At 68.2% G+C, this 227,116-nt stretch carries 219 protein-coding genes, 1 pseudogene and 1 riboswitch (2 of these 221 only partly in view); of the genes and pseudogenes, 122 read left to right on the forward strand and 98 right to left on the reverse strand.

Going from position 1 to position 227,116, the window contains the following annotated elements; all coding sequences use genetic code 11:
• On the reverse strand, positions 1-32 hold the start of the coding sequence (locus V9K99_RS24330) for an alpha-1,4-glucan--maltose-1-phosphate maltosyltransferase (protein ID WP_337012364.1). The gene continues 1,957 nt to the left of window position 1, outside the view; the window shows 32 of its 1,989 coding nt (coding positions 1-32); the start codon lies at positions 30-32; the stop codon falls past the left edge of the window.
• Between the two features lie 243 nt (positions 33-275).
• Here V9K99_RS24330 and glgP point away from each other — a divergent pair, with 243 nt between their 5' ends.
• Positions 276-2,873, forward strand: a complete 2,598-nt coding sequence (gene glgP / locus V9K99_RS24335; protein WP_337012366.1) for an alpha-glucan family phosphorylase — start codon at positions 276-278, stop codon at positions 2,871-2,873.
• A gap of 47 nt (positions 2,874-2,920) precedes the next feature.
• Here glgP and V9K99_RS24340 read toward each other — a convergent pair whose 3' ends face one another.
• A complete protein-coding gene (locus V9K99_RS24340) occupies positions 2,921-3,559 on the reverse strand; it encodes a hypothetical protein (protein ID WP_337012368.1) in 639 nt (212 codons plus the stop codon).
• A 1,061-nt stretch (positions 3,560-4,620) separates the two neighbouring features.
• Here V9K99_RS24340 and V9K99_RS24345 point away from each other — a divergent pair.
• Positions 4,621-5,703, forward strand: coding sequence for a ScyD/ScyE family protein (locus tag V9K99_RS24345; RefSeq protein ID WP_337004130.1), 1,083 nt, complete (start codon positions 4,621-4,623; stop codon positions 5,701-5,703).
• Between the two features lie 52 nt (positions 5,704-5,755).
• On the opposite strand, the gene V9K99_RS24350 is transcribed toward V9K99_RS24345, so the two are convergent.
• Genes V9K99_RS24350 through V9K99_RS24360 form a run of 3 tightly spaced genes read right to left on the reverse strand, consistent with a single transcriptional unit; the run spans position 5,756 to position 8,233 of the window.
• Entirely contained in the window at positions 5,756-6,682 is a 927-nt protein-coding gene (locus tag V9K99_RS24350) for a COX15/CtaA family protein (RefSeq protein ID WP_337004132.1), read from the reverse strand.
• A 28-nt stretch (positions 6,683-6,710) separates the two neighbouring features.
• Positions 6,711-7,511: an ABC transporter permease gene (locus V9K99_RS24355; protein ID WP_337004134.1), complete on the reverse strand. Its 801-nt coding sequence runs from the start codon at positions 7,509-7,511 to the stop codon at positions 6,711-6,713.
• On the reverse strand, positions 7,508-8,233 hold the full coding sequence (locus V9K99_RS24360) for an ABC transporter ATP-binding protein (RefSeq protein WP_337004136.1): 726 nt from the start codon (positions 8,231-8,233) through the stop codon (positions 7,508-7,510). Before V9K99_RS24360 ends, V9K99_RS24355 begins: the two co-directional genes overlap by 4 nt.
• 166 nt (positions 8,234-8,399) lie before the next feature.
• On the opposite strand from V9K99_RS24360, the gene V9K99_RS24365 reads away from it, so the two are divergent.
• The 8 genes from V9K99_RS24365 to V9K99_RS24400 are packed head-to-tail and all read left to right on the forward strand — an operon-like array spanning position 8,400 to position 14,934.
• Positions 8,400-9,113: a helix-turn-helix transcriptional regulator gene (locus V9K99_RS24365; RefSeq protein WP_337004138.1), complete on the forward strand. Its 714-nt coding sequence runs from the start codon at positions 8,400-8,402 to the stop codon at positions 9,111-9,113.
• A complete protein-coding gene (sufB, locus tag V9K99_RS24370; protein ID WP_337004140.1) occupies positions 9,110-10,522 on the forward strand; it encodes a Fe-S cluster assembly protein SufB in 1,413 nt (470 codons plus the stop codon). Before V9K99_RS24365 ends, sufB begins: the two co-directional genes overlap by 4 nt.
• Complete coding sequence (gene sufD, locus V9K99_RS24375; RefSeq protein WP_337004141.1) at positions 10,522-11,724, forward strand: Fe-S cluster assembly protein SufD; 1,203 nt, start codon at positions 10,522-10,524, stop codon at positions 11,722-11,724. Before sufB ends, sufD begins: the two co-directional genes overlap by 1 nt.
• A complete protein-coding gene (locus V9K99_RS24380; protein WP_337004143.1) occupies positions 11,721-12,059 on the forward strand; it encodes a non-heme iron oxygenase ferredoxin subunit in 339 nt (112 codons plus the stop codon). The genes sufD and V9K99_RS24380 overlap by 4 nt, the downstream gene beginning before the upstream one ends.
• A 23-nt stretch (positions 12,060-12,082) precedes the next feature.
• Positions 12,083-12,844 carry a Fe-S cluster assembly ATPase SufC gene (gene sufC, locus V9K99_RS24385; RefSeq protein ID WP_337004145.1) on the forward strand — a complete coding sequence of 254 codons (762 nt, stop codon included), beginning with the start codon at positions 12,083-12,085 and terminating at the stop codon, positions 12,842-12,844.
• Positions 12,841-14,097 carry a cysteine desulfurase gene (locus V9K99_RS24390; protein ID WP_337004147.1) on the forward strand — a complete coding sequence of 419 codons (1,257 nt, stop codon included), beginning with the start codon at positions 12,841-12,843 and terminating at the stop codon, positions 14,095-14,097. Before sufC ends, V9K99_RS24390 begins: the two co-directional genes overlap by 4 nt.
• On the forward strand, positions 14,097-14,555 hold the full coding sequence (gene sufU, locus V9K99_RS24395; RefSeq protein WP_337004149.1) for a Fe-S cluster assembly sulfur transfer protein SufU: 459 nt from the start codon (positions 14,097-14,099) through the stop codon (positions 14,553-14,555). The genes V9K99_RS24390 and sufU overlap by 1 nt, the downstream gene beginning before the upstream one ends.
• Positions 14,548-14,934, forward strand: coding sequence for a metal-sulfur cluster assembly factor (locus V9K99_RS24400; RefSeq protein WP_337004150.1), 387 nt, complete (start codon positions 14,548-14,550; stop codon positions 14,932-14,934). Before sufU ends, V9K99_RS24400 begins: the two co-directional genes overlap by 8 nt.
• Before the next feature lie 54 nt (positions 14,935-14,988).
• On the opposite strand, the gene V9K99_RS24405 is transcribed toward V9K99_RS24400, so the two are convergent.
• Positions 14,989-15,465 carry a quercetin 2,3-dioxygenase gene (locus tag V9K99_RS24405; RefSeq protein ID WP_337004152.1) on the reverse strand — a complete coding sequence of 159 codons (477 nt, stop codon included), beginning with the start codon at positions 15,463-15,465 and terminating at the stop codon, positions 14,989-14,991.
• Positions 15,466-15,529: 64 nt separating this feature from the next.
• Between V9K99_RS24405 and V9K99_RS24410 the strand changes: the two genes are divergently transcribed.
• Entirely contained in the window at positions 15,530-16,138 is a 609-nt protein-coding gene (locus V9K99_RS24410; protein ID WP_337004154.1) for a TetR/AcrR family transcriptional regulator, read from the forward strand.
• Positions 16,135-16,758, forward strand: a complete 624-nt coding sequence (locus V9K99_RS24415; RefSeq protein ID WP_337004156.1) for an acVLRF1 family peptidyl-tRNA hydrolase — start codon at positions 16,135-16,137, stop codon at positions 16,756-16,758. The genes V9K99_RS24410 and V9K99_RS24415 overlap by 4 nt, the downstream gene beginning before the upstream one ends.
• Here the strand turns inward: V9K99_RS24415 and V9K99_RS24420 are convergent.
• From V9K99_RS24420 to V9K99_RS24435, 4 genes are read right to left on the reverse strand one after another with little or no spacing between them, the layout of a single operon-like run.
• Positions 16,746-17,300, reverse strand: a complete 555-nt coding sequence (locus tag V9K99_RS24420) for a hypothetical protein (RefSeq protein WP_337004158.1) — start codon at positions 17,298-17,300, stop codon at positions 16,746-16,748. The two genes, V9K99_RS24415 and V9K99_RS24420, sit on opposite strands and share 13 nt — an antisense overlap.
• A 3-nt stretch (positions 17,301-17,303) precedes the next feature.
• Complete coding sequence (locus V9K99_RS24425) at positions 17,304-17,834, reverse strand: hypothetical protein (RefSeq protein WP_337004160.1); 531 nt, start codon at positions 17,832-17,834, stop codon at positions 17,304-17,306.
• 26 nt (positions 17,835-17,860) lie between these two features.
• Entirely contained in the window at positions 17,861-22,048 is a 4,188-nt protein-coding gene (locus V9K99_RS24430; protein ID WP_337004161.1) for a hypothetical protein, read from the reverse strand.
• Complete coding sequence (locus tag V9K99_RS24435) at positions 21,985-24,951, reverse strand: hypothetical protein (protein WP_337004163.1); 2,967 nt, start codon at positions 24,949-24,951, stop codon at positions 21,985-21,987. The genes V9K99_RS24430 and V9K99_RS24435 overlap by 64 nt, the downstream gene beginning before the upstream one ends.
• Positions 24,952-25,097: 146 nt before the next feature.
• Between V9K99_RS24435 and V9K99_RS24440 the strand changes: the two genes are divergently transcribed.
• From V9K99_RS24440 to V9K99_RS24500, 13 genes are all read left to right on the forward strand, one after another.
• The gene (locus tag V9K99_RS24440; RefSeq protein ID WP_337004165.1) at positions 25,098-25,559 is read left to right on the forward strand and encodes a hypothetical protein; all 462 of its coding nucleotides are present in this window, start codon (positions 25,098-25,100) and stop codon (positions 25,557-25,559) included.
• Between the two features lie 164 nt (positions 25,560-25,723).
• Complete coding sequence (locus V9K99_RS24445) at positions 25,724-26,347, forward strand: hypothetical protein (RefSeq protein ID WP_337004166.1); 624 nt, start codon at positions 25,724-25,726, stop codon at positions 26,345-26,347.
• Entirely contained in the window at positions 26,347-27,150 is an 804-nt protein-coding gene (locus tag V9K99_RS24450; protein ID WP_337004168.1) for a hypothetical protein, read from the forward strand. The genes V9K99_RS24445 and V9K99_RS24450 overlap by 1 nt, the downstream gene beginning before the upstream one ends.
• Positions 27,147-28,457, forward strand: a complete 1,311-nt coding sequence (locus V9K99_RS24455) for a CpaF family protein (protein ID WP_337004170.1) — start codon at positions 27,147-27,149, stop codon at positions 28,455-28,457. Before V9K99_RS24450 ends, V9K99_RS24455 begins: the two co-directional genes overlap by 4 nt.
• A gap of 12 nt (positions 28,458-28,469) precedes the next feature.
• Complete coding sequence (locus tag V9K99_RS24460; protein WP_337004171.1) at positions 28,470-29,372, forward strand: type II secretion system F family protein; 903 nt, start codon at positions 28,470-28,472, stop codon at positions 29,370-29,372.
• Positions 29,369-30,289, forward strand: a complete 921-nt coding sequence (locus tag V9K99_RS24465) for a type II secretion system F family protein (protein WP_337004173.1) — start codon at positions 29,369-29,371, stop codon at positions 30,287-30,289. The genes V9K99_RS24460 and V9K99_RS24465 overlap by 4 nt, the downstream gene beginning before the upstream one ends.
• 90 nt (positions 30,290-30,379) lie before the next feature.
• A complete protein-coding gene (locus V9K99_RS24470) occupies positions 30,380-30,598 on the forward strand; it encodes a hypothetical protein (protein ID WP_337004176.1) in 219 nt (72 codons plus the stop codon).
• Positions 30,599-30,604: 6 nt separating this feature from the next.
• Positions 30,605-31,024: a TadE/TadG family type IV pilus assembly protein gene (locus tag V9K99_RS24475; RefSeq protein WP_337004178.1), complete on the forward strand. Its 420-nt coding sequence runs from the start codon at positions 30,605-30,607 to the stop codon at positions 31,022-31,024.
• Between the two features lie 8 nt (positions 31,025-31,032).
• Positions 31,033-31,533: a TadE/TadG family type IV pilus assembly protein gene (locus tag V9K99_RS24480; protein ID WP_337004180.1), complete on the forward strand. Its 501-nt coding sequence runs from the start codon at positions 31,033-31,035 to the stop codon at positions 31,531-31,533.
• Positions 31,523-32,323: a TadE/TadG family type IV pilus assembly protein gene (locus V9K99_RS24485; protein ID WP_337004182.1), complete on the forward strand. Its 801-nt coding sequence runs from the start codon at positions 31,523-31,525 to the stop codon at positions 32,321-32,323. Before V9K99_RS24480 ends, V9K99_RS24485 begins: the two co-directional genes overlap by 11 nt.
• Positions 32,324-32,344: 21 nt before the next feature.
• A complete protein-coding gene (locus V9K99_RS24490) occupies positions 32,345-32,995 on the forward strand; it encodes a hypothetical protein (protein ID WP_337004184.1) in 651 nt (216 codons plus the stop codon).
• Positions 32,996-33,118: 123 nt separating this feature from the next.
• The gene (locus V9K99_RS24495; protein ID WP_337004186.1) at positions 33,119-34,063 is read left to right on the forward strand and encodes a hypothetical protein; all 945 of its coding nucleotides are present in this window, start codon (positions 33,119-33,121) and stop codon (positions 34,061-34,063) included.
• 36 nt (positions 34,064-34,099) lie between these two features.
• Positions 34,100-37,099: a hypothetical protein gene (locus V9K99_RS24500; RefSeq protein ID WP_337004188.1), complete on the forward strand. Its 3,000-nt coding sequence runs from the start codon at positions 34,100-34,102 to the stop codon at positions 37,097-37,099.
• Between the two features lie 157 nt (positions 37,100-37,256).
• Here the strand turns inward: V9K99_RS24500 and ypfJ are convergent, their stop codons facing one another.
• Complete coding sequence (ypfJ, locus tag V9K99_RS24505) at positions 37,257-38,162, reverse strand: KPN_02809 family neutral zinc metallopeptidase (protein WP_337004190.1); 906 nt, start codon at positions 38,160-38,162, stop codon at positions 37,257-37,259.
• Positions 38,163-38,266: 104 nt separating this feature from the next.
• Between ypfJ and V9K99_RS24510 the strand changes: the two genes are divergently transcribed.
• From V9K99_RS24510 to V9K99_RS24530, 5 genes and pseudogenes are all read left to right on the forward strand, one after another.
• Positions 38,267-38,680 (forward strand): zinc ribbon domain-containing protein, encoded by a 414-nt coding sequence (locus V9K99_RS24510; protein WP_337004192.1) that lies wholly within the window; start codon positions 38,267-38,269, stop codon positions 38,678-38,680.
• A gap of 153 nt (positions 38,681-38,833) precedes the next feature.
• On the forward strand, positions 38,834-40,432 hold the full coding sequence (abc-f, locus tag V9K99_RS24515; RefSeq protein ID WP_337004194.1) for a ribosomal protection-like ABC-F family protein: 1,599 nt from the start codon (positions 38,834-38,836) through the stop codon (positions 40,430-40,432).
• A gap of 66 nt (positions 40,433-40,498) precedes the next feature.
• Entirely contained in the window at positions 40,499-41,269 is a 771-nt protein-coding gene (locus tag V9K99_RS24520; protein ID WP_337004196.1) for an enoyl-CoA hydratase/isomerase family protein, read from the forward strand.
• A gap of 148 nt (positions 41,270-41,417) precedes the next feature.
• Positions 41,418-41,783 (forward strand): annotated as a pseudogene (locus V9K99_RS24525) (DJ-1/PfpI family protein); the annotation flags it as partial.
• 77 nt (positions 41,784-41,860) lie between these two features.
• A complete protein-coding gene (locus V9K99_RS24530) occupies positions 41,861-42,394 on the forward strand; it encodes a GlxA family transcriptional regulator (protein ID WP_337004198.1) in 534 nt (177 codons plus the stop codon).
• A 310-nt stretch (positions 42,395-42,704) separates the two neighbouring features.
• On the opposite strand, the gene V9K99_RS24535 is transcribed toward V9K99_RS24530, so the two are convergent.
• The 3 genes from V9K99_RS24535 to V9K99_RS24545 all read right to left on the reverse strand — a co-directional run bounded on the left by V9K99_RS24535 (position 42,705) and on the right by V9K99_RS24545 (position 44,010).
• A complete protein-coding gene (locus tag V9K99_RS24535; RefSeq protein WP_337004200.1) occupies positions 42,705-43,145 on the reverse strand; it encodes an SRPBCC family protein in 441 nt (146 codons plus the stop codon).
• Between the two features lie 92 nt (positions 43,146-43,237).
• Positions 43,238-43,576, reverse strand: coding sequence for an ArsR/SmtB family transcription factor (locus V9K99_RS24540; protein WP_337004202.1), 339 nt, complete (start codon positions 43,574-43,576; stop codon positions 43,238-43,240).
• Positions 43,573-44,010: an SRPBCC domain-containing protein gene (locus V9K99_RS24545; RefSeq protein WP_337004204.1), complete on the reverse strand. Its 438-nt coding sequence runs from the start codon at positions 44,008-44,010 to the stop codon at positions 43,573-43,575. Before V9K99_RS24545 ends, V9K99_RS24540 begins: the two co-directional genes overlap by 4 nt.
• A gap of 156 nt (positions 44,011-44,166) precedes the next feature.
• Between V9K99_RS24545 and V9K99_RS24550 the strand changes: the two genes are divergently transcribed.
• Both V9K99_RS24550 and V9K99_RS24555 read left to right on the forward strand, forming a co-directional pair.
• On the forward strand, positions 44,167-46,065 hold the full coding sequence (locus tag V9K99_RS24550) for an ABC transporter ATP-binding protein (RefSeq protein WP_337004206.1): 1,899 nt from the start codon (positions 44,167-44,169) through the stop codon (positions 46,063-46,065).
• Between the two features lie 86 nt (positions 46,066-46,151).
• On the forward strand, positions 46,152-46,328 hold the full coding sequence (locus V9K99_RS24555) for a hypothetical protein (protein WP_337004208.1): 177 nt from the start codon (positions 46,152-46,154) through the stop codon (positions 46,326-46,328).
• Here the strand turns inward: V9K99_RS24555 and V9K99_RS24560 are convergent.
• The 4 genes from V9K99_RS24560 to V9K99_RS24575 form a co-directional block, all read right to left on the reverse strand.
• Positions 46,325-46,828, reverse strand: a complete 504-nt coding sequence (locus tag V9K99_RS24560; protein WP_337004210.1) for a hypothetical protein — start codon at positions 46,826-46,828, stop codon at positions 46,325-46,327. The genes V9K99_RS24555 and V9K99_RS24560 overlap by 4 nt on opposite strands.
• A 64-nt stretch (positions 46,829-46,892) precedes the next feature.
• A complete protein-coding gene (locus V9K99_RS24565; protein WP_337004212.1) occupies positions 46,893-47,171 on the reverse strand; it encodes an undecaprenyl diphosphate synthase family protein in 279 nt (92 codons plus the stop codon).
• On the reverse strand, positions 47,068-47,655 hold the full coding sequence (locus V9K99_RS24570) for an undecaprenyl diphosphate synthase family protein (RefSeq protein WP_337004214.1): 588 nt from the start codon (positions 47,653-47,655) through the stop codon (positions 47,068-47,070). Before V9K99_RS24570 ends, V9K99_RS24565 begins: the two co-directional genes overlap by 104 nt.
• A complete protein-coding gene (locus tag V9K99_RS24575; protein WP_337004216.1) occupies positions 47,655-48,731 on the reverse strand; it encodes an ATP-dependent DNA ligase in 1,077 nt (358 codons plus the stop codon). The genes V9K99_RS24570 and V9K99_RS24575 overlap by 1 nt, the downstream gene beginning before the upstream one ends.
• Positions 48,732-48,862: 131 nt before the next feature.
• Here V9K99_RS24575 and V9K99_RS24580 point away from each other — a divergent pair, with 131 nt between their 5' ends.
• The 4 genes from V9K99_RS24580 to V9K99_RS24595 are packed head-to-tail and all read left to right on the forward strand — an operon-like array spanning position 48,863 to position 50,500.
• Positions 48,863-49,396 (forward strand): DUF1707 and FHA domain-containing protein, encoded by a 534-nt coding sequence (locus tag V9K99_RS24580; RefSeq protein WP_337004218.1) that lies wholly within the window; start codon positions 48,863-48,865, stop codon positions 49,394-49,396.
• 42 nt (positions 49,397-49,438) lie between these two features.
• A complete protein-coding gene (locus V9K99_RS24585; RefSeq protein WP_337004220.1) occupies positions 49,439-49,750 on the forward strand; it encodes a hypothetical protein in 312 nt (103 codons plus the stop codon).
• Positions 49,743-50,171, forward strand: coding sequence for a MerR family transcriptional regulator (locus V9K99_RS24590; RefSeq protein ID WP_337004222.1), 429 nt, complete (start codon positions 49,743-49,745; stop codon positions 50,169-50,171). Before V9K99_RS24585 ends, V9K99_RS24590 begins: the two co-directional genes overlap by 8 nt.
• A complete protein-coding gene (locus tag V9K99_RS24595; RefSeq protein ID WP_337004224.1) occupies positions 50,168-50,500 on the forward strand; it encodes a YnfA family protein in 333 nt (110 codons plus the stop codon). The genes V9K99_RS24590 and V9K99_RS24595 overlap by 4 nt, the downstream gene beginning before the upstream one ends.
• 54 nt (positions 50,501-50,554) lie before the next feature.
• On the opposite strand, the gene V9K99_RS24600 is transcribed toward V9K99_RS24595, so the two are convergent.
• Positions 50,555-51,529, reverse strand: coding sequence for a zinc-binding dehydrogenase (locus V9K99_RS24600; RefSeq protein WP_337004226.1), 975 nt, complete (start codon positions 51,527-51,529; stop codon positions 50,555-50,557).
• A 101-nt stretch (positions 51,530-51,630) separates the two neighbouring features.
• On the opposite strand from V9K99_RS24600, the gene V9K99_RS24605 reads away from it, so the two are divergent.
• Positions 51,631-52,875 carry an ROK family transcriptional regulator gene (locus tag V9K99_RS24605; RefSeq protein ID WP_337004228.1) on the forward strand — a complete coding sequence of 415 codons (1,245 nt, stop codon included), beginning with the start codon at positions 51,631-51,633 and terminating at the stop codon, positions 52,873-52,875.
• On the opposite strand, the gene V9K99_RS24610 is transcribed toward V9K99_RS24605, so the two are convergent.
• The 6 genes from V9K99_RS24610 to V9K99_RS24635 are packed head-to-tail and all read right to left on the reverse strand — an operon-like array spanning position 52,856 to position 59,050.
• Complete coding sequence (locus V9K99_RS24610) at positions 52,856-54,205, reverse strand: GH1 family beta-glucosidase (protein ID WP_337004230.1); 1,350 nt, start codon at positions 54,203-54,205, stop codon at positions 52,856-52,858. The genes V9K99_RS24605 and V9K99_RS24610 overlap by 20 nt on opposite strands.
• Positions 54,202-55,149 (reverse strand): aldo/keto reductase, encoded by a 948-nt coding sequence (locus V9K99_RS24615; RefSeq protein WP_337004232.1) that lies wholly within the window; start codon positions 55,147-55,149, stop codon positions 54,202-54,204. Before V9K99_RS24615 ends, V9K99_RS24610 begins: the two co-directional genes overlap by 4 nt.
• Positions 55,146-55,925 (reverse strand): VOC family protein, encoded by a 780-nt coding sequence (locus V9K99_RS24620; protein ID WP_337004234.1) that lies wholly within the window; start codon positions 55,923-55,925, stop codon positions 55,146-55,148. Before V9K99_RS24620 ends, V9K99_RS24615 begins: the two co-directional genes overlap by 4 nt.
• 14 nt (positions 55,926-55,939) lie before the next feature.
• Positions 55,940-56,761 carry a carbohydrate ABC transporter permease gene (locus V9K99_RS24625; protein ID WP_337004236.1) on the reverse strand — a complete coding sequence of 274 codons (822 nt, stop codon included), beginning with the start codon at positions 56,759-56,761 and terminating at the stop codon, positions 55,940-55,942.
• Positions 56,758-57,723, reverse strand: coding sequence for a carbohydrate ABC transporter permease (locus tag V9K99_RS24630; protein ID WP_337004238.1), 966 nt, complete (start codon positions 57,721-57,723; stop codon positions 56,758-56,760). Before V9K99_RS24630 ends, V9K99_RS24625 begins: the two co-directional genes overlap by 4 nt.
• Positions 57,724-57,727: 4 nt before the next feature.
• Entirely contained in the window at positions 57,728-59,050 is a 1,323-nt protein-coding gene (locus tag V9K99_RS24635; protein ID WP_337004239.1) for an ABC transporter substrate-binding protein, read from the reverse strand.
• A gap of 172 nt (positions 59,051-59,222) precedes the next feature.
• On the opposite strand from V9K99_RS24635, the gene zapE reads away from it, so the two are divergent.
• The 4 genes from zapE (at position 59,223) to V9K99_RS24655 (ending at position 62,220) form a co-directional block, all read left to right on the forward strand.
• On the forward strand, positions 59,223-60,260 hold the full coding sequence (gene zapE / locus V9K99_RS24640) for a cell division protein ZapE (protein ID WP_337004240.1): 1,038 nt from the start codon (positions 59,223-59,225) through the stop codon (positions 60,258-60,260).
• Positions 60,261-60,264: 4 nt separating this feature from the next.
• Positions 60,265-60,894, forward strand: a complete 630-nt coding sequence (locus V9K99_RS24645) for a hypothetical protein (RefSeq protein ID WP_337004242.1) — start codon at positions 60,265-60,267, stop codon at positions 60,892-60,894.
• A gap of 14 nt (positions 60,895-60,908) precedes the next feature.
• Complete coding sequence (locus V9K99_RS24650) at positions 60,909-61,775, forward strand: polyphosphate kinase 2 family protein (protein ID WP_337004244.1); 867 nt, start codon at positions 60,909-60,911, stop codon at positions 61,773-61,775.
• 64 nt (positions 61,776-61,839) lie between these two features.
• Positions 61,840-62,220, forward strand: a complete 381-nt coding sequence (locus tag V9K99_RS24655; protein ID WP_337004246.1) for a VOC family protein — start codon at positions 61,840-61,842, stop codon at positions 62,218-62,220.
• Between the two features lie 5 nt (positions 62,221-62,225).
• On the opposite strand, the gene V9K99_RS24660 is transcribed toward V9K99_RS24655, so the two are convergent.
• A complete protein-coding gene (locus V9K99_RS24660) occupies positions 62,226-63,320 on the reverse strand; it encodes a Clp protease N-terminal domain-containing protein (RefSeq protein WP_337004248.1) in 1,095 nt (364 codons plus the stop codon).
• Entirely contained in the window at positions 63,320-63,547 is a 228-nt protein-coding gene (locus V9K99_RS24665) for a ribbon-helix-helix protein, CopG family (RefSeq protein WP_337004250.1), read from the reverse strand. Before V9K99_RS24665 ends, V9K99_RS24660 begins: the two co-directional genes overlap by 1 nt.
• Before the next feature lie 45 nt (positions 63,548-63,592).
• Here V9K99_RS24665 and solA point away from each other — a divergent pair, with 45 nt between their 5' ends.
• Positions 63,593-64,726, forward strand: a complete 1,134-nt coding sequence (gene solA, locus V9K99_RS24670; protein ID WP_337004252.1) for an N-methyl-L-tryptophan oxidase — start codon at positions 63,593-63,595, stop codon at positions 64,724-64,726.
• On the opposite strand, the gene V9K99_RS24675 is transcribed toward solA, so the two are convergent.
• The 5 genes from V9K99_RS24675 to V9K99_RS24695 all read right to left on the reverse strand — a co-directional run bounded on the left by V9K99_RS24675 (position 64,723) and on the right by V9K99_RS24695 (position 70,243).
• Positions 64,723-65,517: a sirohydrochlorin chelatase gene (locus V9K99_RS24675; RefSeq protein WP_337004253.1), complete on the reverse strand. Its 795-nt coding sequence runs from the start codon at positions 65,515-65,517 to the stop codon at positions 64,723-64,725. The two genes, solA and V9K99_RS24675, sit on opposite strands and share 4 nt — an antisense overlap.
• A complete protein-coding gene (locus V9K99_RS24680; RefSeq protein ID WP_337004256.1) occupies positions 65,514-66,800 on the reverse strand; it encodes a sulfate adenylyltransferase subunit 1 in 1,287 nt (428 codons plus the stop codon). The genes V9K99_RS24675 and V9K99_RS24680 overlap by 4 nt, the downstream gene beginning before the upstream one ends.
• A complete protein-coding gene (cysD, locus tag V9K99_RS24685; RefSeq protein ID WP_337004258.1) occupies positions 66,800-67,732 on the reverse strand; it encodes a sulfate adenylyltransferase subunit CysD in 933 nt (310 codons plus the stop codon). The genes V9K99_RS24680 and cysD overlap by 1 nt, the downstream gene beginning before the upstream one ends.
• Positions 67,729-68,415, reverse strand: coding sequence for a phosphoadenylyl-sulfate reductase (locus tag V9K99_RS24690; RefSeq protein ID WP_337004260.1), 687 nt, complete (start codon positions 68,413-68,415; stop codon positions 67,729-67,731). The genes cysD and V9K99_RS24690 overlap by 4 nt, the downstream gene beginning before the upstream one ends.
• Positions 68,416-68,557: 142 nt before the next feature.
• The gene (locus tag V9K99_RS24695) at positions 68,558-70,243 is read right to left on the reverse strand and encodes a nitrite/sulfite reductase (protein WP_337004264.1); all 1,686 of its coding nucleotides are present in this window, start codon (positions 70,241-70,243) and stop codon (positions 68,558-68,560) included.
• A gap of 408 nt (positions 70,244-70,651) precedes the next feature.
• On the opposite strand from V9K99_RS24695, the gene V9K99_RS24700 reads away from it, so the two are divergent.
• The 4 genes from V9K99_RS24700 to V9K99_RS24715 all read left to right on the forward strand — a co-directional run bounded on the left by V9K99_RS24700 (position 70,652) and on the right by V9K99_RS24715 (position 75,719).
• Complete coding sequence (locus tag V9K99_RS24700) at positions 70,652-71,221, forward strand: ArsR/SmtB family transcription factor (protein WP_337004266.1); 570 nt, start codon at positions 70,652-70,654, stop codon at positions 71,219-71,221.
• Positions 71,218-72,414: an MFS transporter gene (locus tag V9K99_RS24705; RefSeq protein ID WP_337004268.1), complete on the forward strand. Its 1,197-nt coding sequence runs from the start codon at positions 71,218-71,220 to the stop codon at positions 72,412-72,414. The genes V9K99_RS24700 and V9K99_RS24705 overlap by 4 nt, the downstream gene beginning before the upstream one ends.
• An 86-nt stretch (positions 72,415-72,500) precedes the next feature.
• A complete protein-coding gene (locus V9K99_RS24710) occupies positions 72,501-74,345 on the forward strand; it encodes a glycoside hydrolase family 9 protein (RefSeq protein ID WP_337004270.1) in 1,845 nt (614 codons plus the stop codon).
• A 192-nt stretch (positions 74,346-74,537) separates the two neighbouring features.
• Complete coding sequence (locus V9K99_RS24715) at positions 74,538-75,719, forward strand: amidase (protein WP_337004912.1); 1,182 nt, start codon at positions 74,538-74,540, stop codon at positions 75,717-75,719.
• 933 nt (positions 75,720-76,652) lie between these two features.
• On the opposite strand, the gene V9K99_RS24720 is transcribed toward V9K99_RS24715, so the two are convergent.
• The 3 genes from V9K99_RS24720 to V9K99_RS24730 all read right to left on the reverse strand — a co-directional run bounded on the left by V9K99_RS24720 (position 76,653) and on the right by V9K99_RS24730 (position 80,371).
• Positions 76,653-77,138 (reverse strand): GbsR/MarR family transcriptional regulator, encoded by a 486-nt coding sequence (locus V9K99_RS24720; RefSeq protein WP_337004272.1) that lies wholly within the window; start codon positions 77,136-77,138, stop codon positions 76,653-76,655.
• A 48-nt stretch (positions 77,139-77,186) separates the two neighbouring features.
• Positions 77,187-78,635 carry a glycine hydroxymethyltransferase gene (locus V9K99_RS24725; RefSeq protein ID WP_337004274.1) on the reverse strand — a complete coding sequence of 483 codons (1,449 nt, stop codon included), beginning with the start codon at positions 78,633-78,635 and terminating at the stop codon, positions 77,187-77,189.
• Between the two features lie 28 nt (positions 78,636-78,663).
• Positions 78,664-78,745: riboswitch (ZMP/ZTP riboswitch) on the reverse strand.
• A complete protein-coding gene (locus V9K99_RS24730) occupies positions 78,743-80,371 on the reverse strand; it encodes an acyl-CoA dehydrogenase family protein (RefSeq protein ID WP_337004276.1) in 1,629 nt (542 codons plus the stop codon). It overlaps the preceding riboswitch by 3 nt.
• A gap of 18 nt (positions 80,372-80,389) precedes the next feature.
• On the opposite strand from V9K99_RS24730, the gene V9K99_RS24735 reads away from it, so the two are divergent.
• The 3 genes from V9K99_RS24735 (at position 80,390) to V9K99_RS24745 (ending at position 83,613) form a co-directional block, all read left to right on the forward strand.
• Complete coding sequence (locus V9K99_RS24735) at positions 80,390-81,619, forward strand: YihY/virulence factor BrkB family protein (protein WP_337004277.1); 1,230 nt, start codon at positions 80,390-80,392, stop codon at positions 81,617-81,619.
• 148 nt (positions 81,620-81,767) lie between these two features.
• Positions 81,768-82,835: a ribosome small subunit-dependent GTPase A gene (gene rsgA, locus V9K99_RS24740; protein WP_337004279.1), complete on the forward strand. Its 1,068-nt coding sequence runs from the start codon at positions 81,768-81,770 to the stop codon at positions 82,833-82,835.
• Positions 82,836-82,869: 34 nt separating this feature from the next.
• The gene (locus tag V9K99_RS24745; protein WP_337004281.1) at positions 82,870-83,613 is read left to right on the forward strand and encodes an SDR family NAD(P)-dependent oxidoreductase; all 744 of its coding nucleotides are present in this window, start codon (positions 82,870-82,872) and stop codon (positions 83,611-83,613) included.
• Here V9K99_RS24745 and V9K99_RS24750 read toward each other — a convergent pair whose 3' ends face one another.
• Positions 83,614-84,333 (reverse strand): hypothetical protein, encoded by a 720-nt coding sequence (locus V9K99_RS24750; protein ID WP_337004283.1) that lies wholly within the window; start codon positions 84,331-84,333, stop codon positions 83,614-83,616. It lies immediately after the preceding gene.
• A 286-nt stretch (positions 84,334-84,619) separates the two neighbouring features.
• Here V9K99_RS24750 and V9K99_RS24755 point away from each other — a divergent pair, with 286 nt between their 5' ends.
• A complete protein-coding gene (locus V9K99_RS24755) occupies positions 84,620-85,468 on the forward strand; it encodes an EamA family transporter (protein WP_337004285.1) in 849 nt (282 codons plus the stop codon).
• On the opposite strand, the gene V9K99_RS24760 is transcribed toward V9K99_RS24755, so the two are convergent.
• Entirely contained in the window at positions 85,407-86,303 is an 897-nt protein-coding gene (locus V9K99_RS24760) for a helix-turn-helix transcriptional regulator (RefSeq protein ID WP_337004287.1), read from the reverse strand. The genes V9K99_RS24755 and V9K99_RS24760 overlap by 62 nt on opposite strands.
• Before the next feature lie 184 nt (positions 86,304-86,487).
• Between V9K99_RS24760 and V9K99_RS24765 the strand changes: the two genes are divergently transcribed.
• A complete protein-coding gene (locus tag V9K99_RS24765) occupies positions 86,488-87,264 on the forward strand; it encodes an SDR family oxidoreductase (RefSeq protein ID WP_337004289.1) in 777 nt (258 codons plus the stop codon).
• Here the strand turns inward: V9K99_RS24765 and V9K99_RS24770 are convergent.
• Positions 87,252-88,046: an alpha/beta fold hydrolase gene (locus V9K99_RS24770; RefSeq protein ID WP_337004291.1), complete on the reverse strand. Its 795-nt coding sequence runs from the start codon at positions 88,044-88,046 to the stop codon at positions 87,252-87,254. The two genes, V9K99_RS24765 and V9K99_RS24770, sit on opposite strands and share 13 nt — an antisense overlap.
• A 234-nt stretch (positions 88,047-88,280) precedes the next feature.
• Here V9K99_RS24770 and V9K99_RS24775 point away from each other — a divergent pair, with 234 nt between their 5' ends.
• Both V9K99_RS24775 and V9K99_RS24780 read left to right on the forward strand, forming a co-directional pair.
• Positions 88,281-89,033, forward strand: coding sequence for a class I SAM-dependent methyltransferase (locus V9K99_RS24775; protein WP_337004293.1), 753 nt, complete (start codon positions 88,281-88,283; stop codon positions 89,031-89,033).
• Between the two features lie 191 nt (positions 89,034-89,224).
• A complete protein-coding gene (locus V9K99_RS24780; protein WP_337004295.1) occupies positions 89,225-90,352 on the forward strand; it encodes a M24 family metallopeptidase in 1,128 nt (375 codons plus the stop codon).
• Position 90,353: 1 nt separating this feature from the next.
• On the opposite strand, the gene V9K99_RS24785 is transcribed toward V9K99_RS24780, so the two are convergent.
• Positions 90,354-91,349 carry a GlxA family transcriptional regulator gene (locus tag V9K99_RS24785; protein WP_337004297.1) on the reverse strand — a complete coding sequence of 332 codons (996 nt, stop codon included), beginning with the start codon at positions 91,347-91,349 and terminating at the stop codon, positions 90,354-90,356.
• A 70-nt stretch (positions 91,350-91,419) separates the two neighbouring features.
• On the opposite strand from V9K99_RS24785, the gene V9K99_RS24790 reads away from it, so the two are divergent.
• Complete coding sequence (locus tag V9K99_RS24790) at positions 91,420-92,691, forward strand: MFS transporter (RefSeq protein WP_337004299.1); 1,272 nt, start codon at positions 91,420-91,422, stop codon at positions 92,689-92,691.
• Positions 92,692-92,738: 47 nt separating this feature from the next.
• On the forward strand, positions 92,739-93,218 hold the full coding sequence (gene soxR / locus V9K99_RS24795; protein ID WP_337004301.1) for a redox-sensitive transcriptional activator SoxR: 480 nt from the start codon (positions 92,739-92,741) through the stop codon (positions 93,216-93,218).
• A gap of 45 nt (positions 93,219-93,263) precedes the next feature.
• Here soxR and V9K99_RS24800 read toward each other — a convergent pair whose 3' ends face one another.
• Positions 93,264-93,737 carry a carboxymuconolactone decarboxylase family protein gene (locus tag V9K99_RS24800; RefSeq protein ID WP_337004303.1) on the reverse strand — a complete coding sequence of 158 codons (474 nt, stop codon included), beginning with the start codon at positions 93,735-93,737 and terminating at the stop codon, positions 93,264-93,266.
• Between the two features lie 161 nt (positions 93,738-93,898).
• On the opposite strand from V9K99_RS24800, the gene V9K99_RS24805 reads away from it, so the two are divergent.
• Positions 93,899-96,031 carry a RecQ family ATP-dependent DNA helicase gene (locus tag V9K99_RS24805; protein WP_337004305.1) on the forward strand — a complete coding sequence of 711 codons (2,133 nt, stop codon included), beginning with the start codon at positions 93,899-93,901 and terminating at the stop codon, positions 96,029-96,031.
• Between the two features lie 28 nt (positions 96,032-96,059).
• Here the strand turns inward: V9K99_RS24805 and V9K99_RS24810 are convergent, their stop codons facing one another.
• Positions 96,060-96,854 (reverse strand): ArsR/SmtB family transcription factor, encoded by a 795-nt coding sequence (locus tag V9K99_RS24810; protein ID WP_337004307.1) that lies wholly within the window; start codon positions 96,852-96,854, stop codon positions 96,060-96,062.
• Positions 96,855-96,965: 111 nt separating this feature from the next.
• On the opposite strand from V9K99_RS24810, the gene V9K99_RS24815 reads away from it, so the two are divergent.
• Positions 96,966-97,757: a GNAT family N-acetyltransferase gene (locus V9K99_RS24815; RefSeq protein WP_337004309.1), complete on the forward strand. Its 792-nt coding sequence runs from the start codon at positions 96,966-96,968 to the stop codon at positions 97,755-97,757.
• A 30-nt stretch (positions 97,758-97,787) separates the two neighbouring features.
• Positions 97,788-98,540, forward strand: a complete 753-nt coding sequence (locus tag V9K99_RS24820; protein WP_337004311.1) for an SDR family oxidoreductase — start codon at positions 97,788-97,790, stop codon at positions 98,538-98,540.
• Position 98,541: 1 nt separating this feature from the next.
• On the opposite strand, the gene V9K99_RS24825 is transcribed toward V9K99_RS24820, so the two are convergent.
• The 3 genes from V9K99_RS24825 to V9K99_RS24835 all read right to left on the reverse strand — a co-directional run bounded on the left by V9K99_RS24825 (position 98,542) and on the right by V9K99_RS24835 (position 101,159).
• Positions 98,542-99,267: a PIG-L deacetylase family protein gene (locus V9K99_RS24825; RefSeq protein WP_337004313.1), complete on the reverse strand. Its 726-nt coding sequence runs from the start codon at positions 99,265-99,267 to the stop codon at positions 98,542-98,544.
• A 115-nt stretch (positions 99,268-99,382) separates the two neighbouring features.
• A complete protein-coding gene (locus V9K99_RS24830) occupies positions 99,383-99,952 on the reverse strand; it encodes an OsmC family protein (RefSeq protein WP_337004315.1) in 570 nt (189 codons plus the stop codon).
• 22 nt (positions 99,953-99,974) lie between these two features.
• Positions 99,975-101,159, reverse strand: a complete 1,185-nt coding sequence (locus V9K99_RS24835; RefSeq protein ID WP_337004317.1) for an NAD(P)/FAD-dependent oxidoreductase — start codon at positions 101,157-101,159, stop codon at positions 99,975-99,977.
• A 108-nt stretch (positions 101,160-101,267) separates the two neighbouring features.
• On the opposite strand from V9K99_RS24835, the gene V9K99_RS24840 reads away from it, so the two are divergent.
• Both V9K99_RS24840 and V9K99_RS24845 read left to right on the forward strand, forming a co-directional pair.
• Positions 101,268-103,847 (forward strand): ATP-binding protein, encoded by a 2,580-nt coding sequence (locus tag V9K99_RS24840; RefSeq protein WP_337004319.1) that lies wholly within the window; start codon positions 101,268-101,270, stop codon positions 103,845-103,847.
• A 44-nt stretch (positions 103,848-103,891) separates the two neighbouring features.
• Positions 103,892-104,608 carry a MerR family transcriptional regulator gene (locus V9K99_RS24845; protein ID WP_337004321.1) on the forward strand — a complete coding sequence of 239 codons (717 nt, stop codon included), beginning with the start codon at positions 103,892-103,894 and terminating at the stop codon, positions 104,606-104,608.
• Here V9K99_RS24845 and V9K99_RS24850 read toward each other — a convergent pair.
• Complete coding sequence (locus tag V9K99_RS24850; protein ID WP_337004323.1) at positions 104,591-106,147, reverse strand: adenylate/guanylate cyclase domain-containing protein; 1,557 nt, start codon at positions 106,145-106,147, stop codon at positions 104,591-104,593. The genes V9K99_RS24845 and V9K99_RS24850 overlap by 18 nt on opposite strands.
• Before the next feature lie 84 nt (positions 106,148-106,231).
• Between V9K99_RS24850 and V9K99_RS24855 the strand changes: the two genes are divergently transcribed.
• A complete protein-coding gene (locus tag V9K99_RS24855; protein ID WP_337004324.1) occupies positions 106,232-107,587 on the forward strand; it encodes a CapA family protein in 1,356 nt (451 codons plus the stop codon).
• Here V9K99_RS24855 and V9K99_RS24860 read toward each other — a convergent pair.
• Positions 107,584-108,342, reverse strand: a complete 759-nt coding sequence (locus V9K99_RS24860) for a M28 family metallopeptidase (protein WP_337004326.1) — start codon at positions 108,340-108,342, stop codon at positions 107,584-107,586. The genes V9K99_RS24855 and V9K99_RS24860 overlap by 4 nt on opposite strands.
• Before the next feature lie 332 nt (positions 108,343-108,674).
• On the opposite strand from V9K99_RS24860, the gene V9K99_RS24865 reads away from it, so the two are divergent.
• Complete coding sequence (locus V9K99_RS24865) at positions 108,675-110,441, forward strand: M1 family metallopeptidase (protein WP_337004328.1); 1,767 nt, start codon at positions 108,675-108,677, stop codon at positions 110,439-110,441.
• Positions 110,442-110,518: 77 nt separating this feature from the next.
• On the opposite strand, the gene V9K99_RS24870 is transcribed toward V9K99_RS24865, so the two are convergent.
• Together V9K99_RS24870 and V9K99_RS24875 are read right to left on the reverse strand one after the other, a co-directional pair.
• A complete protein-coding gene (locus V9K99_RS24870; protein WP_337004330.1) occupies positions 110,519-111,715 on the reverse strand; it encodes an RNA-guided endonuclease InsQ/TnpB family protein in 1,197 nt (398 codons plus the stop codon).
• A gap of 193 nt (positions 111,716-111,908) precedes the next feature.
• Positions 111,909-112,799, reverse strand: coding sequence for a GNAT family N-acetyltransferase (locus V9K99_RS24875; protein ID WP_337004332.1), 891 nt, complete (start codon positions 112,797-112,799; stop codon positions 111,909-111,911).
• Between the two features lie 96 nt (positions 112,800-112,895).
• Between V9K99_RS24875 and V9K99_RS24880 the strand changes: the two genes are divergently transcribed.
• Positions 112,896-113,567, forward strand: a complete 672-nt coding sequence (locus V9K99_RS24880; protein ID WP_337004333.1) for a GntR family transcriptional regulator — start codon at positions 112,896-112,898, stop codon at positions 113,565-113,567.
• Here V9K99_RS24880 and V9K99_RS24885 read toward each other — a convergent pair.
• The 10 genes from V9K99_RS24885 to V9K99_RS24930 form a co-directional block, all read right to left on the reverse strand.
• Positions 113,549-115,306 (reverse strand): gamma-glutamyltransferase family protein, encoded by a 1,758-nt coding sequence (locus V9K99_RS24885; protein ID WP_337004334.1) that lies wholly within the window; start codon positions 115,304-115,306, stop codon positions 113,549-113,551. The genes V9K99_RS24880 and V9K99_RS24885 overlap by 19 nt on opposite strands.
• Positions 115,303-116,286: an ABC transporter ATP-binding protein gene (locus tag V9K99_RS24890; protein WP_337004335.1), complete on the reverse strand. Its 984-nt coding sequence runs from the start codon at positions 116,284-116,286 to the stop codon at positions 115,303-115,305. Before V9K99_RS24890 ends, V9K99_RS24885 begins: the two co-directional genes overlap by 4 nt.
• Positions 116,286-117,263, reverse strand: coding sequence for an ABC transporter ATP-binding protein (locus V9K99_RS24895; protein WP_337004337.1), 978 nt, complete (start codon positions 117,261-117,263; stop codon positions 116,286-116,288). Before V9K99_RS24895 ends, V9K99_RS24890 begins: the two co-directional genes overlap by 1 nt.
• Positions 117,260-118,144, reverse strand: coding sequence for an ABC transporter permease (locus V9K99_RS24900; protein WP_337004339.1), 885 nt, complete (start codon positions 118,142-118,144; stop codon positions 117,260-117,262). Before V9K99_RS24900 ends, V9K99_RS24895 begins: the two co-directional genes overlap by 4 nt.
• Entirely contained in the window at positions 118,144-119,097 is a 954-nt protein-coding gene (locus tag V9K99_RS24905; RefSeq protein ID WP_337004341.1) for an ABC transporter permease, read from the reverse strand. The genes V9K99_RS24900 and V9K99_RS24905 overlap by 1 nt, the downstream gene beginning before the upstream one ends.
• Entirely contained in the window at positions 119,094-120,770 is a 1,677-nt protein-coding gene (locus V9K99_RS24910; RefSeq protein WP_337004343.1) for an ABC transporter substrate-binding protein, read from the reverse strand. Before V9K99_RS24910 ends, V9K99_RS24905 begins: the two co-directional genes overlap by 4 nt.
• A 180-nt stretch (positions 120,771-120,950) precedes the next feature.
• Positions 120,951-121,451 carry a GNAT family N-acetyltransferase gene (locus V9K99_RS24915; RefSeq protein WP_337004345.1) on the reverse strand — a complete coding sequence of 167 codons (501 nt, stop codon included), beginning with the start codon at positions 121,449-121,451 and terminating at the stop codon, positions 120,951-120,953.
• 170 nt (positions 121,452-121,621) lie between these two features.
• Positions 121,622-122,821, reverse strand: a complete 1,200-nt coding sequence (locus tag V9K99_RS24920; protein WP_337004347.1) for an SWIM zinc finger family protein — start codon at positions 122,819-122,821, stop codon at positions 121,622-121,624.
• Positions 122,818-125,685 carry a DEAD/DEAH box helicase gene (locus tag V9K99_RS24925; protein ID WP_337004349.1) on the reverse strand — a complete coding sequence of 956 codons (2,868 nt, stop codon included), beginning with the start codon at positions 125,683-125,685 and terminating at the stop codon, positions 122,818-122,820. The genes V9K99_RS24920 and V9K99_RS24925 overlap by 4 nt, the downstream gene beginning before the upstream one ends.
• A gap of 66 nt (positions 125,686-125,751) precedes the next feature.
• Complete coding sequence (locus V9K99_RS24930) at positions 125,752-127,638, reverse strand: ABC transporter ATP-binding protein (RefSeq protein ID WP_337004914.1); 1,887 nt, start codon at positions 127,636-127,638, stop codon at positions 125,752-125,754.
• A 191-nt stretch (positions 127,639-127,829) separates the two neighbouring features.
• On the opposite strand from V9K99_RS24930, the gene V9K99_RS24935 reads away from it, so the two are divergent.
• The 6 genes from V9K99_RS24935 to V9K99_RS24960 all read left to right on the forward strand — a co-directional run bounded on the left by V9K99_RS24935 (position 127,830) and on the right by V9K99_RS24960 (position 135,443).
• Positions 127,830-128,600, forward strand: a complete 771-nt coding sequence (locus V9K99_RS24935; protein ID WP_337004351.1) for a TetR/AcrR family transcriptional regulator — start codon at positions 127,830-127,832, stop codon at positions 128,598-128,600.
• A gap of 41 nt (positions 128,601-128,641) precedes the next feature.
• Positions 128,642-129,310 (forward strand): TetR/AcrR family transcriptional regulator, encoded by a 669-nt coding sequence (locus V9K99_RS24940; RefSeq protein WP_337004353.1) that lies wholly within the window; start codon positions 128,642-128,644, stop codon positions 129,308-129,310.
• Positions 129,310-131,043, forward strand: coding sequence for an ABC transporter ATP-binding protein (locus tag V9K99_RS24945; protein WP_337004356.1), 1,734 nt, complete (start codon positions 129,310-129,312; stop codon positions 131,041-131,043). Before V9K99_RS24940 ends, V9K99_RS24945 begins: the two co-directional genes overlap by 1 nt.
• Entirely contained in the window at positions 131,040-133,094 is a 2,055-nt protein-coding gene (locus V9K99_RS24950; protein WP_442914732.1) for an ABC transporter ATP-binding protein, read from the forward strand. Before V9K99_RS24945 ends, V9K99_RS24950 begins: the two co-directional genes overlap by 4 nt.
• A gap of 95 nt (positions 133,095-133,189) precedes the next feature.
• Positions 133,190-134,542 carry a hypothetical protein gene (locus V9K99_RS24955; protein WP_337323627.1) on the forward strand — a complete coding sequence of 451 codons (1,353 nt, stop codon included), beginning with the start codon at positions 133,190-133,192 and terminating at the stop codon, positions 134,540-134,542.
• A 61-nt stretch (positions 134,543-134,603) separates the two neighbouring features.
• Complete coding sequence (locus V9K99_RS24960; RefSeq protein WP_337004360.1) at positions 134,604-135,443, forward strand: nucleoside hydrolase; 840 nt, start codon at positions 134,604-134,606, stop codon at positions 135,441-135,443.
• Positions 135,444-135,477: 34 nt separating this feature from the next.
• Here V9K99_RS24960 and V9K99_RS24965 read toward each other — a convergent pair whose 3' ends face one another.
• Positions 135,478-136,140 (reverse strand): hypothetical protein, encoded by a 663-nt coding sequence (locus V9K99_RS24965; RefSeq protein WP_337004362.1) that lies wholly within the window; start codon positions 136,138-136,140, stop codon positions 135,478-135,480.
• Between the two features lie 226 nt (positions 136,141-136,366).
• On the opposite strand from V9K99_RS24965, the gene V9K99_RS24970 reads away from it, so the two are divergent.
• Genes V9K99_RS24970 through V9K99_RS24985 form a run of 4 tightly spaced genes read left to right on the forward strand, consistent with a single transcriptional unit; the run spans position 136,367 to position 140,810 of the window.
• Positions 136,367-138,358, forward strand: a complete 1,992-nt coding sequence (locus V9K99_RS24970) for a sensor histidine kinase (RefSeq protein ID WP_337004364.1) — start codon at positions 136,367-136,369, stop codon at positions 138,356-138,358.
• Complete coding sequence (locus V9K99_RS24975) at positions 138,351-139,001, forward strand: response regulator transcription factor (RefSeq protein ID WP_337004366.1); 651 nt, start codon at positions 138,351-138,353, stop codon at positions 138,999-139,001. Before V9K99_RS24970 ends, V9K99_RS24975 begins: the two co-directional genes overlap by 8 nt.
• Positions 139,002-139,041: 40 nt before the next feature.
• Positions 139,042-139,623 carry a TetR/AcrR family transcriptional regulator gene (locus V9K99_RS24980; RefSeq protein ID WP_337004368.1) on the forward strand — a complete coding sequence of 194 codons (582 nt, stop codon included), beginning with the start codon at positions 139,042-139,044 and terminating at the stop codon, positions 139,621-139,623.
• Positions 139,623-140,810, forward strand: a complete 1,188-nt coding sequence (locus V9K99_RS24985) for an MFS transporter (RefSeq protein ID WP_337004369.1) — start codon at positions 139,623-139,625, stop codon at positions 140,808-140,810. Before V9K99_RS24980 ends, V9K99_RS24985 begins: the two co-directional genes overlap by 1 nt.
• Here V9K99_RS24985 and V9K99_RS24990 read toward each other — a convergent pair.
• Together V9K99_RS24990 and V9K99_RS24995 are read right to left on the reverse strand one after the other, a co-directional pair.
• The gene (locus tag V9K99_RS24990; protein WP_337004371.1) at positions 140,807-142,009 is read right to left on the reverse strand and encodes a M20 metallopeptidase family protein; all 1,203 of its coding nucleotides are present in this window, start codon (positions 142,007-142,009) and stop codon (positions 140,807-140,809) included. The two genes, V9K99_RS24985 and V9K99_RS24990, sit on opposite strands and share 4 nt — an antisense overlap.
• Positions 142,006-142,926 (reverse strand): 5'-3' exonuclease, encoded by a 921-nt coding sequence (locus V9K99_RS24995; RefSeq protein ID WP_337004918.1) that lies wholly within the window; start codon positions 142,924-142,926, stop codon positions 142,006-142,008. Before V9K99_RS24995 ends, V9K99_RS24990 begins: the two co-directional genes overlap by 4 nt.
• Positions 142,927-143,048: 122 nt before the next feature.
• On the opposite strand from V9K99_RS24995, the gene V9K99_RS25000 reads away from it, so the two are divergent.
• The 3 genes from V9K99_RS25000 (at position 143,049) to V9K99_RS25010 (ending at position 145,507) form a co-directional block, all read left to right on the forward strand.
• Entirely contained in the window at positions 143,049-144,233 is a 1,185-nt protein-coding gene (locus tag V9K99_RS25000; RefSeq protein ID WP_337004372.1) for an endonuclease/exonuclease/phosphatase family protein, read from the forward strand.
• 43 nt (positions 144,234-144,276) lie between these two features.
• Complete coding sequence (locus V9K99_RS25005; protein ID WP_328999880.1) at positions 144,277-144,717, forward strand: Lrp/AsnC family transcriptional regulator; 441 nt, start codon at positions 144,277-144,279, stop codon at positions 144,715-144,717.
• 118 nt (positions 144,718-144,835) lie between these two features.
• Complete coding sequence (locus V9K99_RS25010; RefSeq protein ID WP_337004375.1) at positions 144,836-145,507, forward strand: HAD family hydrolase; 672 nt, start codon at positions 144,836-144,838, stop codon at positions 145,505-145,507.
• A gap of 213 nt (positions 145,508-145,720) precedes the next feature.
• Here V9K99_RS25010 and V9K99_RS25015 read toward each other — a convergent pair whose 3' ends face one another.
• Positions 145,721-147,199, reverse strand: coding sequence for a KamA family radical SAM protein (locus tag V9K99_RS25015; RefSeq protein ID WP_442914733.1), 1,479 nt, complete (start codon positions 147,197-147,199; stop codon positions 145,721-145,723).
• Positions 147,200-147,341: 142 nt separating this feature from the next.
• Between V9K99_RS25015 and V9K99_RS25020 the strand changes: the two genes are divergently transcribed.
• From V9K99_RS25020 to V9K99_RS25055, 8 genes are all read left to right on the forward strand, one after another.
• Positions 147,342-148,385 carry an L-erythro-3,5-diaminohexanoate dehydrogenase gene (locus V9K99_RS25020; protein ID WP_337004377.1) on the forward strand — a complete coding sequence of 348 codons (1,044 nt, stop codon included), beginning with the start codon at positions 147,342-147,344 and terminating at the stop codon, positions 148,383-148,385.
• A gap of 3 nt (positions 148,386-148,388) precedes the next feature.
• Positions 148,389-149,975 (forward strand): amidohydrolase, encoded by a 1,587-nt coding sequence (locus tag V9K99_RS25025; protein WP_337004379.1) that lies wholly within the window; start codon positions 148,389-148,391, stop codon positions 149,973-149,975.
• Complete coding sequence (locus V9K99_RS25030; protein WP_337004381.1) at positions 149,963-151,540, forward strand: lysine 5,6-aminomutase subunit alpha; 1,578 nt, start codon at positions 149,963-149,965, stop codon at positions 151,538-151,540. The genes V9K99_RS25025 and V9K99_RS25030 overlap by 13 nt, the downstream gene beginning before the upstream one ends.
• Positions 151,537-152,289, forward strand: a complete 753-nt coding sequence (locus V9K99_RS25035) for an OAM dimerization domain-containing protein (protein WP_337004383.1) — start codon at positions 151,537-151,539, stop codon at positions 152,287-152,289. The genes V9K99_RS25030 and V9K99_RS25035 overlap by 4 nt, the downstream gene beginning before the upstream one ends.
• A 4-nt stretch (positions 152,290-152,293) precedes the next feature.
• Entirely contained in the window at positions 152,294-152,683 is a 390-nt protein-coding gene (locus tag V9K99_RS25040) for a hotdog domain-containing protein (protein WP_337336408.1), read from the forward strand.
• A gap of 583 nt (positions 152,684-153,266) precedes the next feature.
• Positions 153,267-154,832, forward strand: a complete 1,566-nt coding sequence (gene lnt / locus V9K99_RS25045; protein WP_337004387.1) for an apolipoprotein N-acyltransferase — start codon at positions 153,267-153,269, stop codon at positions 154,830-154,832.
• Positions 154,833-154,892: 60 nt separating this feature from the next.
• Positions 154,893-155,651, forward strand: a complete 759-nt coding sequence (locus V9K99_RS25050; protein ID WP_337004389.1) for a polyprenol monophosphomannose synthase — start codon at positions 154,893-154,895, stop codon at positions 155,649-155,651.
• A gap of 3 nt (positions 155,652-155,654) precedes the next feature.
• Complete coding sequence (locus tag V9K99_RS25055) at positions 155,655-156,143, forward strand: FxsA family protein (RefSeq protein WP_337004391.1); 489 nt, start codon at positions 155,655-155,657, stop codon at positions 156,141-156,143.
• A gap of 230 nt (positions 156,144-156,373) precedes the next feature.
• On the opposite strand, the gene V9K99_RS25060 is transcribed toward V9K99_RS25055, so the two are convergent.
• The 4 genes from V9K99_RS25060 to V9K99_RS25075 form a co-directional block, all read right to left on the reverse strand.
• Positions 156,374-157,066, reverse strand: coding sequence for a VOC family protein (locus V9K99_RS25060; protein ID WP_337004393.1), 693 nt, complete (start codon positions 157,064-157,066; stop codon positions 156,374-156,376).
• 245 nt (positions 157,067-157,311) lie between these two features.
• Positions 157,312-158,469: a GDSL-type esterase/lipase family protein gene (locus tag V9K99_RS25065; RefSeq protein WP_337004395.1), complete on the reverse strand. Its 1,158-nt coding sequence runs from the start codon at positions 158,467-158,469 to the stop codon at positions 157,312-157,314.
• The gene (locus V9K99_RS25070; protein WP_337004397.1) at positions 158,435-158,710 is read right to left on the reverse strand and encodes a hypothetical protein; all 276 of its coding nucleotides are present in this window, start codon (positions 158,708-158,710) and stop codon (positions 158,435-158,437) included. Before V9K99_RS25070 ends, V9K99_RS25065 begins: the two co-directional genes overlap by 35 nt.
• Positions 158,711-158,759: 49 nt before the next feature.
• Complete coding sequence (locus V9K99_RS25075; RefSeq protein ID WP_131296220.1) at positions 158,760-159,131, reverse strand: RNA polymerase-binding protein RbpA; 372 nt, start codon at positions 159,129-159,131, stop codon at positions 158,760-158,762.
• Between the two features lie 235 nt (positions 159,132-159,366).
• Between V9K99_RS25075 and V9K99_RS25080 the strand changes: the two genes are divergently transcribed.
• Genes V9K99_RS25080 through V9K99_RS25095 form a run of 4 tightly spaced genes read left to right on the forward strand, consistent with a single transcriptional unit; the run spans position 159,367 to position 163,174 of the window.
• Positions 159,367-160,713: an efflux RND transporter periplasmic adaptor subunit gene (locus tag V9K99_RS25080; protein ID WP_337004408.1), complete on the forward strand. Its 1,347-nt coding sequence runs from the start codon at positions 159,367-159,369 to the stop codon at positions 160,711-160,713.
• Positions 160,703-161,395 (forward strand): ABC transporter ATP-binding protein, encoded by a 693-nt coding sequence (locus V9K99_RS25085; protein ID WP_337004410.1) that lies wholly within the window; start codon positions 160,703-160,705, stop codon positions 161,393-161,395. Before V9K99_RS25080 ends, V9K99_RS25085 begins: the two co-directional genes overlap by 11 nt.
• Positions 161,395-162,624, forward strand: coding sequence for an ABC transporter permease (locus V9K99_RS25090; RefSeq protein WP_337004413.1), 1,230 nt, complete (start codon positions 161,395-161,397; stop codon positions 162,622-162,624). Before V9K99_RS25085 ends, V9K99_RS25090 begins: the two co-directional genes overlap by 1 nt.
• A 13-nt stretch (positions 162,625-162,637) precedes the next feature.
• On the forward strand, positions 162,638-163,174 hold the full coding sequence (locus tag V9K99_RS25095) for a hypothetical protein (protein ID WP_337004415.1): 537 nt from the start codon (positions 162,638-162,640) through the stop codon (positions 163,172-163,174).
• Between the two features lie 61 nt (positions 163,175-163,235).
• Here the strand turns inward: V9K99_RS25095 and V9K99_RS25100 are convergent, their stop codons facing one another.
• Positions 163,236-164,609, reverse strand: a complete 1,374-nt coding sequence (locus tag V9K99_RS25100; protein ID WP_337004417.1) for an MFS transporter — start codon at positions 164,607-164,609, stop codon at positions 163,236-163,238.
• 54 nt (positions 164,610-164,663) lie between these two features.
• A complete protein-coding gene (locus V9K99_RS25105) occupies positions 164,664-165,416 on the reverse strand; it encodes a glycerophosphodiester phosphodiesterase family protein (RefSeq protein WP_337004419.1) in 753 nt (250 codons plus the stop codon).
• A 26-nt stretch (positions 165,417-165,442) separates the two neighbouring features.
• Between V9K99_RS25105 and V9K99_RS25110 the strand changes: the two genes are divergently transcribed.
• Positions 165,443-166,576 carry an aminotransferase class I/II-fold pyridoxal phosphate-dependent enzyme gene (locus V9K99_RS25110; RefSeq protein WP_337004421.1) on the forward strand — a complete coding sequence of 378 codons (1,134 nt, stop codon included), beginning with the start codon at positions 165,443-165,445 and terminating at the stop codon, positions 166,574-166,576.
• Positions 166,573-167,193 (forward strand): class I SAM-dependent DNA methyltransferase, encoded by a 621-nt coding sequence (locus tag V9K99_RS25115; protein ID WP_337004423.1) that lies wholly within the window; start codon positions 166,573-166,575, stop codon positions 167,191-167,193. The genes V9K99_RS25110 and V9K99_RS25115 overlap by 4 nt, the downstream gene beginning before the upstream one ends.
• Positions 167,194-168,087: 894 nt before the next feature.
• Here the strand turns inward: V9K99_RS25115 and V9K99_RS25120 are convergent.
• The 4 genes from V9K99_RS25120 to V9K99_RS25135 form a co-directional block, all read right to left on the reverse strand.
• Entirely contained in the window at positions 168,088-168,939 is an 852-nt protein-coding gene (locus V9K99_RS25120) for a carbohydrate ABC transporter permease (protein ID WP_337004425.1), read from the reverse strand.
• Positions 168,936-169,862, reverse strand: coding sequence for a carbohydrate ABC transporter permease (locus tag V9K99_RS25125; protein WP_337004428.1), 927 nt, complete (start codon positions 169,860-169,862; stop codon positions 168,936-168,938). Before V9K99_RS25125 ends, V9K99_RS25120 begins: the two co-directional genes overlap by 4 nt.
• 7 nt (positions 169,863-169,869) lie before the next feature.
• Positions 169,870-171,204 carry an ABC transporter substrate-binding protein gene (locus tag V9K99_RS25130; RefSeq protein WP_337004430.1) on the reverse strand — a complete coding sequence of 445 codons (1,335 nt, stop codon included), beginning with the start codon at positions 171,202-171,204 and terminating at the stop codon, positions 169,870-169,872.
• Between the two features lie 61 nt (positions 171,205-171,265).
• Positions 171,266-174,052 (reverse strand): family 78 glycoside hydrolase catalytic domain, encoded by a 2,787-nt coding sequence (locus V9K99_RS25135; protein ID WP_337004433.1) that lies wholly within the window; start codon positions 174,050-174,052, stop codon positions 171,266-171,268.
• 181 nt (positions 174,053-174,233) lie between these two features.
• Here V9K99_RS25135 and V9K99_RS25140 point away from each other — a divergent pair, with 181 nt between their 5' ends.
• Entirely contained in the window at positions 174,234-175,130 is an 897-nt protein-coding gene (locus tag V9K99_RS25140) for an AraC family transcriptional regulator (RefSeq protein ID WP_337004435.1), read from the forward strand.
• On the opposite strand, the gene V9K99_RS25145 is transcribed toward V9K99_RS25140, so the two are convergent.
• Entirely contained in the window at positions 175,111-175,785 is a 675-nt protein-coding gene (locus V9K99_RS25145; RefSeq protein ID WP_337004437.1) for a TetR/AcrR family transcriptional regulator, read from the reverse strand. The two genes, V9K99_RS25140 and V9K99_RS25145, sit on opposite strands and share 20 nt — an antisense overlap.
• 80 nt (positions 175,786-175,865) lie before the next feature.
• On the opposite strand from V9K99_RS25145, the gene V9K99_RS25150 reads away from it, so the two are divergent.
• Positions 175,866-177,059 carry an FAD-dependent monooxygenase gene (locus V9K99_RS25150; protein ID WP_337004439.1) on the forward strand — a complete coding sequence of 398 codons (1,194 nt, stop codon included), beginning with the start codon at positions 175,866-175,868 and terminating at the stop codon, positions 177,057-177,059.
• Here V9K99_RS25150 and V9K99_RS25155 read toward each other — a convergent pair.
• Entirely contained in the window at positions 177,027-177,485 is a 459-nt protein-coding gene (locus tag V9K99_RS25155) for a PGPGW domain-containing protein (RefSeq protein ID WP_337004441.1), read from the reverse strand. The two genes, V9K99_RS25150 and V9K99_RS25155, sit on opposite strands and share 33 nt — an antisense overlap.
• Before the next feature lie 157 nt (positions 177,486-177,642).
• Positions 177,643-179,040 (reverse strand): dihydrolipoyl dehydrogenase, encoded by a 1,398-nt coding sequence (lpdA, locus tag V9K99_RS25160; protein ID WP_337004443.1) that lies wholly within the window; start codon positions 179,038-179,040, stop codon positions 177,643-177,645.
• 237 nt (positions 179,041-179,277) lie between these two features.
• On the opposite strand from lpdA, the gene V9K99_RS25165 reads away from it, so the two are divergent.
• Together V9K99_RS25165 and V9K99_RS25170 are read left to right on the forward strand one after the other, a co-directional pair.
• Positions 179,278-181,401, forward strand: a complete 2,124-nt coding sequence (locus V9K99_RS25165) for a peptidoglycan DD-metalloendopeptidase family protein (protein ID WP_337004445.1) — start codon at positions 179,278-179,280, stop codon at positions 181,399-181,401.
• A 46-nt stretch (positions 181,402-181,447) separates the two neighbouring features.
• Complete coding sequence (locus V9K99_RS25170) at positions 181,448-182,146, forward strand: class I SAM-dependent methyltransferase (RefSeq protein WP_337323625.1); 699 nt, start codon at positions 181,448-181,450, stop codon at positions 182,144-182,146.
• Here the strand turns inward: V9K99_RS25170 and V9K99_RS25175 are convergent.
• A complete protein-coding gene (locus V9K99_RS25175) occupies positions 182,141-182,896 on the reverse strand; it encodes a metallophosphoesterase (protein ID WP_337004449.1) in 756 nt (251 codons plus the stop codon). The two genes, V9K99_RS25170 and V9K99_RS25175, sit on opposite strands and share 6 nt — an antisense overlap.
• Positions 182,897-182,905: 9 nt before the next feature.
• Positions 182,906-184,408, reverse strand: coding sequence for a PstS family phosphate ABC transporter substrate-binding protein (locus V9K99_RS25180; RefSeq protein WP_337004451.1), 1,503 nt, complete (start codon positions 184,406-184,408; stop codon positions 182,906-182,908).
• A gap of 111 nt (positions 184,409-184,519) precedes the next feature.
• On the opposite strand from V9K99_RS25180, the gene V9K99_RS25185 reads away from it, so the two are divergent.
• From V9K99_RS25185 to V9K99_RS25215, 7 genes are all read left to right on the forward strand, one after another.
• A complete protein-coding gene (locus V9K99_RS25185) occupies positions 184,520-185,878 on the forward strand; it encodes a dihydrolipoyl dehydrogenase family protein (protein WP_337004453.1) in 1,359 nt (452 codons plus the stop codon).
• A 38-nt stretch (positions 185,879-185,916) separates the two neighbouring features.
• Positions 185,917-186,942, forward strand: coding sequence for an energy-coupling factor ABC transporter permease (locus V9K99_RS25190; protein ID WP_337004455.1), 1,026 nt, complete (start codon positions 185,917-185,919; stop codon positions 186,940-186,942).
• A gap of 23 nt (positions 186,943-186,965) precedes the next feature.
• Positions 186,966-187,697, forward strand: coding sequence for a cobalt ECF transporter T component CbiQ (cbiQ, locus tag V9K99_RS25195; RefSeq protein ID WP_337004457.1), 732 nt, complete (start codon positions 186,966-186,968; stop codon positions 187,695-187,697).
• Positions 187,694-188,482, forward strand: a complete 789-nt coding sequence (locus tag V9K99_RS25200; protein WP_337004459.1) for an energy-coupling factor ABC transporter ATP-binding protein — start codon at positions 187,694-187,696, stop codon at positions 188,480-188,482. Before cbiQ ends, V9K99_RS25200 begins: the two co-directional genes overlap by 4 nt.
• A 129-nt stretch (positions 188,483-188,611) precedes the next feature.
• On the forward strand, positions 188,612-189,400 hold the full coding sequence (locus V9K99_RS25205) for an SGNH/GDSL hydrolase family protein (RefSeq protein WP_337004461.1): 789 nt from the start codon (positions 188,612-188,614) through the stop codon (positions 189,398-189,400).
• 229 nt (positions 189,401-189,629) lie between these two features.
• Positions 189,630-190,568, forward strand: a complete 939-nt coding sequence (locus tag V9K99_RS25210; RefSeq protein ID WP_337004463.1) for a winged helix DNA-binding domain-containing protein — start codon at positions 189,630-189,632, stop codon at positions 190,566-190,568.
• 32 nt (positions 190,569-190,600) lie between these two features.
• Positions 190,601-191,434 carry an SRPBCC family protein gene (locus V9K99_RS25215; RefSeq protein ID WP_337004465.1) on the forward strand — a complete coding sequence of 278 codons (834 nt, stop codon included), beginning with the start codon at positions 190,601-190,603 and terminating at the stop codon, positions 191,432-191,434.
• On the opposite strand, the gene V9K99_RS25220 is transcribed toward V9K99_RS25215, so the two are convergent.
• Both V9K99_RS25220 and V9K99_RS25225 read right to left on the reverse strand, forming a co-directional pair.
• Positions 191,408-193,702 (reverse strand): excinuclease ABC subunit UvrA, encoded by a 2,295-nt coding sequence (locus tag V9K99_RS25220; RefSeq protein WP_337004467.1) that lies wholly within the window; start codon positions 193,700-193,702, stop codon positions 191,408-191,410. The two genes, V9K99_RS25215 and V9K99_RS25220, sit on opposite strands and share 27 nt — an antisense overlap.
• A gap of 71 nt (positions 193,703-193,773) precedes the next feature.
• The gene (locus V9K99_RS25225) at positions 193,774-194,328 is read right to left on the reverse strand and encodes a MarR family winged helix-turn-helix transcriptional regulator (protein ID WP_337004469.1); all 555 of its coding nucleotides are present in this window, start codon (positions 194,326-194,328) and stop codon (positions 193,774-193,776) included.
• A gap of 54 nt (positions 194,329-194,382) precedes the next feature.
• Between V9K99_RS25225 and V9K99_RS25230 the strand changes: the two genes are divergently transcribed.
• The 5 genes from V9K99_RS25230 to V9K99_RS25250 all read left to right on the forward strand — a co-directional run bounded on the left by V9K99_RS25230 (position 194,383) and on the right by V9K99_RS25250 (position 198,134).
• On the forward strand, positions 194,383-195,093 hold the full coding sequence (locus V9K99_RS25230; protein WP_337004471.1) for an SDR family NAD(P)-dependent oxidoreductase: 711 nt from the start codon (positions 194,383-194,385) through the stop codon (positions 195,091-195,093).
• 36 nt (positions 195,094-195,129) lie between these two features.
• Entirely contained in the window at positions 195,130-196,179 is a 1,050-nt protein-coding gene (locus V9K99_RS25235) for a LacI family DNA-binding transcriptional regulator (RefSeq protein ID WP_337004473.1), read from the forward strand.
• A 48-nt stretch (positions 196,180-196,227) separates the two neighbouring features.
• Positions 196,228-196,695 carry a carbohydrate ABC transporter permease gene (locus tag V9K99_RS25240; RefSeq protein WP_337004475.1) on the forward strand — a complete coding sequence of 156 codons (468 nt, stop codon included), beginning with the start codon at positions 196,228-196,230 and terminating at the stop codon, positions 196,693-196,695.
• A gap of 71 nt (positions 196,696-196,766) precedes the next feature.
• Positions 196,767-197,573 (forward strand): carbohydrate ABC transporter permease, encoded by an 807-nt coding sequence (locus tag V9K99_RS25245; RefSeq protein WP_337004477.1) that lies wholly within the window; start codon positions 196,767-196,769, stop codon positions 197,571-197,573.
• Positions 197,574-197,831: 258 nt separating this feature from the next.
• Positions 197,832-198,134, forward strand: coding sequence for a hypothetical protein (locus V9K99_RS25250; RefSeq protein ID WP_337004479.1), 303 nt, complete (start codon positions 197,832-197,834; stop codon positions 198,132-198,134).
• A 98-nt stretch (positions 198,135-198,232) separates the two neighbouring features.
• Here V9K99_RS25250 and V9K99_RS25255 read toward each other — a convergent pair whose 3' ends face one another.
• The 8 genes from V9K99_RS25255 to V9K99_RS25290 form a co-directional block, all read right to left on the reverse strand.
• On the reverse strand, positions 198,233-198,586 hold the full coding sequence (locus tag V9K99_RS25255; protein ID WP_337004481.1) for a YciI family protein: 354 nt from the start codon (positions 198,584-198,586) through the stop codon (positions 198,233-198,235).
• Positions 198,587-198,666: 80 nt separating this feature from the next.
• On the reverse strand, positions 198,667-199,122 hold the full coding sequence (locus tag V9K99_RS25260; RefSeq protein ID WP_337004483.1) for a carboxymuconolactone decarboxylase family protein: 456 nt from the start codon (positions 199,120-199,122) through the stop codon (positions 198,667-198,669).
• Positions 199,123-199,153: 31 nt separating this feature from the next.
• The gene (locus tag V9K99_RS25265; RefSeq protein WP_337004485.1) at positions 199,154-199,939 is read right to left on the reverse strand and encodes a sugar phosphate isomerase/epimerase family protein; all 786 of its coding nucleotides are present in this window, start codon (positions 199,937-199,939) and stop codon (positions 199,154-199,156) included.
• A gap of 3 nt (positions 199,940-199,942) precedes the next feature.
• Complete coding sequence (locus tag V9K99_RS25270; protein ID WP_337004487.1) at positions 199,943-200,806, reverse strand: carbohydrate ABC transporter permease; 864 nt, start codon at positions 200,804-200,806, stop codon at positions 199,943-199,945.
• Positions 200,796-201,740 (reverse strand): carbohydrate ABC transporter permease, encoded by a 945-nt coding sequence (locus V9K99_RS25275; protein ID WP_337004489.1) that lies wholly within the window; start codon positions 201,738-201,740, stop codon positions 200,796-200,798. The genes V9K99_RS25270 and V9K99_RS25275 overlap by 11 nt, the downstream gene beginning before the upstream one ends.
• A gap of 6 nt (positions 201,741-201,746) precedes the next feature.
• Positions 201,747-203,057: an ABC transporter substrate-binding protein gene (locus V9K99_RS25280; RefSeq protein WP_337004491.1), complete on the reverse strand. Its 1,311-nt coding sequence runs from the start codon at positions 203,055-203,057 to the stop codon at positions 201,747-201,749.
• Between the two features lie 9 nt (positions 203,058-203,066).
• The gene (locus V9K99_RS25285; RefSeq protein WP_337004493.1) at positions 203,067-204,209 is read right to left on the reverse strand and encodes a mandelate racemase/muconate lactonizing enzyme family protein; all 1,143 of its coding nucleotides are present in this window, start codon (positions 204,207-204,209) and stop codon (positions 203,067-203,069) included.
• 13 nt (positions 204,210-204,222) lie between these two features.
• The gene (locus tag V9K99_RS25290; protein WP_337004495.1) at positions 204,223-205,248 is read right to left on the reverse strand and encodes a hydroxyacid dehydrogenase; all 1,026 of its coding nucleotides are present in this window, start codon (positions 205,246-205,248) and stop codon (positions 204,223-204,225) included.
• Positions 205,249-205,362: 114 nt separating this feature from the next.
• Between V9K99_RS25290 and V9K99_RS25295 the strand changes: the two genes are divergently transcribed.
• Positions 205,363-206,253: a LysR family transcriptional regulator gene (locus V9K99_RS25295; protein ID WP_337004497.1), complete on the forward strand. Its 891-nt coding sequence runs from the start codon at positions 205,363-205,365 to the stop codon at positions 206,251-206,253.
• Between the two features lie 135 nt (positions 206,254-206,388).
• A complete protein-coding gene (locus tag V9K99_RS25300; RefSeq protein WP_337004499.1) occupies positions 206,389-207,207 on the forward strand; it encodes a putative protein N(5)-glutamine methyltransferase in 819 nt (272 codons plus the stop codon).
• Here the strand turns inward: V9K99_RS25300 and V9K99_RS25305 are convergent.
• A complete protein-coding gene (locus tag V9K99_RS25305) occupies positions 207,172-207,810 on the reverse strand; it encodes a TetR/AcrR family transcriptional regulator (RefSeq protein WP_337004500.1) in 639 nt (212 codons plus the stop codon). The two genes, V9K99_RS25300 and V9K99_RS25305, sit on opposite strands and share 36 nt — an antisense overlap.
• 99 nt (positions 207,811-207,909) lie before the next feature.
• Between V9K99_RS25305 and V9K99_RS25310 the strand changes: the two genes are divergently transcribed.
• Complete coding sequence (locus V9K99_RS25310) at positions 207,910-208,053, forward strand: hypothetical protein (RefSeq protein ID WP_337004502.1); 144 nt, start codon at positions 207,910-207,912, stop codon at positions 208,051-208,053.
• 27 nt (positions 208,054-208,080) lie between these two features.
• The gene (locus tag V9K99_RS25315; protein ID WP_337004504.1) at positions 208,081-208,461 is read left to right on the forward strand and encodes a VOC family protein; all 381 of its coding nucleotides are present in this window, start codon (positions 208,081-208,083) and stop codon (positions 208,459-208,461) included.
• Positions 208,462-208,500: 39 nt separating this feature from the next.
• On the opposite strand, the gene V9K99_RS25320 is transcribed toward V9K99_RS25315, so the two are convergent.
• Entirely contained in the window at positions 208,501-210,501 is a 2,001-nt protein-coding gene (locus V9K99_RS25320) for a translation factor GTPase family protein (protein ID WP_337004506.1), read from the reverse strand.
• Between the two features lie 175 nt (positions 210,502-210,676).
• Here V9K99_RS25320 and V9K99_RS25325 point away from each other — a divergent pair, with 175 nt between their 5' ends.
• A complete protein-coding gene (locus V9K99_RS25325; RefSeq protein ID WP_337004508.1) occupies positions 210,677-211,456 on the forward strand; it encodes a phosphotransferase family protein in 780 nt (259 codons plus the stop codon).
• Here V9K99_RS25325 and pyrH read toward each other — a convergent pair.
• Positions 211,449-212,156 carry a UMP kinase gene (gene pyrH / locus V9K99_RS25330; RefSeq protein WP_337004510.1) on the reverse strand — a complete coding sequence of 236 codons (708 nt, stop codon included), beginning with the start codon at positions 212,154-212,156 and terminating at the stop codon, positions 211,449-211,451. The genes V9K99_RS25325 and pyrH overlap by 8 nt on opposite strands.
• 71 nt (positions 212,157-212,227) lie before the next feature.
• Between pyrH and V9K99_RS25335 the strand changes: the two genes are divergently transcribed.
• The 4 genes from V9K99_RS25335 (at position 212,228) to V9K99_RS25350 (ending at position 214,964) form a co-directional block, all read left to right on the forward strand.
• Positions 212,228-213,001 carry a DinB family protein gene (locus V9K99_RS25335; RefSeq protein WP_337004512.1) on the forward strand — a complete coding sequence of 258 codons (774 nt, stop codon included), beginning with the start codon at positions 212,228-212,230 and terminating at the stop codon, positions 212,999-213,001.
• Positions 213,002-213,071: 70 nt separating this feature from the next.
• Positions 213,072-213,731, forward strand: a complete 660-nt coding sequence (locus V9K99_RS25340) for a dihydrofolate reductase family protein (protein ID WP_337004514.1) — start codon at positions 213,072-213,074, stop codon at positions 213,729-213,731.
• Between the two features lie 32 nt (positions 213,732-213,763).
• Positions 213,764-214,423, forward strand: coding sequence for a VOC family protein (locus tag V9K99_RS25345; protein WP_337004516.1), 660 nt, complete (start codon positions 213,764-213,766; stop codon positions 214,421-214,423).
• A 223-nt stretch (positions 214,424-214,646) separates the two neighbouring features.
• Positions 214,647-214,964: a hypothetical protein gene (locus V9K99_RS25350; protein ID WP_337336409.1), complete on the forward strand. Its 318-nt coding sequence runs from the start codon at positions 214,647-214,649 to the stop codon at positions 214,962-214,964.
• On the opposite strand, the gene V9K99_RS25355 is transcribed toward V9K99_RS25350, so the two are convergent.
• From V9K99_RS25355 to V9K99_RS25365, 3 genes are all read right to left on the reverse strand, one after another.
• The gene (locus V9K99_RS25355; protein WP_337004520.1) at positions 214,921-215,685 is read right to left on the reverse strand and encodes an SDR family NAD(P)-dependent oxidoreductase; all 765 of its coding nucleotides are present in this window, start codon (positions 215,683-215,685) and stop codon (positions 214,921-214,923) included. The genes V9K99_RS25350 and V9K99_RS25355 overlap by 44 nt on opposite strands.
• Positions 215,686-215,796: 111 nt before the next feature.
• Positions 215,797-216,669: an AraC family transcriptional regulator gene (locus V9K99_RS25360; protein WP_337004522.1), complete on the reverse strand. Its 873-nt coding sequence runs from the start codon at positions 216,667-216,669 to the stop codon at positions 215,797-215,799.
• Positions 216,670-216,699: 30 nt separating this feature from the next.
• On the reverse strand, positions 216,700-217,002 hold the full coding sequence (locus V9K99_RS25365) for a nuclear transport factor 2 family protein (protein WP_337004524.1): 303 nt from the start codon (positions 217,000-217,002) through the stop codon (positions 216,700-216,702).
• 79 nt (positions 217,003-217,081) lie between these two features.
• On the opposite strand from V9K99_RS25365, the gene V9K99_RS25370 reads away from it, so the two are divergent.
• The gene (locus V9K99_RS25370; protein WP_337004526.1) at positions 217,082-217,879 is read left to right on the forward strand and encodes a MerR family transcriptional regulator; all 798 of its coding nucleotides are present in this window, start codon (positions 217,082-217,084) and stop codon (positions 217,877-217,879) included.
• Here the strand turns inward: V9K99_RS25370 and V9K99_RS25375 are convergent.
• Positions 217,863-218,813 (reverse strand): helix-turn-helix domain-containing protein, encoded by a 951-nt coding sequence (locus tag V9K99_RS25375; RefSeq protein ID WP_337004528.1) that lies wholly within the window; start codon positions 218,811-218,813, stop codon positions 217,863-217,865. The two genes, V9K99_RS25370 and V9K99_RS25375, sit on opposite strands and share 17 nt — an antisense overlap.
• A gap of 127 nt (positions 218,814-218,940) precedes the next feature.
• Between V9K99_RS25375 and V9K99_RS25380 the strand changes: the two genes are divergently transcribed.
• The 3 genes from V9K99_RS25380 to V9K99_RS25390 are packed head-to-tail and all read left to right on the forward strand — an operon-like array spanning position 218,941 to position 221,274.
• On the forward strand, positions 218,941-219,732 hold the full coding sequence (locus V9K99_RS25380) for an alpha/beta hydrolase (protein WP_337004529.1): 792 nt from the start codon (positions 218,941-218,943) through the stop codon (positions 219,730-219,732).
• The gene (locus V9K99_RS25385; RefSeq protein ID WP_337004530.1) at positions 219,729-220,508 is read left to right on the forward strand and encodes an MBL fold metallo-hydrolase; all 780 of its coding nucleotides are present in this window, start codon (positions 219,729-219,731) and stop codon (positions 220,506-220,508) included. The genes V9K99_RS25380 and V9K99_RS25385 overlap by 4 nt, the downstream gene beginning before the upstream one ends.
• Before the next feature lie 10 nt (positions 220,509-220,518).
• Complete coding sequence (locus V9K99_RS25390; RefSeq protein ID WP_337004532.1) at positions 220,519-221,274, forward strand: phosphotransferase; 756 nt, start codon at positions 220,519-220,521, stop codon at positions 221,272-221,274.
• Positions 221,275-221,348: 74 nt separating this feature from the next.
• On the opposite strand, the gene V9K99_RS25395 is transcribed toward V9K99_RS25390, so the two are convergent.
• The 3 genes from V9K99_RS25395 to V9K99_RS25405 all read right to left on the reverse strand — a co-directional run bounded on the left by V9K99_RS25395 (position 221,349) and on the right by V9K99_RS25405 (position 222,780).
• Positions 221,349-221,771, reverse strand: coding sequence for a RidA family protein (locus V9K99_RS25395; protein WP_337004534.1), 423 nt, complete (start codon positions 221,769-221,771; stop codon positions 221,349-221,351).
• A gap of 69 nt (positions 221,772-221,840) precedes the next feature.
• A complete protein-coding gene (locus V9K99_RS25400; protein WP_337004536.1) occupies positions 221,841-222,260 on the reverse strand; it encodes a VOC family protein in 420 nt (139 codons plus the stop codon).
• A 100-nt stretch (positions 222,261-222,360) separates the two neighbouring features.
• Positions 222,361-222,780, reverse strand: a complete 420-nt coding sequence (locus V9K99_RS25405) for a hypothetical protein (RefSeq protein ID WP_337004538.1) — start codon at positions 222,778-222,780, stop codon at positions 222,361-222,363.
• A gap of 66 nt (positions 222,781-222,846) precedes the next feature.
• Between V9K99_RS25405 and V9K99_RS25410 the strand changes: the two genes are divergently transcribed.
• Complete coding sequence (locus V9K99_RS25410; RefSeq protein ID WP_337004540.1) at positions 222,847-223,881, forward strand: DUF4037 domain-containing protein; 1,035 nt, start codon at positions 222,847-222,849, stop codon at positions 223,879-223,881.
• On the opposite strand, the gene V9K99_RS25415 is transcribed toward V9K99_RS25410, so the two are convergent.
• Positions 223,845-224,789, reverse strand: a complete 945-nt coding sequence (locus V9K99_RS25415) for a helix-turn-helix domain-containing protein (RefSeq protein ID WP_337004542.1) — start codon at positions 224,787-224,789, stop codon at positions 223,845-223,847. The genes V9K99_RS25410 and V9K99_RS25415 overlap by 37 nt on opposite strands.
• Positions 224,790-224,883: 94 nt before the next feature.
• On the opposite strand from V9K99_RS25415, the gene V9K99_RS25420 reads away from it, so the two are divergent.
• Both V9K99_RS25420 and V9K99_RS25425 read left to right on the forward strand, forming a co-directional pair.
• Positions 224,884-225,846, forward strand: a complete 963-nt coding sequence (locus V9K99_RS25420; protein WP_337004544.1) for a saccharopine dehydrogenase NADP-binding domain-containing protein — start codon at positions 224,884-224,886, stop codon at positions 225,844-225,846.
• Between the two features lie 71 nt (positions 225,847-225,917).
• A protein-coding gene (locus V9K99_RS25425) for a hypothetical protein (protein ID WP_337004546.1) crosses the window boundary here: on the forward strand, positions 225,918-227,116 show its 5' portion. Its footprint extends 373 nt past the window's final position; only the first 1,199 of its 1,572 coding nucleotides appear in the window; its start codon is at positions 225,918-225,920; its stop codon lies off the right edge, out of view.

Here is a 227,116-nt window from a genome sequence, read left to right on the forward strand (position 1 = left end):
GTGACGTCGGTGATCGGGATGCGCCCAGTCATGGCGTAGACGAACCTTCGCTTTCTGATAGCGGATCCGGCGGATGGGGAAGTACCTGAAGAACTACAGGACTGACGTTATCGGTTCCCAGTGGCCGGACGTGACATGCAGTGGTCACGGTTTCGGTCCAGAGGGTGGAACATCGGTGACCAGCCATTGAAAAGGACCTGCAAAATCTTGCTCGCGTTGCAAGATCGATGCAGGCCGAGGGTGCCGTGCTGGCCTCGGGCCGGTACGGTGTCCCGGTGCGAGCGATACGACGATTTTCCGTCCGCCCTGTCCTGCCCGAGCAGCTGACCGGGCTGGGCACCCTGGTGAACAACCTCCGCTGGGCCTGGCACCCGGAGACGCAGGACGTCTTCGAGGCGGTCGACCCGCAGTTGTGGCGGAGCACCGGCGGTGACCCGGTCAAGCTTCTCGGTGAGGTCCCGGCGGCCCGGCTCGACGAGCTGGCCAACGACCAAGCCTTCCTGCGCCGGCTCGAACTGGCCGTAGCCGACCTGAACGGCTACGTGACCGACGACCGCTGGTTCCAGACCGACGCCGGTTCGCCGGTCAGCTCGGTGGCCTACTTCTCCCCGGAGTTCGGCATCACTCACGTGCTGCCGCAGTACTCCGGCGGCCTCGGCATCCTGGCCGGAGACCACCTGAAGGCGGCCAGCGACCTCGCCGTGCCGCTGATCGGTGTCGGCCTGCTCTACCGGCACGGGTACTTCGCGCAGTCGCTGAACCGCGAGGGCTGGCAGCAGGAGCGCTACCCGCTGGTGGACCCGGACGGGCTGCCGATCAGCCTGCTCCGCGACGGAGACGCGCCCGCGACCGTCACCCTGACCCTGCCCGGCAACCGGCAGTTGCACGCCCAGATCTGGGTCGCCCAGGTCGGCCGGGTGCCGCTGCTGATGCTCGACTCCGACATGGAGGAGAACGAGCCCGCCGAGCGCGAGGTGACCGACCGGCTGTACGGCGGTACGACGGAGCACCGCCTGCTCCAGGAGCTGCTGCTCGGCGTCGGCGGTGTCCGCGCGGTCCGTGAGTTCTGCCGGATCACCGGCCACCCGGCGCCCGAGGTGTTCCACACCAACGAGGGTCACGCCGGCTTCCTCGGCATCGAGCGGATCCGCGAGCTGGCCGCCGACCAGGGCGTCGACTTCGACACCGCGCTCGAGGTGGCCCGCGGCGGGACCGTGTTCACCACCCACACCCCGGTGCCGGCCGGTATCGACCGGTTCCCGGTCGAGCTGATCCAGCAGCACTTCTCGCCGGACGCGTTCGGCGAAGGGGTGCCGGTCGACCGGATCCTCGAGCTCGGTGCCGAGGACTTCGAGGGCGGCGACCCGGGCGTCTTCAACATGGCGATCATGGGTCTGCGGCTGGCCCAGCGCGCCAACGGCGTGTCCAAGCTGCACGGCGTGGTCAGCCGGGGGATGTTCTCCGGGCTGTGGCCGAGCTTCGACGCGACCGACGTACCGATCACCTCGATCACCAACGGTGTGCACGCGCCGACCTGGGTGGCCCGGGAGATCAACGACCTGACCTTCGCCGCGACCGACACGGCCGATGCCGACGGCATCTTCGCGGGGCTGGACAAGACCACCGACGCGCAGATCTGGGAGACCAAGCGGATCCTGCGGCAGCGGTTCATCGACGACACCCGGGCCCGGGTCCGCCAGTCCTGGCTGAACCGCGGCGCCAGCGAGGCCGAGCTCGGCTGGGTCGACTCGATCCTCGACCCGGACGTGCTGACGATGGGCTTCGCCCGGCGCGTTCCGTCGTACAAGCGGCTGACGCTGATGCTGCGCGACCCGGAGCGGCTGAAGTCGCTGCTGCTGCACCCGCAGCGGCCGGTCCAGATCGTCATCGCGGGTAAGGCGCACCCGCACGACGAGGGTGGCAAGAAGCTGATCCAGGAGATGGTCCGGTTCGCCGACGACCCGGAGGTCCGGCACCGGATCGTGTTCGTGCCCGACTACGACATCGCGCTGGCCCAGCCGATGTACCCGGGCTGCGACGTCTGGCTGAACAACCCGCTCCGCCCGTACGAGGCGTGCGGCACGTCCGGCATGAAGGCGGCGCTGAACGGTGCCCTCAACCTGTCCATCCGCGACGGCTGGTGGGACGAGTGGTACGACGACGAGTTCGGCTGGGCGATCCCGTCCGCGGAGGGGATCGAGGACACCGACCGGCGTGACGACCTCGAGGCGCACGCGCTGTACGACCTGATCGAGAAGCAGGTCGCGCCGCGGTTCTACGACGGTGAGGTGCCGGGCCGCTGGATCGAGATGCTGCGGCACACGATCAAGGAGCTTGGCCCGAAGGTGCTCGCCACCCGGATGGTCCGCGACTACGTCGAGCGGCTCTACGTCCCGTCCGCCTTGTCGTCGCGGTCCTTGAACGCCACGTACGACGGCGCCCGCGACCTGGCCGCGTGGAAGAAGAAGGTCCGGACTGCCTGGCCGCAGATCCGGGTCGACCACGTCGAACTGCAGGGCCTGGGCGACGTACCGCAGCTCGGCACCAACGTCGGCATCCGCGCCTTCGCGGCGCTCGGCGACCTCAAGCCGCAGGACATCGACGTCGAGGTGCTGCACGGCCGCGTCGACTCCAACGACGAGATCAAGGACCCGGTCCGCGCGTCCCTGTCGCTGGCGGAGACGTACGAGGGCAACCGGCACCGGTACGAGGGCGAGCTGAAGTTGGACCGCACCGGCCCCTTCGGCTACACCGTCCGCGTCGTACCGAAGCACCCCGGCCTCGCCAGCCCCGCCGAACTCGGCCTGGCCGCCGGCCCCTCCGACCCGGAGGACCCGTCCACTCCGGATCTGCCGGTCGGCTCCGAATTCTGACCGCGTAGATGGCCCCGCCCGCCTCACCGGGCGGGGCCCTTCGCGTCCTACTTCTTCTTACGCAGTAGGCCCCACGGTTTGAACACCGACAGGATCACCGCGACCATCAACAGCGTCGGCGAGACGATCGCCGGGTAGATCATGTCGCCGATCGGTACGGCGAGGTCGTTCACTTCACCTCGATCGGCCAGCTCGGCCACACCTGGTCGCAGGGCGACCAGCACGAGGGTGCTCAGCAGCAGGTTGAGGCAGAGCTTCACGACGACCCACCAGTACTTGGTCAGCCCGTACTTGCTGCCCAACGCCAGCAGTACGCCGGTCACCAGACAGGTCAGCCCGGACACGGTCATCGGCCACACCGTCACGAGCTCGAGCACCCGGAAACACAGGGCCTTCGTGCTCGTGCTGTCGGTCCCTAACGCGGTGAACGTCAACACCGCCATCACCACATCGATCCCCAGCCACGACCCGACCGACGCGATGTGCAGCACCAACACGGCCTTCCGCGTCGTCCCGCCCAACCGCCATGGCTTGCCGGCCGCCGTCGTCGCCTCCAGTGTTGCGCTACTCATCTCCTTCTCCCGTCGCTCGGATTCGCTTCCCTTGCGATCCTGAGCGATCCCAGGTACGGCGCGCGTCGGCTCGGCGGAGGCTTCCGTCGTACTGCGGTCGACGTACTTCGGCATGCGAAGGTGACTTGTGGTTGTCGGGTTCTCCGGTACGACAACTGTGGTTGTGGCGTGCTGCGAGTAAAAGGGACTGTGGTGTCGCGGCTCCGGGCTGCGTGAGTGTGCTAGTCGTGGTGGTGTGAGTCAAGGGCGCCTTCGGCGTCCCTTCGGGAGCTCCGCCCCTTGACTCACACCACCACGACCAGGGAAGGACGCAGCTATCCCGGAGCTGCTCACCCGAGTGGTCACACTGCGCGGGTGGATCCGGTGGGCCGGCCTGGATCCGGGGAGATTTGGCGCAATCGGCGGACCTTGAACACCTTTTGGGGGCCTCGGACATCTGATCAGGTGTCCGAGGTCCCCGCCCGGTGTACGAGGTTCCGGCTTTCACGCGGATTGACCACCATCCGGCCGAAACCGTCCGGATCCTGGGATCCCCGGCCCAAGCAGCCGCCGAGTCGTGGATATCTGTCGTCTCCCGGCAAGATCTGGAGAGATCCACGACTCGGCGAACCCTTTGCCCTCAGCACCGATCCACGACACCACAGCTCCACGAAGCGGGGTCCCCTCGACCGACCAGGTCCCCGACTGTTCGGGCTGCACTTCTCGCGGGATCCGCGTAGCTGCGGCCTTCCCTGGTCGGGGTGGTGTGGGTCAAGGGGCGAACTTGTTCGATCCGCGAAGCGGACGCCGAAGGCGCCCTTGACGCGCACCGCCCCGACCAGCACCATCACGCAGCGGAGACCGCGAAACCACGACCCGTCTCCCCACCAAATCAACCCGCACCCAAACCAACCGGCAGAACCCCAAACCACCCCCTCAACTCCAGCGGCCGTTAGCCGAAAAGGCGGGGACTGTTGCCTAGGGCATCTGGTTGGGTGCACTCTGGGTGGAGGAATGGGCACTGTGTGTGGTGGACAAGGCGTTTGCGCGTCGTGGTGGTTCGGTTGCGTGGAGTTCTCTCGTTGACCTGATCGTTATCTGATGCTGCGATGGGTCGGTCTGTGGAGGGGGATCCACGCCTGGGGAGACACAGATTCAGGGGGTTCGCAGTGGGGGTACGAACACGTATTGCTGCCGTGGCAGCGCTGGCACTCGCCGGGTCCGCGCTGGTGGCCGCGCCGGCCGAAGCGGGCGGGCAGAAGCACGGCACCACCATCAAACCGATCGTCTCCGGTCTGACCAGTCCGCGGGGGGTGGCCACATTCGGCGGGAAGATCATCTACAGCGTCGGCGACGGCTCGGTCTACGAGGCCTGGGCCGGTGGCAAGATCATCCGCAAGCTGGGCCAGGTGCCGGGCGGGTTCCCGCCGGCGATCGATACGAACAAGTGGGGTGTCACCTACGCCTTGACCGGTGCGGGTGGCGAGCCGGGGGCGCCGCTGCCGCCGGGGAGCGCGACGTTGTACAAGCTGCGGCCGGGCAAGGCGCCGCTGAAGATCGCCGACATCGGCAAGTACCAGCTGAAGGATCCGGATCCGGACAACCAGCAGGACGGCCCGCCGACGGAGTCCAACCCGTACGGCGTCGCCGCGCTGAAGGACGGCACGGTCCTGGTCGCCGATGCCGCCGGCAACGACCTGCTCAGGGTCTGGCCCAACGGCCACATCAAGACCGTGGCCCGGTTGAAGCCGCGCGTGGTCAAGACGCCCGCGGGTCTCGGTCCGGACGCGCCGCCTGCTGGTACGCCGATCACGGCCGAGGCGGTCGCCACGTCGGTGGCCGTCGGCTCGGACGGCTACTGGTACGTCGGTGAGCTCCGCGGCTTCCCGGCGACGCCAGGTACGTCGCAGATCTGGCGGATCAAGCCCGGCTCGTACAACGCGGTCTGCGACCCGGCCAAGCCGTACAAGGGCAACTGCAAGCGCTACGCCGACGGTTACACGTCGATCGTCGACCTGGCGGGTGGCCCGAAGGGCACGCTCGCGGTGGTCGAGCTGGCGAAGGTCAGCTGGCTGAAGTGGGAGATGGGCGGCTCGGGCGTGGGCTCGCTCTACCTGCAGTTCCCCGGTAAGTGGCACAAGGCCGGGTTCAAGAAAGAGCTTGCCCCAGGCAAGCTGACGCTGCCTGCCGGTACGGCGATCAGCAGGACGGGCAAGGTCTACGTGACAGCACCACTGTTCGGTCCACCAGGGGCCGTCTACCAAGTGGTGAAGAAGTAAGAGCAACCCGGGGCGTCAGGTCTACTCACCGGGCCAGGCGCCCCGGGTCCCACTAGGTGGCCGGTGTACCGCGTTCGCCGTACACAGCTGTCACCAGGGCGATCAGCACCGCGGCGAAGAACATGTGGAAGAGCACCAGGACCCAGGGGAGTCCGGTGAAGTACTGCGTGAAGCCGACGACTCCCTGCAGTAGCTCCATCGCCAGCAACCACGCCGCCAGCTTCCGCAGCGTCCGGGAGGTCGCCGTCACCCGGGTGGCGATCACCAGCGCGACCGAGATGCCCAGCAGGGCGAACACGACGTCCGCGTGCAGCTGACTGATCAACGTCTCGTCGAACCCGTTCCGCCCGGTGTCCGGATCGCCGGAGTGCGGCCCGGCGCCGGTCACCAGGGTGCCGAGGGCAACGGCCAGCCAGACCGCCACGACACAAGCGGTCGCGAGCGCGCGGACCACTGGGGGAGTGTGCGGGTAGGGACTCGTCCGGGACCGCCGCATCATCGATACGGTCAGGGTGATGATCACCGGTGAGACCAGGAAGTGCGCGGACACGATCCACGGGTTCAGCCCGGTCAGCACGCTGACACCGCCGATCACCGCCTGCAGCGGCACACCGAGCGCGGCCGCCGTGGCCAGCCTGCGCAGGTCCTTGCGCACCGGCCGGTACCGCATCACCGCCAGCCAGGTGCCGATCGCGATCACCGCGACGACGAATCCGAGCATCCGGTTGCCGAACTCGATCGCGCCGTGGATGCCGAGTGCGCTGTGCGGCACGTACGACTCGTCGGTGCACTGCGGCCAGGTCGGACAGCCGAGTCCGGACCCGGTCAGCCGGACCAGTCCGCCGGTCACCACGATGCCGATGTTCGCCACCACCGATGCCCAGCCCCAGCGCCGTACGACGTCCAGGCTCGGCTCGGGCACCAGTCGCCAGAATCCGGTGACTGGTGCGGTCTCTTGGGGCGGGGTCTCCGTGCTCATCACCGGCACACTCTAAAGAAGCGCTCGCTCAGTCCCACCGGAAGGTCCGGGAGACCAGGTATCCGAGGACTCCCGCCCACAACGCCAGCGACAGCGCCGCGGCCCACGGGACGACACCCTCGATGGTCGAGTTCGCCAGGCCGTTGGCCAGCGCCGCACTCGGCAGCAGACGTACGACGCCCTGCATGCCCGCGGGGTACTCGTCGACCGGCGTGAGCACCGCACCACCGACCAACAGCAGCAGATACAGCAGGTTCGCCGCGGCCAACGTCGCCTCCGCCCGCAGTAGGCCGGCCATCAGCAGACCCAGCGACGCGAAGGCACCCGTCCCACACAGCACCATCAACACCACACCGAACACGGCGTCGAAGCCCCCGGCCGGGTTCCACCCGAGCGCGAACCCAGTCCCGATCAGTACGGCGAGCTGGATCAGCTGCACGACCAGGACCGCACCGATCTTCCCGGCCAGCAGTCCGGTGCGAGACAGGGGAGAGGCGCCGAGTCGCTTGATCACGCCATACCGCCGCTCGAAGCCGGTCGCGATCGCCAGCGAGGTGAACGACGACGAAAGCACGGCCAGCGCAAGCACCCGCGGGACAGCGTCGTCGATCGGTGTCCCGTTACCCAGTGGAAGCCGGTTGCCGAGTCCGGTGCCGCCGAGGAGCAACAGCAGCCCGAGCGGGATGACGAGGGCGAGGAGCAGTTGCTCGCCGTTGCGGATGAGGAGCCTGAACTCCATCCGGGAGTGGGCCAGCACCTTCCGGGGCCAGGGGGCACTGCCCGGCCGCGGCGCATAGGTCGCGGCGGCGTCGCCCTCTGCCGTGCTCATCGGGTCTCCCGCTTCGGGGGTGCGGTCAGCTCGAGGAAGACGTCCTCGAGTGACTTGGTGTGGTGCTCTGTCAGCGCGTCCGGGGTGCCGGAGGCGATCACCTTGCCGGCGGACACCACATGGACCTGGTCCGACAGTTGCTCGGCCTCGTCCATCGCGTGGGTGGTGAGGACGACGGTCACGCCGTCGTCGCGCAGATCGCGGATCAGCTGCCAGATCTCCCGCCGGCCGTGCGGGTCCAGCCCGGTGGTCGGCTCGTCCAGGAACGCGATCTCCGGCCGGCCCACGATCGCCAGCGCGAACGACAGGCGCTGCTTCTGCCCGCCGGACAGTCGCCGGTACGGCGTCCGCCCACAGGTACCGAGGTCGAGGCGGTCGACCAGAGCCGGGATGTCGAGTGGATGGGTGTGCAGCGTGGCGACGTACCGGAGCATCTCGAGCGCGCGGACGCCGGACCAGGCGCCGCCTTCCTGCAGCATGACGCCGATCCGCGGCATCAGTTCGTCGTGGTCGGCGATCGGGTCCAGCCCGAGCACCCGGACCCGGCCGGAATCCGGCCGGCGGAAGCCCTCGCAGCTCTCCACGGTGGTGGTCTTGCCCGCACCGTTGGGGCCGAGCACGGACGTGACTGTGCCGACGGTTACGGTGAGACTGAGACCGTTCACCGCGGCCTTCTCGCCGTACCGCACGACGAGGTTGTCGATCTCCACCGCGACTGGCACGGGAGAAGTCTAGGACCGGCTCACCGCGCGCTCGGCCCGGGTCGGGCAGCGTGACGCTGGTCACGATGGCCGCCGACGCGCCGCGTGAGCGTGCGAACCGGTTAGGGGACCCTTATTTGAAGGGTCTGGTGAATTACGCGACACTGATGTTGTGAAAACTCCTGCGATGAACGGACCGGCGCCCGCGGGCGCCAGCGCCGCGCGGGACGAGTCCACTCGGGACCGGGTTGCCCGCTCGATCCTGACCAACGGTCCGTCCAGCGCCGCGGTGCTGGCGGAGCGCTTGGAGCTGACCCCGGCGGCGGTCCGCCGGCACCTCGACCACCTGCTCGACGAGGGCCTGGTCGAGTCCCGCGAGGAGCGCGTCTACGGCCCCCGCGGCCGCGGCCGCCCCGCGAAGGTCTTCGTGCTGACCGACTCCGGCCGGCACGCGTTCCACCAGGCGTACGACGACCTGGCGGCCACCGCGCTGCGGTTCATCGCCGAGTCCGGCGGTGACGAGGCGGTCGCGGAGTTCGCCCGGCGCCGGGTCGCCGAGGTGGAGCAGCGGTACCGGGAGCTGGTCGACGCGGCTCCCGAGAGCACCAAGGCGGAGGCGCTCGCCCAGGCGCTCACCGCGGACGGCTACGCCGCCTCCACGGCAAAGGCCGCGCACGGAGAGCAGCTCTGCCAGCACCACTGCCCGGTCGCGCACGTGGCCGAGCAGTTCCCCCAGTTGTGCGAGGCCGAGACCGAGGTATTCGCCCGGTTGCTCGGCAAGCACGTCCAGAGACTGGCCACCATCGCCCACGGCGACGGTGTCTGCACGACGCACATCCCCGGCCCCCAACCGGTTACTGCCCCTGTACCCGACGGCGAATCTGCGAGGACTGCACGATGACGCAAACCGCTCACCCCGAACTGGAAGGCCTCGGCAACTACCAGTACGGCTGGGCCGACTCCGACGCCGCCGGCGCGGTCGCACAGCGCGGCCTCAGCGCCGATGTGGTGCGGGGCATCTCCACGCTCAAGAACGAGCCGGAGTGGATGCTCGACCTGCGCCTGAAGGGTCTGAAGCTCTTCGACCGCAAGCCGATGCCGTCGTGGGGTGCCGACCTGTCCGGGATCGACTTCGACAACATCAAGTACTTCGTCCGGTCGACTGAGAAGCAGGCCACCAGCTGGGAAGAGCTGCCGCCGGACATCAAGAACACCTACGACAAGCTCGGCATCCCGGAGGCGGAGAAGCAGCGCCTGGTCGCCGGTGTCGCGGCGCAGTACGAGTCCGAGGTCGTCTACCACCAGATCCGTGAGGACCTGGAGGAGCAGGGCGTCATCTTCCTGGACACCGACACCGGCCTGAAGGAGCACCCGGAGCTCTTCAAGGAGTACTTCGGCTCCGTCATCCCGGTCGGCGACAACAAGTTCGCCTCGCTGAACACGGCGGTCTGGTCCGGCGGCTCGTTCATCTACGTGCCCAAGGGCGTCAAGGTGGACATCCCGCTGCAGGCCTACTTCCGGATCAACACCGAGAACATGGGCCAGTTCGAGCGGACCCTGATCATCGTCGACGAGGACGCCTACGTGCACTACGTCGAGGGCTGTACGGCGCCGATCTACAAGTCGGACTCGCTGCACTCCGCGGTGGTCGAGATCATCGTGAAGAAGGGCGCCCGCTGCCGCTACACGACGATCCAGAACTGGTCGAACAACGTCTACAACCTGGTCACCAAGCGCGCCACCTGCGAGGCCGGCGCGACGATGGAGTGGATCGACGGCAACATCGGTTCCAAGGTGACGATGAAGTACCCGGCCGTGTACCTGATGGGCGAGCACGCCAAGGGCGAGACCCTGTCGGTCGCGTTCGCCGGCGAGGGCCAGCACCAGGACGCCGGCTCCAAGATGGTGCACAACGCGCCGTACACCTCCAGCTCGATCGTGTCGAAGTCGGTGGCCCGCGGTGGCGGCCGGACGTCGTACCGGGGCCTGGTCGAGGTGGCGCCGGGGTCGCACCACAGCAAGTCCACGGTGCGCTGCGACGCGCTGCTGGTCGACACCATCAGCCGTTCGGACACCTACCCGTACGTCGACGTCCGCGAGGACGACGTGGCGATGGGGCATGAGGCGACCGTGTCCAAGGTCAGCGACGACCAGCTCTTCTACCTGATGAGCCGGGGCATGGCCGAGGACGAGGCGATGGCGATGATCGTCCGCGGCTTCATCGAGCCGATCGCCCGCGAACTCCCGATGGAGTACGCGCTGGAACTGAACCGACTGATCGAGCTGCAGATGGAAGGGGCCGTCGGCTGATGTCCGCCGCTGAAACCCTTGTTGCCACCGGTAACAAGGCGCACTCCCACGGACCGGGGTCCCTGGTCCCGTTGCAGGCCCGCAGCGAGCGGCCGACGTCGTACGACGTGGCCGACTTCGCGGTCCCGCACGGTCGCGAGGAGGAGTGGCGCTTCACCCCGGTCAAGGCGCTCAAGGCACTGTTCGCCGACGAGGCCGGCACCGAGACCCCGAAGGTCGACGCGTCCGGCCCGGACGGTGTCGTGTTCGAGACCGTCGCGGCCGACTCGCTGAAGGTCGGTACGCCGCAGGACCGTGCCGCGGCCGTCGCCTGGACCCACGCGGCCGAGGCGCTGGCGGTGCGGATCCCGGTCGAGGCCGAGCTGTCCGAGCCGGTGCACGTGAACGTCGCCAGCCTCGGCGCCCGCGGCTTCACCCACCTGATCGTGGACGCCGCCCGGCACAGCAAGGCGATCGTGATCATCGATCACACCGGCGCCGGTGAGCTGGGCAGCAACGTCGAGATCGTCGTCGGCGACGGCGCCGACCTGCGGGTCGTCTCGATCCAGCAGGCCGACCACGAGTCGATCCATCTGGCCCAGCACGACGCACTCGTCGGGCGGGACGCGCGACTGCACCACGTCGTGGTCACCCTCGGCGGCAAGATCGTCCGGGTCTCGACCAACGTCCGGTACGCCGGTCCCGGCGGTGACGCCGAGCTGGTCGGGGTGTACTTCGCCGAGTCCGGCCAGCACCACGAGAACCGGCTGTTCGTCGACCACGAGGCGCCCCAGTGCAAGAGCAACGTGCTCTACAAGGGCGCGCTGGCTGGTGACCACGCCCGCTCGGTGTGGATCGGCGACGTGCTGATCCGGGCCGCGGCCGAGGGCACCGACACCTTCGAGCTGAACCGGAACCTGGTGCTCACCGACGGCGCCCGCGCCGACTCGGTGCCGAACCTGGAGATCGAGACCGGCGAGATCGAGGGGGCCGGCCACGCCTCCGCGACCGGCCGGTTCGACGACGAGCAGCTGTTCTACCTGCAGGCCCGCGGCATCCCCGAGGACGCGGCCCGGCGGCTGGTGGTGTCCGGCTTCTTCAACGACATCATCGGCAAGCTCGGCGTCCCCGAGGTGGCCGAGCACCTGCACGACGTGATCGAGGAGAAGCTGGCCCGCACCGCCGAGCTGAGCGCTGCAGCCAAGGCGGTCATCGGACAGTGAGCGACTCGTTCGAGCGCGCTTGCGCCATCACCGACGTACCGGACGAAGGAGTCGTCCCGGTGGAGGTCGGCGGCGTCGAGGTCGCGGTCGTGAAGAGCGAGGGACAGTTCTTCGCGGTGCGGGACGAGTGCTCGCACGCGCAGATCCAGCTGTCCGAGGGTGACGTCGGCGAGTGCGAGATCGAGTGCTGGCTGCACGGCTCCCGTTTCGACCTGCGCACCGGCGAGCCGACCAGCCTGCCCGCGTACGACCCGGTGCCGGTGTATCCGGTCCGGCTGGACGGCGACGATCTGATGGTCGACGTCAAGAACCCCCTGAACCAGGCATCCCTGTAAAAGCGACGGAGACAGAAAACCTCATGGCGACACTCGAGATCCGCGACCTGCACGTGTCGGTCGACACCGAGAGCGGCCCTAAGCAGATCCTGCGCGGCGTCAACCTGACCATCAGCGGTGGCCAGACGCACGCGATCATGGGCCCGAACGGTTCCGGCAAGTCCACCCTGGCGTACTCGATCGCCGGTCACCCGAAGTACAACATCACCAGCGGCACGGTGACGTTGGACGGCGAGGACGTCCTGGACATGAAGGTCGACGAACGCGCCCGGGCCGGCCTGTTCCTGGCCATGCAGTACCCGGTCGAGGTGCCCGGTGTGTCCGTGGCGAACTTCCTCCGTACCGCCAAGACCGCCATCGATGGCGAGGCTCCGAAGCTGCGCACCTGGGTCAAGGACGTCAACAAGGCGCTGGGCGACCTCGAGATGGACCCGGACTTCGGCACCCGGAACGTGAACGAGGGCTTCTCCGGCGGTGAGAAGAAGCGGCACGAGATCGTCCAGCTGGAGCTGCTGAACCCGAAGATCGCGATCCTCGACGAGACCGACTCCGGCCTCGACATCGACGCGCTGAAGGTCGTCTCCACCGGCGTCAACCGGTTCGCTCAGCAGGGCGACAAGGGTGTCCTGCTGATCACCCACTACACCCGGATCCTGCGCTACATCAAGCCGGACTTCGTGCACGTGTTCGTCGACGGCCGGGTGGCCGAAGAGGGCGGTCCGGAGCTGGCCGAAGAGCTCGAGGCCAACGGCTACGAGCGGTTCCTCAAGGCAGGCGCGAAGTGACCGACGCCCGGACGTTCAGCAGTCCCCTGGACCTGCAGTCGGTCCGGGCGGACTTCCCCATCCTTGCTCGCGAGCTCGCGAACGGGTTCCCGCTGGTCTACCTGGACTCGGCGAACTCCTCGCAGAAGCCGCGCCAGGTGGTCCAGGCGATCGAGGACCACTACCTGAAGCACAACGCGAACGTCGCCCGGGCCATGCACCAGCTCGGTGCCGAGGCGACCGCGGCGTACGAGGGCGGCCGGGACAAGGTCGCGGCCTTCCTCGGCGCCCCCTCGCGGGACGAGATCGTCTTCACCAAGAACGCCTCCGAGGCGCTCAACCTGGCCGCGCACACCCTCGGCGCCTCGCTGAAGCCGGGCGATGTCGTGGTGATCTCCGAGATGGAGCACCACAGCAACATCGTCCCGTGGCAGCTCGCCTGTGAGCGGACCGGCGCGACGCTGAAGTGGTTCGGCGTGACCGAAGAGGGCCGGCTCGACCTCAGCAACGTCGACGAGCTGATCAACGAGAACACCAAGGTCGTCTCGCTGACCTGGGTCTCGAACGCCCTCGGCACGATCAACCCGATCACCGAGATCGCCGCCAAGGCGCACGCGGTCGGCGCGACCGTCGTCGTGGACGCGTCCCAGGCGGTGCCGCAGTTCCCGGTCGACGTATCGGCGCTCGGCGCGGACCTGCTGGTCTTCACCGGTCACAAGGTGGTCGGCCCGACCGGCATCGGTGTGCTCTGGGGCCGCTACGAACTGCTCGCCTCGTTGCCTCCTTTCCTGGGTGGCGGCGAGATGATCGAGGTCGTCCGGATGACCGGTTCGACCTACGCCGCGCCGCCGGCCCGGTTCGAGGCCGGTACGCCGCCGATCGCGCAAGCGGTCGGTCTGGGTGCGGCCATCGACTACCTGTCCGGGATCGGCATGGACAAGGTCGCCGCCCACGAGCACGCGATCGTCGAGTACGCCCTCGAAGGGCTGAAGACCGTTCCCGGGCTGACCATTCTCGGGCCGACCGACGCGACCGACCACGGTGGCGCGATCAGCTTCGAGCTGGACGGCGTCCACCCGCACGACGTGGCGACCGTGCTGGACACCCGCGGGATCGCGGTACGGGCCGGGCACCACTGTGCGCGGCCGGTGCACGAGCGGTTCGGCGTACAGTCCTCGACCCGGGCGTCCTTCTACCTCTACACGACTCCGGAGGAGGTCGAGGCGCTGGTGGACGGCCTCGGTTTCGTCCGTTCTTTCTTCAAGGTGGCTTGATGCAGCTGGACTCGCTGTACCAGGAAATCATCCTGGACCACTACCGCAGCCCCCACCACGCGGGGCTGGCGGAGCCGTACGACGTGGAGGTGCACCACGTGAACCCGTCCTGCGGGGACGAGGTCACCCTCCGGGTCGAGCTCGACGGTGACACGGTGACCGGGGTGACGCACGAGAGCGTCGGCTGCTCGATCAGTCAGGCCGCGACGTCGGTGATGACGGATCTGGTGATCGGCAAACCGGTCGCCGAGGGGATGGCGACGTACGAGAAGTTCCTCGAGCTGATGCAGGGCCGGGGGAATGTCGAGCCGGACGAAGAGGTTCTGGAGGACGGCGTCGCGTTTGCCGGCGTCGCGCAGTTCCCGGCCCGGGTGAAGTGCGCACTGCTGGGCTGGTCGGCCTGGCGGGACGCGACCGCCCAGGCTCTTGCCACGAAAGAGGGAGTGACCAATGCCTGATCAGACCGACGAGAAGATCGAGCTGCCTGACGTGGATCTCGAGGCGGCGGCTGCTCAGCCTGGTACGACGCCGCCCGCGGTCGAGGACGTGACCGAGGCGCTGAAGGACGTGGTCGACCCCGAACTCGGCATCAACGTGGTCGACCTGGGCCTGATCTACGGGATCACCGTGGACGACGCCAGTACCGCGATCATCGACATGACGCTGACGTCGGCGGCCTGCCCGCTGACCGACGTGATCGAGGACCAGACCCGGATGGCACTCGACGGCCTAGTGAACGACTTCCGGATCAACTGGGTCTGGATGCCGCCGTGGGGCCCGGAGAAGATCACCGACGACGGCCGCGACCAACTCCGCGCCCTCGGTTTCAACGTCTGAGCGTTACGCGACACAGGAGAGCCCGGGTCAGGTGGCCCGGGCTCTCGTGTCTGTTCAGAACGGTGGCGGACCCATGATCTGGATGGCGCCGGTCTTCTCGGCCGCGTCCCGGATCCGGTCGAAGTCGACCGGGATCGGCCGGCTTCCTTCCGGCGCCGGCTCGCTGGCGAGCCGGTAGAACGCTTCGTCCGTGCCCGGCGTCTGGATGGTCAGGAACCGGGTCGTCGGCGAGACGACCATGAAGGCGTGCGGCACGCCGCGGGGGATCACCACCACTCCACCCGTGGTGAGATTGCGCCGCTTTCCGTCGAGGTCGAGCTGGATCTCGCCGTCGAGGAGATAGAACGTCTCGTCCGATGCGGGGTGGACGTGGACCGGTGTCACCTTGCCCTGCTCGCCGGTGAACTCGAAGAGCAGGAAGGCGCCTCCGGTCTCGTCCGAGGTGGCCAGCCAGGTCTGCAAGCCGCCGCCGCTGAACCATCGCCGTTCGCCGTCGCCACGGTCCCGGACCGTCGCAGCCAGTGCCGTCATGTCGAACACCCCTCCCGTTCGTGGGACTCCAGTCCCATTACGAACGTACGGTACCGTGTATGCCATGTCAACGGCGTACGAGCAGTCCGGCCGGACCCGGCAGAAGCAGCGCACCCGGAACGATCTGATCGCGGCCGCGCGTGAGCTGATCACGCAGGGCGGATCGGCGCCGACCGTCGAAGCGGCCGCGGCCGCCGCATCGATCTCGCGGACCACGGCGTACCGGTACTTCCGTAGTCAGGCGGAACTGCTCGCGGCCGCCCACCCGGTGGTCGAGCTGACGTCGCTGCTGCCGGCCGACAGCGGCGACGATCCCGAGACGCGGCTCCTCGCGGTCGTCCGGGCGTTCATCGAGAGCCTGCTGGAGTACGAGCCGCAGCAGCGCACGATGCTTCGCCTGTCACTCGATCCGGCCACGCAACCCGAACAGCTGCCACTGCGGCAAGGACGTGCGATCGGGTGGTTCGAGGATGCGCTCGCACCGGCCCGGGACAGGTTGTCCGAGGCCGCGATCCGCCGGCTCGCGATCGCCGTCCGCAGCGCGGTCGGCATCGAGGCGCTCGTCTGGCTCGTCGACGTCGCGGGACTGACCCGTGCGGAGGCCGCGGAGTTGATGGAGTCCTCCGCGCGGGCCATCGTCCGGGCCGCCCTGTCCGAGGGAGCTGACGCGTGACTCGCATCGTCTCGGTGGCGCCGGAAAGGCTCGACCGCTGGCTGACCGGATTCGCGGAACGACATGGCTCGGTGTCGTACGACGTGACGCCGACCGAGGTGAGGTTAACCGCGGAAGACGGGTCGCTGGCCGTTGTCGACGTACCGTGTGCGCCGCTGCCGGACCTCAGCCGTGAAGGGCTGGTCGCGCATGTGCTGGCCGATCATCGGCTCGGGGTTCTGTTGGTACGGCGTGGTGGCTATGGCGCCGGCGTGTTTGCCGGTGGCAAGTTGATCGACTCGAAGGTCGGATCACGCCACGTGCAGGGGACGACCAAGGCCGGTGGGTGGTCGCAGCAACGGTATGCGCGGCGGCGTGACAACCAGGCCCGCGAGGCCTTCGCGGCCGCGACCGAGGTCGCCGTACGGATCCTGGCTCCGGCGCGGCTGGACGCGCTCGTCTGCGGGGGAGACCGCCGGGCCGTCGACACCGTGCTCGAGGATCCGCGGTTGAAGGATCTGGTCGGACTGGTCCGGCCGCCGTTCCTCGGCGTACCGGATCCCAAGCAGAAGGTGCTCGAGCAGGCCGGTGTGGACGCCCGTGCGATCCGGATCGAGCTGACGGACCCTCAGGAGCCGTAGAGCGCGCGGAAGTCCTCGAGCGTGCCGCGGTAGTACTCGAGGTCGTCGGTCAGCTTCGCCCGCGTCACCAGCTCGGGGTTCTGCGCGCGCGACTGGCGGCCGAAGTCGGACCAGACGGCCTCGTCCGGCACCACGTCGGCGTCTTCGGGCAGGAACTTCAGCGCCTCACCGACCGCGTCCGCGGCGGCCTCCCAGTTGAGCTCGACACTCTCCCGATCCTGGTCCGGTCCGCCGGTGTAGGCCATGTCCGCCTCCAGCGCCCGGCGCGCGTACGTCGCGGCCACCACGGCCCACTGGGCAGCGTCGACGAGCTGGGACACACCCAGGCCGAACTGTGCACCGACCGTGCGGGACGCGTCCTCGGAGGCGTAGGCGATCGAGATGTTACCGACCGGCGTCGCGAGGGTCCAGGCGTCCGCACCCTCGGTCAGGTTCCCACCGGGCACGATCGGCGCGGGCTCTCCGGTCGGCGCGGACGGGTCGGCAGCCGTCGTGAGGCTCACGTAGACCTGTGCCTCGGCCAGCGTCCTTGCGGTCAGCATCGGTTATCTCGCTCCTGTCTCTGCGCCCAGCTCGCGGTAGGTGTCGCGGACCACCAGCAACCGGTCCAGCCGGAACCGGCCCGGATCGGCGTTCCGGACCGCCTGACCTTCCGGCGTCCAGAACTCCTCTTCCGGTACGGCGTCCTGCCCGGCCGGCACGAACTTGATCACCTCGTCCACAGCCGCCCGGGCGACGGCCAGCACCTTACCGGCCTCTACCGGGTCGATGGGGACGTTGGCAGCAGCCTGATCCGCCACGTCCATCCACTGACCCGCATCGAGCAGCTCCGACGGCTCCGGACCACCGAACGTCGGCCAGCCGACCGCTCTGGTCTCCCGGGCCGGCAGACCGAACAGGTACTCACGTTCCGCGTCACAGCCTGGACAGGTCCCGGCGTAGCTGGTCGCCAGCTCGCCGTCCACTTCGATCAGGCCGTGCTCCCATGGTGTGTCGATCGAACCGCAGTCGGGGCAGGGATGCAGCTCCAGGTAGAGGTAAGCCTCGTCCCTGGTCCGCGCTACCGCGAAAGCCATACCGTCCCTCTCGTCGTCTGGCTCGGTCACGGACCCGTCAAGGACGGGCCGCTCGTGGTCGATGTGACGGTCCGGCCGGCCGCCGTACCACCGACAGTAGGCTTCGCACCCTGACCACTGGCCGGTGCCTGCTCGCGCGTCGCGGTGGAGTACGTGAGCCCCTTCAGCATCGAGTCCGGTACGCCGCTCTGCACGAGTGCGTCCGCCACCTCGGTACTGAAGTTGGCACCTGGCTCCATCGTGTTGAAGAGCTCACGCAGGTCGACGCGTCGCTCGGCCATCTGCACCAGGTCCCGGTTCAAGGTGGCGAAGGCGCTGCCGAAGCCGCCGTCGTTCACTCCGGCCATCCGCCCGTCGGGCAGTGCCTGGTAGAGGTGCTCCTTGCCGGCGTCGTCCCGAATGGACACGACCACCGGAGCCCGGTCGATCCTGGCCTGGTCGAGCGCGTTCAGCATCGGCCGGTACGGCTGGTGCTCACGTTGTCCCGCCGCGTTCACGCCGTACTCGGTGGCCCACAGGTCGGGCTCGCCGAGCTCTTCCGGGATGGCTTGCAGCAGGGCGCCGTCGAGCGAGATGTCACCGCCGGCCTCCATCTGCCGCAGGCCCTCGAGGTACTCGTGGTACAGCATCCGCACGTAATACTCGCCCCGCGCGGTGTCCCGCAGGTGCGTCGTGTTCTTGGTCCGCGGAGTGCCGCGGCCCTTGTCCGTGAGCTGGTCGACGGTGACGTCGTACACGACCGGAACCCGCACGGTGACCAGGTCACCGTTCCGGAACGCGCTGGTCTCGAGCCGGGTGCCGTGGGAGTCCGAGGACTGTTCCTTGACTTGCTCGCCGACCGCGCCGCTGACCGAGATGATGCCGCGGCCGGCGCCACCGGTCGCGGTGACCGGCCCGAGGTGGTTCCCGGTGGTGGAGCTCTTCGCCTGGTGCTGCTCGCGCCAGACACTGCCGGACTGGCCGGGAACCGGCTTGCTGACGAGTTTCCAGCCGACCGCCCTGGCGTTGATCTGTACGGCGACCGTGGTCCGGCCGTTGCCGGCGGCGGACATCGGCTCGAGCTTGAGACCGCCCGGGCTGGTCAGTTCCTGAAAGCCGGCCTCCATCGCACTCGGCTTCAGCTGGGACCCGACCGCCGCCTCGTGCAGGGCCAGGCCCGCGGGCCCGAGGACGTCGCGCCGGCCGAGATGTGCGGTGATCCGGTTGTACAGCTCGTCCTGGACCGTCTCGCCCTTGCGGTACGGGAGCATGGATTCGACGGCTGCTCCCGCGGGCAGATCCACGTGCCGGTGATCGGCCTGGAATTCCGTGGCGGCCTGCTGGGTGCCGGTTTCGGGAGGATCCTCGACCACGCCGCGGGGCACGAAAGCGGTGAGCTCGGCGCGCATCTCCTCCGGCTGGGCGGCCGTGGTCTGCGCGGCCGGCACTGTCCGGTTGAGCCGCCACCGCGCACTTCCCATCGCCGCCGCACCGGCGTTGTGGATGCGCTCCACCTCGGTGGTGAAAACGATCGTCCGGTAGACCGGGGTGAGGTCGAAGTCCCCGGTCCGGTCGATCGTGGTGGTCTGCTCGCTGCTGCCGGCGCTGACCTGTCGGGTCCGGTCGGTGCCGGCGCCGCCCGACATCGCCGCACCCTCGGTGTCTTCGTGCTTGCCCTCCACGCCGCCGGAGTACGTCGTGCTGTGGCTGGTCGACCGGTCCCGGCCCCGGTACTTGTACTTCTGGACCAGCCCGATCGCAGCAGCCTTGGAGAGGCCGGCGGTGCCGTCGACAGTGACGTCACCCACGAACCGGGCCTTGACTTTGACCACCAGGATGTCGGGCTGAGCCTGGCCCTCGACCGGGATCTCGATCGGGGCAGAGAATCCGCGCGGACCGAGCATGTCGACCAGGTGACCTTGATAGCTGTCCGCGGCGAGGTTGGTGTCGAGCATCGACCGGAGCAGGGGTTCGTCGGCCAGCAGCCCGGGCGCCACCTGCTCGAGTTGCTGGTGGAGCTGGGGGATGAGATCGACGTCGAACTCGGTTCCCTCTTGCTTGACCATGTACAGCTGGCTCGAGCCGAGGGTGGTGTCGTACGACTCCGGCAGACCCACGACGCGCCGGGTTTCGGCTGTCTGCTGGATGCGGACCAGGTTCTCCTCGAGCTTCTCCTGGGCAGTTGCGGCGGTGGACTCCTGAACCCCGGTCTTCTCCAGCACCCGCTGGTTCAGGCGCTCATCGGTGTGCTCGGCCGGGAGACCGGTGTCCACACCGGCCTTCTGCAGTTTGTAGCGGCGGACGAACGCCGCCGCGGTACGCGGACTGAGCTCGAGCTTCCTGGTCAGGTACCGCTCGGCAACGTCCGCGGCGATCGGCAGCGGCAGGTCGAACTTCCCGGCGCCGTAGAGCTCGAGGGCCTCGAACTCGGGCAGCGTCTTCTGCACCAGCGCGTCCTGCAGCGGCACGTTCTGGACGATCTGGTCGCCCTGGAGTACGTCGGCCACCATCCGGCGCTTCTCGATCAACTCGTAGTGGACGCCGTCGTTGACCCGCAGCCGTTCCTCGCCGGACGTCTGGCCGGTGCCGGTCGACTGCGACTTGCCGCCCACCCTGCCGACGCCGAGTTTGCCGCTGAGTGCCGACTTGTCCGCATCGGCCATCCCGGCACCGACCTCGCCGGAGACCCCGCCGGAGGCCGAGGTGCCCGAGCTGTGGCCGACATCGCTCATGGTGAAGTTGATGTTGGCCGTGTTCTGGTCGTTCATCGCGGCGAACGTGTGGCTGACGGCCTCGCTGCGGATGACGACCTTGTACTCCTGCGGCAGCAGCGTCCCGTCCGCGAGCGCCTGAGCCGGAGTCCCTGGTGGCGGAGTGATAACCAGCGGCAGCTCGTACCTGCCGTTCAGCCACTCCGTGTTGGAGACCAGGCTCTCCGAGGACAGCGCGGCATGCAGCTGCACGAAGCCGGTGGTGTCCCCGCGGATCGCGTCCACCGCGGTGAACAGCCGGTCGGCCGGGTTGCCGGCGTCCACCGCTTCGGGAATGGACCGGCGGACGGCTTCCGGGTGCGGCGGCATCGGGTTGGCCTCGAACACCAACGGCTCGGCCCTGGCCAACGTGCTGTCGTACGGCAGCAGCACGCTGCCCCAGACGTCGGCCAGCGGTTCGGAGTCGCCGTCCTCGGCGGTCACCTCGGTGAAGGTGATCCGCATGTCCGGACGGACGTGGTCGGTCTCGCCGGTGCTCTCGTTCAGCGTCACCCGGTTCACCCGGGTGCCGAGGCTCCAGTTGAAGCTCCGGCCGATCGCGCTCCGGCTCAGCTTGAGGCCCAGCTTGGCGGTCCAGCCCCGCTGTCCGGCGTCGGGGCCGTCCTTGACGCCGGCACCGGCCGAGATCGGCACGCCCTTCGCCCGGCCGGAGGTCTGCTGAGTGGCCCGTGAGCTGATGCCGAGCCGGGCGAGGAATCTCGACCCGGTGCTGCCGGCCGGCTCCGGGTTGTCGTAGTCCAGTTCGGTGGACAACCGGAAGACGCGGTTCCGGGGCACCTGGCCCAAGCGGTGGTCGACGAGCTGGACCAGCAGGCCGGACTGGCAGGTCGTGTTCATCGCGCCCGCGATCCGGTCGGCGCGGATGGTGCGGTCCACCCGGTCGTAGTTGTCCAGCTGGGCGGCCAGCCGACGCCGCCGGAACGGATCCGACGGCAACTCCTGCCAGAGAGGCTCGAAGTCGTCGCCGAGCGGTGGTATCAGACCCATCTCGCTCAGCTTGGTCAGCGCCTGCTCGCGGGCTTCCTTGACACCCTCGAGTTCCGAGGGCAGCGACTTGCCCGGACCACGCAGCTTGTTCTCACCATTGCCATGCCAAGGCGGCAGCTTCTGCTGTCCGGTCGGCGGCTCGGGGTCGCCGAGCAGCAGCGCCCGCCCGTGCTGGTCGAGCCGGATGTCGCCGTTCTCGTCACGCAGTACGGCGTCCGCGGGGCCTGGTGCACCGGCACGCAGCAGGCGGTTGGCCGTGACCCGCAGCTTCGCCTCGCAGATGTCGGTGATGACCACCGGCTCGGCCTCGGGCTTGTCGAGCTTGCGCAGGGTCGCGGTCACCTTGAGGGGAACCAGGACGCCCTGGGTCGGGGCCATGTCGCGGTCGACCACCGGTGTGATGGCCGTCGTACTCACGTTCTGGCCGCCCTGGCGGGACACGTTCCGCCCGGCCGAGGCGTTCGGCGAGAGGTCCATGGTGGTCGAGCCGAGGTCGTCCAACGCCGTCGGGCTGGGCAGGTAGGCCGGAACCGGCTGGGCGGGGTCGAACGGCCGGCCTGGGAAGGCCAGCGTCGCCGACGCGGACTGCCGGTCACCCTGCTGGCGTTGAAGCCGGCGAAGTCGACCTGGACCATCTCCTGGCCCTCGTCACCGGTGCACTCGCCGACGAGTACGGCCTTGCTCCAGTCCGGCTCGACCTTCATGGTGAGCTCGTACTCCGAGTCGCCGTCGATCCGGATCGAACGGCTGAGGCCGCCGGTCCGGGCCATGTCCCCGAGAAGCCGGTACGGGTCCTCGGTGACGAGCTGGCTGATGGCGTCGTACCCGGTACGGTCGATCCGGCCGAACCGCTCCCGCGCCTGGGTGACCAGGCGGTCGTTGACGCTGTGCAGACCGCTGATCCGGGTGACCGTGTGCCGCGGGAACTCGTCGGTGACGTCGCCACCATGGCCGAGCTGCTCCAGCGTGACGGTCTCGGTCTGCGCCTTCACCGTGTACGGGCTCGGCACCCAGGTCAGCTGCTCACCGGCGTCGAACGTGCGGGCCTCGGACCACGGCTCTGTGGGTGAATCGCGAACCTGGATCTCGAACTCGCCGGTCCAGCGGTAAGGCAGCGATTCACCCTTGTGTACGTCGACCCACCCGAGCTGACCGTGCACGCTCGCACCGGCGGTCACACTCTCGGTGTGGCCCGTGGTCATGTCGGCGCGGGGTGAGAACACCTGCGATGCCGCGTGGACGGTGCTGCCCACCGGGGCCAGCGTCATGAACGGCTGCAGGTCGACGCCGTAGCTGATGCTCGACGAGTGGGTGTTGGTGATGGCGTTGGCCTGACCGCCCTCGCCGAGGGTGCCGGACATCTGTTCGGCGAGGGTGTAGTCCAGACCCCTCACTTCGGTCACGTTGCGGGCCGTCATCCGGACCCGGACCTGTTTGACCTTCTTGACGTCGTCATCGGCGTCGCCGGCGACGTTGAAGACCATGCCGTCGGAGAACAACCGGCGGTACTGGGCAGCCGGCATCGGGACCGGGCCCCGGTTGGAGATCTGCGGGCTACTGCCGCGTGCGACCAGCCCGAGATCCTCAGGCTCACGCAGCATCGCGTTGATCTCGGCGATCGGCAGGTCCAGCCGCTCGTCGGACGGTACCCCGGTCTCCAGATGGTCGACCGGTAGCGCATCCAGCAGGCTCGCCTGGTAGACGTCGGTCTGCCTGGCTGCTTCCCGGGCCAGAACCTCGATCTGCTCCGGTTGGTGATTCGGATCGTCGAGCTGAGCGAGCAAGGCCTGGTACCCGGCCAGCGCCTTGCCGGCGTCGTCCGCCGCCTGCTGGTAGCTGTGCCCGATCTCGGTGTGGCGACGCCCCTTGGCGAAGGCGGCGACCGCATCCGCCCGCAGCCGCCGGGCCCGCTCCGGTGCGCCGCGGTCCTTGAGCATGGCCTCGGCCTCGGCCTGGTCCACTTTCCCGGTGCCTTGGTCGGCGGCGTCCGCGGCACTGGTCGTCTTGTCGGCCGCCTGCGCTTTGAGATCCGTGACGGCGGCCTCGAGCCATGCGATCTGCTCGGAGACTTGCTGCCGGAGGTGGCCGGGGGTGTTCGGAGCCGGGGTGGCTGCGGTGACGGCGCGTTCGGCGGCGAAGCCTTCGACGGCCGCGGCGGGGGAGTACGTCGTTTCGTTCGCCCACGGGCGTTCGGGCCGGCTGCCGCTGCGGCGCTCGATCGTGGTCGCCAGGCCCTCGATGTCGCGTTCCAGGTCCTGCACGCTGAGCGGACTGGTCGGCCGGCCCTCGCGGGCCAGTTGCCAGTCGCTGGACAGCTTGCGGTAAACGGCGAGATCGGCATTGATCCGGCGATCGCGCCGTTCGTGACTGAAGGCCGACCGGAGTCTGCCGAGGACTCCCGTCGGCCGGTTGGCTCGCGCCGCCTCCTGCTGCTGGGTCATCAGGCTGAGCTGATGAACCCAGACAGCTTCGTACTGATGCGGGGGCAGCCCGGGCTTGATCCGCAGTACGTGCGGATCGTTCGCCGTACCCGAGCGGAGCCGGCCCTGGGCAGTCACCCGGCGGTCGGTCGGCAGGACCTCCACCCGGATGTACTGCGGTGAGTCGCTCGAGGTGGTGGTGATAGCGGCCCGCCGGGACTGCATGTTGACGACCGGCCGGCTGGTGACGGTCGCGCCCAGGGCAGGCTCGTCCAGCCGCGTCAGCGCCGCGAGAGCGGCCAGCTCGCTCTGACCCGGATCGAGACCGGGCAGGCTGGTAGCCGAACTCGTCCCGCGGACCTGTCGGGTGACCGTCGGGGGTAGCGACGCGCGGCGGTGGCTTCCGCCGACCCGCGGTCGCCGGCTGGGCTGCGTCGCGTTGATGGCGAGCAGTCCGGCGTCTTGGCTGATCCGCTGAGCGGCCGAGACGATCTCGGTGGCGACCGGCACCCTGGGCTCGCCCGGCAACGACCGAAGTCGTGCTGCCGCGTCCTTGGATTCCTGCGCCGCCAGCCGCAGCGCGAGGCGAAGCATGGCCTCACCCTCGGTACGGCGCGACTGGTCCAGCCCCGGAGTGCGCAGCAGCCGGTCGAGTGCGTCGGTGGCTCCGGCCTCTGGAGACTCGCCCCGGGACCGGGCGATCTCCGCGCCCAGCACGCCGACGGCTTCGGCGAGCATCCGCGCGTCACTGGCGCGGTCCTCCGCCCGGCTCTGGAACCGCGCTTCCATCGCCCGCACGATGTGGGCCGGCAGTACGTCGTCGCGGCCGGTCAACCAGACCCGGCCGTCACGCAGCGGTACGGCCGACGGCGAGACGATCCCCAAAGCGGTGCCGATCGTCGCGCGGGCGCGCGCCGCCGGATCCGGGGCGGTGAAAGTTGGGGTCGTCAGTCGACCCACCCCCTCCCGTTCGCGCCTCGGTGATCACCAGTTGTCACCGAGACCTCGTGGTTCCGGAATTTAGCAAACTTTCGGTTACCAGCCAGCCACTCAGCTCACCCAAGCTGTTAACGATTTACCTGCGCTGCGCCTCCTACGATCGTCACATGACCGACCGGTTGGGATTGTCTGAGTGGAGTGTCCCCGAGGCCCGGAGCCTGGTGGCCCAGTTGCGGCACGTGGCCACCACCGGTCCGGAGTACGACGCCGTCGAGTTGTTCCTCGCTCTGTGTGACTACCTCGACCGGCTCCACGGTTCCGTCGGATTCGACCGGCTGCTGCCCGATCCGGAGCGGTCCGCGCTGGCCGGCGCCGTACGGCGGGTTCGCGGTAGGTCCGTCGTACCGGATGAGGACGGCGAGCGACTCGTGCAGCCGGTGAACGCGGCCGTCACGCTCGCCGAGGGACGGGCGCTCGCGACGCAGCTCGAAGGCGCCGACGGATGGCAGCGCGAGGTCGGGCTCGGACTGCAGGGACTGTTTAGTTATCTAGACCAGTTGTACGGCGGGCCGGGGGCCTTCACCGACCTGTTGACGTCGGAGGAACAGGAGCGGGTCGCGAGCCGGTAACGGCGCTGGCCGCGTGTCCCGGATGGCACCTCGCTGCCACTACGGTAGGGCGCGTGAGTCTCTCGTCCTCCACGCGTACTTCCTCCCAAGGCACCCGCGGAACGGGCAGATCGGCAGGCAGTGGTCCAAACCGCCTGCCGGGCAGCCGGGAACGCCGTCCCGCCTTGGCCGCCCTCGCCGTCATCCTGATCCTGCTGGGCGCGGCCGGGTCCGCCCTGATCGCGGTGAACAGTGGCAACCGGTCCGACTTCGTCGCGATCGCCGCCGACCAACTCGAACCCGGTCACAAACTGGAGCGAAAGGATCTGTCCCGCGGAGACCTGGCCGGCGCGACCGGTGGCATGATCCCGTGGTCGGAGGCCGAGGCCTACATCGGCCAATACACGACGACGACGCTCTACAAGGACCAGTTCCTCACGCCGGCCAACTTGACCAAGTCGCCGCCCATCCCGGCCGGCGGTGCGCTGGTGGGCGTGAGTTTGGAAGGCGGTCGCGCGCCGTCGGACGGGATCGGTGTCGGCGACATCGTGCAAGTGATCCGCGTTCCTACCGCGAACCAGGACGCCTCGCCGGCCACGCCGTTGGTCGCGGCAGCCGAGGTGACGGCCAGCTCGGGGGCGATCGCGGACGCGAAGACCAACGCCAACACCACCCTGAACGTGACCGTCCTGGTCCCAAGTGACAAGGCGACCGCAGTCGCGGCGGCCGCGGCGGCGAAGACGCTGGTCCTGGTGAAGCTCAGCCCGGCCACCAAGCCCGAGGTCTCCCGCACCGACGGAGCTGGTTGATGGCTCTGGTGGCACTGGCTAGCGCAAAGGGCTCGCCCGGGGTGACGACCGCCAGTCTCGTCTTCGGTGCGCTCTGGCCGCGGCAGGTGCTGTTGGCTGAGTGCGACCCGGCCGGCAGCGACGTCGCGGTCCGGATGACCGCACCGGGAGGCGCGCCACTGAACTCGGACCGCGGTCTGGTCAGTCTGGCCGCAGCCAGCCGTAAAGGCCTCAGTGACGAGGTGATCCTCGCGCACAGCCAGCAGCTCGACGGTGGACTCGACGTCATGCTGGGTGTTCGTTCACCCGAGCAGGTCGGCGGTATGGGCGGCCTGTGGCATCCGCTCGGCATCTCGTTCAACCAGATGCAGCACGGCGACGTACTGGCCGACTGTGGTCGCATCGGCGCGTCGTCCCCGCAACTGCCCATCGTCCAGTCCGCTCGCCTCGTAGTCCTTGTCTGTACGGCGACTGGCTCGTCGGTGGCGCATCTGCGCGAGCGACTGGCGTCACTGGTGCACCATGTCGACGCACAGCTCGGTGTGGTCGTGGTGGCGGACCCGAAGCGGCGTGACGCGGTCAAGCAGGTGTGGACTGTGCTGGACGCCATGTCCGTGCCAGTGCGGCACAGGTGGCACCTGGCCTACGACCCGATGGGTGCGGCGTTCTTCGACGGGCGCGGTCACGGCCGGCTCGACAAGACGCAGCTGATCCGGTCCGCGACCGACATCACCGCGGAGATGGCCGCGCTGGTCGCGGCGCCGCCGCAGCACGAGTTCGACATGGCGCAGGCCGCCTTCCCACCGCAGGAGTGGGATAGATGAGCGCCGATCAGGAGCTGGTCCGCAAGCTGCGGGTCCAGGTTGCCGAGCGACTGAACGAACAGCGTCGCCGCGACCAGGTGAACGGCGTACCGCCGATGAGTGCCGAGGACGAGCGTGAGTACGCCCGCTCGCTGATCGTGCAGGTGCTCGAGGACCATGCCCGCTACGAGCTGGCCGAGGGCCGGACACCGCCTACGCCGGACGACGACGCACAGATCGCCGGCGCGATCCACTCGGCGCTGTTCGGGGTCGGCCGGCTCCAGCCGCTGATCGACGACCCCGAGGTCGAGAACATCGACATCAACGGCTGCGACCAGGTCTTCGTCCAGTACGGCGACGGTCGCGAGGAGAACCCGGGTCCGGTCGCCGAGAGCGACGAGGAACTGGTCGAGCTGATCCAGGTGCTGGCCGCCCACGCGGGCCTGACCAGCCGCCCGTTCGACTCGGCCAACCCGCAACTCGACCTCCGGCTGCCGGATGGATCCCGGTTGTCCGCCGTCATGGGCGTCACCGCGCGTCCGGCCGTGTCGATCCGCCGGGCTCGCCTCGGCCGCGTGTTCCTGCGCGATCTGGTTGCCAACGGCACCATGTCCGACGACGTCGGGTCCTTTCTGCGGTCGGCGGTCGCGGCCCGGAAGAACATCATGATCGCGGGCGCGACGAACTCCGGGAAGACGACACTGCTGCGTGCGCTGGCGAACGAGATCCCGCGGCACGAGCGGCTGATCACGGTGGAGCGCTCGCTCGAGCTCGGCCTTGGCGAGTTCAAGGACCTGCACCCGAACGTGGTCGCGTTCGAGGAGCGGCTACCGAACTCCGAGGGCGTCGGCGAGGTCAGCATGGCCGACCTGGTCCGCCGTTCGCTCCGGATGAACCCGAGCCGCGTCATCGTCGGTGAGGTGCTCGGCGACGAGATCGTCACCATGCTGAACGCGATGAGCCAGGGCAACGACGGCTCGCTGTCGACGATCCACTCGAACAGCTCGGTCGAGGTGTTCAACCGGATCAGCACCTACGCGATCCAGGCGAGGGAACGGCTGCCGATGGAGGCCACCCAGATGCTGATCTCCGGTGCGCTCGACTTCGTCGTGTTCGTCCGCAAGCAGAACGACTACCAGCGCGGCGGCGGCCTGAGCCGGTACATCGAGAGCATCCGTGAGGTGACCGGCTGGGACGGCCGGGTGCTGTCCGGTGAGGTGTTCGCACCGGGCGCGGACGGCCGGGCGGCCGCACACGCGCCGATCGCCTGCATGGATGAACTCGAGCACTTCGGGTATCAGCCGCTCGTGCACGGAAGCTGGGCGTGAGGTGAGGCCGCGATGAACGACCGGACCCTGCTCGCACTGCTCTGCGGAGCGGTGGTCGGCGGCGCGCTCCTGCTGCTGGTCGTCGCCCTCCGCGGCACCTACCCGCGGCAGGCGACCCCGTCGATCTTCCACCACAGCAATGTCGACGGGCGCAAGAACCTGATCCGGCTCGGCGCCGGCATCGGCGTCGGTCTGCTGGTGCTGGTCGTGACCCGCTGGCTGGTGCTCGCGGTCGCACTCGGCCTGCTGGCCGCGCTCGCCGACCGCTTCTTCGGCGGCACCGGTGAGGAACGCCGCGCGATCGAACGGCTGGAGGCGCTGGCCACCTGGACCGAGGCACTGCGCGACACGATCGCCGGCGCAGTCGGTCTGGAGCAGGCGATCCCGGCCACCGCCGTGAACGCGGCGCCCGCGATCAAGCCCGGCCTGAACCTGCTGGTCGACCGGCTGCGCATCCGCGAACCGTTGCCTTCGGCACTGATGCGGTTCGCCGACGACCTGGACGACCCGTCCGCCGACCTGATCGTCGCCGCCCTGGTGCTGAACTCCCGGCTGCGTGGTCCGGGTCTGCGTGAAGTGCTGACCGCTCTCGCCGACTCGGCGCGCGAGGAACTCGACGTACGACGGAAGGTCGCGGCCGAACGGCGGTCGACCCGGCGCTCGGTCCAGGTGGTCGTGGCGATCACGCTGGTGGTCGCGGCAGCACTGGTCCTGTTCAACCCGACGTACGTCGCGCCGTACACCAGCTTCATCGGGCAGTTCGTGCTGTTCATCGTGATCACGTTGTATGCGCTCGGGCTGGTCTGGCTGCGGAAGCTGGCCAAGATCGAGGTCCCCGAGCGGTTCCTGATCGGCAGTAAGGACAAGCGGGCCAAGCGGGCCGGCGACGACCGGATGGAGGTGGTGGGCGGATGACGTGGGCTTTCATCACCGGTGGCCTGGTCGGCCTGGGCGTGTACCTGCTGGTGCGGATGTTCATCCGGCCGTCGACGAACGTGTTGTCGACCATTGCCCGGATCGACGCCGGGCGGGGTGGCTATGCGAACGCCGCGACGACGAGCGCGGCCGGGGAACGGGTGCTCGGCGGTTTCGACCGGGCTAAGGAGTCACTCGGCCGGCGGCTGGAGTTCGAGGCGAACGCGCGCGGCTGGGCGTTCGGCAGGTTGCGTCGCGACCTCGCGGTGATGAACCAGCCGTTCGCCGCGATGCTCGCCACCAAGGTGTTCTTCGCGCTCGGCGCGATGCTGTTCATCCCGATCGTGCTGTTCCTGTTCTCCGGGCTCGGGCTCACCGCACCCGGCGCGACCCCGGCGATCGTGACACTGGCCGCGATGACGTTCGCGTTCTTCCTGCCCGACCTGGCGTTGCGGCAGGAGGCGGAGGCGCGGCGGCGCGACTTCCGGCACGTGGTCGGCAGCTTCCTCGACCTGGTCGCGATGAACCTGGCCGGCGGCCGCGGCCTGCCGGAGGCGCTGATGACGGCGTCCACCATCGGCGACCACTGGGCGATGGCCAGGATCCGGCAGGCGCTGGCGAACGCCCGGCTGATCGGCATCACGCCGTGGGACGCGATGGCCCGGCTGGGCGAGGACCTCGGCGTCGAGGAACTGCGCGACCTCGCCTCGGCGTTGGCACTGGCCGGTGACGAGGGCGCGAAGATCCGGGCCTCGCTGCTGGCCCGGGCGGCGTCGCTGCGACGCAAGGAGCTCGCCGACGTCGAGGGCAAGGCGGGGGAGCGGTCCCAGTCGATGCTGGTCGCGCAGCTCGTCATGTGTGCCGCGTTCATGTTGTTCCTCGGTTTTCCCGCCGGAATCGCGATCCTCGGGAACTGATGGTGGGTAAGGGATCCAGCGGGCGAAACCGTCCGTCGTACAGGGCATACTGAGGCCCGCACGTGGCCTCATGACTGGGAAGGCATACGGATGACATCGGAACTGCAGTTCTGGCGCGCGATGGCCGGCTACGCGATCGCGCGGGCCCACACCCAACGGGCCCGGGCTCGGCAGGGACGGACCCAGCTCGGCGCCTCCGCGCTGGAGTGGGCCATCATCTCGGCCATCCTGGTCGCGGCCGCGCTGGCGATCGGCCTGGTCGTCCGCCGCGTCATCGACAAGCGCACCGGCGAGATCGAGAACGGCTGATCCTTGGTGTTCCGTCGAGGACGGCGGTCCGAGCGGGGTGCCACCTCGCTCGAGCTGGCCATCCTGGCACCGCTGATCCTGGCGCTGATCTTCATGTCGATCCAGACCGCCCTGTGGCTGTACGGGCGGTCGGTCGCGCTGAACGCGGCACAGGAAGGTGTTTCGCGCCTGCGGCTGGTTCAGCCGCCGGTCTACACGACCGGTGTCGGTGAGCAGGTCCGGGCCGACATCAAGGCGTACGCCGAGCAGCTCGGCGGCACGACGTTGCAAAACGCGGACGTCGAACCGCCGTCGTACAACAACCCGGAGGGCATGGTCTCGTTCACGGTGACCGGTGACACCGTCTCGCTCGTTCCCGGGCTGACGCTGCACGTGGAGCGGACCGCGACCGGGCCGATCGAGCAGTTCGAGGCCGACGACAAGTGAGTGAGGACATGGAGCGGAAGCTGGGGATCCGTCGTCCACCCCGCCATGCCCGTCCGGTGGTGCGATACGTCCGCACAGCGGGCCGGCACCGGAAGCCGACCGAGCAGGGCACGATGGCGCTCGAGCTGGCGGTGCTGGCGCCGATCCTGCTGATCCTGTTCATGTTCCTGCTCGCCTGCGGACGGTACTTCCAGACCTCGTCGCTGCTGGAGAGCGCCGCCCGCGACGGCGCCCGGTCGGCCAGCCAGGCCCGCTCGCTGGGGGAGGCCCAGGGGCGCGTCGACGACGCGGTGGACCGGACGATGAGCCAGGCCTTCAAGTCCTGCAAGGAGACCGCGAGCGGCACCATCACCACCGACTTCGCCGCCGGTACGCCGTTGTCCGTCGAGGTCACCTGCACGATCGACTACCGCGATCTCGGCCTGCTCGGGATCGGCGGCGACACCACGATCACCAAGCGGTTCAGCTCGTCGGTGGACCCCTACCGAGGGGTTCGCGATGGCTCCTGACCGCATCGTGGACTTCTTCCGGATCGATGCCCCCAGCAACCATCGACTGACGATCGGCCGCGGTGCGCTCAGCCCCGCGGTGGCGATCCTCGCGGTGATGATCTTCACCCTGGCCGGCCTGGTGATCGACGGCGGACGTCAGCTCGGCGCCAGGTCCCGCGCGGTCGGCTATGCCCAGGAGGCGGCCCGGGTCGGCGCCGCGAGCATCCAGCTGAACACCGCCGAGGCCAAGATCGACACCGCCAAGGCCGCGACCGCGATCGCCGCCTTCTGCGCCCAGGTGTCCTCCAACGACCCGGCCGTCACCTCCTGCGGGCCGACCAAACTGACCGAGGAACAGGTCGACATCACGGTCGCCATCAACAACAAGACGACCTTCCTCGGCCTGATCGGCAAACAGAACCTCAAGGCCAGCGGCATCGGCACCGCCCACGCCGAACAAGGCATCAAGAAGTCCGACGACAGCCCCACCATCCCGCCGATCGTGGTGGAGCGCACCACCGACGGTCCTGGCGCGCCGATCAGCACCGCGGTCCCGCCGACGCTCGACCTTCCGTGCCCGGAATGGACGATCGGCTCGCCGACGCCGACCTGGACGCTGGAGCCGTTGCCCTTCCCGGCGACCTGCACGCCGAGCATCACCCCGAGCCCCACAGGGCCGACCGAACCGACCGACCCGACCAACCCCACCGAACCGCCCGGTCCGCCGAACAGCAGCACCGCGCCACCCGGCGGGGGAGCGCCGGCCGGTGTGCAGCCGCCGCAGAACTCCCTCCCGCCGAGCCGCTAGAGCCCCGAAGGAATGTCACCCGTGCGAAGCCCCCTCCTTCCCTCAGCCGTCCTGGCCGGCGCCCTCGTCCTGACCGGCTGCGGCGGAGGCAACCCGAACGATGGTGGCCGCCCGGTCCCGGTGGACGATCCCGGCGGATCCAGCAGCACGACATCGAGCACACCGACCACCGGTGCCAGTACGCCGACCACGGTCCCCTCTCAGCCGAAGACCACGGCCACGACCGCGCCACGCAAGGTCCAAGTCACCGTCGTCGCCGGGAGCTACCGGTCGAACCCCGCCGTACAAGGGCTCGTGCAGAGCTACCCGCTGTACTTCCAGGCGCTGGTCGCCCGCGACGACACCATCCTGAAGAAGTCGTTCCCGTCGTTCTTCTACGCCGACACCTCGCAGGCGATTGTGGATGCCCAGCGCAACGGTTGGGTGATGCGGCCACCGGGCAGCGTGGTCGTTCTCGGCGTTCAGAGTCAGTCGGACGGCACCGTTCGGGTGAAGACGTGCCGATCGCAGACAACGCAGTACTGGGATCCGAAGGCGAAGCAGTGGACCGTGGTGGCGCCGCAGGGCTCACCGCAGGTCATCGACATGATCAAGACCGGCCTCGGCTGGTTGCCGTACCGGCTGGCGCCGTCGAAGGGTGTCAACTGCGCGCGGGTGAACTATCCGGCCTAGATCAGAAGGGGGCTGTGCACAGGGAGAATGGGCACATTCCGAAAAGGTGACGAGGCAGAGAGCAACGGGCATGATGCCCCTGGTCGAAGATAATCTGCGCCTAGACGAGTCTGGGGAGTGAGGATGCGGAACCGAGTGGGCCGTGGACTGCTGGTCCTGAGCGCCGTACTCGCCCTGCTGATGGCCGTCCCCGCTACGACGGCCGCCGCCGACACGATCCACAGCGGCAACAGGGTCTGCAGCATGTACGTCAACTCGATCGGCTTCGGTGCCTACTGCAGCTCCGGCAAGTACTACATTCCCGGTGACGGGCCACCTCCGCAGACCTGGCGGCAGAAGCTCAACGGCCGGCCGTTCATCCCGTGCCGCGACTTCGACATCCCGGACGGGATCCACCTGCCGCAGGCGCCGGAGGGCAAGAGCTGGGTGCTCCGGATCACGATCACCGACTACGACCTGAACACCTACAACGGCGGCGCCAACGCGCATCTGGAGCGCGCGTACGTCCCGGTGAACGAGGCCGAGCGCAACCAGTGCCCGTTCCCGGACTACATGGAGCAGTTCTGGTGGCGTTTCGAGAGCAACTATCCGCCGCCGGCGCTGCAGGTCAAGCCGACGTTCACGCCGCGGGTCAACGTGCCCGCCTACTTCTCGCTGACGGCCGAGAGCTCGCTCGTCCTCCAGAACGATCCCGCGAAGGGTGAACTGGACAGCGGGTTCTACGACCCCACGCACAACCTGACGATGCGGGGAATGGTCGTGAAGATGACGGTCGACCCCGGTGACGGGTCGAAACCGTTCACCTGCCTGATGGGCGCGACGCCGGTCGACGACGCGGACGGGTACGACGAGACCAAAGACCCGTTCAACCAGATGAGCACGTGCAAGCACACGTACCTGCGATCGAGCGCCTCCCAGCCCGACGGCATGTACACGGTGAAGCTGACGATCACCTGGGAGGTCTCGTACTGGGTCGGGCAGGGCGACGGCTGGCAGCCGATCGGCCAGGCGAACGTGCGCGCGGTACAGCGGTTGCCTGTGCAGGAAGTGCAGGCGATCGGTGGGTGATGGTGGGGGTCCGCTGTCGGACATGGAGGGACCACGATGGTGAAGGCGAATGAGCCGGTGCAGGCGGCGCGGTTGCCGCAGCAGCGGTCGGGGAGCCCGGGCGCGGACCGGCTGAAGGGCTTCGTCGCGCTGCTCGCGATCCTGGCGATCGTCGGCGGGGTCCCGTACGTCCTGCTGCGGTTCTTCGGTACGCCGTGGCCGGAGCAGCTGCCGAGCCGCGACGTCCTGTTCAGCGAGCTCAGCATCGAGACCGTCCTCGGCATCATCGCGGTCGTCATCTGGATCGCCTGGCTGCACTTCGTCATCTGCCTGATCGCGGAGGTGGTGGCTGAGATCCGCGGCCACGGTCTGTCGCCACGCGTTCCGCTCGGCGGTGGTTCGCAAAGTCTTGCCCGCCGCCTCATCTCCACCGTCGTACTGATCGGTGCTGCCGCCAGTGTCAGCCTGCCGGTCGCCAACGCCGTGACCACCTCGAACACCGGCTCGCCGACCGTGGCGACCGCGACGCACGGCGGCGACCAGGAGTCGCGTGACTCGTTCCGTCAGACCGAGAAGCGCAGTTCGGTGCTCAGCGGCAACCAGGGCACCACGACGCATACCGGCGTACGGACCAACAGCGACGACAAGGGCCAGGTGGTCAAGTACACCGAGGTCCGCCCGCCGCAGGGCCGGAACTACGACTGCCTGTGGGACATCGCCGAGCGGTATCTGGGTGAGGGTCGTCGGTACAAGGAGATCTACGAGCTCAACAAGAACAAACTGCAGCCCGACGGCCGCCGGCTGACGAACCCGGACCTGATCCTGCCGGGCTGGCAGGTCCGCCTGCCCGCCGACGCCAAGGGCGCCGGGGTACACACGGTCCGGGTCAAGATCGACCACAGCACGAGCACGGGCACGAAGACCACGCCATCGACCGGCACGAAGACCTCGACCGGCACCAAGACGGGCTCGGGTACGACGACCGGGACGAAGACGGAGCCGGGATCGGGCAGCCGTTGGTCCGAGCAGGGCACCGAAGCGGGCTCGTCGGTGAGCATCGGCAGCGCGACGCGGGACCCGGGTGGGAAGAACGTGAAGCCGGGCGAGCCGGGGATCTCAGTCGCCCCGCACGGTCCCGGTACGACGGAGTCCGCGCCGGGCGACCCGGCGGCCGGCGGCACCAAGGTGCCCGAGCCGGTTCCGGTCGCGGTCGAGGACGGCGGGTTCGATGCGACCCAGGCCGGGATCTACGGTTTCGGTGCCACCCTGCTCGCGGCCGGTCTCGCGCTGGCGCTGAAGCGGCGCCGGGGCTGGGCACAGGGGCCGGGTCCGAAGGCGGCCGGGCACCGGCAGACCGAGATCGGTCTGCGGCTCGCGGCCGACATTCCGACCGCTCAATTCGTCGACAACGCACTGCGGCAGCTCGGTGCCTCGATGACCCAGGCGAGCCGACCGATGCCGAAGGTCGTCGCCGCTCTGGTGACGGACCGCGCGCTGACGCTCGTGCTCGACCCGTACGAGGCCCAGACTCCGCCGCCCGGGCCGTGGCAGTCGATTGCCGACGGCACCCGGTGGACGCTCCGGCGGGCCTACGCGCCAACAGGTGAGGTCACCGCGCCGGCTCCGTACCCGACCCTGGTCACGATCGGGCGGAACGCGGACGGCGCGACCGTGCTGGTCGACCTGGACACCGCGAACGGGATCGTCAGCTTCGGCGGGGTGAACAACGCATCCCGCGACGTGGTCGGTTCGCTCGCGGTCGAGTTGGCGACCAACCTGTGGTCGCAGGGTGCGCACATCAGGATGGTCGGGTTCGGCGACGACCTGTCGGCGCTGGCGCCGAGCCGGCTGAGCTACTGGGTCCGGCTGGACGACGCGATCGCCGAGGTCAGCGGTCGGACGGATGCACAGGTGCAGGCGTGCGCCCGACGCGACCTGGGTTCGGTGGCCGAGGCCCGGATGGTCGATCCGGACGCTGCACTGTGGGGTGCGGAGATCATCGTGGTGTCCGCGCCGCCGTCGCCGGAGGAGCAGGACCAGCTGAACCGGCTGGCCGCGGACCACCGGCGCAGCATCTCCGTGGTCGTGGTCGGCGACGTGATCAGCGCGCCGTGGCGGTTCGTGGTGGACGAGAAGAACGAGGCCGTCTGCCGGCTGCTCGGCCTCGAGGTCGATGCCCACAGCATCGATCCGGCCCAGTTCGCCGACCTGGTCGCGCTGTTCGAGGCGGCCGAGTCCGACTCGCTGGACAAGCGCCGGGCCGAGCAGGACGTGCCGGCGTACGAGTTCGCCAGTACCGATCTGAGCAGGCCCGCGCCGGTCGAGGTGGACCTGCTCGGACCGGTCGAGGTGGACGCCCGCGGCAGCATCGACGAGGGCCGGATCCAGCTGTCGACCGAGATCATCGCGTTCCTGGCCAGCCAGGACTACGGCGTACACCCGAACGTACTGGCCGGCGCGATCTGGCCGCGCGGGATCAGTCAGGAGCTGCGGGACGCGGCGCTCGAGCACACTCGCCGCTGGGTCGGTGTCGACGCGATGTACGCCGACGAGTCCGGCCGCTGGATGCTGAACCGCAGTGTGGTCCGGGTCGACTGGGACGTGTTCCGGACGCTGGCCAAGCAGGCGACGATGATGGACGACCCGCGTGAGCCGCTGTCGACGGCCCTGGGTCTGGTGCACGGCCCGTCCTGGTCGAACCTGCCGGCCGGCCGGTACTCCTGGCTCGCCGCCTCGGGTATCGAGCGCCGGATGGCGGAGGCGGTCGTCGACGCCGCACTCAGGCTGGCGGATGCCTCACTCAGCCACAACGACGGCAACCTGGCCCGCACGGCCCTCCAGACCGGCCTCAGCTTCTCGCCGGCCTCGGAAGAACTCTGGCGAGCCACCCTCCGCCTGGCCTCCCACTTCGGCACCTCGGCCGACGTCACCAACGTCGCCACCCAGATGTACGCCGCCCTCACCCGCCACGGCGCCCCCCGAGGCCCCGAACCCGAAACCGACGCCCTGGTAGACGAACTCCTGCCCGGCTACCACCGCCCCGCCGCAGTCGCCTGACCCTCAAACGACCCGCCCTGTACGCCGCAACCACCGGAGTCCAGCGCGCTCCGTCGTACTGCGACAACCCCCCAACTCGATGGGCAACCCCCGAGTTGGGGGGTTGCCCACTGGGAATCTGAGGGGGCAACCCCCCAACTCAGGGGGCAGGGTTTGGTTAGAGCGTGTTGGCGGACCAGGTGTCGCAGGACTGCATGTCGCCGGAGTCCATGCCGGTTTTGAACCACTTCATGCGCTGCTCGGCGGTGCCGTGGCTGAAGCTTTCGGGGTTGACCTGGCCTTGCGTCTTCTCCTGGATGCGGTCGTCGCCGACCGATGCGGCGGCGTCCAGGCCTCGGCTGATGTCGTCCTCGGTGAGACCGCTGATGAAGGTGTCGCCGTCCTTGTCCGGGACGGTGGTCGCGTGGTTGGTCCAGATGCCGGCCAGGCAGTCCGCCTGGAGCTCTGAGCGGACCGCGTCGGACGTCGGCCCGTTGCGGGTCTTGATCCGGCCGAGGATGCCGTACAGGTTCTGGATGTGGTGCCCGTACTCGTGCGCAACGACGTACGCCTCGGCGAAGTTGCCACCCTTGGCGCCGAGCTCGGTCTGCAGCGTCTGGAAGAACCCGAGGTCCAGGTACACCCGCTTGTCGCCCGGGCAGTAGAACGGCCCGACCGCGCTGGTCGCCGGACCGCACGCGGTGCTGACCGAGCCGTCGAAGACCCGCATGGGTGCCCGGGTGTACTTCTTGCCCCGGCGCGGTAGCTCGGCCGACCAGAATCCCTCGATCGAGTTCTGGTAGAAGACGAACCGGCAGTCCGGGTTGTTCTGGATGTCCGTGCCCTTCTTGCACGAGTCAAGATTGCCGGCGGCGGTGTTCCGGACCGTCGGCTCCTCGCTACCGCCGCTGCCGCCGGGCAGGCCGCCGTTCAGCAACACGATGATCACGAGCAGGATGATGCCGCCGATCCCGCCACCGACCGGGATCATGCCGCCAGGCAGGAGTCCGCCGCCGCCTCCACCACTCCCACGGGTGTCCTCGACACCACTGGTGTCGAGATCCGCGTCCGGATTGAATTTCACCTGAGTCGTCGCGGGGTATCTCCGTTGTCCAGAGCGGGGAGGAACCGCGACTCCCTCCCTTCGGTCATCGGGGACTGTCCGTCCCGGCTGATTGGGTAGCTGGCGTGTCCCGATACCGCATCTACCCGTCTCCCGCGCACGCCCGGGCCGGCGGCCGGCGCAAGGACTGGGTCGAGAAGACCAGTACCTACCGCGCCCGCCGCTTCGACGTCATCCGGGTGGAAGACCTGCACATTACCCAGATGACCCGGCGGCCGAAAGCCAAACCCGATCCGGAACGACCAGGGAGATATCTGCCGAACCGCCGTCGTGCAAAGGCCGGGCTCAACCGCGGCATCCTCGGCAACGGCTGGGGGCTGCTCGTCCAGCGGCTGCAGCAGAAAGCTGCTGGTCGTGTCGAGAACATCAATCCTGCGGACACGTCGCTGACCTGCAGTGTCTGCGGGCACTGCGCACGCAGAGAGACGCCCGTACGGGTCTCGCTGAAGCGTGAACCTCAACACGCTGCCTCCGCGTAGTTGTTGGAATCCCTGTCCGCCAGATGGGGAGGACGTCAGAGCACTTACACTAGTCCTCGGTGCGGGGATTCCTGCCGTGTCGTGACGCAGTGCTGCCGACCCGCCACAGACCGACCCCGACCGCCCCTCGACCGCTAGGACGCCTGCCCCGCGATGATCACTGTCTCCAACCTCGAGGTCCGCGTGGGCGCCCGTCAGTTGCTCGCACCTGCCTCGTTCCGGGTCGGGCCGGGCGACAAGGTGGGCCTGGTCGGCCGGAACGGCGCCGGCAAGACCACACTGACCAAGATCCTGGCCGGTGAAGGCCTCCCGGCCAGCGGCTCGGTCAACTCCTCCGGCGAGATCGGCTACCTCCCGCAGGACCCGCGCACCGGCGATCTCGAAGTCTTGGCACGGGATCGGATCCTGTCCGCGCGTGGTCTGGACGAGGTCGTACGGCGGATGCGCAGCGCCGAGAAGTCGATGGCCAGCGCGGACGACAAGACCCGCGCGAAGGGTATGCGCCGGTACGAGCGGGCCGAGGCGGATCTGCATGCCGCCGGCGGGTACGCGGCCGAGGCGGAAGCGGCCCGGATCGCGGCGAACCTCGGACTGCCGGATCGGGTGCTCGGGCAACCATTGAGCACGCTGTCCGGTGGTCAGCGCCGTCGCGTCGAGCTGGCCCGCATCCTGTTCTCGCAGGCGGAGACGCTGCTGCTGGATGAGCCGACCAACCACCTGGACGCCGACTCGATCGTCTGGCTGCGCGACTTCCTCAAGTCGTACGCCGGTGGCGTGATCATGATCAGCCACGACGTGAACCTGCTCGAGGAGACCGTCACCCGGGTCTTCCACCTGGACGCGAACCGGGCCGAGATCGATGTGTACAACGTCGGCTGGAAGGCGTACCTGACCCAGCGGGAGACCGACGAGCGGCGCCGCAAGCGCGAGCGGGCGAACGCGGAGAAGAAGGCCGGCCAGCTGGTCGACCAGGCGAACAAGATGCGCGCCAAGGCGACCAAGGCGACCGCCGCGCAGCAGATGCTGCGGCGGGCCGAGCGGCTGATGTCCGAGCTCGAGGGTGAGCGGAAGAACGATCGCGTCGCCAAGATCGCGTTCCCGACGCCGGCGCCGTGCGGCAAGACGCCGTTGATGGCTCGCGAACTGTCCAAGTCGTACGGCTCGCTGGAGATCTTCACCGACGTCGACCTGGCGATCGACCGGGGCTCGCGCGTCGTCGTACTCGGACTGAACGGTGCCGGGAAGACCACGCTCCTGCGGGTGCTGTCCGGGATCGAGAAGTCGGACACCGGCGAGGTCATCGACGGGCACGGGCTCAAGCTCGGGTACTACGCCCAGGAGCACGAGACCCTGGACGTGAACCGGACCGTGCTGGAGAACATGAAGACCGCGGCACCGGAGCTCAACGAGACGCAGGCGCGGAGTGTGCTCGGCTCGTTCCTGTTCACTGGGGACGACGCGGACAAGCCGGCCCGGGTGCTGTCCGGTGGTGAGAAGACACGGCTCGCGCTCGCGACTCTGGTCGTGTCGGCGGCCAACGTGCTGCTGCTCGACGAGCCGACGAACAACCTGGACCCGGCCTCGCGGGCCGAGGTGCTGAACGCGATTCGCTCGTACACCGGCGCGATCGTGCTCGTCACCCACGACGAGGGTGCCGTCGAGGCGCTCGAGCCGGAGCGCGTCCTGCTCCTCCCGGACGGCGTCGAAGACCTCTGGTCGAAGGACTACGCGGACCTGGTCTCCCTGGCCTGAGTGGGTTTCTCCACAGGTGACATAGACCGCGCAGAAACGGGGTCTGTTTCGCGTATGTTCCTGGGCATGAAGGAACTTGGATTGCGGTTGACGGTGGACGGGCCGGTGGCGCGAGTCGTGCTGGACCGGCCGGAGGTGCGCAACGCACAGACTCCTGCGATGTGGCGGGCTTTGGCTGACTTCGGTACGACGCTGCCATCCGAGGTCCGGGTGGTCGTCGTGTCGGGGGAGGGGCCGTCGTTCTCGGCCGGGCTCGACCGGCGGCTCATCATGGGTGAGAACGTCGAGGGTGAGGAGCCGTTGCTCGCACTCGGGGCGAAGCCGGCTGCTGAGGTGTACGAGACGATCGCCGCTTTCCAGGCGGGGTTCTCGTGGTTGCGGCGGCCGGAGTTCGTGAGTATCGCTGCGGTGCAAGGGCATGCCGTCGGGGCCGGGTTCCAGTTGGCGTTGGCGTGTGATCTGCGGGTGGTGACGCCGGATGCCCGGTTCAGCATGCGGGAGCCTGCGCTCGGGCTGGTGCCGGATCTGGGTGGGACGCAGCCGCTGGTGCAGCTGGTCGGGTATTCGCGGGCGCTCGAGATCTGCGCGACGTCACGGTGGGTCGAGGCGGACGAGGCTAAGGAGCTTGGTCTGGCGAACATCGTCGTACCGGCCGAGGAGTTGGCCGGGACGGTGAAGGACCTGTCTGAGGCATTGCTGGCGCCGCTGCCGGGGGCGATCCGGGAGACGAAGGCGCTGCTGCTGGGTGCCGCGGATCGACCGTACGAGGAGCAGTTGAAGGCCGAGCGGGAGGCCCAGGAGCGTCGGTTGAAGGAACTGCTGGCGAGCTTCGGGTGAGTTGGTCGGCGAGGTAGCCAAGGAGGGCTAGGAGCAGGAGGGCGATGGCGTAGACGGCGAACTGGATGAGCAGGAGCACGCTTCATCGTCGCGAGACGCGATGGCGGTCGACAGTGGCAAGAATGCCGGTCTCCGATAGATTCTGGTCATGCATCGGGTAGCAGTCGTTGCCGCTGATCGCGTGGACAGCCTCGATCTCGCGATCCCGGGACAGGTGTTCGGAACCGCGTACTCGCAAGACACAGCGGACGGTGCGCTGTACGGCGCCCCGTTGTACGAGGTGATCGTGTGTGGCGAGCGGCCTGAGCTCGTCGTGACCGGTCGCGGGGGAGTGGAGCTGTTCCGGCTCACCGCGCCGTACGACCTGACCGCGGTCCGGACCGCTGACACCGTGATCGTGCCGGGCGCACGGACGGGCGCCGAACCTGCCGTCGAGGTGCTCGATGTCCTTCGCGAGGCGCACGACCGCGGTGCGCGGATCGCTTCGATCTGCGCTGGTGCGTTCATGCTGGCCGCGGCCGGGCTGCTCGACGGGCGGCGGGCGACAACGCACTGGACCTCCGCCGGGGCTCTGGCTGAGCGGTTCCCCGGGTGGAGGTCGACCCCAACGTGTTGTTCGTCGACAACGGCGACGTACTCACCTCAGCCGGGGCGGCGACCGGCCTCGACCTCTGCATCCACATGGTGCGCAGCGATTTCGGGGCCGCGGTCGCCGCCGACGTCGCCCGCCACGTCGTGATTCCACCGCAGCGCGACGGCGATCAGGCCCAGTTCATTGTTCACCGGGAACCAGCGGATGACAGTGGTTCGCTCGAGCCGACGATGCGGTGGTTGCGTGACCGGGTTGGGGAGCCGTTGACGCTGGCCGATATCGCACGGCATGCGGCGATGAGTCCGCGCAGCCTCAACCGGCGGTTCCGCGAGCAGACCGGGACGACGCCGCTGCAATGGCTCCTTACCCAGCGGGTGCGCCACGCCCAGGAACTGCTCGAAACCACAGCGCTGCCGGTCGAGGACATCGCCAGACACTGCGGTTTCGGCACCGCCATCAATCTCCGCCAGCACTTCACCCGGCGGCTGCACATGTCCCCACTCGCCTACCGCCGAGCCTTCCAGCCCCGCTGACCCGCAACCCCCGAGCCGCCGACCCCACTGAGCCGGCGGCCCCCCGAACCGGCAACCGCGCTGAGTCGGCAACCCGGCTGAGCCGGCGACCGCGCTGAGCCGCCGAGCCGCCGACCCCTGCTGAGCCGGCAGCCCCTTCCGAACCGGCAACCGCGCTAAGCCGGCGACCGCGCTGAGTCAGCAACCCGGCTGAGCCGGCCCACTTCGCTGAGCTGGCAACCCGGCTGAACCGTCGATCCCCGCTGAGCCGGCAACCCCTCCGAGCCGGCGACCGGGCTGGGCCGGCAACCCCGCTGGGCCGGCAACCGCGTTAGTGCCAGTTGCTGATTTGGATGTCGTTTGGGGAGGGGGCGCCCTTGCCTGTTTCTACGAGTTGCTTGAGGCTCATCAGGTAGGTGGCCCACTTGGTGCTGCAGTGGTACATGAACTCGACGGGCTCCTTCCACCCCTCGTGCCGGAACAGCACGATGGTGTAGTCGTCGGCCCGGGAGAGTTCGAAGCTGACGTGGGTCCCGATCCATTCCTCGGGGCCGTCGACGACCTCCCAGCGCACGAGCTCGCCCGGCCGGTTGTCCAGGACCACCATGTCGAACCCGCCGGGGATGAAGCGGAACTTGATCACCCCGCCGACCTTGTCGTCGCCCGTCGTGTCCTCGGTCCACCAAGCGGCCAAGCCGTCGATCGTGGTCAGGGCCTTGTAGACGTCGTCGCGCGACGCCGTGATTCCGATCCTGTGCAGGATGTCCACCATTTCGGTACCTCTTTCTCGTTCGAGCGCCCGCAAGCGGGCAGGGGTGATCGACGTCGCCACATCCGTGTGGTGACGGTGAAGTTGTTATGGAGTCAGCTCTGCCGACGTTGCTGGATGGCTTCGGACAGCCGCTTGATCCGCTGCAGCCGGCCGTCCCAGGCGTCCCGGACCGTCGACAGTTGGGCGACCGCCCGGGCGAGCTGGTCTTCGTCCACCCGGTACAGGCGTTCCCGTCCGGACGGCGTGACGTGGACCAGTCCGACCTTCTCGAGTACGGCGAGGTGCTTGGCGACCGCCTGTCGCGTGACCGGCAACCGGTCGCTCAAGGTGGTCGCCGTACCCCCGCCGTCGGCCAGCAGCAGGTCGAGCATCCGCCGCCGGGTTGGATCTCCCACCGCCGACCAGAGTTCGTCGTCGACGGTGGCACTCACGGCGTCGACACCAGCCGGTCGACGTACGGCGCGAGGCGGGGGAGGAAGTAATCCCAGCCGGTGATGTGGTCGCGGTAGTCCTCGTCAGACGTGGCCGACTCGTCGAATCCGGTCTCGGAGAACCGCAACAGCGTGCCCGCACCCGAGGGGATCAGCTCGAAGGTCGCCAGGAGCGAGTTGGCCGCGGTCGGGACGTCACCGGCGTCATACACCCACCGGAACGAGAACCGCTTGGGCGGCTCCGCCTCGACCACCGTGAGCGGGACGACCTTTGCCTCTCCGAACCGCACGACGCCGGTGGCACCCACGGTAGGCTCCAACTCCGCCTCGTCCGGCCACCACTCCCGAAGGTGCTCCGGCGTACTGATGACCTCGTAGACCACCTCGGGCGCGGCGTCGATGTGGATCTCCCGGTCGATGCGTCGCTGTTCCATCCCACGTCTCCTATCAATCCGCAACCTTTGGTTGCACATGACTGTACGACGCCTCGCCGCGATATGCAACCATTGGTTGCTCCACGCCGGGCCGGGAAGTTCGGAGTGAGACGAAGCGTTGTCAACGTTGATGAGAAGAGCAGGGGAGGGACCCGGATGTCAGGCATGAGGCCGATGGGCGGCGGCATGGGTATGGGCGCCTACGGCTGGCGCCGGCAGGACGAGTCGGTCGTGGGGCAGAAGCTGGCGAAAGGAACGCTGCGGCGGATCGCCCGGTTCGCCAAGCCGTTTCGGTGGCACATCACCCTGTTCCTGCTGCTGGTGATCGTCTCGGCCTTCCTGGTGATCGCCTCGCCGCTGTTGTTCAAGAAGATCGTCGACGACGGCATCATCAAGGGAAACGGCGGTCTGGTCACCGCGCTTGCCCTGGTGGTAGCCCTGCTCGCGGTGGTCGAGGCCGCTCTCGGCCTGATGCAGCGCTGGTTCTCGGCCCGGATCGGCGAGGGACTGATCTTCGACCTGCGGACCAAGGTGTTCGCGCACGTCCAGCAGATGCCGGTCGCATTCTTCACCCGGACCCAGACCGGCGCCCTCGTCTCCCGGCTGAACAACGATGTGATCGGTGCGCAGCAGGCGTTCACCTCGACGCTGTCCGGCGTGGTGTCGAACATCATCAGCCTGATCCTCGTGGTCGGCGCGATGCTGCTGTTGAGCTGGCAGTTGACCGTGGTGGCGATCCTGCTGCTGCCGGTGTTCTTGATCCCCGCTCGCATCCTGGGTCGCCGACTGGCCGCGATGACACGCGAGCAGATGCGGTTGAACGCGGACATGTCGACTGCGATGACCGAGCGGTTCAGCGTCGGCGGAGCGCTGCTGGTGACGCTGTTCGGCAAGCCCGAGCTCGAGAACCAGGGCTTCGGGGAGCGCGCCGGCCGGGTCCGAGATCTCGGCATCAGAATTGCGATGCTCGGCCGGGTCTTCTTCACTGCGCTGACTCTGGTCGCCGCGCTGGCCACGGCTCTCGTGTACGGCGTGGGCGGCAACCTCGCAGTCCGGGAGACGCTGACCGTCGGAACGCTGCTGGCGTTGGTCGCCCTGCTTGGCCGGCTGTACGGTCCGTTGACCGCACTGTCGAACGTGCGCGTCGACGTGATGACCGCGCTGGTGTCGTTCGAGCGAGTCTTCGAAGTGCTCGACCTGGAGCCGATGATCAAGGACGCGCCCGAGGCGAAGCCGTTGCCGGCCGAGGCCGCGAGTGTCGAGTTCGACCACGTCGCGTTCTCCTACCCGACCGCCGACCAGGTGTCGCTGGCGAGCCTGGAGTCCGTGGCAGTGCTGGACAAGCGAGTCTCCGCACAGGTCCTCGAGGACGTCAGCTTCGTCGTCCGTCCCGGTCAGATGGTCGCTCTGGTCGGGCCGTCCGGTGCCGGCAAGACGACCATCACCAACTTGGTCGCCAGGCTGTACGACGTCACCGGCGGTGCAGTCCGGGTCGGCGGCCACGACGTACGGGACGTGACGTTGCGGTCGTTGCATGACGCAATCGGCTACGTCACCCAGGACGCGCACATGTTCCACGACTCGATCCGGGCGAACCTCGGCTACGCGAAGCCGGATGCCACCGACGAGGAGATGATCGACGCGCTGAAGGCCGCGCAGATCTGGGAGCTGGTGTCGTCCCTGCCCGACGGTCTCGACACGGTCGTCGGAGACCGCGGTCACCGGTTGTCCGGCGGTGAACGCCAGCGGCTCGCGATCGCTCGGTTGTTGCTGAAGGCACCGCGCATCGTCGTACTGGATGAGGCGACCGCGCATCTGGACTCGGAGTCCGAGGTCGCCGTACAGCGGGCTCTGGACACGGCGCTGGAAGGGCGTACGTCGTTGGTGATCGCGCACCGGTTGTCGACGGTGCGCAACGCCGACCTGATCCTGGTCGTTGACCACGGCAACATCGTCGAACGCGGCACGCACGAGCAGTTGCTGGCGCTGGACGGCGAGTACGCCGACCTGTACCACACCCAGTTCACCGAGTCCGGTACTGCGGCCGGTGTCTAGGGCACGTCTCCCAATTCCCAGCACGCAGGGAATTGGGAGACGCACCCTAGGGGTACTTTGATCCTGACGCATCAGGGGAGGGAACCATGATCAAGCTGGCCTTGGTCCTCGCCGCCGGTTTCGCAGGCTTCAAACTCGCCTACCACTCCGAGGACGGCCGCCACTACGGCAAGCTCGGCGACAACAGGTTGCGAACCAGCCTGTCCCTGCTGATCGCAAGCCTCGTCGCCGGCGTCACCTACGCGGCGCTGCTACCGAACTAGGACGCAGACGCTTTCTGCGGGTCGTGTTCGAGCAGGTGCAGCACCGGGACTCGGAGGTGACGGCGTGCCGAGTTCGTCCAGTCCAGGTGGAAGAACTCCGCGACGACGTGCGGCCGGGTCAGGATGATGACCTCCTGCGCGTTCACCTGGTCGACAGTGGCGATCAGGGCGTCGATCGGGCGGTCGTGAGAGATACCGCCGTCGGCGGTCTGGTTCAGGTCGCGTAGCCGTTGCACGCTGCGCCCGGTGCAGCCCTTCGCCTCGGTGTCGATCGCCTTCTGCGCCTCGGCGAGGTCCTGGCGCTGAGTGGCCAGCCCCGGCCCGTAGAGGTCGGCGGTGCCGAGTGCGCTGATGGATGCCTCCACCCCGGCCTCGGCGTTGTGACACGGCACGAGCACGTGGTACTTGACCGGCTCCGGCATGTCCTGGTGCAGGTCCACGACGCGTTTCGCGTCCGGCTCGGTCAGTTCCTGTTCGACGAGCAGTACGACGTCGTACATCTCGGACCTCCGGTTCGTACCAGTCGGTATACCCCCATGATGCCCCTCCGAGGGCCGGTTGACGTCAACTGGATCGATTGAGTTGTCGTCGTCCGTACGTCCTGAGGGCCCGCAGCAGGTCGATCTCCCGGAAAGCGGGCCAATACAGGTCGCAGAAAGCGATTTCCGAGCGTGTCGTCTGCCAAAGCAGGAAGTCCGACATCCGCAGCTCACCACTCGTCCGGATGACCAGCTCCGGATCAGGTAGGTCCGGCAGGTACAGATGCCGCCGGATGTCGTCCTCGCTCAGCCCCGCCGCGACGTCCGCCAGCGACTGCCCGGACGCCGCCGCCTCGTCCAGCATCCCGCGTACGGCGTCCAGCACCACCCCGCCCGCTGTAGCCGATCGCGATCGTCAGATCACCCGCGTCCACCCGGTCCCGGGTCGCCTCCACCGCCTCCTTCAAGGCGCGAGCCGTTGACGACGGCAACAGGTCCAGCTGCCCTGCGACATGCAGTCGCCACCTGTGATCCCGTAGTACCGAGTCAGCGAGGACGGTCTCCGCGAGCCGCATCAGGTAGTCGACCTCGGCCGAGTCGCGCCGCCGGATGTTGTCCGCCGACGCCACCCACGCGGTGACACACCGGATCCCGGCCTCACCGCACCAGCTCAGGAACAGGTCCAAGTGCTCGGCCCCGAAGCGGTGTCCCATCCGAACGTCGTCGTACCCGGCCTCCCGTGCCCACCGCCGGTTCCCGTCCATCACGATCGCGACGTGCCGCGGCATCGGCAGTCCAGCCAACTGGCGACGCAGTACTCGCGTGTACAGCCGGTAGAGCGGGCGCATCAACTGGTAGCGCTCGTCAATACGTCGGCCAGGTCGAACTTGACCGGCTCCTCGAGTTGCTCGTAGGTGCAGGACTCCGGCGTACGGTCAGGGCGCCAGCGGACGAACTGCGCGGTGTGCCGGAATCGGATGCCCTCCATGTGGTCGTAGCGGACCTCGACCACCAACTCCGGCCGCAGCGGCGTGAACGACAGGTCCTTGCCTGCCTGCCACCGGCTGCCTTCCGCGTTGCGCGGCGTACGGACGCCTTCCTCCTGCTTCGCCCACGCCCACGGGTGGTCGTCGAAGGTGGTGACGAGCGGCTGCATCTCCGCGAAGAGCTCCTTGCGCCGCTCGAGCGGGAACGCGCCGATCACGCCGACGCTGGCCAGCGTGCCGTCCTCGTTGTAGAGACCGAGCAACAGTGAGCCGATCCGGTCCGGCCCGCTCTTGTGCACGCGGTACCCGGCGACCACGCAGTCTGCGGTGCGCTCCGGCTTCACCTTGAACATGACCCGCTTGTCCGGCTGGTAGATGCCGTCGAGCGGTTTCGCGATCAGCCCGTCGAGGCCGGCGCCCTCGAACTGCTCGAACCACTGCGCGGCGGTCGCATGGTCGGTGGTCGCCGGGGTGACGTGGATCGGCGCCTTGACGTCGGCGAGGGCTTCGAGGAGGGCGGTACGGCGTTCGCTGAACGGGCGTTCGGTGTAGTCGTCGTCACCGAGTGCAAGCAGGTCGAACGCGACGAACCGGGCCGGCGTCTTCTCCGACAGCATGTTCACCCGGCTCGCGGCGGGGTGGATCCGCTGCTGCAGCACCTCGAAGTCGAGCCGGTCGCCGGACTCGCCGATCACGATGATCTCGCCATCGATCGCGCACCGCTCCGGCAGGTTCGCCTTCACCGCCTCGACCAGCTCGGGGAAGTACCGGGTCATCGGCTTCTCGTTCCGGCTGCCGATTTCCACCTCGTCCCCGTCCCGGAAGATGATCGAGCGGAACCCGTCCCACTTCGGCTCATAGCTCAGCTCGCCGTGCGGGATCTCCTTGACAGGCTTCGCCAGCATGGGTTTCACCGGAGGCATGATCGGCAGTCGCATTCCGTCATTCAAGCACGCACCTTGAGAAGCCACCGACCGTTCCGGGGCCTGAAAAGTGGTTGGTGGCTTCTCAAGGTCGGGGGAGCGGAGGGTAGTGGACAGTGGCCCTGGGTGGCGCTGACAATGCGGAGATGACATCGGTGCCGGTGCAGGGGGCGCGTCCGTCGGACGCGGAGCGGGACCGGGCGCTGGCGATCCTGCGGGACGGCGCCGGGTCGGGGCGGTTGTCGCACGACACCTTCATCCGGCGGATGACTTTCGTCCTGCGGGCCCAGAGCCGTGGTGAACTGGCCGCAGCGACCCGCGATCTGCCCCGGAACGAACCTCGCGTGATCGCCTGGGCCCGCGAGCTGCTGGCCCGGGTTCCGCGGATCGTCGTCGTACCGCCGGCCGTTCAGCTTCCCGGCCTCGCGCTGCCGCCGCCCGGTTCGCCGACGGTCCGGATCGGCCGCGGTCCGGGGGCGACGCTGCGGATGGCGGATATCTCGGTGTCCCGGTTTCACGCCGAGCTCCGGCACGACGGCGACGGCTGGATGCTGCGCGACCTCGGCTCGATGAACGGCACCCACCTGAACGGCCTGCGGATCACCACCCCGGTCCGCGTCCGGGCCGGCGACCACGTCCGCTTCGGCGCCGTCGCCTACATCCTCACCTGGGCCGACTGAGGGGTTGCATCCTGTACTTGGGTACAGGTTTACCGTCGATTCATGAGTACGACGGATTGGGCCCCGGAGGCCTGCACTTTGCCAACCGCAGAGCAGCCGCTGCGCGTGGCGGAGTTCGACGCGCTGTTCGCACAGCATCTGAAGAGCGTCACCCGGATCGACCCGACCACGCTCGACCTGACCCTCGCCGCCGAGGCACAGGCGACCACGGCCGACCTCACCGCCCGCGAGACCGAGTGCTGCTCCTTCTTCCACTTCGAGCTCACCACGAACGACGATCACCTTGGCCTCCGCATCACGGTCCCGCCCGCGCACGTCGCCGTACTGGATGCCCTGAGCAGTCGCTATGGCTGACGGGCTGCGCTCCGGCCAGGTGGCGGCAGCCGCGGGCGTGAACCTCCAGACGCTCCGGTACTACGAACGTCGCGGACTGATCGCGGAGCCGCATCGCAGCCTCGGCGGGCACCGCCTCTATCCGGAGGATGCGGTCACCACGTTGCGCGTGATCAAGGCCGCGCAGCGGCTCGGCTTCACGCTCACCGAGGTGTCGGAGCTGCTGGACGCCGCCAGGCATCGGCATCGCATCGGCGAGGGAGCCGGCCTGCAGGCGGCCGCCCGCGAGAAGCTGGCCGATGTGGAAGCCAAGATCGCCGACCTGACCGTGATCGCCGAGAGCCTGCGCGCCGGGATCGCCGCCGGATGCGACGACCTCGAAACCTGCGCGGGCAACCCGGACTGCCCTCTCCCGTTCACCGACCTGGCCGCGCGCCCGTGACCGTACTGCGCTCGGTGCTGCTGTTCGTCCTGGCGGCACTCGCGGAGATCGGCGGCGCCTGGCTCGTGTGGCAGGGCTGGCGGGAGCACCGCGGCGTCTGGTGGATCGCCGGCGGCGTGATCGCCCTCGGTGCCTACGGCTTCGTCGCGACGTTCCAGCCGGACCCACACTTCGGCCGCATCCTGGCCGCGTACGGCGGCATCTTCGTCGCCGGATCACTTGCCTGGGGCATGCTCGTCGACAAGTTCCGTCCGGACCGCTGGGACCTCCTCGGCGCTACCATCTGCCTACTCGGCGTCGCCGTGATCATGTACGCACCCCGGGACTAACCCGGCTCGAGGATGTTGGAGTGGGCGTCGCCAGGCGATCCGGGCCCACTCGCGTCACGGGATCAGGACGACTTTGCCTGTGGTCGTCCGGGTCTCCAGCGCTCGGTGGGCCTGGGCTGCGTCCGACAGTGGGAAGGTCGTGGTCAGGGCCTGCCAGCGGCCGGAGAAGGTCTCCTCCAGAGCGGTTGCCTCCAGGGAACGGAGCATCGGCATCATCTTGGGCCCGATCGCCCACGTCGCGGACAGGCCGCGAGCCATCAAGTCCTCTGTGGTGAGCTGGATCGGGCCGCCGCCGGACCAGCCGAACATCAGCACCCGCCCGCCGATGCCGAGCAGGTCAAAGGCCTGCTGACCGTTCTCTCCGCCGACACCGTCCAGCAGCACCGTGATGGCCCGGTCACCCAGGTCGGCCTTGAGAACGGTTGCCCAGTCGGGATCCTGGTAGTCGACCGCGTAGTGCGCACCGAGGTCGCGGACCAACCGCACCTTCTCCGGACCGCCGGCCAGACCGATCACAGTCGCGCCGACGTTGCGCGCCGCCTGGACCAGGTAGCTGCCGATCCCACCGGCAGCAGCGGTGATCAGTACGACGTCATCCGCCGTCAGCTTCGCCTGCGACAGGATCCCGGCCGTCGTCCGCCCGGTCCCGATCGCGGCGACCGCCTGTGCTGCGTCGACATGCTCAGGAAGTTCGTAGATCGACTCCACCTTCGCGACGGCGAGTTCGGCGTACCCGCCGGGCACGGGCCCGAGGTGCACTACGACCCGCTTGCCGATCCACCCCGGATCGACCGCGGGACCGACCGCCTCCACCCGCCCGGCCACCTCGCGCCCCGGGATGGTCGGAAGTTCCGGCAGCGGCACCGGTCCGCCGCCGGCGGTGCCTGCCCGCAGTGCGGTGTCGAGCAGATGGACGCCGGCCGCCTCGACCCGGATCAGCACTTGCCCGTCACCGGGGACTGGATCCGGTGCCTCCTCGTAGCGCAGATTCTCCGGTGGGCCGAATGCGTGCAATCTGATCGTCTTCATAGACCGTGAACCTAGAACCTCAATATTGCTTGAGGTCAAGATATCCCACTTTCTTACCTTGTGTATTAAAGTGCGCTCAGGGCCGAGGGAGGGACGGTGACGTGGCGAAGATTCTGAAGGGTGCGACCGCGCAGGAGACGCACAGCGCGATCCTGGACCTGATCCGGTCCAGCGGCACGGTCACCCGGGTCGACCTGGCCGACCGCTCCGGTTTGACCGGTGCGTCGATCTCGCGAGTGGTGAAGCAGTTGCTCGCCGACGGCCTGATCATCGAGACCGGTCTCGGCGACCCGACCGGCGGCAAGCGCGCCACCCTGCTGCAGTTCAACCCCCGCGCCCGGCACGCCGTCGGCATCTCGATCGACACACCCAGCACGACGTACGTCGTCACCGACATGAGTGGCCGCGTGATCGAGCAGTTGTCGTCCCGCGGGATCGGCCGGGACGCGCCGGCCACCGCGGTCAAGCGGATCACCGCGGAGCTCGAGGACCTGATCGTCAAGGCGAACGTCGAGCCGGCCACCCTGATCGGCGTCGGGGTCGCGCTGGCCGGCCGGCAGGGCGGGGGAGGTGCGCGCCTGCTGCGGACCAACTCGTCGAAGTACGCGTGGGAGCCGTTTGCCGTCCACGACACGTTGAGCGCCGCGATCGACCACCCGATCGTGGTCGAGAACGATTCGACCTGCGCCGCGATCGGCGAGTTCTGGGCCGGCCGCATCCCGTCCGCGAACGACTTCGCCGCCGTCTACATGGCGGCCGGCTTCGGCCTCGGCCTGGTGACGAACGGCGATGTGTACCGCGGCTCGTCCTCGAACGTCGGCGAGATCGGCCACATGATCCTGGACGTCAACGGCCCGCATTGCTGGTGCGGTGGTCAAGGCTGCCTCGAGAGCCTGGCCGCGCCGGCGGCCGTGGTGAAGCGCGCGGAGGAAGACCAGTCGCTGGTGAACGAGCTGGCCCTCCGCGGCCGTCGTACGGCGGTCCGATCGGACTTCGCGAAGATCGCACGGCTGGCGGCCGCCGGTGATCCCCGCTGCGTGAAGCTGATCGAGGAGTCGGCGACCTACCTGGCCAAGGCGTTGCTGTCGATCACCAACCTGCTCGACCTGGACCAGATCATCCTGGCCGGACCGGGCTTCAGCGAGGCCGGCGACATCTACGTGCGCGTCGCGGCGACCGAGATCAACCGGCTGTCGTTCGTCCGCGCGATGCATCCGACCCGGGTCGAGCAGTCGAAGCTAGGCCCGAGTGCGGCTGCGCTGGGTGCTGCGTCGCTGGTGCTGCACAGCCAGTTGACGCCGCACCAGAAGAAGTCGACCCGGGCCCTCAGGTCAGGAACTCCTTGAGCCAGCGGCCGCTCTTCTTCACGATCCGCGCCTGCGTCTCGTAGTCGACGTACACGATGCCGAAGCGGCGGCTGAAGCCGAACGCCCACTCGAAGTTGTCCATCAGCGACCACGCGAAGTAGCCCTTCAGCGGAAGGCCTTCCGACACCAGCTCGCGGCAGACCGCGATGTGCTGCTCCAGGTACGTCTGCCGCTCGTGGTCCTCGACCGTCCCGTCCGCGGTCAGCTCGTCCGGGTACGCCGCGCCGTTCTCCGTCACGTACAACGGCAGGTCTGGCGCGAGCTTGTTGATCGTGACCAGGATGTCGCGCAACCCGCGTGCCTGGATCGGCCAGCCCATCTGCGTCTTCGGAAGACCGGTGTCGACGGCAACCACATTTTCACTGCCCGGCTGAGTGGTCGGTTCGCCCGGTGAAGAGATCGGCCCATCCGGCGCGGCCACGGTCGTCGGGCAGTAGTAGTTGACGCCCATAAAGTCGAGCGGCGCACCGATCACCGGCAGATCAGCCTCGTGCGTCGCGAACCAGTCGGTCAGCCCGGTGTCCTCGAGGACGTCGGCCGGGTACTTGCCGGCCAGCAACGGCTCCAGGAACAACCGGTTCCGCAGCCCGTCGACCCGTCGCGCGGCGTCGAGATCCGGGGCCGAGTCGGATGCGGCGTGGATCGGCGCCGGGTTGAGCGCGATGCCGTAGAAACCCTCCGGACAACGGATCGCCTCGAGCGCCAACCCGTGACCGAGCAGCAGGTGATGCACCGCCTTCAAAGCATCCGTGCCGACGGTCCGCCCCGGCGCGTGCTCGCCGTTCCCGTAGCCGAGGAAGGCCGAGCACCATGGCTCGTTCAGCGTCATCCAGTGCTTGATCACGTCCGAGAGCGCCGCGTGGGTGACAGCCGCATAGTCGCGGAACCGCTCGGCCGTGTCGCGCACCAGCCAGCCGCCCGCGTCCTCGAGCGGCTGCGGCAGGTCCCAGTGATAGAGGGTCGCGTACGGCGTGACGCCGTACTCGAGGCAGGTCTCGGCGAGGCGGCGGTAGAACGCGAGTCCGGCCGGGTTGGTGCCACCGGAACCGGCCGGGATGATCCGCGGCCACGCGATCGAGAACCGGTACGCCTTCAGGCCGAGGTCCGCGGCCAGCCGGATGTCCTCGGCGAACCGGTGGTAGTGGTCGTCGGCGACGTCCCCGGTCGTGCCGTCGGAGATCCGGCCGGGCGTGTGCGCGAAGGTGTCCCAGATGCTCGGACCGCGCCCGTCCTCGGAGACCGCTCCCTCCACCTGGTACGACGCCGTCGCCGCACCCCAGGTGAATCCGGGTGGGAAGCCGTTCGTCACGTTGTCTCCTTTGTGCCCTCAACCCAGTACTGCTGTTCCGGGAGGAGGTTACCTAACCGGTTAAGGAGGTCGGTAGGCAGGTCGGTTTCCAGCGCTGCGAGCAGTGCGTCGACCCGGGCCGGCTTGCTGATGCCGACGATGGTTCCGGCGATGTTCGGGTCGTCCGTGGAGTGGCGTAGCGCTGCGGTCGCGAGGTCGACGCCGTACTCGCCGCAGGCCTTGTCCATAGCAGCGACGGCGTCCAGTACGGCGGCCGGAGCCTCGCGGTACGCGTACTTCGTGGCGCCCTGCGGGTTCGCCAGGATGCCACCGCCGTAGATCGCCGCGTTCACCACGCCGAGCCCGTCGGCGACCGCGCGCCGGATCAGGTCACCGGCGGAGTGGTCGACCAGGCTCCAGCGGTTGTGGACGAGCAGCACCTCGAAGCCGCCCAGGTCCAGGTAGCGGGCGAGCTCGCGGGTATTGCCGCCGGCCAGTCCGACGTGCCCGATCTCGCCGTCCGCCCGCAGTTGCATGAGCGTGTCGACGGCTTCACGCATCGTGTCGAAGTCGTGGAATTCGGGGTCGTGCAGGTACACCATCGGCAAGTCGTCCAGCCCGAGCCGTTCCTTGCTCTCCGCAACGCTGGCCCGGACCCGCGCACCCGAGTAGTCCTTGCCGCGCGCGTCCACCTTCGTCGCGACCAGGAAGCCCTCGGGCAGGCCGCCGTACTCCTTGATGGCCTGGCCGATCCGCAGCTCGCTCTCGCCGTCGCCGTACCCGTTGGAGGTGTCGATCCAGGTCAGCGGGCTGTCGAAGACGCGCAGTACCAGGTCGACCGCCTCCTGCCGGGTCACGTCGTACCCGAAGACCGCGGGCATGCCGGCGATCCCGCTGCCGCCGGCGCAGACGGCCGAGACGGTGAGGCCGGTGGATCCGAGAGGCCGTAGCCAGTCCTTGTTCATACGTCTGACCCTACGGCGAACGCGAAGCCGTCCGGGTCGACGTAGACAGTCGTGCCATCCGGTGAGACGAGTTGGCCGAGGCCGGTCGGAGGCTCGCCGTCGAGCTCGGCGTACGCGAAGCCGGCGACATCGAGTTGAGGCTCGCGGGAGGTCTTGGCCACGTCGTAGGTGAACACCTCGAGGACGGTGTCGCCGCCCTTGAGGTAGCCGATGCTGAAACCACGGTCGTCGTGCGGCTGCTCGATCGTGCCGATGAACGAGAAGCCGTAGCGCTCGTCGTAGTACGCGCTGGTCCGCTCGCGGTCGTCGATCGTCACCGCGACGTGGTCGAACCGCGGCCGCTGCGGTACGCCGAGCGCCCGCTCCTTCGCCACCCCGTCCTCATCGAGTACGGCGGCGTACTGCAGGTCACCCTGGATCATCTCGAGCAACGTGCCATCGGGATCGTAGAAGAAGCAGATCCGGACCGCGCCCTCTGCATCGAGCGGATCGAGCTTGAACTCGACCCCGGCAGCCTTCAGTACGGCGGCCCGCTCGTCGAGCCGGTCGACCTTGAAGCCGATGTGCCGGAAGCCCTTCTGCAGATCGTCGCCGACCCAGGTGCTGGCCTCGCGACCGTTGCTGACGGCCCGTAACTCGATCGTCGCGGTGACCGCGTCCAGCACGGCGCGCGCCGGGGTCGGCTCGCCGATGACCGGGAGCTCGAGGAACTTGGCGTAGTACTCGATCGAGCGCTGCACGTCGGTGCAGTTGACCACGACGTTCTTGATCGGCATCTGACCTCTTTCAGCTAGTTCTTGACGGCGCCGAGCATCATCCCGGCGACGAACTGCCGCTGCATCCGGACGTAGACGATCACGACCGGTACGACGGACAGGGTGAGACCGGCGGTGAGGGCCGGCCAGTTGGTGGAGTACTGGCCCATCAGCGTGAACAACACCGGTTGCAGTGGGAGCGAGTCGGTGTTGCGCAGCACGGTGTTGGCGATCAGGAACTCGTTCCAGGTGGAGAGGAACTGGAAGATCACCACGGTCGCGATCCCGGGCCGGGTGAGCGGCAGGATCACCCTCCGGAAGATGGTGAACTCGCTGCCGCCGTCGACCCGGGCCGCCTCGATCAGCTCGTCCGGCAGCGTCTGGAAGAACGCCCGCATCAGGAACATCGCGAACGGCGCCGACCCGGAGATGTAGAGCACCAGCAACCCGGTCTGGCTGTCGAGCAGGCCGAGCGACTTCAGCTCGAGATAGAGCGGGATGATGAGTGCCGTCGACGGCATCATCAGGGTTGTCAACAACAGGACGAACAGGGTGTTGCGGAACGGGAAGTCGAGTTTGGCGAAGGCGTAGCCGCTCAGCGTCGCGAAGACGAGCACGCCGATCACTGTGACGGAGGTGATCCAGACGCTGTTCCAGAAGTGCAGCGGGAACTCGATCGACGTCCAGGCTTCCTGGTAGGCGGAGCCGGTGAAGCTGCGTGGAAAGAACGGCCCGTTGAAGATGGTGTTCTGCTGCCGCAACGAGGTGAGCACCATCCAGATGAACGGGAACGCCATCAGGACGCAGAACGGCGCGAGCACGAAGGTCGCGAACGACTTGCCGACCCAAGGCTTCATCGGTCCGCCCTCCTGGTCAGCCACAGCTGTGCGACCACGGCGAGCGTGCACAGCACCATCGTCACGACGCTGAACGCGCTCGCGTAACCGAGCTGCGGAATCGAACCGGACGTCGACCCGAACGCGAGCGAGTAGAGGTACGTGCCGAGAACTTCGCTGGCGTGGTTCGGGCCGCCGCCGGTCATCACGAAGATCACGTCGAACGCCTTGAACCCGTTGAGCAACCCGAGACTGACGACGAGACCCGTGACGACGCGCAGGCTCGGCACCGTGATGTGGCGGAACTGCTGGACGGTGTTGGCGCCGTCCACCGCCGCGGCCTCGTACAGGCTCGGGTCGATACCCTGCAGACCGGCGTAGAAGATCAGCATGGTGAAACCGATCCCACCCCAGACCGTCACCACGATGATGGCCGGCAACACCGTCTTCTGGTCGGCCAGCCAGGGATGTTGCAGGCTGTCGAGACCGATTGCCCCCAGCAACCGGTTCAGCGTGCCGATGTTCGGGTCGTAGATCAGTTTCCACAAGACCGCGGACACGACGAACGAGACGATGCCGGGGATGAACAGGATCGTCCGGACCAGCACGCCGACCTTCGGCCAGACCGCGTTCACCAGTACGGCGGTGACCAGCCCGAGGAACGTGAGCAGTGCCGTGGTGACACCGGTCAGCACCAGCGTGATGATCATCGCCCGGCGGGCGACCGGATCGGACAGCATCCGGCTGTAGTTGTCGAAGTTGACGAACCTCGGCGTACCGAAGCCTCCCCAGGAGGTGAGGCTCAGGTACGCCGTGTAGAGGATCGGCCAGAGCACGAACGCCACGAACAGCGCGAACGTCGGCAGCATGAACAGGTAGCCGGCCACCCGCTGCGATTTCCGCAGCGGCGATCCGAACCGGTACGACGTACGCCGGGGGAGGGAGCCTGCTGTCGAACCTGGGCGGGAGAGGGCTGTCGCCATCCGATCAGCCGCCCTTGGCGTTCAGCACGGCCTGCTGCATCTCCTTCGCGACCGCGGCCGGCTCGCCCTTGCCGTCGAAGATCTTGGCCAGCGGATCGCCGGCCGCGACCGAGCCGGGACCGAACGGGATGTGCGGGCAGCCGTCGCCGTCGAGCAGCCACGACGTCATCTGCTTCATGATCGGCAGCTCGATCCGGCTGGCCGCGCTCTTGGTGGCCGGCATCGAGTTGGACTCGTTCATGGTGGGGGAGTACTGGTCGGCCGAGTACAGGAACTTGAGGAACTCCAGGGCCGCGTCCTTGTTCTTGCTGTTCGCCGACACGGCCCAGCCGGCCCCGGCCTGGTTGGCGGTCCAGTGCCGTTCGCCGGGCGCGATGGCCGGCGTCTTCATCACCTTGTACTTCTTGACGAAGGCCGGGCTGGCGTCCTGGACCAGTCCCTGCGGGGTCCACGATCCGTTGAACAGCATCGCGGCCTTCTCGGTGTAGAACAGCTGCGGCGCCTGGTCGCCGCTGGTGCCGGTCGTGCCGGGCTGGAACACGCCGCCCTTGACGATCTTCAGCTGCAGCTCGATCGCCTCGACCACCTTCGGGTCCTCGTACGTCGCGCCGTCCTTCAACTGGTCGAGTTTGAGGTAGAAGGTCGGATCGTCGGCAACTTGCGTGATCAGTGGCAGGAAGAAGTCCAGCGAACTCGTCGTCGGGTTGCAGCTGAGCGCCACCGGGAACTTGCCGGTGGCCTTGATCTTGGCCGCGGCCGCGATCAGGTCGTCCCAGGTCTCGATCTCGTCCTCGCCGACCCCGGCCTTCTTCAGCAGGTCCGGGTTGTAGAACAGGCCGAACGTCTGTGCCATCCAGCCGACCGCGTACTGCTTGCCGTCCAGGGTGTACTCCTGGTTGGCGGAGTCGAAGAAGTCCTTCAGGAAGTCGTCGCCGAGATCCTTCTTCAGGTCGGCGGAGATCCCTCCGGTGCCGTAGGTCAGCGCCCGCGTGTGCGGCGCGAAGATCTCCGGGACGTCGCCGCCGGCCACTGCCGCCTGCAGTGCGGGCAGGTACTGGTCCGGGGTGCCGAAGATCCTGTTCTCGATCTTGATGTTGCTGTGTGCCGCCTCGAACTTCTCGATCAGCTTCGGGAACTGCGCCTCCTGGTCGTTGTACCAGGACCACATCCGGACCACGGCCTTCCCGCCGCTCGTCGTCCCGCCGCCGCTGTCACTACCGCCGCACGCGGTCAGCGCGGAGCCCAGCCCCAGCGCCGCCGCCCCACCCAGTGCTCCCTTGAGAAGCGTCCGCCGCCCCACCGTCCCGGCATCCCGCCGTTCGCCCATACCGACTCCTCAGTCAGTCACCTCACGAAGCCTCACATCAACTTCCTAACTGAAAGTAAGAAAGTGGTCAAGGTCACGTCAAGGCCGCGCCGAAGTTTCCCGGAGTTTCCCGGCGCATCGGCAGCCGAGACGGGTGGCCGGCGCCGATGGAGGCGCCCATAAGGTTGGGCGCATGGTGATTCGGTTGAGTGAGCGGTGGCCGGAGGTGAGCTCGGATCGGCTGCTGTCCGAGTGCGTGCCCCCGCCGCGCTTCGCCGACGTCCGGTTCTCGACCTACCGCCCGGCCGCGGACGAGCCCTCACAGGCCGATGCTCTGGCTCTGCTGTCCACGCGGGCAGTCGCGCTTGCCCAGCCGAGGCAGGTGCCGAGTCTCTGGGCGCGCATCCGCGGGCGCGGCACAGAGAATCCCGACAAGCCGGGGATCTACCTCGATGGTGGGTTCGGCGTCGGCAAGACCCACCTGCTCGCGTCGCTGTGGCACGAGGCCGCCGGCCCGAAGATGTACTGCACCTTCGTCGAGCTCACCAACCTCGTCGGCGCTCTCGGCCTACGCACAGCTGTTGAAGCGCTGTCGTCGTACCGGCTGATCTGCATCGACGAGTTCGAACTCGACGACCCCGGCGACACCATGCTGATCTCTCGCCTGCTCGGTCAGCTGGTCGCGGCGGGAGTCGAGCTGGCAGCCACCTCGAACACGCTGCCCGACAAGCTCGGCGAGGGCCGCTTCCAGGCGGTCGACTTCCTCCGCGAGATCCAGGCCCTGGCCGCCAACTTCGACGTACGACGGATCGACGGTCCGGACTACCGCCACCGCGGCCTGCCTGTCGCACCCGAGCCGTGGCCCGACGAGAAGGTGGAGGCGACGGCTGCCGAGCGCACCGATGCCTCCTGTGACCACTTCGTCGACCTGCACCGCCACCTCGCCGAGCTCCACCCCAGCAAGTACGGCGCCCTGCTCGACGGCGTCGAGACGGTTGCCATCACCGACATCCGTCAGCTGACCGATGAGAACGTAGCGCTGCGCATGGTGGTGCTGGCCGACCGGATGTACGACCGCAATCTTCCGCTGCTGGCCGGTGGTGTTCCGCTGGACGAGCTCTTCTCCGCCGACATGCTCAAGGGCGGCTACCGGAAGAAGTACCTGAGGGCCCTCTCGCGCCTGATCGCGCTCGCAAATGCCGGAGGTGAGACGTCGGGCGTGGTTTCCTAGGGCAGTGACTGGGGAGCGGCGTCCTGCGGTGGTGTCTGTTGCGTTGCTCGCGGCCGGCCTCGGGCTGCTGGCCGTCGGCGGGTTCGTGCAGTTCGACGACGTCTCGGGTTCCGGCAGCGATCAGTGGAATCTGCCGTTGGGCGCGATCGGGGTGCTCGCCGCGATCGTCGCCGTACCGGTTGCTGCGAAGGACGCCACGGCTCGAGTGTGGTTGGGCGTGGCACTCGGGGTGCTGTTCGGGTTCGTGCTCTGGCAGTCCGTCGCCAACGACGGGTTCCGGTTCATCTGGCATCAGGACGAGGGGGAGCTCGGTCTGCTGCTGGTCGTGCTCGCGTTGCTCGCGGCCGTCTTGGTTGCCACTGGTCTGCAGCCGTCGGATCAGCCACGCGGTGGCAGATGGCTTGTGCGGGTCGCCAGCTACCTGTGTGGCACTGCAGTCCTGGTGTTCATCGCGGTCATGGCCGGTACGGCGTACTACAACGCGACCGACTGCGAGAGCGCTGACTCCGACTGCCTCTCGCTGCTGGGTGGAATGGTCTGGGGCATCCTCGCGCTCCCGGTCGCCGCGGTCGCGATCGCCGTGATCGAAGTGATCCTGCATCGTCGACGTCAGCGGCAACTGCCGGGTCGATAGGGCAGGATGGGCGGATGGCGAAGCAGAAGAACGGCCAGGCCGACACGGGTGGGCTGCTCGAGCAGTTGCGGGTGCCGTCCGGGCCGGTGGAGCTGAGCAAGTACGACACCCGCGCCACGCCCGGGTTCACCGGGACCAAGGACGAGGGCAAGGTCGCGCTGGAGACCCTCGGCGCCGAGGTGTCCGACTGGCAGGAACGGCTGTACGCCGAAGGTCGCACGGACGGCTCGCGCAGCGTGCTGCTGGTCCTGCAGGGGATGGACACGTCCGGCAAGGGCGGGGTGATCCGGCACGGCGCGGGGCTGATGGATCCGCAGGGTCTGAAGATCACGTCGTTCAAGGCGCCGACACCGGCGGAGAAGCGGCGCGGGTTCCTGTGGCGGATCCGGCAGGCGGTGCCCGGGCCGGGGATGATCGGGATCTTCGACCGGTCGCACTACGAGGACGTGCTGATCGCGCGGGTGCGCAGCCTGGTCGCGCCGCCGGTGTGGAACCGGCGCTACGGGCAGATCAACGACTTCGAGGCCGAGCTGGCCGCGAGCGGGGTGACGGTGCTGAAGTGCTTCCTGCACATCTCTCCCGAGGAGCAGAAGCTGCGGCTCCAGGCGCGCCTGGACGACCCGACGAAGCACTGGAAGTACAACCCGGGCGACGTCGACGAGCGCGAACTCTGGCCGGCGTACACGGAGGCCTACGAGGCAGCGCTCGAGCGCTGCAACAGCCCCGAGGCGCCGTGGCTGGTGATCCCGAGCGACCGCAAGTGGTACCGCAACTGGGCCGTCACGACGATCCTGCTCGAGACCCTGAAGTCGCTCAATCCCGAGTGGCCGAAGGCGGACTTCGACGTGGACACGGAGAAGGAACGCCTCGCGGCCACCTGATCACGCGGGATGAGGAGAACGCAGCTGGGTACGGGCAGGTGGCGAGGCCGAGAGGAGTGGAGTGATGAACGCGGTTTCGGTTCGGTACATCGTGGACGACGTCGATGCGGCGGTCGACTTCTACACCAAGCACCTCGGGTTCGAGGTGCAGATGCGGCCAGGGCCCGGGTTCGCCGGGATCACGCGGGGTGAGCTGCGGTTGCTGCTGTCCGAGCCGACCGGGCCGGGTGGCGCCGCCCAGGCGATGCCTGACGGTCGTCGGCCCGAGCCGGGCGGCTGGAATCGCATCCAACTGGAAGTCGACGACCTCGAGTCCACCGTCGCCGCGCTGCGTGCCGACGGCGCGACCTTCCGGAACGACATCGTCACCGGCCGCGGCGGCCTCCAGATCCTCCTCGACGACCCAGCCGGCAACCCGATAGAACTCTTCCAACCGACTACCTGAGCAGCTCAGGCGTCGGGATCGATGTTGTGGCGCCGGAGCAGGGCTCGGAGTTCGGCTACCTGCTCGTGCAGGCGTTCGTTCTCGTCGAGCAGGGCGCGGAGTTCGTAGAGCAGGTGATGGCGGCGGCCGTAGGTGGTCCAGTCGGATTCGGCCTCGTCGGCGACGAAGCTCGAAACGGCTGATTCGGCGCGCTGGCGGCGATCGATCCAGTCCTGCACCTTACGCCGTACGTCGTCCAGGTCGCCGCCGAGCTTCGTCAGGATCTGCGCGGCGACACCTTCACCGTCGCGCATCAGGCCAAGCAGCACGTGCTCGGTGCCGATGTTTTCGGCGCCGACCCGGCGTGCCTCGTCATACGCCTGCTGAAGCGTGCCCTTCGCGCGCGGCGTGAACGGGATCGTGCCGGCGGTGGGTCCGGAGCCTCGGCCGATGATCTCCACCACGAGCTCGCGAACAGCCGGTGCGGTGATGTGCATCCCGTCCAGCACCTGCGCACCGCCGCCGTGTACCTCGTCGATCACGCCGAGCAGCAGGTGCTCGGTCCCGATGAAGTTGTGGTCGAGCTTCCGGGCCTCCTCCTGCGCATAGACGACGGCCCGCCGGGCCGCATCGGTGAATCTCTCGAACATCCCCACACCCCTCCACAACTCTTCGCCGCCGAGCGCGCGGAGGTTCGCGTCCTCGAGCAGCAGTTCGACCTTGAGGTGCTCCTGCAGGTCCTCTGCGGTGACCCGCTCCGGCATCAGCCGGGCGCGGAGGAACTCGGCGACCTCATCCGGCGTGATCCCGTCGGCGGCGACCCGGTCGAGCAACTCGTCCCATTCCTCGACCGGCTCCAGCCGCAGGTCCGCGTGATTCACCGCGACGAACTGCAGCACGACCGCGACCGTCACCACCCGGTTCGCCCCGTGGAAGGCTCGCCCCTGGATCAGCCCGGACAACAGGACCGCCGCCGCCTCCGCCGGCCCATTGGTACGCCGTACGTCGGCCAGCACCTGATCGACCGTGTCGAGGTTCGTCCGCCCGATCGCGACCTCCGAAGAGCATCGCAAGACCCGAGCAGCCACCGCGAGTACGTCGTACTGGTCGAGAAACTGCATCAGTCGTCTCCGCGGAGGCGTCGCAGTGACTCCTCGTGGCGGGCCAGGTTCTCGTCCAGGAGTCGGGTGAAGCGGCGGTCCTGCCGGCGTTGATCGACCAGCTCCGCGATCGCCTCCCGCGCCACGTCCGACACCGAACGACCCTCGACCGCCGCCACCGTCTGCAGCCGCTCGGCCAACTCCGGATCGAGCCGCAACAGGATGTTCTTGGTCCCTTCCTTCGCCATGGATAGCAAGATATCACGCTATCTCCCGTCGGATAAGGTGACGGAGTGGAGACTCTGCGGGCGGATGTCGTGGTGGTCGGGCTGGGGGCGTTCGGGTCGGCTGCGTTGTGGCGGCTGGCGCAGCGTGGTGTGAAGGTGGTCGGGATCGAGCGGCAGGCGATCGGGCATCCGTTCGGGTCGTCGCACGGCAGCACGCGGTTGTTCCGGGTCGCGTGCATGGAGCATCCCGGCCTGACGCCGATCGCCCGCAGGTCGCTCGAGCTGTGGACTGAGCTGGGGGAGCGGACCGGCGAGGTGTACGTCCGCCAGACGGGCTCGCTCAATGTCGGCGCACCGGAGAGCCGCCCCGTCAGCGGCGCACGGCGCGCGGCTGCTGAGGCAGGCGCGCAGACGACCGACCTGAGTCACGATGAGCTGGCTAGGAGGTTCCAGCAGTACGACCTGGCCGCGGACGATGTCGCGGTGTGGGATCCGGGTGCGGGCATCTGCTACGCCGAGCCGACCGTTCGTGCGCACGTCGCGGAAGCTCAGAAGCTCGGTGCCACGGTCTTCCCGCACACGATGGTGACCGCGATCGACCTCAAGCCCGACCAGGTGACAGTCCGGACGCCAACCATCGACATCAGTGCGGATCAGGTCGTCGTGTCCACAGGTGCCTGGCTGGGGAAGCTCGTTCCCGGTCTGCCGTTGTCACCGCGCCGTACGCCCCTGTTCTGGTTCCAGCCCAAGGACCCCGCGTCGGACGCGTTCCAGCTGACGAACTTCCCGTCGTTCATCTGGGAGTTCCCGGACGGCCGCGGGCTGTGGGGGCACGGCTCGGACGAGGACTTCGGGGTGAAGGTCGGCCTCGACGGTGCTGAGCGGGATCGCGACGTCGACCCGGACGAGCTCGACCGCTACATCCATCCGCGGAAGGACATCGCGGAGTTGTCGGCCGCGATCGCCACACACTTCCCGGACCTCGATCCTGAGCCGGTGAAGGTAATCCCGTGCATGGTGACGGACTCGCCCGACGGTCAGTTCCTGGTCGGGCGCCGCGACGAGCGGCTCGTGATCGCCGGCGGCGACAGCGGCCACGGCTTCAAGCACTGCGCGGGAGTCGGCGAACTTCTGGCCCAGATCACGACGAAGGAGACGCCGTACACCGACGTCTCCTTCGTCAACCCCATGCGCTACTAGGCCGTCCGGACGAGCTCCGGGCGTACGACGGTCGGCCGCGGGGCCGGCGCCAGAGTGAGCAGGTCGAGACCGGCAACGCCGTACCGCAGCAGCACCAGCCGTGCCACCTCGGCGCTCACGCCCAGCGGCCGCGACACGGCCACGGCACCAGCGCGGCGTGCCGTCGACTCCGCGCGGTCCGGGAGCACGCCCGGCGCGAGGAACAGCGAGCCGACGGCCACGTGCCGCCGACCCTCCAGCCGCCACTTCAGTACGGCCTCAGCCGGCGACGGCGACGCGGCGCAGGTGAAGGCAGCGGTCACCGGCAGCTTGTGCCGCTGCCCCCACAGCCGCGCGAGCCGGGTCACGCTGGCGTTCGCTTGCGAGTCGCTCGAACCGGCGCACGCGAGCACCAGCGCGTCCAGCTCCCGCACCCGGCCGTCCTTGAGCTCGGCGCGCATCCGGCGATCCAGTACGTCGAGCAGCGACTCGTCGTACCCGAGCACGTCCGAGGCGATGATCCGCAGCGACGGGAAGCGGCTGCGGGCCTCGTCGACGACGGCCGGTACGTCGATCCGGGCGTGGTACGCCGACGACAGCAGCAGCGGCAGGATGACGACTTCCTCCACACCCTCGGCGGCGAGCTTGCCGATCACCTGGTACGGCGTGGGCGGGCAGTGGTCGAGGAAGGAGGCTTCGATCCGCAGGTCGTCACGCATGTCGCGCAGGCACTTGACGAGGGCGTGGACGGTGGCGGCCGAACGCGGATCGCGGCTGCCGTGGGCGAGGATCACGAGCGCTGGAGCAGTCACAGCAGTTCCCCTTCTTCGTCGTCGATCATGCCGGCTGCCAGCGTCCACCCGTCGTGGGCGTCGATCAGCAGGAACGATCCGGTGATGGCGTTGCTGGAGTACGGATCGGCGGCCAGCGGTGCGGCGACCTTGAGCTGCACCTTGCCGATGTCGTTCAGCTCGAGCCCGGTGGCGTCGATGACTCCGAGCGTGTCCAGGTCCAGCGCGCCGTTGATCTTGGTCACGATGGCCTGGGCGGTTGTGGTCGTGTGCTTGATCAGCAGCCGGGCGCCCACGGCCAGCGGGCGGTCCGACAGCCAGCACACGGTGGCGGCGAGCTCCCGGCGGGTGCCGGGGGAGGAGTCGGCCGCGACGATCACCGAGCCGCGGGCGACATCGATGTTGTCGGCCAGCCGGACGGTGACGGCCTCGCCGGCGACCGCGGACGGCCGCTCGGCGACCGCGGTCGAGGTGGCGGTGACGACTGCCTTGTCGATCCCGGCGACCGACGTACGGCGGCCGGCCGGCAGCACGACCACCTGGTCACCGACAGAGACGGTGCCGGAGGCAACGGTGCCGGTGTAGCCGCGGTAGTCGCGGTACTCGTCGTCGGTCTGCGGCCGGATCACGTACTGCACCGGGAATCGCAGCGCCTCGCGGGAAGTGTCGGTGCGCCCGTTCGCGTTCTCCAGGTACTGCAGCAGTGTCGGCCCGTCGTACCAAGGGGTCTCGGCCGAGCGCTCGACCACGTTGTCCCCGACCAGTGCGGACACCGGGATGGCGTGCACATCGGCGATCCCGAGCTGGTCGGCGAGCTCCGAGACGTCCTTGGCGATCCCGGTGAAGACGGCTTCGTCGTACCCGACGAGGTCGATCTTGTTCACCGCGAGTACGACGTGTGGCACCCGGAGCAGACCGGCGACGGCCAGGTGGCGCCGGGTCTGCTCGAGGACGCCGTGGCGGGCGTCGACCAGGATGATCACCACGTCCGCGGTGGACGCGCCGGTCACGGTGTTGCGGGTGTACTGAACGTGCCCGGGGCAGTCGGCCAGGATGAACGAGCGCTTGTCGGTCGCGAAGTACCGGTAGGCGACGTCGATCGTGATGCCCTGCTCACGCTCGGCCCGCAGACCGTCGGTGAGCAGCGCGAAGTCGAAGTCGCCGCCGCGGGCCTCGGAGACCGTCTGCACGTGCGCGATCTGGTCGGCCAGGATCGCCTTGCAGTCGTGCAGCAGCCGCCCGACCAGCGTGGACTTCCCGTCGTCGACGGATCCCGCGGTGGCAAGCCGGAGGAGTGAGCTCATCAGAAGTACCCCTCTCGCTTGCGGTCTTCCATCGCTGCTTCGCTGACCCGGTCGTCGGCGCGGGTGGCGCCGCGCTCGGTGAGTTCGCTGGCCGCGACCTCGACGACCACCTCGGCCGGCGATGACGCCGTACTGGCAACGGCGCCGGTGCAAGACATGTCGCCGACGGTCCGGTATCGCACCACCCGCGTGGAGACGGTCTCGCCGTCGCGCGGCTGCGAGTAGGGGCCGACGGCAAGCAACATGCCGTCGCGCTCGAACACGTCCCGCTCGTGGGCGTAGTAGATGCTCGGCAGCTCGATGCCCTCGCGGTCGATGTAGTTCCAGACGTCGAGCTCGGTCCAGTTGGACAGCGGGAACACCCGGACGTGCTCACCCGGGCGGTGCTTGCCGTTGTACAGCGACCACAGCTCGGGCCGCTGGTTGCGCGGGTCCCACTGGCCGAACTCGTCGCGCAGGCTGAAGATCCGCTCCTTCGCCCGGGCCCGCTCCTCGTCCCGGCGGCCGCCGCCGAACACCGCGTCGAAGCGGTGCCCGTTGATCGCGTCGAGCAGCGGGACGGTCTGCAGCGGGTTCCGGGTGCCGTCTGAGCGCTCGCGCAGCCGGCCGTCGGCGATGTACTCCTCGACGCTGGCGACCTCGAGCCGCAGGCCGAGCGCGTTCACGGTCGCGTCGCGGTAGTCCAGCACCTCCTGGAAGTTGTGCCCGGTGTCCACGTGGAGCAGCGAGAACGGGACCCCGGCCGGCGCGAACGCCTTCCGGGCCAGGTGCAGCATGACGATGGAGTCCTTGCCGCCGGAGAACAGGATCACCGGCCGCTCGAACTCCGCCGCCACCTCACGGAACACGAAGATGGATTCGCTCTCCAGGGCATCGAGTTCCGTGACGGTGGTGCTCAGGGTCGCCTCCGGGGCGTCAAGTGTGGCGGTCATACGTGCAGCCCGCATTCGGTTTTGCCGGTGCCGGCCCAGCGGCCGCTGCGCGGGTCCTCGCCGGGCGCGACGCGCTGGGTGCACGGCTCGCAGCCGATGGACGGGTAGCCGTCGTACTGGAGCAGGTTCACCAGTACGCCGTTGTCCGCGATGTAGCCGTCCAGGTCCTCCTGGGTCCACGGAGCGAGCGGGTTGAGCTTCACCATGTCGCGCTTGGCGTCGTACTCGACGACCGGGGTGTTGGCCCGGGTCGGAGCCTCTTCCCGCCGTACGCCGGTCACCCAGGCCTTGTAACCGGACAGGTACCGGTTGAGCGGCTCGACCTTGCGGAGCGCGCAGCACTTGTTGGGGTCGCGGTCGTGGAGCTTCGCGCCGTACTCGGCGTCCTGTTCCTCGACGGTCTGCAGGGGCGTGCCGTTGATCAGGTTGATCGGCAGCGTCGCCGCCACCGCGTCGCGGGTGCCGATCGTCTCGGCGAAGTGGTAGCCCGTGTCGAGGAACAGGACATCGACACCAGGGGCCGCCTCGGCCGCGAGGTGGGGGAGAGCCCCGTCTGCCATCGAGGCGGTCACCACCAGTTCGTCACCGAAGGTCTCCCGCGCCCACGCCAGCACTTCCTGCGCCGAGGCGTCGGCTAGTCGTTCGTTCGCCTCTTCGGCGAGCGTCTTCAGATCTGTACTCATTCCACCGTCACCCGCAGTCCGATCATCTTCAGCTGGAACACCCGTGCACACGGCCGGCACTCCCACGCGCCATGGCCTTCCTCCGAAGGCCGGAGGTCCTCGTCGCCGCAATAGGGGCAATACATCGGTGCCGCTCGCTCGCTCACTGCAATGCCTCCTCGTCCGCTCGGGTGACCCACTGGGCGAAGCGCTCGCCCTCGTTGCGCTCCTTCAGGTAGTTCTGGGTGACGCGTTCCACGTAGTCGGTCAGGCCGTCCGAGGTGACCTTGTGGCCGCGCAGTTTCCGGCCGAAGCCGGCGTCCAGGCCGAGACCGCCGCCGAGGTGGACCTGGTAGCCCGGCACCTGCTTGCCGTCGGCATCCAGGACCAGCTGGCCCTTCAGGCCGATGTCGGCGACCTGGATCCGGGCGCAGGAGTTCGGGCAGCCGTTCACGTTCACGGTGATCGGTACGTCGAGGTCGGGGATCCGCTCCTCGAGTTCATCGATCAACTGCGCCGCCCGGGCCTTGGTCTCGACGATCGCCAGCTTGCAGAACTCGATCCCGGTGCAGGCCATCGTGTTCCGCCGCCAGGCTGACGGCTTCGCCTTGAACCCGAGCGCGTCCAGCTCGGCGACCAGCGAGTCGAGCTGCGACTCCTCGACGTCGAGCACGAGCAGCTTCTGCTGGGCGGTGGTCCGGATCCGGTCCGACCCGTGCGCCGCGACCACGTCGGCGACCTTCGCTAGCGTCGTACCGGAGACGCGGCCGACGACCGGCGCGACGCCGACGTAGTACTTGCCGTCCTTCTGCTTGTGGATGCCGACGTGGTCACCTTGTACGGCGGGAACCTCGGGCGCCGGGCCGTCGATCAGCTTCCGCTTGAGGTACTTCTCCTCGAGCACCTCACGGAACTTCTCCACACCCCAGTCGGCGACCAGGAACTTGATCCGGGCCCGGGTCCGCAGCCGGCGGTAGCCGTAGTCGCGGAAGATGCTGGTGACCCCCCACCAGGCTTCGTGCACTTCCTCGAGCGGGATCCAGGCGCCGAGCCGCTGCGCGAGCATCGGGTTCGTCGACAGTCCGCCACCGACCCACAGGTCGAAACCCGGGCCGTGCTCGGGGTGCACCACGCCGACGAAGGCGATGTCGTTCACTTCCGGTACGACGTCGTGCGACGGGTGACCGGTCATCGCGGTCTTGAACTTCCGCGGCAGGTTGGAGAACTCGGTGCTGCCGATGTACTTCTCGACGATCTCGTCGATGGCCGGTGTCGGGTCGATGATCTCGTCGGCCGCGATCCCGGCGACCGGGCTGGAGATCACCACGCGGGGCACGTCACCGCACGCCTCGGTCGTGTAGAGGCCGACGGCCTCCAGCTTCTGCCAGATCGCGGGGACGTCCTCGACCCGGATCCAGTGCAGCTGGATGTTCTGCCGGTCGGTGATGTCGGCGGTGTCGCGCGCGTAGGTACTGGACACCTCGGCGATCACCCGCAGCTGCTCGGTGCTGAGCTGGCCGCCCTCGATCCGGACCCGGAGCATGAAGTACTTGTCGTCCAGCTCCTCCGGCTCCAGCGTCGCGGTCTTGCCGCCGTCGATCCCGGGCTTGCGCTGGGTGTACAGACCCCACCAGCGGAACCGGCCGCGCAGGTCGGCCGGGTCGATCGAGTCGAAGCCCCGGTGCGCGTAGATGTTCTCGATCCGGGCCCGGACGTTGAGGCCGTCGTCGTTCTTCTTGTTCTCCTCGTTCTTGTTCAGCGGCTCGCGGTAGCCGAGCGCCCACTGGCCTTCGCCCTTGCCCTTACGCGGGCGGGCCGGCTTGCGGGGAACAGAGGTGACGCCAGTCATCGGGAACGTGTCCTTGTCCTCGTGACAGGTGCGTCCGCGTGCGGAGGGCTCGAAGCGTCGTCGGTTCGATGCGTTCCGCGCGGTGCGCACCCAGCGGTGATCGGGGGTGATCAGGGGCCGTCATTGGCCCGGGCAGGGTCGCTGTCAGAACATCGAAGGACAACAGATGGCGCTGCGCATCCGCCCGAGGTCGACATGAATCCGACCTACGAGATGAGTGGAGCGAGCAGCGAGCATGCTGATAAGCGTCAGCGCCAACGCCTGACAAATCAACTCCCAATCCTGCATCGTGAGACCAGGTCTCACGATGCGGCTATGTCCACCAGCCTGGTCGAGATTGTTTCAGGGCCTTGATTCACTTCACAAGAACTCTTGTGCAAGAACTCTTGTGGGTTCTATCGTGCTGTCATGACACCCGCCAACCGCCGTCGCGCCGAGCCCTCCGTGCTGGCCGCGATCCACCATCCGCTCCGCCGCCGGATGCTCGATCTGATCCACATCGACGGCCCCGCGACCGCGTCCCGGCTGGCCAAGGCCACCGGCGAACTGGTCGGCAACATCAGCCATCACCTCAAGGTTCTGAGCGCGGCCGGGGTGATCGAGGAGGCGCCCGAGCTGGCCAAGAACCGGCGCGAACGGTGGTGGCGGGTCGCCGACGCGTCGTCGTACTCGTGGTCCATCGCGGACGCCAAGGGTGATCCGGCGGCCGAGCTGGTCGCGGCCACCGCCGAGGACGCGAACCTGGCCCATCACGTCGGCAAAGTCCGGCAGTGGTTCGAGATGAGGTACGAATTCGAGGAGCCCTGGGTCCGGGCGGCGTACGCGACCGAGAGATGGCTCACATTGACGCCGTCCCGGCTCGACGAGCTGAGTGAGCGGATCGAGGCGCTGCTCCTCGAGTACGCCGACGAGCCGTCTGAGGATGAGGACGCGCACAAGGTCTTCTTCTTCGCGCACGCGGTGCCTGCTCGGCCATGACCACGGCCGATGTGTTCCCGCCGTTGCGGCGGGACTACCGGGTGCATGGGTGGGTCATGTCGGGCGCTGTCTCGCAGGCCGGCGACATGGCCTGGTACGTCGGCCTGGCCTGGAGCGCGGCCCAGGTGACGACTCCGGCCGGAGCCGGCCTGGTGATGGGCATCGGCGCCCTGCCGAAGGCACTGGTCTTGTTGTACGGAGGCGCGCTCGCGGACCGTTTCGACGGTCGGCGCACGATGATCCTGGCGAATCTCGGCCGCATCGTCGTACTGGCCGTAGCTGCGGTTGTCCTGCTCGCTTGGGGTCTGTCGCTCGCGTTGTTGCTCACGGTCGCGGTGGTGTTCGGAGCGGTGGATGCGCTCTACACGCCGGCCGCCGGGACGCTGCCGCGGCGGATGGTTCGGTCCGAGGATCTGGTGAAGCTGTCGGCCGGAGGTCAACTCGCGCATCGGCTGGCCGTGTTCGTCGGAGCGCCGTTGGGTGGTCTGCTGGTGGCATCAGGTGGTCTGGCCACGGTCATGATCGTCGACGCGGTCTCGTATGCCGTGATCGCGCTGGCGCTCGCGTTCTTGGTGAAGCCACGGCTGCCGCAGCCGGTGTCTACGGCGGGATCGATCCGCGCTGATCTCCGGGCGGGCTTCGCCTATCTGCGCCGGGACACGCGGGCGCGCACGTTGGTGATCGCCTTCTCGGGGCTGAATCTGTGCGTGGGTCCGGTGCTCGCGGTCGGCTTGGTCCAGCGCACCCATGCCGCCGGTTGGGGGCCGAGCGCGCTCGGCTGGTTCGAGGCCTGCTCAGGACTGTTCGCGGCGGCCGGCGCTCTGGTGGCGATGCGGTGGAAGCCCGCCAACCTGGCTCGCACCGGCCTGCTTGCTCTGATCGTCCAGGCGGCCGGTTGTGTGCTGATCGGGCTGATGCCGCAACTGGGCATGTTCGTGGCGATGGCGATGATCGGTGCGACCGCCGGGATCGCGTCGGCACAGTTGTCCGCCGCCTTCCAGCAGTCCGTCGACCCGTCGTACCTGGGTCGCAGTTACAGCATCGTCAACCTCTCCGACGAGGCCGCCATGCCGGTCGCCATGACCGCCTTCGGTGCCTTCATCAGCCTGACCAGCATCCCGCTCGCCTGCGCGGTGATGGGTACGGCGTTCGCCGCGCTGATGATCTGGTCCGTCATCCGCGTCAGCGACTGAGGTCTGTACTCCGCCGTGTCCGGTGCGCTACCTTGCGTTCCAATCATTAGGAAACCTTCCTAACGATTGGTCGGAGGGAGTCAATCGTGAGGTCGTTGCGTCGCGTCGTCTCGATCGTCCTGGCCGCGGGACTGGTGCTGGCTCCGGCGAGCACGGTCAGCGCGGCACCAAGCGGTGTGGTGCGGGTGAACCAGCTCGGGTACGGCGCTTTGGACGGCAAGGCGGCGTACCTGATGACTCAAGGCGCGGCCGCGGGTGCCGCGTTCACGGTGTTGGATCGTCACGGCCACCGGGTGCTGACCGGGAAGGTCGGGCGGGACGCGGGGGAGTGGAACGCGAAGTACCAGCATGTGTATGAGCTCGATCTGTCGGCATTGAGGCGGCCTGGGAGCTATCGGGTCGAGGTGCCTGGGGTCGGGTCGTCGCCGGCGTTCGAGATCAAGGCCGTCGGGGAGCGGTTGCTGTCAGGGGCGAAGGACAAGGCGGTCACGTTTTTCACCGAGCAGCGCGACGGGGCGAACGTCGTGCCCGGATCGCTGGAGCGGCGTCCATCGCACCTGACCGATCGGGCCGCGGATGTCTACGACTGGCCGGTCTTCGCCGGGCCGGACACGGATCAGACCGTGGGAGAGTTGCGCCGGATCGGTGGTCCGGTGGATGTCGAGGGCGGTTGGTACGACGCGGGCGACTACCTGAAGTTCACCCACATCGCGGCGTACTCGGAGTCGTTGCTATGGGCATCGGCTCGAGACGCGCGGGTGCCGGACCGGCAACTGCTGGACGAGGCACGACACGGGCTCGATTGGCTGGACAAGATGTGGGACGAGCGGACCAAGACGCTCTACATCCAGGTCGGGATCGGGACCGGCAACGCCGAGCAGACGTTCGTCGGCGACCACGACATCTGGCGGCTGCCCGAGGTGGACGATCAGCTGACCGATCCGTCCGAGCGGTTCCTGCGCAACCGGCCGGTGTTCCGGGCCGCGGCGCCTGGTCAGCCGCTCAGCCCGAACCTGGCCGGTCGTACGGCGGCGGCGTTCGCGCTCGCCGCCCAGGTCGAGGCTCGGACGAATCCGGTGAAGGCACGCCGGCACCTCGAGACCGCCGCACAGATCTTCGGCCAGGCTCAGACGACCGGGGTCGGGCAGTTGGTGACCTCACTGCCGTTCGCTTTCTACCCGGAATCGGCCTGGCGCGACGACCTCGAACTGGGTGCAACCGAGCTGGCTCTCGCCGCGCAACGCCTGCGCGACCCTCGCGCACACACCTGGCTGAAGCAGGCCGGCCACTGGGCTTCGGAGTACCTCGAGCATGAGGCCGGCGGCGATACGCTCAACCTGTACGACGTGAGCGCGCTGGCTCATGCGGACCTGATCCGGGCTGCTCACGCGGATCGCCACTTGGTCGGCAACCTGACGAGTGATCTGCGGGCGCAACTGCAGATCGGTGTCGACCGGGCGTCGGCGGATCCGTTCCGGGCCGGAGCACAGTACGACAACTTCGACGCCGTACCGCATGCCTTCGGACTGGCCGCGACCGCTCACCTCTACCGGAAGGCGACAGGAGACCGGCGGTACGACGACTTCGGCGCTCAGCAACTGGACTGGACGTTCGGCGCGAACCCGTGGGGCGTGTCGTTCATGGTCGGCGTCGGGCAGAACGCCGAGCGGTGCCCACACCACCAGATCGCCAACATCCTCGGCCGTGAGCTGACCGGAGCGGTCGTGAACGGCCCGAACTCGGAGGACCTGTTCGCGGACGGTCTCGGCGGCCACCTCGACGGCATGAACCCGTGCCCAGCAGACGGCGTCGACCGGTACGACGAGTTCACCGGCCACGGCTCCCGCTACGTCGACGACGTCCGCTCCTGGCAAGCCTCCGAACCAGCCGACGACTTCGCCGCCATCGCCGTCTACGCCTTGACCCGCTGAGATTGGTGCAGTTCGACAGGAGGTGTCCGGCGATCGAGTCGGATGCCTGGTGGGCTCAGGCGGGGAGTGGTCGGAAGTGGGCGTATATGTCCTGTCGATTTGCACCTCACCGAACGGCATGCTCCGGGCCAGGTCAGTGAGGGAGCTGCGACCCCAGGGTTCCTTCATGCGGCGCTAGACTCCCGCCGCGTGATGAGAACCACGGCGGCGGCGATCGCTGCGCAGGTGCGGAGTGGTGAGAGGACTGCGGTCGAGGTCGTCGAGGAGGCGCTCGACGCGGCTGCGCGGCTCGATCCGGTTCTGCACTTCGTCGACGAGTTGGATCCGGCTGGAGCTCGTGCGGCTGCGCGGCGGTTGGAGGCGACTGGGCCGTTGGCCGGGGTTCCGTTTCTGGTGAAGGCGCGGACGCCGGCGGACTCGCCGATCATCGGTCGGCTGGTCGCGGCGGGAGCGATTCCGATCGGTACGTCGACCCGCGCCCGGCCGGGGGCGGTGTCGCAGACGTTCGGGTGGAACGGGCGTGAGTACACGCGGAGCCCGTGGGATCTGTCGCGGTCGCCGGGTGGGTCGACGGCTGGTGGTGCCGCGGCTGTCGCGGCCGGCGTCGTACCCCTGGCGACGGGTGGCGACAGCGGAGGTTCGCTGCGCATCCCGGCGTCATTCTGTGGCGTGGTCGGTTTCAAGGGCACCTACGGCCGCATTCCGCGCGCGGTCGGGCGGACGTTGGGTGGGCTGACGACGGCCGGACTGATCGGCGCCGTCCTCGACGACGTCGTACTCGCGACGAGTATCGCCAGCGGTCCGCACCGGCTGGACCCGACTGCGTTGCCTCGTTGGCCGGTGCCGGATATCGCCGCCGACCGGCCGTGGCGGGTGGCGTATCGGTCGACGCTCGGCCGGCCCGAGGCTGACCCGGCGGTCGATGTGCTGATTCGCAAGCGGTTGACCGACTGTGACGTCACGGTGGTCGACGCGCCGCTCGAGCTGATCGCACCCGACGAGGCGTGGCAGACGCTGTCGGGACTGGACGCGGGCCGTGGTGCCGAGGCGGCTGCGGCCAACCGGGCCCGTGAGATCCGCGACCACAACAACACCGCGCTCGCCGACCTGTTCGAGCTCGTCGACGTTCTCATCACGCCGACGACCCTGACTGTTGCCCACGGCTACGACCAGCACGAGTCGAGCATCGTCACCGGCGATCCGTGCTGGGGGTTCAACGTGACTGGCCATCCCGCGGTGAGCGTCCCGGTGGGTTTGGTGGACGGACTCCCGGTCGGTGCCCAGGTGGTTGCCCCGCACGGGTCTGACGACCTTGCGCTTGCGGTAGCGAACCGTCTCCAGGCCGAGCTCCCTCCGCCTCCGATTCACGCCTGACCGTCGGCGGCGGGAGGCCACGGATAACAGTGCTGGCAACGTCGATGGCGGAGGCGCGGGTCATGTTCGGCGTGGTCTCGCCGCGGGCGGCCGGACTGCGAAGCTCCGGCGGATTGGTGAAGTCGTAGACGGCGGCAACGACTTCCGGCGTGTAGACATCCGGCCGCTTCGGTGCGAACCCCCGACGTTCAGGCTTGCGCCGCACGACGTACGACGCCTCTGCCTTGAGGAACTTGACGACTTGCTGAGCCCGGAGGACACGAGCCGTGCGGAGAACGCGGAGCTCGTTCGACAGGGACGCCTTGTCACGCCAGCTGACGTCATGGAGGAGGCGGGCGAGACGGTAGGCAGGGTTGGTCTCGCCGCCGGGAATGGTGCGGGAACCTCCGTGCGTGTAGAACTCGCTGTACAGGCCGGGGAGGTCCTCGAGTTTCACCTCCTCCTTCCACCGCCGGTACTCCGCGGTGGGGAGTTCGCCACTGGCCCACGACTTGCCCATCAGCTCATGTGAGGCCCGGTTGAGCGGGCGGTGGCTGACGTAGTGGAACCGGGGTTCCTCGCCGCCACGGCGACGCTCGTACTCCTCGATGATCTGCGGCCACTCGTCGGCCGAGATCACCCGCGCCAGCCGTGACGCGAACGACGTCCGGGCCCGCAGTTCGTGCGCAGACGTCACCGGGTCGTCCGTCCGGCCGGTCATCGTCTCGAGCTTCGGCATCATGAACGTGCCGCCGCCGGGAGCCATCCGCTCCCAGTACGTGACCTTCATCGACGGCCGATCCGGCCCGCGGCTCAGCTTGTTGAGCAACTGCAAGGCCTTGATCGTCGCCTTGTAGATCGGCACCCGCCGCCGCATGATGCGGGTTTCCCACTCGATCCGGGCAGCGCTGGTGAGCCACTCCGGTCCGCTCAGCGCCTCCGCCTCACGTCGGTTCATTGCTGAGCAGTCGAGGGGTGCTCGGCGCCCCAGCTTTTGATCAGGTGTTCGAGGTCCTTGTGGATGAAGGCGAAGAAGTCGGCGGCTTCGGTGAGGCGGCGGCCGACGGTGGTGTCGGCGCCGAAGAGGTCGACGCCGGAGCGGCTGGTGGACTCCCACTCGGCGAGGGCGCTGTTGCGGCGCTCGAGCAGGGCGGCGAACACGTCGTCCCGGATCCGGTAGTGGTCCTTGCGCGAACCCGGGATCCGCTCCCGCGTGATGAAGCCGACCTGTAGCAGCTGGCGTACGGCGCCGGACACCGCCGGCTGGCTGATCTGCAAGGACTCGGCCAGCTCGGCGGACGTCAAAGTGCCGGTCGGGCTGACCAGCATCCGCCCGATCACCCGGGCGGACATGGTCGGTACGCCGCTGTTCGCCAGCACGCCGGCGAAGCGCTCGACGAACTGACTGATCTCTTCCGGAGTCGGGTCAGGGTGCGGCATGGCCGCACCCTACCGCAACTATCACAACTTTCTGATAGTTCGAGCCCGTCAGCTGAGCTCGAGACCCGGGTACAGCGGGTGCTTGTCGAGCATCTCGGCCGAGGCGGCCTTGGTCTTGTCCGCGACGCCGTCGGCGAGCACGTACTTCGCCTTCGACGGCGCACCGGCCGACGTCGTGGTCGGCGTGGTCGAGGACAGGACGTCGACGATCAGCTCGGCGACCCGGTCGAACTCGTCGGCTCCGAAGCCACGCGTGGTCAGCGCCGGCGTGCCGATCCGGACACCCGACGTGTACCACGCGCCGTTCGGGTCGCGCGGCACTGCGTTCCGGTTCGTCACGATGCCCGCGTCGAGCAACGCCGATTCGGCCTGCCGCCCGGTGATCCCGTACGACGACACATCGAGCAGCACCAGGTGGTTCTCAGTACCGTCGGTCACCAGTTTGACGCCACGCTTCATCAGGCCCTCGGCCAGCGTGACCGCGTTGTCCGCGACCGCCTGCGCGTAGTCCTGGAACGAAGGCTGCCGCGCCTCGGCCAGTGCGACCGCCTTCGCCGCCATCGTCTGGCTGAGCGGACCGCCGAGCACCATCGGGCAACCACGGTCGACCGCATCGGCGTACTCGGGCTGGCACAGCACCATGCCGCCGCGCGGACCGCGGAGCGACTTGTGCGTGGTGGTCGTGGTGACGTGCGCGTGCGGCACCGGGTCGAAGTTCCCGGTGAAGACCTTGCCCGCGACCAGGCCGGCGAAGTGGGCCATGTCGACCATCAGGGTGGCGCCGACCTCGTCCGCGATCTCCCGCATCTTCGCGAAGTCGATCTTGCGCGGGTACGCCGAGTAGCCGGCGATCAGGATCAGCGGCTTGAACTCGCGGGCGGTCGCGGCGACCTTGTCGTAGTCGAGCAGTCCGGTCTCCGGGTCGGTGCCGTAGGAGTGCTGGTTGAACATCTTGCCGGAGATGTTCGGCCGGAACCCGTGGGTCAGGTGACCGCCGGCGTCCAGCGACATGCCCAGCATCTTCTGGTCGCCGAGCGCCTTGCGGAGCTTCGTCCAGTCCTCGTCGGTCAGGTCGTTGACGTGCTTCGCACCGGCCTCGGCCAGCGCCGGCGACTCGATCCGCTGGGCCAGGATCGCCCAGAACGCGACCAGGTTCGCGTCGATGCCGGAGTGCGGCTGGACGTAGGCGTGCGGTGCGTCGAACAGGGCCTTGGCGTGGTCGGCCGCGGTCTGCTCGACGGTGTCGACGTTCTGGCAGCCGGCGTAGAAGCGGTGCCCGATGGTGCCTTCGGCGTACTTGTCGGACAGCCAGTTGCCCATCGTCAGCAAGGTGGCGGGGGAGGCGTAGTTCTCGCTCGCGATCAGCTTGAGCGAGGAACGCTGGTCGGCCAGTTCGGCCTTGATCGCGCCGGCGATGGTGGGTTCCACCGCGCCGATCACCTCGAGCGCGTTGCGGTACGCGGCCGATGCGGCGGCGGCATCGAAGGGTTGAGTCATCGTTGTCTCTCCTGCGGTTGCAGTGGGTCGAAGGCACCCAGGCGCACGGTGCCGACGTTCTTCGCTCCCCGGTGGTTCTCCACCTCAGCGCGCCAGTCGCGACTCGCTCACCCTATCGTGCGGTCGACGATCGCCGGGAACGGTGTGGTCCTCGGGAGTGTGCCGAAGACACCGCCCCAATCATTCGCCAGCCGGGACGCCACGAACGCGTCCGCGACGTCCGGCGTGGAGTAGCGGACGAGCAGCGACGCCTGCAGGCACAGGGCCATCCGGGCCGCCAGCCGCCGAGCTCCCGACTCCGCGCCTTCCAGGTCAGCAAGCGCTTGCAGTACGTCGTTCACCGCCGAGTCGAGGCGTTCGTCGGCCCCGCGTGCCGCACCAACCTCCAGCAGCCACGCCTCCAGCGACTCCGGCCGCCGCAGCGCCCGCAGTACGTCAAGTGCGTTGACGTTGCCGGATCCTTCCCAGATCGAGTTCAACGGCGACTCCCGGAACAGCAAAGGCATGCCGGATTCCTCGACGAACCCGTTTCCACCCAGGCACTCGAGCGCCTCGGCCACCATGAACGGCGTCCGCTTGCACACCCAGAACTTCGCCAAAGGCAGCCCGATCCGCCGGAATGCCGCAGCCTGGTCGTCACCTTGTATTGACGCGTCGACGGCGGCAGCCAGTCGCATCCCGAGCGCGGTCGCCGCCTCGCTCTCCAACGCCAGGTCGGCGAGGACGTTCTGCATCGCCGGCTTGTCCCGCAGCAGCCCACCGAAAGCACTGCGGTGCGACGTGTGCCAGATGGCCTCGACCAGCGCCCGGCGCTGCAGGGCGGCCGAGCCGAGAACGCAGTCGAGTCGGGTGGCGGCGACCATCTCGATGATGGTGCGGACACCGGCGCCCTCGTCGCCGAGGCGATACCCGACGGTGCCGTGGAACTCGACCTCGCTGGACGCGTTCGACCGGTTCCCGAGCTTGTCCTTCAGCCGCTGCAGGGCAAACGCGTTCCGGTTGCCATCGGCAAGAACCCGCGGTACGACGAAACAGCTGAGCCCCTCCGGAGCCTGCGCCAGCACCAGGAACACGTCGACCTGCGGCGCCGAGCAGAACCACTTGTGCCCGTTCAGCTGGTATTCGCCGTCGCTCCCGGTCGGCGTCGCGGTAGTCAGGTTCGCCCGTACGTCGGACCCACCCTGCTTCTCGGTCATCCCCATCCCGGCGAGTACGCCGGTCTTCTCGGCCGCGGGCAGCCGGCGGACGTCGTACCGGGTGGAAGCGAGTTGCGGGATCCACTCCTTGGCGAGCCGCTCGTCGGCCCTGAGTGCGGGCACGGCGGCGTACGTCATCGAGATCGGGCAGCCGTGACCCGGCTCGACCTGGGACCACAGGTAGAAGCCGGCCGCGCGGGTCAGGTGCGGCGACGGGCTGTCGCTGGTCCACGGCGCCGCCTGGAGGCCGAAGCCGACGGCCTGCTCCATCAGCCAGTGCCATGACGGGTGGAAGTCGACCTCGTCGACGCGGTGCCCGTAGCGGTCGTGGGTGCGCAGGACGGGTGGGTTCTGGTTCGCCGGGAGCGCCTGGGTGAGGGCCTCCTCCGACCCGGCCAGCGCACCGATCCGGTGCAGACCGGGATCGTCCGCGAGGTCGGCGTACGGACGCAGAGCGTCACCGAGTGCCGTGTCCCGGGTGAAGAAGTTCACCCCCCGCAGTGGGGGAGCCTGGTTCGTTACCGCGAAAGGGTCCGCCATGTCAGTACGGTAAGCGGTATGGCACGTTCTGGGGCAGGACCCACTGGTGGGAGCTCCCTCTCATTGGCATGGGTCCGCAAGATCCCCGCGACGACCTGGAAGCTGCTCAGCCAGACCGTCGGGGTCTGCCTGCGCTACCGAGTCACCGGACTGGCGGCGGAGGGGGCGTTCTTCGCCATCCTGTCGCTGCCGCCGCTGATCTTCGGTCTGGCCGGCAGCCTCGGGTACATCGCGAGCCGGTACTTCGAGGTCGAGACGATCGACGAGATCAAGCAGCAGATCGCCGACCTGGCAGCCCAGGCGCTGACCGTCGACTCGGTTCAGAGTGTCATCGTGCCGACCCTGGACCAGGTCCTCAGCGGCGGCCGGCCGGATGTCATCTCGATCGGTTTCGTGCTGGCGCTGTGGTCCGGCAGCCGCGCGCTGAACGTCTTCGTCGACACCATCACGATCATGTACGGGATGGGCGGCAAGCGCGGCATCGTGCGGACCCGGGCGCTGTCGTTCTCCCTGTACTGCGCCGCCCTCGTGATCGGCGTGATCGTGCTTCCGCTGGTGCTGGCCGGACCGGACGCGGTGGACGCCTTGCTGCCGCAGCGGGTGGACTTCCTGAACCAGCTGTACTGGCCTGTCGTCACGATCCTGTCGGCGGGCTTCTTGAACACCCTCTACCACTTGTCGGTGCCGGTGCGGACGCCATGGGTGTCCGACCTGCCGGGCTCGTTCCTGGCGTTGTCGATCTGGATCCTGGGCAGCTTCGTCCTGCGCTGGATCCTGCAGAGCACGGTCGGCGGTACGTCGATCTACGGTCCGCTGGCGGCGCCGATCGCCGTACTGCTGTGGCTCTACATGACCGCGATCGCGGTGCTCATCGGTGCGGCGCTGAACGCGGTGGTGGACCGGCTGTGGCCGCACAAGTCGCGGACCGAGGCTGCCTCGGCGGAAGCGCAGGCTGGCAAGGACGCGGAGGACGAGGTGGAGCCGGTGATGAAGGCCGAGCCGGAGCCGCACCACCACGACCACCCGCTGACGCCGGTCGAGCCGCCGGAGCCCGTCGTACCGGCCGATGGCGCGAAGCCGGCCGACGGCGCGAAGCCGGCCGCGGATGCGGCCCCTCGGCCCGACGGTGAGGTGCCCAGGTCCGAAGGTGCTGCGCCGCGGCCCGCGGGTGATGCGCCGAGGGCGGAGCGCAAGCCGGAGCCGGTGGGAAAATCCGGTGCGCAAAGTGAATCCGACGACCTACGCTGACGACATCAGCCGGTTCTCGATCAGGACCGCAGGACTTCGAAGGGAGGCGCCCGCCATGACCTTGGCTCAGGCCCGTTGGGCCGACGCTTCCCGCACTGTCCGTCCGCTGAGCTGATCTCGCGGCCGGACCCTCCGAAAGGTTCGCCGCATGTCAGCCACACTCCAGGCCCTGGGACTCGACAGCTCCACGGCCGACTTCTTCGCATCCGTGCCGGACGAGCTCGTACCGGGGCGGGTCGCCCGGGTCGACAAGGGCCTGGCGACGGTTCTCACCGAGGACGGTCCGGTCCGCGCGACCTGGTCCGGTGCACTCCTCGCCGCAATGGCCAGTGATGCCCATGCCGGCCCATGTACAGGGGACTGGGCCGTCCTGCGCTACTGGCCGGACGACCGGATCACGCTCGAATCCCTGGCCCCACGCCGTACGGCGATCGTGCGGGCCGAAGTCAGCGGTACGTCGAAGGGCCAGGTGCTGGCCGCCAACGTCGATGTGATCGCGATCGTGGTCGGGCTGCATCCGGAGCCGAACATCGGCCGGATCGAACGCTTCCTCGCGTTGGCGTGGGAGAGCGGTGCCCGGCCGGTCGTCGTACTGACCAAGTCGGACCTCGTCGGCGATGCGGAGTCCGTTGCTGAGGACGTAGCGCAGGCGGCGCCGGGTGCCGACGTACTCGTGTGCAGTGCGACGACTGGTGAAGGTCTCGAGAGTGTGCAGGCGTTGCTGGCCGGGGACTCGACTGTCGCGCTGCTCGGGTCGAGCGGTGCGGGCAAGTCGTCGCTGGTGAACGCACTGGCCGGTGTGGAGCTGCTGGACGTGCAGGAGATCCGTGACGACGGCAAGGGCCGGCACACGTCCGTGCGGCGTGAGCTGATCGTGCTGCCGAGTGGTGGGGTCGTCATCGACACCCCAGGGCTGCGGGGAATCGGGCTGCAGGAGTCGGGCGAAGGGCTCGCGGCTGCGTTCCCGGACATCACTGCTCTTGCTGAGCAGTGCAAGTTCAAGGACTGTGCACACGTCACAGAGCCCGGCTGCGCGGTGCAAGCTGCGCTGGAGGATGGCAGCCTGCCGTACCGGCGCTACGACAGCTGGGTGAAGCTTCAGCGCGAAGCAGCCTTCATGGCCCGCCGGTCCGACGCCCGCCTCCGCGCCGAAGCCAAGAAGGAGTGGGCTCGCGCCAGCAAGTCCTACCGCCGGGACATCAAACCCCGCCAGTAATCCCTGGTTTCTTCCGGGATGAAAGGATCGGGGTATGGATCGAGCTGTGCTGGTGACGGGAGCTTCTCGGGGGATCGGCGCGGCGACGGCGCGTGCGTTCGCGGCGGCGGGGGATCGGGTGGCTGTGCATTACAGTGCGTCCGCCGAGGCCGCGGCGATGGTGCTGAAGGAGTTGCCCGGCTCGGGGCACGTGCTAGCGCAGGCCGATCTTGCCGATCCGGCGGCGATTCAGACGATGGTCGACGATGCCGCGGCGGCTCTTGGCGGCATCGACGTACTCGTGAACAACGCCGGTGTGTACCACCCGCATCGGATCCGTGAGGCGACGTATGCCGAATGGCAGCAGGCGTGGGCGGACACGCTCGCGGTGAACCTGGTCGGCCCGTCGAACGTCGCGTGGTGCGCGGTCCGGCACATGGGCCGCGGCGGGCGAATCGTGAACGTGTCGTCGCGTGGGGCATTCCGGGGTGAGCCGAACCAGCCCGCGTACGGCGCTTCGAAGGCCGGCATCGTGTCGTTCACACAATCACTTGCCCGTGCCCTCGGGCCGGAGGGGATCGCGGTGACGGCCATCGCTCCCGGTTGGACCACCACCGACATGGCATCGGTCCACCTCGTCGGCGACGGCTACGACCGGCGGCGGCTGGAGAGCCCGTTGGAACGCGTCGCCGACCCGTCGGAGGTTGCGGCCGCGATCCTCTACCTCGCCTCAGCCGAGGCCGAGTTCGCCACCGGCACCATCCTCGACTTCAACGGCGGCTCCCACCTCCGGATGTAATCAGCCGCCGCTGTCGCCACCTCCGCCGCCGTCACCCCAACCACCGTCGACACCGCCGACGTCGTACCCGACACCGTGGGTGCCGCTGTCGCCCCAGCCTCCAGGGACGCCGCTCTGGCTCTGGAAGCTGGCGGTTACGATGTAGCTCGCGCCCGCACCCGCCGCGAAGTACCCCAGGCCGTACGGCGTGACCGCTGCGCCGGCCTCCCAGTACGGCACTCGCCGACCGTGGAACGGGACGAGCCTGACCTCAGGATCGTCGCCGGCCCGGATCCGCGCCGCATCCTGCGCACAGGCCGGGACCGTCCGGGTTCCCACCTTCGGCTGAGTCCAGACCACATCCGTGGTCGACGGACCGTGCTGCGGGTTGAAGAAGCACGGCACTCGGCGCTCTGGCACTGGCTCACCCCGCACCCGCGCCTGCACGCAGACGATCGCGTACCGCCCGGTGGCCAGCGTGTCAGTCACCGCACTGATGTCCGCGGGCTTCCGGATGGCTTTCACCGTCCGCTGCGCTGACTCGTAGGCGTCAAGCGCGACCTGATAGTCCGCCCGCGCGTCGGCGCCGAGCGTCTGCCCGGTCACCTGAGTATCCAGCCGCCCGAGTTCCTCCCCGAGCAGCGTCACATCCTCGTCGGCGAGTTTGCGGATCTGCTCCAACTCCTCCGCATCACCGTGCCGCGCGGCTCGTCGGTCCCACACATACCGACCCGCGAGCACTACCCCTCCGCCCCCTAGTGCAGCCAGTAACCACCACATCCATCGACGGTACCGCCGCAACCCGCCCCGGTCAGCAGTTGGCATAGACCGGCCACGCGCCTGCTCCGAAAACCGGTCGGCGGCGGGGCGGTCGGCTTGCTAGGGTCGCGGCCGTGCATCGGATCATCTGCCCGCCGGCCGCCGCTTAGCGGACGGCCGACCTTCTCACGCCCAGGCTCTGACCCAGGCTTCTTCGGGCTGTTCGCAGACGCCTCCAACTCATCTTGCGAACACCCTGGAGTGTCTGATGCACCACCGTCTCGCGCCCTCGACGGCGCGCGGTCTCCTGTACGTCGCCCTGGCCGGAATAGCCTGGGGAACCGGCGGCCCCACCGGCGCCCTCCTCTTTCAGTTCAGCGGATTGAACTCGACCGCAGTCTCGTTCTGGCGCCTTCTCGGCGGCGCCGTCTGGCTGGCGATCGCCTGCCGCGTCCTTGGCCGCGGTCCGATCATCCAGCAGTTCGCCGCCGCGCCGATGCGCTACCTCCTGAGCGGCCTCGGTTTGGCCGTCTGCCAACTCGGCTACTTCGCCGCGATCCCACGAGTCGGAGTAGCCGTCGCCACAGTCATCTCACTCGGCGCAGGGCCCCTCTTCATTGCCTTGGGTGCCCGTGAGCGCATCACGAGCACCCTGCTCATCGCCGTACTGGGGCTGGCGCTTCTGGTCTCGGGCGGCGGTGCCGGCGATGTATCGATCTCGGGCATAGCGTTCTCGGTTCTGTCAGCCGCCGGGTATGCCCTGACGACTCTGCTCAACCGTGATCAGCAAGATCCGATCACCAGCGCCTTCCTGGGCTTCGCTGCGGGTGCCGTGATCCTGTTGCCCTTGGCAATGATCGGAGGCCTCACGCCGGCACCGGTCAGCTGGCCGCTCCTCGCGTACTTCGGCTTGGTTCCGACCGCCCTCGCCTACGCGCTCTTCTACACCGGCCTGCGCGCGGTCCGGGCTTCCACCGCAGCCGTCATCGCCCTTATCGAACCCCTCCTGGCCGCGGCAATCGGCGTACTCGCGTTCCACGAGCACCTCACCGGACTCAGCCTTGCGGGTGCAGCCGTACTGCTGGCTGCGGTGGTACTTCAGGCGATGCGGGAATAACGGGCGCGGTCCAGCTGGTGAGGAGTTGGAGGGCCTCGGCAGTGGGGGAGCCGGGCTCGACGTTGTAGACGCAGAGGGTCTGGTCGGCGTCGCCCGGCACCTGGAAGGACTCGTAGGCGAACTCGAGGTCACCGGCGACGGGGTGGTGGTAGCTCTTCGAACCGTGCGTCCGGCGCAGGACGCGGTGGTCGTTCCACCAGCCGGTGAACTCGGGGCATCGCAGGGTGAGCTCGCCGACCAGATCGGCGAGCTGGCGGTCGTGCGGCGAGTGGCCGGCCTCGAGTCGCAGTACGGCGACTGTCTCGGCGGCGATGCGCTCCCAGTCACCGACGCGCTCGCGAGCAGAGGGATCGAGCAGGTAGTACCGAGCGAGGTTGCGCTGGGTGGCAGGCAGGGCCTCGAAGTCCGTCAGCACCTCACGGGCAAGCCGGTTGGTCGCGAGCACGTCGGTACGGCGGCCGAGGATGAACGCGGGGACATGGTCGAGTGTCTGCAACATCAAGTAGAGACCTGGACGGACCCGCTGCGGACTGGCCGGAGTACGACGTGCAGGCGTTGGCCTGGCGAGCAGATCGGTGAGGTGCTCGCGTTCGGCGGTGTCGAGCTGGAGGGCGCGAGCGAGGGCCTCGATCACCTCGGGCGACGGGTTGCCGGCGCGGCCTTGCTCCAGACGGGTGTAGTACTCGGTGCTGACTCCCGCCAGCCGGGCCACCTCGTCACGCCGCAGGCCCGGCACGCGTCGAGGGCGCCCGTCCTCCGGTAGCCCGGCGCGGTCAGGCGAGATGGCTGCGCGGCGAGAGCGCAGGAAGTCGGCAATCTCGGTACTGCGTTCCATCTCCCCAGTGTGATCGAGTCTGGGGCCGCAGACCCGCGGCTGGGTGGCCCTGCCAGTACCAGCCTGCCCGGTACCTGCCTGAGCGGGGTCTGTTCCAGGCCGAAATCGACGGTCCCGGACTGGTGTGCTGAAGGTGTGGCCGGTGCTCGCCGGCCCGAATCACTCTCAGGAAGGTACGCATCACATGTCCACACAAGCTGTTGCCAGCCCTCTCGCCGGCCGCGTTGCTGTCGTCACCGGCGCTTCGAGTGGCATCGGCGAAGCCGCGGCCGAGCACCTGGCAGCACTGGGCGCGACCGTCGTCGTCCTGGCGCGCCGCGCCGACCGTCTCGGCGACCTGGTGACCCGGATCGAGAAGGACGGCGGTACTGCGCTCGCACTGTCGGTCGACGTGACCGACGCCGCGGCCGTGCAGTCAGCGGCGGACCGGGTCGCCACCGAGTTCGGTGGCGCCGACCTGCTGTTCAACAACGCGGGCGTCATGCTTCCGGCGCCGGTGGAGGAGCTGGCCACCGATCAGTGGCAGCACCAGATCGACCTCAACATCACCGGTCTGATGAACGCGATCGCCGCGTTCACACCGCAGCTGGTGGCCTCGGCCGCCGAGCGGGGTGTCGCCGACCTGATCAACACTTCCTCGATCGCCGCACAGAACATCTACCCGAACTTCGCCGTCTACTCCGGTACCAAGGCCTACGTGACGCACCTGTCCCGTCACCTGCGCGCCGAGCTGGGTCCGAAGAACGTCCGGGTGTCCGCGGTCGAGCCGGGCATCGTCGGCACCGAGCTGCAAAGTCACGTGACCGACGAGGGCGCACTCCAGTGGCTGGCCGGCGCCAAGGAGACGATGGAGTGGCTGACCCCTGAGGACGTCGCCCAGACCATCGGCTTCATCGCCGCCCTGCCGCCGCGTGTGAATCTCCAGCAGGTCACCGTCATGCCCACCGGTCAGACGAGCTGACCCTCTGCGGCGCGTTGCAGCCATTCGCGGATCAACGCGCCGAACAACTCTGGTTGCTCGATCTGGAGGTTGTGGCCGGCGATATCCAGTACGGCGTACGTCGCCCGCGGATAGTGGGGGAGCAGCGCGTACTGGTCCTCGAAGCCCGTCACCGAGTCCTGTCTACCGCAGACGATCAGCGTCGGCCGCGCGTAGGCAGGACCGCTCTCCGGCGCGATCGACAAAGCCCAGTTCTTCTGGATCCGGTCGAGCGCTTCGGTGTCGGCGGCAACGAGGCCGAGCGCGACGTCCGAGCGGTACGCCTTGAGCGCGGCGGCGGTCTGGACCACGGCCAGGTCGGTGAAGTCCTCGCCCTCGGTCAGTGACTCGAGCACGCCTGGCTCGGTCCGCAGAACGACGTGCTCGGGCAGGGTCCGGTCGGTGTGCATCAGTGCGGTGCCGATCGGGCAGATCAGGGCGAGACCGAGGATCTGATCCGGCCGCTCCGAGACCAGGCCGCGGGCGAGATAGCCGCCGTACGACTCTCCGAGCAGGAGGAACGGCTCGTCCCCGATCTGTTCGTCGATGAACGCCCGTACCTCGGCCATGATCCCGTCCGAGCTGTCGATCGAACCGGCCGGTGTCTGCCCCATGCCGGGCAGGTCGGGGTAGAGCCGCCGGTACCCAGGTACGTCGGCGAACACCGGCTCCAGACACCCGGACATCAGCCGGTGATCGGGAGTCCACCCGTGCAGCGAGAGCACCGGAACCCCCTCGCCGAAGGACACATGATGCAGTGCCATCCCCATCGCCTTTCGCCGTTCTCGATCGAATCTCCCCAAGTTCTACCAACCCCCTCCGACAAACCCCGACCTTGAGAAGCCACCGACCACTTTTCGGCCCGGAATGTGGTTGGTGGCTTCTCAAAGTGGTTCTCGCGACGTAAGCGACGGATGGGTGGATCGGTGCTACACCTGTGAGTGGGGGAGCTGTCCGATCGGGGTTGTGATCGGGCGGTAACGGGGAGGGAGATTGCGATGACGAGTGCTGCGATGGTTGCCGAGTTCGCGGACTTCGCCGGCTGGACTGCCGATGCGGTCGAGCAACTCGGTGCAGGTCACGCCATACCAGCCGCCTGCCGGGGCAGTTCGAGTCCGGCCGCGCTGGCCTGGCTGGCCGAGGCGTGCGAACTCACGCCGGGGGACAGGTTGCTCGATGTCGGTGCCGGGGTGGGTGGACCGGCAGCCTGGGCGGCGGAGCGGTTCGGGGTGCGCCCGATCCTGGTGGAGCCGATGCTGCCAGCCTGCCGAGCTGCGGCCCGCCTCTTCGGATTGCCGGTCGTCACGGCCGACGGTGGTCGCATCCCGTTGCGGGCGGGTTCGGCCGATGTCGCCTGGTGCCTGGGTGTGCTGTGCACGGTCGAGGACAAGGCTGCCCTGCTCGGTGAGCTGCACCGGGTGCTGAAGCCCGGTGCGTCGTTGGGTCTCCTCGTGGTGGTCTCCCGGACGCTGCAGCTTCTGCCGGCGCCCGACGGCAACCACTTCCCGACCCAGCGGGAGCTCGCCGGACTGCTGGCGGACGCCGGCTTCGACCTCGTAGAGCAAATCGCTCGCCCGAACGCCGCACCACTTTCATGGTCTCGCCGCGCCGAACAGGTCGCAGCGGCCGTCGCCGCGAAGCACCAGGCCGACGAGGCCTATGCACTAGCGGCCCGTCAGTCCGAGCGCCTCGACCGCCTCCTGGCCGCCCGCCAGGTCTCCCTCCAACTCATCCACGCGATCGCCCGCTAGGGGGCATCCGCCTCGCCTGGTTTCCGTGGTTGCGGACCGCCAGGCCATCACAATGCCGCGACACTGCGGATCCCCCCGCCTGCGACGACTGCGAAGCCGGTGGTTGTGATGGCCTGGCGGTCCGCCACTGTCCGGCTATGCCTTGTGGAAAAGCGGATTCGCTGTGGGCCGGGGCGGGTTAGAGTCGGCTCATGTCGAGTCGAACTCCGCACGGTCCTGCCCCCGATTCCGCCGTACTGCGTGCCAGGTTGGAGCACGCTCGTGAGGCTGCTGCCGGGACGGGTCTGCTGATCGCACCCGGGTCGGACCTGCGGTATCTGCTCGGGCAGGCGGGAGGTTCGTTCGAGCGGCTGACCGCGCTGGTCATCCCGGCCGAGGGTTCGCCGGCGCTCGTCGTACCGAAGCTCGAAGCGCCTGGATTCGCTGACCTGCCGTTGGAAGAGCTTGGGGTCGAGGTCGTCACGTGGGTGGACGGTGACGATCCGTACGGCGTTGCCGCGGATCGTCTGCGTGGATCGGAGCGAGTGGCGGTCAGCGACTTCACGCCGGCGCTGCACATGCTGGCTCTGCGCGAGGCGTTGCCGAAGGCTGAACAGGTCCTCGCCGGGCCGATCGTGCGCGAGTTGCGGATGCGCAAGGACGCGGCCGAGATCGATGCGCTGCGGAAGGCGGGTGCGGCGATCGACCGGGTGCACGCGCGGGTCGGCGAGTGGTTGCGACCGGGCCGGACCGAGGCGGAGGTCGGAGCCGACATCGCGGCCGCGATCGTCGAGGAGGGCCACGTGCTGGCGGAATTCGTCATCGTCGGCAGCGGGCCGAACGGCGCGAGCCCGCATCACGGATTGTCCGACCGGGTGATCGAAGCCGGTGACGTGGTGGTCGTGGACATCGGCGGACCGGTTGCCGAGGGCTACAACTCCGACTCGACCCGGACGTACGCGGTCGGCGAGCCACGTGATGCGGATGTCGCCGCGACGTACGCCGTACTGCGGGATGCGCAGCAAGCGGCCGTGGACGCGGTGCGACCGGGGGTGTCGGCGGAGTCGATCGATGCGGCCGCGCGGGATGTCATCGCGGCGGCCGGATTCGGCGAGTTCTTCATCCACAGGACCGGACACGGGATCGGGCTCGACGTGCACGAAGACCCGTACATTGTCAGTGGGAACGGGCTGATTCTCGAACCAGGGATGGCGTTCAGCATCGAGCCGGGGATCTACCAACCAGGGCGGTGGGGTGCGCGGATCGAGGACATCGTCGTGGTCACCGAGGACGGCGTCGAACCCATGAACCGCCGCCCGCACGAGCTGGTGGTGCTGTGACTCAGCCGGCGCGGAAGGTCTTGCGGTAGGCGAGGGGAGAGACACCGAGTTCTGAGCGGAGGTGGTGACGGAGCGACGCGGCAGTTCCCAGGCCGGCCGACTCGGCGACGCGGTCGACGGACAGGTCCGTGGTCTCCAGCAGATGGCACGCGTGTCGTACGCGTTGCTGCAGGAGCCACGTGCCCGGAGATTGACCCGTCTCGGCCTTGAACCGCCGGCTGAAGGTGCGCACGCTCATCTGGGCGTGGGCGGCCATCGAGGGGAGACTCAACTCCTCATCGAGCCGCTTCAGGGCCCACGCGCGCGTCGGCGCCGTACCTTCGCTGCCCTCGTCCGGTACGACGCGATCGATGAACTGTGACTGCCCACCATCCCGCCACGGCGGTACGACGCAGTGCCGTGCGGCCCGGTTGGCGACCTCGCTGCCGAAGTCGCGGCGGATCAGGTGCAGGCAGAGATCCACCCCCGCGGCGAGACCCGCTGACGTGATCACGTCACCGTCGTCGATGAACAGCAGGTCCTCGTCGAGCTTCACCTGCGGGTAGAGGGCCCGGAACATCTCGGCCCGCAGCCAGTGAGTCGTCGCCGGCCTTCCGTCGAGCAGCCCGGCCGCACCGAGTACGAACGCGCCAGTGCAGATCGATGCGATCCGGGTCCCCGGGCGGATGGTGCCGAGCGCCTTCGCCAGGTCGTCCGGCAGCGTGCCTTCGTACCGCGGCTGGGCGATGTACGTGCCCGGGATGATCACCGTGTCCGCCTCGGCCAGCGCCTCCGGCCCGTAGTCCGGGATCAGGCTGAACCCGGCACCGGCCCGGATCGGCGCGATCTCCAGTCCGCAGATGCGTACGTCGTACAGTGCTGTCCCGTCGGCCTTCGTCGCCGCCCCGAACACCGTCGGCGGAATGGTCAGGTCGAACCCGACCACCGGTTCCAAGGCCAGTACGGCGACCACGTGCGGCCCGACGGCTCTGAGCTTGGCCCGACTGGAAGTGCTCATGGCCATATCTTGACACATGCTGGCGTTCTGGCCACTGGTCCGCGGGTCGGGGAGACGGCAATCTGTCCGGGTGACGCAGATTGTGGAGAAGAAGGCTGCCCGGGTGCACCTTGCCTGGGCAGTCGCCGCGGTGGGGTTCGTAACGCTGATCGGTGCTGCTGGGTTCCGCTCGGTGCCGGGGGTCCTGCTCGACCCGTTGCACGACGAGTTCGGATGGTCGCACGCGACGATCTCGGCGTCGGTGTCGATCAACCTGCTGCTCTACGGCCTGATCTCGCCATTCGCCGCGGCCCTGATGGATCGGCTGGGTCTGCGTCGCGTGGTCAGTGGTGCCTTGTTGCTCATCGCGCTCGGCAGCGGGCTGACCGTCTTCATGAACTCGTCCTGGCAGCTGCTGCTGTGCTGGGGTCTGCTGGTCGGTGTCGGCACCGGGTCGATGTCGATGACGTTCGTTGCGACGATCACCGGCCGCTGGTTCCTCCAACGCCGCGGACTGGTCACCGGCATCCTGACCGCCGCCGGCGCCACCGGGCAGCTCATCTTCCTCCCGCTCATCGCAGGTCTGGCCACTGCCTACGGCTGGCGCGTCCCGGCACTCGTCGCGGCCGGTACGGCGCTGGCCGTCGTACCGCTGGTGCTGCTCTTCCTGCGCGACTACCCGAGCGATGTGGGCTTGCGGGCGTACGGCGCTCCAGAGGGAAGCACTGTGGGTCAGCGGGTCGAGACGACCGGCAGCAGCGCGCTGCGGGCTTTGACTGCGTTGCGATCTGCGATGCGCAGGCCCGCGTTCTGGATGCTTGCGGGTGGCTTTGCCATCTGTGGTGCGTCGACGAACGGGTTGATCGGCACGCACTTCGTGACCGCGGCACACGACCACGGCATGCCTGTCACAACGGCTGCGTCGTTGCTGGCGTTGGTAGGAGTCTTCGACGTCGGCGGCACGATCATTTCGGGCTGGCTGACGGACCGGTGGGATCCGCGGTACCTGCTGATCGGGTACTACTCGCTGCGCGGGTTGTCACTGCTCGTGCTGCCGTCTCTGCTCGGTCCGACGGCGCAGCCGAGCGTCTGGGTCTTCATCATCTTCTACGGCCTCGACTGGGTCGCGACCGTCCCGCCGACCGTTGCGCTGTGCCGCGAGTGGTTCGGGGTGGATGGGCCGATCGTGTTCGGCTGGGTGTTCGCGTCGCACCAGATCGGTGCCGCGTTGGCCGCCACCGGCGCCGGCGCGATCCGCGATATCCAGGGCAGCTACAACCTCGCGTGGTACCTGGCCGGAGGGCTCTGCGCGGCGGCCGCGTTGATGTCCGCGAGCATCGGACGCCGACTCGTGACCGCCTGATCTCTTCGGCTAGCCTCGATCCAGGTCGAGGTCGGAGGGATGAGTGGGTGGACATCGAACCGGGCGAGTTGACGGTCGGGCAGTTGGCGCAGCGCAGTGGCGTGGCGATCTCGGCGCTGCATTTCTACGAACGGCAGAACCTGATCGTCAGTCGTCGTACGTCCGGCAACCAGCGGCGGTACAAGCGCGACACGCTTCGCCGGGTCGCGCTGATCCGGATCGCCCAGCGGGTCGGCATCCCGCTCGCGGAGGTGGCCGCGATCCTGGCCCTGTTGCCGGAGAACCGGACACCGACCCGGCAGGACTGGGAGCGCATCTCGGAGTGCTGGCAGGCCGAGCTCGACAAGCGCATCCTGCACCTCGAACAACTCCGCGACGACTTCAAGGACTGCGTCGGCTGCGGCTGCCTGTCCCTCGACCGCTGCGCCCTGGCCAATCCGTACGACGCTCTGGCCGCGAAGGGCCCTGGTCCGCAACGACTGGTCGCCGCCGGCGGGGACCCGTGCCATCCCGGCAAGTGTGCCTGAGGCTCCAGCCCGCGCCTGCCGCGGGCTGGAGCTCGGCTACGGCCGTTATCCCCACTGGCCGGGCTCGTAGTCGCCGGCGGGTCGCTGGCTGATGACGTTCAAGCGGTTCCAGGTGTTGATCAGGGCGATGAGGGACAACAGAGCGGCGAGCTGGTCCTCGTCGTAGTGCTTGGCCGCGTTGGCCCAGGCCTCGTCGGTGACACCACCGGCTGCGTCCGCGATCCGGGTGCCCTGCTCGGTGAGTTCGAGGGCCGCACGCTCGGCCTCGGTGAAGACCGTCGCCTCCCGCCAGGCCGCGACCAGGTTGAGCCGGACCGAGGTTTCCCCGGCGTGCGCGGCGTCCTTGGTGTGCATGTCGATGCAGTAGCCGCAGCCGTTGATCTGGCTGGCACGAATCTCCACCAGGTGCCGCGTGGCTTCGGGCAGAGTGGAGTCCCCGACGACCTTGCTGGCCGAGTTGATGTACTTGATGACCTTGGCTCCGACCGGGTTGCTGACGGGGTCAAGACGGATATCCATGGCTGATCTCCTTGTCAGATTTGGCGTTACACCCAACCGACGAGACAGCGCGGCGCGGTGTGAGCCGCACGAGGAGTGACCTACGTCTCCCGGATCGGGTTATCCACAGAGGGGCGCCGGCCGGCAGCGAACTGGGGGTGCGGGCGTCTAGGGTCGTGGGCATGGCTGACACCAGTTCGACCACCAGCACTCTGACCGAGGCGCGCGCGGAGATCGCCGGCGGCGTGATCCGGGCGATCGCGGGGGAGAGCGCGCGCTTGCGGGCGGATCAGCAGACCGCGGTCGCCGCCTTGTGCGAGGCGGCTGCGCGGGTGCTGGTCGTGCAGGCGACAGGCTGGGGCAAGTCGGCTGTGTACTGGGCGGCCACCGCGATCCGCCGAGCCGAGGGTGCCGGGCCGACGCTGGTGGTGTCGCCGCTGTTGTCATTGATGCGCGACCAGGTCGCCGCCGCGAGTCGAGCCGGTCTGCGTGCGGCGACCTTGAACTCGAACAACATCGACGAGTGGTCGAGCATCGAGCATGACCTTCGCTCGGGCGCGATCGACGTACTGCTGGTATCTCCCGAGCGACTGGCGAATCCCGGCTTCGGTCGGCGGGTGCTCGACGGGCTGGCCGGGCAGGTCGGGCTGCTGGTCATCGACGAGGCGCATGCTGTGTCGGACTGGGGGCATGACTTCCGTCCGGACTATCGCCGCGTGTCCGACGTACTGCAGCAGTTGAACCCGAAGACGCCGGTGCTCGCGACGACGGCGACGGCGAACGCGCGAGTGACCGACGACGTCGCGCATCAGCTGGGGGAGTCCACGCTGGTGCTGCGGGGTCCGCTGGCCCGGTCGAGTTTGCAGCTTGCTGTGGTCGATGCGTTGTCGCCGTTGGATCGGTTCGCGTGGGTGGTTGACCACCTGCCGAAGCTGCCCGGGTCGGGGATCGTCTACACGTTGACTGTGTCCGATGCGCAACGGCTGGCGGCGGCGATCCAGGAGGTGCACGGCCGGGATGTGCCGGTTGCGGCCTACACGGGCGGACTGGACGCGGGCGAGCGCGAGAGGCTCGAGGACGCGTTGCGGGCGAACGAGTTGAAGGCGCTGGTCGCGACGTCGGCGCTCGGGATGGGGTACGACAAGCCAGACCTCGGGTTCGTGGTGCACGTCGGGTCGCCGCCCTCGCCGGTGTCGTACTACCAGCAGGTCGGTCGTGCCGGCCGCGGGATCGACCACGCGGTGGTGGCGTTGCTGCCTTCTGATGCGGACGCGGGGGTGTGGGACTACTTCGCGACCGCGACGATTCCGGTGCCGGAGAACGTGAATCGGCTGCTGCGTGGGCTGGAAGGGTACGGGCCGGACCAGCCGGCCACCGTTCCGGCGTTGGAGGCCGAGACAGGCCTGCGTCGTACGCGGGTGGAACTGATGCTCAAGCAGCTCGCGGTGGACGGAGTTGTCGACCGGGTCGAGCGCGGGTGGGTGCGAACGGGGAAGGACTGGACGTTCGATGCGGCGCACTACGACGGGATCGTCGGGGTACGGCGGCGTGAGGCGGACATCATGCGGGCGTACACCCGTGGTGACCGTTGCCTGATGCAACTTCTGCAGGAGTCGCTGGACGACCCGTCGGCCGAGCCGTGTGGCCGCTGCTCGGTCTGTCTCGGCGAGTTGCCTGATCCGCTGCGGGCGAAGCCCGAGGCGGAGACCGTGCAGGCGATCATTCGGCTGCTGCGCGGCGAGGTGCACATTCTGGAGCCGCGGAAGATGTGGCCGGGTGGGGCGTTCGGCGCGAAGGGTCGTATCCCGCCGGGGCTGGGCGCCGAGCCCGGGCGGACCGTCATCTACGCCGACGCACCCGAGTGGCGGGAGGTGTTGCGCGGGACCTTCACTGACGGGGTGCCGGATCCGGACTCGCTTGAGGCACTGAAGGCTGGTGCAGTGGCGGCTCTCTCACGGTGGCGTGGTTCCTGGTCGGGTCGGCCCGAGGTCGTCGTACCGCTTGCGGCCGCAGGGTACGGGCGGTTGACGAGTGAGATCGCGGATCACGTTGCTGCGGTGGGCCGTCTCGATCGGGCTGAGCTGACGGTGAATCGGACGGGGTTCACCGACGACCTCTCCTCGGCGGAGGAGGCGCGGGTCTGGCGTGACGGTATCGAGATCGACGGTCCGACGGCACAGGCTGTCAGCGGCCGCACGGTCCTGCTGCTGGCCGACGCCTCGTCGTCACAGTGGCCGATCACCGTCGCCGCCGCCAAACTCCGCGAATCCGGCGCCGCCGCCGTCCTCCCACTCCTGATCCACAAGCGCCCCTGACCCCGGGCGTCGCCGCCCCCACGCCGAGTTACGTGGTGGCGGCGAGTTGGGGGGTGGACTCGACGAAGGACTTGAGGTCGGAGATGAGCTGGGTCCAGCCGTCGCCGACCATCTCGCGGATCGCGCTGCCCGGCTCGAAACCGGTGTGGACGACGGTCAGCTTGACCTGGTCTCCGACGGGTTCGAGCTCGAAGCTCGCCTTCGACAGCGGTTCACGACTGGTCTTCTCGTACAGCTCGTCGTCCATCTCGACGGCCTTCGCGAACTCCGGCGTGATGTGGTGCCAGGCGAAGGCAAGCCGCCGGTACGGGTCATGCTCGAGGACCACCTGACCCGGCCCGGCCATCGCGACGTCACCCAAGTGCCAGATCATCTCGGAACCGACCTTCCAGTCGGTCTCGTGCTGGACGTGCCAGTACTGCTCGGTGAACTTCGGATCGGTCAGTGCCTGCCACAGCCGCTCGGGCGTGGTCTTGATGTACGTGGTGTAGACGAAGTCGTTGTCGCTCATGTTCTCGGCCTCCAGAGCCGTTTTGAGATCGGCGAACAGTTGCACCCGCCGGCGGTCGTACTGGTTGATCCAGCGGTCGGCGATGGCGTTGATCGGCTCGGCGTTGAGGTAGTGCAGCTTCTCCCGGCCGCGCCACACGGTAGTGACGAGATTGGCGCTCTCCAGGACGGCGAGATGCTTGCTCACCGACTGCCGGGCCATGTCGAGGCCGGCGCAGAGCTCGCGCAGGGTCTGGCCGTTCGCCGCGTTCAGCATGTCCAGCAGCCGCCGGCGACTCGGGTCGGCCAGCGCGCGGAACACCTCGTCGTCCATCCCGCTCCGATCGGGTTATGCAGCCATCTGGCTGCATAACGACAATAGGCAGCCGAGTGGCTGCATGTCAACCGATGGGAATCCGGTTGACGGAGCTTGGACGATGGGCGAGTGGAGATCGAGAGCTTGGGGTTCCGGACCGACCTGCTGTTGCTGGAGCTCGGCGGGAGCGAGTTCACCGACACCGGTGAGTACGTCGTGGTGCGCACGCCCGGCAACCCGGGCTTCTGGTGGGGGAACTTCCTGCTCTTCCGGGCACCATTCGCGCCGGGCGATGTGCAGGCCCGGTTGGCCGCGTTCCGCAGCGAGTTCCCGACCGCGAATCACGTTGCCTTGGGCATCGACAACACGGACGGCGTGATCGGTGCCGAGGACGAGGTGGCGGCTGCCGGGTTCGAGGTGGGCCGGGACGTGGTGATGACAACGAGTGAGGTCGTCGCGCCGAGCCGGCCGAACGAGGAGTCGACGTACCGGTTCCTGACCGGTGACGACGACTGGGAGCAGTTGGTGCAGTTGGACCTGGCGACTGCTCCGATGGAGGTCGACGACGCCTACGTCGAGTTCACCCGCCGCAAGCTCGAGTCGAAGCGGTCACTGGTGGAGGCCGGGCACGGGAAGTGGTTCGGGGCGTTCGAGGGTGAGCGGCTGCAGAGCTCGCTCGGGTTGATGTTCGACGGCAACGGGCTGGCCCGGTTCCAGACCGTGCAGACGCATCCGGACGACCGCAACAAGGGCATCGCAAGCACGCTGGTTCACCGCGCCTCGACGTACGGGCTGACTGAGGGTGGAGCGAAGACGCTGGTGATGGTGGCGGATCCGGAATACCTCGCGATCCGGATCTATCGGGCGCTCGGCTTCACTGACACCGAGACCCAGTTGCAGTTCACCCTGCGTCCGTCCTGACGGCCCCTGGAGACGTGGCAGGGTGGAGACATGACTTTGACTGAGGTACGGCGTGGCGTCGTTCTGATCACCGGTGGGAGTCGCGGGATCGGGGCCGCCTCGGCGGTCGCGCTGGCCGCTGACGGGTGGGATGTCGGCGTGAACTACCGGACTCGCGCGGACGAGGCGGCTCGCGTCGTCAAGTCGTGCGAGGAGCTCGGTCGGCGGGCGATCGCCGTACCGGCCGATGTGACCGAGGCGGACCAGATCGAGCGGCTCTTCGACACGGTCACCGCCGAACTCGGGCCGATCGGTGCCGTGATCAACAATGCCGGCGTCGTGTCGCCGTCCGGCCGGGTCGCCGAGTACGACGCCGCGCGGCTGGAGCGGGTGTTCCGGATCAACTCGATCAGCGCGATCCTGGTCGCGGGTGCCGCGGTACGACGGATGTCCACGGCGTACGGCGGATCCGGCGGCGTCCTCATCAACGTGTCCTCGCGGGCTGCCGTACTCGGGTCGGCCGGTGAGTACGTCGACTACGCGGCGAGCAAGGCCGCCGTCGACGCGCTCACCGTGGGCTTGGCGAACGAGGTGTCGAAGGAAGGTGTCCGCGTCCTCGGTGTACGCCCAGGCCTGATCGAGACCGACATCCACGAGGAAGGCCGGCTGGAACGCATCGGTACGACGCCACCACTCGGCCGCCCGGGGAAGCCCGAAGAGGTCGCGGAGGTCATCGCCTTCCTCGCCTCCGACCGCTCGTCGTACATGACGGGCTCCACGATCGACGTCGCCGGCGGCCGGTAGGTCACGCCGGCCGGGCGACGAAGGCCTCGGCGGACCACCAGCGCCGGAACGTATCCCGCCCGACCTCGGTGACCAGGCCGGTGGTCTGCGAGACATGCGCCAGCACCGCGTCGATCTTGCGATCGAGGTCCTTCCCGGCGAGTACGACGTACAAGGCAAGCTCCTCGTCCGGCGTCACCGGCGGGCTGCCGTACATCCACAGCCCGAGGCGTTCGTTGAGAGGGCCCCACTCGTCGTGAAAGCCGGGCGTGAGTGTCGCGTACAGCAGCCGTGCCCTCCCGCCGGACGCACGCCACGCGGCAGTTGTCCATGCGGAGATCGCGCGGTGATCGGCGTGCCCGGTCATCCCGTCCGGGCCGAAGGTCAGGATCGTGTCCGGCTCGATCTCCGCGATCAGCTGAGCGACCGACGCAACCCCTCCGTCTGCGTCGGCGCACTCCCCGTCGCGGTAGCCGAGCCAGCGATGCTCCAGTACGCCGATCACCGCAAGGCTGGTCCGCATCTCGTCCTCCCGGACCGCGGCGAGCTCCTCCGGCGGCAACGCCACCTCTGCCGAGCCTTGTTCGCCGTACGTCGCTGTCGCCACGACGACCCGGTGTCCGGCGTCCCGCAGCGCTCCCATCAGCCCGGCGGACAGGTACGCCTCGTCGTCGGGGTGCGCCCAGACACCGAGGACTGTCCCCAGCTCCTCGGTGACCGGGCGCATTCGCTCTTCTGGCACGGTCATGGGGCCTCCCGGCCTGGACTGAGGAGCGCAGGGAGCGCAGCGACTGGAGTGACGAGGGAAGGCCGGGAGTCAAAGCCCCATGACCCGCCGCGCCGGAGGCGTGGCATCAGTACTTTCATTCGGTATCGACCTCGATTGTGACTGGCACTTGGTTGGTGATGATGTCGAAGACGGCCGACCGGGCCTGCGACTGGGCGACCAGCTCGCGGAGCTTGTCCGCGGGGGCGTCGCCCTTGACGGTGAACCGGACGGTGATCTGTTCGTAGCCGTTGCGGACGTCCGGGTCGAGGCCGAGGATCCCGTTGAGGTCGATGTCCCCGGCAACGGTCGAGTGCACCTCGGTGAGCCGGATGCCGCGGGCGGCGGCGATGTTGGCGAGCCCTGCGGTCAGGCAGGCGGCCAGCGCGTGCAGAACGTACTCGACCGGCGTCGGGCCGTTGTCGCGTCCCACCAGTACGGCGGGGTGATCGGCGTCGAAGTGGAACGTGCGCTCGTGCGTGCGCTCCTCGCCGACCCCGAAGTACCCGTGGATGGTGCTGCGGTTGTGGGTGCCGCTCAGCCACTGGTTGCCGGCCCGGAACTGGAACCGGGCGGCCTCGGGCGCGCCCTTGACCGCGTCGAGGGTGGCGAACAGAGTCGCGGTGTCGACGCCGTTGCGAGTCATCGAGTCGTCGGTCATGGTCATGGTGGATCTCCTTCTGAGGTGATTAGACAGCGGCGAGGTAGCCGCTGGACAGTGGTGGCCGGGTGGCCAGTTCGACAGCCTCGGCATCGAGTGTGCGGCCGAGTTCCTTCTGCAGGGCGACGAATTCGGGCACCGGCGGATACCCCGCCAGGGCGACGGTCAGCTCGAAAACGGGCCGTAGAGCGCGATCACGCGCACGTTGGTAGTCGGACATCGCGTCGACGTCCCCGCGGAGCGCGCGATCGAGCGCGGCGGCCAGCAGTTCGGCGTCCCGATAGGCGTCGGACATCCCGTGCCCGGTGACCGGATCACGGTGATACCCGGCATCGCCGACCAACGCCCAGCCCGGGCCGTAAGCCCGGCGGATGAAGTTCGGCGCACGCAACATGCCGGTGACCGGCGAGGTACGACGCCCTTCGCGAAGGCGCTCAGCCAGCGCAGGCGCTGTCAGTTCGAGGTACGACGTGAACGCGTCCTCCCGAGACCCCGCCCGACGGCGTGCACGGTGGGCATCCTCGATCGGACTGCAGATCCAGACACACGCCTCGCCGTGATGAGTCGGGAACACTCCGGTGAGTGCCCGGTCGGCGACGATCAGTTCGATGCCGTCCCACGGCAGCCGGTCGTAGTACGCGTACTGCGCCGCACCCCAGGCGCCACGGTCCTCGACGATCTCCGCACCCACTGCGCGAGCGACCCGGGATCCGAGTCCGTCCGCGCCGACGACGAATCGAGCCGTCAGGTCTACCGGCGTACCGGCACGATCGTGCCCGTGCACGCCAGTCGCGCGGCCAGCCTGGTCAACGTGAACGCCGTCGATCGTGACTCCGAGCTGCAATCGAGCCCCCGCGTCGACGGCGGCCTCGGCTACGAGCGTGTCGAGGATGTGCCGACGCGGCGCGACCAGTAGGTCGACCCCGGCGTTGTCCTTGACCGGCCGGGTGATCGACTGACCTTCGGCGGTGAAGGTGACCTGCCGGATGGCAGGCGCTCCGCTGTCCAGCACGGCGTCCAGCAATCCCCAGCGCTGCAACTGGACAACACCGGGCCGGGCGAGTTGATGCGTCGACAGCGTGTCGGACGGGAACTCGTCCCGATCGACCACGACGACATCGTGTCCCTGCCTGGCGAGCAGGAGCGCGGTGGCCGCTCCGGCGGCTCGTGCGCCGACGATGACGACGTCGTGGCGGTGGCGAAAAGACTTCATGCATCGTTTGTAGGCGGCCACCACACCCCGCCGGATCCGTCGCGACTACCTAGATCGGGCCCAACAGCTACCGAGGTCGGTGCACAATCGGGTGGGGGGTGGGTTGAAATGCTCGAACGTGAGCGGGAGCTGGCGGAACTCGCCGCGGCCGTTGAGGAGGCCAAGGCGGGTGACGGCTCCGTCGTCCTGATCGCGGGAGAGGCCGGGATCGGGAAGTCGAGTCTGATCGGTGCCCTGCCCTCGGTGCTGCCGCCCGAGACCCGCCTGCTGGTCGGCTACTGCGACGACCTGGCGACGCCGCGCGTACTCGGCCCGCTCCGGGATCTGGTCGGCCGCGTCGGCGGAACGCTCACCAAGGCCCTCGAGTCCGGTGACCGGACCGCAGTGAGCGACGCCCTCAGAGCCGAGCTGGACCGACCCGAGGATCCAGCTGTCCTCGTCGTGGAGGACATCCATTGGGCCGACGAGGCGACTCTCGACGTACTGCGCTTCCTAGTACGGCGGATCGCGAGTCTGCCCGCCGTACTCGTGCTGACATACCGGGACGTGGAGGTCACCCGAGATCATCCTCTACAGCACTTGCTCGGTCTCGCGTCCGGAACGCCGCGGCTCCGGCGGCTGCGCCCAGCCCGGTTGTCCGCGGCCGCGGTACGACGGTTGGGTGTGCACACCGGGGTGGACGCCGACCGCGTCTTCGCGGTCACGTCGGGTAATCCGTTCTTCGTCGCCGAGATCTTCGCGTCCGGCGACCTGGACCACGTACCGCCCACGGTGACCGAGGCGATCGCGGCCAGGCTGGCCGACCTCGACGCGTCCACGCGCGACGCACTCGAGCAGCTGGCGGTGGTGCCGTCGGTCGTCGAGAGGTGGCTCGTCGAGGCGGTGGTTCCGGGTGGGCTTGCCTCGCTCGCCGCCGCCGAACGCCATGGCGTGCTGGTGGTTTCCCCGAGCGGTGTCGCGTTCACCCACGAGCTCGCCCGCCGGGCCGTCGTGGACTCGATGCCGGCGGCTCGCCGGGTGGCCTGCAACCAGGCCGTGCTCGCGGCGCTGCTCGATCGCCACGAGCGGATCGACCTGTCGCGGATCGTGCACCACGCGACGCAGGCCGGAGCTGTCGAGATGATCGTCCAGCACGGCCCGGCGGCGGCGCGGGAGGCTTCGGCTGCCGGTTCCCACCGCGAGGCGGTTGCCCACTACGAGCTGGTGCTGGACCACCGGGCGTTGTTCTCGCCGGCCGAGCAGGCCGACCTCCTCGACGGCTACGCGGTCGAGTGCTACACCGTCGGATCCGCGGAGCTCGCCGTCCGCGCACAGGAAGAGGCCGTCACCGTGCGCCGTTCCCTCGACGATCCGCGCGCGCTCGGCCTCAGCCTGCGCTGGCTGTCGCGGATGCACTGGTGGGCGGGCTCGCGGCCGAAGGCGGAAGTGAGCGGCGCGGAGGCGATCGAGGTGCTCGAGGGCGCCGGCGACGAACGTGCGCTGGCGCTTGCCCTAAGCAACCAATCGCAGCTGCACATGCTGGCCGGCGAGCACTCGGAGAGTATCGCCATCGGCGAGCGGGCGGTCGCGATGGCCCACGAACTCGGCGATGCCGGCCTGTTGTCCCACGCGTTGAACAACGTTGGCGTGTCGCTGTGGGAGGAGGGCCGTCCAGAGGGTCAGACCTTGCTGGAGGAGAGCCTCGCGGTCGCGCTCGGGGCCGGTGAGGCCGAGCACGCCTGCCGCGCATATGTGAACATCTGCTGGCAGTTGGCCGACCTGTCCCGGTTCACCGAGGCGGAACGCCTGCTCGAGGACGCCATCGATCTGGCGGACGAGGCAGAGTTCCACGGGTTCCGTCGGTACATGGAGGTGACTCGCGGCTCGGTGTACCTCGCGCTCGGACGATGGGACGAAGCCGAACGGGAGGCGACGTCGAGCGATGACGCCGAGATGATCACGCGCTGCCCGGCCCTGGTCGTGGCCGGGACCGTGCGGTGCAGGCGCGGTCAGGACGGCGGCCGTCAATGGCTCGACGAGGCATGGGAACTCGCTCAGCGACTTGGTGAGGCACAGCGCACCGGTCCGGCCGCAGCCGCCCTGCTCGAGGCAGCCTGGTTGCAGGGAGACTTCACGCGGGTGGTGGCCGATGTGGCGTCGGCATACGAGGACGTGAGGCGCTTCGGTCGCGCCACACCGGCAGCGGCGCTCGGGTACTGGCTGCGCGTCGGCGGTCAGGACGTGCAGATCAACCACTCCGACCAGCCCTATGCACTCCTGGCCGCGGGACAGTGGCGGCAGGCGGCCGAAGCGTGGCAGCGGGCCGGTTGTCCGTACGAACACGCGCTCGCTCTGGCGCAGAGCGACAACCCGGCTGACCTGCTGTCCGCACTCGGCCTGCTTGACGAGCTGGGCGCGGAACCGCTGGCACGTCGGGTACGCCTGAAGCTGCGAGAGCTGGGAGTCGCCCGCATCCCGCGCGGTCGGGTCCAGTCGACGAGAGAGAACCCAGCCGGACTCACCGAGCGGCAGACCGACGTCGTCCGGTTGCTGGCCGAAGGGCTGACCAACGCCGAGATCGCCGCCCGCCTGGTGCTGTCCGTACGTACGGTCGACACCCACGTCGCCGCGATCCTGGACAAACTGGACGCCAAGACCCGCCGCGACGCCGCGACCCGCGCCAAGGCTCTCGGCCTGCTGCCCGTTTGAATGGGAGGCTTACCGGAGTCAGGGTCTCGAGACGGAGGTACGGCGTGGGATTGCGGCCGGTCGATCTGGCCCGGAAGGCCGGGATCTCGACGCAGTTGGTGCGGAACTACGAGGCGGCGGGGATTCTGCCGCCGGCGCCGCGGTCCGCGAGCGGGTATCGGCAGTACGGCGAGGAGCACCTGTCGGCGCTGCTCACGTACCGGGCCCTTGCGCCCGGATTCGGGGCTGAGGTCGCCACGGAGATCATGCAGGCGGTGCACGCCGGCGACGAGGCGTTGGCGTACCGGCTGGTGGATGCATCGCATGCCGGGCTGCATCAGCAGCGGTTGGCGACAGACGCGATGAGCGAGGCCCTGGGGGCGGCGGCGGCCGAGTTCCTCGACGAACCGCCGGCGGCGGGGCCTTCGTTGCTGGTGGGGGAGCTGGCACACCAGTTGGGCGTGCGTACGTCGGCTTTGCGCGTCTGGGAGGCAGCCGGGTTGCTGGCGCCGACGCGGGAGCCGGGGACGAAGTACCGACGGTATGGACCGGAGCAAGTACGGGATGCCCGGATCATCCACATGCTGCGGCAGGGGCGGTATTACTTCGAGCAGATCAAGCCGGTGCTCGAGGGATTACGCCGTACCGGAAGCACCGAGGCATTGCGGGCAGCGATCGCCGAACGCCGAGCCGCCCACGACAACCGCACGAGGGCGATGCTGCACGGCGCTGCTCTCCTGTATCAGTTGATCGAGGAGAAGCGGCTACTGCGGGACGGCTAGGTGGGTTGGCTCTGAGCGGCCCCGGACGGTGACTTGGTCGCCAGGGTGCCAGTGAGCCGCTTCGGCGGGGGCAGCCTCGTCGACAGCGCTCATGGAAGCGATCAGTCTGGCGGGCGTGGACTTGGCCAGTTCGGTCAGACGCGCGGCCTCGTTGACCGGGTCTCCGATCACGGTGTACTCGTGCCGCCGTACGTCGCCCACCGTGCCGGCGACCACGATGCCTGCCGTCACCCCGATGCCGGCGGTTGCCTCGGGCAACTCCTCGGCGAGCCGCCGGGCCAGCGTCCGCCCGGCCCGCAGCGCGCTCCCGGCCGCATCCGGCAACTCGGCCGGTGCGCCGAACACCGCCAGCGCGGCATCACCGGCGAACTTGTTCACGAACCCGCCCTGCCTGACCACCTCGTCGACCACGATAGTGAAGAAGCGGTTGAGCAGCTGGACCACCTCGGTCGGCGGCCGTTCCGCCGCGAGCTCGGTGGAGCCGACCAGGTCGACGAACAGTACGGCGGCGAACCGTTCCTCCCCACCGAGCTGGTCACTGGTCAACGCCTCCTGCACCACCTCAGGACCGACGTACCGCCCGAAGAGGTCCCGGATCCGCTCCCGCTCACGCAGCCCTTCGGCCATCGTGTTGAACCCGGCCTGCAACGACCCGAGCTCAGTGCCGTCGAAGACCGGGATGCGGACGTTGAGCTGTCCGTCACCGATCAAGGTCAGCGCGTTGCGCACCGACCGGACCGGCGCGACCACCGATCTCGCCGACAGCATCGTGAGCAGCCAGCCGTTGCCCAGCGCGACGATGCCGAGGGCAAGGATCATCACGGAGAGCCGGGTGGGGGAGACGTCCTTCTCGATCAGGGCGAGGATGGCGGCCAGCATCAGCCCGGCGACCGGGACGCCCGACCCGACGGCCCAGAAGAAGACGGTCCGCGCCTTCAGCCCGGCCGCCAGCAGCCGCCGGGGCGGCGCCGAGTCGGCCAGCGCCTTCGCGGCGATCGGCCGGAGTGTGAACTCGGTGAGCAGGTAGGAGATGGAACAGGTGATGATCGTGCCGTCGAAGATGGTCAGCGCGATCCGCAGCGCGTTCTCCGGCTGGATCACGAGCGTCAGCACGGTGAAGATCACGCAGGCCAGCATCCAGAGGAAGACCTCGATCAGCGTCAGCCGCAGCGGAAGCTGCAGGGTCGCGATCTGCTCCTTCCTGGTGGCCGGCCGGTCCTCGTCGACCCAGCGGGTCACCCGCAGTGCCAGCCGCGTGCTCCAAAGGCAGCCGACCATCACCGCGATCAGCAGGTACGCCGGGATGGCGATCGCCTCGATGAGCTGCAGTTGCGGCATCAGCGGCGGGCCGGGCAGCACGAAGATCGCCAGCGCGAACACGATCACCGCGCCGATCACATTGGTCCCGATCGAGAACGTCGTCATCAGGACCTGGGTCCGGAACCGCAGTACCCGCGGGCTCTGGTCGGCCGGTCCGAGCAGCCAGGATCCGAACGGCCGCCGCTTCAGCACCAGCTCCGGACTTCCCTGGGACATCATGGTGACAGTCTGCTAGGTGGCACCCCCATTCTCGCAACCGCCTTACCGGGCAGAGGAATTGAATGGTCCGGTTACGGTGGCGATATGGCCGTGCGGTGGCAGCTCCCGCTGGCTGCTCTCGCGGCGGCCGTCCTGGTCGCCTGCTCCGACAGCGCCGCGCCCTCAGCCGGTACGACGTCCAGTCCGACGTCCACCGCCACGCCGCCAGCCAGCACGCCGGCTCCGACCCGAACGACTCCGGCCACCACCCAGCCGCTCGTCCTGGCGATCCATCCCACCCGAGCCGCCCAGGACATCGACGTGACCACGGCTCGCGCGATCGCCCGCGGGACTCTCAAGTCATGGCGAGGCTTCCAGGTCGGCTCGCTCCGCCAGGCCCGACGCTCGACCACCACACTCGCCCTGGTGCCCGCTTCCGCTGCCGGTCCGTCGATCCGCCCGCTCACCGTCGCCGGAATAGACCCCTTCAAAGACCCGGCGCGCTACCCGCTACGAGCACCCGGACCACAGCCCACCGCCCCGGTCATCGACCTGACCACTGGTGGCGACGTCATGCTCGGCCGCCGTGTGGCGACCGCCGCCGCCCGCACCGGTGACGTCTCCAGGCCACTCCGCGCGATCGGCCCTCGGCTGGCATCCGCGGACCTGACCGTACTGAACCTGGAGAGCACGCTGTCCCGAGCCGGCACGCCGCAGCAAGGCAGCGACTCCTTCGCCGCACCACCAGGTGTCCTCGCCGGACTCCGCGACGCCGGCGTCGACGTACTCTCGCTGGCCAACAACCACACGGGCGACTTCCAGCAGCGTGCCCTGCTGGACACGGTCCGCTTGGTGCGAGCCGGTGGCATCCAGCCGGTAGGAGCCGGAGGCAACGTCGCAGAGGCCGCGCGGCCTGCGATCGTCGAGCGTGACGGTGTGCGTTTCGGCTTCCTGGCCTTCAACGCGATCGGCGAGACCCCACGGGCGACGGCGACCAGCCCCGGTGCGTTCAGCTTGCGGATGCCACCACGGACCGGACCGCTCAACGCGGCAGACCTGGCCGCGGTCACCCGGGCCATCCAGGCACTGCGGCCGGTTGTCGACGTGGTTGTCGTACTGCCGCACTGGGGCCAGCAATACACGCACAACCCCGTGCCGGCGCAGCACACCGTGGCGGCCGCGCTCACGAAGGCTGGGGCCGACCTGGTGATCGGTGGGCATCCGCACTGGGTGCAGAGCGTGGAGTTCCCCGCCGGCAAGGTGATAGCGCACTCACTGGGGAATCTGGTGTTCGACATGGACTTCTCCCAGCAGACGCAGGAAGGCGTGCTGCTGGAGCTCACCTACTGGGGCAAGACGTTGAAGGCTGCCCGCCTCACGCCGTACGTGATAGGGAGTGACTTCAGCCCGCGCGTGGTGACGGGCACGCGGGCCGAGCAGATCCTGGCCGACATCCGCTAACTGGCGAGCCAGGCGGCGACCACGCGACCCATCCGGCCGAGCTGAGCCGGTGACACGACTCGGGGCAGGTCGCGGGCGCTGTGGTACTCGGCGTACGGCGTACTGCCAAGACGGACTCCAGGTAGGCCGGAGCGGACGAAGGACCAGTGGTCACTCGACTTGTTCACACAGGTCCTGCTCTGCACGCCAACCCGAGCTGCAACCGCCCGGAGTTCGTTGCGCAGGGCCACGTCGTCGGCTTGGGCAGAGCAGATCGGTACGACGGTTCCGACGCCCACTCGGTCGAGCGAGACCATGCCACGCAGAGCACTGCGCTGGGCTGCGGGCAGAGACGTGACGTACACGCGGGAGCCGTAGTGGTGCCTGGCGTCGCCGTCTCCGCGAGGCTCTTCGGCGCCGAAGGCAACGAACACGGTGGGGAGCCGGTGGTCGAGCAGAGCGGTGCCGAGCAGGACAGAGATGCCTGACGCATTGTCCTCGGCGCCGGGAGCCTGAGGGACGGTGTCGAGGTGGGCTCCGACGATGCGGTGCGGTGCTGCGGGGTTGAAGCCGGGTTTGGTGGCTATCAGGTTCCAGGTGGTGCCCGCACGGACCGGGATGCCCCAGGAGACGCCTGCGGGGACTCGCAGGGCCTGACGTCGGGTCTGGTAGCCGGCGGCGCGGAAGCGCTGTTCCAACCAGGTCAGAGCTTGCGCGTACGTCGTACTGGTCGCCTCACGGGGTCCTAGACCTGCGAGGTGCCGCACGGTGGTCATGGCGGCAGCACTGTCGAAGGTGGCTGGGCGAGGTGTCGGGGACGGGGCACGCGGCGCAGCGGTGGTGGGAGGCGGCGGCAGGCTGGAGGTTGCAACAGGCGGGGCGGTCGACGGAGTCGGAGCGTGGCTGGTGGTGCTGCTGGTGCACGCGGCGGTAGCCAGCAGGGTGAGGATGGCGGCCAACGGTCGGGTGGCGGCCCACATATGTCCATGGTCCCGGTCTGATCAAATCCGGCCCTTTTGGCACGGTGGTGCTGATGGCTCAGATTGGCCGCCCCATCCGGCCCGGCCGTGGGTACTGTTCCTCGGACACCTGACTCGGGGAGCTTTCCGTGACGCACGATCGCCACTCCTACGCCGAACCTGCCCTGGTTCGGACCACCCACCTCGAACTGGACCTCGAGTTGGACTTCAGCGCGAAGGTGCTGGCCGGCAGTGCCACGCACACGCTCGCCTGGACCGGTGCCGGTGACCGGCTCGTGCTCGACACCCGTGACCTGACCGTGCTCGCGGTCGAGGGTGCCACGGCGGACGGCTGGGAGCCGCTCGAGTACAGCCTCGCCATCGCCGACCCGGAGCTCGGCTCCGCCCTGCGGATCCGCACTGCGCGGCACGAGCGGGTCCGGGTCAGCTACCGGACCGCGCCGACCGCGACCGGTCTGCAGTGGCTGGAGCCGTCCATGACCGCGGGCGGGGTGATGCCGTTCATGTTCAGCCAGTCGCAGGCGATCCACGCCCGCAGTTGGGTGCCCGTGCAGGACACTCCGGGCGTGCGGTTCAGCTACGCCGCGCACGTCACCGCTCCGCCGGAGCTGATGGTGCTGATGAGTGCCGACAACGGTACGACGTCACGCCGTACCGGCTCGTACGACGTGGTGATGCCCGAGCCGATCCCGTCGTACCTGCTGGCGATCGCGGCCGGGGACCTGGTGTTCGAGCCGATCGGTGACCGGACCGGGGTGTGGGCCGAGCCGGAGATGGCCCGGCGGGCGGCGACCGAGTTCGCCGACACCGAGGAGATGATGCGGGTCACCGAGGCGCTCTTCGGCCCGTACCGCTGGGGTCGCTACGACCTGCTCGTGCTGCCCCCGTCGTTCCCGTACGGCGGGATGGAGAACCCGCGGATGACCTTCGCGACCCCGACCGTGGTGATCGGGGACAAGTCGCTGGTCAGTGTGGTCGCGCACGAACTGGCGCACAGCTGGTCGGGCAACCTGGTCACGCAGGACAGCTGGGACGACATCTGGCTGAACGAGGGCTTCACGTCGTACGTCGAGAACCGGATCGTCGAGGCCGTCTACGGCACCGAGTTCGCGGTGATGGAGACGGCGATCAAGCAGCACGCGACGGTGGTCAAGCTGGACCCGCTGACGCCGGCCGAGTTGGCCGTCGAGCTGCCGGGCCTGAATCACCGGTCCGAGTATCACGGGACGACGTCGTGCGGCCCGCTGAAGGGGTCGTGGTTTCTGTCCTGGCTGGAGGAGCGGTTCTCGCGCGAGGTCTTCGACCCGTTCCTGCGCGGGTACTTCGACCGGTTCGCTTTCCGAAGCATCAACTCCGAGGACTTTGTCGCGCATCTCGAGGAGCACCTGCTGTCTCAGCACGCCGGGGTCGTGACGGACGCCGAGCTGGCGGCGTGGCTGGACGAGCCGGGGATCCCGGCATTCGCGCGGCGGGCGGCGTCGGAGCGGTTCCAGGTCGTCGACCAGGCCCGGGACACGTGGCTGGCGACCGGCGAGCTGCCGGCCGGTGCGGCGGCGTGGACGACGCAGGAGTGGCTGCGGTTCCTCGACGCGGCTCCCGACGTACTGAGCGCCGAGCAGCTGCATCAGCTCGACCGCGAGTTCGGACTCACCGGTACGGCGAACGGCGAGATCGCCCGGCGGTGGTACCAGATCGTTGCCGCCAGCAGCTATGAGGCGTCGTACGCCGAGCTGGCCTCGTTCCTCACCCGGGTCGGGCGGATGAAGCTCGTGCTGCCGGTCTACCGGGCGCTGGCCGGGACGGACCGTGCGTTCGCCGCCGAGGTGTTCGCGAAGGCGCGGCCCGGGTACCACCCGATCACGACGGCGGCGGTGCAGAAGATCCTCGGCCAGTAATCGCGCCGCCGCCGCCGCCGCGAAGCGCCTTCGCAGTTGACGTCCTCCCTGCCCATGAAGGACGGGGATTCCAACTGCTACGCGGAGGTAGCGTGTTGGGGTTCACGCTTCGGTGAGACCCGTGGTGGCGTCTCTCGGCGTGCGCTGACGGCCCGTCCGGCCGCGATGTTGACTGCCGCGTTCACGTCCGCGTTCGCCTCATGCCCGCAGGCCGTGCACCGGAAGACCGCTTGGCTCTCGCGGTTTGCCGGTGCGCGATGCCCGCAGACGCTGCAGGTCTGCGACGTGTACGCAGGATTGATCTTCTCGACCCGCCCTGGCGCCTTGTGTTCCAGGCGCTGGACGAGCAGTCCCCAGCCGTTGGCCAGGATGCCCCGGTTCAGACCCGCCTTGGCACGCCGACGGTTCGGCAGGTACCTTCCTGGCCGTTCGGGATCGGGTTTGGGCTTCGGTCGCCGGGTCATCTGGGTGACCCGGAGGTCTTCCACCCGGATGACGTCGAAGCGGCGGGCGAGGTCGGTGCTGGTCTGCTCGACCCAGTCCTTGCGGCGGTCGCCGGCCCGGGCGTACAGCCTGGCGATCGCGGCCTTCACCCGCCGGCGCCGATTGGAGCCGCGACGGCAGCGGGCCAGGCGGCGTTGCAGGTGCTTGAGCCGTTCCTGCTCACCCTTCGACAGGCCGGGGCAGGTCAGGCGTTCGCCGGTGGACAGGGCGGCCGAGACGGTGACGCCGCGGTCGACGCCGACGACCTCACCGGTACCGGGTGCGGGGATCGGCGCCGGGATGACGGCGAACGCGAGGTGCCAGCGGCCCGCCCGGTCGCGGGTGATGCGGTACGACTTCGCGTCGGGTGTGGCGCGGGACAGTCGGAACCGGACCCAGCCGACCTTGGGCACGAGTACCCGCGCCCACTTCCGGTTCAGCTTCACGATCCGCGACGCCTGGGAACCGACGATGCGGAACCCTTCATGCAGCCCGGCCTTGCGCCACGTCGGCCGCTTGTGGGTCCTGGCGTAGTAGTTGCTGGCGGCCTGGTCGAAGTCCCGCAACGCCTGCTGCTGCACGGTCTGCGACCCAGCCCGCAGCCAGCCGAACGCGGCGCGGGCTTCGGTCAGTTGCCGCGACTGCTCGACGTACCGAGGTGTCGGGCCTTTGTCGCGGGTCCATATGGACCACTGCTCCAGGGCCAGGTTCCACACGTACCGGGCGTGCCGGCACTGCTCCAGCAATGCAGCCTGCTGCGCGGGAGTTGGCGCCATCCGGAAGCGGGACATGCCGGTTATCCAATCAGCTGGGACCGACAGTCCCCGATTTTCTCCGGCGGGAGGCAGTCGCGGTTCCTTCCCGGTCTGAGGGACAGGCTTTTCGCGTGACCTACCTGATGAACGAGATTCCTGCTGGGAGAGCGGTGGGACGGTCGGGGTCGGCTCGGAGGGCGTCGATGCGAGCCAGCGGCATGCCGACATACTAGTTGGTACAGAGATCGAGAGTGCGGCGGTTGTCGGTGTGGGTGGGGCGGTAGCCGAGGCGGGTGTTGATGCGTTGCATCGGGGTGTTTGTGCTGACTGTGTCGGCCAGGAGGGCGTCCAGGTCGGGGAAGCGGGCCCGGACCTGGCGGATTTGCTCGGCCTTCATCCACAGCGCGAGGCCGTGGCCGCGGTGGGCTGGGAGGACGGCGGTGCCGTAGTGCTGGGCCTCGCCCTTGCCGTCTCCTGGTACGACAAGTTCGGTGAAGCCGGCGATCGCGCCGGTGGACTCGTCGACGGCCGCGACCGTGCCCAGTCGCTCGCCGCGTTGCTCGATCACCTGGGCGGCATGCCGGGTCCGCTCGACGTCCCACGCATCCTCGCCGTACTCGATCCCACCCGTCGGCGCATCGTTCATCCCCGCCCGCGCGTCGGTGAACGTCTGCACCCACTCCTCCGGTACGACGCCCGCCCACGACACCAGGTGATAGCCCGGAGGTTCCGCGCCCGCGATTGCCTCGAGTTCGGTGATGTCGACGGACGCGAGTCGCAACCGCGCGTACACCAGAGTGAGGCCGACACCGAACCCGTGGTGCTGCAGGAACCGGTCGGCGGACGAGCCCACCCTGGCGTCGGCCAGCAACGTGCGTACGTCGTGGTCGCGAGCGGCCCCGACGACCGCGTCGAGGAGCCGCGACCCTACGCCGCGCCGGCGCTCGGCCGGATGGACGTTCAGTTCGAACTCGGCCAGGTGGCTGTGCGACTTGCGGCTGTTGAGCCGGAGGAATGCGGACCCGACCGGGTTGCCGTCGCCGTCCGCGGCGAGCCACACGAGCCGGCGGCTGAACGGCCGGAAGTCGGGATCTGTCAGAGGAGTCAGTCGAATGCTCAAGCCGACAAGATAACTCCGCCCCGGGATCACGTGCCGCTGGCAGGGCGAATCGGCTAGCGTGCTGCGAACAGTGCGCGGGGGAGAGGAGACGATCGGGTGGACCACACGGGTGAGGTGCGGACGATCGGTGCCGACCATGTCGCGCTGCGCGAGCAGGTCCTCGCGGAGCTCCGTCGGCGGATCGTTGACGGCGACTACGCGCAGGGCGAGCGACTGACCGAGACCCGGCTTGCCGACGACTTCGGGGTCTCCCGCAACCCGGTTCGCGAAGCGCTCCGCGTGGTCGAGGCGGAGGGCTTCGTCCAGATCCTGCCGCGCCGTGGTGCGGTGGTGGCGACTCTCGACGAGACCGCGGTGCGCGACCTGTTCGCCGTACGCGAGCAGCTGGAGACACTTGCCGCCGGGCTCGCGGCCGAGCGGGCGACGAAGAGGGATGTCGACCGGTTGCGCAGGCTGCTGGCGGACGCCAGCGCGGCGACCGAGGCCAAGGACTTCGACCGGGTCGCCGAGCTGAACAGCGCGTTCCATCGCGCGGTGATCGATGTCAGCGGCAACCGCTGGCTGCTGTCGATGTCGGCCGCGATGTACCACCACGTGCACTGGGTCTTCCGCGTCGGTGCCGCCCAGCGCGCACCGCATTCGTGGGAGGAACACATCCGCCTGGTCGACGCCATCGCCGCGGCAAACCCCAAGGCGGCCACGAAGGCAGCCCGCGAGCATGTCGAGGCCGCCGCAAAGGCAGCTCTGACTCAGCGGCCGACCGCGTAGCCCTGCATGCCACGCGGGTTCGCCGCCGCGGCCAGGACCCCGTCAGCCTCCTTGCGTACGGCGCACAAGCGGCCAAGGCTCCACGCATCGCCTTCGGTGACGACGTGCCCACGTCGTACCAACTCGTCCCGTACGGCGGCGCCCAGGCGGCTCTCCATCACCAGACCGCCCGGCTCAGTCGCGCGCGGGTAGAACGACGACGGGAAGCCGGTGGTGTGCCACGCCGGCGCGTCGATCGCCTCCTGCAGATCCATCCCGCTGCCCAGGTGACGCAGCAGGAAGAGCAACTGCCACTGGTCCTGCTGGTCGCCTCCCGGCGAACCGCAGGCCAGCACCGGCTCGCCATCACGCAGGACGAGGGTCGGGGTGAGCGTGGTCCGCGGCCGCATACCTGGCGTGAGCGACGACGCCAGCCCCTCTTCGAGCCAGAACATCTGCAGCCGGCTGCCGAGGCAGAACCCGAGCTCCGGGATCGTCGGCGACGACTGCAGCCAGCCACCGCTCGGCGTCGCGGAGATGACGTTGCCCCACCGGTCGATCACGTCGACATGGCAGGTGTCGCCACGGGTCACGCCCTCGGACGAGACCGTCGGTTCACCGGTCGACGCGTCGCCGAGATCCTTGCTGACGGCAATTGAGGGCAGGACTGGCCGGCGGCCGTCAGGCTGACCTGGGCGGAGCTCGAGCGACGCGTCCGGACCGATGAGCTTGGCCCGCTCGGCGGCGTACGCGGGGGAGAGCAGCGTCTTCAGCGGTACGTCGGCCCCATCGCCGTACCAGGCCTCGCGGTCGGCGTACGACAGCTTCATCACTTCAACCGTCGTGTGCACACCCTCGGCGCTGTCCAGGTCGACATCACCCAGCTCGGCCAGTACGGCGAGGGACTGCAGCAGCGCCGGCCCTTGGCCCCACGCTCCGGTCTTGGCGACCGTGTACCCGTTCCAGTCGAGGGTCGCCGGCTCTTCCCAGCTCGCCTCGAACGCAGCCAGGTCCGCACCGGTGATCAGCCCAGCGTGATCGCCGCCGCTGGAGTCCCGGTGCGGCAGCCGCGAGAACTTGTCGATCGCCTCCGCGACGAAGCCCTCACGCCAGGTCTTCCGCGCCCGTTCGACCTGTGCCTGCCGGTCGGCGCCGGCTGCCTCGGCCTCGGTCACCAGCCGCTCGAGTGTGGCGGCGTACGCCTCGTTGCGGAACATCCCGCTCGGCGGACGTCCGTCCTGCAACCACAGCGCCGCCGACGTCGGCCAATGCTCCTCGAACAGTTCCTGCACCGTGCCAACCGTGTCACCGACCCGTGGCACCAACGGGTGCCCATTACGCGCGTAGTCGATAGCAGGCTCGAGTACGACGCGCAGCGGCATGCTGCCGTGGTCACGCAGCAGGAGCAGCCATGCGTCCACAGCACCCGGCACAGCCGCAGCAAGCGGTCCCGAGCCGGGGATGAGCGACAGACCAAGTGAGCGGAAGTGTTCGATCGTCGCACCGGCCGGAGCGACGCCCTGACCGCACAGCACCCGAGGGGTGGGGTCTTTGGCGGTGGCTATGATCGCCGGCACCTCACCGCCTGGTCCGTTGAGGTGCGGCTCCACCACGTGCAGCACGAACCCAGCAGCCGCTGCGGCGTCGAAGGCGTTCCCGTCGAGCTCCAGGATCCGCATGGCCGACTGCGAGGCCAACCAGTGCGTGGACGAGACCATCCCGAACGTGCCGCGCAGCGTAGGCCGGGTGGTGAAAGTCATGAGGTCACTCCTTCGAGTGTGCGTACGTCGGGGCCGGTTCCGTCGTCGTTGACCAGATGACAGGCGACCTGGTGTCCACCTTCGCCGATCACTCGCTGCTCCGGTACGACTGTCCGGCATGTGTCGATCGCCACCGGGCACCTGGTGTGGAACCGGCAGCCAGGTGGTGGGTCGATGGCCGACGGCAGGTCGTCACCGAGTAGGACCGGCTTGCGTGCTCGCTGCTCGGTCGGGTCGGGGACAGGAGCCGCGGAGAGCAGCGCTTGGGTGTAGGGGTGAGCGGGTGCGCCGAAGATGCGTGCGCGCGGGCCTTGCTCGACCAGTTGGCCCAGGTACATCACCGCGACCTCGTCAGCCAGGTACTCGACGGCTGACAGGTCGTGCGTGATGAACAGACAGGCAAAGCCCAGGTCCCGTTGCAGGTCCGCCAGCAGGTTGAGCACTGCCGCCTGGACTGACACGTCGAGGGCGCTCGTCGGCTCGTCGGCAACGAGTAGACGCGGCTCTGAGATCAGAGCACGCGCAATGCTCACCCGCTGGCGTTGACCGCCGGACAGCTCGTGGGGTGAGCGCTGGGCGACCTCTGGGCGGAGCCCGACTCGGCGCAACGACTCGGACACCTTTCCTGAGATGTCCTTGCGGCGCATGAGGCGTAGCGGCTCGCCGACGATGTCTCCGACCGACAGCCGCGGGTCCAGTGAGCCAGCCGGGTCCTGGAACACGATGGACACGTCGCGACGGTGTGGACGCAGTTGCCGGCGGTTGAGGTGAGTGATGTCGGCATCGGCGAGCCGGATGGTCCCTCCGGTCGGCTCCAGCAACCGGACGATGCAACGACCGACCGTGGACTTGCCGGACCCGCTCTCACCGACCAGTGCAACCACAGACCCTTGCCGAATCCGCAGTGTCACCCCGTCCACGGCCCGGACCGGTCCGAAGTGCATGACGAGGTCTTCCACCTCCAGGGCCAGGGCATCCATCAGACCTCCACTGGTTCTCTGACCGGGTTCCAGCACGCGACTCGGTGCAGACCAGGTGTCAGCTGCGGTTGGGACGTCGTACAGGTGTCGACTGCTCTCGGGCAGCGGTCGGCGAAGGTGCAGGCGTCGGGTTGTTCGGAGAGGACCGGGACGAGGCCTGGGATCTCGTTGAGGCGGTGTGTCCCGGCGTGGCGGCCGGCAGCCGGTGATGCGCCCAGGAGTCCGGCTGTGTACGGGTGTTGTGGGTGAGCGAACAGGTCGTGGACCTCGGCAGTCTCGACGACCCGTCCGGCGTACATCACCGCTACCTGGTCAGCCAGATCAGCGACGACTCCCAGGTCGTGCGTGATCAGGACGATGCTCGTGCCGAGGCGTTCCCGCAGCTCCCGCAGTACGTCGAGAATGCCTGCCTGGATCGTGACGTCGAGCGCTGTGGTCGGCTCGTCGGCGATCAGGACTTTCGGGTCGCAGGCAACAGCCATCGCGATCATCACGCGTTGCCGCATCCCGCCGGACAGCTGGTGCGGATAATCGCCCACGCGACGCTCGGCAGACGGGATGCCGACCAGCTTGAGCAGCTCGATCGACCGGTCCCGGGCCGCCTGCCGGCTGAGACCGATGTGGGTCCGCAGGACCTCGCCGATCTGGTGGCCGACGGTGAAGACCGGGTTCAGCGATGTCATCGGCTCCTGGAAGATGTACGCCACCTCACGGCCGCGGATCGAGCGGAGCGTCCGCTTGTCGGCGCCGATCAGCTCGACGCCGTCGAGCTTCACCGACCCGTCGACGGTCGCGGTGCGGGGGAGCAGGCCGGCCAGGCTCATCGCGGTCACGCTCTTGCCGCAACCGGATTCGCCGACCACCGCGAGCACCTCGCTCTCACCGACCTGGAAGTTCACGTGGTCGACCGCGGACAGCATGCCGTCCTCGGTCCGGAAGGTGACGGAGAGGTCGTTCACCTCGAGCACAGTTCTCATCGTCGGCTCGCTTTCGGGTCGAGCGCGTCGCGCAGACTGTCGCCGACGATGTTGAACGCCAGCGTCAGCAGCATGATCGCGACGCCGGGCATCACCGCGGCCCAGGGTGCGCGGGCGGCGAATTGCTGTGCGTCGGACAGCATCGTGCCGAGACTCGGAGCCGGCGGCTGGATGCCGAGTCCGAGGAAGGACAACACCGCCTCACCGAGGATCGCGGCCGGGATCGCGACCGTCGCCTGGACGATGATCACCGATGCGGCGTTCGGCAGGATGTGCCGGCCGAGCACCCAGGCGTCGCTCGCGCCCTCGACGATCGCGGCCGCGACGAAGTCCAGCGACTTCAGCCGCAACGTCTCCGAGCGGACGATCCGGATCACACCGGGGATCTGCGCGATCCCGATCGCGATCGCCGCGTTGCCCAGGCTGGCCCCGCGGATCGCGGCCAGCCCGACCGCGAGGATCAGGAACGGGAACGCCAGCACCAGATCGGTGAATCGCGAGATCAACGCGTCGATGGCCCGGAAGTACCCGGCCATCAGCCCGAGCGGTACGCCGATCACCAGCGATGTGGCGACCGCGAGCACACCGACATGCAGCGAGGCTCGCAACCCGAACATGATCCGCGCGAGCACGTCACGACCGAGGTCGTCAGTGCCGAGCAGATAACCGGCCGTTCCAGGTGGAGCGAAAGCACGATCCAGATGCGTCTGCGTCGGCTCATGGGGCGCGAGCCAAGGCGCGAACACCGCGAGAATCACCGCGATCCCCAGTACGACGAGACCGGTGATCGCGAGCGGGTTGCGGAGCATCCGTCGTACGACCTTGCGGCGGTTGCTGCGCAGCGGCGTACCGGCGGTGACGGTGACGTCGGTGATGGCCATCAGGCGTCCCCTCGCACCCGGATGCGCGGATCGATGACCGAGTACAGCAGGTCGACGAGCAGGTTGATCAGGATGTACGCCGCCGCGGTGACCAGGACGACGGCCTGGATCACCGGGTAGTCGCGCTGGAAGACGGCGTCGACGGTCAGCTTGCCGAAGCCGGGCAGCGCGAAGATCCGTTCGGTGACGACGGCGCCGGAGATGAGCGCGCCGAGTTGCAGGCCGACGATCGTGATCACCACGATCAGGCTGTTGCGGAGAGCGTGCCGGCCGATCACCGCGCGGGGCGAGAGGCCTTTGGCTTCCGCCGTACGGATGTAGTCGGCGCTCAGCGCGTCCAGCATCGACGAACGGGTCTGCCGCATGATGACCGCGGCCAGGCCGGTGCCGAGGATGAACGCGGGCAGGATCAGGTGGTGCAGATTGTCGACCGGGTTGGTGAGGAACGGGACGAACCCGGACGCCGGGAACAGGCCGAGGGCGACGGACAGGTAGAGGATCGCCATCAGCCCGAGCCAGAAGTTCGGCACGGACAGGCCGAGCAGAGCCAGCGCGTTGGCGGCCCACTCGGCCGGTCGTCCCCGTCGTACGGCGGCGACAACGCCGGCTCCGACCCCGATCACGCTGGCGATCAGGATCGCCAGGATCGACAACTCGATCGTGACCGGCAAGGCGTTCGCGATCATCGTGGTGACCGACTCACCGGTCCGGATCGACTGACCCAGATCACCGCGGGCGGCGTGACTGACGAACTGCCAGAACTGCACCAGCAACGAGTCGTCCAGCCCGTACTGCTCGCGGATCGCCCGCAGCGACTCCGGATCCCGGTCCTCGCCGGCCAGCGCGAGGGCCGGATCACCCGGCAACGCGCGGACGCCGACGAAGACGACGATCGTTGCCAGGATCAACGTGACGATCGACTGCCACAACCGGCCGAGGAGATACCGCCTCACTGCGCGAACCCGGCGAAGGCCGCCCGGAGGACACCGTCGGGGTAGACCTGGATGCCGGACACCTTCTTCGAGACACCGGTCAGGTTGCGCTGCCGGTATAGGTAGATGAGCGGGTCGTCCTGCTGCAGTTTGGTCACCACGTCGCCGTACAGCTTGATCCGCTCGGCCTTGTCCGTCGACTGCCGCGCGTCGGTGAGCAGCTTGTCCACCTCGGCGTTGCTGTAGCCGGCCACGTTCTGGCTGCCCTCCGAGCCGACGAAGTTGTAGATGTTCGCATCCGGGTCGACCCGGCCGGACCAGCCGAGCTGGAGCAACTCGAAGTCACCACGGTCCTGCTGGTCGAGCAGCGAGGCGTACTCGACCGGCTTGATCACCAACTCGAACCCACCCTCCTTGACCATCGCCTGCAATGCCTGCGCGAGCCGGAGGCTGTCCGGGTTGTTCGAGGTGATCATCGTGACCTTGTACGGCGTTGTCGCGCCGGCCTCGGACAGCAGCTGCTTCGCCTTCGCCGGGTCGTGCGGCGGGCACACCTGGGCGGCGTCGGAGGTGAACTCGCTCTTCGGTGACACCGGCGAGCAGGCGACCGTGTTCAGCCCGTTGAAGATCGACTTCACCAGGGCCTCGCGGTCGATCGACAGTGCGAGCGCCTGCCGGACCTTCGGGTCCTTCGCGATCGGGGTGTCGAGTTGCTTGAGCGGATTACCGATGCCGTTCGCGTTGGCGATGTTGATCGTCAGGCCCTGGTACCCGAGCGACTGCGACTGCAGCACCGTCATCGTGCTGTCCTTCTGCAGCGAGGGCGCGTCCTGGGTCGACAAGGAGTCGGCGACCTGGGCGTCACCGGACTTCAAGTTGGCCGAGCGGATGCTCGAGTCGGTGATGATCCGGTACTCGATCGCATCCAGGTGGACCTTCGCGGCGTCGTAGTACAGGGGATCCTTGACCACCTTGATCGAGTTCTGTGCGACCCGGTTGGCGAACTTGAACGGGCCGACACAGACCGGCGCGGTGGAGAAGTTCGCGCCGAGCTTGGTCACCGCGGCCGGGCTGAGGACCATGCCGGCCCGGTCCGCCAGCGCGGCGGTCAGCGGGGCGAACGGCTTCGACAGCTTGATCACCACGGTGTTCGGGTCCGGCGTCTCGACCGCGCTGATCGGGCCGAGTTCGCTCTTGCGGCCGGAGCCGGCCAGCGTCAGGCCGCGCTCGATCGAGACCTTCACCGCGTTCGAGTCGAGGGTGCCGCCGTCGGCGAACTTCACCCCTTGGCGCAGCGGGATGGTCAGGCTGAGGCCGTCGGCCGCGATGGTCGGCAGCGCGGTCGCGAGCTGCGGCACGATCTTGGCGTCCGGGCCGAGGTCGTACAGCTTCTCGCACATGGTGTGGAAGACGTACCGCGAGTAGAGGCTGCGCGACAGCGTCGGGTCCAGCTTGTCCGGATCGGCGGACAACGCAACGGTCAGCGTGCCGCCCTGCTTCACCTTCGCCGGGTCCGCGGGGTCGCCGAACACGTCCTGCCCGGTGGCCTCCTGACTGCTGCCGCCCTCGATCCCGGCCGGCTCGACGGGGGAGCAGGCGGTGCCGATCAGGGCCAGCGCGATCACCCCGACAGCAGCTCGGACGTACTTCGAGCTAGAGCGGTTCAGTAGGAACGGAAGTCGACGAGTAGTCATCAGGTGCTCCTGGGTAGGCGGTCTCGTCGACTGTTTCATGTATACAAGGGACGTGCGCAAGTGATTCGGCGAGTTTGTGTGAACCTTTTACGACTCCACGCCGTACTCCGTTGTGAACGTTCAACTGCCGACCGCCATCGGGCCGCCGGAGACTGTCGCATGCCTCCGGCGGCCCGTGGGTCAGGCGTTCACCGGGTAGCGGAGATCACCCTTGGGCAACGGGTCGCCGGTGAGTGAGAGCGCCATCAGGTTCGGTCCGTCGAACTCCGGGTGATGGATGCCGAACTCGGTCGCCTGCCGGAATCCGAACCGCGGGTAGTACTCGGCATGCCCGAGCACGACCACGGACTGCTCACCACGATCACGCGCTGTGGCGAGCGCCGCTCGGACGGCCGCGCTACCCGCACCCTGACGCTGGTACGACGGCAGGACTGCGACCGGCCCGAGTGACAGAACCGGGGCGTCGCCGACGTGACAACGAGTGAGCAGGGCATGCGCGACGGGCTGATCGTCCACAGTCGCGACGAACGACAGACCGTCGATCCACGCGACCGGGTCGGCGCGCAGCGCGTCGAGGAAGTCGACCTCGAACTGCCGGCCGAACGCCTGCCGGGTCAGGCCACGGATGGTTTCGATGTCCGCGCTCGTCTCGGCGCGGGTCTTCCAGGTGGTGCTGGACAACGGAGAATCCCTTTCGGGCAAGGGGTTCCGCGTCAGGCGGAACCCGAGGTGAGGTGGATGACCGGAATGGCTGCCGCCCAGGCGACAGCGCCCGCTGACACGGTCATCAACCCACCTCCTCCGAAGTTCTTCGTCACCCTAGCTGGAGCGGTGGACCGGGTGCACCGGATTTACCAGTCCGTGGCCAGTGCGCCGAGCGGATCCGTGGTCGCCGGCGCGGCCGGCGTCCAGGTGTCGCCGATGAGCCGGTACGGGTGCCAGTGGCCCCGGTGATCCAGGCGCAGCTGGGTGTCCGCGCCCACGGTGATGCGGTTGTCGCGGATCTCGACAGCGAACTCCGCCGCGACCAGTTCGGTCCGGGCGCGAGCCAGCTCCGCGGGTGCCGGGGTCCAGGTGCGTTCGAGGACGTCGAGTCCGGGCGCGCCGCCGTACCGCCAGGCTTGGATGCCCAGGGCAAGGTCTCTGGTGTCGGCCAGTGATTCGCTGAGCTCGGGGAAGTCGGCGGCGAGGCGTACGGCGTCCTGCCACTCGTCGAGCGGTTGGGGCTCCGGCACGCCGTGGAGCAACGCGTTGAGGAGCGCCCGGGCTCGTCGGGATGCGTCGAGGACGAGCAGCGGGAGAGCCGCCGGGGCGAAGCCTTCTGGTGGCTCGATGCCGCTGACCGCGAGCTCGTCGAGGGTCACCTTTCCCGGCAGCTGAGGTACGTCGGGCAGGTCCGCGACCGACGTAGTCAGCACGTCGGCTGCCGACACCCCGGCCGATGCATCCGGCCCGATCGGCTCACCCGGCTCGGCAGCCGCTGAGCCCTCCCGGGCCTGTCGGCTCTGCAGTTGGTCGAGCAGGTCATCCCGCGAACGGCCGCGCAGCAGGAGCAGCACGAACGGGTCGGAGTCGAGCAGCCAGGCGACCTGGTAGCAGAGACCGGCAGCGTGCTGGCAGGGGAGCTCCCAGCCGTCACACGTGCACGTCGGATCGAGGTCGCCGATGCCCGGGAGCAGCGGGACGCCCGCGTCGGAGGCCGCCTCGACCAGGTCGTGCGGCATCTCCCCGTCGAGCAGCGCCGCGATGTGCCCGGCGCGCGCCGCGACCTGGTCGAGGAAGCGGCTCCACTCGTCCTCGCTCAGCTCATCGACGCGGACGACGGCTTCGTACGTGTCCTCGGGGGAGTAGACGGTCGCCGCGATCCGCCCGGGGCTGATCGTGATCGTCCCGACCTGCCCGGAGTTCGCGTACCGCCGTCCCTTCCGCAGCTGGTCATTGTCCAGCGACGTGTCCTCCAACGCCTGCACCCAGGCACGTGCCCACCACGATCGCCCGCGCGTGCTGCGTCGCTGGGCCTCGAACGCGGGGAACCCTTGCGCCTCAGTCATCGCAGACCACCCCGCAGCTCGACCAGATCGGCCAGCTCGGAGTCGGACAGCTCGGTCAGGGCCGCTTCGCCGCCGGCGAGCACGGCTTCGGCCAGTTGGCGTTTGCTGGCGAGCATGGCCGCGATGCGGTCCTCGATGGTGCCCTCGGCAATCAATCTGTGCACCTGGACCGGCCGAGTCTGGCCGATCCGGTACGCCCGGTCCGTCGCCTGATCCTCGACCGCCGGATTCCACCACCGGTCGTAGTGCACGACATGGTCCGCGCGGGTCAGGTTCAGCCCCGTCCCAGCCGCCTTCAGCGACAGCAGGAACACCGGTACGTCGCCGGCCTGGAACCGCTCGACCATCTCCTCACGCTTCGGCACCGGCGTACCGCCGTGTAGCAACTGCGTGCCGATCCCGCGCTCGGCCAGATGACGCTCGAGCAGCTTCGCCATCGCGACGTACTGCGTGAAGACGAGGACGGCGCCGTCCTCCGCGACGATCGTCTCCAGCAACTCGTCGAGCAGCTCGAGCTTGCCGGACCGCCCGGTCAGCCGCGCGGCCTCGCCTTCCTTCAGGTACTGCGCCGGATGGTTGCAGATCTGCTTCAGCCCGGTCAGCAGCTTCACGATCAGGCCACGCCGCGCCATCCGGTCGCTGGCCTTCACCTCGGCCATCAGCTCGCGAACCGTCGCCTCGTACAACACAGCCTGCTCGCGCGTGAGCGACACCGGCTGATCGGTCTCGGTCTTCGGCGGCAGCTCCGGAGCGATTCCAGGATCCGACTTGCGTCGCCGGAGCAGGAACGGCCTGACAAGTTTCGCCAACCGTTCCGCGACCTCTTCGTCCTTGTCCGCCTCGATCGGCGCCGCCCACTGGTTCCGGAAGTTCCCGAGCCGGCCGAGCAGGCCTGGGGTGGTCCAGTCGAGGATCGCCCAGAGCTCGGAGAGGTTGTTCTCCACCGGCGTACCGGTCAACGCCACTCGTGCCTGCGACGGCACGGTCCGCAACGCCTTCGCCGTACCGGATGACGGGTTCTTCACATGCTGAGCCTCATCCGCGACGACTAGCGCCCACCGATGAGCGGCCAGCCGTACGGCGTCCCGCCTGAGCGTCCCGTACGTCGTCAGCACGAACCCGTCCTCGGCGCCGTCGAGCGATCGCGCCGATCCGTGGAAGCGGCGTACCGGCGTGCCTGGAGCGAAGCGCTGGACCTCCCGCTCCCAGTTGCCGAGCAACGACGCCGGGCACACGACGAGTGTCGGACCCGCGGTCTCGTCTGAGGTCTGGCGGTGGAGGTGGAGTGAGATGAGGGTGATCGTCTTGCCGAGGCCCATGTCGTCGGCGAGGCAGCCGCCGAGACCGAGCGACGTCATCCGGGCCAGCCAGCGGAGGCCGCGGAGCTGGTAGTCGCGTAGCGTCGCCTGCAGGCCGGCGGGTGCGTCGATCGGTTCGTCGGCGCGGTCGGGGTCGGCGATCCTCGCGCGCAGATCCTCGAGCCACTGGGTCGGCTTCACCGCGATCTGGCGGCCGTCGATCTCGGTGGTGCCGGTGAGCGCCGCGCTGAGGGCGTCGATCGCGGTGACCGGTTTGAGGATCCGCTCCCGTGCCTTGCGGGCCAGGTCGGGATCGATCAGCATCCACTGGTCGCGCAGCCGGACCACCGGGCGGGTCGCCTCGGCCAACTGGTCCATCTCCGCCTCGGTCAGCGGGTCGTTGCCCAGCGCAACCTGCCAGCTGAAGTCCAGCGTCGAGTCACCGCCGAAGAAGCTGGGCAGATCGCTCGGCGGCCCGTCCGACGAGGTGATCGCCGCCCGCGCCTTGAGCGACCGCCCGAGACTCCGCGGCCAGTGCAGATCCACCCCGGCCGCCGTCAGCCGCTGCGCCCCACCTGCCAACAGCTCTGCGACCTCTTCGTCGGACAGCTCCATCCGATCCGGTACGGCGGACTCCAGCAGCCGACCCAACGGCTGCCAGACCCGCGCGGCCCGCCGAATCGCCAACGTCGCGTCGATCCGGGCCCGCGGCCCGAACCCGGCGATGTCCTCGGTCCACACGTCATCCGCGTCCCGGACCAGCGTCGGATCCTGCAGGCTGTGCAACTGGACAACGGCCCGGAACGCCATCGACTCGGGCAACTCGATCCGCAACGAGATCCGCACCCCGCTGTCGAGCCCCACCGACACCTCATCGGCCCACGACCGCAACCGCTCGGCCCGCTGAGGCGCAGCCGTGGTGAACAGGTTGGTCTTGTGTGCCTTGGCAGCCGCCGGAGACCGAGGCATCCCATCCGCCACCGCATCCACAAACGCCCGCACCAACTCCTCCGCCACCGGCAACCGCACACCCCCGGCGACCCCGCCCGACACGGCCCCCGTAACACCACCCACCCCAGCCCCGGCAACACCACCCGACGCGACCGCCGAGGGAACGGTCCCGACACCTGCTTCCAACGGAAGGGCTCGGGCGGTGGGTGGCATGGACTCCGCGAGTGCGAGGAGCCGGTTCACATCCTCGGTGTCGAGTGGGCCTACTCGCCAGGCGTCGTGGCCGTCGGGGGAGACGCCGGGAAGCAGCTTGCCGCGGGCAACCAGTTGGAGTGCGGCCAGCGAGGCGGCGCCCCAGAACGCAGCCGAGGCGTGCGCACCAGGTGTCTGGCGGGCGCGGCCGAGCACCGGGACGGCTTCCGCCACCGGGAGCTCGATCGCTCGCACCGACCTCAGCTCGGACTCGACGACCAGCTCGAGCTGTGCCTGCTCACCGACGCCGAGCGGAAGCTGCCCACCGTCCGGATCCCAGAACGCAACCCTGCCCTCCCGAGGTGGATCCGCCGGCTTGAACACCACCGCACACCCAGCCAGCGCCTGCTGCCCCGAACCCACCAACCTGAAGCCCTCCTAGCCAACCGCCACAACACCAACCAACTGCACCCGCCGGACCGCCACACCTCAGACCGTGAGCACCTCCGCGTCGGTCGGGCCAGCACCCGGCTGGTCGAACTGGGTCCGGTACAGCTCCTCGTAGCGACCACCCGCGGCCAACAGATCCGTGTGCGTACCCTGCTCGACGATCTGCCCGGCCTCGATCACGAGGATCTGGTCGGCGGCCCGGATCGTAGAGAGCCGGTGCGCGATGACAACCGCCGTACGGCCCTCCAGAGCCTCAGTCAGAGCAGCCTGGACCGCAGCCTCATTGGTCGAGTCCAACGCGGCAGTCGCCTCGTCGAGAATGACCACCCGCGGCTGAGCCAGCAGCAACCGGGCGATCGTCAGCCGCTGACGCTCACCACCCGACAACCGATAGCCACGCTCACCGACGACCGTGTCCAGCTCATCCGGCAGCGACCTGATCAAGTCACCCAGCCGTGCCCGTGTCAGCGCGTCCCACAGCTCGTCCTCGGTCGCTTCCGGCCGAGCCAGCAGCAGGTTCTCCCGGATGCTGTCGTGGAAGAGGTGGCCGTCCTGGGTGACCATGCCGAGCGTGTCCCGCAACGACTCCGCGCTGACGTCGCGTACGTCGACGCCGGCCAACTTCACCGAGCCCGAGTCAACGTCGTACAGGCGGGGGATGAGCTGGGCGATCGTCGACTTGCCGGCCCCGGACGAGCCGACCAGCGCGACCATCTGCCCCGGCTCGGCGCGGAACGAGACGTCGTGCAGCACCTCGACGCCACCCCGGGTGTCGAGTTTCGCGACCTCCTCCAGCGAGGCCAGGGAGACCTTGTCCGCCGACGGGTAGGCGAACCTCACGTGCGAGAACTCGACCGACACCGGACCCGCCGGCACCTTGCCCGCGTCCGGCTTGTCCTTGATCAGCGGCTCGAGATCCAGCACCTCGAAGACCCGCTCGAAGCTGACCAGCGCCGTCATCACCTCGAGCCGCGCACTGGCCAGCGCGGTCAGCGGTGAGTAGAGCCGGGTGAGCAGCAGCGCCATCGCGACGACGGCACCCGCGTCGAGTTGGTCGCGCAGCGCGTAGAACCCGCCCAGCCCGTAGACCACAGCCAGTGCAAGCGCCGACACGAGCGTCAGCGAGGTGACGAACACCCACTGCACCATCGCCGTCCGCACGCCGATGTCCCGCACCCGCCGGGCCCGGACCGCGAACTCCGCCGACTCACGCGCCGGCCGGCCGAACAGCTTCACCAGCGTCGCGCCCGGCGCTGAGAACCGCTCGGTCATCTGCGTACTCATGGTCGCGTTGTAGTCCGCCGCCTCTCGCTCCAGCGCGGCCAGCCGGTTCCCGATCCGGCGCGCCGGGATGACGAAGATCGGCAGGATCACCAGCGCGAGCAGAGTGATCTGCCACGAAACCCCCAGCATCACGACCAGGGTCAGCGCCAGCATGACCAAGTTGCTGACCACGCCCGACAGCGTGTCGCTGAAGGCTCGCTGCGCGCCGATGACGTCGTTGTTCAGCCGGGAGACCAGCGCGCCGGTCCGGGTCCGGGTGAAGAAGGCGATCGGCATCCGCTGGATGTGGTCGAACACCGCGGTCCGCAGATCGAGGATCAGCCCCTCGCCGATCCCGGCCGACAGCCACCGGGTGAGCAACCCGAGCCCGGCTTCCGCGACCGCGATCACCGCGATCAGTACGGCGAGCTGCAAGACCGTGCTGAACGGTTTGGAGCCGACGATCGCGTCGACCACCCGCCCGGCGAGCACCGGCGTCGCGACCGCGAGGACCGCGGCGCCGACGCTGAGCGCGAGGAATGCGATCAGCGCCCGCCGGTGCGGTCGCGCGAAGGCAAGGATGCGCTTCAGGGTCGCTTTCGAGAACGGCCGCTTCTCATCTTGTCTGTGCATCGCGTGGTACATCGACGTCCACGCGGTCATTTCCATACTCACGGCGAGACTCCGGCAGCTCGGTTGTTCAGGAAGTACCGATGATCGCTGAGATCACCGACAGTTTCCGACCGTAGAACCTCAACAATCCTTGAGGTCAACCTCATATCCCACCCCGACCTAACTGAGTACACTGTACGAAGTAACCGAACGAGTGTAGCCACTCGGAGGGAACCGCGCACATGAATAAGGAGTACAGCGGTAGCGGCGATCCCGCGAAGAGCCTGGAGTTGCTGTGGCGCCGGCGGCCGGAGCCGACGCGTGGGCCCAAGCCGGCGCTCACGGTCGAGGGGATCGTCGAGGCCGCGCTGCGGATCGCCGATGCCGAGGGGATCGCCGGGATGTCGATGCGCCGGGTGGCCGACGAGCTCGGCGCCGGCGCGATGACGCTGTACCGCTATTTCCCCGGCAAGGCCGAGCTCCTCGACGTCATGCTCGACACCGTGTACGGCGAATTGCCGCGACGCGAGGTGGACGGCGACTGGCGGGCCAAGCTCGACGAGGTCGCCCGGGAGAACCGTGAGCTGTACTTACGCCACCCGTGGATGCTCCAGGTCGCGATCAGCCGCCCGCCGCTCGGGCCGAACGTGATGGCGAAGTACGAGTACGAGCTGGCTGCCGTCGAGGGCATCGGGCTGACGGACATCGAGATGGACGACACCGTCGCCTTGGTGAACGGCTACGTACATGGAGCCGTACGCACCGCTGTGGAGGCGCGGCAGGTGATCCAGCGGTCGGGGATGACCGACAAGGAGTGGTGGCTGGCTCACGTCCCGCATCTGGACCAGATCGGCGACACGAAGAACTACCCGCTCGCGTCGCGGGTCGGGACGGCGGTCGGGAATGAGTTCGACGCGCCGTACGACTCCGATCATGCGTTCGAATACGGTCTGGAACGGGTCCTGGACGGCGTATCCGCGCTGGTGGAGAAACGGTCGAGACCGAAACCGTAAACCCAGTTGTGAGTGAGTACTCACTCAGTTAATCTCGATCCGTGACTCCACGAGCGACCCCACTACCTCCCGACGAACGACGCGCGGCCATCGTCAAGGCCGCCCTGCCGTTGCTGGAGGAGTTCGGCAACGAGGTGAGCACCAAGCAGATCGCCGAGGCGGCCGGGATCGCCGAGGGCACCATCTTCCGCGCCTTCGGCAGCAAGGACGCTCTGGTCGACGCGGCCCTGGCCACTGCCTTCGACGCCACCGAGCTGATCCGGGCGCTCGAGCATGTCGACCGTTCGCTGCCGTTGCGGGAGCGGACGATCGCCGCGGTCGACATCGGCCAGAAGCGGCTCAAGGGCGTCTTCAAGCTGATGTTCGCGCTGCGGATGCGCCGACCGCCCGAACTGAAGTCCACACCGATGGACGAAGCGCACCGCAAGCGGCAGTCCGATCTGGCCAATCTCGCCTTCGCGGACCTGCTCCGGCCGGACGCCGACCAGTTGCGCTTCTCGCCCGAGGAGGTCGTCCGCCGGATCGGGATGATCACCTTCTCGGCCACCCACCCAATGATTTCCGGCGGCCAGGTGCTGACCGCCGAGGAGATCGTCGACTTCGCCTTCGACGGTGTCCGCCAGCACGACACAGGTCAGCAACCGACCGCCGAGCAGATCGCCGAGTTCGCCCTCGACGGTCCTCGCACCAACGACTCTGGGGATGTCTGATGCTACTGAAGATCTTGCGTACGCATTTGCGGCCGTACGCGGGAAACCTGTCTCTGGTGGTCGTCCTGCAGTTGATCGGGACGATCGCCTCCCTCTACCTGCCCAGCCTGAACGCCGACATCATCGACAACGGCGTGGCCAAGGGCGACACCGGCTACATCATGGAAACCGGCGGCTGGATGCTCGGCGTCAGCCTGGCCCAGATCCTCTGCACAGTCGTCGCCGTCTACTTCGGTGCCAAGACGGCCGCGCTGTTCGGCCGCGACGTCCGGGCCGCGGTCTTCCACCGGGTCGGGGAGTTCTCCGCCCGTGAGGTGAACCAGTTCGGCGCACCGACGCTGATCTCCCGCAGCACCAACGACGTCACCCAGATCCAGATGCTGGTGGTCACCACCTGCACGATGCTGGTGGCCGCACCGATCACGATGGTTGGCGGTGTGGTGATGGCGGTCCGCGAGGACGTAGGCCTGTCCTGGCTGGTGGCCGTCGCCGTACCGTTGCTGGCGGCATCGATCGGCGCCATCGCCAGCCGGATGGTCCCGCAGTTCCGCAAGATGCAGAAGAACATCGACGGGGTGAACCGGGTGCTGCGCGAGCAGATCACCGGGATCCGGGTGGTCCGGGCCTTCGTCCGCGAACCGCACGAGGTGGAGCGCTTCGGCGAGGCCAACCAGAACCTGACCGACACCGCGGTCCGGGCCGGCCGGCTGATGGCGCTGGTCTTCCCGGTCGTGATGCTGATCCTGAACCTGTCCAGCGTGGCGGTGCTGTGGTTCGGCGCGTCCCGGGTGGAGAACGGGACGATGGAGGTCGGCGCGCTGACCGCCTTCCTCAGCTACCTGATCCAGATCCTGTTCTCGGTGATGATGGCGACGTTCGTGATGATCATGGTGCCGCGGGCCTCGGTCTGCGCGGACCGGATCTCCGAGGTGCTCGACACCGAGTCCTCGGTCCGGCCGCCGGTCACCCCGATCCGGACCTTCACCGGTCGCGGTCAACTCGTGTTCGAGAACGCGTCGTTCCAGTACCCGGGTGCGGCCGAGCCGGTCCTGCGGGACATCAGCTTCGTCGCGTCGCCGGGCCAGACCACGGCGATCATCGGCAGCACCGGCGCCGGCAAGACGACTCTGCTGTCGCTGGTTCCCCGGTTGTTCGACGCGACCGCGGGCCGGGTGCTCGTCGACGGGATCGACGTCCGGGAGATCGAGCCCGAGGCCCTGTGGGAACGCATCGGCCTGGTGCCACAACGCCCGTACCTGTTCTCCGGAACGATCGCCAGCAACCTGCGGTACGGCAACCCGGATGCGACCGACGACGAACTGTGGGAGGCGCTCGAGATTGCCCAAGGCAAGGACTTCGTCGAGGCGATGCCGGAGGGGCTGAACTCGCCGATCGCTCAGGGCGGTACCAATGTGTCCGGCGGTCAGCGGCAACGGCTCGCGATCGCCCGGGCGCTGGTCCGCAAGCCGGAGATCTACCTGTTCGACGACTCGTTCTCGGCACTCGACCTGTCCACTGACGCCCGGCTCCGGGCGGCGTTGCGACCGGTGACGGCGGACGCATGTGTGGTGATCGTCGCGCAGCGGGTGTCGACCATCGTCGACGCTCACCAGATCGTGGTGATCGAGGACGGCGCGATCGTCGGCAAGGGCACCCATCAGGAGTTGCTCGACAGTTGCCCGACGTACGTCGAAATCGTCGAGTCCCAGCGTTCCGCGGAGGAGGCGGCATGACTGACGTCAAGGAATCGCCCGCCGCTTCCGACGGTGAGGGCCAGGGGCCGGCGACCGTGAAGGCGACCGAGCGGCCGACCACCGGCCGGGCGTTCGGGCCGCCCGGTGGGATCCCGGGGGACAAGTCGATGAACTTCGTCCCGTCCGCCAAGCGGCTGCTCCGCCGGCTGCGCCCGCACCGGGTGCAGGTGTCCGGTGTCATCCTGCTCGCGATCTTCAGCGTCGGACTGTCGGTCCTCGGTCCGAAGATCCTCGGTAAGGCGACCGACATCATCTTCGCCGGCGCGATCGGCAAGCGGCTGCCCAGCGGCCTGAGCAAGGAGCAGGTGATCGAGCAGACCCGAGCCTCCGGCAACGGCCGGCTCGCCGACCTGCTGCAGGGGATCGACCTGATCCCGGGCGTCGGCATCGACTTCGATGCCCTGCGCAACGTCCTGCTCCTGGTCCTGGGCCTGTACGCCGGTGCGTTCCTGCTGTCCTGGATGCAGGGTTACATCCTGAACGGCATCGTCCAGCAGACCATCTTCGATCTGCGGTCCGAGGTGGAGGACAAGCTCAACCGGCTGCCGCTGAGCTACTTCGACGGCGCACCGCGCGGTGAGCTGCTGAGCCGGGTGACCAACGACATCGACAACATCTCGACCAGCCTGCAGCAGACCCTGAGCCAGTTGCTCACCTCGCTGCTGACGGTGATCGGCGTGATCACGATGATGTTCGTCGTCTCGCCGCTGCTGGCGCTGATCGCCCTCGTCACCATCCCGATCTCGATGGTGGTGACCGCGGTGATCGCCAAACGGTCGCAGGCCCGGTTCGTCGCGCAATGGCGTCATACCGGTGCACTGAACGGCCAGATCGAGGAAGCGTTCACCGGGCACGAGCTGGTGAAGGTGTTCGGCCGGCAGAAGGAGATCGAGGCGGACTTCGCCAAGAAGAACGAGGAGCTGTACCAGGCCGCGTTCGGGGCGCAGTTCATCTCCGGCCTGATCATGCCGCTGATGATGTTCATCGGGAACGTCAACTACGTGGTGATCGCGGTGGTCGGCGGTCTGCGGGTCGCCTCCGGCACGATGTCGCTCGGTGACGTCCAGGCGTTCATCCAGTACTCGCGCCAGTTCACCCAGCCGCTCACCCAGGTCGCCTCGATGGCGAACCTGCTGCAGTCCGGCGTGGCCTCGGCCGAGCGGGTGTTCGAGGTGCTGGACGCCAAGGAGCAGGTGCCGGACGACGCGACACCGGAGAAGGTGACGGACGCCCGCGGGCGGGTCGAGTTCGAGCACGTGTCGTTCTCGTACGACCCGGACAAGCCGCTGATCACCGACCTGAGCCTGGTCGCCGAACCCGGTCAGACGGTCGCGATCGTCGGTCCGACCGGCGCCGGCAAGACCACGCTGGTCAACCTGGTGATGCGGTTCTACGAGCTGAACGGCGGCCGGATCACCCTCGACGGCGTCGACATCACCGAGCTGACCCGGCACGACCTGCGGTCGCGGATCGGGATGGTGCTGCAGGACACCTGGCTGTTCGGCGGCACGATCCGGGACAACATCCTGTACGGCAACCTCGGTGCGACCGAGGAGGACATGCTCGCCGCGGCCAAGGCGACGTACGTGGACCGCTTCGTCCACAGCCTGCCGGACGGGTACGACACGGTGATCGACGAGGAGGGCAGCAACGTCAGCGCCGGCGAGAAGCAGCTGCTGACCATCGCCCGAGCCTTCCTGGCCGATCCCCAGCTGCTCATCCTGGACGAGGCGACCAGCTCGGTCGACACCCGCACCGAGGTCCTGGTGCAACGCGCGATGGCCGCCCTGCGCTCCGACCGGACCAGCTTCGTCATCGCCCACCGCCTCTCCACGATCCGCGACGCAGACCTGATCCTGGTCATGGAGAACGGCTCGATCGTCGAACAGGGCAACCACCAGCAACTGCTCGCAGCCAACGGCGCCTACGCCCGCCTCTACAACGCACAGTTCAGCGGCGCCGTAGTAGACATCGACGAAGAAGCAGCAGCCATCACCACCCCAGCCGGAGCCCCCGCTGCCCGCGCCTGACAGAAAGGGGACGCCCACCCGGGCGTCCCCTTCCCCCGACGGTCCCCTGTGGATAACTCCCGATGCGTCGTCGTCGAATATGAGCTACTTGACGCATGCCGCCCGAACCCGATCAGACCGCCCGTAGGCGGGGTGCCGAGGCCGCGCGCCGAGTCGCCACGAGGCTGGGGATCGCCGACGACCGCGACATCCAGACACTGCACGACGCCTACCTCGTCGCGTATGAGTTTCCGGCGCCGCTGATGATCAGAGTCGCCGACGACATGCTCGCCGACCTACGTGCTGATGTCGGCTCGCGCCGTACCAGCCGCGTCGTGGCACTCGGACGTGACGGACACAGCCTCGCGATCGCGATGGCCAGGCTCGACCGCCAGTTTGTCCGGCGGCACGTCTCGAACCTCGTCTTGTCCAGGGCACTTGTCGAGAACGCGCTCCAGGATCTGGAGAACCACCAGGGCCTGGAGTTCCCCCAGGTCCACGGCTATCGGCGCGTGGCGCCCCGGGTCGATCCCGCGGATACGATCGGTGGATTCCGGGTCCTCAGCGACTATCTGCAGGCGCACCAGGTGCCGGTCGGCCGACCGCAGAGCCGAGTCACGGTCTTCGACACCAGCTTCAAGGGCACCGTGCAGGAACTTCTCGCGGCGGTATACCCGGAAACGGCCTTCACGGGAAGGTACGCGTTCCTCGGCGAATCACCTCACGATCCCCATCCAGGCAGCAAGAAGGGGTACGAGGTTCATCTTGCCGCCTCCGAGTCGCGGCAAGGCCGACCGTTCTATGCCTTACCTGCCGAGGAGTCGAGAACCTTCGCGCATCAGCTCGCGATCAACAGTGTCGAGGAGTTGCTCGACGGTCCGATGACGAGTCCGGTGCGGATTGGCGCCGACGGTCCGGCGCAGACCGGTCAGCGCAACGAGCCGGCCCTGCTCGTGGGCCTGAGCCAAGGGCGCGTCTCACCGCGGCTTCGGCAGCTGCGGGTACGCGAAGGTGTGAAGGTAGTGAATCTCCTTGCGGTCGCGGATCGCGCACAGCACGCAGCATCGCTACGGGACTCAGGCGGGGACTATCGCTCACACCTGGAGGTCGGTGCCCGGCGATTCCGCGCCGAGATTCGAGCATGGATCGGTGGCGGCGAGACCGATCCCCGGCTCAAGGAGTTTCTCGACTCCTTCGTCCACAGGACTGACAAGCAACACGCGGAGCTCCTCCAACGAACGCTGGAGAAAGCACGGGTGCCTGCGAGCGACAGCGCTCCGATCTGGGCTGCCTATGACCGTTGTGGCAGCGACGACGACAAGAGGGTGTTCGTACAGAATGTTCTCAGCTCAACACAAGTAGGCGGAGGTATGGATGGGTGGCGGGCGGCGGGAAGAGGAGGCGACCAGCGACTGGTTGGCGCTCGTTGGACTGGGCGAGAGTCACGAGGAGTTCGGCGAGGTTGCTGACTCGCTGACTTCGGCCGGGCCGCCGCCGGCGGTGGGCCGAGCGCCGATCACACGTGCGCCCATGATCATCGATACCGATATCGGGGGCGATCCCGACGACACCGTGGCGGTGGCGGTTGCGGCGCGGAATGTGCCGGAGTTGGCGCTGGTGATCACGAGTGACGAGTACGGCGGTGAGCGGGCTCGGTTTGTGCGGTATCTGCTCGACCTCGTCGGGCGGCAGGACGTGCGGGTGGTTGCCGGCTCGGATCTCGGGAACAGCCGGCTCTACTGTGTCGACGGTTTGTTTCCGGCCGAGGTGCCGAAGCAGGAGACCGACCTCGTCTCGGCGATTGCGGACGTGTGTGCGTCGACCTCGGGCCGAGTCCGTTGGGTGGGCATGGGTCCGTTGTCGAACCTGTTGACACTGCACTCGGCGCGGCCTGACCTTGTCGCGAGAATGGTCGTGACGCAGATGGGCGGCGCGATCGTGTACCGGGATCCCTCGCGTGCCGAGCACAACTTCCGGGTGGATCCAGAGGCGGCGATCCGGATGCTCCCCGTCCTGGAGCCGTGGCTTCCCACTCTGGTCGTCTCTGACGTCACCTTCAATCAGGCGATGGAGATCACGGCCGACTCATCGATCTACAAGAGATGGGCGGAGCCGGACGCACCGCCGTGGGCGAGAGTCCTCCGAATCCATTGTGATCGCTGGATGGAACGCTATCCCGGCACGATGCAACACGACGGCCTCACGCTTGCGGCCGCAATGCTGTGGCCAGGTATCCGGTTCGCCCGGGAGCGTGTCGTTCTCGACTCCATCGCGCGCATGAGCCGTAGCGATCAAGGCACAGAGATCGTCATGTCGATGAGCGCCGATTACAGCGCCTTCATGTCCTGGCTCGATTCCAGCTCCACGTGAAGGGCGCCATCCGTTGTGGATGGCGCCCCTTGCTTCAGTTCTGGGGTACGACGAGTTGTGGGCGGAGGGCGAGCAGGACGCCGAGGGTCGCGTACCCGATCAGCAGGTGGCCGCCGCCGACCCACCGTGATGCGGCGTCACCGAACACGATCATCGCCGGGATCGTCACGAACACCCAGCTCTCCGCGACCAGCGGCCACCAGCGCAGCAGACCGCGCCACCGGCCGGTGATGGCCAGTTTGATCCCGATCACCATCATCCCGATCATCGACAATGGCCAGCAGATGTCGAGCACGAGCAGCCAGGTCGCGTCCTGCACACTCGCCGGGAGCACCCCGTGCAGCAGCGACCAGACGCTCGCCAGCGCCAGCACCACGGCCTCCACCTTGAGCAGTACGACAGCCGGCCGGGTGAGCCCGGTCGCACGAGTCTTGAACTGGACTGCCAGCAGGCAGAACAGGCCCAGCTGGAACGCGAGGCCGGTGAGGTCGCCGATCCGCTCCGGTGTCCCCTCGTTCACCGTGCTGAACGCGAAGATGCTCGACGCCCACGCCAGGGTCCCGGCCGTCAGCCCGATCCCCAACCGCCGGACCGTCCGCAGGTCCACACCGGCACCGTGCCGTGTGTCGTCCCGCGAGCCCACTGTCGTTCCGCCGTACTGGATGTCGGTTCTGGCGCGGGCTGGTGTCTCCGTCATGGTGCTTCCTTTCCTCCCCTGGGGTACATGGCGTACCTCCTGGCCAGAACTCTCCTGGCTGGGTGACCCGGGTGGCAGGTGCCGTGGTCCTGAGCTGTGTCCCGACTGGGGACGGGACAGTTGACCCGCGACGGCGGGACACACTCTGGGTGACAATGCAGCGGTGGGGGAGGACACAAGGAGGGGTTGGGGGCCGGCTGTACTCGGGGCAGCCGCGCTCCTGCTGGTGGCTGCGACCGTGGTCCTCGACGTCCGCAACGGCACCGATATCCCACCCGCGGCCGAGCTGGACGAGGGCTGGAGCGCCTCCCTGCCAGGGCTCGCCCAACTGATACCGGGCCTGCTGCTCCTGCACCGTCTCCCACGTCACCCGATCGCATGGATCCTGACCGGATCCGGGCTGTTGTGGGTGCTCGACGGGTTCGCCTCGAGCTGGGCGACGTACGCGATCTACACCTCTCCAGGGCTGCCCGGCGCGTCGGCGGCGTACTGGTTCTACTCCCGCTTCGGCGCGTTCCTGCTGCTCGGGTTGCCGCTGCTGATCCTGCTGTTCCCGGACGGGAGGCTGGCCACCGCGAGGCTGTGGCGCTGGCTGTCGATTGTCAGCCTTGCATTGACCGTGCTGCTCCCACTCCTGCTTCTGTTCACGCCGATCGACGTGATGCAGCGCTACCACAACGCAGCGCTGCCGCCTGAGATCACCCGGCTGTCGCTGGATCCGTTCAGCATCGACCTGTCGTACGGCGTCTGGGAGCCGCTACTCCGCGTCGCCTACACGGCAGTCATCGTCAGCCTCGTCGTACCGTTCGCCGTCACTGTGCATCGCTATCGGGCAGCGTCGCGGGAGCGGCGGGCGCAGATTCGCTGGCTGATGTGGGCCGCGCTGATCGACATGGTCGTGCTGATCGTCCCGTTCGAGAACCCGCCCGCGGTCCCGGCCATTCTGTTCGGTCTGGCCATTGCACTCACCTCGGCCGCGATCGTCGTCGCCGTCACCAAGCACCGCCTGTACGACGTGGATCGGTTGCTCTCGGCCACCTTCCTGTACGGCGTCCTCGCGGTCCTCGTGGTCGGCGTCGACCTGGCCGTGTTCGCGATCGCCGGCGGTGTCCTCGGCGAGCGTGATGCCGCGCTGGTCGCGATCGCCGTCGTGGCTGTGGTCTACGCCCCGCTCCGGACCAGGCTCTGGCAATGGGTACGACGTCTCGTCCGCGGCTCCCGGGATGACCCGTACGCGACGATGTCCACTCTCGCCGAGCGACTCGAGTCGGCCGCCGACCCGGACGAGCAGCTCCGAGCGGTCGCTCGCACGCTGGCCGAGGCGTTCCGGCTGCCGTACGTGCGGGTCGAGATCGAGCGGCCCGGCGGTCGGCTGGCGATCGTGGAGCACGGACGGGAGTCGGGTCCGACGCACGCGCTGCCAGTCGGCTACCGCGGCGAGTCAGTCGGCCGGCTGGTGTTCTGCTCGGGTCGCGGGACGGCGTTGTCCGAGCGGGACCAACGATTGTTGGGCGACCTGGTCAGGCAGGCTGCCGCGGCGGCGCGGGCCAGTGAGCTGAGCGCTGAGCTGCAGCAGGGCCGGAGTCGGCTGGTCGCCGCGCGCGAGGAGGAGCGGCGGCGGATCCGGCGGGACCTGCATGACAGCCTGGGCCCGAGCCTCGGTGCGGTCGCGCTGCGGATCGAGACCGCCCGGAACCTGGCGACCTCCGCTCCGGCCGAGTCGGATCGGATGCTTGAGCAGGCCACGACCGAGGTGGCTGCCGCGCTGGCCGACGTACGCAGACTGGTTCATGATCTGCGTCCACCTGCATTGGACGAGCTCGGATTGGTTCGGGCGATCGAGCAGCAGGCGGAGCGGTTCCGGCTCGGTGGGTTGTCCGTGTCGGTGGACGCGGACACGCTCGGGCCGCTGCCGGCTGGCGTCGAGGTGGCGGCGTACCGGATCGCGTCCGAGGCGCTCACGAATGTCGCCCGGCACGCTGAGGCCAGCCGGTGTGACATCACGCTGCGGGTGGATGGGACGGCGTTGGAGTTGTCGGTGAGCGATGACGGGATCGGGATCGACGAGGAGGTGACGGCGGGCGTGGGGATGCTGTCGGTGCGGGAACGGGCCGCCGAGCTCGGGGGAGTTTGCAGTGTTACGTGTCCAGCGAGCGGTGGGACCGTCGTACGCGTGACGTTGCCGCTGGGCGCCGTACCGGAGGTTGTTCATGGGTGAGCCCGTGCGGGTGCTGCTGGCCGACGACCATCCCGTGTATCGCGATGGGCTGGCCGCGTTGCTTGGCTCTCTGGACGGCGTCGAAGTCGTCGGTACGGCGGCCGACGGGGTGGAGGCGGTGGACGGGGCGCGGGAGTTGCAGCCGGATGTCGTGGTGATGGATGTGCAGATGCCTCGACTGGACGGGATCGAGGCGACCCGGGCGATCACCGCGGACAGTCCGCACATCGGCGTCGTCGTACTCACGATGGCCGAGGAGGACCAGACCTTGTTCGCCGCGATGCGGGCCGGGGCGCGTGGGTATCTGCTGAAGGGCGCGAACCAGGCCGAGATCGTGCGGGCGATCACCGCGGTCGCGCAGGGCGAGGCGATCTTCGGGCCGGCGATCGCGCGGCGGGTGGCCGAGTTCTTCTCCGCCACCCCGGTCGCCGCAGCCGGTAGTCCGTTTCCGCAGCTCACCGCGCGGGAGCACGAGATCCTGGCCCTGGTCGCGGCCGGCCGGTCGAACGCGCAGATCGCGTCCGAGCTCTTCCTGTCCCCGAAGACGGTGCGGAACAACGTTTCGAACATCTTCGCCAAGCTGCACGTCGCAGATCGCGCCGAAGCCATCATCCGGGCCCGCGATGCCGGACTCGGTCGGTAGGTTTTTGACCGTACGATACAGAATGGGTTAACGTGCGGTCGTGGCCAGACCGCGGGAGTTCGACGACAGTGCCGTCCTCGATGCAGCCATGGAGCTGTTCTGGGAGAAGGGGTACGAGGCGTCCACCACCCAGGACCTGTGCGAGCGCACCGGGCTGGGCCGGGGGAGTCTCTACAACGCCTACGGCAGCAAGCACGCGCTGTACGAGGAGACGATCAAGCGGTACGCCGCCACCCGCGCGGCGCAGCAGTTGGCGGAGCTGGAGCCGACGGATGGATCGGTCCGGGAGCGACTGCGAAACCTGATGCTCAGCATGATCGAGGTCGACCTCAAGGATTCGGGGCGGCGTGGTTGTCTCGCGCTGAACGCGGCGTCCGAGGCGAGCGGACGGACGGGAGAGGTCGCCGGCCTGGTCCACCGGCAATTCGAGGATCTCTCGGCAGCGTTGACTGCGTTGATCGCGCAGGGCCAGAGCACGGGCGAACTCTCGTCCGATCGACCGCCGCTTCAGGTCGCCCGGATGTTCCAGAGCGCGTACTACGGGCTCCGCGTGCTGGCGAAGGTCACCGACGATCGGCAGGCGCTGCTGGACGTCGTCGACGGCACCATCGCGGCGCTCTGATGCGTGGCACTCTTGCGGCGTTGATGGTCTGCGTCTTCGGGGTCACCACAGGCGAGTTCGTGCTGGCCGGCATCCTGCCCGGTGTCGCGGCCGATCTCGAGGTGTCGATCCCGGCGGCCGGCCTGCTGGTGACGGCGTACGCGCTCGGCATGATCATCGGCGGACCGTTGCTCACCGCAATCACCGCCGGCCGCCCGCGCAAGCCCCTGGTGCTCGCGCTTCTGCTGGTCGCGATCGCCGGCAACCTGATCTCCGCCCTCGCTCCTGGGTACGGCGTCCTGTTCGCTGCCCGGATCGTGACCGCCCTCGTCACCGCCACCTTCTTCGCCAACGCGATCGTGATCGCGGTCTCCGCTGCGCCACCGAGGAAGCAGGCCTCCACGGTCGCGAAGCTTGCCTTCGGCATGAACCTGGCGATGATCCTGGGCGCCCCGCTGGGCACGTGGATCGGCGACACCCTCGGCTGGCGCGCCACCTTCGTCGCCATCACCCTCTGCTGCACCGCCGGCCTCCTCCTGGTCACACGCCTCGTCCCCGGCGAGTCGTGGATCTCTGCTGCCCGCCGCGGCGCGTCGCGAGCCGAAATCCACGACTCGACGACCGCTCATGCCAGCGCGCTCGGAGAGCTCGCCGTGTTGCGGGGGCGGGAGGTGCAGGGGGCGATCGTGGTGACCGCGGTTGCCAACCTGGGGCTGCTGATGGTGTTCACGTACTTGGCGCCGCTGCTGACCGACGTCGGCTTGTCGGTCGCGCCGATGCTCCTCGTGTACGGCGTCGGCGCGGCCCTCGGCAACCTCGCCGGCGGCTGGCTGGCCGACAGCGCCCTGCTCCCGTCACAGCTCGTCGCCCTGGCGATCCTGGTCGCGATTCTCCTGGCGCTCTGGGCGTCGACCGGTACGGCGATCACGGCGGTGCTCGTCTTCGCGGCCGGAGCCGTCGGGTTCTCCGTGATCCCCGGGATGCAGACCCGCGTCATGGCCACAGCCTCGGCGGCTCCGACCTTGGCGATCGCCGTGAACGCATCGGCGTACCAGCTCGCGGCCGCGTTCGCCGGCTGGCTCGGCGGCCGCGTGATCGCCGGCCCGGGTCTCCGCACGATCTACCTGGCCGCCGCCCTCACCACAGCCGTCGGCATCGGGCTCAGCCTCGTCGCGTGGCGCCGCGATCGAACCGCCGTACCGGCTTAGGCGGGATCGCGGGTGAGGCGGCGGATGGCTAGTTCGGCGAGGAGGGCGGCGGCGTCGGGGAGGATGGAGTCGTCGAAGTCGGCCAAGGGGGAGTGGTTGTCGGGGGCGGCGTCCGGGTCGGCGGAGCGGCAGGCGCTGAGGTTGAGGTAGACGCCGGAGACCTCCTCCAGGACGTACGACATGTCCTCGGCGCCGCACCTCGGATTGGGGCGTTCGCGGAACCGGTCGGGGCCGAAGAGGTCGACGATCGTGTTCCGGGCGAACTCGTACTCCGCCGCATCGTTGACCGTCACCGGGTAGCCGAGGCGGTAGTCCACCTCGGCAGTGAGGCCGTGCGCGGACGCCAGGGCCTCGACCAGTTGCGTCGACGCCTGCTGGATCTTGACGCGAGCCTCGGCGGAGAACGTTCGGACGGTCGCATCGAAGAACGCGTCGTCCGGGATGATGTTCTCCTTTGTCCCACCCGCGATCCGCCCGACCGTGAGGACGACCGGGTCGAACACGTCGAACTGCCGCGTCACCATGGTCTGCAACGCCCCGACGATCTCGCAGAGCACCGGGATCGGGTCCTTGCCGCGGTACGGCGTCGCTCCGTGCGTCCCGGATCCGACGACACGCACGTGCAACTGGTCGGCCGCGGCCATGAACGAGCCGGGCCTGCTGCTCCACATCCCCAACGGCTGGCCGGCCGACCCGACGTGCAGACCGTAGGCGGCGTCCGCCCGGCGGCCGGCGGCGTCGAGGACACCCTCGCGGATCATGATCGGGGCCCCGCCGCTGGTCTCTTCACCAGGCTGGAACATGAACACCACATCACCGGCCAGCTCGGCCCGCAGCGAGCTCAGGATCCTGGCCGCGCCGACGAGTCCGGCGACGTGGAGATCGTGGCCGCAGGCATGCATCATGCCGGTGTGCTGGGACACGTACGGTACGTCGGTCCGCTCGGTCACCGGCAGCGCGTCCATGTCGCCACGCAGCAGGACGACGGGACCCGGTCCGCGACCACCGCGCAGTACGGCGGTGACCGAAGACAGCTCCTTGCCGAGGGTGATCTCCAGCGGCAGACCCTCCAGCGCGTCGAGGATCAGGCCCTGGGTCTTGGGCAGCTCCAGGTCGTACTCCGGGACCTGGTGCAGCGCACGCCGCAGCGCGATGATCTCGTCGCCGAACTGCGCGGCGAGCTCGACAGTCCTGCTCATGCCTTCGGTCCCAGGTTGAGGGCGGCCATCACCCGCTGAGCGCTGCCGCCCAGCTCGAGCAGCTCGACCAGATCCAGCCAGCGTTCGGGGTCCTTGACCTCGTGCGGGATGGTCGCGTCGAACGAGCCGACCGGCGCGTCCTTGGCGACCGCGACGACCTTCGGTGCGACGTCGAGGTAGTCGGCCGCCTCCAGGATCTTCCGTTTCACCGAGGCCGCCATCGGCGTACTCGGGTCGGCCGCCGCCTTCCGGATCGCGTCCAGATCGCCGTACGCCGTGACGAGTGAGGCGGCCGTCTTCTCGCCGACCCCCTTCACACCGGGCAGGCCGTCGGAGGCGTCACCGCGGAGCGTGGCGAAGTCGGCGTACCGGTTGGCGGGGATCTCGTACTTCGCGAGCAGCGCCTTCTCGTCGTACACGTCGGCCCGGCCGACGCCACGCGCGGCGGTGTAGATGACGCGGATGCCGCGGCTGTCGTCGATCAGCTGGAACAGGTCGCGGTCACCGGTGACCACGTCCACCGGCATCGTGGCCTGGTGGGACAGCGTGCCGATGACGTCGTCCGCCTCGTGGTCCGGTGCGCCGACGACCGCGATGCCGAGGGCCTCCAGGCAGGCGCGGATGTACGGCACCTGGACCTCGAGCCGGTCCGGCACGTCCTCGACCTGCTCACCCTTGGGCGTGACGAACTCGACCCGCTGCGCCTTGTACGACGGGATCAGCGCGACCCGCCAGGACGGCCGCCAGTTGTCGTCCCAGCAGGCGACCAGATGGGTCGGCCGGTGGTTCTCGGCCAGCCGGGCGATGAAGTCGAGTAAGCCGCGGACCGCGTTGGTCGGCGTACCGTCGGCGGCCTTCATCGTGTCCGGCACCCCGAAGAACGCACGGAAGTACAGCGACGCGGTGTCCAGCAGCATCAGCCGCTGCGGTGTGTCAGCCATGGGCAGATGCTTTCACAGCCGTCCGACAGACCGCGAACCCTTGCCAGACGGGCGCGACGGACCAAGGATCAGGTCAGCGTCGTCCGGGGAGGGATCGTATGCACAGGTCGTTGGCGTCCAGATTGACTGGCCTCGCGGCAGCGTTGACACTGCTTGCCATTCCACTGCACGCCGCCCCGGCCGCGGCCGAGCCGGACAAGCCGGTCAGCGTGATGACCCGCAACATCTACCTGGGTGCGGACATCCAGCGGCCGATCCGAGCCACCGCCGGGCTGACCGGCGCCGCGGCGTTCGTCGCGCTCGGCAACGCGAACCACGTCACCCGAGCCATCGTCGACCAGACGAACTTCCCCCGCCGCAGCGAGTTGCTCGCGGCGGAGATCGCAGGGACGAAGCCGGACCTGATCGGCGTCCAAGAGGTCGCGTTGTGGCGGCACGGGCCGCTCGAGTTGCCGGGTGCGGGCAGCCCGGGGGCGCTCAACGCCACCACGGTCGACTACGACTTCCTGGCGATCCTGCTCCAGGACCTCCGCCGGGCGGGCGTTCCGTACAAGGCTGTCGTCGTACAGCAGGAATCCGATGTGGAGGCACCCGCGTTCGTCGGCAACCCGTTCACAGGTACGGCGACTCAGGGCCGCGACGTGCGACTCACCATCCGTGACGTCATCCTGCTCCGGGCCAGCAGCAACCTGCGGGTCCTCGACTCGGGCAGTGGACAGTACGACGCGAGACTTGTGCTCAATGTGGCGGGACTGCCGGCCTCGTTCGTCCGTGGCTTCAACTGGGTCGACGTCGCGCACGGATCGGGTCGGCCGTTCCGGTTCGTGAACACCCATCTCGAGGCGTTCAGTTCTGACTTGGCGCTGGCCCAGGCGGTCGAGTTGCTGACCGGCCCGGCGGGCGATCGCGGCCTGACGACGATCATCGGCTGCGACTGCAACTCCGACCCTCTGAACAGCACCGTGAAGCCGACCGATCCGCTCCGGACACCCCACAACGGGCCGTACAACTTCATCACCGGACCCGGCGGGTTCACCGATCTGTGGCTGACCTGGCGACCGGCTGAGCGGGGGTGGACGTCCGGGCTCAACGAGACCGTCGACGAGCCGGCGCCGCCGTCCTTCGACCACCGGATCGACCTGATCCTCGCCCGCCCGGCACCCGGCGAGCAGGTCCGGGTCATCGCCGGGGATGTCACCGGAGCCACCAGCGCGGCCAAGGACCCGGTCACCGGGCTGTGGCCGTCGGATCACGCCGGAGTGGTGCTGACGCTCTCGCGGTGAGAACGCGTGCGGGCGGACGCCTCGCTCCAGTAAGGTCTCCAAGGTGGAGGACCTGGACCGAAAGATCGTTGGGCTGCTGGCGTCCGATGGCCGGATGAGTTTCACCGACCTGGGCAAGGCGACCGGCCTGTCCACGTCGGCGGTGCACCAGCGGGTCAAGCGGCTGGAGCAGCGCGGGATCATCCAGGGCTACGCGGCGACGGTCGACCACACCGCCCTCGACCTGCCGCTCACCGCACTCATCTCGATCCGGCCGATCGACCCCTCCCAGCCGGACGACTCGCCCGAACGTCTCCGCGAGGTTCGCGAGATCGAATCCTGCTACTCGGTCGCCGGCGACTCCAGCTACATCCTGGTCGTCCGGGTCGCCTCCCCGGCCGCCCTCGAGAACCTCCTGGCCGTCATCCGCGCCCGCGCCAACGTCTCCACCACAACCACGATCGTCCTCAGCACCCCGTACGAGCGCCGTCCACCGGCGTTGTAGGGGACCGAAGGACAGGAGGTGTCGGCGGGCGGCGCCACCCAGCACGCTCACGATCGGGTCAGTTCGGCGCGCGGGATCGAACACCTCCTGTCCTTCGGCACCGGATAGGGTCGGCTGAGTGCGCCGAGCCTTGTTGGTTGATCTGTTCAGCACTCTGGTGCCCGGTGGTGATGCCGAGCGGGATGTGGTCAACCAGTTGATGGCCAAGGTGCTGGGGGTCGAGGTCGACGCGTTCACGCGGGAGTTCGCGGCGACCTCGTACGAGCGGTTCGTCGGCGCGTACGGCGACCTGCCGAGCACGCTGCGTGTGATCGCCCAGCGCACCGGTGTCGACCCGACGGACGAACAGGTGCACGAGGCAACAAAGCTGCGGCGAAAACTGTCCCGCCGGCTCCTCAACGCCGCGCCGGCCGGGACGCTGAGCGCCTTGGCCGAGCTGCGGTCGGCCGGCTGGCGGATTGGCCTGGTCAGCAACATCACCTCGGAGACCCAGCTCCAATGGCGTGACAGCCCGCTCCCGCCGCACTTCGAGACGACCGCCTTCTCCGCCGAGGTCGGCGCCGCCAAGCCGCAGCCCGAGATCTACCTGGCCGCCTGCAACGCCCTCGGCGTCGCGCCCTCCGAATGCGTCTACATCGGCGACGGCAACGACGGGGAGCTCCCCGCGGCCGCCGCGCTCGGCATGTACGCCATCCGCACCACCGAACACTCCAACAGCGACCCCACCTGGACCGGCCCCACGGTCACCTCTTTCACCGACCTCCCCAACCTGATCGGCGCACCTACCTGACCCCTCAGGACCGATCCGCGGCCGGGGCATCGAGCGGACGACCCGCACACGAACTCCCGAGATCGCGGCCTGCCCAGGCGGGCCGGACGATTGACCAGGCGCGATGTTAGCGGTTGCCCAGGGCACCGGAGCGGGTGCGGTCGCGGATTGCACCAAGTATCAACGCCTCCGGTGCCGCCCCCTGCATTGGCGGCACCGAAGACGGGATTGGGGTTAGTTGATCTGCAGCAACTTCTGCGACTCGGCGGTCGCACGGGACGCGGCCGCGCGCTTCTCCGCTTCGGCGAGATGGTCGCCGGCGTGCTGCTTCCACCACTGCTGGCCTTCGGCCGGGAGGGTGTCGATCGGGTCGTAGTACTCGTAGGTCCGGTTGAGCGCTTCCGGGTCCTGCTGCTCGATCCCGGTCCGGTAGTTCTTCTTCCAGTACGAGATGCCGCGAACCTCGTCGTACTCGGACAACTGGTGCACCCACCGCTTGCCGACGTACGGGACGTCGCAGACGATGCGTGGGGTCGCGAAGCCGGGGAGGTACCCGAGGATGCCGTGCTGGAGGTGTTGTGCGTCACGCACCGAGACCCGCCAGTGCTCGGAGAACGGGATCATGTCGCACATGTAGAAGTAGTACGGCGTGATGGTCGCGCCATCGAGCAGCGCGAAGCACAGATCGAGCAGTTGCGGGACCGAGTCGTTCACGCCGCGCATCAGCACGCCCTGGTTGCGGACATCACGCAGACCGGCCTCGAACATCGCCTTCGTAGCCTCGGCCACCAACGGCGTCACCGACTGGGCCGCGTTCACATGCGTGTGCATCGCGACCATCACGCCCCGCTGCCGTGCGATCGTCGCCACCCGCTCGACCCCGGCGCGTACGTCGTCCGACAGCCAGTGCTGCGGCATCCCCATCAGTGCCTTGGTGGCCAGCCGGATGTCGCGGATGTTCTCGATCTCCAGCAGATGAGTGAGGAACGCCTCCAGCCGCGGCCACGGCATGTTCGCCACATCGCCACCCGACACGACGACGTCGCGGACTCCCGGCGTACGGCGCAGGTAGTCGAGCATGTCGTCGAGCCGGGTCTGCGGCTTGGCCACGAACTTCAGCTTGTCGATCACCGGGGTCGAGTTGCCGACCAGGTCCATCCGGGTGCAGTGACCGCAGTACTGCGGACAGGTTGGCAGGACCTCCGCCAGCACCTTCGTCGGGTAGCGGTGGGTCAACCCCTCCGTGGCCCACATCTCGTGCTCATGCAACGAGTCCCGAGTCGCGTGCGGGTGCGACGGCCAGTCGGTCCGCCGGTCGGTGAACACCGGCAGCATGTAGCGGCGGACCGGGTCCGCGTAGAACGCCTCGGTGTAGTCCGGGGCGCCGTTCGGGACGATCGTGTTCAGCATCTGCGGCGGCAGCAGCATCGACATCGTCGCCCGCTCGGCCTGGTCCCGGGTGAGGTCCTCGTAGAACCGCTCCTCGAGCAGGTCGCCCATCACGTCGCGCAACTGCTTCACGTTCTTCACGCAGTGCGCGCGCTGCCACTGCGCCGACCGCCACTCCTCGGCCGTGACGTCCTGCCAGCCGGGGATCCGGGTCCAGTCCGGCTCAACCAACTCGGCTCGCTGGTACGCGTACGGCTGGCCGTCACCCGGCTCCGGTACGGCGCCATCGTCAATCCGGCCAGCCTGGCTGATCAGGTCGGTCACGTAGTCCTCCGGAGCTTCAGGGATGATGCGGTCTCATGTGAGGATAGCGATAGAACTTCCCTCAGATCCAACAGTACGCCGGAAGAATTCTCGTCATACGCCGGTTTGAGTAGTATTTTGCCTGACCCCTCAAGGAGGCCCCGTGTCGTCGAGCCCGGTAGGACTGCACCGCGTGATCACCCCGTCCGGCGTGTTGCCGCAGGCGGCGGAGAGGCTGGATCCGCGTCCGGAGATCTGGCCGGACGAGGTCCGTATCGCGGTCGAGCGGCTGAATCTGGACGCCGCGTCCTACCGCCAGCTCGCCGAGGCGCACGGCGGCGACGGTACGGCGATCCGCCAGGCGGTACTCGACATCGTCGAGGCCCGCGGCAAGATGCAGAACCCGGTCACCGGCTCCGGTGGCATGCTCGTCGGTGTGGTCGAGGAGGTCGGCCCGGAGTCGCCGCTCGGCGTCGTACCGGGCGACCGCGTCGCGACCCTGGTCTCACTCACGCTCACGCCGCTGCGGATCACCGACGGCTTGGCCGACTGGGACGGCAAGAGTGAGCAGGTGCCGGCGCAGGGGCACGCGATTCTGTTCGCCCGCTCGATCGTGGCGAAGCTTCCCGACGACCTGAAGCCGGAGCTGTCGCTGGCCGTCATGGACGTGTGCGGCGCACCCGCGCTGACCGCCCGTGTGGTCCGCCAGTATGTCGACAAAGGCACAAAACCTGTCGTGTCAGTAATTGGCGGCGCAGGTAAAAGCGGGTCGCTGTCCCTGGCCGCAGCTCGGCATGCCGGTGCGGCCCGGACCATCGGGATCGTGCCTGTGCAGGCCGAAGCGGACCGGCTCGAGGCCGCTGGCCTGGCTGACACGGTTGCGTTGGCCGACGCCCGTGATCCGGTGGCTCTGGCCGAGGCGGTCGAGCGGGCCGGGGGACCGGCGGACATCACCGTTGTGTGCGTCGACGTACCGGGGTGCGAGCACGGCGCCGTACTCGCGACGGCTGCTGGCGGCACGGTGATCTTCTTCTCGATGGCGACGTCGTTCTCGGCCGCCGCGCTCGGTGCTGAGGGGCTCGCTGCGGACGTGACCATGCTGGTCGGGAACGGGTATGTGCCCGGCCATGCCGACTATGCGATGGAGCTGTTGCGGAACGAGGCGGGTGTCCGCGGACTGTTCGAGAGCAGGCTGGCGGAGGATTGAGCCGTGCGCACACTTCTGACGAACGGTTCCGTCTACTCTCCCGCCGACCCGCACGCGACCGCGATCGCGTTCGACGACGGTGTGGTCACCTGGCTCGGTGACGACACCGGCGCCTCGTCGTACGCCGATGGCGCGGACGAGGTGATCGACCTCGGCGGCAAGCTGGTCACGCCGGCCTTCGTCGACGCCCACGTCCACACCGCGCAGACCGGCGCGCTGCTGACCGGCCTCGACCTCGCTGGCACGACCTCGCTCACCGAGGCGCTCGACAAGCTCTCGGCCTTCGCGGCGCAGCTTCCGGCCGACGCGGTGATCGACGGTGCCGGTTGGGACGAGACCAAATGGCCGGAGGGTCGCCCGCCGACCGCGGAGGAGCTCGATCGCGCTGCTGGTGGGCGCCGGGTGTACCTGTCCCGGATCGACGGGCACTCGGGAGTGATCTCGTCGGCTCTGGTGACGGCGGCTCGAGGTGACGGCTACGACTCGAGTGGTCGGGTGGAGCGGGGTGCGCACCACGCCGTGCGTGACGCCCTGAGCGAGCTGATCGGGCCGGACCAGCGTCGTACCGATGTGAAAGCCGCGCTGCAGGCGATGGCCTCGAAGGGGATCGGCGCGTTCCACGAGATGGCGGCACCGCACATCGGGCCGTTGTGGGAGCTGCCGATCGTCCGCGAGGTGGCGGACTCGATGGGCTTGTCGGCCACGTTGTACTGGGGTCAGCCGGGTGTCTTCGAGCACGTCGACACCTACGGCTTGGCCGGCCTCGCCGGTGACCTGAACGCGGACGGCGCCTTGGGATCGCGTACGGCGGCTTTGCGCGAGGCGTACGCCGATTGCGCGGACCACCGCGGTCACGCGTACCTCACGCCCGAGGAGATCGCTGAGCACGTGATCACGTGCACCGAGCGGAGCGTGCAGGCCGGCTTTCACTGCATCGGCGATCAGGCGCTCGACAACATCGCCCGCGGTTTCGAGCTGGCTGCTGAGAAGGTCGGCGTCCAGGCGCTCGTGGCAGCGCGGCACCGGCTCGAGCACGTGGAGATGCCGAACGACGAGGCGATCGCGACGCTCGCCCGCTGTGGTGTCGTTGCTAGCGTCCAGCCGATGTTCGACGCACTTTGGGGTGGCCCGGATGGCATGTACGCCGAGCGTGTCGGCGACCGGTGGCAGGGCATGAACCCGTTCGGCTCGCTGGCCCGTGCAGGCGTCGTACTGGCGTTCGGCTCGGACTCGCCGGTCACCGAGCTCGGCGGCTGGGAGGCCGTGCGGGCGGCCGCGTTCCATCACCAGCAGGGGGAGCGGATCACGGTGCGGGCCGCGTTCCAGGCGCACACACGCGGTGGTTGGCGCGCAGCCGGGATCGACGATGCCGGCGTCCTCGCTCCTGGTACGGCGGCGACGTACGCGATCTGGCAGACCGATGCGGACCTCGTCGTACAGACGCCGGACTCGCGGGTCGCGGCCTGGTCGACGGACCCGCGCGCCGGCGTGCCTGTGCTGCCGGACCTCAGCTCGAGTGCAGTGCCTACCTGTCAGCGGACCGCCGTCGGTGGCCGCGTGATTTATGAAGTCGAAGGATGGTCGCAGTGACGCGTGCGGTGAAGAAGCTCGACCTCGATCCGGTCACCGTGCGCAAGGCGCGGAGTCTGGCGCGGAAGGCAGGCCGGCCGATCGTGAATCTGGCTCGGCAGCACACGACGGTGTCGGTCGAGCGAGCGGTACTGCGGTTGGCCGGACTGACCGGCGCGGACACCGAGGGCATTCCGTGGGTGAACCGGCTCGCGGACACGGTCCGGGCGGATGTCGGGCTGGAGCACGGCTTCGCGTTGCCCGTGTGGGATGCATTGGTGCGTGGCGAGGCCGAGGATCTGAGTGTTCTCGCGCAGAAGGCTGCCTCTGGGTCGGTGACGTTCCGGCTGCCTGAGGGGCGGGACGCCGTACGGGCTCGGGCCGCGTCGCGGAAGGCGGCTGCCGCCGGGATGAAGCGGATCGACGCGCGACGGCGGGAGCGGGACCGGTTGATCAAGCGGCACGGTGACCCGGAGCAGCGGCCGTGGATCTACCTGATCGTTGCCACCGGCGACATCTACGAGGACATCCCGCAGGCCCAGGCGGCCGCGCGCGAGGGCGCGGACATCATCGCGGTGATTCGGTCGACCGGTCAGTCGCTGCTCGACTACGTGCCGGAGGGCGCGACCCGGGAAGGGTTCGCCGGGACGTACGCGACGCAAGAGAACTTCCGCTTGATGCGGGCGGCTCTGGACGAGTCGTCGCGCGAGCTGGGGCGCTACGTCCGGTTGACGAACTACGCGTCCGGGCTGTGCATGCCGGAGATCGCGACGCTGGCCGGGCTCGAACGGCTGGACATGATGCTGAACGACTCGATGTACGGGATCCTCTTCCGCGACATCAACCCGATCCGCACCTTCGTCGACCAGCGGTTCAGCCGGCAGATCCACGCCCGCGCCGGGATCATCATCAACACCGGCGAGGACAACTACCTGACCACCGCGGACGCGGTCGAGGCCGCGCACACGGTGACGGTGTCGCAGCTGCTGAACGAGTACTTCGCCAAGGAGGCCGGACTCGAGGACTGGCAGCTCGGCCTCGGGCACGCGTTCGAGATCAACCCGGATCTGCCCGACTCGTTCCGGCTCGAACTCGCGCACGCGATGCTGGCCCGGCAGTTGTTCCCGGACGCTCCGCTGAAGTGGATGCCGCCGACTCGGCACATGACCGGCGACGTGTTCCGCGGCTACCTGCTGGACGGGTTCTTCAACCTGGTCGGCGCGATGACCGGGCAGGGCATCCTGCTGGTCGGCATGATGACCGAGGCGGTGGTGACGCCGTGGATCTCCGACCGCGACCTGGCTCTGCAGAACGTCCGCTACGTGATGGGTGCCGCCGGCAACCTTCATGAGGACTTCCGGCCGGAACCGAACGGCTTCATCGCTTCCCGTGCTCGCCAGGTGCTCGCCGAGTCGGTCGAGCTGCTGGAGGAGATCGTCGACGACGGTCTGCTGAACGCGATCGGCGACGGCACCTTCGGCCTGATGAAGCGCCCCCAGGACGCCGGCCGCGGCCTCGAGGGCGTGGCGCGGCGTTCGTCGGAGTACTACAACCCGGCGATCGAGTTGTTGGAGGAGGGTCAGTGAGCATCGTCAGGCCGTACGGCGATACGACTGGGGACGGGATGGTGCAGCTGTCGTTCACGCTGCCGGTTCCGCACGACAAGCGGGCCGAGGGGGCCGCCGTTCAACTGGCGAACAAGATGGGCATGGACCCGGCGCTGGTCGTGCACGCCAAGGCGGTGGGACCCGACTTCACCTTCTTCGTGGTCTACGGACCGGTGAACCACCTCGTCGACACAAGCAAGGTCGAGGTGATCGAGCGCGACTACCCGCTGCTGTCGCCGAAGGAGGTCAACCTCGCGATCCGCAAGACCCTGCGCCGCCGGCTGACCATCGTCGGTGCGTGTATCGGCACCGACGCGCACACGGTCGGAATCGACGCGATCATGAACATCAAGGGGTTCGCGGGGGAGAAGGGCCTGGAGTACTACCGCGAGCTGAAGGTGGTGAACCTCGGCGCCCAGGTCGCCGTACCGGAGCTGGTCCGGCGGGCCAAGGCGGAGAAGGCGGACGCGATCCTGGTGTCGCAGGTGGTCACCCAGCGGGAGGCGCACGTGCTGAACACCAAAGAGATGTCGGCCGCGTTCCGGGAGGCGTACGCCGAGGACGCGCGGCCCGTGTTGGTTGCCGGTGGCCCCCGTTTCACCGAGCAGATGGCCGGCGAGCTCGGCGTGGACCGGGTGTTCGGCCGCGGCACCACACCTGGCGAGGTGGCCAGCTACCTGGTCGACGCACTCGTGACCAAGCGAACCCCGCACAGAAAGACTGCGTGAAAAGGTGTCAAAGGCAACTATCGGGCTGTCCGTGACGCATCGACGCTATGTGCCGTACAGCCATGCGCACTACGCCGGGAACCTGGTCGACGGTGCTTACGTGCTCGGGCTGTTCGGCGATGTCGCGACCGAAGTGTGCATCCAGGCCGACGGCGACGAGGGACTGTTCGCGTCGTACTCCGATGTGCAGTTCCTGCAGCCGTTGCGGGCCGGTGACGTTGTGGAGGTGACGGCAACGATCACCCGGGTCGGCAACCGCAGCCGGGAGCTCGAGTTCAGTGCGTCCGTCGTCTGCCGGGGCCGGCCGGAGGTGTCGGAGTCGGCGGCCGAGGTACTGGCCGAGCCGCTTGTGATCACGCGCGCAACCGGGACGGTCGTCGTACCGGTTGGGTGACGAATAGTTGCCCTGGGTAACGATCACGTGGCGTGCCGAGACGGCTCTGTAACGTGACTCTGGTGAGCGATCCTCGTTTTTCCGGATAGCACGAGCGAAAGTGTTACAACGGCCTCAAGGAGCCGGTGGAGAGGTTGACACCATCGCCGTCAGCGAGCATCGTTTTGGGAGTCGTCATATCCCGTTTTATCAACGGTCACACGAAGTTCGGCCACCGGATGATCCCGCGACGCTGACCAGGCCAGTGCCAGGCTTGAGTCGACGGGGGCTGAGATCGCCGGTGGTTAGCCCCCCGCGGGGCAGAGGTGGAAGAGGCTCGGCGGCCAGTAGACAACAGCCGGACGGTTCGCAGCCAGCGCATCGACGGTTGGTCCGAAGGCGCGCCGAGCCTCTTTCCTCTTTTCGGGCTTGCTGAGACCTCGGGCTTGCTGAGGCGATTTCACTTCCTCGCGTTCTGTTGATTTCCCTTCACTTTCCGCAATCGGTGCCCATTGGCTACTGACCGGATACATTTGCCTGTCCGGGACGTTGTACGGTCGTGCGACCGGCGTCCGCCGGGAACAGTGAGGACAAGGGGTACCGCGTGGACCGGTTGAAGGCTCTGGGACGCGTCCTGCCGAGGGTGGCGGTGGCCGTCGTGGCCGGCGCTCTGCTCGGCTTCGCCTTCGAACCGCACGACTACCCCTGGCTCACGATCGTCGCCGTACCGCTCTTCCTGGCCGCGCTGAACGGCGCCTCGGCCAAGGGCGGTTTCCTGATCGGCGCCGGGTTCGGGATCACCTACTACCTGGTCCTGGTGCCGTGGCTCAGCATCATCGGCGGCGACGCCGCGATCGCGTTGGCGATCCTCGAGGGACTGTTCTATGCGGTCTTCGGGGCGCTCGCGACCCAGGTGCTCAAGCTGAAGCTGTGGCTGCTGTGGATCCCGTGCCTGTGGGTGGCGACGGAGTACGCGACCGCATCGATCCCGTTCGGCGGGTTCCCGTGGGGCCGGCTGGCGTGGGCCTTCGCCGACTCGCCGCTGGGCAAACTGGCGTCGCTGGTAGGCATCCCCGGCCTGAGCTTCGCGATCGCCGTGCTCGGTGTGCTCGTGTACGCCGTACTGCGGCCGAAGAGCGTGCTCAAGCTGCGGGTCGTCGCACTGGTCGCCGGTGTCGCGATCGTCGGCGGCAGTGCGCTGATCAACCTCTCGACCGAGGGCGACGGCAAGGTCGTGAAGGCGGCGATGGTGCAGGGCAACGTGCCCGGCAAGGGCCTGGAGTTCCTCGGCCGCGCCCGGACCGTGACCCGCAACCACCTCAACGCGACCCTCGACCTGCAGAAGCGGGTCGAGGAAGGGTCGGAAGACAAGCCGGACATCGTGATCTGGCCGGAGAACTCGACCGACATCGACCCGTTCAAGGACGCCGAGACCCGGGCCGACATCGAGGAAGCGGTCAAGGCCGTGAACGTGCCGATCCTGGTCGGCGCCGTACTCGAGGGCCCCGGTCCGAACGAGCGGCAGACCACCGGCGTCGTCTGGGACCCGCGGACCGGCCCCGGCCAGATCTACGCGAAGCGGCACCCGGTCCCGTTCGGTGAGTACATCCCGTTCCGCGAGCAGTTGCTGCCTTACATCAAGCGGCTCGAGATGGTCGGCCGGCAGACCGCCCCCGGCAAGGTGCCGGGCGTACTGCCGATCGGCGGAGTCACGTACGGCGACGTGATCTGCTTCGAGGTCGCGTACGACGACGTCGTCGAGGACGTGATGAAGGGCGGCGCCCAGGTCCTCGTGGTCCAGACGAACAACGCGACGTACGGCGGGACCGGGCAGCCCGAGCAGCAGTTCGCGATCACCCGGATGCGCGCGATCGAGACCGGCCGGACCGTGCTGATCGCGTCCACCAGCGGCATCTCCGGCGTGATCCAGCCGGACGGCACCGTCGAGCACAAGTCGTCACAGTTCGTGCCGGACGTGTATGTCGCCTCGGTTCCGGTCCGCGATACCCATACGCTGGCCACCACACTCGGCGGCTGGCCGCAGTGGATCTTGACCGGCCTGGGGATCCTGGGAGTGGTCCTCGCGTTGGTGGCGCGCCGCAGGCGGGCGACCGGAGGCCCGGAGACCCCGCCGGCGGCCACGCGCAGCCGCGAAAAGGTTCCGGCCTGATCCTCAGGCCGGCTCGGAACCGGTGACAGTGCCGTCACCGGAGGCAGGAGTAGTTCAAGCGTGAGCACCCCCTTCGCGGATCTCGGCAAGATCCTGGTGATCATCCCGACGTACAACGAGGCCGAGAACATCGAGCCGATCGTGCGCCGGCTGCGCGACGCCGTACCGGAGGCCGACGTCCTGGTCGCCGACGACAACTCGCCCGACGGCACCGGCGACCTGGCCGACAAGCTGGCCGCGAACGATGACCACGTGCACGTCCTGCACCGCAAGGGCAAGGAGGGCCTCGGCGCGGCATACATCGCCGGCTTCCGCTGGGGGATCGAGCGCGAGTACGGCGTCCTGGTCGAGCACGACGCGGACGGGTCACACCAGCCGGAGCAGCTGCCCCGGCTCCTGACTGCGCTGCGGGATGCGGACCTCGTGCTGGGGTCGCGCTACGTCAAGGGCGGCGCCGTACAGAACTGGCCGAAGTCGCGGGAGATCCTCAGCCGGGGCGGCAACATCTACACCCGGCTGGCGCTCGGCGTACCGCTGCAGGACGCCACCGGCGGGTATCGCGCGTTCCGGCGAGCAACACTGGAGGGAATCGGGCTGGACGAGGTCGCCTCCGCGGGCTACTGCTTCCAGGTCGATCTGGCGTGGCGGGCGGTCAAGTCCGGGTTCCGGGTCGTCGAGGTGCCGATCACCTTCGTCGAGCGGGAACGCGGTCAGTCCAAGATGTCGCGGGCGATCGTGATCGAGGCGATGGCCCGGGTCGGCCGGTGGGGCCTCGCTCACCGGGCACGTCAGCTCCGAGGGTTGTTCAGAAAGGGGTAGGACATGCCGTGGTTCGTGGCGCTGGCGCTGCTGGTGGTGCCGATCCTGGAGATCTACGTGATCATCCAGATCGGCCAGGTGATCGGCGGCTGGCCGACGGTCGGCCTGCTGCTCGTCGAGAGCGCGCTCGGCGCCTGGCTGATCAAGCGCGAAGGCCGGCGGGCGTGGAACGCTCTCCAGAACGCCCTGCAGACCGGGAAGATGCCTGGCCGCGAACTGTCGGACGCCGCCCTGGTCCTGGTCGGCGGCACCCTGCTGCTCACCCCCGGGTTCGTCACGGACATCTTCGGCTTCTTCTTCGTCCTTCCCTTCACCCGCCCGCTGGCCCGCCGCGGCCTGTCCGCGTTCCTCGGCCGGCGACTGGCGACCCAGATGGGCGGCGCTAACCTCGGCGGCTTCATCCCAGGCGGCGGCGTCCCCGGCGCGCCACGACCACCATCGGCGTCCGACGACGTCATCCAGGGCGAGGTCATCGACCCCGACAAGAAGTAGCCGTCCAACCCACGCGTGCGTACGCAGGCGCTCCGTCGTCGCTCCGCTCCTCGGCCCGCCCCGCTACGCCCTGCTCCCACCCGCCCCCGGCTTGGCGCCGGTGCATCCCCCTGCCGGCTACCGCCGACAGTCTGCGGGCTGCCGCCCGCGGATTGCTCGCATCGCTCGCGGTCGACCACGTTGGCCGACACCCAGCCTGGAGACGTCAACCGCCGGGCCGGCGCGTTGGCTCAGCTGTCTCGACCCTGCCATGTGGTGACGCAGGCTTCGTTCCCCTCCAGGTCGGCAAGCACCCAAAAAGCGGGAGCACGGGTCGCGGACACAAGTCGGCCCCCAGCCGCCAGTGCGGATTCGATCCGTCGGGGTGCCTCGTCATGCGGAACACTGATGTCGATGTGGATGCGATTACGCTGCGGGCGGGCGCGGTCCATTTGCTGGAACCAGATGGCCGGGCCCTGCCCAACCGGGTCGACAAGAGGATCCTCCGGCCCTTGGCGCCCCACCTCATCGGCATATCCCAGCACTGCCTTCCAGAACGGCCGTATCCCGGCGATGTTCAGGGCATCAATCGCCAGCTCCAGAACCTGGATCGACCGTGGCGCCTCCGTTCCGATTCCGGGCTCCGTCAGAAACCCGGACTTGTCAGCGATGGCAGAGATCACTCGCGCAAGTTCGATATCCCGAGTGGTCACCGCTGCACAGTCCAACGACTGCAGTGTGAAGACTGCCCGATCGGGACGGACATCGACCCGAAGATGACGGTCGGCATCGTCGCCACACACTGCGACGGCGTCCGCTGCCAAGGCGATCGCCTGAGCCAACGACCCGACCGGAACCGAGGTTTGCAGCGCGCCCAGCATGTAGCGCCACCCGAAACTCTGGACAGCCTCGGACGCTTCCGGCCGACTCAGTATCTGCTCCATGGCCGCATCCTTGCAGCTCACTTGCCGGTACTTCCGACACACGCCCTATTCCGCGAAGTCGCAGTCCTCTCACGACGGACGCCGGCCCCTGGCATTCGACGCGGGCGGCAGCCCGCAGTTCGGCGGCGGTAGCCGCCAGGGGATGCACCGGCGCCAAGCCGGGGGGTGGGCGGGAGCGGGCGTAGCGGGCGTGCCGAGGAGCGGAGCGACGAAAAACTGGCTGCGTAGCACGCGTGGGTTGGACGTCAGCCTTGCTCGGCGAACGGCCCGTTGAAGGCTAGCTTGGCGAAGCGCTCCGCCATGCGTTGGTGAGACGGGCCGTCGGGGTGGAGGTCGTCCGGCAGGGGGAGTTCGGCGTTGTCGGCGGCGCCGTACAGTTCGCGGCCGTCGAGGTAGTGCAAGTTCGGGTCGTCCCTTTGGGCGACGATGCGAGCCAGGTCGTCCCGGATGACGTTGAGCGTCAGCTTCCCGGCCGGTACGTCGGCCGGGTCGCCGGTGGCCTGGAAGCGCAGTTCGCCGCGGCTGAGGCCCTGCAGGTCCCACATGGTCGGGCCCGGGGTGTCCTCGTGCATCGGGCAGAGGACGGGGGAGACGACCAGGAGTGGGGTGGTGGGGTGGCCGTCGCGGATGGTGTCGAGGAAGCCGTGTACGGCGGGGGCGAAGGCGCCGCGGCGCATCGCGTCGGCGTTCACCACGTTGATGCCGAGTTTCACGCTGATCAGGTCGGCGGGCGTGTCGCGCATCGTGCGGGCGATGAACGGCTGGAGCAGCGCGCTCCCGCCGAAGCCGAGGTTGATCGGCTCCACGCCGGCGAGGGAGGCGGCGTGTGCGACCCAGGTCCCGGTCGGGCTGGTCGCGTTCGAGCCGTGGCTGATCGAGCTCCCGTGGTGCAGCCAGACTCGCCGCTCCAGGTCGGCCGGCTCGATCGGCGCATCGGTGCGCAGGGCAACGAGTTCGGTGGTCTCGGCATGCGGCAGCCAGATCTCCACCGTCTTCAACTCGTCGGACAGCCCGGCGACGCTGACAGTGCCCGCCTCACCGAGCTCTGTCTGGGTGGCCCCGGTGGTGAGATCGATGGTCATCACGTTGCCGCCCGGCACGGTCGCCTGGTCGACCAGTTTCCCGTCGACGAGTACGTCGTACACACCGTCCGGCGGATGCGGAGCGCCGGTGTACACCCGCTTGGTGGGCCGGGTGTCCAACTCGATCGCTGTAGCCCGGGTCCTGAACACCAACCGCACCCCGGACGGCTGCGCCTCCACCATCTCCAACTGCGGATCGTCGTACTGCCGTCGAGCCCACCCAGGCAACCGATGCGGCAAGACCCCGACCTCGGTGTCCTCCAAGTCAAGCGCCCCACGCAGCAACTCAGCCGTAATAGCGGTCGTGATCCAGCTGTGCATTGGACCAGTATGTACGCGTGAACCAAGACCCCGCGCTCGTCCCCGAGCTCCTCGTCGAGTCAGTTGCCGCGAGCATCGACTTCTGGTGCGGACTGTGTGGTTCGAGGTGCGGTACGACCGCCCGGAGGAGGGTTTCGCGTACGTCGTCCAGGGCGGCGCGCACGTGATGCTCGAGCAGGTCGGCGTCACCGACCCCGACGGTTACCTGCTCCGGTTCCAGGCCGCCCTGGGGCGATCGCATGAAAAACGGGCCTCACCGCGCCGTTGCGGTGTGGCCCGTTCGGGTGTTGTCAGGCGGTGCGCTTGGTGCGGTGCAGGTGGGCGGGGCCGATCTCGCCCTTACGGAGGAGTTCGACTCGCTCGGCCAGCAGCTCCTCGAGTTCGGAGATGCTGCGGCGCTCGCGCAGCATGTCCCAGTGCGTACGGGCCGGCTTCTCCTGCTTCGGCTCCGGCTTCTCACCGGTCGACCGGGCGGCCTCGCTGCCGCAGTGCGGGCACTCCCAGATCGCGGGCACCTCGGCGTCGTGCGCCATGGTGACCTCGACCACGTGGCCGCGGGGGCAGTCGTACGTGATCATCTGCCGCGGCGCGAACTCGACACCACGGTCATCCTCGAAGCTGACCCCACCCAGCCCCGAACCACGCAGTACGCGATTAGACATGTCAAACCTCCGAGATCGTCATCCGTGCCAACGGTCGGCCGGCCCGGATCATTCCCATTTTGGCATGCCCGAGCCACATGTACGCACCTGACAGCACCGTCATGACAGCCTGTCATCGAGCGTTCACAGATCACGGTGTGTCGCGATCGGCCTGGTCTTGGACGTGCCAAGTTCACAGCGAGTTGCCAGGATTCGAGGATCAGTTCTTCAGCAAACCTCCCTAGCGTCAGCGTCCATGGTGCTACCCCGCCACAAGCTCCGTGGCCTCAGCGTGCTCAACCTGGCCCTGGTGGCCATCGTCCTGGCCATCGCCATCACGGCGTACTTCCTCTTCTTCCGCACCGACGAGCCGGCCGCGAGCGCGACGCGCCCGAGCGTGGCCGTCGCCCGGGGCGAGGTGACCGCGAGTGTCGGTTCGAGCGGCACCCTGCAGAGTTCGCAGACGGCGTCGCCACAGTTCGAGACGTCCGGCACCGTGACGCAGATCATGGTGAAAGTCGGCCAGGTGGTCGCCAAAGGTGCGGCGATCGCGAAGATCGACCCGTCCGCGGCCGAGCGACAGCTCCGGATCGCCGAGCAGAACCAGATCGCCTCGGCGAACTCGGTCGATGCCGCCGAGGAGTCCCTGAGTGACGCCCAGGACGCCTTGGAGGCCGCCGAAGAAGCCTCCGCCTCGCCCACCCTGACACCGACCAACGGCCAGCAGACCCAAAGCACCCAGAACCAGGGCCAGAGCCCCGAGGTCGCCGTCAGCAACGCCGAGGCCAGCCTGGCCCGGGCCAAAGCGGACAAGGAGCAGGCCGACCAGGACGTCGAGGCGGCCCAGGCCGCAGTCGATGCGACCACGCTCAAAGCACCCATCGCCGGCACGATCACCGCGATCAACGGCTCGGTCGGCTCGGTCGCCGGCGGCTCGAGCTCCAGCTCAGGCAGCGGTTCAGGGTCGACCTCAGGTCAAGGTTCAGGCTCAGGAACCACCTCGAGTACGACGACAACCTCATCCACAGGTTTCGTCGACCTCGCCGACCTCAGGTCGCTCCAGGTGGTCGCGGCCTTCCCCGAGGCGGATGCGATCAAGATCAAGGCCGGCCAGTCGGCCACCGTCACCCTCAACGCCGAACCCGGTACGACGCTGACCGCCTCCCTCGCCTCGGTCTCGCCGACCCCCACGACCACCAACGGCGTCGTCTCGTACTCGGCCACCTTCTCGCTGACGAAGATCCCGGCGAACGCCCGGATCGGGCAGACCGCGAACGTCACGGTGCAGACCGCCAAGGCGGCCAACGCCCTGTATGTCCCGAGCACCGCGATCGCCACCAGCGGTACGACGTACACGGTCACGCTGGCCGACGGCGGCGGGACGCGGGAGGTGCAGATCGGCGTCCGGGGTGACAGCTACACCCAGATCACCTCCGGCCTGACCGAGGGCGAGCGGATCGAGCTGCTTCAGGGCTCGATCGGTACGACGACCAACCAGAACGGCCGGACCGGTCAGTTCCCCGGCGCTGGTCAGGGCCAGCTGCCCGGTGGCGGCCAGTTCCCCGGAACGGGCACCGGAGCCGGGGGCACCCGTGGCCGCTGACGCCCTGATCGACATCCGGGACGTCACCAAGACGTACGGCGCGGGTGAGACCGCCGTACACGCCCTCCGGGGTGTGTCGCTGCGGGTCGAGGCCGGTGAGTACGTCGCCGTGATGGGTTCGTCCGGATCCGGCAAGTCGACGCTGATGAACATTCTCGGCTGCCTCGATGTCCCGAGCCGGGGCGAGTACTGGCTCGACGGCAGCAACGTGGCCCGGCTGACCGAGGACCAGCAGGCGCTCGTCCGTGGTCGCAAGATCGGGTTCATCTTCCAATCCTTCAACCTGATCCCGCGCACCACGGCATTCGCAAACGTCGAGTTGCCGCTCACCTATGCGCACCTCCGCCGCGCCGACCGACGACGGCGGGCGGCCCGGGCGCTGGAGCTGGTTGGGCTATCGGACCGCGCCGACCACCGGCCGAACCAGCTGTCCGGCGGTCAGCAGCAGCGGGTGGCGATTGCCCGCGCGATCGCCACCGGTCCGCGGATCCTGCTCGCCGACGAGCCGACTGGGAACCTCGACGCGCACTCGACCGACGAGGTGCTCGGCATGTTCGACCAGCTCAACGCCGACGGCCGGACGGTTGTGGTGATCACCCACGAGAACGACGTGGCGGCCCGGGCGCGCCGGCTGATCCAGGTGGCTGACGGCCGGATCGTCGCCGACGAGGTGACCCGCTGATGTCACCCCGCGATCTGTTCGGAGCGGCCCTGCGGGGACTGAGCGCGAACAAGCTCCGCTCGCTGCTGACCGTCCTCGGCGTCTCCATCGGCGTCGGCGCCGTCATCGTGCTCGTTGCAGTCGGCAACGGCTCCGGCAAGGCCGTCCAGGACCGGCTGGAGGCGATGGGGACCAACCTGCTCACCGTGTCCACGACCGGCGGTGGCGGCGGTTTCCAGCGCGGCCAGGCCGGTCCATCGGCGCAGCAGTACAGCCTCACCCTCGAGGACGCGGCAGCACTCGGCGACGAGAACCTCGCGCCCGACGTGGCCGCGGTTGCCCCGGTCATGACCAGCTCGGGTACGGCGACCAACGGCGACACCAGCTACACCGTCAACCAGGTCATCGGTACGACGCCGGGGTACATGCCGGCCACCAACACACCGGTCCAGCTCGGCCGGTCCTTCACCCAGCAGGACGTGGACACCTCGCAGCGGGTCATCCTGCTCGGGCAGACCGCCGCCACCGAGCTGTTCGGCCGACCCGGGACGGCGGTCGGTCAGACGATCAAGCTCGGCGCGGTCGACTTCGTCGTACTGGGTGTGCTGGCGAGCAAGGACAGCACCGGGTTCTCGGACCCGAACGCGACCGCGATCGTGCCTATCAGCACGCTGCGAGCGACCCAGGCCGGGTACGGCGCGCTGAACCAGATCGTCGTCCAGGCGGCGGACAAGGATCGGGTGGACGTCGCGCAGGCCGAGGTGACGCAGTTGCTGACCGCGCGGCACGAGGTGCCGGCCGACCAGACGTCGCCGTTCCGGATCACCAACTCGGCGCAGATCCTGCAGACCAGCCAGGACACCGCCGCGACCTTCACCGCCCTGCTGGCGACCGTGGCCGCGATCAGCCTGGTCGTCGGCGGGATCGGGGTCACCAACATCATGCTCGTCACGGTCACCGAGCGGACCCGCGAGATCGGCATCCGCAAGGCGCTCGGGGCGCGGCGGCGGACGATCCTCGGCCAGTTCCTGATCGAGGCGACGCTGCTGAGCCTGATCGGCGGCGCGGTCGGCGTGGCCGCCGCGCTGATCCTGACCCGGTTCCAGCTGGCTGGGGTGCAACCGGTGCTGGTGCCGTCGTCGATCGCGCTCGCCCTCGGGGTGTCCGCGGCCGTCGGCCTGTTCTTCGGCAGCATGCCGGCTCACCGAGCTGCCGGTCTTCGTCCCATCGACGCACTACGTCACGAGTGAGAGGCATCGCCGAATGAGTAACCAACAGCCCGATGAGTTCGCCCAGATCGGGTCCGACGAGGAGGTCGACGAGGCACTCAAGCCGAAGAAGACCCTCAACCTGCCGCTGGCGACCGCGATCCTGGCCGGCATCGTCGTACTCGCCGTCGGCCTGGCCGGTGGGGCGGGCCTGCACGCTGCGTTCGCCTCGGACAGTACGACGTCTCAGCAGGCCGGCCGTGGTCCCGGAGCCGGGTACGGCGGCTTCCGCGGGCAGAACGGCACAGGACAGGGACCGGGCGCAGGTCAGGGCGGCGCGACGATCGGCACGGTGGTGTCGTCGACCAGTTCGCAGCTGGTGGTGAAGACCCAGTCCGGCGACGTCACGGTCAAGCTCACCGGCGACACGACGTACGAGATCAGTTCGAAGGGCACCGCCGCCGACCTCAAGGCCGGCGAACAGGTCGTCGTGAGCGGCCAGTCCACCGACGGCTCCATCACGGCCACCACAGTCCGCCAGGGTGCCTTTCCCGGCGGCTTCCGCACCCCCGGCGCAACCCCCTCCCGCTAACCCCCGATCCGTGCGCCCGGCCCCACACCCCGGCCGGGCGCACGCGGGTTGCTCGCGGGGGTCAGATGAGGGTGGGTTGGGTGTTGCCGGCTTCGGTGATGCCTCGGCGCATGTCGACGCGGGACAGCAGGATCAGGCCGATGACGAAGAACAGGCCGAGGGCGACGATTGCTGGCCGGTAGGAGCCGGTGATCTGGTGGACCAGGCCGAAGACGAGGGTGCCGAGCCAGGAGGTGCCGCGCTCGCCGGCCTGGTAGAGGGAGAAGTACTCGGCCTCCCGGCCCTCCGGGATCAGCTGGCTGAAGGCCGAGCGGGACAACGCCTGGGTACCGCCGAGGACGACGCCGATCGCCACGCCCATCGCGAGGAACGGCACGATCTGCTTGGCCGGCAGCATGAAGCCGGCGATCACGATCAGCATCCAGAACACCAGCCCGCCCATGATGGTCCGCTTGGTGCCGAACCGCTTCGCGAACCGCCCGAACGCCAGCGCCCCGAAGAACGCGACGAACTGCACCAGCAGGATGGTCGCGATCAGCACCTGGGTCTCGAACCCGAGCTGCTTCTCGCCGTACGTCGACGAGACCGAGATGACGGTCTGGATCCCGTCGTTGAAGAACAGGTACGCGACCAGGAACAGCAGCGTCATCGGGTAGGTCCGCATGTGCCTGAGCGTCGCGGCCAGCTGACCGAAGCTCTGCCGGACCAGGTTGCCGCTCCGCACCGGTACGACGTGTACCGGCGGCCGGTTGCGCAGTTTCACGAACGGGATGAACGTGAACGCGCCCCACCAGAGCCCGGCGGACAGCAGGCTGAGGCGGACCGCCGTACCTTGGCTGAGGCCGAGCGCGTCGTGGGCGGTGACCACGGCCAGGTTGATCGTGAGCAGGATGAAACCGCCCAGGTAGCCGAAGGCCCAGGCGCGGGACGAGACGTCGTCACGGTCGTCCGGACCAGTGATGTCGATCAGGATCGAGTCGTAGACCACCAGCGACGAGCCGAGGCACAGGTTGCCGATGAACAGCAGCAGCGCTCCGAGCTCCCAGCGGCCGCCGCCGACGAACACCATGCAGCAGGCGGCCAGCGCGCCCGCCCAGGCGAAGCCGCACATCAGCAGCTTCTTGCGCTCGAGCCGGTCCGCGATCGCGCCGACCACGGGCAGGAACAAGGCCGACACCAGGGTCGCGACGGTGACGACGTAGAAGGCGAGCGAGCCGGGGGAGATGCCGAGGCCGAGTACGTCGAGATTCGTGTGGCACGGCTTGTCCGACGTACCGACGTATCCGCAGGCAGCGGTCTCGGCGACCGAGGTCAGGTACGGCGCGAAGAGCACCGTGCCGACGGTGGTGACGTAGCCGGAGTTGGCCCAGTCGTACAGGCTGAAACCCCAGTACTCACGCTTGTCGACCGCCGCCGGGGCGGAGAGAAGTCCCATGCGCAGGAGTGTGTCAGGTCAGAGGTACGAAGCGGCGTACCCGTGGATAACACTTCAGTGCCACTGGCCCCGCTCGATCAGGACGTCGCGGAGCAGGTCGGTGCGGTCGGTGATCAGGCCGTCCACGCCGGAGTCGAGCAGCCGATGCATGTCGGCGGGGTCGTCGACGGTCCACACGTGCACCTGCTTGCCCAGGGCATCCGCCCGCTTGGTCAGACCGGGTGTGAGCACTCGTAGCCGGCCGTAGCGTTCGGGGATCTGCAGGCAGGCCCCACCCGACTTCAGCGGGAACGGGAGGAACCGGATCAGTGCGGTCTCCCAGTCGCCGTACCCGGTGCACAGGGTCGGACCCAGTTCGCGGCGGATGCGCCGTACCCGCGACTGGGAGAACGACGAGACGCAGACCCGGTCGATCGCGTTGGCCGCACGCAGTACGGCGGCAGCCGGCTTGAGCCCGTTCTCGGCCTTGATGTCGAGGTTGAACTTGGTCTGCGGGAAGTGCTCGAGCAGCTCGTCCAGGCGGGGGATCGGCTCGTGGCCGTTGATCTTGGCCTTGCTGACCTCGGACCAGGGCAGCTCCGCGACCACGCCGGTCCGGTCGGTGACCCGGTCGAGTTTGCTGTCGTGGAAGGCGATGACGACCCCGTCGCTGGTCGCGTGCAGGTCGGTCTCGAGGTACCGGTAGCCGAGCTTCACCGCGTGTTCGAAGGCGCGCAGCGAGTTCTCGTAGCCGACGTTGTCCGGGTGCAGCGCACCGCCACGGTGGGCCATCGCGATCGGCCCGTCGTGGTCGAGGTAGGGGTACACGACTGGAAGTATGTACCGTTTGAGTGGTGACGGTACTCAGCCCCCGCCCCGATCTGTGGACCCTCGACCCCGATGTCCTGCACCTGAACCACGGTTCGTACGGCGCTGTGCCGCGCCGGACCCAGGACGTGATGGCCGCCCTGCGCGCCGAGACCGACGCCAATCCGATGCTGTGGTTCCGCTCGGTCGCCGCCCGGCTGACCACGAGCCGCCTCGCGTTGGCGTCGTACCTCCAGACCGACCCGGAGGGCTTCGCGCTCGTGCCGAACGCGAGTGCCGGGGTCACTGCCGCGCTGGCGACTCTGCCGATCCCGGCGGGCAGTCGGATCGTCCTGACGAACCACGCATACGGCGCGGTGCGGTACGCCGCCGAGCGGTTCGCGAGGGTCAACCAGGCCGAGGTGGTCGTGGTCGACGTACCGCTGGAGGCCGATGACGAGACCGTGGTGGGGCTGATCACGACCGCATTGGACGAGGCCGCCGTACTGATCGTGGACCAGATCAGCTCGGCGACGGCGATGGTGTTCCCGATCGCGGCGCTGGTCGACGTGTGCCGGGAGCGGGAGGTCGCGGTCGTGGTCGACGGTGCGCACGCGCCCGGGCTGATCGACGCACCGGCGGCCGACGGGGCCGACTTCTGGACCGGGAACTTCCACAAGTGGCCGGCCTCGCCGCGGGCAACAGCCGGTCTCGTGGTGGCGGAGAAGTGGCGTACGGCGACGCTCCCGCTGATCGTGTCGTGGTCGGAGCACGACGAGCGGCTGCCCGAGCGGTTCGACATGCAGGGGACGTACGACTACGCCCCCTGGATCGCCGCGCCGGAGTCCCTACGCGTGCTGGAAGAGCTCGAATGGCCGGTACGGCGCTCGCAGTTGAGCGACCTGGTCGACGAGGGTGCCCGGGTGGTCGCGAAGGCGCTCGGGACCGGGGTCGCGGAGGTGGTGCGACCGGCAGCGACCATGCGATTGGTGGAGCTGCCGTCGAGCGTTGACCTGACGAATGCCGAGGCACTCAAGATGCGCGTCTCCCGGGAGCTGAAGGCGGAGATCACGCTGACCGGGTTCGACGGCCGTGGATTCATCCGGCTGTCCGCGCACGCCTACAACTCGCTCCGGGACTACGAGGAACTGTCGGAGCGGCTGCCTAGAGTCCTCGCGTGAATGACATCCGAGGCTCCTACGACACCGTCGCCCCCGACTACCACGAGATCCTCAAGGACAACCTGAAATCGAACCCGTACGACCGGGCTGCGTTGGACCTCTTCGCCGAGCTCGTCCCGGCCGGACCCGTCGGTGACCTCGGCTGCGGTCCCGGGCGGATCACGACGTACCTGGCCGCGCTCGGCCTGGATGCCTTCGGCATCGACCTCTCACCGGAGATGGTCGCGTTGGCGCGGACGACGTACCCGGAACTGCGCTTCGAGGTCGGGTCGTTGTTCGATCTCGATCTCAAGGACGACGAGCTGGCCGGAGCCCTCGCGTGGTACTCACTCGTCCACACCCCACGCGAGGATCTCCCGGCCGTCTTCACCGAACTCCACCGAGTCATACGACCCGGCGGCTACCTCCTGCACGCCTTCAAGGTCGGCACCGAGACTTACCACCTCTCCACCGCCTACGGCCACGACCTGGACCTCGACGTCTACTGCTACGACCCGGCCGAGATCACCGGGCTCCTGAGTGACGCCGGCTTCACCGAGGCCGCCACACTGACTCACGCTCCGCTCGAGTACGAGAAGCAGCCGCAGGGGTACCTCCTTGTCCGCAAACCCGCCTGAGTTGGTTGCTCCTGCTGGGGCGTCTGCCTGGGTGCGGGTCGGTTCGGCCTAAGACGGGTCGTGGTTCCGCGGTCTCCGCTGCGTGATGGTGCTAGTCGGTGCGGTGTGCGTCAAGGGCGCCTTCGGCGTCCGCTTCGCGGATCGAACAAGTTCGCCCCTTGACCCACACCGCCCCGACCAGGGAAGGCCGCAGCTACGCGGATCCCGCGGGAAGAGCAGCCCGAACAGTTGGGGATCTGGTCGGTCGAGGCGACCCTCATCCGTGGGGATCGCCCTTGAGTTGTCGTGGATCGGTGCCGAGGGCAACGGGTTCGCCGAGTCGTGGATCTCTGCTCCAGATCCTGCCGGGCGACGACAGGAATCCACGACTCGGCGACCGATCGGGCCGGAATCCCGGGATGCGGACGGTTTTGGTCGGATGGTGGTCGATTCGCGTGAGAGCCGGGGCCTCGTACATCGGGTGGGGGCCTCGGACACCTGGTCAGATGTCCGAGGCCCCGGGAAGGTGTTCAAGGTCGGTCGATTTGCACCAAAATCCCCCGGATCCAGGCCGGCCCACCGGATCCACCCCCGAATGCGACCACTCGGGTGAGCAGCTCCGGGATAGCTGCGTCCTTCCCTGGTCGTGGTGGTGGGTGTCAAGGGGCGAACTTGTTCGATCCGCGAAGCGGACGCCGAAGGCGCCCTTGACGCGCGCCGCCACGACTAGCACGATCACGCAGCCCGGAGCCGCGACACCACCGTCGCCCTTCTCGCAGCACCCGGCAACCACAGCCGCCTTCTCGCAGCACGCACCACGACAACCGCCGTGCCGCAGCACGCACCACGACAACCGCCGTACCGCAGCACGCGCCACAACAGCCGCCGTACCACGACCGCCGTACGACGACCGCGTCAGCCTTTGATTGCGCCTGACGTCATGCCGGCAACGATCTGGCGGTTGAAGAAGAGGAACATGATCAGGGGCGGGATGGTGATCAGGAGGATGTCCATGAAGAGGAGGTTGTACTGGGTGCTGAATTGGCCGGAGAAGTTGTAGAGGGTGAGCTGGACGGTTGCGTTCTGGTCGCCGGGGAGGAAGTAGAGCGGGTTCACGAAGTCGTTGAAGACGTTGACCGACTGGACCACCACGACGGTGATGATGACGGATCTGAGCAGCGGGAAGATGACCCGGAAGAACAACCGCAGCGGCCCGGCGCCGTCGATGATCGCGGCTTCGTCGAGTTCGCGTGGAATGGTCGCGACGAAGGCCCGGAACAGCAGGATGCAGAACGACAACCCGAACGCGATCTCGATCAGGATCAACCCCGGCATGGTCTTGAACAGCCCGAGTTTCTGCAGCACCCAGATCGTCGGTACGACGGCCGGCGGGATGATCAGCCCGGACAGCACCAGGAAGTTGATGAAGCCGTTCCACTTGCTTTTGCGGCGTTGCAGCACGAAGCCGGCCATTGCCGCCAGCACCACCATGCCGGCCACACTGGCCACGGTGAGGATCGTCGAGTTGATGAAGGCGATCACCAGCATGTAGTCGCGGGCCTTCACCACCTCGACGAAGTTCTGGACGAACTGGAACTGGTGGGGCCAGGCGAAGTCGAGGTCCGCGGCCTGCTGCCGGTCCTTCATCGCGGTCAGCACGATGAACGCGAACGGGATGACGAAGACCACGATCGAGGACACGATCGCGACCGCGCTGAGCAGGTAGCTGCGGCCCGGTCTGTGGTTGACGAGCTCGGCGGTGCTCACATGTCCACCTCCTTCCGGTTCAGGAACCACGACAGCGGCAGGATGATCGCGGTGACCACCACGAACAGGATCACGTTGCCGGCCGTCGACAGGCCGTAGAACCCGGCCTGGTACTGCTTGTAGATCACCGACGAGATGACGTCCGACGTAAACCCGGGGCCGCCACGCGTCATCGCCCAGATCAGCTCGAACGACCGCAGGCCGCCGATCAGCGACAGGATGATCACGGTGACTGTGGCCGGCTTGCACAGCGGCAGCACGATCCGCCGGAATGACTCGAACGACCCGGCACCATCCACCCGGGCAGCCTCCATGTACTCCCGTGGGATGGACACGATGCCGGCGATGTAGATCAGGGTCGCCAGCCCGACGCCCTTCCACACGTCGACCAGGGCGATCGACATCAGCGCCCAACTCGGGTCGGTCAGCCACCCGGGTCCGTCGATGCCGATGACGCCGAGGGCGCCGTTGATCAGGCCGCGTTCGGGGTTCATCAGCACCTGGAACAACAGGCCGACGCCGATGGTGCTGACCAGCACCGGGAAGAAGACGACCGACCGCAGATACCCGCGGCCGATGATCCGCGACGTCAGCAGTACGGCGAGCAGCAGCCCGAGCACCACCTTGGACCCGGACGTCACCACCGCGAAGATCAAGGTGTTGGTGAAGCCCTTGACCAGCGCCGGCTCCTGGAAGAACAGGACGAAGTTGTCGAACCCGATGAACTTCGACTCGAACAGACTCCACCGGGTCAGGCTGTAGTAGAAGGACGCGAAGGTCGGGATCAGGAACAGCACGGCATAGATCACCGCGGTCGGCAGGTAGAACCAGAACGAGTACGGCGTGTATCGCTTCCCCCCGGCCGCGGATGCGGCCGGGGTTGCGTCACTGCGCGACTTCAGACGAGCCGAGGTGATGGTCACAGGAACCTCACCAACCCGCCAGTCCGAGTTGCTGGGCCTGCTTCTTCACATCCTCGTCGTACCGCGCCGCACCGTCCTTGGCCTTGCGGATCCCGGATCCGACCTCGACCGTGATCTGCTCGAGCGAGGGGCCCTTCACCGGCGACAGGAACTCCAGCGCCAGGCTGGACGCCCCCGGCTTGTCGAGGTAGGGCTGCATGTCCTTGATGGCCTGCGGTACGTCGGCCGGCAGTTCACAACCCTTGACGGCGTACGGACCGGTCGGGGCACCCGCCTCGGACTGGGACTCGCAGCCGTCCGGGCTGGCCACGAAGGCGAGGAACTTCTTGGCCGCGTCCAGCTTGTCGCCCTCGGTCGTCTTCGGGATGTAGAGACCGCCCGGGGTCCACAGCGTCAGGCCGTTCTTGGACGCGTCGTCACCAGGCAACGCGAACAGTCCGACGGTCTTGGCCGCGTCCGGGTAGGTGGCGATCATGTTCGCGACCACACCGGACAGGATCGGGTAGTGCGCACCCTTGGCGGTGGCAAGCATCTTGAGGCCGTCGGGCAGCTTCGCCGAGGCGAAGTCCTTGTTCTCATAGCCCATGTCGTGCACCTGCTGCGTGTGCTCGAACCCCTTCAGCGCGGCCGGCGACGTCGCGTACTTCGCCTGGTTCTTGGTGTACTTGTCGGCGAAGTCCGGCTCGGCGGCGGACACGTTGTGGAAGTCACCGAGGACGAACAGCTGCGACGTCCAGGTCTCGCCGTACGTCTGGATCACCGGTGCGACCCCGCCGCCGGATGCCTTGATCTTGGCGTTGTTGGCCATGAACTCGGCCCAGGTCGCCGGCACCTTCAGCCCGAGCTTCTCGTAGACCGGGATGCTGTAGAGGACCGCGCCGCCCATGAAGCCGCCGACGGGCGCGCCGTACACCTGCCCGTCGGCGGTCACGGTCTTCTTGAAGTTGTCGTCCAGGTTCGCGACCCACGGTTCGTCGTTGACCGACAGCAGGTTCTTCGACGGCGCGATCGCGTTGAACAGCGATCCGGTGTTGTAGTTGAAGACGTCGACCATGTCGCCGGTCGACAGCCGGGTCTTGACGATGTTGTCGCCCTCGGTACCGCCCGGGCGGGTCTCCACCTTGACCGTGATGCCGGGGTTCTTCGCGGAGAAGTCCTTCGCGAGCTGCTCGGCCTCCTTCACGTCCTGGTCCTGGTTCGTGGTCAGGTAGGTGATCGTGACCGAGGCGCCGCTCGAGTCGTCGCTGCTGGATCCGAGACTGCCTGCGCTGCACGCGGTCAGGGCGAGTGAGCAGACCGCGAGGACGGCCAGTCCTCTCGTACCTGGGCGGAACGTCATCATGACCTCCAAGGGATGTTTCTTCAGGGCATCTGCATCGGGGCGGGGGTCGGTAGGGGTGTGGTCAGTTGTTGTCGAGCAGGGCGTCGAGCTTGGCCTGCAGGGCTTCGGCGCTGGGGGTGAAACCGCGTGGGCTGATCGCTTCGACCAGCTCGGTGGCCGGCTGGTCCAGGTACCGCTCCAGCCGCGCCGCGAGTTCGGCGTCGTCCGCGACGACCTCCGTCTCCTTGGCGGCGGCAACGATCGTGTCCCAGCTGGATTCGTGGTCCATCAGCTGTCGGATGCTGGGCTCCGCGGGCAGCGCCGGCGTCTCGGCAGCCGGGTCAGCTGCGGTCCACTCGTGTGTCCCGTGGGCAACCTCGACCGGTGCACTTTCACCCGGTACGTCGACCTGCGCCCGCGAACCCACCGGCACGGTCACGCTCAGCCGGACCTGGCCGTCGGACCGCGTCCACGACACCGCGGCCTCGCCGTACGGCGTGAGGTGCTTAGCCGACGCGCTGGTCAGGTGCGAGGTGTAGAGCGGGCGTACGACGATCGTGCGGTAGCCGGGGTCGCCCGCGGCCAGACCGGCGACGCGACGGTGCATCCAGTCGGCGACCGCGCCGAGGGCGTAGTGGTTGAAGGACGTCATCTGGCCGGGGTTGATGCTGCCGTCGGGCAGCATGCTGTCCCAGCGTTCCCAGACTGTCGTCGCGCCCATCGTCACTGCGTACAGCCAAGAGGGGCAGCCTGTCTCTAGCAGGAGGCGGTACGCGAGGGCGGGATGTCCGGAATCGGCCAGCGCGTCCGCCATCAACGGCGTACCGACGAATCCGGTACTGATCCGGAAACCCGCCGTACGGACCAGGTCGGCCAGGCGTTCGGCGGCACGCTTCCGCTGGGTCTCCGTCGGCAGCAGGGCCCACTGCAGAGCGAGTGCATAGTTCGTTGCCGCGTCGCTCAATACGCGGCCGCCCTCGGTCGTGTACTCGGCCGCGAACGCCTGCCGGACCCGTGCGGCCAGGTCGGCGTACTCGCGCGCCAGTTCCGCGTCGCCGACGACCTCGGCGGCCTTCGCGACGACCTCGGCCGACCGGGCCAAGTGCGCGGTGGCGAGGACGTCCGGGTCGGCCTTGGCGCGGAACGGGTTGTCCGGCGGCGCGGTCGGGTCGAGCCAGTCGCCGAACTGGAACCCGCCGGACCACAGCAGATCGGCACCGGCCAGCTCCACCATCTTGTCCACCCAGCCGCGCATACTCGGCAGCTGCCGAGCGAGCAGCGCGGCGTCACCGGTGCGTTCGTAGATGACCCACGGCACGATCGTTGCCGCGTCACCCCATGCGGCCGTGGCCGGCCCGGTGTGCTTGAGCACATCCGGTACGACGAACGGGACCGAACCGTCCTTCTGCTGCTCGGCCGCGAGATCGGCCAGCCAGTTGGTGAGGAACCCGGCCGTGTCGAACAGGAAGCTCGCGGTGGGGGAGAAGACCTGGATGTCACCGGTCCAGCCGAGCCGTTCGTCGCGCTGCGGGCAGTCTGTCGGTACGTCGACGAAGTTGCCGCGCATACCCCACACGACGTTCTCGTGGAAGCGGTTGAGCAACTCGTGCGACGACTCGAACCAACCGGTCCGGCGCAGGTCCGACCCGACCACGACGGCTTCGAGATCGTCCTTTTGCAGATTGTCGACACCAGACACCTCGGCGTACCGGAAGCCGTGGAAGGTGAGCGGCGAGTCGAGCGTGACCTCGTCGGGTCCGGCCAGGATGTACGAGTCGGTCGCCTTGGCGGTGCGCAGCGGGCGAACGCCGAGTTCACCGTTCTCCAGCACCTCGGCGTGACGCAGTACGACCTCGTCACCAGCGGCGCCGCCGCGGACCTTCAGCCGGATCCGGCCGACGACGTTCTGGCCGAAGTCGACCAGGGTCCTGCCGGACGGCGAGGTGCTGATCTCGACCGCAGGGACGACCTCGGTGATGCGGACCGGCGGTCCGTCGGGTGCGACGAGCAGGCTGAGGTCCGCGTCGAGTACGTCGACCGGGGTGGCCGCGCCAGTTGTCCGCCGCAGGTCCGTGCTCTGACCGTCGTACAGGTCGTCGGCGATGATCGCGCTCTCGCTCGCGGTCCAGGTGTCGTCGCTCTCGAAGACGTGGACGGTGCCGTCGGCGGTGGTGACCTCGAGCTGGGCGAGTACGGCGATGCGATCGCCGTACAGGGAGTTCTTGCCGTGGAAGCCAAGCCGGCCGCGGTACCAGCCGTTGCCGACCAGGAACTCGAGCCGGTTCTCGCCGGCGCGGACCAGGCCGGTCACGTCGTACGTCTGGTAGCGAAGCCGCTGCTGGTACGCCGTCCAGCCCGGTGCGAGCTCGTCGTCGCCGACCCGCTCGCCGTTGAGCTCCGGGAGGTAGATGCCGTGCGCGGTGGAATAGAGCCGGGCCTTCACGATGTCCGCAGGCAGTTCGAGGACGCCCGCGACCAGGGGAGCGGGGGAGCCGTAGGCGTTGTCACGCGGGCTCACGAAGCGCGCGGTCCAGTCGGCGGCGCTGAGGAGACCAGCCTCCACGGTGGCGGGCTCGCTCCACTCGCTCCAGTCCTCGTTGCTGCGGACACGGACGCGGACCGAGGCGGACTCGCGCGACTTCAACGGGTCGCCCGGCCACGGGACGAGGATCTGATCGGGGGACTGGACCGTGTACACCTGAGCCGTGCCCGTGGTGACCTCGACCTCGTACGCCGCCTGCGTGTACCCGGCGTCAGCGGTCGGGATCTGCCACGACAGCCGGGGCGTCGCGGTGCCGATACCCAGCACGGGCCCGGCATCGGTGCGGTGTTCGAAGCGGAGTGAAGTGGGTGCGGCGAGGTTCGACATGAGACTCCAACCGACGAGTGAAACGATTCATTAGGTGCTGTGGCGAAGGGCCTCGGTCTGTTTCGGATTGATGGCGGGGACGTTTCGCCTGTCCCCCGATCCTGAAGCCGCCAATCGCTGGGGACTAGCCCGAAGTGCACTCGTGGTAGCACAAAATGCACCTCGGGTCCTATCGTGAGGCATGGCCGACGAGCCCGTGACCCACAAGGGGACGCTGCTGCACTTCGTCGAAGGGACGGTCGTGCACGCGGGTCCCCACCTGCACGAGAGCACCCATCCGCTGCACACGCACAGCTTCTTCGAGATCGCGCTGATCACCGGCGGCGCCGGGGTTCACCACAGTTCGGCCGGCCGCCAGCAACTCGAGGCCGGCGACATGATCCTGCTCCGGCCGGGCGTGTGGCACCAGTACGACGAATGCCGTGGACTGCAGGTCTACAACTGCTGCTTCTCGGCCGACCTGATCCAGCGAGAACTGGCCTGGACCCGCGAGGATCCCTTACTGGGTTATCTATTGTGGACTGGGCCATTCTCGGCGCAGCGACGCGGCATGCTCACTGCGCACCTGGACCCGCCGACGGTCAAGGAAGGCCTGGCTCACCTCGAAGAACTCCGGCAGCTGCGCAACGAGTCGGTGAGCCGGCATCGTGGAGACATCGTCGGCTGGCTGTCGCTGTACCTGAGTTGCCTGGCGCGGACCGTCGCCGAGCACGGCGAACGCGGTGAGCAGACGCATCCCGCCGTACTGGATGCGATGCGGATGATGGAGGCCGACCCGGCGCGGCAGTGGATGCTGTCCGATCTGGCGCAGGAGTTGCATCTGGCGCCTGGGTATCTGGTCCGGCTGTTCAAGTCGACGACCGGGTTGCCGCCGATGGCGTATCTGTCCCGGCATCGGGTCGAGCTCGCGGCTGACCAGTTGCTGCACACCGACCTGCCCATCAGCCGGATCGGCGAGTCCGTGGGCTGGCCGGATCAGAACTACTTCGCCCGGCGATTCAGGTCGCACTACGGGCTGAGTGCGTCGGCCTATCGGCAACGTTTCAACACGCGGAAGCTCAGTCCTTCCGCGCACTGATCAGGAGTTCGATGCCGTCGAGGATGCGGTCGAGACCGAACTCCAGGCCCTGGTTCTCGCTGCCCCCGGCGGTCTGCAGCGCCGCGGCCAGGCTCGGGAACCGGGCGGCCTCGGTGCTGAGGATCTCGGCCAGGGCCTGATTGATGTGGTCCTCGGTGAGACCGGTCGTGATGGTCTGCTGGGCGAGATTCCGGACGTGGCTGGTGAGGACCAGGACCGAGTCGAACTGTTCGCCGCCGTCGAGTCCGGAATCGGCCAGCTTTTCGACCCCCCGATCCATCCAGGCCAGCTCGTTCGGGCCGAGCAGGCGGCGGCCGATGGTGGACTGCAGTAGCCACGGGTGCTTGGCGAAGGCTGCGTAGAGGTCGAGCGCCCAGGTCTTCAGCGCCTCGCGCCACGGCAGGTCGTCGTGCTCAGGTGGCGCACCGATCGCCAGGTCACTCATCACGGCGACGAGTTCGGTCTTGCCCGGGACGTAGCGGTAGAGCGCCATCTTGGTCACTGGCAGGTCGTCGGCGACGCGTTGCATCGAGACCGCGTCCAGACCTTCGGTGTCGGCGATCCGGATCGCGGCCTCGGCGATCCCGGCCAGCGTCACGGCCGGCTTCGGGCCGCGGCTCGGCTGCTGCGACCGGCCCCAGAGCAGTTCTCTCATGACATCCCTTCCGTCCGAGCTTGAACTGTGTCTACCATACACATTACTGTGTCCGGCAGACACAATTAACTCTGGAGGCGATGATGAAGGTTCTGGTGTCGGGAGCGAGCGTGGCCGGTCCGGCGGTGGCGAACTGGCTCGGGCGGTACGGGTACGACGTCACGGTGGTCGAGATCAGCCCGGCCCTCCGGGAGGGCGGCTACGCAGTCGACTTCCGCGGGCCGGTGAACCTGGAGGTCCTGTCCCGGATGGGCGTGCTCGAGGACTTGAAGGCCCGGCAGACGGGTGGCAGTCCGATGCGGTTCGTGGACTCGGCCGGCCGGCAGTTGATGCGGCTGCCCGGTGAGTTCGCCGGGGGAGAGCTGGAGGTACTGCGGTCGGACCTGTCCCGGGTGTTGTACGAGCACTCCAGCGACAAAGCGTCGTACCGGTTCGGGGACTCGATCGCGAGTCTGACCGAGCACGCGGGTGGGGTCGACGTGCGGTTCGAGAGCGGGATCGGGGAGACGTACGACCTGGTGATCGGGGCGGACGGGCTGCACTCGATCGTCCGGCGGCTGGCGTTCGGTCCGGAGAAGGACTATGTGCGCCATCTCGGTTACTACATTGCCGGCTGGGAACTGCCGAACACGCTCGGGATCTCCGGGGATGCGTTGCTGTACAACGTTCCCGGACGGGTGGCGAGTGTCGGCCCGGACCGGCGGGATCCGGCGATGGCGGGGACGATGTTTCTGTTCAAGTCGCCGGAGCTGTCCTATGACAGGCGGGATCGCGAGCAGCAGAAGGCGATCATCGCGGCCGCGTTCGCGGATCTGGGCTGGCATGTCCCGCAGTTGCTCGAAGGGTTGCCAGCGGCAACTGAGTTGTACTTCGACTCGATCAGCCGGGTCGACGTGGACCACTGGTCGACCGGGCGGATCGTGCTCCTCGGCGACGCCGGGTACGGCGCGACAGTCGGCGGCATGGGCACGAGTACGGCGGTCGTCGCGTCGTACATCCTGGCCGGGGAGCTGGCCACGGCGGGCGGTGACTACCGGGCGGCGTTCCATCGTTACGAAGCGCGGTTGTGCAAGTCCGTGTCGAAGACGCAGTACGGCGGCAACCGGACCGGGAAGTTCCTTGCCCCGGGCACCCGTTTCGGCATCGCCGCGCGGAACCGGCTGCTCTCGCAGCCCTTCCTGCTGAACCAGATGCTGAAAGCCGGTCAGAAGGTCAGCAACCTGGTCGAACTCCCGGACTACTCAGTCGAGCAGCGGCAGTTTGTGCAGGAATGACTCCCAGGAGTCAGGGAACCAGCCGGGAACACCGAGGACGGCCAGGTACAGCCAGATGGCGACGAGCACGCACAGGAAAAGGGCAAGCGTCCCGAGCGCCTTCAACCAGGCCGGCTGCTTACCGGTCCAGGCGGTCAGCTCCTTGACCCAGTCCTTGACCTTGTAGAGCACCCGCTGTGCCCACTCGAACTCGCTCGCCAGTACGGCGAGACCCGCGATGAACAAGGGGATGCCGCCGGGACCGGGCAACCACCCGGTCAACGGCGCGGCAATGATCAATATCCCGCCCACCACGCCCACACCGACCCGGTAGATCAGGTGCTTCTTAGGATCCGCCCGTATCCGCCGCCGCCACTCCCACCGGTCGTCCTGTGCGTCCAGCGTGATGTTGTGATCAGTGCGGTCGGGACCCCTCTTCTCGGCCACGCCCCAAGCGTACGTGCTCCGGCAACAATCCCCGCCCCACCGCGTCGAAAGCACCCCAGCCAATTTCAGGGGTTGACCCCTGAGCTTGTGGGTTGGCACCTCGCATGCAGGTGGGCCAACCCACAATTTCAGGGGTCAACCCCTGAAATGGTCGGGGTCAGAAGTTGATCATGTGGCCTTCGAGGCCGTGGAAGGCCTCCTGGAGGGCCTCGCTCAGGGTCGGGTGGGCGTGGACGTTGCGGGCCAGTTCCTTGGTGGTCAGGTCCCACTTCTGCGCCAGGGTCAGCTCGGGCAGCAGTTCGGTGACCTCGGGGCCGATCAGGTGGGCGCCGAGCAGTTCGCCGTACTTGGCGTCGCTGATCACCTTGACGAAACCGCTCGGGTCGCCGAGGCCGTGCGCCTTGCCGTTCGCGGTGAACGGGAACTTCGCGACCTTGACGTCGTACCCCTTCTCCTTGGCCTGCTCCTCGGTGTAGCCGAAGCTGGCCACCTGCGGCTGGCAGAAGGTGGCGCGCGGGATCATCACGTGGTCGAGTTCCATCGTCTCGTGCCCGGCGATGGTCTCGGCCGCGATCACGCCCTGGGCCTCGGCCGCGTGCGCGAGCATCAGCTTCGCGTTGACGTCGCCGATGGCGAAGATGTTCGGCACGTTGGTGCGCAGGAAGCCGTCGGCCTCGATCGCGCCGCGCTCGGTCAGCTTGACGCCGATCTTGTCCAGGCCGTAGCCGTCGACGCGGGGCTGGAAGCCGATCGCCTGCAGCACCTTGTCGGCCTCCAGCGTCTGCTGGTTGCCGTCCTTGCCGGTGACGGTGACCTTCACCTTGTCGCCGGAGTCGTCGATCGCGTCGACCCGGGTGGAGGTGAGCACCTCGACGCCGAGCTTCTTGTAGGCCTTGGCCAGCTCCTTGGACACCTCGGCGTCCTCGAGCGGCACCATCCGGTCCAGGAACTCGACGATGGTGACCTTCACGCCGTAGTTGGTCAGCACGTAGGCGAACTCGACGCCGATCGCGCCGGCGCCGGCGATGATGATGCTGCCCGGCAGCTCCTCGGTGAGGATCTGCTCCTCGTAGGTCACCACCCGCTCGCTCAGCTGGGTGCCCGGCAGCAGCTTGGTGGTCGCCCCGGTGGCGATGATGCAGTTGTCGAAGGTGACGGTCTCGGACGAGCCGTCGTTCAGGCTGACGTCCAGGGTGTTGGCGTCGGTGAACGAGCCCCAGCCGTCGAACTCGGTGATGTTGTTCTTCTTCATCAGGAAGTGGACGCCCTTGACCCGGCCGTCGGCGACCTTCCGGCTGCGCTGCACCGCGGTCGGGAAGTCGAAGCTGACCTCGCCGCTGATGCCGAAGGTCTTCGCCTCCGCCCGGAAGATGTGCGCCAGTTCGGCGTTGCGCAGCAGCGCCTTGGACGGGATGCAGCCCACGTTCAGGCAGACACCGCCCCAGTACTTCTTCTCGATGATGGCGGTCTTGAGCCCGAGCTGGGCGGCGCGGATCGCCGCGACGTACCCACCCGGACCTGCGCCGAGGACAACAACGTCAAAGTGCGAGGCCATGGGGTGAACTTTAGTGGGTCGCGCCAGCCCTCCGGACCAGTGGTACGACGCTTGGTCGCGAGCGTGACCGGGGTCACCGATCGGCCGGTGCCGCGGTCACGATCGGGCGATCCACCCGGCGCCATGGTCACAGTCCGTGAACTGGGGTTTCGTCCGGACCGTTCGACGCCTACGCTGGGGGCGCGCGGGGGCCGTCACCTCCTGCGCTCGCGTGGGGCGATCGAGGATGGGGACCTGATGGGTGTGGGGAGCCGTCGGGGGCTGCGGTTCGCGGCACTCGGCACATTGCTCGCGGTGTTCGCGGTGCCCGCGTACGCCGACGATCCCACGCCACCACCGCCGGCCTCCGTCACGGATGTGAACCGGTCGCTGGAACAGCTCCAGGCCGAGGCAGCCGCCGTACAGGCTGATTTCGCGAAGGCGACGATCGCGTACACGAACGCGCTGAAGGCCGCGCAGGCCGCCGAAGCGGCGGCGAAGAAGGCGGAGACCTCGGCGACCGCGTCGAAGGGCCAGGCGGACGAGGAGCGCCGGCGGCTCGGGCTCCTGACCGCGCAGGCGTACCAAACCGGCATCCCGACCGTGCTCGGTACCGAGTCGATGCTGTGGTCGCTCGCCCCGATCGCGGAGAACCTGCAGGAGATCGCCGACCGGCAGACCGCCATCCAGCAGCTCGGCAGCACGCAGGTCTCGCAGTACCAGACCGCGATGGCCGCCGAGAACGAGGCCGGTAAGGCGAAGTCGGAGGCCGCAAGCAAGCGGGCCGCCGCCAACGAGGCCGCGGCCAAGGCCAAGCAGCTGAGCCAAGAGGTGCAGCAGCAGGCGGCCGACGCCTCGCTGATGATGGAGAGCCAGTTCGCCGACCTCGATGGTGCGTCGGCGCTGTCCAAGCAGCTGCAGCTCGCCCGGAATCAGCAAGCTCTGGCTCGCTGGCAGGCGTACTTGGCCGAGCTGACGACCGCCAAGATCACTCCGCCGGCGGCCGCAGTACTGAGGAATCCGGCCAAGCTCCCGAAGGGCCTGCAGCCGCTCACCGCCGCGGGCGCGCCCGTTGCCGGGGCGGCCGCCGTGGTCCAGGGCGCTCGGACCGTCAAGGTCCTGTCGGCCGAGACGATCCGGGCGGTGAACCAGGCATTCAGTCTGCTCGGGAAGCCGTACGGCGTCGCCGCGACCGGGCCGGGCAGCTACGGCTGTCTCGGTGCCGCGCGCGTCGCGTGGCAGCCGTACACCACGCTGCCGAACCTGATCGGCAAGGTCTACCCGAACTACCAGGCGGTGCCGGCCTCACACGTCCAGCCCGGCGACCTGCTCGTGATGGGTAGCAAGTCGCTCGGCCTGTTCCACATCGGTGTCGCCCTCGACAACGGCGAGATGATCGCCGCGGACGAGGCCAAGGGCTCGGTCGTCGTGACCAAGGTCCCGGACAACCTGTACGCCGCCCTGCGCCCGACCCTCGGCAAGCCGGTCAAGCCTCAGGTCGCGCCGGTGGCGACCTCGGAGGCCTACGCGTTCCGGTGTGGCAACACGGCGACGTCGTACAACGTCGGGAGCGGCTCCTGGACGTGGCCGCTGGCCGAAGGCACCTACGAGATCGGTACGTCGTTCGGTCAGGCCGGAGCGCTGTGGTCGAGCGGGTACCACACCGGTCAGGACTTCCCGGCCGCCGTTGGTACGCCGGTTCGCGCGGTGACCTCGGGTGTCGTCCAGGTCGAGCACCCGGCCTGGGCGGGGAACCTGGTGCGCATCGACCACGGCAACGGACTGGAGACGCTGTACGCGCACCTGAGCTCGGTCGACGTGGCTGATGGCGCGCAGGTCAGTGCCGGCCAGCGCATCGGAGCGGTCGGCACGGAGGGGAACTCGACCGGCCCCCACCTGCACTTCGAGGTCCGCCTCGGCGGCGACCCGGTGAACCCGATGCCGTTCCTGGCGACTGGTAGCGCGACCGTGGGCTGGGGTGGCTACAGCAACGGCATGATCCCGGCCAGCAAGCTCTGCGCGCTCGGGTCCGGCCACATGCTCCGCTGCGACGCGGCCGCCGCCTACCTGCAGTTGGCGCGCGCCTACCGGGCCCAGTTCGGCAAGACGCTGTGCATCACCGACTCGTACCGCTCCTACTCGTCGCAGGTCAGCCTCTACTCCCGCAAGCCGTCCCTCGCCGCACTGCCCGGCACGTCCAACCACGGGTGGGGCGTGGCCGTGGACCTCTGCGGCGGCGTGGATCGCTTCGGCACGGCGCAGTACCAATGGATGAAGTCGCGGGCCGCCAAGTTCGGCTGGGTCCACCCGTCCTGGGCCGACCAGGGCGGCTCCCGCGAGGAGCCCTGGCACTGGGAGTTCGGCAAACCCGCCGTCTCCTAGCAGCAGAACCGTGGAACCGCCGCGCCCGCTCGTTCGTGGCAAGAGCATGAGATCCAGGTACGACGACGTGGCCGGCGAGTACGACGAGTGGGTCGGAGCGGGCTCAGCCCTCGACGACCCAACCTTCACCGAATTGGTCGGCGAGGTGGCCGGTCAGGAGGTCTGCGTCGTCGCGTGCGGCCAGGGTCGCGAGGCCCGCTTCCTGGCAGCGCAGGGCGCAGCGGTCACCGGTGTCGATGTGTCCGAGAAGCTCCTCGAGAAGGCTCGGCAGCACGAGGAAACCGAGCCGCTGGGCATCTCGTATCGGCATGGCGATGCGCAGACCCTCGAAGGGCTCGCCGACGACTCGTTCGACGGGGTCGTCTGCTACATGGCCTTGATGGACATCCCGGACCTCGGCCAGACCCTCCGATCAATGGCCCGCGTCCTCAGGCCCGGAGGCTGGTTCGTCGTCTCCATCACGCACCCCTGCTTCAAGACGCCCGCCACCGGGGAACTCGTGGACCACGTCGACCAGAGCGTCCGTCGTACGGTCGGCAAGTACTTCGTCGAGGGCTACTGGGACGGCCCAGGCCAGCATCGAAACGCGCTACCGGTCGGCGCCTACCACCGGACCCTCAGCACCTACGTCAACACCCTGGCCGACACCGGCTTCGTCATCAACCAACTACGCGAGCCACCCCAAGACACCCCGGTCTGGCGCGAGGTCCCGCAATTGCTCTACATCCGCGGCCGGCTCTTATAGGGGAAACCGGTAGAAGGTTTGCAAGGGTTCGCCGGGGGTGTGGATGTGGAGGGCTAAGCCGGCATGGGCTGTGGTGTCGACGATGCGGCCGTCGGGGGTTGGTGGCTCGAAGGGGAGGGGGACCGTCGAGCGGATGCCCGGGGCGCCGAGGACGGGGTGGCCGGCGAAGGAGGTGACGATGGGGTTGTGGACGTGGCCGGTGAGTAGTGCGGTGATCGGCTTGCCGGTCAGGACGGCCTCGAAGGCGTCCCGGGATCGGAGCATCCACTGGTCCATCACCGGGTGATGCAGGTCCAGCGGTGGGTGGTGGAAGGCCACGAATACCGGCCCGTCGAAGGACTCACGCAGTACGCCGTCCAGCCAGCTCAGGGACTCCTCGGACAGCAAACCGTGGTCCTCGCCCGGCACGGTGCTGTCGACCAGAACGAAGCGTGCTCCGGCGACGTCGCGCACCTGGTGGACCGGATGACCCTCGCCTGGTGAGTCGACGTACGACGCCAGACCGGTCCGAAGTGGTGCGCTCACGTCATGGTTGCCGGGCAGCAAGAGCACCGGCACATCCGACTTCAGTTCGTCCGCTAGTTCGGCGTACTCCGCTTCCAGGCCGTGGTCGGCGAGGTCGCCGGTGACCAGGATGACGTCCACCGGCCGGCTGAACCCGCGCAGGTACGACGTGATCCGCCGCAGCCGGGAGCGCGCCTCCTCCGAGCCGTCGAGATGCGGGTCACTGAGGTGCGCGATCACGTACATGTCTGCACCCTAACCGCAGAAACCACCCGGCAGATCGTTGCAGGGAACCAGCCCGCCGCGAGCCAGCACCGGCCGCGCCTGCGCCGATCGGAGGTAGTCGAGGAATGTCGCCGTGAGCGAGTCCGCCTCGGGTGCCTGGTAGGTGTACGCGTGCTCGACCTCCCAGAACTTGTACGCCCCGTCCGCGACCTTCGCCGCATCCGGTACGACGCCATCGATCGAGGCGACCGTGATCTCCGGGTACTTCCGGGTGCTGCCGAGCTCGGCGTACCCGATCGCGCCGTCGATCTCGTTCACCCGGGTCAGCAGCTCCTCCGTCGTACCGACTTCGCAGCGATGATGTTTGGCGACCGGGTCGTCGCGACGGCAGTCGTCGGAGGAGATGCCGAGCTCCTGATCGCCGCCCAGCACCTTGTCCCGGAACACCCGTCGCGAACCCGAGTCCGGCCCGACGCGGCTCACCATCCGGATCGGCAGGTCCCGGCCGCCGAGCTGCTTCCAGTTGGTGATCCGGCCGCCGTAGATGTCGCGCAGTTGCGCGGTGGTCAGCGCGGTCACGTCCGACGACCGGTTCACCGCGACCGCGAACACGACCACCGCGACCGGCTCACCCCACAGGTCCGGTGCGTCTTCCGCCGTACCGTCGGACATCGCGATCAGCTTCCCGGCCGCGCCCGCGTCCTGCGCGCCGGTCTCCTTGAGGGTGCGGATACCGCTGCGGCTCCCGTTCGCCGCGATGGTGATGTCGGCGTCGGTGCACTCGGCCGCGTACGCGGTCCGCACCTCGCGCATGGTCTGCTCGACCGCGGTCGACCCGATGATGCGCACCTGCCCGGAGGCGCAGTTGTCCGGCGGCTGCAGTACGTCGACCAGGAACAACGCGACCAGGGCACCCACGAGCAACAGCGACAGCGCGCCGAACATCAGCGACCGACGACCGGGACCGCGCGGCCGTGGCTCGTGATAGACCCCACCACCGGTCGACCCGCCGGCCAGATAGCCGGCATGCGTCACGCCCTTCCCGGTCCCCGACAGCACGAGCAGGAACTTGAAGTGGTCGCCGCGGTTGATCGCGATCCGGGGCAGCACCAGCTTGCTGGTGTCGACGTAGTTCGCCGGGACCAGCCGGCGCTGCAACATCTCGCCGAGCGACGCCGGCTGGGCCTCGGTCACCTTGAGCCCGACGATCTTGCGGTCCGGGAAGGCGAACGACACCTTCTCGTGCATGTCGTGCGGGTCGATGTCCATCCCGCCGGCGTTGTCCAGCCGGAGCAGCACGATGCTCGGGTTCTCCACCACCGCGTCCTGGTGGCGTACTTCGACATCGACCATCCGCTGTGTCTTGTCCGCGCTGGGATAGACCCCGATGGGGGCATCCACCTGGACCCGGTAGACGAGCCGTTTGCGCCGCAGCACGTACCGGTCGATCAGCCAGGCGACCACCGAAGCGATCAGCGCGACGGCGGCGATGATCGTTTCGAGATTGATCTCACCGAAACCCGAGAAATCCACTGTCCCCTCCTGCGAAAACGCTATCCAGGCGCGGTGAACGGGTCCTTACCGAGCGGTGACGTACGGGGTGTGGGCTTGGCCGTGTGCGGCCGGTCTGCGAGATTGGTCGGCATGGCTGAACAGGTTGACGTGGTCGTGATCGGACTCGGGGTGGGCGGGGAGGAGACGGCGGGCCGGCTGGCGGAGGCCGGACTGAACGTGGTCGGTCTGGATCCGCGGCTGGTCGGCGGTGAGTGCCCGTACTGGGGCTGCGTGCCGAGCAAGATGATGATCCGGGCCGCCAACCTGATCGCCGAGACCCGCCGGGTCGACGGCATGGCCGGTACGGCGTCCGTCCAGCCGGACTGGGCGCCGGTGGCCAAGCGGATCCGCGAGGAGGCGACCGACAGCTGGAACGACCAGGTCGCGGTCGACCGACTGGTCAAGAAGGGCGTCACCTTCCTGCGCGAGCGTGCCACCATCACCGGTCCGCGGACGGTCAAGGCCGGCGACCGGGAGTTCGAGGCGTCCCGCGGCATCGTGATCGCGACCGGCGCCGTCCCGGTGGTGCCGCCGATCGACGGTCTCGCCGGTACGCCGTACTGGACGAATCACGAGGCGATCGAGGCGGACACGCTGCCGGCCTCGATCCTGGTGCTCGGCGGCGGCGCGATCGGCCTGGAGCTGACCCAGGTGTTCGCCCGGTTCGGTGTCGAGGTGACCGTGATCGAGGGCGCCGACCAGGTGCTGTCGATGGAGGAGCCCGAGTCCGGCCAACTGGCCCGCGAGGCGCTCGAGCGTGACGGCGTCACCTTCCACACCGGCGTCCACGCCCAGAAGGTCGCGTACGACGGGACCACCTTCACCGTGAGCCTGGAGGACGGCACCACCGTCACCGGCGAGAAGTTGCTCGTGGCAACGGGTCGCCGGGTCGACGTGAAGGCTCTCGGCCTCGACCAGGTCGGGATCGATCCCGGCGTCCGGCGGCTCGAGGTGGACGAGCACGTCCGGGCCGCGGACGGTGTCTGGGGCGTCGGTGACGTGACCGGCGTCGGCGCGTTCACGCACAACGCGATGTACCAGGCGAACGTCGCGGTGTTCGACATCCTCGGCAGCGAGGACGCACCGCTGGCGAGCTACCACGCGATGCCGCGGGTGACCTTCACCGACCCGGAGATCGGCGCGGTCGGGATGACCGAGAAGCAGGCGCGCGAGGCCGGCCTCGACGTGAAGATCGGGTCCGCCCAGATCCCGTCGTCGACGCGCGGCTGGATCCACAAGGCGGGGAACGAGGGCTTCATCAAACTCGTGGTCGACAACGAGCGCGGCGTGCTGGTCGGTGCGACCAGCGCCGGGCCGACCGGTGGCGAGGTGCTCGGCGCGCTCGCGGTCGCCGTCCATGCGGCCGTTCCCGTTCACACTCTGCAACAGATGATCTACGCATACCCGACCTTCCACCGTGCGATCGGGGATGCACTCAAGCAGTTGTGAGATCCCTTGTTGCGATCGGGTCGCAACAGGATGAAGATATGCGCGTGCATGTTCCTGACGGATTCTTCGACGCGCCTACCTCCATCGCCACCGGACTGATCGCTGCCGGAGCCGTCGGCGTCAGCCTGCAGCGGGCGAATCGCGAGCTCCGCGAGACGGGTCCGGCGCTGGCCGGGCTGACCGCGGCGTTCGTGTTCGCGGTGCAGATGGTGAACTTCCCGGTCGGCGCGGGGACCAGCGGGCACCTGCTCGGTGGCGCGCTGGCCGCGGCCCTGGTCGGCCCGTGGACCGCCGTACTGGTGATGTCGACCGTGCTGCTCGTGCAAGGGTTGCTGTTCGCCGACGGGGGTCTGACCGCACTCGGCACGAACATCACGCTGATGGGGATCATCACCGTTCTGGTCGGCTACTTCCTGACCCGCGCGATCCTGCAGGTGCTGCCGCGGAAGGTGGGCAGCGTCGTACCGGCGGCGACTGTCGGCGCGCTGGTGTCGGTGCCGGTGGCCGCGCTCGCGTTCACCGGGCTGTACGCGATCGGCGGCGCAGTCGACATCCCGCTCGGGAAGCTCGCGACCGCGATGGTCGGCTGGCACATCCTGGTCGGCATCGGTGAGGCGGTCATCACGGCCGCGGTGCTGAGCGCGGTCGTCGCGACCCGGCCCGACCTGGTGTACGCCGCTCGCCACCTGCAGAAGGACCTCATCCTCGTCGATGCCGACGGGAACACCTCGACCGTGTCGCCGGACAAGCCCATCGCGGCCAAGCCGGCCGGACGGACGCTCGGCGTCGGGGTTGCAGTGTCGCTGCTCGTGGCCGGTGGCCTCAGCCTGTTCGCCAGTGCGCATCCGGACGGTCTCGAGTTCGTCGGCGCCAGACTCGGCTTCGAGACGGCGGCCAAGGACTCCGCGGTCGCGGGCAGCCCACTCGCCGACTACGGCGTCAGCGGGATCGGCAACACCCAGGTCTCCGGTGCATTGGCCGGCATCATCGGCGTACTCGTCACCATCGCCGTCGGCCTGGCGATCGCCAAACTGGCCTCGCTGCGGGCGAACCGAGCTTCATGAGTGGTGACGGTCTTCTCGTAGCGGTGGACAGCCGGGTTCACCGCATCCCGGCGCAGGTGAAGATCGTCGCGCTGTTCGTCTTCGTCCTCGCCGTCGTGTCCACGCCCGTGACCGCCTTCTGGGCGTTCGGCCTGTACGGCGTGATGCTCGTGGCCGCTGTGATGGTCGCGAAGTTGCCGGCGCTGGTCGTCTCGCGGCGGTTGGCGGTGGAGACGCCGTTCATCGTGTTCGCGTTGCTGCTGCCGTTCGTGGCGACCGGGCCGCGGGTCGACGTACTCGGACTGGAGTTGTCGGAGTCCGGCGTACTCGGGGCTTGGAACGTGCTGGCGAAGGGCACGCTCGGTGTGGTCGCGGCGATCCTGTTGTCGGCGACGACCGGGCCGCGGGACCTGCTGGCCGGGCTCGAACGGCTCCGGCTGCCGTCGACGCTGGTCGCGATCCTGTCGTTCATGGTCCGGTATCTGAGTGTGGTCTCCGACGACCTGCACCGGATGCGGATCGCGCGTGAATCGCGCGGCTACACCGGCGGCCGGGCCGGTCATCTCAGGGCGGTCGCCGGGGGAGTGGGCGCGCTGTTCGTCCGCAGTTTCGAGCGGGGTGAGCGGGTCCATCTGGCCATGCGGTCGCGCGGCTACACCGGCCGGATGCCGCTGCTGAGCACGCGGGGCGCGACCTCGGCTCAATGGCTCGAAGGGCTGACGATCTCCCTGGCCGCCGTACTCATCGCCCTCGCCGTTAGGCTGGTCAGCTTGTGAGCGGTCCCGCGATTCACGTTGAGCGTCTCGTCTTCGCCTACCCCGACGGCCGGCAGGCGTTGTTCGGTGTCGATTTCACCGTCCAGCGCGGTGAACGGGTCGCCTTACTCGGCCCGAACGGCGCCGGGAAGACCACGCTCGTTCTGCATCTCAACGGCATCCTCGGCTCGGTGTCCGGCGGGACCGGGAGCGGCCGGATCCAGATCGGCGGGACGGGCCTGCATCGCGAACACCTTCCCGAGGTACGACGGAAGGTCGGGCTGGTGTTCCAGGACCCGGACGACCAGTTGTTCATGCCGACCGTGCGGGACGACGTGGCCTTCGGGCCGGCGAACCTCGGCCTGCGGGGATCCGAACTGGACGACCGGGTGCACGAAGCGCTGGTGCAGGTCGGGATGCAGGATCACGCGGACCTGGCGCCGCATCACCTGTCCTTCGGTCAGCGCCGGCGGGTGGCCGTCGCGACGGTCCTGGCGATGCGGCCCGAGGTGCTGGTGCTGGACGAGCCGTCGAGCAACCTGGACCCGGCCGCGCGACGAGAGCTCGCCGACATCCTCGCCGGCCTCGACGTGACCCTGCTGATGATCACCCACGACCTGCCTTACGCCCTGCAGTTGTGCGAGCGCAGCCTGCTGATGGACGACGGCCGGATAGTGGCCGACGGCAAGACCCGGGAGCTGCTCGGCGACGCCGAACTGATGAGCGCGCACCGGCTCGAGCTCCCGTACGGCTTCGACCCGTTGTCGGTGCCGGGTCCGGAGAAAGGTTTGTCAGCCCCCGGGTAGGGGAACGTCGGCAACCAATTTCGGCAATCCGTGGTGAATTTCTCACCGAAGGGTTGTGTGTTACCGGCGAGTCGGGTCATGGTGACTTTGAGTGCCCTTGTCACCACCCCTTGCAAAGGCGGTCCGCCCATGAAGTCCATCGCCGTCCTCGTTTCCACCGCGGCCCTCGGTGCCGCGATGCTCGTCAGCCCCGGTGTCGCGTACGCCGCGGCACCCGATTACGTCGCTCTGGGGGACTCGTACGCCTCCGGTGTCGGCACCCGCAGCTACATCGCGGACAGTGGTTCGTGTCAGCGTTCGACCAAGGCCTACCCGTACATCGACGCTGTCCGGGTCGGTGCCAACCTCTCCTTCGTGGCCTGCTCAGGTGCCCGCGTCGCGGACGTGACGAACAACCAGTTGAGCGCGCTGAACAGCGGTATCGAGCTCGTCACCGTCCAGGTCGGCGGCAACGATGCCGGGTTCTCGTCGGTGATCACCGAGTGCGCCAAGCCGTCCTGGCGCGGCGACTGCACTGGGGCGATCAACAACGCCCAGTCGATCATCAACAACACGCTGCCCGGCCGGCTGAACGGCCTGTACGGGTCGATCAAGAGCAAGTCGCCATCGGCCAGGGTCGTCGTGGTCGGCTATCCGCGCCTGTTCAACGGCACCGACTGCAACGCCGGAACGTTCTTCAGCCCGACCGAGATGACCCGGCTGAACCAGACCGCCGACCTGCTCAACTCCAAGACCGCGGCCTCGGCGAGCGCGGCCGGCTTCACCTTCGTCAACCCGACCTCGCTCTTCATCGGCCACGCGGTCTGCGGCAGCCCGGAGTGGATCAACGGCCTCTCGAACCCGGTCAGCGAGTCCTACCACCCCAACGTCACCGGCCAGGCCAACTACGCCAACCTCGTCGACGACCAGCTCGCCTGACGCTCACCTTTGGTGGGCTCACCCACCAGGCCGGGGGTTGGCCACGCGGAATCGGGTTGGCCAACCCCCTCTCGCGTGGGTCAGCCCACCAAAGGGTGCGCGGATCGTCGAATCGTGGTGTCATGCAGGGGTGGTGAGGTCTGGTGGCTGGCTGTTGGCGGCTCGGTTCCAGGCCAATTGTTTGGCGCGTCCGGTGGACGAGGCCGGCCCCGGAGGGGTGGCCGACGTCGTGCATCGGACGGGGGGACTGCAGGCGCAGAGCTGGCGCGGCGCCGCGTACGCCGTCCGGGCCCGCTCGACCGCGACCACGTTCGCCGATGTGTCCCACGCTCAGGAGATTGATCGTTCAGTCGTCCGCGGCTGGTTCATGCGCGGCACCCTCCAGCTCGTCGCGACCGAGCACGCCGGCCCGTTGCTCGGGCTCCTCGGCCCGAAACTCATCAAGGACACCGAGCGCCGGTACGGCGAACTGGGTCTGACCGAGGCGATCCGGGCCGAAGCGGCCGACGTCATCGAGGAACATCTGCTCGCCAACGGCCCCACGAGTCGCTCAGCGTTGGCCGACGTACTGGTCAAAGCCGGGCTCATCGCCGAGTCGAAGGGGCAGCAGGTGTATGCACTCATTCGGCACACCGGGTTGCTCGGGCGGCTTTGTTACGGACCGGGCTATGACAAGGACGAGACGTGGGTCGCTGTCCGCGACTGGCTGGGCAAGCCGCTCGCCCTGGACGGGGATCTCGAGGATCTCGCTCGGCGCTACGTGACGGCGTACGGCCCGGCGACCGCGCGCGACTTCGCGACCTGGTCGGGCCTGGGTGTACCGATCGCGCGAAAGGGACTGCAAGCCGCCGCGACCAGGTCCTTCGACGTCGAAGGAGTCGAGTTCTCAGCGGTCGAGGATCTGCCCGGCTGCCCGGATCTGCGCCTGCTGGGGGAGTTCGACCCGTACCTGCTCGGGTACGACGACCGACGGCACGCGCTGGCCGACGAGTACCGCAAACACATCCATCCGGGTGGCGGGATGCTGCGTCCGGCAATCGTCGAGGGCGGCCGGGTGATCGGCTCCTGGAAACACCTCGGCCGCTCCTACGAGCTCTTCGACGACCGGAATCCGGAGCCCGAGCAGTTGGCGGCGGAACTCGAGGACGTGGCCCGGTTCGGCGGTTGATCGTATATGCCTCGTCCGGTATATATGGGGTCATGACCGAGACCTTGAGCACCGAGAACGGCCGGACGGTCCTGCGGATGCAGCGCGAATTGCGGCATCCGGTGGAGAAGGTCTGGCGGGCGATCACCGAGCCGGGGGAGCTGCGCGGGTGGTTCCCGGCCGCGGTCGAGCTGGATCTGCGGCTGGACGGGCCGATCACGTTCACCTTCGAGGAGGAGCCCGATGCGCCCGTCGACGAGCAGAGCCGCGGGGTGATCCGTGCGTACGAGCCGCCGCAGTTGATCGAGTACACCTGGGGCGACGAGGTGCTCCGCTGGGAGCTGATCCCGTCGGCCGACGGGTGCACGTTGCAGCTGACCGCGACGTACGACGACCGGCCGGGGTCGGCGAGTTTCACCAGCGGCTGGATCCAGTGCTTCGACGCGCTGGAGCAGGTGCTCGGCGGATCGGCGGTTCCGGAGAAGGACTACGCCGTACTGCACGAGCACTTCGTCAAGGTGTACGGCCTGGACCAGGGTGTCGTCCTCGATGACGGCGGGGTCCGGTTCGAGCGGCAACTCGTCCGCCCGAAGGAATTGGTGTGGCAACTCCTGGCCGGAGCGGCGACCGCGTCGGCCGGCAGCACGCCGCCGGCCGGGTTCGTTGCCAAGGGCATTGATGCCGGTCCGGTCACCGAGGTGGCCGAGCCGGAGCGTCTGACCTACACCTGGTCACAGGGCGAGGTCAGCTGGACGCTGCGGGACGGCAACGGCGGAGCCCGCCTGGTCCTTGCCCAGACCGGCCCCGCCGCCGACTACCTCGATGCCTGGCAGCAGCTCATCGAGTCGCTGGCCGCCGAGCTATTGGCCAGCGACGTAAAGCCGTAGGTGTTCCGCGGTCAGGGTCGGGCTGCTTTCGACCAGGTCGGCGGGCGTGCCGGTGAACACGACTTGCCCACCGTCGTGGCCGGCGCCCGGCCCGACGTCGATCAGCCAGTCGGCGTGCGCCATCACGGCCTGGTGGTGCTCGATGACGATGACTGTGTTGCCGTCGTCAACCAAGGTGTCGAGCATCGCCAGCAGTTGGTCCACGTCGGCCAGGTGTAGGCCGGTGGTGGGCTCGTCGAGGATGTAAACCGAACCGGTCTTGCCCATGTTGATGGCCAGCTTCAGCCGCTGACGCTCACCACCGGACAGGGTCGTCAGCGGCTGACCGAGGCCGATGTACCCGAGGCCGACCGTCGACAGCCGGTCGAGGATGCTTCGGGCCGGACCACGAGTGAAGAACTCACGTGCCTCGGTCACGGTCATCCGCAGTACCTCGCTGATGTTCTTGCCCCGCAACTTGTAGGCGAGCACCTCGGGCGTGAACCGCGCACCGTTGCAGTCGTCGCAGACCGACGCGACCTCGGCCATCATGGCCAGGTCGGTGTAGACCAGACCGATGCCCTTGCAGGTCTTGCAGGCACCGACCGAGTTGGCGCTGAACAGCCCCGGCTTCACGTTGTTCGCCCTTGCGAACTCGGCCCGGATCGGATCGAGCAGCCCGGTGTATGTCGCCGGATTGCTCCGCTTCGACCCGCGGATCGGCTCCTGCCCCGCGATGATGACGCCATCGCGGCCGGCCAGCGAGCCGTGGATCAGTGAACTCTTCCCGGATCCCGCGACTCCGGTGACGACGGTCAGCACCCCGAGCGGGATGTCGACGCTGACGTTCCGCAGGTTGTGCAGCGTCGCGCCCTCGATGGACAACTTCCCGGTCGGCCGCCGTACGTCGTCCCGCACGGTCACCCGGTGATCCAGGTAGCGGCCGGTCAACGTGCCGGACTTCTTGAGCCCGTCGAGATCACCGGCGAAGCAGAGTCGTCCACCGGCGAGGCCGGCGCCCGGACCGAGGTCGACGATGTGGTCGGCGATCCGGATCGTCTCCGGTTTGTGCTCGACCACGAGCACGGTGTTGCCTTTGTCCCGCAACTGCAGCAGCAGGTCGTTCATCCGCTGGATGTCGTGCGGATGCAGGCCGACGGTCGGCTCGTCGAATACATAGGTGACGTCGGCGAGGCTCGACCCGAGGTGCCGGACCAGCTTCACGCGCTGCGCCTCACCACCCGACAGCGTCGACGACTCGCGATCGAGGCTCAGGTACCCGAGCCCGATGGTGACCATCGAGTCCAGCGTCTGCCGGAGCCCTTCGATCATCGGCCCGACAGCCGGGTGGTTGATCGTGGCAACGAACTCGGCGAGGTCGCTGATCTGCATCGCCGAGCACTCGGCGATCGTCCGGCCGTCGACGGTGACCGAGCGGGCCGCCTCGTTCAGCCGGGCGCCGCCGCAGGCCGGACAGGTTGCCTGCCGGATCGCCCGGTCGGCGAACGCGCGGAGGTGACTCTGCATCGAGTCGCGATCCTTGCTCAGGAAGCTGCGCTTGAGCTTCGAGACGAGCCCCTCGAAGGTCAGGTTGCTCTTGCCGACCTTGACCTTGGTCGGCTCCTGGTGCAGGAATCGCTCCCAGCTCTCGGCCGGGTAGTCCTTGAGCGGCAGGTCGGGATCGAACAAGCCGGTGTTGGCCATCAACTGCCAGTGCCAGCTGTCGACCGCGTATCCGGGTGCCGTGATCGCACCCTGGTTGAGGCTCTTCTCCCGGTCGACGAGCTCGTCCAGTACGAACTCGGTGGTCCGGCCGAGGCCCTCACACGATGGGCACATCCCCTCGGCGAGGTTGAAACTGAACGCTCCGGGCGGTCCGACGTACGGCGTCCCGGCGCGACTGAACAGGACCCGCAACATGGTGTGCGCGTCGGTCGCCGTACCGACCGTGGAGCGAGAGTTGGCGCCGATCCGTTCCTGGTCGACGATGATCGCGGCGGACAGGTTGCGCAGCGAGTCGACGTCGGGACGGCTGCGGCTGGGCATGAAGTTCTGGACGAAGGCGGTGTAGGTCTCGTTGATCAGCCGCTGGGACTCGGCGGCGATGGTGTCGAAGACGAGGGACGACTTGCCGGAGCCGGAGACTCCGGTGAAGACGGTGAGCCGGCGCTTGGGGATGTCCAAGGAGACACCGCTGAGGTTGTTCTCGCGGGCACCCCGCACCTGGATGACGTCGTGACTGTCGGCGGCCGTGGGACCGGCGTACCCGGTCGATTCGGTAGCAGGCATCCTTCAATTGTGACATTGAACCAGTCGTAAGCACTTGGGCTGCAAGCCACCGCTGAAGGGTCGCGAAAACCTTATACGCCCGACGAAGGTTTGCGGGCGACTTCGCCGACCTGGTCGAGCAGTTCCTGGAGCTGACCGGCCAGTCGTTCGCGGTTCGCGGGGGTGAGCGAGGCGACGAGTTCGGACTCCCGGGTGAGCACCTGGTCGACGGTTCGCTCGATCAGGTCGTGGCCGGTGTCGGTGAGCGTGACGACCACTGCCCGCGTGCCGTCGTTCGCCGTACGACGGGTGACCAGTCCGGACTCCTCGGCCCGGGCGACCCGCTGTGAGATCGCTCCGGCGGTGACGAGGGTACGGCGGCTCAACTCGCGCGTACTCAGCTCGTACGGCGATCCGGCCCGGCGCAGCACGCTGAGCAGATCGAGCGTGGCCGGATCGACGCCGAGATCGGCGAGGAGCCGGCGGCGGTCGTCGGCGAACAGCTTCGCCAGTCGCCACAGGGGAGTGACGATCTCGATCGAGTCCGTCGGCGTACCCGGCCGCTCCCGCTGCCAGGCGCGGGCGATCTCCGCGGCGGGGTAGGGGCTCGGCCCGTCGAAGGGATAGCCGTCACGTGGGGAAGCCATGATCACCATGCTACGTTTAGACCTAAACATTTAGACCTAAACGTGAGGAGTATCGTGCCCCGGACGATCGTGGTGACCGGAGGAGCGACCGGAATCGGGCGGGCGACCGCTGAGCGGTTCCGTGCGGACGGCGCCGAGGTGGTGATCACTGGCCGCCGCGAGGACGTGCTGGCCAAGACAGCCGCCGATCTCGGAGCCAGGGGAGTGGTGTGCGACGCGACCGACCCGGAGCAGGTCCAGCGGCTGCTCGACGAGTTGCCGGAGCAGGTCGACGTACTGGTGAACAATGCCGGCGGCAACACCGACTTCGGTCGTGAGCAGGGCGGACTCGCGCAACTGAAGGCGAACTGGCTGGCCAACCTGGAGGCGAACCTGCTGTCCGCGGTTCTCACCACCACCGCCCTCAAGCCACGGTTGACGACTGCCGTCATCCACCTCGGTTCGATCGCCGGCGCCCGCGGGCCCGGATCTTATGGCGCATCCAAGGCCGCGCTGGCGACGTGGAACCTCGATATCGCCGCGGAGCTCGGGCCGCGGGGGATCACCTCGAATGTGGTCGCGCCCGGTTTCACCGCGGACACCGAGTTCTTCCAGGGCCAACTGTCCGACGAGCGTCGCGCACAGTTGCTTGAGGCAACGATGACGAAACGCGAGGGCACCGTGACCGACATCGTCGAGACCATCCACTTCCTCACCTCACCAGGCGCCCGCCACCTCACCGGCCAGGTCCTCCACGTGAACGGCGGCGCCCTGACCAGCCGCTGAATTCCTGACAACGTGGCCAGGTGTGACAATGGCCGCATGCGTGCCACCGTCAAAGATGTTGCCAAGCTGGCCGGGGTTTCTCCGAAGACGGTGTCGAACGTCATCAACGGTGTCGTCTTCGTGCGGCCGGAGACCCGGGCGCGGGTCGAGCAGGCGCTGAGCGAGCTCGACTACGTACCGAACATGAGCGCCCGCGGACTGCGCAACGGTCGCTCCGGGATGATCGCGCTGGCCCTGCCCGACCTGCTCCGGCCGTACTCCGCCGAGATCACGCATCTCGTCGTCGAGTTGGCGCACGAGCGTGGCTGGGGTGTGCAGATCGAACAGACCGCGGCCGAGCCGAACCGCGAGTTCGAGCTGCTGTCCAAGGGGCGTGCGCACCTCGTCGACGGCCTGATCCTCAACCCGGTGAACGTGGACGACAGTGCCGTGATGACGGCCGGTCCGCTGCCGCCCGTCGTACTGATCGGCGACGTCGACCAGGACGTGGTCAGCCAGGTCGCGATCGACAACGTCGCCGCGGCACGGGACATGACGAAACACCTGCTGGACCAGGGCTGCCGACGGATCGCGGCCGTGGGTACGCCGGAAGTCCCGCGCGGATCCAGTGGTGCCGGCGTCCTCGCGGGGACTGCGGATGCACCCGGTACGGCGGCATCCAGACTGCGTACGGCGGGGTATCGGCAAGCGCTCGAGGAGGCCGGCGTACCGAACGATCCGGCGCTGGAGATCAACCTGGACCGGTGGCGGCCGGAGGGCGCGGCGACCGTGGTCGGCAAGTACCTGACCGAGCACGAGTTGCCGGATGCGTTCTTCTGCTTCACGGACACGCTGGCGTCGGGCGCGCTGTCGGCGTTGTGGGCGGCGGGCGTCAACGTACCGAAGCAGACGCTGGTCGCCGGGTTCGACAACATCCTGGAGAGCCAGTTCATGATCCCGCCGCTGACGACAGTGGATTTCGACCGGCGCGAGTTCGTCCGTTCGGCCCTCGATCTGCTCGCTGAGCGGATGGCAGACCGGGACGCGGCGCCGCGGCGAGTGATCATCCCGCACCGCATCGTCGAGCGCACCAGCACCGCACGCTAACCGACAACTTTCCTCATAAGAAACCCGAAGCTCGGGCTGATCAACGGCGTGCTGGCCGAGTTCGGCATCGCCCCGGTGGCGTGGCTGCAGGATCCGAACGTGAAGATGATCTCGGTCGTCGTCACCACGCTGTGGTGGACGATCGGGTTCAACTTCCTGCTCTACCTGGCCGCGCTGCAGAACATCCCGGAGCAGCAGTTCGAGGCGGCCGCGATCGACGGCGCCGGCAAGTGGCGGCAACTGTTCTCGATCGTGATTCCGCAGTTGGCGCCGACCACGGCGCTGATCCTGACGCTGCAGGTCCTCGCGTCGCTGAAGGTCTTCGACCAGATCTACATGCTGACCAACGGCGGCCCGGCCGGCTCGACCCGGTCGATCGTGCAGTACATCTACGAGTCCGGCTTCACCGGCTACCGGTTCGGCTACTCGTCGGCCATCTCCTACCTGTTCTTCGCGATCATCGTGCTGGTCTCGATCGCGCAGTACAGGCTGATCAATCGCCGGAGTGCATCGTGAGTACGTACACCTTGAGTCGTGGGATCAAACAAGGTCACAAGCCTGGCGAAAATCCCTGGAGCGTGTCCAGAATGGTCGCCCTGCTGGTGCTGGCGTTCCTGGCCGCGACCTGGCTGGTGCCGTTCGGATGGGCGGTGCTGACATCGCTGAAAAGCGAGGCCGACGCGGGCGCGTCGACGATCACGCTGAATCCACCGGACGGATTCAGCTTCGACGCCTACCGGAAAGTCCTGTCCGCGGGTGACATCCCGGCCTGGGCGTGGAACAGCCTGATCACGTCTGTCGCAATCACGTTCATCACGGTGGCGACCTCGGCGCTGGCCGGGTATGCGTTCTCGCGGATCGAGTTCCGCGGCCGGCGCTGGCTGTACGCCGCGATCATCGGTGCGATCATCATCCCGCCGCAGTTGCTGATCGTGCCGCTGTTCCGGCAGATGCTCGCGTTCGACCTGGTCGACACCTACTGGGGCATCATCCTGCCGCAGGCGTTCGCCCCGGCGATGGTGCTGATTCTCAAACGCTTCTTCGACCAGATCCCGGTCGAGCTGGAGGATGCCGCCCGGGTGGACGGGGCGAACCGGCTGCGGGTGTTCTGGTCGATCGTGCTGCCGTTGTCGCGGCCGATCCTCGCGGCGGTGGCGATCTTCGTGTTCATCGGTGCCTGGAACAACTTCCTCTGGCCGTTCATCGTCACCACCGACGCGGACCTGATGACGCTGCCGGTCGGCCTGCAGACGGTGAAGAGCGCCTATGGCCTGCAGTACGCGCAGAACATGGCGTCGGCGATCCTGGCCGCATTGCCGCTGGTGTTGGTGTTCCTTTTCTTCCAGCGCCAGATCATCAAGGGAATCGCGACCACCGGCTTCGGCGGTCAATGAGACCACTGCTTTAAGTGGGCGCTTGCGCATCGCAAGTTTCGGAGGAGAGTAAAAGCTGGACATCGGTTCCGGTACGCGGGATTCCTGTCACGATCCCTTGAAAACACCGTCACTCTCAGCAAGGCTTCCCTGATCACTTCCGCGTCGTTTCCGGGTGCGGGAAGGACGGGGGAGTGTGCGACCGCTGCGTCGTACCTGGCGGTCGCGCCAGCCATCACTCGGGGGTAACGATGAGAAGAAGGGGGAAGTGTGTCAGCGATGACAAGGCTCGCCGAGCAGTGCCGTGATGTGAGGAGTCACGGCAAGGCAGGACTCGGGCGGGCTTCGATCCAACCGGCGGTCTGCACCGGCATCCACGAGGTGAACTCGTCGATCCCGTCGGTGAAGCCGCGACGCGTGGCGGTGCTGAGGTTGAGCAACGGATTGACCACCACGCTGCGACTCGGCGACGGCGCAACAGCGCCGGAGCAGGGCGCCACCGTGTTCGTCCAGGGTGGCCGGGGCATGGGTGATCAGCCCGCCTCAGGTGGGGTCATCCTCGCGTCGGGCGACCCTGCCTGAACACAAGAGGTGCCCATTGATGGGCTGAGTCAGTGACTCGCCGGTCTCAGGTGTCAACGCCCAGCTGAGGCCGGCAAGTCCCTGGAGCAGCCCATGCTTCATTTCTCGGGCATCGGATCGGTGAGAGCGCGCACCTCGATCGGAGAGTAGGGTGCCTCCGGTAGTTTCGCCGCCAGTTCGATGGCCCGCTCCAGACTGCAGTCGACCAGGTAGTACCCGGCAAGCACCTCTTTGGCCTCGGTGAACGGCCCATCCGTGACCGCGAGTACGCCGTCCTTGACGCGGACCACCCGTGCGTCCAGGGTGGTCAGCCCGTCCGAGGCGACGTACTCGCCGTTCGCCTTCATCTCCTCGAACAGCTTGCGATGCGCGTCGTACACCGCGTCCATCCCCGTCGCGCCGAGTGCGTCCCAGGTCTCGGTGTTCCCGTAGATCAAGAGCATGTACTTCATCACTGCCTCCGGTTCCGGTTACCTGGGTACGTCGGAGCGCCGGTGCCGTTCTCGACACCGGCGCTCCTCACGCTACTCAGTCACCAGGTCGCGCCGGCAGGCTCCCGGGTTGCGGCGTTGATCCGGTTGAACATGTTGGTCAGCCCGATCATCAAGACGATCGCGGCCAACTGCTTCTCGTCGAAGTGCTCTGCGGCGGCGGCCCAGACCTCGTCCGTCACCGATTCCGGCCGGTCAGCGATTCGGGTGGTGGCCTCGGTGAGGGCCAGCGCCGCACGTTCGGCGTCGGTGAACAGGTCCGACTCACGCCAGGCGACCACCTGGTGCAGTCGCTCGTCGGTCTCGCCGTTCTTCAGGGCCGACTTCACGCCACCGAAGACACAGGGCGCGCAGCCGTTGATCTGGCTGGCCCGCAGGTGCACCAGCTCGAGCGTCGGCCCAGTCACTCCGCCTTGCATCACGGCCTTGTAGATGTTCTGCACACCCTTGTTGGCGTCCGGCAACAGCATGGCGGGGTTGGTGATTCGAGCAGTCATGGGAGGTTCTCCATCAGGTGAGTTGTTGTCTTCACCCTCCTGACGGAGCTTGGCCGGAAGATGTGACACGAGCGAAGAGAAGATCTTTCTCGAGTCGTTCCGCCACTCCTACGGCGGGATCGGAGTACTGCCCGGTCAAGCAGATCGGTCCGGTCCACCCGAGTCGTCGCAAGGTGGTGAAGACGGCCGACCAGTCGGACATGCCCTCGTTGCCTTGGACGAAATACGTCTTCCAGCCGCTGTCGGTGTGGATGTACTTCGCGTTCTTGAGGTTGACGATGCCGAGCCGATCCAGGCCGAGCTCGAGCGTCACCGCGGGATCGTCGCCGGCGAGTGCGTCATGGGCCGCGTCCCACACCAGCTTGAACTGGCCGGGCAGTCCGTCGAGGAGTTGCAGTACGCCGAGCGTCGACGGCACGAATCGCCCGTGATGCGGCTGGATCCCGACCTGGACGTCGTACTGCGCGGCGAGGACGGCCGCCTCCTCGAGCAGTCCGCGCGTACGTCGTACCGAGGCCGCGTAGCCGTCCGGGCCGAGCTCGGCCATGATCCGGATCATCGGTACGCCGGCCTGTGCACACGCGGCGAAGGTTCGCTCGGACAGGTCGCTCGCGATGCTGATGGGTTCGATGCCTTCGGCACGCAACTGCTCGGTGAACTTCGGCAGCTCGGCCTCGGCCGTGGCCGGGGTGACGAAAGCGGTGTCGCGGACCGGGATCTCGGCCCCGGTGAAGCCGAGCCCGGCAACCAGCCGGCCGAGCTCGTCACCGGGCAGCCCGGACCACGGCTTCGTGAAAACGGACCATTGATAGGTCATGTTCTAGCGGCCTCCCAGTCCGCTCATGGTGATACCGCGGACGAACCAGCGTTGGGTGAGGAAGAAGATGATGATCAACGGAACGGTGGTGACGGTCGCTGCCATCAGCAACAGGTTCCATTGGGTGCCGTTGGTGTCCTGGAACACCTGCAGCCCGACGGACGCTGTACGCGTCGCATCGCTGTTGGAGATGATCAGCGGCCAGAGCAGGTTGTTCCACTGACCGATGAACTTGAACACCGCCAGCGTGGCGATCGCCGGTACGGCGAGCGGCACGATGATCCGGATGAACGCCTGCCAGCGGTTCGCGCCGTCGAGGCGGGCGGCTTCCTCGTAGTCGCGGGGGATGCCCATGAAGAACTGCCGGAGCAGGAACACGCCGATCGCGGTGAACGCGTGCGGCAGGATCATCCCCGGCCAGGTGTCGATGCCTTGCAGCTTCGCGACCAGCACGAACTGCGGGATCAACGTCACCTGCGACGGGATCATCAGGGTGGCGAGGTAGATGCCGAACAGCCAGCTCCGGCCGGGGAAGTTCAGCCGGGCGAACGCGTACGCCGCCAACGCGGCCGTGACCGTCTCGAGCAGAGTCGTGCCGGCTGCGAAGTACACGGTGTTCAGCAGGTACTTCCCGAGCGGCACCAGGTCGAACGCGCGGGTGAGGTTCTCCGGGTGCCAGGTGCTCGGCCAGAACGACGGTTTCGCCGCCATCGACTCGCCGTCGGACTGGAAGCCGACCAGCACCATCATCACGACCGGGATCAGCGTGATCGCGGTGACCAGGAAGCAGGCGAAGACGATGAGCTTGCGGACGACAACCTTGTTGGACACCAGGGGTCCACCGGGTGTGATGGCCTCAGTTGTCATAGTGCACCATCCTCCGCTGCAGCAGGAACTGGGCCGCGGTGATCACCACGATGAAGGCGAACAGCACCAGCGACTGCGCCGCCGCATAGCCCTGGTCGTAGTTCTCGAACCCGGTCCGGTAGATGTACATGACGAGCGTCGTGGTGCGCGTACCCGGCCCGCCGTTGGTCATGATGAGCGCCTGGTCGAACACCTGGAACGAGCCGATGATCGAGGTCACGATGACGAAGAAGAGCGCCGGCGACAGCATCGGCAGCGTCACGTTGCGGAAGCTCTGCCAGGCCGAACTGCCGTCCACCCGGGCGGCCTCGTAGAGCTGCTGCGGGATCGCCTGCAACCCGGCCAGGAATACCACCATGCCGAATCCGAAGCTCTTCCACACGCTCATCACGACCAGCGCCGGCATCGCCCAGGCGTCCGAGATCAGCCAGGCCGGCCCGTTGATCCCGAACACTCCGAGGACGGAGTTCACCAGGCCGTCGTGCGGGATGTAGAGCCAGATCCAGACGAACGCGACCGCCACCGTGATCGTTGCGTACGGCAACAGCAGGAGCGAGCGGAAGACCGCGATCCGGCGCAGGCCCTGATTCAGCAAGAGAGCCAGCAGGAGACTGATCAGGATCGTCAACGGCACACTCAGGAAGGTGAAGTACGCCGTATTGCCCAGCGCCGACCAGAACGTCGGGTCCGGGCCCAGCCGGGCGAAGTTGCTCAACCCGGCCCAGGTGGGTGCGCTGAACAGGTTCCAGTCGAGCAGTGAGATGACTCCGGCCGCGACGACCGGGCCGGCGGTGAAGATCAGGAACCCGATCAGGCTGGGCAGGATGAACAGCCAGGCGGTCAGCGACTCACGGTTGCGCCAGCGCGGTGTCGGTTTCGAGGCGGGACGTGGTGGTGCGGTAGCGGCCGGGGCGGGCACGGTTTGGACAGCCATGGGTGGTCACCCCTTCCTGGCAGTGGCTTGGCGGATGTTGTCCTGGTGCTGCCGCATCAGTACGTCGAGACGCGGGGTCAGCCCGTTGATCGCGTCGGCGACGGTGACCTGACCGAGGAACGTCCTGGGCAGGTCCTGGCCGAGCAGTTGCTTGACCTGGTTCCAGTTGGTGGTGACGTCGAACGCGTGACCACCGGCGACTTTGCCGGCCAGGATCTGCTGGACGATGCCGAGGTTGTCCGGCGGCGGCTGGAACGCGCTGCCGGCGCTGAGCCGGGCCGGGTTGTTGCGGCCGGCCTTGGCGTAGATGTCGAGTGCCCCGGTGCTGGTCAGGGTCTTCAGCAGCTTCCAGGCCAGGTCCAGATCGGCACCTTCGCGCACCCCCGATGGAATCGCGAAGCTGGATCCGGACACCCGCGGTGTGCTCCCGACCGCACCCGCCGGGAACGGGATGATGTCCCAGTCGAACTTGGCCTTGCGGATGTTCACCACCTGCCAGGGCCCGTTCTGCATGAAGGCCACGTTGCCCTGCATGAAGTTGGACGACGAGCTCTCGCTGACGAGGTTCTTGATCGGTGGCGTGACCTTGTCCTTGACGAACAGGTCGATGACGAACTGCAGCGCCTCCATCGCCTCCGGGTCGCCGAGCGTGCTCCGGGTCGCCTGCTCGTTCATCACATTGCCGCCGGCACAGTAGATCCACGAGACCAGGTCGTCGATGGCCGGCGCGCAGGTGAAGCCGTACTGGTCCGGCGGCTTGGTCAGCTCGATGGCGAGGTCCCGGAAGGTTGCCCACGACATCGGCTCGGTCCGGGACGGCAGGTCGACGCCGGCCTTCTGCAACAGGGTCTTGTTGTAGTACATGACCGTGGGCGCGACGTCGAAGCCGATCGCGTACGTCTTGCCGTTGAAACTCGAGATCCGCCGGCTCGGTTGGTAGAAGTCGTCCAGGTCGAAGTCGGGGTCGGCCGCGATCAGGTCGTCCAACGGGCGATGCGCGCCACGGGCGGCGTAGGTCGGAATCAGCGTGCCGTTGATCGCGGTCACCAGGCTGGCCGTACCACTGACAAGCTGCAGATCGAGTTTGGTCGGGTATCCGTTGGACGGTGTCAGGGTCGGGACGGACTTCACCTTCAGCTGTTGCTCGACGTACTTGCTGAAGTCTTCCCAGACCTTCTTCTCCGCGGCACTGCTCGACCACATCGCCCAGGTCGCGGCGCCGGCCGGTGGGCCGGACGAGCAGCCGGCGACGGCCGCACCCAGCCCGGCCAGGCCGGTGAGTTCGAGGAAGCTGCGGCGGGACAGCCTCTTGTGCATGGCTTCTCCTCAGCTGTAATCAAGGTCGATCGACTCGGCGCGGATTCGCTCCTCGTCGACCTGGACGCCCAACCCAGGGGCGGTGGGGACCGTGGCAACGGCCTTGGTGATGGTCAGCCCCTCGACGTACAGGTCGGAGAGCAGTTCCGGCCCGTTCAGCTCGGCGGGCAGGGCGAGGTCGAGCTGGCTGAACACGTGCAGCGCGGCCGCGAGGGCGACACCGCAGTCGGTGAGGCCGCTGGCCAGGATCTCGAGACCACCGGCCTGGGCGGTCTGGGCGGTTTTCAGGGCGTTGCGCAGGCCGCCGGACTTGCAGACCTTGACGACGACCAGGTCGGCGGCGTCCAGCCGGATCACCCGGGCCAGGTCCTGCGCGGAGAAGCTCCCCTCGTCGATGGCGATCGGCAGGTCGATCAGTCCGCGCAGCCGCTGCATGGCGAGCGTGTCGGTGCTCGGCACCGGCTGCTCGACACAATGGATCGTGCGGATCCCCGCCGTACGGTCTCTGAGTTGTTTCAGCAGGCTCGGGCGGTACGACTGGTTCGCATCGAGCCACAGCGGTTTGTCGCCGGCCACCTCGGCCACGGTCTCGATCGCCGCGGTGTCCGCGTCCAGATCGCCGCCGATCTTCACCTTGTACGCCGAATAGTCCGACGACTGCAGCGCATGTTCGCGTACGGCGTCCTGATCGCCGACCCCGATCGCGGAGCAGAGTGGGATCTCGTCGTACACCTTGCCGCCGAGCAACGCGTGCACCGGTACGCCGGCCAGCTTGCCCGCCGCGTCGTGCATCGCGACGTCGACGGCGGCACGGGCGAACGGGAAGCCGTTCGAGACCGCGGGGCTGAGGCGTTTGGCGGCGCGCTGGTGGAAGAGTTCGACGTCGAACGGGGTGAGTTCGAGCAGGATCGGCGCGAGGTGCCGCTTGATCACCACCGCCATCGTCTCGGCGGTCTCGTAGCTCCAGCTCGGCAGCGCCCGCTGCTCACCCCAGCCGACCACGCCGTCCTCGGTGGTCAGCTTCACGAAAATGACGGCGGTGGCCTGGTCCGGTCGTTCACCCGGCGTTCCGACCGCCCCGCTGCCGAGGACGAACCGGCGCGCGAACGGGACCGCGACCGGGAACACCTCGACCTGACTGATCCGCGACATGAGTCTCGTCCTCTCAGGCCGCTATCGACCAGACGGCCGGATCGACGAAGCTCGGTCCGCGACTGCCGTCCTCGAGCCACTTCAGTACGTCGGCCAGCACGTAACCGGCGAGCGCGAGGTGACCCTCGGCCGTGTCACCGGCGATGTGCGGGCTGAGCAGGAGGTTCGGCGATTCCAGGATCGTGGCGTCGAATGACGGCGGCTCGGGGTCGTAGACGTCGAGAGCGGCGTACAGGCGGCCGTCGAGGACGTGGTCGAGCAGGGCCTGCTGGTCGACGGCCGGGCCGCGGGATGAGTTGACCACGATCGCGTCGTCGGGCAGTTGCTCGATCAGCTTGCGGGTGATCATGCACTTGGTCTCCGGCACGTTCGGGACGTGGATGGTGACGAACGTGCTCTCGAGCGCGTCCTCGAGGGTGGTGAGGCGGACGCCGAGCTGGTCCGCACGCTCGGCCTTGAGGTACGGGTCGTAGACGGCGAGGTCGCAGCCGAAGGGCTTGAGGAGCGTGATCAGGGCCCGGGCGGTGGAGCTTGCGCCGATGATGCCGACCTTGGCGCCGGCCAGCTCGTGACCGCGGAAAGCGGTCTGCTTCCAGCCTCCCTGCCGGATCGCGTGGTCGAAGCGGGGGAGACGACGGGCCAGCGTGAGCATCGCGGCCAGGCAGTACTCGCCGACCGACCAGGCGATCCGCGGTCCGGCGGAGAAGACGGCGACACCTTGCTCGAGGATGGTCGGGTCGATGAGGTTCTTGACCGAGCCGGCCGCGTGCGCGACCACGTTGGGACCGTTGCCTTCGGCCCACAGTCCCCTGGGCAGGTGCGGCGTACCCCAGCTGGTCAGCAGGACGTCGGCGCCGGCGACCAGGCTGGGCAGCGCTGCCGGGTCGAGTGCCGGCGGCTTGCCGGGGGACCCCGGGCCGGCGGCATGCTCGGCCCCGGCCCAGACGACCTCGAAGCGGTCCTCGATCAGTCGGCGGGTCTGCGGGTCGACCACATCGTCGGCGCGTTCGGGGGTGAACAAGGCAGCGAGCTTCGGCACCGTGAGGGCTCCTTCGGTTGGGCGTTGCCTCGAAGGTAGGCGCTTTCCGTTATGCAGGTCCAAGCCCGATTTCGTATTGACCGATACCGCGGGGGTATGGGTACGGTGCGGTCTATGGACCTTTCGCTCCAGCAACTCCGTGGATTCGTCGCCGTCGCCGAGGAGCTTCACTACGGCAAGGCGGCGCAGCGGCTGAACATCACCCAGCCGCCGCTGACCCGCCAGATCCAGGGGCTGGAGCGGACGCTGAGTGTGCGGTTGTTCGACCGGACCGGCAGGGGAGTGCGGCTGACCGCCGCCGGCGACGTCTTCCTCGAGCACGCCCGGCGGGTGCTCGCGCTGCTCGAGGTGGCTCCGGAGGCGACCAGGCGCGCGGCCGACGGGCAGACCGGGACCTTGCGGATCGCGTTCACTGCGATCGGGGCGTACGCCGTACTGGCCGATTTCCTCACCATGGTCGGGAAGCGGACGCCGGCCGTGACATCGGAACTGACCGAGCTAGTCAGCCCGGCGCAGTTCGAGGCGCTGGCGAACCTGGAGATCGACATCGGGTTGGTGCGGCCGCCGATTCCGGACGGGTTCGAGTCCGTGCTGGTGCATTCCGAAGACCTGGTCCTCGCCGTACCGGCTGATCATCCGCTCGCGGTCGGGGAAGGGCCGGTGGCGTTGGTGGACGTCACCGATGACTACATCGGGTACAGCCCGGAAGGATCGCAGTACCTGCATGACATCTGCGCGGCGATGATCGGGATGGATCGCTACGCGGTGAGCCAGCTGGCCTCGCAGGTGCCGACGATGCTGGCGCTGGTTCGGGCCGGCCTGGGATGTGCGTTGATTCCGCGATCGATCATGGCGATGGGCGTGGAAGGCGTCCGCTACCGCGAACTGGACGCAGCGGACGCCCATTCGGTCACCTTGCACGCCTGCTGGAGCCCGGACAGCCCCAACCCAGCCCTCCAACGCCTCGCCGAATCCCTCCGGGAGAACCCACACCTCGACGGCTAGTCGGGTAGTGTGACCGGCAACAGTACGACGGACTGAGGAGGTGGGACCGATTACCGCTAGGGCAGGTTGGTTGCTCCCGCCTCGAGAAGTCGGCGTCGTTCGCTGACGCGGGAGCCTCGTAGTCGAAGGGTTTCCGTGACTGTTTCTTCTGTTCCTTCCTTTGAGCTGGCCGATGTCGTCGGCCGGCTGCGGGCCGCCGGGTGTGTCTTCGCCGAGGACGAGGCCGCGATGATCGCCGAGACCGCCCGGGATGCGGCCGAGCTGACCGCGATGGTCGATCGCCGGATCGCCGGGCTGCCGCTCGAGCACGTTCTCGGCTGGGCGTCGTTCCGCGGACTGCGGATCGCCGTCGATCCCGGTGTGTTCATCCCACGTCGCCGTACCGAGTTCCTGGTCGCTGAAGCGTTGCTGGTGACCGCTCCGGGCGCCGTCGTACTCGATCTGGGCTGTGGGTCAGGTGCGTTGGGTGCGGCGATCGCGGCGGAGCGGCAGGTGTCCTTGTACGCCGCCGACATCGAGCTGGCCGCGGTTCGGTGTGCCCGGCGCAATCTCGTGCCGTGGCGGGGATCGGTCTACCAGGGCGATCTGTTCGCCGCGTTGCCGGACGAGTTGCGCGGCCGGATCGACGTACTCGTGGCAAACGTCCCATACGTCCCGACCAACGAGATCCGGCTCCTGCCCCCGGAAGCCCGCCTCTACGAGCCGCACGTCACCCTCGACGGCGGACCCGACGGCCTGGCCACCCTCCGCCGAGTCGCGGCCGACGCACCTGACTGGCTCGCCCCCGGCGGTCACCTCTTCGTCGAAATGAGCGACCACCAGGCTCCACTCGCAAAGGCCGTACTCCAGAACCACGGCCTCACCGCCCGCATCACCTCCGACGAGGACCTCGGCGCAAACGTTGTCATAGGCAATCGCTCAGGCGATGGCGTAGTTCGCGAGGGCGGGTTCTAGGAGGTCGAAGGCTTGGGTGGCTTCTGCGGCGACGGTCTTGGCGATGGCGTCGTTGGAGTGGCCGGCCAGGGTGAGGGTCTGGATTCGCAGGAAGAGAACGCGGTGTACGGCGCCCAGTAGTGCGGCGGCTGTGGTGACGGTGATGTGGTCGGGGTGCTCGCCGGTGGTTTCGGCGAGCGCCGCGGCCAGAGCTTGCTCGCGTTGGTCGTGGAGGCCGCGGAGGCAGGCCGTGAGGGTCGGACTGTCGGCGATCAAGCGGGTGAACTCGGGGCCGGCGAAGCCTGCGACCGGGTCTTGAGTCGCGACGGCGGCCTCGAAGTCGCGGCGGAGAGCGGCCAGCGCGGATTCACCGGTACGGCGGGCGGCCACCGCGTCGGCCAGGGATGCGATGAAGGCCTGCTGGTGGTCGAGGGCCAGGTCTTCCTTGCGGGCGAAGTAGTTGGTGACGGTCTTCTTCGCGACCCGGGCGGCGTCGGCGATCTCGGCGATGGTGGTCTGCTCGAAGCCCTTGGCGATGAACAGCCGGGTCGCCTGATCGGAGATCAGTTGGCGCGTCTCCTGCTTCTTGATCTCGCGCAGCCCGGTCGGAGCGGTGGTGTCCATGAGGAGAATCTTACCCTCGTCGTAAAAGTATGTTGACAGCACACTCCGTTCGGCCTAAAGTTACGCCCGTCGTAAAGTTACTTCGAAGGGAAGTAGTGGATGCGCAAGCAAGGTCTCGGCAGTTCTCCGTCCGGTTCGTTCCCGCACCGGCGCCGTGACGAGTGGCGGACGGTGCCGAACCGCACCGTCCGCAACCCGGTCGTCAGCACCCGTCGCGGGACCCCGCGGCGCGGCGCCCGCTGACCACAACCTCCTCTGAAAGGACCTGCTGTGAAGATCAACGCCTCCACCATTTCTCTGACCATCGACGATGTCGCCGCCTCGCAGGCGTTCTTCATCGAGCACCTGGGCTACTCCGAACGGGTCGCGGCCGAAGGCTTCGCGTCCCTGACCCGTGACGACGCCGTCGACGTGGTCCTGCTGCAGCGGGGGATCGGGGTACTGCCGCCCGAGCAGCGGGACCAGCGTGCCGCCGGCCTGATTCTGGCGTTCACGGTCGACACCATCGACGCGGAGGAGAAGCGGCTGCGGGACGCTGGTGTCGAGATCACCATGCCGTTGCGCGAGGAGCCGTGGGGCGAACGCCTGTTCCAGGTGACCGACCCCAACGGCGTCATCATCCAGTTCGTCGAATGGACCACGCCGAATTGATCCTTGCCGCGCCGACCTCACTGGCTGAGGTCGGCGCGATCAGACCCGACGCTGGACGTGGAGAAGGTACTCGCGTCGGTTGAGCGGGTCGTGGTCGGTGCGCGGGCGTTCCGGGATCGGCCCGGTCACCGGCTGGTAGCGCTCGAACGCCGACTCCAGCACGCCCTCGCCGCGGGTGAGGGCGGGGAGTTGCTGTTCGAGCTGATACACGGCGGCCGCCGGGATTTCTCCTTCCAGGGTTGAGGTCTCGGCCGCCAGGGCCGGCACCTGCGGGATCGCCCGGAGGCGAGACAGAGCGGCCAGTACGGCGCGTGTCGTGTCAGTCGGAATCTCCAACTGGAACCGGTGCATCGGCTCATGGACCGTCGTACCGGCCTGCTGGAGTGCCGTCATCAGGACGAGCGGCGTGAGGAGGCGGAAGTCGCCGGCCGTGCTCGACATGCTCTTGTCGAAGACCGCGTGGGCGTGACTCTGCCGCGCCGAGTAGCCCGAGTGGGTCATCACCACTCGCGCGTCCGGGATCTGCCAGCCGTGGATGCCTTGCCCGAGTGTCTCGCGGACGGTCTCCTCGACCGCCTTGATGAACGCGTACGGCATCGACCCGAGCTCGACCTCGAGCTCGAACGTCACCCCGGCGTTCACTGGCGCCGCCTCGACCCGCAGCCCGATCGTGGCCAGGAACGGGTTCTCGTCCTTCTTCTTGAACTCGACCGCCTGCCCGACCCCGTGGATCCGCTCGATGCAGATCGTGGTGGTCTGCCGGAAGTCGACGTCGATCCCGAACTCGGTCGCCAGCGTCGTCTGGATGACCTCCTTCTGCACCTCGCCGTACAGCGACACGTAGGTCTCCTGCCGGAGATCGTCCTGGCGCAGGTTGATCAGCGGGTCCTGCTCGGCCAGCTGGCTGAGCGCGACCTGCAGGTTCCCCTTGTCGGACGGCCGAACCGGCGCGATCACCGTCTCCAGCGTCGGCGGCGCGAAGAATCCTTGCTTTTCGGAATCTGGGTGCCACCTGGTGGCACTTATCTTCCGGAAATCGCCGGAACCGACCCGGTCGCCGACCTGTACTTCGGCCAGGCCCCACAGCTTGCCGATCTGACCGGCTCGTACCTCGGTCGCCTGCGCTCCGAAGACCTCCAGTGCGGTCAGCTTCGCCTCGCCGCCGCTGCCGAAGCACAGTCGGTCGCGGACGTGCGCCGTACCGGAGAACATCCGCACGTACGCGATCTTCTCCCCGGCCGGACCGCGATCCACCTTGAAGACCGAGCCGTCCACCGGGCCGCCGACGTCGGAGGACGCGACGGGGAGGAGCTCGCGGATACCCTCGGTCAGGGCGTCCGTGCCGGCGCCGGTTATCGCCGAGCCGAAGTACACCGGGTGCACGAGCGCCTGCTTCGTCTGTACGGCGAGCCGTCGCCGCAGACCGTCGTACGTGAGTGCCTTCTCGTTCTCCACGAAGGTCGCCAGCAGTTGGTCATCGTGTTCGGCGAGCACCTCGAGCAGGTCGCCGTACGGATCAGTCGGCCCGTACGGCGTGAAGGTCGCGCCGCGGGTACCGAGACCGCCGGCCGATCCCATCGGCACGATCGCGGCAGAGAGCTTGTCTGCGATCGACTTCAGCACCGAGTCGTACTGCGCCCCGGCCCGGTCGGCCTTGTTGACGAAGATCAGCGTCGGAATGCGGAGCCGCTGAAGCGTCCGCATCAGCACGCGGGTCTGCGCCTGGACGCCTTCGACCGCCGAGATGACGAGTACGGCGCCGTCGAGCACGCCGAGCGCCCGCTCGACCTCGGCGATGAAGTCCGGGTGACCGGGGGTGTCGATCAGGTTCACCGTGATGTCGCCGATCGTGAACGACACGACCGCCGACTTGATGGTGATACCGCGCTGGCGTTCCAGCGCGAGGGAATCGGTCTGGGTGCTGCCGTCGTCGACGCTGCCGATCTCGTCGATGACCCCGGCGGCGTAGAGCAGCCGCTCGGTCAGGCTCGTCTTACCGGCGTCGACATGCGCCAGGATCCCCAAGTTCAGTAATTTCACAAAGCTTCATGTCCCTTGAACAGGTGTGAGTACGTTCCGCGATAGACATGAAGCGAGGTCGCATCGCTGCGCTCCTTTGACTCGACACCTGCTGTTACCGAGACGAGTACACCAGCCCCGGTTCCGGCCCGCAAAACCTTTTAGCCGACGGCTTCATGGTCGCTACCCTGGCGTGGTGACGCCGCCCCCACTCGACGCCCGCGCGCTCGCTGCCGCGGTCGTCGGCCCGATCGCCCACGTCGAGTCCGTCCAGGGATTCGCCGGCAACCAGACCTTCCGCCTGCGGACCGTCGCCGGCTCGACGGTCTACTTGAAGTCAGGTGACACCGTTGAAGCGGAGGCCCGTGCGTGCTCGGTGGCGCGAGCTGTCGGCGTCCCGGCTCCACAGATCCTGGCCGTCCACCCGACGTATCTGATCTGTGCCGAGGTCCCCGGCAGCCCGTCCAGCGCCGATGCGGTCCTCACCGAGCTCGGCCGCGGACTCCGCCGCCTGCACGAGATCCGCGGCAACGACGGCAACTGGGCCGACCGGCTCCTAGGCCTGATCGACCGCCTCGACATCCTCGCCGACATCATCCCTGCCGATCTGGTACGGCGTCTCCACGCGGTAGTACCGCCCTTCGTAGACACCGTGGCTGACGTCCAGCCGGTTCTGCTGCACGGAGATCTGCACCCTCGCCATCTATATGCCGTCGGCAACAACCTCACCGGCGTCATCGACTGGGGCGACACCATGTACGGCGACCCACTCTTCGACATTGCCCGCTTCTCGATGTCGGGCGACGCAGCAACCAGAGCGTTCCTGACCGGCTACAACCTCACCACAACGAACCTCGCCCAAACCCTCTCGATGTACCGAGTCTTGTGGTCCCTGATGGCCCTACACGCCGAACACGAGGCCGGCGGCGACTGGTTCGCCGCCCACGTACAAACCATCGCGAAAGAGCTCAGATGATCAAGGTGCCGACGTGGTTGCCTTGGGCGATGGTGGTGGCTGTGGTGGGGCGGTCTATGTCGAAGACGTGGAGGGGGAGGTGGTGGTCGCGGGCGAGGATGAAGGCGGCCTGGTCCATCACGCCGAGGCCGCGGTCGATGACTTCCTGGTAGGTGAGGTGGTCGAAGCGGGTGGCGGTGGGGGACTTGTTCGAGTCGGCGTCGTACACGCCGTCGGTGCCGTTCTTGGCGACCAGGAGGGCGTCGGCGTTCAGTTCGATCGCGCGCTGGACGGCGGGGTAGTCGGTGGTGGTGAACGGCTGACCGTTGCCGCAGCCGAGCAGGACGATCGAGCCCTTCTCCAGGTGGCGCAGGGCGCGCAGCCGGATGTACGGCTCGGCCAGGTTGTTGATCGGGATCGCTGTCATCAGGCGTACGTCGTCCGCGCCCAGAGCCGAGAGGCGGCCGCGGAGCAGGACGGCGTTGATCACCGTGCCGAGCATGCCGATGTTGTCGGCCTCGACCCGGTCGATACCCCAGTCGTCGGCGCGGTTGCCGCGGAAGACGTTGCCGCCGCCCACGACGACGGCGACCTGGACGCCGGTCGCGCGCAGGGCGATCACCTCGTTGGCGAGGTGGGTGAGGCGGTCGCTGCTGAAACCGAACTCGTTCGAGCCGGCAATCGCCTGACCGGACAACTTGAGGACGAGCCTGCGGTACATCGTGCTCCTTCGTCGAATCCCCCTGCCGTACATTCTGGCCGTCGGCGGGTCGGGTGCGGCACGCTGGCCAGATGACCGAGTTCAAGCAGCAGGATCTGGCCGGGGCTCGTTTCGAGGAGTTGTCGCTGCGGGGTGCGGTGTTCCACGACGTCGACCTGGCCGAGGCGAGCTTCGACATGGTCAGTCTGCACGGCGCGACCATCCGTCGCTCGCTGGTGACCGATGTCTCGATCGACGGTGAGATCCGCAATCTGAAGGTGTGGGGCGTCGATGTCGTACCGCTGATCGAGGCCGAGCTCAACCGTCGCCAGCCCGGCCGGGAGAAGATGCGGCCGACCGACGCCGACGGGTACCGGGAGGCGTGGGAGCTGCTCGAGCGGCTCTGGGGCGAGACGGTCGACCGGGCCCGGAAGCTGCCGCCGGAGCTGCTGCACGAATCCGTGGCCGGGGAATGGTCGTTCATCCAGACGCTGCGGCACCTGGTGTTCGCCACTGATGCCTGGGTACGGCGTACGGTCCTCGGCGACCCGGCTCCGTGGCACCCACTGGACCTCCCGCACGACGAGATGCACGACACCCCGCCCGTTCCGCGTGATCGCGCCGTACAGCCGTCACTCGACGAGGTGCTCGTCCTTCGGGCCGACCGGATGGCGACGGTACGGGCGGTGATCGCCGAGCTCACGGACGAGCGGCTTGCCGAGATGACCGTGCCGGTGCCAGAACCCGGGTATCCGGCGTCGGAGAGTTACCAGGTCGGCGACTGCCTCGGCTGCATCCTGAGCGAGGAGTGGGAACACCGCCAGTACGCCGAGCGAGATCTCGCCGTACTGGAATCTCGAGACTGAAAGTGTCGAGTCCGGTCCAGACGGTTCGACGCGTAGGTGAGAACACCCCTACGAACCATGGGAGACATTCATGGAGCTCAGCGTCAACATCTTCGTCAGCCTGGACGGCGTTGTGCAGGGCCCGGGCGGACCGGACGAGGACCGAGCCAACGGTTTCGAGCACGGCGGCTGGCTGGTGCCGCACGCGGGCGACGGGCAGCTGGACCCGGTCGACGGGTGGTTCCGGGAGGCGGACGCGTTCCTGCTCGGGCGGTCGACCTTCGAGATGATGCGGACCTTCTGGTCGCAGGTGACGGTCGAGCCGGACAACATCGTGTCGACCGCGCTGAACACCTGGAAGAAGTACGTCGTCAGCAACACGCTGTCCGACGAGGACGCGGCCTGGGGCGACACGACCGTCCTGCGAGGTGGCGACATCGTGGACCAGGTACGGCGGTTGAAGGAACAGCCCGGGCGTGAGCTGCAGGTCCACGGGAGCTGGCAGCTTGCTCGGACCCTGCACGACGCCGGCCTGGTGGACACCTACCGGCTGATCCAGTTCCCGGTAGTTGTTGGAACGGGGAAGCGGTTGTTCGAGGACGGCGCCGTACCGTCGACATACAAGATCACCTCGGCCGAGGTGCTGAAGGGCGGCGCCGGAGCGGTGTCGCTGACGCTGCGGCAGGACAACTTCGGCACTCTCAGCACCGGCGACATCGTGGTCGAGGACGGCAAGGAAGTTCTCATCTGACGTTTGTCGGTGGCGTGTCCTAGCCTCGGGGAATGGACATGCTGACGACGCAGGCGATCCTGGACGCAGGGCTGGACGACTGGCGCAAGCTGGCGCAGGCCTTGCATGCGCGCTTCCTGACTGGGTCCTTCGCCGACGGCCTTCGCTTTGTCGAGGCCGTCAGCGAGGGCTGCGCGGAGGTCAGGCTGACCGACACCTTCGTCGACGTGAAGCTGATCAGCCAGGACGCCGTCTATCGCGATGACGAGGGCGAGGAGCACGTGCTCTCGTGGGTGACTCAGCGCGATATCGATCTGGCGCGGCGGATCAGCTCGATCGCGCAGTCGATGGGGATCGCTGCGGACCCTACGGCGGTGCGCCAGCTCGAGCTCGCGCTGGACTCCGCGGACCTCGCGGCGGTCGGTCCGTTCTGGGCCGCCGTACTCACGGGTGCGCCGTTCGAGGGAAACGATGTCGTCGATCCGACCGGACGCGTGCCGAATCTGTGGTTCCAGGGGACTGACGCGCACGAGACTCCACGGCAGCGGTTCCATGTCGATCTTTGGGTTCCGCACGACGTGGCTCAGGAGCGCATCGCGGCCGGGATCGCGGCCGGTGGCGTGATCACCTACGACAAGGAAGCGCCGGCCTTCACCGTCCTGGCTGACCCGGAAGGCAACAAGGTCTGCATCTGCACCTGCCTCGACCGCTGAAAACCAGGGGACCAGGCATACGCCTGTTGGTTACAGTCATAGCTGTCTCGAGGAGCTGGGTCATGGTTTGCATGGTTATCCGGTTCCGTGCCGACCCCTCCTTGTTCGCTGTCGCTTCTGAGTGATGCTCCGGACCGGTTGGTACGTCGCGGCGTAGGCCGCGGGTCCTGTGCGCCCACGCGCACTCCCGTACCGACCGAACCGGAGTTCCCGCATGTCCTCTATGGACGCTGCCATCACGCATGCCTTGAACGGCGTGAAGTACGACGCCCTGGGCGCTCGCGTCGCCGCCATGTCAGCCCGCTACCGCGCCGAGCAGCTCGACGACACCACCCTCGGCATGGCCGACGACCTCGACTGCCTCGCGTACGCCGTCTTCCGCATGCCGGCCACCTATCACGCGATCCGCACCGCCCTGCCCGCCGTCGACTCCCAGTCAGCAAGTCGTCGGCGGACTACCGGTCGGCCCGCTCCGCCGCGTGGGGTGATGTGTGGGGTCAGAGGTCGTAGCCGCCGGAGGCTTCGAGGGTTTGGGCGGTGATCCAGGCGGCGTCGGGGGAGAGGAGGAACGCGATCACCTTGCCGACGTCGTCGGGTTCACCGATCCGGCCGAGGGCCGTGCGGGCGGCGAGGGGAGGAATCAGCTCGGGGTACTTGGCGAACGCGTCGTCGCCGAGGCGGGTCCGGGTCACGCCGGGCGCGACCGCGTTCACCCGGATACCGCGAGCGCTGAACTCCTTGGCCAGGTAGCGAGTGAGCACCAGTTGGGCGCCCTTCATGCTGGCGTAGACCGAGTAGCCCGGCTCGGGCCGCGTGTTGTCGAGGGCCGAGCTGCTACTGGTGTTCACGATCGCGCCGCCGTCCTCAAGGAGCGGGAGGAGGGTCTGGGTGAGGAAGTACGGACCTTTGAGGTGAATCCGCAACATCTGGTCGAACAGTTCCTCGGTCGTGTCCTCGAACGGCACCGGGTGCTGCCCGACCCCGGCGTTGTTGACGAGGAAATCGAAGGAGGTCCGGTTCCACCGCTCGACCAGGCTGTGCGCGACGGCAGACCTGAAGTCGCCGAACGTGTCGCTGCGACTCACGTCCAGCGGCAGTGCGACCGCCGTACCGCCGTCCTTCTCGATGCGTTTGGCGGTCTCCAGACCGCCGACCGCGTTGCCGTTGTAGGTCAGGATCACCCCGACACCGCGCTTCGCCAGCTCGAAGGCCGTGCTTTGCCCGATACCGGAGCTCCCGCCGGTGACCACAGCTACCTGCATGATCGTGTCAATCTCCTACTTAGTCGTGACTGGGTACACGACCAGTAGACGCTGCAGACAAGGCATTCCCGTAGACCATTGCTCGCGATGACTTGCACGATCCTGCTGGATTCAGGGAAAGGCCGGCACCTGGTACGACGGTTCCGCGCGGAGCTGAGCGGCGTCACGGCTGGGCGGCGTACCGAACTCGCGCCGGTACTCGCGGCTGAACTGAGACGGACTGTCGTAGCCCACGGCGTACCCGGCGCTCGTGACGTCCTCACCGAGACCCACCAGCCGCAGCCGTGCCTCCTGCAGCCGGATCTTCTTCTGAAACTGGATCGGGGTCATCGCCGTCACCGTCCGGAAGTGCCGATGGAACGCCGACGCGCTCATCCCGACCATCGACGCGAGTTCCTCGATCCGGAACGGTTCGGTGTAGTGGTCGCGGATCCACCGGATCGCCCGGCCGATGTGCGACAGACTGCTGTCGGCCAGACCGATCTGCCGGACGGCGGCACCGTTCGGACCACGCAGCAGTCGCCACAGGATCTCCCGCTCGACCAGCCGCGCCAGGACCCGGGCATCCTCGGGATCGTCGGCGAGTCGGAGCAGCCTGACCACCGCGTCGATCAACTCGGCCGGCGCCCTGCTGACGGAGAAGCCGGCCGCCGCGCCGACCGGTTGGTGCTCCAGGAGTAGCGAGGCGATGACGTCGGGCCGCAAGGTCAGTCCGACGCCCAGGAACGGCGCCTCGGTGTAGTGGCCGGTCACCGGCAGATCGACCGACACGACGAGGTAGTCGCCGGCGCCGTACTCGAAGACCTGGTCACCGACGGCGAGCCGCTTCCGGCCCTGCGCGATGAGCGCGAACACGGGCGTCGCCAGCGAGGCCATCGGGGGAGTCGGAGCTGGGACGACCGACAGCAGCAGCCCGTCGATCGCCGGCTCGCGGTCAGCCGCGGCCGCGATCAACGAGCGCAAGTCCGCTATCGCCGTCTCCATGACAGGTTCAGGCTACGCACACCGTCTACCTCAGGGTGCGATGACGAGGCGGGTGATGAGGTCGTCCTCGAGGGTGAAGGTGAACTGGAGGTCGACGGTGCCGCCGGGGAAGTCCCCCTCGAGGTGATTCACGGCGACGTAGGTGTTTGCGTCGATCTGCCGGCTGTCGATGAGTTCGGTTGTGTAGGTGTACTCACTTGCGGCTCGTCTCAGCCAGTCCCCGATCTCGTCGCGGCCGCGATACGTCTTGCCGTCGTCGGTGACGACTGCATCGTCGGCGTACAGATCCAAGGACGGGTCGGCCAGGTACTTGGTGATCGTTGTCGGCAACATGAGTTCCACGGTCGGGTCTCTCCCCGGGAGAGGGTCAAGAAGTTGACTCTCTCCCGGGGAGAGGGTGCACAGTGGCGGGATGCAGGGCGGGCTGACGATCGGCGAGTTCGCGCAGCTCACCCATCTGAGCGTGCGCACCCTTCGTCGTTATCACGAGAGCGGGCTGCTCGAGCCGGCCGCGGTCGATCCAGTCAGCGGATACCGGTACTACACCACCGAGCAGATCCCGGCCGCCCAGGTGATCCACCGGCTGCGCGAGCTCGACGTACCGCTGGCCGAGGTCGGCAAGATCCTTGCGACCGATGATCCGGGGATCCGGGCGGACCTGATCGCCGGGCACCTCGACCGGCTCCAGGCGTCTCTGGACCGGACCCGTGCGGCAGTCAGCTCGCTGCAGCGGCTGCTCCGCCCCGACGCCGGTGACTTGCAGGTGTCGGTGCGCTCCGAGCCGGCCCGGCTCGTTGCCGCGATCACCGATGTGGTTGACGTCAGCAACGTTCTCGAGTGGTACGACGACGCGATGGCCGAACTCGACGCGGTCGTCGACGAAGGTCCACCGGGCGGGCGCTACGACAACGAGCTCTTCACAGCCGGCCGCGGCACGGTCCTCGTGTACCGCCCGGCCGCCGAACCACCGTCGTTCGGACGGGTGCGACCGGTCGAACTGCCCGCCATCGAGCTCGCGGCGACCGTCCACCACGGCACCCACGACGACATCGACGTCACCTACGGCCGGCTCGGTGCATGGGTCGTCGAACACGCGCTCGCCGTCGACGGTCCGGTCCAGGAGACGTACGTCGTCGGTCCGCGAGACAACCCCGATCCGTCCACGTGGCGCACCGAGATCGGCTGGCCGGTGTTCAGGGTTGGTGGGTAGTCCGTCGCCATTCGTGCGGTGTCATGCCGTGGGCTTTGCGGAAGCGGCGGGTGAAGTGGCCGGGGTCGAGGAAGCCCCAGTCGGCGGCGATCGAGGCGATGGGACGGTGGCGGTTCGCGGGGTCGGCGAGCTGGCGGGCGGCGCCTTTGAGGCGTTCGGCGATCAGCCACTGCTCGAGGCTCAGGTGCTGCTCGGCGAAGAGCTTGTAGAGGTAGCGAACGGAGATGTTGTGCTCGGCCGCGATCCGGGCCGGGGTGAGATCCGGATCGGCGAGGTGACGGCGTGCGTACCAGGTGATGCGGGTGAACAGAACGTTCGCGGGAGGCTGCTGCACCTCGTCGTTCGCGGCAGAGGTGAGCAGTGCACGGACGAGCTGCGTGGTCGCCGTACCGACCATGTCCGCCGACTCGGTGCCTTGGAGTGAGTCGATGATGCCGGGCAGGACGGTGAGGTGGTGCAGCATGAGCTCGTACAGCGGGCTGCTGGGCAGCCGCCGCGCGGCAGCCCGGATCGTCTCCACACTCAGCCCGAGGTCGTCGTAGTCGATCTGGAACGCCTGTGACGCGCCGCGACCACTCCACGTGAAGTCGTACGGCGCGGTCAGATCGACCAGCATCATCTCGCCGGTGCGGACCCGCTGATCCGCGCCGCCCTGGCTGAACACCCCGGACCCAACCACCTGCACGGCGAGTGCAAGCCGCTCCGGACCGCCGATCCGCACGTGCTTCGGCGTACGGACCAGACGGATCCCCGAACCCTCGTTGCGGAACAGGTCCGGCGTACCGAGCTGCCAGAAATCCATCCGCGCGTGCACGTCACCGGTCGGATCCTCGTGCTCGACCCGCGACGGCACACTCGCCGACATCATCGCGGCGTAGAACGCCTCCGCCCGGTCCTGTTTCGGCAGTACGGCGGTATCGAGCAGCACGGCCATCCCCAACCCCCTCGCCCCCACGGATCTGTGCACTCAGGGACCAGATCCGTGCACGCACATCCTACGAATCCCGCCGTACCTAGAGCTACGTTTCCGGCAAACCTGCCGGACGGAAGGACTCGCGATCATGGCTGCTGACACCATCGTGCTGGTTCACGGTTTCTGGGTGACTCCGCGGAGCTGGGAGCACTGGATCACCCACTACGAGGCGCGCGGCTTCAGGGTGCTCGCGCCCGCCTATCCCGGGTTCGAGGTCGAGGTGGAGTCGCTCAACGCCGACCCGACACCGGTGCTGAAGGTGACAGTGCCGGCCATCATCGACCATCTGGAGTCGGTCATCCGTGAGCTCGACGCGCCGCCGATCATCATCGGGCACTCGGCCGGCGGGGCGTTCACCCAGATCCTGCTCGACCACGGTTTCGGCGCGGCCGGAGTGGCGATGAACTCCGCCCCGACCGAGGGTGTGCGCGTCGTACCGGTATCTCAGGTCAAGTCGACGTTCCCGGTGCTGAAGAGCCCAGCGAACCGGCACAAGGCGATCCCGCTGACCTTCGAGCAGTGGAACTACGCCTTCACGAACACGTTCGCCGAGGACGAGGCTCGCGCACTGTACGAGCGGTACGCGATCCCGGCGAACGGCGGCATCCTGTGGGGCAGCGTGCTGGCGAACTTCCAGCCCGGTCACCAGGACACCTGGGTCGACTACCACAACGACTCGCGCGCACCGCTGCTGTTCGTGTCCGGCTCCGAGGACCACATCATGCCGCCGGAAGTGCAGCGCTCGAACGCCAAGCATTACAAGTCCAACACGGTCACCGAGATCCGTGAGTACGACGGCTACGCGCACCTGCTGCCCGCACAGGAAGGGTGGGAGCGGATCGCCGACGAGGTGCTGGACTGGGCGCTGGCGCACTCGTGAGCGTCGCCCGGATCACCCACATCGGCGGGCCGACGACGCTGATCGAGGTCGACGGGTGGCGGCTGCTCACCGATCCGACCTTCGACCCGCCCGGTCGCCGGTACACCTTCGGTTGGGGTTCGTCCTCGGTCAAGCTGGTCGGGCCGGCGATCGGTGTCGACGAGTTGCCGGCGATCGACGCCGTACTGCTGACGCACGATCAGCATGCCGACAACCTCGACGACCTGGGGCGTTCGCTGTTGCCGCGGGCGGGTGCTGTGGTGACGACGGTCGCTGGTGCTGCGCGGCTCGGTGGTGGGGCCGTCGGATTGGCGCCCTGGTCTGTTCATACGTTGAGCCGGCCGGGGCGACCGCCGTTGTCGATCACGGCGACACCTTGCCGGCACGGGCCGCCGCTGAGTCGTCGGATCACGGGTGACGTGATCGGGTTCGCGGTGGAGTGGCCGGAGCAGGAGCATGGGGCGTTGTGGGTGTCGGGGGACAGCGTTCTGTACGACGGGATGCGGCAGGTCGGTGGTCGATTCGATGTGGGGACGGTGCTGCTGCATCTTGGCGCAGTGCGGTTCGGTGTGACCGGGCCGCTGCGCTACTCGATGACTGGGCGGGATGGGGTTGAGCTGTGCTCGCTGTTGCGACCGCAGACGGTGATCCCGGTGCATTACGAGGGGTGGAGTCACTTCTCGCAGGGGCGGTCCGGTGTTGCGGGGGCGTTTGCTGCGGGCGGTCTGGATGCGCGGTGGCTGGAGCTCGGCGTACCGGGAGTGGTGTCGGTTTAGGCTGCCGTGCATGGGTGATCGGCTGGAGGGTGGGTTCGACGGCGGGGCGTCGTTGGTGGGTGGCGTCGTACGTCGTACTGCTGGTGCGTGGACCTCGTCGGTCCATGCGCTGCTGGCTCATCTGGAAGCGGTTGGGTTCGACGGGGCGCCCCGGCCGTTGGGTGTGGATGCCGACGGGCGGGAGATGGTCAGCTTCCTGCCTGGGCTGACTGTCGGGAACGCCCGGCCGTGGCCCGCGTGGACGCACAGCGAGTCGGCTCTGGTGGATGTGGCGCGGTGGCTGCGTCGCTACCACATGGCGGTCGCCGACTTCGTCCCGCCGGCGGACGCTCCGTGGCGCGAGGGGGAGAGCTGGCAACCGGGCATGATCATCGCGCACAACGACGCAGCGCCGTACAACGCTGTCTGGAACACCGGCGGGCTGGTCGGCTTCGTGGACTGGGACATGGCGGGGCCCGTGCGGATTGAGCTGGACGTCGCCTGGGTCGCGTTCTCGTGGACTCCGCTCCACGCGCCGCACGTGGTGGCCGCCGAAGGGTTCACCGATCTCGCGTCGCGACTGCCTCGGCTCGAACTCTTCCTCGGCGAGTACGGCTGGCAACGCACCACGTCGGACATCCTCGACCTCATCGCTCAGCGCCTGACACTGCAGCTACAGCTGATGACCCAGGCCGCGGGGTCCGGCGACCCGACGTACCAACGGATGCTGACGGCCGGCCGCCACCTAGACCTGCAAGGCGCCCTCGACTCGTTGCCCCTAGCTTGATTGACGTACGCCGTCTTCTCGCCCGGGTCGAACCCGCAGGCCCGGTAGAACCCGTGCGTGTCGCTGAGGCAGTCTCATGCGACAGGTTCGTGGAAGCGGTCTGGTGGGACTACGGCGATGGGGACTACCTCGACGAGGAGTTCGGGGATCACTAGGCCGGGAACCTGGATGAGGATGCTGGCCGGGGCAGTGGCGGCGGGAAAGTACTCGGCGCGGACCTGCTGGATGGCGGGAAGGTCGGCGCGGTCGAGGAAGTAGATCGTCATGCTCACGATGTCGGACAGGTCGCCGCCGACCTCCGCGAGAATCGCCCGCACGTTCTCGAAGCTCTTGCGAAGTTGGGCTGCGGCGTCGCCAACTCCGACCACCACACTGTCCGAGTCCCACGCCACCTGACCGGTCACGTGCACAACGCGACCCTCCGGCTGGATCACCCCTTGGTTGAACGCCCGCCCGCCAGGCCCCCAAACACCCTCAGGATTAAAGTGTCTGACCATCCAGTGAGCCTAGCCAAGACACGAGACGGCTCGGGGGCGCGTCGCGCAGTATCTGGAAGTGGTCGGAGGCTATGGGGAGCCGACGAGGAGGCAGAAGGGGTGGCCGGACGGGTCGGCTAGGACGTAGAGGGGCTCGTCGGGGTCGGTGGTGCGGTCTAGGAGCAGTTCGGCGCCTAGGGCTTCTGCGCGTTGCTTGTGGCGGTGTAGTTCTTCGATGGACGGTACGGCGTAGTCGATGTGCAACTGCATCGGTACGTCGTGGGACGGCCACGTCGATCGCGGTAGGACGTCGACCTGTTGGAACGCCAACTGGCGATTCCCGTCAGCGTCGACCAGCACCAGCCAGCCGGCCTCGTCGACGGACCCGTCGGCCGGCGGCTCATCGCCGGGCCGGTACCGCCACCCGAACATCTCCCGATAGAACTCAGCCAATCCCCGCGCGTCCGTCGTATCCAGCGCGGTGTGCATCTTCTGCGGATAGCCCGGCACGATCCTCTCCTCATCGATCGGAGACCACCAGCCCATCACACGACGCCGACAAAAATCCCCGACCCACCCGAGATTCCGTCGCTCGCCGCCGAGCCGAATGCTAGGCGGCAGATCGCCGGGCGTGGTGGAACATCGCGGCGATGGCTGCCAACTGCCCGAGAACCGCGACCACGATGAGCGCGGACGGCTCTTCGAAGAGGCGGACGATCGAGAGGGTCGGGCAGAGGATCCAGAGGTAGGCGACGAAGAAGTACAGCCTGCGGCCGAGCGTGCCGTCGCGGGTGAGGCGGAGGCCGGCTCGGTGCGGCTCCATCAGCCGGAAGATGGCGACCGAGGCCGCCATCGCGATGGCGGCTGTGACGCTGGCGGGCCCGATCTGCAGGAGCGGGTTGCGCTCACCTCCGCGCGAGAAGCCGAGCAGGCCCGGCGCGGCGAACGCGAGCAGGATCGCGACAACAACTGCCGTGTCACCGAGCGTCCAGTCGGACTGTGGGGCTCGCTTGGCAGGACGGCTCGACATGCGCGTCACCGTAGCAGCGGGCGAAATGCGGTCGTGCGATGTGGGTGGGTCCGGCAGTATCGGGGTGTGGATGGTCGGGGGTTGGCTCGCGCGTACTACGACGACGTGGTCGGACCGTTGCTCGCGGCAAAGTGGCCGGGGCTCCCGCACGCGGCCGGCCGGCTCGGCAGTGGGTCCGACGTACTCGGGCTCGACGATGCGACCTCGCGGGACCACGACTGGGGTCTGCGGCTGACGCTGCTCGTCGACGAGACCAGTCGCGACGAGGTGGATACGTACCTTGCCGCGGAGTTGCCCGACACGTACGCCGGTCTGCCGACACGCTTCCCGTTCACCGGTCAGACCGAGAGCACGCATCACGTCGAGGTCGCCTCGGTCCGAGGATTCGTCGCCGGGCGGCTCGGGTTCGATCCGCGGGATGGATTGTCGACAATCGACTGGTTGACAATGACCGGTCAGGCGGTGCTCGAGGTCGTCGGCGGGCCGGTGTTCGTGGACCAGGCCGGGGACATCTCCGCGGTTCGCGATCGGCTGCAGTGGTACCCGGACGATGTCTGGCGGTATGTCCTGGCCTGCGACTGGATCCGGCTGGGGGAGGAGATGCCGTTGATGAGCCGGGCGGGTGATCTCGGCGACGACCTCGGTTCGCGGGTGATCGCGGCGCGGTTGGTCGACGTCGCGGTGCACCTCGCGTTCATGATCGAGCGGCGTTGGCCGCCGTACCCGAAATGGCGCGGGACGCTGTTCGCGCAACTGCCCTGCGCGCGCGAGGTGGGCGACGCGCTGCGGAAGACTTTGAAGGCCGACCATTGGCGCTACCGGCAGCAACAGCTGGCGAGGGCGCTGGAGCACCTGCTGAATCGGCAGCGTGCGGTCGGACTCCCGGCAGCGCACCCAGCGACGGTGGACTTCTGGGATCGTCCCTACCTGAACGCGAACGACGCGATCATCACCGCACTCCTGGCCGACGCACCTGCACTCCCCAGAGGCCGCGGCACCATCGAGCAACGCACAGACAACGTCGCCGTACTCGTAGACCCCGCAGCCCGCCGAGCCACCATCACTCAGCCAACCGACGTGTCGCGGAAGGCCCGGCGGTAGCTGTCGGGCGGGACTGCGACGACCCGCTTGAACTGACGGCGCAGTGTGGTCGCCGTACCCATGCCCGTCGCGACAGCGATCGACTCGACGCTCTGATCGGTCGTCTCCAACAGCTCCTGAGCGCGGCGAACCCGCTGCACCAGCAACCACTGCAGCGGCGACTGCCCAGTCACCGACCGGAACTGCCGGCCAAGGTGTCGAGGACTCGTATTCGCCCGCCGGGCCATGTCGGTCACCGTCAACGGCTGATCCATCCGCTCGAGCACCCACGAGAGCAGATGAGCAAGCCGGTGGTCGCCGTTCACCTCCAGCGGCGTCGCCACGAACTGCGCCTGGCCGCCAGACCGATGCGGCGGTACGACGAGACGCCTGGCAGCACTGTTGGCGATCGAGGCACCGTGATCGAGGTGGATCAGGTGGAGGCTGAGATCCACCGCGGCCGCCTTGCCGGCGGAGGTGAGCACGCTGCCGTTGTCCGTGTAGAGCACATCCGGATCGACCTCAGCCAGCGGATACCGCGCACTCAACTCCGCCGTGTGCGCCCAGTGCGTGGTCGCGCGCCGACCGTCGAGCAGGCCCGCGGCGCCGAGTACGAACGCTCCCGTGCAGAGCGAAGCCACGCGCGCGCCTGCCTCATGGGCCGCTCGTAGGGCGTCGAGGAGCTCGGGTGGCGGCGGTTCGTCGAAATCGGCGCACGCCGGCACGATCACGGTGTCGGCGCTGACCAGACGCTCCAGTCCATCGTCGGGTTCGACCGCGAACGGCCCGACCTGGACCGGTCCGGGTCCGCAGAGCAGTACGTCGTACCAGGTCGAGGCCTCGCGCGGCGGATTGCGGAAGATCTCGTAGGCCACGCCGAGCTCGAAATGAAGGAGCTGACCGGCGGTCGCCAGTGCCACAGTGTGCATGTCCGAAAGTGTACGCATGGTGTCGTTCCGGACTCTCACGCTCCCGTCCCTCGTACGGCGAGACTCGTTGCACCAACGAGTGGAGGAACACGAAATGTCTGCAGTTGTGGTCTATGGAGCGACCGGGCACACCGGCCGCTTCGTCGTCGCCGAGCTCGCCAAGCACGGCTTCACCCCGATCCCCGCCGGACGCCGGGTCGACGGACTCGGCGGACGTCAGGCGACCGTGGACGACCCCGACTCCCTGGATCGCGCCCTCGACGGCGCGGACGCGGTCATCAACGCTGCCGGACCCTTCGCGACCACGGCCGGCCCGGTGATCGAGGCCGCCCTGCGCGCCGGAATTCCGTACGTCGACGTCGCTGCGGAAATCGAAGCGAACGCGTCGACGTTCGCCGACTACCCCGAGGCGAAGTCGCCGGTGGTGCCGGCGATGGCGTTCTACGGCGGACTGGGCGACCTGCTCGTGACCGCGGCGCTGGGGGAGTGGACCACCGCCGACGAGGTGCACGTCGCGTATGGCTTGAACAGTTGGCACCCCACGCCGGGCACTCGGCTGGCCGGCCAGGTGTCGCACGACCGGCGCGCGGGGCAGCGGGTCCGCTTCAGGAACGGCGCGCTGGAGTACCACGGCGACCAGCCGTCGCAGCAGAAGTGGACGTTTCCGGAGGGCCCGCGTGAGGTGATCGCCGAGTTCTCCATGGCCGACATCGTCACGGTTCCCAGCCACATCGACGTACCCGACGTGCGCACCTACATGAGCATCGAGGCCGCGACCGACCTGGCGAACCCGGACACGCCGGCGCCCGATGCGCAGGGGGATTGCGACCAGACGTTCGTCGTCGACGTCATGGTCCGCGCCCACGGTGTCGAACGGCGGGCCGTCGCACGCGGTCGCGACATCTACGCGGTGACAGCTCCCTTGGCGGTCGAAGCGGTACGGCGATTGCTCAACGGACAGACCCGGACGACGGGGGTTGCGTCGGCGGGCGCGATGTTCGACGCCGCCGATTTCCTGCGGTCGCTGGCGCCGGAGGTGACAATCGAGCTGCCATGACGCCGTACCTGAGGGAAGATGTGAGCCCCCTGCAGCACGTTCCGCCCACGTCCAGCTGGAGGCCGCCCCTCATGAATCTCAACCGTCGCGACTTTCTCCGTGTGACCGGCGCGGCCGCGATCGCCGGATCAGCACTGACCGCCGCTCCCGCGTTCGCCGCGGAGATCGACTACACGGCCCGTACGACGTTCGACGACTGGGACCGGCTGTTCCAGCAGGGCGGGCCGGGTCAGCCGGACCAGCCGAACGACAACACCAACGCCGACGGCCGTTCCGGCATGCTCGCCTGGAGTCAGTCGTACGTGCTGCTCGGGCTGGTCCGGATGTACGAGACATACCGCGACACGTACTACCTGGACCGCCTGATCGACAACGTCGACCAGGTCCTCGCGGTCCGCGACAGCGTGCGTGGCGTCACCGACTATCGCGGGCTGTCGCTGCCGGCGTGGCGTGCCGATCACCCGTACACCACCGGGTACACGACACTTGCCGATAGCAACGGTCGCGCGGTGCTCGAGCTGCGGCAGGCGTTGCCGTACGCCGAGGACACGACGGTGACTGTCACGGCCGGATCCACGTCGGACGCGTTCACGGTGCGGTTGGTGAACACCCAGGTCAATCGGACCGTGACACTCACCGATCTGACGATGGACCCGGCCAGCCCGAACTATGCAGTGAGCCGGATCTACACGGCCGCGCCGGGACCGTTGCAGTTGACTGCCCGCGATGTCTCGGATGGTGCAGCGCTGGTCCCGGTGGCGGGTGAGTTCCCGATGGTGACCAAGCCGGTGATCTTCGCCGTACACACGGGAATGATCACGTATCCGATCGCGAGCTTCGTCCGGCTCGTGTGTGGTTCGCCGGTTCTCCAGCGGCGGTATCGGGCGAAGGCGGCCGAATACCTGACAGCGTGCCGCGAGGCGGTCGCCGTACATGACTGGGAGTATCGCGAGACGCCGGCGGGCGGGGGGTATCTGATCTGGCCGAAGGAACAGCCGCTCGCGTACGACGGGTGCGAGCAGCCGATCAACCAACCACTCGGACTCGGTCAGACCCTGGTCGAACTCGCGTTGGCGACTGGCGATCGCGGGTATCGGCGGAAAGTTGCTGCTCTCGCGAAGATGTTCGCCGGGCAGTTGGCGGTGGATGCGGGTGACGCGTATCAGTGGCGCTACTGGCCGATGGGTGGGCGGGTTTACGAGGGCTTCGCGAAGACCGGTTCGTCGGAGACGGACGTTTCGATCTTCACTCCGGCCGGTGGGCCGGCCAA

Source organism: Kribbella sp. CCNWLW201 (assembly GCF_037203805.1).
Lineage (GTDB): Bacteria > Actinomycetota > Actinomycetes > Propionibacteriales > Kribbellaceae > Kribbella.

Bases quoted from the DNA above. Each gene is read 5' to 3' on its own strand.
- V9K99_RS24340 (WP_337012368.1), bottom strand. From the start codon at position 3,559: ATGCCGAAGTACGTCGACCGCAGTACGACGGAAGCCTCCGCCGAGCCG.
- V9K99_RS24350 (WP_337004132.1), bottom strand. From the start codon at position 6,682: ATGAGCACGGAGACCCCGCCCCAAGAGACCGCACCAGTCACCGGATTC.
- V9K99_RS24355 (WP_337004134.1), bottom strand. From the start codon at position 7,511: ATGAGCACGGCAGAGGGCGACGCCGCCGCGACCTATGCGCCGCGGCCG.
- V9K99_RS24365 (WP_337004138.1), top strand. From the start codon at position 8,400: ATGAACGGACCGGCGCCCGCGGGCGCCAGCGCCGCGCGGGACGAGTCC.
- sufB (WP_337004140.1), top strand. From the start codon at position 9,110: ATGACGCAAACCGCTCACCCCGAACTGGAAGGCCTCGGCAACTACCAG.
- sufD (WP_337004141.1), top strand. From the start codon at position 10,522: ATGTCCGCCGCTGAAACCCTTGTTGCCACCGGTAACAAGGCGCACTCC.
- sufC (WP_337004145.1), top strand. From the start codon at position 12,083: ATGGCGACACTCGAGATCCGCGACCTGCACGTGTCGGTCGACACCGAG.
- sufU (WP_337004149.1), top strand. From the start codon at position 14,097: ATGCAGCTGGACTCGCTGTACCAGGAAATCATCCTGGACCACTACCGC.
- V9K99_RS24400 (WP_337004150.1), top strand. From the start codon at position 14,548: ATGCCTGATCAGACCGACGAGAAGATCGAGCTGCCTGACGTGGATCTC.
- V9K99_RS24405 (WP_337004152.1), bottom strand. From the start codon at position 15,465: ATGACGGCACTGGCTGCGACGGTCCGGGACCGTGGCGACGGCGAACGG.
- V9K99_RS24410 (WP_337004154.1), top strand. From the start codon at position 15,530: ATGTCAACGGCGTACGAGCAGTCCGGCCGGACCCGGCAGAAGCAGCGC.
- V9K99_RS24420 (WP_337004158.1), bottom strand. From the start codon at position 17,300: ATGCTGACCGCAAGGACGCTGGCCGAGGCACAGGTCTACGTGAGCCTC.
- V9K99_RS24425 (WP_337004160.1), bottom strand. From the start codon at position 17,834: ATGGCTTTCGCGGTAGCGCGGACCAGGGACGAGGCTTACCTCTACCTG.
- V9K99_RS24430 (WP_337004161.1), bottom strand. From the start codon at position 22,048: ATGGACCTCTCGCCGAACGCCTCGGCCGGGCGGAACGTGTCCCGCCAG.
- V9K99_RS24440 (WP_337004165.1), top strand. From the start codon at position 25,098: ATGACCGACCGGTTGGGATTGTCTGAGTGGAGTGTCCCCGAGGCCCGG.
- V9K99_RS24450 (WP_337004168.1), top strand. From the start codon at position 26,347: ATGGCTCTGGTGGCACTGGCTAGCGCAAAGGGCTCGCCCGGGGTGACG.
- V9K99_RS24455 (WP_337004170.1), top strand. From the start codon at position 27,147: ATGAGCGCCGATCAGGAGCTGGTCCGCAAGCTGCGGGTCCAGGTTGCC.
- V9K99_RS24460 (WP_337004171.1), top strand. From the start codon at position 28,470: ATGAACGACCGGACCCTGCTCGCACTGCTCTGCGGAGCGGTGGTCGGC.
- V9K99_RS24465 (WP_337004173.1), top strand. From the start codon at position 29,369: ATGACGTGGGCTTTCATCACCGGTGGCCTGGTCGGCCTGGGCGTGTAC.
- V9K99_RS24470 (WP_337004176.1), top strand. From the start codon at position 30,380: ATGACATCGGAACTGCAGTTCTGGCGCGCGATGGCCGGCTACGCGATC.
- V9K99_RS24480 (WP_337004180.1), top strand. From the start codon at position 31,033: ATGGAGCGGAAGCTGGGGATCCGTCGTCCACCCCGCCATGCCCGTCCG.
- V9K99_RS24485 (WP_337004182.1), top strand. From the start codon at position 31,523: ATGGCTCCTGACCGCATCGTGGACTTCTTCCGGATCGATGCCCCCAGC.
- V9K99_RS24495 (WP_337004186.1), top strand. From the start codon at position 33,119: ATGCGGAACCGAGTGGGCCGTGGACTGCTGGTCCTGAGCGCCGTACTC.
- V9K99_RS24500 (WP_337004188.1), top strand. From the start codon at position 34,100: ATGGTGAAGGCGAATGAGCCGGTGCAGGCGGCGCGGTTGCCGCAGCAG.
- abc-f (WP_337004194.1), top strand. From the start codon at position 38,834: ATGATCACTGTCTCCAACCTCGAGGTCCGCGTGGGCGCCCGTCAGTTG.
- V9K99_RS24520 (WP_337004196.1), top strand. From the start codon at position 40,499: ATGAAGGAACTTGGATTGCGGTTGACGGTGGACGGGCCGGTGGCGCGA.
- V9K99_RS24535 (WP_337004200.1), bottom strand. From the start codon at position 43,145: ATGGTGGACATCCTGCACAGGATCGGAATCACGGCGTCGCGCGACGAC.
- V9K99_RS24545 (WP_337004204.1), bottom strand. From the start codon at position 44,010: ATGGAACAGCGACGCATCGACCGGGAGATCCACATCGACGCCGCGCCC.
- V9K99_RS24550 (WP_337004206.1), top strand. From the start codon at position 44,167: ATGTCAGGCATGAGGCCGATGGGCGGCGGCATGGGTATGGGCGCCTAC.
- V9K99_RS24555 (WP_337004208.1), top strand. From the start codon at position 46,152: ATGATCAAGCTGGCCTTGGTCCTCGCCGCCGGTTTCGCAGGCTTCAAA.
- V9K99_RS24560 (WP_337004210.1), bottom strand. From the start codon at position 46,828: ATGTACGACGTCGTACTGCTCGTCGAACAGGAACTGACCGAGCCGGAC.
- V9K99_RS24565 (WP_337004212.1), bottom strand. From the start codon at position 47,171: ATGCTGGACGAGGCGGCGGCGTCCGGGCAGTCGCTGGCGGACGTCGCG.
- V9K99_RS24570 (WP_337004214.1), bottom strand. From the start codon at position 47,655: ATGCGCCCGCTCTACCGGCTGTACACGCGAGTACTGCGTCGCCAGTTG.
- V9K99_RS24575 (WP_337004216.1), bottom strand. From the start codon at position 48,731: ATGCGACTGCCGATCATGCCTCCGGTGAAACCCATGCTGGCGAAGCCT.
- V9K99_RS24580 (WP_337004218.1), top strand. From the start codon at position 48,863: ATGACATCGGTGCCGGTGCAGGGGGCGCGTCCGTCGGACGCGGAGCGG.
- V9K99_RS24585 (WP_337004220.1), top strand. From the start codon at position 49,439: ATGAGTACGACGGATTGGGCCCCGGAGGCCTGCACTTTGCCAACCGCA.
- V9K99_RS24590 (WP_337004222.1), top strand. From the start codon at position 49,743: ATGGCTGACGGGCTGCGCTCCGGCCAGGTGGCGGCAGCCGCGGGCGTG.
- V9K99_RS24600 (WP_337004226.1), bottom strand. From the start codon at position 51,529: ATGAAGACGATCAGATTGCACGCATTCGGCCCACCGGAGAATCTGCGC.
- V9K99_RS24615 (WP_337004232.1), bottom strand. From the start codon at position 55,149: ATGAACAAGGACTGGCTACGGCCTCTCGGATCCACCGGCCTCACCGTC.
- V9K99_RS24620 (WP_337004234.1), bottom strand. From the start codon at position 55,925: ATGCCGATCAAGAACGTCGTGGTCAACTGCACCGACGTGCAGCGCTCG.
- V9K99_RS24625 (WP_337004236.1), bottom strand. From the start codon at position 56,761: ATGAAGCCTTGGGTCGGCAAGTCGTTCGCGACCTTCGTGCTCGCGCCG.
- V9K99_RS24630 (WP_337004238.1), bottom strand. From the start codon at position 57,723: ATGGCGACAGCCCTCTCCCGCCCAGGTTCGACAGCAGGCTCCCTCCCC.
- V9K99_RS24635 (WP_337004239.1), bottom strand. From the start codon at position 59,050: ATGGGCGAACGGCGGGATGCCGGGACGGTGGGGCGGCGGACGCTTCTC.
- zapE (WP_337004240.1), top strand. From the start codon at position 59,223: ATGGTGATTCGGTTGAGTGAGCGGTGGCCGGAGGTGAGCTCGGATCGG.
- V9K99_RS24650 (WP_337004244.1), top strand. From the start codon at position 60,909: ATGGCGAAGCAGAAGAACGGCCAGGCCGACACGGGTGGGCTGCTCGAG.
- V9K99_RS24655 (WP_337004246.1), top strand. From the start codon at position 61,840: ATGAACGCGGTTTCGGTTCGGTACATCGTGGACGACGTCGATGCGGCG.
- V9K99_RS24660 (WP_337004248.1), bottom strand. From the start codon at position 63,320: ATGCAGTTTCTCGACCAGTACGACGTACTCGCGGTGGCTGCTCGGGTC.
- V9K99_RS24665 (WP_337004250.1), bottom strand. From the start codon at position 63,547: ATGGCGAAGGAAGGGACCAAGAACATCCTGTTGCGGCTCGATCCGGAG.
- V9K99_RS24680 (WP_337004256.1), bottom strand. From the start codon at position 66,800: ATGAGCTCACTCCTCCGGCTTGCCACCGCGGGATCCGTCGACGACGGG.
- cysD (WP_337004258.1), bottom strand. From the start codon at position 67,732: ATGACCGCCACACTTGACGCCCCGGAGGCGACCCTGAGCACCACCGTC.
- V9K99_RS24690 (WP_337004260.1), bottom strand. From the start codon at position 68,415: ATGAGTACAGATCTGAAGACGCTCGCCGAAGAGGCGAACGAACGACTA.
- V9K99_RS24695 (WP_337004264.1), bottom strand. From the start codon at position 70,243: ATGACTGGCGTCACCTCTGTTCCCCGCAAGCCGGCCCGCCCGCGTAAG.
- V9K99_RS24700 (WP_337004266.1), top strand. From the start codon at position 70,652: ATGACACCCGCCAACCGCCGTCGCGCCGAGCCCTCCGTGCTGGCCGCG.
- V9K99_RS24705 (WP_337004268.1), top strand. From the start codon at position 71,218: ATGACCACGGCCGATGTGTTCCCGCCGTTGCGGCGGGACTACCGGGTG.
- V9K99_RS24715 (WP_337004912.1), top strand. From the start codon at position 74,538: ATGAGAACCACGGCGGCGGCGATCGCTGCGCAGGTGCGGAGTGGTGAG.
- V9K99_RS24720 (WP_337004272.1), bottom strand. From the start codon at position 77,138: ATGCCGCACCCTGACCCGACTCCGGAAGAGATCAGTCAGTTCGTCGAG.
- V9K99_RS24725 (WP_337004274.1), bottom strand. From the start codon at position 78,635: ATGACTCAACCCTTCGATGCCGCCGCCGCATCGGCCGCGTACCGCAAC.
- V9K99_RS24730 (WP_337004276.1), bottom strand. From the start codon at position 80,371: ATGGCGGACCCTTTCGCGGTAACGAACCAGGCTCCCCCACTGCGGGGG.
- V9K99_RS24735 (WP_337004277.1), top strand. From the start codon at position 80,390: ATGGCACGTTCTGGGGCAGGACCCACTGGTGGGAGCTCCCTCTCATTG.
- rsgA (WP_337004279.1), top strand. From the start codon at position 81,768: ATGTCAGCCACACTCCAGGCCCTGGGACTCGACAGCTCCACGGCCGAC.
- V9K99_RS24745 (WP_337004281.1), top strand. From the start codon at position 82,870: ATGGATCGAGCTGTGCTGGTGACGGGAGCTTCTCGGGGGATCGGCGCG.
- V9K99_RS24755 (WP_337004285.1), top strand. From the start codon at position 84,620: ATGCACCACCGTCTCGCGCCCTCGACGGCGCGCGGTCTCCTGTACGTC.
- V9K99_RS24760 (WP_337004287.1), bottom strand. From the start codon at position 86,303: ATGGAACGCAGTACCGAGATTGCCGACTTCCTGCGCTCTCGCCGCGCA.
- V9K99_RS24765 (WP_337004289.1), top strand. From the start codon at position 86,488: ATGTCCACACAAGCTGTTGCCAGCCCTCTCGCCGGCCGCGTTGCTGTC.
- V9K99_RS24770 (WP_337004291.1), bottom strand. From the start codon at position 88,046: ATGGCACTGCATCATGTGTCCTTCGGCGAGGGGGTTCCGGTGCTCTCG.
- V9K99_RS24775 (WP_337004293.1), top strand. From the start codon at position 88,281: ATGACGAGTGCTGCGATGGTTGCCGAGTTCGCGGACTTCGCCGGCTGG.
- V9K99_RS24780 (WP_337004295.1), top strand. From the start codon at position 89,225: ATGTCGAGTCGAACTCCGCACGGTCCTGCCCCCGATTCCGCCGTACTG.
- V9K99_RS24785 (WP_337004297.1), bottom strand. From the start codon at position 91,349: ATGAGCACTTCCAGTCGGGCCAAGCTCAGAGCCGTCGGGCCGCACGTG.
- V9K99_RS24800 (WP_337004303.1), bottom strand. From the start codon at position 93,737: ATGGATATCCGTCTTGACCCCGTCAGCAACCCGGTCGGAGCCAAGGTC.
- V9K99_RS24805 (WP_337004305.1), top strand. From the start codon at position 93,899: ATGGCTGACACCAGTTCGACCACCAGCACTCTGACCGAGGCGCGCGCG.
- V9K99_RS24810 (WP_337004307.1), bottom strand. From the start codon at position 96,854: ATGGACGACGAGGTGTTCCGCGCGCTGGCCGACCCGAGTCGCCGGCGG.
- V9K99_RS24820 (WP_337004311.1), top strand. From the start codon at position 97,788: ATGACTTTGACTGAGGTACGGCGTGGCGTCGTTCTGATCACCGGTGGG.
- V9K99_RS24825 (WP_337004313.1), bottom strand. From the start codon at position 99,267: ATGACCGTGCCAGAAGAGCGAATGCGCCCGGTCACCGAGGAGCTGGGG.
- V9K99_RS24830 (WP_337004315.1), bottom strand. From the start codon at position 99,952: ATGACCATGACCGACGACTCGATGACTCGCAACGGCGTCGACACCGCG.
- V9K99_RS24835 (WP_337004317.1), bottom strand. From the start codon at position 101,159: ATGAAGTCTTTTCGCCACCGCCACGACGTCGTCATCGTCGGCGCACGA.
- V9K99_RS24840 (WP_337004319.1), top strand. From the start codon at position 101,268: ATGCTCGAACGTGAGCGGGAGCTGGCGGAACTCGCCGCGGCCGTTGAG.
- V9K99_RS24850 (WP_337004323.1), bottom strand. From the start codon at position 106,147: ATGATGTCCCAGGGAAGTCCGGAGCTGGTGCTGAAGCGGCGGCCGTTC.
- V9K99_RS24855 (WP_337004324.1), top strand. From the start codon at position 106,232: ATGGCCGTGCGGTGGCAGCTCCCGCTGGCTGCTCTCGCGGCGGCCGTC.
- V9K99_RS24860 (WP_337004326.1), bottom strand. From the start codon at position 108,342: ATGACCACCGTGCGGCACCTCGCAGGTCTAGGACCCCGTGAGGCGACC.
- V9K99_RS24870 (WP_337004330.1), bottom strand. From the start codon at position 111,715: ATGTCCCGCTTCCGGATGGCGCCAACTCCCGCGCAGCAGGCTGCATTG.
- V9K99_RS24885 (WP_337004334.1), bottom strand. From the start codon at position 115,306: ATGACTTTCACCACCCGGCCTACGCTGCGCGGCACGTTCGGGATGGTC.
- V9K99_RS24890 (WP_337004335.1), bottom strand. From the start codon at position 116,286: ATGGATGCCCTGGCCCTGGAGGTGGAAGACCTCGTCATGCACTTCGGA.
- V9K99_RS24895 (WP_337004337.1), bottom strand. From the start codon at position 117,263: ATGAGAACTGTGCTCGAGGTGAACGACCTCTCCGTCACCTTCCGGACC.
- V9K99_RS24900 (WP_337004339.1), bottom strand. From the start codon at position 118,144: ATGGCCATCACCGACGTCACCGTCACCGCCGGTACGCCGCTGCGCAGC.
- V9K99_RS24910 (WP_337004343.1), bottom strand. From the start codon at position 120,770: ATGACTACTCGTCGACTTCCGTTCCTACTGAACCGCTCTAGCTCGAAG.
- V9K99_RS24920 (WP_337004347.1), bottom strand. From the start codon at position 122,821: ATGACTGAGGCGCAAGGGTTCCCCGCGTTCGAGGCCCAGCGACGCAGC.
- V9K99_RS24930 (WP_337004914.1), bottom strand. From the start codon at position 127,638: ATGACCGCGTGGACGTCGATGTACCACGCGATGCACAGACAAGATGAG.
- V9K99_RS24935 (WP_337004351.1), top strand. From the start codon at position 127,830: ATGAATAAGGAGTACAGCGGTAGCGGCGATCCCGCGAAGAGCCTGGAG.
- V9K99_RS24945 (WP_337004356.1), top strand. From the start codon at position 129,310: ATGCTACTGAAGATCTTGCGTACGCATTTGCGGCCGTACGCGGGAAAC.
- V9K99_RS24950 (WP_442914732.1), top strand. From the start codon at position 131,040: ATGACTGACGTCAAGGAATCGCCCGCCGCTTCCGACGGTGAGGGCCAG.
- V9K99_RS24955 (WP_337323627.1), top strand. From the start codon at position 133,190: ATGCCGCCCGAACCCGATCAGACCGCCCGTAGGCGGGGTGCCGAGGCC.
- V9K99_RS24960 (WP_337004360.1), top strand. From the start codon at position 134,604: ATGATCATCGATACCGATATCGGGGGCGATCCCGACGACACCGTGGCG.
- V9K99_RS24965 (WP_337004362.1), bottom strand. From the start codon at position 136,140: ATGACGGAGACACCAGCCCGCGCCAGAACCGACATCCAGTACGGCGGA.
- V9K99_RS24975 (WP_337004366.1), top strand. From the start codon at position 138,351: ATGGGTGAGCCCGTGCGGGTGCTGCTGGCCGACGACCATCCCGTGTAT.
- V9K99_RS24985 (WP_337004369.1), top strand. From the start codon at position 139,623: ATGCGTGGCACTCTTGCGGCGTTGATGGTCTGCGTCTTCGGGGTCACC.
- V9K99_RS24990 (WP_337004371.1), bottom strand. From the start codon at position 142,009: ATGAGCAGGACTGTCGAGCTCGCCGCGCAGTTCGGCGACGAGATCATC.
- V9K99_RS24995 (WP_337004918.1), bottom strand. From the start codon at position 142,926: ATGCTGCTGGACACCGCGTCGCTGTACTTCCGTGCGTTCTTCGGGGTG.
- V9K99_RS25000 (WP_337004372.1), top strand. From the start codon at position 143,049: ATGCACAGGTCGTTGGCGTCCAGATTGACTGGCCTCGCGGCAGCGTTG.
- V9K99_RS25030 (WP_337004381.1), top strand. From the start codon at position 149,963: ATGGTCGCAGTGACGCGTGCGGTGAAGAAGCTCGACCTCGATCCGGTC.
- V9K99_RS25055 (WP_337004391.1), top strand. From the start codon at position 155,655: ATGCCGTGGTTCGTGGCGCTGGCGCTGCTGGTGGTGCCGATCCTGGAG.
- V9K99_RS25060 (WP_337004393.1), bottom strand. From the start codon at position 157,066: ATGGAGCAGATACTGAGTCGGCCGGAAGCGTCCGAGGCTGTCCAGAGT.
- V9K99_RS25065 (WP_337004395.1), bottom strand. From the start codon at position 158,469: ATGCACAGCTGGATCACGACCGCTATTACGGCTGAGTTGCTGCGTGGG.
- V9K99_RS25070 (WP_337004397.1), bottom strand. From the start codon at position 158,710: ATGCGATCGCCCCAGGGCGGCCTGGAACCGGAGCAGGTAACCGTCGGG.
- V9K99_RS25075 (WP_131296220.1), bottom strand. From the start codon at position 159,131: ATGTCTAATCGCGTACTGCGTGGTTCGGGGCTGGGTGGGGTCAGCTTC.
- V9K99_RS25080 (WP_337004408.1), top strand. From the start codon at position 159,367: ATGGTGCTACCCCGCCACAAGCTCCGTGGCCTCAGCGTGCTCAACCTG.
- V9K99_RS25090 (WP_337004413.1), top strand. From the start codon at position 161,395: ATGTCACCCCGCGATCTGTTCGGAGCGGCCCTGCGGGGACTGAGCGCG.
- V9K99_RS25095 (WP_337004415.1), top strand. From the start codon at position 162,638: ATGAGTAACCAACAGCCCGATGAGTTCGCCCAGATCGGGTCCGACGAG.
- V9K99_RS25100 (WP_337004417.1), bottom strand. From the start codon at position 164,609: ATGGGACTTCTCTCCGCCCCGGCGGCGGTCGACAAGCGTGAGTACTGG.
- V9K99_RS25130 (WP_337004430.1), bottom strand. From the start codon at position 171,204: ATGATGACGTTCCGCCCAGGTACGAGAGGACTGGCCGTCCTCGCGGTC.
- V9K99_RS25135 (WP_337004433.1), bottom strand. From the start codon at position 174,052: ATGTCGAACCTCGCCGCACCCACTTCACTCCGCTTCGAACACCGCACC.
- V9K99_RS25140 (WP_337004435.1), top strand. From the start codon at position 174,234: ATGGCCGACGAGCCCGTGACCCACAAGGGGACGCTGCTGCACTTCGTC.
- V9K99_RS25145 (WP_337004437.1), bottom strand. From the start codon at position 175,785: ATGAGAGAACTGCTCTGGGGCCGGTCGCAGCAGCCGAGCCGCGGCCCG.
- V9K99_RS25150 (WP_337004439.1), top strand. From the start codon at position 175,866: ATGATGAAGGTTCTGGTGTCGGGAGCGAGCGTGGCCGGTCCGGCGGTG.
- lpdA (WP_337004443.1), bottom strand. From the start codon at position 179,040: ATGGCCTCGCACTTTGACGTTGTTGTCCTCGGCGCAGGTCCGGGTGGG.
- V9K99_RS25165 (WP_337004445.1), top strand. From the start codon at position 179,278: ATGGGTGTGGGGAGCCGTCGGGGGCTGCGGTTCGCGGCACTCGGCACA.
- V9K99_RS25170 (WP_337323625.1), top strand. From the start codon at position 181,448: ATGAGATCCAGGTACGACGACGTGGCCGGCGAGTACGACGAGTGGGTC.
- V9K99_RS25175 (WP_337004449.1), bottom strand. From the start codon at position 182,896: ATGTACGTGATCGCGCACCTCAGTGACCCGCATCTCGACGGCTCGGAG.
- V9K99_RS25185 (WP_337004453.1), top strand. From the start codon at position 184,520: ATGGCTGAACAGGTTGACGTGGTCGTGATCGGACTCGGGGTGGGCGGG.
- V9K99_RS25190 (WP_337004455.1), top strand. From the start codon at position 185,917: ATGCGCGTGCATGTTCCTGACGGATTCTTCGACGCGCCTACCTCCATC.
- V9K99_RS25205 (WP_337004461.1), top strand. From the start codon at position 188,612: ATGAAGTCCATCGCCGTCCTCGTTTCCACCGCGGCCCTCGGTGCCGCG.
- V9K99_RS25215 (WP_337004465.1), top strand. From the start codon at position 190,601: ATGACCGAGACCTTGAGCACCGAGAACGGCCGGACGGTCCTGCGGATG.
- V9K99_RS25220 (WP_337004467.1), bottom strand. From the start codon at position 193,702: ATGCCTGCTACCGAATCGACCGGGTACGCCGGTCCCACGGCCGCCGAC.
- V9K99_RS25225 (WP_337004469.1), bottom strand. From the start codon at position 194,328: ATGGCTTCCCCACGTGACGGCTATCCCTTCGACGGGCCGAGCCCCTAC.
- V9K99_RS25235 (WP_337004473.1), top strand. From the start codon at position 195,130: ATGCGTGCCACCGTCAAAGATGTTGCCAAGCTGGCCGGGGTTTCTCCG.
- V9K99_RS25245 (WP_337004477.1), top strand. From the start codon at position 196,767: ATGGTCGCCCTGCTGGTGCTGGCGTTCCTGGCCGCGACCTGGCTGGTG.
- V9K99_RS25250 (WP_337004479.1), top strand. From the start codon at position 197,832: ATGACAAGGCTCGCCGAGCAGTGCCGTGATGTGAGGAGTCACGGCAAG.
- V9K99_RS25255 (WP_337004481.1), bottom strand. From the start codon at position 198,586: ATGAAGTACATGCTCTTGATCTACGGGAACACCGAGACCTGGGACGCA.
- V9K99_RS25260 (WP_337004483.1), bottom strand. From the start codon at position 199,122: ATGACTGCTCGAATCACCAACCCCGCCATGCTGTTGCCGGACGCCAAC.
- V9K99_RS25265 (WP_337004485.1), bottom strand. From the start codon at position 199,939: ATGACCTATCAATGGTCCGTTTTCACGAAGCCGTGGTCCGGGCTGCCC.
- V9K99_RS25270 (WP_337004487.1), bottom strand. From the start codon at position 200,806: ATGACAACTGAGGCCATCACACCCGGTGGACCCCTGGTGTCCAACAAG.
- V9K99_RS25275 (WP_337004489.1), bottom strand. From the start codon at position 201,740: ATGGCTGTCCAAACCGTGCCCGCCCCGGCCGCTACCGCACCACCACGT.
- V9K99_RS25280 (WP_337004491.1), bottom strand. From the start codon at position 203,057: ATGCACAAGAGGCTGTCCCGCCGCAGCTTCCTCGAACTCACCGGCCTG.
- V9K99_RS25285 (WP_337004493.1), bottom strand. From the start codon at position 204,209: ATGTCGCGGATCAGTCAGGTCGAGGTGTTCCCGGTCGCGGTCCCGTTC.
- V9K99_RS25295 (WP_337004497.1), top strand. From the start codon at position 205,363: ATGGACCTTTCGCTCCAGCAACTCCGTGGATTCGTCGCCGTCGCCGAG.
- V9K99_RS25305 (WP_337004500.1), bottom strand. From the start codon at position 207,810: ATGGACACCACCGCTCCGACCGGGCTGCGCGAGATCAAGAAGCAGGAG.
- V9K99_RS25310 (WP_337004502.1), top strand. From the start codon at position 207,910: ATGCGCAAGCAAGGTCTCGGCAGTTCTCCGTCCGGTTCGTTCCCGCAC.
- pyrH (WP_337004510.1), bottom strand. From the start codon at position 212,156: ATGTACCGCAGGCTCGTCCTCAAGTTGTCCGGTCAGGCGATTGCCGGC.
- V9K99_RS25335 (WP_337004512.1), top strand. From the start codon at position 212,228: ATGACCGAGTTCAAGCAGCAGGATCTGGCCGGGGCTCGTTTCGAGGAG.
- V9K99_RS25340 (WP_337004514.1), top strand. From the start codon at position 213,072: ATGGAGCTCAGCGTCAACATCTTCGTCAGCCTGGACGGCGTTGTGCAG.
- V9K99_RS25345 (WP_337004516.1), top strand. From the start codon at position 213,764: ATGGACATGCTGACGACGCAGGCGATCCTGGACGCAGGGCTGGACGAC.
- V9K99_RS25350 (WP_337336409.1), top strand. From the start codon at position 214,647: ATGGACGCTGCCATCACGCATGCCTTGAACGGCGTGAAGTACGACGCC.
- V9K99_RS25355 (WP_337004520.1), bottom strand. From the start codon at position 215,685: ATGCAGGTAGCTGTGGTCACCGGCGGGAGCTCCGGTATCGGGCAAAGC.
- V9K99_RS25360 (WP_337004522.1), bottom strand. From the start codon at position 216,669: ATGGAGACGGCGATAGCGGACTTGCGCTCGTTGATCGCGGCCGCGGCT.
- V9K99_RS25365 (WP_337004524.1), bottom strand. From the start codon at position 217,002: ATGTTGCCGACAACGATCACCAAGTACCTGGCCGACCCGTCCTTGGAT.
- V9K99_RS25370 (WP_337004526.1), top strand. From the start codon at position 217,082: ATGCAGGGCGGGCTGACGATCGGCGAGTTCGCGCAGCTCACCCATCTG.
- V9K99_RS25375 (WP_337004528.1), bottom strand. From the start codon at position 218,813: ATGGCCGTGCTGCTCGATACCGCCGTACTGCCGAAACAGGACCGGGCG.
- V9K99_RS25380 (WP_337004529.1), top strand. From the start codon at position 218,941: ATGGCTGCTGACACCATCGTGCTGGTTCACGGTTTCTGGGTGACTCCG.
- V9K99_RS25390 (WP_337004532.1), top strand. From the start codon at position 220,519: ATGGGTGATCGGCTGGAGGGTGGGTTCGACGGCGGGGCGTCGTTGGTG.
- V9K99_RS25395 (WP_337004534.1), bottom strand. From the start codon at position 221,771: ATGGTCAGACACTTTAATCCTGAGGGTGTTTGGGGGCCTGGCGGGCGG.
- V9K99_RS25405 (WP_337004538.1), bottom strand. From the start codon at position 222,780: ATGTCGAGCCGTCCTGCCAAGCGAGCCCCACAGTCCGACTGGACGCTC.
- V9K99_RS25415 (WP_337004542.1), bottom strand. From the start codon at position 224,789: ATGCACACTGTGGCACTGGCGACCGCCGGTCAGCTCCTTCATTTCGAG.
- V9K99_RS25420 (WP_337004544.1), top strand. From the start codon at position 224,884: ATGTCTGCAGTTGTGGTCTATGGAGCGACCGGGCACACCGGCCGCTTC.